Genomic DNA, 220,701 nt, shown 5'->3' with positions numbered 1-220,701 from the left:
TTCCCCTCGTGCGAGACGGGCCCGTCGGCCTGCCACACCTTCCTGAGGATCTGGACGTACTCGTCCGAACGCTCGTACCGCTCGGCCTTGCCCAGGTAGTCGCCTTCCCGGTGCTGCTCCTCGTCGCTGCCGCCGGAGATGATGTGGACGGTCAGCCGCCCATTGCTGATCTGGTCCAGTGTCGCGAGTGCCCGCGAGGCGTGCGTGGGGAAGACGACCCCGGGCCGGTGGGCGAGGATCGGGCGGACCCGCTCCGTGTGGGTGGCGACGAACTGGGCGATCTGGAAGGCGTCCGGCGAGGCCGAGTGGTAGGCGACCAGGGTGTGGTCGAAACCGCCGTCGTCCAGGGCGCGGGCGTATTTGCGCAGGTGGTGGACGTCGAGGCCGGTCCGGCTCGAGGCGGCGGGGCCCGACGCCCCGGCATCGGTGTGGACGGCGCTGATGAACTCGACAGGCATGGGCAACTCCCTTGTCGAAAAGGTCACTTGAGGAGGGACGTGTCGGCCGACTTGGCCACGTCGACGTTCGGGTCCAGCACGCCGATGCCGTTCATGAGGTCGGCCACGCCCTGCACGGTCTTGTTCACGTCGGCCGTGATCGGCAGGACCTTGCTGTACGCGGCCGAGGCGAGCGTCTGGGCGACGGTGGCGTCGGCGCCGTTGCGCTGCTCGATGGCCTTGGCGTAGGCGTCCTGGTGGGTGCTGGTCCACTGCAGGGCCGTACCGAGGCGGGTCAGGAAGTCTGCGAGCGCGGCCTTCTTCGACGCGTCGGCGAGGGCCTTCTCGGAGGCGTTGATGAACCCGATGCCGCTGACCCGGCCGTCCCCGCCGTCGACGAGGAGCTTGCCGCCCTGCTCCAGGGCGACGGCCTGATAGACACCGAAGATCGCCCAGGTCTTGATCTTCCCGGAGGCGAAGGCGGCCTGCGCGTCGGTCGGCAGCAGATACTGGACCTTGACGTCCTTGTAGCTCAGGCCGTTCTGCTTGAGCACGTTGGCCAGCAGATACTCCGAGACGCTGCCCTTGGCCGAGGACACCACGACCTTCTGGCCCTTGAGATCCTTGACACTGTCGATGCCGGAGTCCTTGCGGACCACGATGCCGACGTGCGTGCCGTCGTTCTTCAGTGCGGCGACGTTCTTGACCTTCACCCCGCCGCTGAGCGCCTGGAGCGCCGGCAGATCGGCGGAGTACCCGGTGTCGGCGGCGCCCGCCTGGACCGCCTGGTACAGCGGGGCCGCGCCCTCGAACTCGGCCCACTTCACCTTGTACTTGGCGCCCTTGAGCGCACCCGAGGCCTCGACGATGGTCTGCAGGGTCTTGGCCTGGTCGCCGATGGCGAGAGTGGCCTGCTTGGAGGAGGTGTCCGCCGAGGAGTCCGCGCCACAGGCGGTCAGCGCCAGCAGGGCGGAAAGGCTCAGCGCGGCGGCGGCGATTCTGCGGATCACGAGGGGGTTCCTTCCAGGGTGTGGGTCACGCCCAGCCAGTTCAGGAGGCGGGCGCGCAGGGTCACGAACTCCGGGGCGGTCAGATCCCGGGGGCGGGGCAGCTCGACGGTCAGCTCGTGGGCGATACGGCCCTCGTCCATCACCAGGACCCGGTCGGCGAGCAGCAGCGCCTCCTCCACGTCATGGGTGACCAGGAGGATCGCGCAGCCGTGCAACCGCCACAGCTCGGCGACCAGTTGCTGCACCTTGCCGCGGGTCAGTGCGTCCAGAGCGCCGAACGGCTCGTCCAGCAGCAGGAGTTCGGGCTCGCGCACCAGGGCGCGGGCGAGCGAGACACGCTGGGCCTGGCCGCCGGAGAGGGTCTTGGGCCAGACGGTGGCACGGTCCGCGATACCGACCTCGTCGAGTGCCTTGACCGCGAGGGTCTTGTCGGGCCGTCCGGGCAGTCCGAGGACGACATTGCGCCACACCTTCAGCCAGGGCAGCAGCCGCGGCGACTGAAAGGCGGCACTGCGCCGCGCCGGCACGGTCACCTCGCCGCCGATCTCGTCGTCGAGCCCGGCGAGGATCCTGAGCAGCGTCGACTTGCCGCAGCCGCTGTGCCCGAGCAGGGCCACGAACTCGCCCTCGCGGATGTCGAGATCGAGATCGTGCAGAACGGTGTTGCCGTCGAAGGCCCGCGAAAGTCCCCGTATTTCCACGCTGTTGGGCATCTCTAGGCCTCGCCCTCGAAGTTGGCCCGCCAGGTCAGCAGTCGCCGCGACAGGATCCGTACGGCGAAGTCGCAGGTCAGCCCCAGCAGCGCGTACACGACGAGGCACAGCACGATGACGTCCGTGCGGAAGTACTGCTGGGCGTTGCTCATCAGATAGCCGAGCCCCGCGTCCGCGTTGATCTGCTCGGCGAAGACCAGCGCCAGCCAGGCAGTGGACAGCGCGTACCGGAGCCCCACGAGGGCACCGGGCAGCGCGCTCGGCAGGATCACGTACTTGATCAGCCCGAGCCGGCCCAGGCCCATCATCCGTGCGGCCTCGACCAGTTGGGCGTCGGTGGAACGGATGCCGCCGTAGATGTTGAAGTAGAGCGGGTATGTCACGCCGAGCGCGACCAGCGCGATCTTCGGGGTCTCCTCGATGCCGAACCAGACGATGAACAGCGGGATCAGGCCCACCCAGGGGATCGCCCGGAACATGCCCATCGAGGAGTCGATGACGTCCTCGCCGAGCCGGAACAGCCCGGCCAGCAGGGACAGGCTCAGCGCGACGGTCGCGCCGATGGCGAAGCCGATGGCTGCGCGGCGGCCCGACGCGGCGATGGCGCTGGGCAGTTCGCCGTTCTTCGTGAGCTCGACGGCCTGTTGCACGACATCGACGGGGGAGGCCAGTACGGACTCGGGGAGCACTCCCGTGGCCGACGTGAGGAACCACAGGAGCACGAGACCCACGGGTCCCGCAGCCCGGCGGACTGAACGGGGGACGGTGAGGCGGCGACCGGACTTGGCGGTGCCGCGGATGGTGACACGGGTGGCCGGTGCCGGCGCCTCGGGGAGGTCCTGCTTCGACAGCACTCCCGCGTCAAGCGGTTTCGTCGTCATGGCGGGTTCCTTCAGGAGGGCGACGGACCGGTCGCGGCCGGGCGGTCGGGGTCGGCGGACCAGGCGGACCAGGAGCCGGGGAAGAGGACCGCCTCGAAGCCGGCGATCTCCAGCGCGGCGACCTGATGGGCGGCGGTCACGCCCGAGCCGCAGTAGACCGCGATACGTGTCGCGCCGGCCGCCCCCTTCTCCTCGAACCGCTTGCGCAGCTCGTCGGCGGGCAGGAAGGTCCCGTCGGCTGCGAGGTTCTCCCCGGTCGGCGCGGACACCGCACCCGGGATGTGCCCCGCCCGCGCATCGACCGGCTCCACCTCACCCCGGTACCGCTCACCCGCCCGTGCGTCCAACAGCAGTCCGTCCACGGCGAGTTCGGCGGCGCCGTCGGCGTCGGTGACCGGCAGGCCGCCCGCGTGCAGGACGACGTCCCCGGCCGGCGGATCGGACGGAACGCCGGACTCCAGCGGCAGCTCGGCGGCCCGCCAGGCCCCCAACGCCCCGTCGAGCAGCGTCACCTGCGCGATCCCGGCGTACCGCAGCAGCCACCAGGCCCGCGCCGCGGCCGTATTGCCCAAGTCGTCGTAGACAACGACCTGTTGGCCCTCCCGCAGACCCCACTTCCTGGCCGACGCCTGCAGATCCGCGAGGTCGGGCAGCGGATGCCGTCCGCCCTCCGGACTCGGCGGCGCGGCCAACTCCCGGTCCAGATCAGCGAAGACCGCGCCCGGGATGTGTCCCTCGGCGTAGTGCTCGCGGCCGTGCGGATCGCCCAGCGCCCAGCGGACGTCGAGCACGACGGGCGGGGTGCCGGAGTCGAGCAGCTCGCGCAGCTCGGGGGCAGTGATCGTCACAGTCATGCCAGGTCGCCCTCCGCGATCGCGGGCAGCGCGGCCGACAGCCGCAGCCGCTCCAGGAACAGCACGACCGTGGCGGCGGCGGTGCGGTGCAGCGCGTCGTTGAGGACGTCGTGTCGACCGTTGTTGAAGGTCACCGTCCGCACGCCCGGGTGCCCCTCGTAGGCGCTCAGCGCGTCCTCGAGCGGGCTGATCGCGTCGTCCTTGCCGTGCAGGGCGAGGACCGGGACGCGCACGAGGTCGAGCCGCAACTCCGGCAGGTCCGGGGCCACTTCCAGGGCTCCCCGGCGGAAGTCCGGGTCGTTGGTGAGGCGGCCCTGATGGGTGGGGCAGGCGGTGCGGGCCTCCACCTCGGCCTCCCAACTCCCCGACGTCCAGGGCGCGGTGGGCAGTCCTGCCAGGATCAGCGCGTCGACGCCCGCGGTCTGCTCGGCGGCGAGGTGCGCGGCGTACCGGGCGCCGGTGTCCGAGCCGACCAGCACCTTCGGGCCGGGCAGCGACTCGTCGGCGAGCAGCTTGGCGGCCTCGTCGAGCACGGACGGATCGGCGGACGCGTCGCCGAGGGCGCGCACCCGGTAGGCGTCGAAGGCGAGCCGGCGGCCGAACCGCTCGTACACACCACCGTGCTCACCGCGCCCCGCGAGCACGATCAGCGTGCCGCGGGCGGCGAGACCTTCGGGTTCGTCCCAGGAGAAGGATGACGACATGAGGGGGCAACTCCCTTTGCGCGGCAGGGTGTTCAGGGCAGGGGCAGGCAGACATGCGGGGCATGAGAGCAGGCGAGAGGGGCTGTCACGTGTCAGTGGAAGTCAGCTGAAAGTCAGCGAAGACAAGACGTGATCAGCTCGGGCGGTGGCGGCGCACCGAGGGGAGGTTCAGCGACAGCGCGCGCTGCACGCCACACCGAAGTCGATGACTCGGCGCTGCGTCAGCAGGGCAGCAGAAGCGGTCGCGTGCAACATGCGCCCATCATGACCGGCGGTGACCGACCGCGTCCAACGATGATTCCGCATCGAAACCGATCAGGTATCGCGATCGATCGACGACAGCGGTTACTGTCGCGGCATGCCCCAACCTGTCCTCGACATCGTGGCCCTGCGCAGCCTGACCGCGATAGCCGACTGCGGCGGCTTCCACCGCGCCGCCCGGACGCTCGCCCTGAGCCAGTCGGCGGTCAGCCAGCACGTCCGCCGACTGGAGAAGACACTGGGGCGGCCCGTCGTGGAACGCGAGGGCCGCGGCACCCGGTTCACTCCCGAGGGCCGCCTGCTGCTGGAACAGGCCCGCCGCATCCTCGCCGTGCACGACGAGGCCGTACGCACCCTGCTGGATGCGGACGGCGACACCGTCACCGTCGGTTCCACCGAGCACGCCGCCGACCAGTTCCTGCCCCGGCTGACCGCCGCCGTCCAGGAGGTGCACCCCGGCTGCCGGGTCCGCTTTCGCATCGACCGCTCCGCCCGCCTGGTGGAGGCCGTGGAGCGCGGCAGTGTCGACGTCGCGGTGTACGTCACCGAGGCCGCCGCCACCGAGGGCACGCCCGTCGGCGGACTTCCGCTGACCTGGCACGCGGTGCCCGGCTGGGAGCAGCCGACCGCGCCCGCCCCCGTGCCGCTGGTCGCCATCGAGGACCCGTGCGCGATCCGCCGCCGCGCCATCGCGACCCTCGCCGCGCACGGGGTGCCCGCCACGGTCGTCGGCGACGCCGGCTACCTCGCGGGCGTCCTCGACATCGCCCGCACCGGCGAGGGCGTGGCGCTGCTCGCCGCGGTCGGCCCCGCTCCCGACGGCCTGACCCCCTACGGGGGCCTGCCGCCCGTCACCCCCATCCCCATGAGCGCCCTGGCCCGCCCGGGCGCGGACCCGGCAACGGTCGAGGCCGCCTTCGCCGCCGTACGGGATCTGCTGCGTCAGGGCTGAGAACACACGGCCGCCCGTCATCGGCGCAGTACCGTCGACGCATGGAACAGCGCATCACATTGATCACGCTGGGAGTCTCCGATCTCTCGCGCGCCAAGCGCTTCTACGAGGCCTTGGGCTGGCGTGGGCAGGAGGTCGAGGAGACGGTCTTCTTCCAGGCGGGGGGCCTGGGGCTGGTCCTGTGGAGCCGGGACAAACTCGCACGGGACTGCGGTCTGGAGCCCGGTCCGGCGAGCGGTTTCGGCGGGATCGCCCTCGCGCACAACGTCCGGTCCGAGGCGGAGGTCGACGCCCTGCTCGCGGCCGTGGAACGGGGCGGCGGGACCATCACCAAGCCCGCGGCCGTCAACGCCATCGGCTTCTACTCCAGCGCCTTCGTCGACCCGGACGGCCACGCCTGGGAGGTGGCGTACAACCCCGGATTCCCGCTGGCCGACGACGGCTCCGTGACCCTCCCCGACTTCGGCGTCTAGGAGCGCCTGCCGACGCCGTAGTCGCGCAGCCCGTCCTCCAGCAACTCGAAGGCCCGCTCGGCCAGTTGACGGACCTCGGTGGCGAGGCGGGCGGGCTCCTCGTCCGACAGGACCCGACGCCGTACGTGCGCGATCAGCGCGCGGTGGACCCCGAAGAGGGCGTCTGCCGCGACCCGGGCCATGACGTCGTCGTCCGGGGCGGCCGACTCGGCGGCCAGTGCGCCGCAGAGGGCGTCGACGCAGGCGGTGAGGGCGCGCTGCTCACGGGACTGGAGGGCCGGGCTGTCCGCGATCATGCGGTTCACGGTACGGAGCCGGGTGAGCGCGGTGGTGTCACCGGCCTCGACCCGGGCCAGCAGCCCCGAGGTCGCGAGCAGCCGGCGCCGGAAGGCGGCGAGCGCCGACTCCCCGGGAGGACGGGTGCGGACCGCCTCGACGAGTTGCTCCCCGAGGGCCTCGAAGCGCGAGTAGAAGAGGTCTTCCTTGGTGGGGAAGTAGTTGAACACCGTCGCCTCGGAGACCTGGGCGGCACGGGCCACCTCGACGACCGTGACCCGGTCGAAACCCCGCTCGGCGAAAAGCCGCCACGCGGTGTCGCCGATCCGCTCCCGCATCTGCTGCTTCTTCAGCTCCCGGAGACCCATGTGCCTCTCCGTCACCTCATTCATAGGGTCACTCTAACTTTAGGGTTACCCTAGTAATGACGGCTCGACACGGTTCGTGGCACACCTGAGGAGGTCGACACCCATGGCTGCACAGAAAGAAGTCCTCGACCTGGTGCACAGCTGGACACAGGGCGAGGAGCACAACGACGCCGAGCGCGTGGACGCGCTGCTCACCGACGACTTCGCCGGCGTGGGGCCGCTCGGGTTCGTCCTGGGGCGCAAGCAATGGCTGGAGCGCTTCCGCAAGGGCCTGGTGAACCGCGCGTTCACCGTGCAGGATCCACAGGTGCGCGACTACGACGCCGCGGCGGTCGTGGTCGGCGTCCTGGCACAGGAGACCAGCCTGAACGGCGAGGACAAGTCGGACCGGTTCAGGGTCACGCTCCTCGCGGTGCGCCAGGACGACGGCTGGCGCCTCGCCCATCTCCACATCGGCGCCCTGCAGCAGCGCAACTGACGAGGAATCAGGGGAGTGGACACCGATGAAGGACCGCACCTACCTCAAACCGCCCTGGATGCAACGGCACGTCGGCAACCGCCTCGCACCTCTCTTCGGCCGGTCCGTCGTCTCCCGGCTCTCGGTACGCGGCCGACACAGCGGACGCTGGCAGACGGTGCCCGTCGCCGTCCTGGAGCACGAGGGTGAGCGCTACCTCGTCTCCTACCGCGGCCTGAGCGACTGGGCCCTGAACCTGCGCGCCTCGCCCGACTGCCGGCTGACCGTCCGCGGCCGCACCGAGGACCTCACCACCCAGGAGGTACCGGAGGCCGAGCGCCCGCCCCTGATGGCGGCCTACCGCGAGAAGTACGGCAGCATGCCCACGGTCTCCGCGGTCCTGACCGCGCTCCCGGACCCGGCGGATCACCCGGTCTTCCGCCTGAGCGGCCGTAACTGATCGCCGGCCCTCGAAGCGGTCCACAATGGCCGCATGGAATGGATCTCGGGCGTGGCGGGCGGGCTGCTCCTGGCGGTCATGTTCTTGAGTGTCCTGCGCACCCTGGTGGTGCCCCGAGGCCTCTACTCGGCGCTGGTGTTCCGGTTGTGGTGGTTCCTGCGCCGCCTGCTCAGGCTCTTCGCACCCCGTGGCGGCTACGACGCCATCGATCGCGCGCAGACCTGGCTCGCTCCGCTGATCCTGATCGGCATGCTCGCGACCTGGCTCGGCGGAGCACTGGTCGGCTACGGCCTGCTCTTCCACGCCGTGTCCGGACTGGACTGGGGCAATTCCTTCCGGGAGGCGGGTTCCAGCCTGTTCACCCTCGGCTTCGCCGGCGGCGCCAGGCTTCGTCTGTCCGTGCTCGACTTCTTCGCGGCGGCGACCGGTCCGGTCCTCATCGCCCTGCAGATCGCCTACCTGCCCACGCTGTACGCCGCCTACAACCGGCGCGAGCTGGAGGTGACCCTGCTGCAGTCCCGGGCCGGCGAACCCGCCTGGGGCCCGGAGATCCTGGCCAGGCAGTGGCTGGTCGACACCGAGACCGCGCTGCCCGAGCTGTACCGGTCCTGGGAGCGGCTGGCCTCCGACATGGGCGAGAGTCACTCCACCTACCCCGTACTGATCGCCTTCCGCTCGCCCCGCCCGTACCGGCACTGGCTGGTCGGCCTGGTCGCCGTGATGGACGCCGCGGCCATGCAGCTCGCGCTCACCCCGCGCCTCGCCCCGCCCGAGGCACGCCTGGTGCTGCGCGCCGGGTTCACGGCCCTGCGGGACATCGCCCGCGCCGTACGCCTGCCCTTCGACCCGGACCCCGCCCCGGACGGCGCCGTCCAGCTCACCTACGCCGAGTTCGACGCGGCGGTCGCGATGCTGGCGGCGGCGGGCTTCCCCGCCGAACGTCCCACCGCCGAGGCCTGGCCGCACTTCCGCGGCTGGCGGGTCAACTACGAGGCGACCGCCTACGCGTTGTGCCGCCGCTGCGACGCGGTCCCGGGCCTGTGGACCGGACCGCGCGACTTCGACTCGCCACCGATTCCACCGCGCAGACCGGCGGACCGCCGCCCTGGTGAGGGACGGCCGGGGGTGCCGCCGACGGGCTAGGCGCGCATCGGGTGACGGCGCCTGACCGCTTCCTAGTCGCATGGCGGCTGAAGATCCGCCGCCTCGACGGTCACGCTTTCGTGGCCAGCGGGCGCCATGCGTCCCAGGTGGCGAGTCGCTGCTGGTAGGCGGCCTCCACGACGGGATAGGGGTAGGTGCCCAGGAACAGCCGCAGGGGCGGTTCGTCGGTGTCGACCAGTTCGAGGATCACGTCGGCGGTGGCCTGCGGATCCTGTGGCGCGCGGGCGGTGGCACCGGCCCGGCGTGCCTCGCGGACCGGCTCGTAGGCGGCGATGGGTTCGGTGTGCACCGCGGAGTCGCCGGACCAGTCCGTGCCGTAGGGGCCGGGTTCGACGATCGTGACGCGGATGCCGAGCGGGCCGACCTCCTGGGCGAGCGCTTCGCTCATTCCCTCGAGCGCCCACTTGGAGGCGTTGTACAGCCCGAGGGTCGGGAAGGCGGCCAGGCCGCCGAGGCTGGACACCTGGAGGATGTGTCCTCTGCCGCGGGCGCGCAGGAACGGCAGCGCGGCCTGCGTCACCCACAGCGGACCGAGCAGATTGGTGTCGAGCTGGGCGCGGGCCTGCGCCTCGGTGGTCTCCTCGACCATGCCGAAGAGGCCGTAACCGGCGTTGTTGACGACCACGTCGAGGTGGCCGAACTCATCCACGGCCCGCTGTACGGCCGATGTGACGGCGGCGCGGTCGGTGACGTCGAGGCGCAGGGGGAGGACCCTGTCGCCGTAGCTGTCGACGAGGGAGTGCAGGGACTCGGGGCGGCGTGCCGTGGCGGCGACCCGGTCGCCCCGGGAGAGAGCGGCCTCGGCCCAGATCCGGCCGAAGCCGCGGGACGCGCCGGTGATGAACCATGTCTTCGTCATGCCTCCACCGTGCGGGGACCGCCGAACCGCAGCCAGCACCCCGGGAGGGTTACCCTTCGAGACCATGGCGAGCGACAACGTGCTGGGGGAGTTCCTCAAGGCCCGGCGGGGACTGGTCCCCTCCTCGCGCGCCGATCTGCCGACTCTCGGCCGGCGTCGGGTGCCGGGGCTGCGGCGGGACGAGCTGGCCCGGCTGGCCGGGATCAGCGAGCCGTACCTGACCCGGTTGGAACAGGGTGTCGACCGGCACCCGTCGCCGCAGGTGTTGTGGGCGCTCGCGCGGGCACTGGAGCTGGACGCCGACACCTCCGCGCATCTCTTCGCGCTCGCCGCCCGGATCCCGTACGGCCGTCCGACGCCGAAGTCAGAGCCGGCGTGCACCAGTTGCTCGACGCGGGGGTGGACAGCCCGGCGTACGTGCGCAACCGGCGCTTCGACGTGCTGGCCGCCAACAAGTGGGCCCGGGCGCTCGCCCCGATGTACGAGCCCGGGCACAACCTGGCCCGGGACATGTTCTTCGACCCGTTGGCGCGTCGGCTCTTCCCCGACTGGCCGGAGATCGCCGCTCAGACCGCGGCGGCCCTGCGCGCCGAGTCCGACCTGCGCGATCCCGCGACCGCGTCGCTCATCGCGGAGCTGGAGGCGGACGACGACTTCCGCAGCCTCTGGGCGCGGCACGACGCACGTCCCTCCCGTGACGAACTCAAACGGTTCTTGCATCCGCAGGTCGGTGAACTGGCCCTGCGGCGGCAGGCGCTCACCGTCGGCGGCGCCGAACAGCAGGTGATCATCATCTACCAGGCGGTTCCCGGAAGTCCTTCCGCGGACGCCCTCGCCCGACTGCTTTGACGAGGGCCTCCGGGTGCCGCGGCCGCTCGTCGACGAACTCGTCGCCCGGATGAAGTCCGGCTCGGGTTTCCCTTCGGCGATCGCCCGGCTGACGGAGGCCGCCCGTACCGGGGGCCCCGAATCTGAGACCGCCGTGATCGAGGCGCTCGCGCCGTGGCTGCCGGGACTGGCGGGCGGCTACGCCAAGACGGCCGTACTGGTGGCAGCGTGCGTCGAGTGGGGCGGCTCGCCCATGGCCCTGGTCGACGTGCGGGGATTCAGGACGCGCAGCGGCTCGTCGTCGAGGACCGCGGCCAACTGGCCGACCCAGGAGCTCGAACTGCAAGCGTCTGGTGCAGACTTGCGCAAGCTGGCCGCCCTGAAAAGGGGCCTCCACGAGGAGTGCTTCGCCCAGATCGCCATGTCCTGGTTCGACATGGACGGGACCATCGCGTTCATCTCCATGGCCCGCGCGGCCCGGGACCGCTGCCGGAGCCGAAGGCCGGAGGGGGTATGCCCTGACGATGGGCGGCATCGGCGACAACTTGCAGCTGCACACCCTCCTCCCGGACCGGCTGATCGGCGATCCCGAGCAGGGGCTGGTCGCGGGGGAGTGCCCAGTGCGCAGGTGGGTCGAGGCGGCGACCGACGCCGACCCGAACCTGGGGCCACGTGACCCCGCGATACGTCGTTTCCGCCTCTTCGACGGCCATGGCGCCCATGTGTACCTCGAGGGCATCCCGGCCGACATCGAGCCGCTCGACGGCACGCGCGTGCTGGTCCTGCATCCGGCCAACGGCACCTTGGGCATGGGTGTCGGCCGGGTCTTCCAGCACATGGAGCCCACCCTCCGGCTCGAAGGGCTACTCGAACCGGCCGACACGGAAGCCTGGTTCGACCGCCTGGCTCCCGCTGTCGAGAACGACCTGATGGCGGGTCAGGCCGTGACCGCGGCCGACTGCGGGAAGGTGACGCCGGTCAGCTCCTCCGAGACGGTCCACAGACGGCGGGCCGCGGCCGGGTCGCTGGCCGCCGGCGAACGGCCGACCAGGGTCGGGGCGCCGCGCATCTCACCGAGGCCGTCCGGGCCGACGTAACTCGCGCCGGGCAGGTCCTGCACGGCGGCGTACAGCGTGGGCAGCGCGCCGGCCTTGCTGTCCTGGGCCATCAAGCGGTTGCCCGCCCACATGAAGGCACGCCGCAGCGCACTCGCGTCATGGCTCTGCAGATTCGTGGCGGCATAGCCGGGGTGCGCGGCCAGGGCGCGTACGGACGAGCCCGACTCGGCCAGCCTGCGCTGGAGTTCCAGGGTGAACAGCAGGTTGGCCAGCTTGGACTGGCTGTACGCCGTCATGGGCGCGTACTCGCCGGTGAGGTTGAGGTTGTCGAAGTGGATGTACGGGGTGCCCGGCATCTTGTGCGCGCCGGACGACACGGTCACCACCCGGTCGGTGATGTGCGGCAGCAGCAGGTTCGTCAGGGCGAAGTGGCCCAGGTGATTGGTGCCGAACTGCATCTCGAAGCCGTCCTTGGTGGCGGACTCCGGGATGTTCATGACACCGGCGTTGTTGACGAGCAGGTCCAGGTCGCCGCGCCAACTCCCGGCGAACTCCCGCACGGAGGCGAGGTCGGCGAGGTCGAGGCGGCGCACCTCCACGCTTCCGTGCACGCCCGCGGCGGCGGCCTCGCCGCGCTTGGGATCCCGCACGGCGAGCACCACATGTGCGCCCGCGCCGGCCAGCGCCTGCACGGTGGCGATGCCGAGCCCGCTGTTGGCGCCGGTCACGACGGCGGTGCGGCCGGTCTGGTCGGGGATGTCGGTCACGTTCCACTTGCTGGGTGAAGTAGTCATGACCGCCAATGTAGGCGGTGCCAACAATGCTGTCAATGACAACAATGGTGACGGCGACAACAATGTAGGCGGCACAAACATGACGGATACACTGACGACCATGCACACCCGCCATCGCCGCTATCACCACGGAGACCTTCGCGCCGCGCTGCTGACCCGGGCCGAGGAGACGCTCCGGGAGAAGGGGCCGGCCGCGCTGTCGCTGCGCGAACTCGCCCGCGACCTCGGGGTCAGCCATGCCGCGCCCAGCCGCCACTTCAAGGACAAGCAGGCCCTGCTGGACGCGCTGGCCCTGACCGGCTTCGAGCGGCTGACCGCCGTCCTCGCGGCGTCACAGGACGGCGTCGGAGAGACGTTCGCGAAGCAGCTCGAGGCGATGGTCCACGCGTATGTGGGCTTCGCCCGGGACAACGCCGAACTGCTCGACCTGATGTACTCGATCAAGCACGACCCGGAGGCCTCCCAGGCTCTGCTCGAAGCCGCACACCGCTGGTCGGAGCTGGTCGTCCGCCTGATCGGCGAGGGCCAGGCCAGGGGAGAGGTGCAGGAGGGACCGATGGAACGCGTCGGCCTACCGGTGTTCGCCACCCTGCACGGCTACGCCGACCTCGCGGTGACCGGCATGCTGCCCCCGGAGACGGACGAACACGGACTGGACGACGTGATCGCGTTCATCCTGCGGGGGTGTGCGCCCTAGCGCTGCCGTCGCCGGGGCTCGAACGGTCGTGGTGCCGACGGCGTCACGCGGCGGCGCTTCCTTTCGTCAAGGCGAAGGGAGGGCCGTATCCCCGGAGGGAGCGTGCGCGATGACGAAAGCCGCGGTTGGCAGGATCGCGCGGCAAGTGAGCCTTCTGGGCTGCGGAATGCTTGCGGGAATCGCCGCCACCGTGCTCTTTCTCGAACTGGCGCTACGACGGCTGAGCGGCCCGGAGTACGTCCGCGTCCGGCAGGCCGAGTTCACCGTCTTCACCTGGTTCATCGGCGCCGTCTTCGTGCCGACGCTCATCGCCGTGGCCGTCCTGGCCGTCGAGGAGCGGAGGGGGCTCGGTCTCACGCGCCGCCCGGTGGCCGTCGCGCTCGCACTGCTCCTGGTGGCCCTCGCGATCTCCCTCGCGGTCAACGGCCCCATCAACGTGGAGCAGTTGAGCTGGCATGCGCAGAATCCGCCCGCCGACTGGGCACGCGTACGCGATCGCTGGCAGATCGCCCATGCCGTACGGACCGCCGCGATCGTGCTCGCGCTCGGTCACCTCGGCGCGGCGGCCGCCCACCGCAGTCCGGATTGATGGTCCCTCCTAGGGGCCGCCGGACACTGCCTGCTCGCCCAGCATCCGGGTCAGTACCTCACGCTGCAGCGGCTGCACCTCGGCGTGCAGGTCGCGCCCCTTGCGGGTGAGCGCGACCCACACGCCGCGCCGGTCCTCCGCGCAGACGGAACGCTCCACCAGACCGTCCTTCTCCAGCCGGCCGATGAGCCGGGACAGTGCGCTCTGGCTGAGATGGACCCGTCCCACGAGGTTCTGCACCCGGCACTGGTCGCCCTCGCCGGGCGTCTCGGACGCGAGGATGTCGAGCACCTCGAAGTCGCTCGCGCCCAGGCCGTGCGGGTGCAGGACCCGGTCGATCTCGCACATCGTGCGCGCGTGCACGGAGAGGATGTCCCGCCACCTCTCCTCCAGCCGGGCCTCGGCCGTTCTTGCTGCCATACCCGCACGGTAACACCGAATCGGCCATTCGTTGAGTGTGCAATTAGTGCGGGCGCATACAGTCCGGGCGGGAACGTCAGGCGGCCGGGTCCTGGAGCAGCCCCACGAGATTGCCGTCCGTGTCCTTCACGAAGGCGATCAGCCTGCCGCCGCCGACGTCCTGCACATCCTGCAGCACCTCGGCCCCCGCCTCCACCACCGCGGCGAGCCGCCCCCGGATGTCGTCGACGTGCCAGTACGGCACCGGTCCGGTCATGCCCTTCGCGTGCCCGTTGGGGTCGAGCCCGACATCCTGTCCGGCGTCCTTGAAGCCGACGTAGTACGGCTCGTCCGCGTACGGTTCCACCCCCAACAGGGCGCCGAACAGGGCCTTGGCCCGGGCGATGTCCTTGACGGGGTAGATGATCGTCTTGAGTCCGGCGGTCATGGTGCACTCCTCCGCGCTGGTCGCACCGACGGATTTCGTCGGTGGTTTCACGCTAGGGCGGGGGAGCAGGGCGAGGCTTCTTCGATCCTGACCGGTTCCTGCGACCTCGGTCGGCGCCCGGGCCGATACGCCGAGGGCGCGCCGCCGGCCGTGGCCGATCAGCGCGCCCACGAAGAGGAGTCCGGGCCACAGACCCTTACGTCGACTCCCGCTTCACCAACTCCGTCGGAAGGATCACTGCGGCCGGGTCCTCGCCCCCGATCTGCGCCAGCAGCACCCGTACCATCTCGGCGCTGATGCGGTCGTAGGGCTGGCGGATCGTCGTGAGGGCGGGGGTGGCCTCCGTCGCCGCGCTGGAGTCGTCGAAGCCGCCCACGGACACGTCCTCGGGGACCCGGCGGCCCGCCCGGCGCAGCGCGGCCAGGGCACCCTGCGCCATCAGGTCGGAGGCCACGAACACGGCGTCCATGTCCGGAGCCTGCGCCAGCAGCCGTTCGGTGCCCGCCTCGCCGCTGGCCCGGCTGTAGTCGCCGGAGACGATGAGCCGCTCGTCGACCTCGACGCCCGCCTCCATGAGCACCTCCTTGTAGCCGGCGAGGCGGTCGACACCGCCCGGGGTGTCCAGCGGACCGGTCACGATGCCGATCCGGCGGCGGCCCAGCGACAACAGGTGGCGCACCATGTCACGGGCGCCGTCCCGGTCGTCCGCGGCCACGTAGCTCACCTTGGAACCGAGCCCCATGGGCTTGCCGCACTGGACGAGGGGCACCCCCGCCTCGCGCAGCTGCTCGGCCACCCGGTCCCCGGAGTGGCTGGAGACCAGCAGCACCCCGTCGACGTGACCTGCGGTGATGTACCGCGTGATGCGCCGCCGTTCGTCCTCGGTGCCCGCCAGCATCAGCAGCAGCGGGATGTCGTGCGCGGCCAGCGCCTGGGTGCAACCGCTCAGCAGGACATTGAAGTTGGGGTCCTCGAAGAACCGCTCCTGAGGCTCCGTCAGCAGGAAGCCGATCGAGTCCGAACGTCCGGTGATCAGCGACCGGGCGTGCCGGTTCACGACGTAACCCGTCTTGCGGATCGCCGCGTTGACCGCCTCCTGGGCGGTCGGGCTGACGTAGTGCCCGCCGTTGAGCACCCGCGAGACGGTGCCCCGTGAGACACCCGCCTCGCGGGCCACGTCGTGGATCGTCGGCGGTCTGCGTCGGCCCCCCGTGTTGCTCATCTGGTTACCTCCGTGAATACGCCGACCCTCAGAGCGGAGCGGTAACGGTCTCGTGTACAGCAGGCCGGGGGGAGGCAATACGCCGCCGGGACGGATGGCCTTTCACTATCGACTCGTCGCTCGGAAGTCCGAGGCGATGCAATAGTTTGCGTGATGTGAATTCTGCACCCGTGAAGCGTGCGTACAAGTACCGCTTCTATCCAACCGATGCGCAAGCGGCCCAGCTGTTGCGCGCGTTCGGGTGTGTGCGGAAGGTCTACAACCTGGCACTGACCGCCCGCGCCGAGGCCTGGGCACGCGGTGAGCGGGTCGACTACAACGCCACTTCGGCGATGCTCACGGCGTGGAAGAAGAGCGAGGAGCTCGCCTACCTGAACGACGTGTCCTCGGTGCCGTTGCAGCAGACGCTGCGGCATCTGCAGAAGGCCTTCGCCAACTTCTTGGACAAACGGGCACAGCATCCGCGGTTCAAGTCGAAGAAAAGGTCGCGAAGGGCGGCGGAGTACACCACGAGCGCGTTCCGCTACCGGGACGGGAAGCTCACTTTGGCGAAGATGACCGAGCCCCTGCCGATTGTATGGTCCCGCCCCCTGCCCGAGGGCGCGGAGCCGTCCACGGTGACAGTGTCCCAGGACAGCTCCGGGCGCTGGTTCGTGTCTCTGCTGTGCAGCGACCCCACCATCACCCCACTTCCGGCAACCCGCACGGCGGTGGGCATCGATGTGGGCCTGGAACACCTGCTGACCCTGTCCACGGGAGAGAAGATCGCCAACCCAAGGCATGAGCGCCGCGACCGCGACCGCCTCGCCAGGGCGCAGCGCACGCTCGCTCGCAAGGCCAGGGGGGACGGCGCCAACCGGGCCAAGGCCCGGCGCCGGGTCGTCAAGATCCATGCTCGGATCGCCGACCGGCGCAGAGACCATCTCCACCAGCTCACTACACGACTCGTGCGTGACAACCAAACGCTCGTGATCGAGGACTTGACCGTGCGCGGCTTGGTCAAGAATCGGAGTCTGGCCCGTGCCATCGGCGACGCGGCGTGGGCTCAGTTCCGTAGCCTGCTGGAATACAAGGCCGCCTGGTACGGGCGGGAAGTGATCGCGGTGGATCGCTTCCTGCCCTCCTCTCAGCTGTGCTCCGCCTGCGGCGCCCGGGCTGGGAGGATTCCGTTGAGTGTCCGCACTTGGAGGTGCGGATGAGGAACGGTCCACGACCGGGACGTGAACGCGGCGAAGAACCTTCTGGCCGCCGGGCTGGCGGTGTCTGTCTGTGGAGCTGGTGTAAGACCTCAACGGGAAACTCCGGGCGGGCAGTCGGCGGTGAAGCAGAAATCCTCACAGCGCGAGCGGTGAGAATCCCCTCGTCCACGAGTGGGCGAAGCCAAGGTCATGACTTTACGGCCCCGGAGAGCAGATCGAGGCTCCAGAAGCGCTGGATGACCAGGAAGAGCGCGATCAGCGGGAACACCGCGAGGAACGCGCCGGTGATGACCCCCGTGTAGAGCGCCGGCGTGTTGGCGCCCTGCTCCAGGAGCGTGTACAGGCCGAGCGTGATCGGGAACTTCTCGTCGTCGCTGAGCATGATGTACGGCAGCAGGAAGTTGTTCCAGATCGCGACGAACTGGAACAGGAACACCGTCACCAGCCCGGGGATCATCATCGGCAGCGCGACCCGGGTGAAGATCCGCCACTCGCTCGCCCCGTCCATCCGCCCGGCCTCCACCACGTCGCTGGGCACGGCGGCGGCCGCGTAGATGCGCGCGAGGTAGACGCCGTAGGGGGAGAGGACCTGCGGGAGCAGCACCGACAGGTACGAGTCCGTGACGCCCGCCTTCGCCATCAGCAGGTACTGCGGGACGGCGAGAATGATCGGCGGCATCAGCACGCCCGCGAGGAGGACGTTGAACATCGTCTCGCGTCCGCGGAAGCGGTAGGTCGCGAGTGCGTAGCCGCTGAACGACGACACGCAGGTCGACAGCAGGGCGCCGAGACCGGCGTAGAGGGCGGAGTTGCCCATCCACTTCCAGTAGACGCCGCCGCGGTAGGAGTTGAGATCCTTGATGTTGTCGACGAAGCCCGAACCCGGCAGGAACGTGAAGGTCGAGAACAGCTCGGTGCTGGACTTAGTGGACGCGATCACCACCCAGACCACGGGCAGCAGCATGTAGATGGCACCGAGCACCAGGGTGATCGTCGGGATCAGCGCGATCCGCCTGCGCAGCGGCGGGCGGCTCTGGGCGGCGCCGGTCGTGCCGGCCGCCGAGGGGGCCTTCTGGACGGCAAGAGAACTCATCGTGCTGCCTCCTGCTTCTGGCGGCGGTTCGCGGCACGCAGGAAGCCGAAGGACATCACCAGCGTGGCGAGGGCGATGATCACGGCCTCGGCGGCCGCCTGGTAGATGTCGCCCGTGCCGAAGGCGTCCCGGTACACCTTCATCAGCGGACTCCAGGTCGTGGACACGGAGTTGGTGAGCGGCTTGAGGGTGGTCGGCTCGTTGAACACCTGCAGCGTCGCGATGATCGAGAAGAAGAAGGTCAGCACCAGCGAGGGGGCCACCATCGGGATCTTGATCTTCAGTGCGATCTGCAGCGGGGTGGCGCCGTCCAGCTTCGCCGCCTCGTACACCTCGGCCGGGATCGCCTGCAGCGAGGTGTAGATGACGATCATGTTGAAGCCGGTGCCGCCCCAGACCGCGATGTTCGACAGCGCGACGTACAGCGGGCCGCCGTCGAGCAGGTTCGGCTGCGGCATGTGCAGTTTCTCGAGCACGTAGTAGAAGGGGCTGACGTCCGGCAGGTACAGAAAGCCCCACAGCAGTGCCGCGACCACGCCGGGGATGGCGTACGGCAGGAAGATCGCGAGCCGGGTGAAGGGCGCGAGGCGCACCTTGTCGGAGTCGAGCATCAGCGCGAACAGCAGGGCGAGGCCGAGCATCACCGGGATGACGATGAGGCCGTAGCCGAGGACGCGCAGCGTCCCGTGCAGCAGTTCGCTGTCGGTGAGGGCGTCGGTGTAGTTCTCCAGGCCGGCCCAGACCTCTTTGCGGGCGCCCGAGCCCAGGCCGAGCCCGGAGACGTGCACCTTGCGGAAGCTGAGCCAGACCGCGTAGCCGATGGGCAGCGCGAAGAACAGGGCGAAGAGGATCGTCGCGGGGAAGAGGAAGGCGTACGGGGCCCCCTTGACCCCGTACGACTTCCGGCGTGCGCTGGTCACTCGGAGACCTCGAAGCCCTGCTTCTTGAGGTCGGCGACCGTGGCGTCCTGCATCTTGTCCAGGGCGGCGGTGAAGTCCGACTTGTTCTTCGCGGCGGCGCCGAAGGCGTCGTTGAAGGTCGTGTAGGCGACGTTCACGTTCGGGCCCCAGGCCGAGGGCGCCGTGGTCTTCGCGATCTCGGCGGCCTTGGTGTAGAAGTCCGACTGGTTCGAGAAGTACGCCGGCGGGGTGGCGAAGGCGCCGCTGGTCTGGGCGTTGGTGGCGGCCGGGTAGATGCCGCTCTCCTTGGCCAGCGCCTGGAGGGCGGAGCCGTCGGTGTTCAGCCAGGCGGCGAACTTCGCGGCGGCCGCCCGGTGCTTGGAGTCCGTGGTGACGGCGGTGGAGGAGCCGCCCCAACTGCCGGTGACGTTGTCGCCCGCGGTCCACTGGGGGAGCGGGGCCATGGCCCACTTGCCCTTGGTGTCGGGCGCGGCCGTGGTCAGCGTGCCCGGCGCCCACACGGCGGAGACCCAGGCGATCTGCTTGCCGGTGTTGAGCGCCTTGTTCCAGGCCGGGGTGTACATCGGCTGGTTGTCGACGGCGCCCTCCTTGACCAGGCCGCCCCAGAAGTCGGCGACCTTCTTGGTGGCCGTGTCGTTGATGCCGACCTTCCACTTGTCGCCGGAGGTGGTCCACCACTTGGCGCCGGCCTGCTGGGCGAGGCCCGCGAAGAGGCCGGAGTCGTTGGCGGAGAAGGTGGTGAGGTCCTTGTCCGGGGCCTTCTTCTTCAGCGCGCGGGCGGTCTCGGCGAACTGCTCCCAGGTGGTCGGGACCGTCAGGCCGTACTTCTTGAAGAGGTCGGCGCGGTAGTAGAACATCATCGGGCCGATGTCCTGCGGCACCGCGTACACCGCGTCCGTGCCCAGCGTGGTCTGCTGCCAGACGCCCTCGGCGAACTTGCTCTTCGCGTCGCCGACGTCCTTCGATATGTCGGCCAGGGCGTCATTGCTGACCAGCGTCGGCAGCGCCTGGTATTCGGCCTGCACCAGGTCCGGTGCCTGCTTCGCCTTGTGGGCGGTGAGGATCTTGGTGACCAGCGAGTCGCCGGACGCCTGCTTCTTCACCGTGACGGTGATCTGGTCCTTCTTGCCCTGGCCCTTGTTCCACAGGTCGACGACCTTGTCCATGCCGGGCGTCCAGGTCCAGTACGTCAGCGAGACCGGACCCGATTCGGTCTTGCTGTCGCTGTCGGACGAGCCGCAGGCGGCGAGTGCGGTGGCGCCGAGGGCAACGGCGATGGTGGATGCCACGAGGCGACTGCGCGTCGTGTTGGGCATGGATCTCTCCCCTGACCTGGGTCCCCGCCTCTTGCGGGAACCTGCCATGCGAATCACATGAGCCGGGTCCCCGCCCGTCGCGAGGACCTGAGACGCTCTCTGTGAGCGTTCACAGTAGAGAAACATCCCGGACACTTGTCAATGGTTGTTGCTGTGCGGTTATGTTGGGCCCGCACCGCCTCCGCTGTGTGTGCACGTTCCCAAATGATCAATAAAACGGGAGAGATCCATGCCGGAGACCAGCCCCAGGGGCCTCACCAGGCTCGCCTTCGGTGGGGACTACAACCCCGAGCAGTGGCCGGAAAGCGTCTGGCACGAGGACGTCCGGCTGATGCGGGAGGCCGGCGTCACCATGGTGAGTGTCGGGATCTTCTCCTGGGCGCTGCTGGAGCCCTCACCCGGGGTGTACGACTTCGGCTGGCTCGACCGCCTCTTCGACCTGCTGCACGAGCACGGCATACGCGTCGACCTGGGCACCCCCACCGTCTGCCCGCCCGCCTGGTTCTACCGCGCCCACCCCGACGCACTGCCGGTGAGCCGGGAGGGCGTGCGCTACGAGTTCGGCTCCCGCGCCGCCATCTGCCACAGCAACGCGGACTACCGCGCGGCCGCCGCGACCATCACCACGCAGCTCGCCGAGCGCTACGGCGACCACCCCGCCCTCGCGATGTGGCACGTGCACAACGAGTACGGCGTCCCCGTCTCGGCCTGCTACTGCGACTCCTGCGCCGCCCACTTCCGCCGCTGGCTGCAGTCGACGTACGAGGCCGTCGAAGGCGTCAACGAGGCCTGGGGGACGGCCTTCTGGGGCCAGCGCTACGCCGGCTTCGAGCAGATCAACCCGCCGCGCGCCACCCCCACGGCCGTCAACCCGGCCCAGGCGCTGGACTACAAGCGCTTCGCCGACGCCACCATGCGCGAGAACTTCGTGACGGAGCGGGACATCCTGCACCGTCTCTCGCCGGGCGTCCCGGTCACGACGAACTTCATGACCGCCCTCAGCCAGTGCGACTCCGTCGACTACTGGGCCTGGGGCCGCGAGGTCGACATCGTCACCAACGACCACTACCTGATCACCGACGGCCGCCGCACCCACGTCAACCTCGCGATGGCCGCCGACCTGACCCGTTCGGTCGCGGGCGGTGCCCCGTGGCTGCTCCTCGAGCACTCCACCTCGGGCGTCAACTGGCAGCCCCGCAACCCCGCCAAGGCCCCCGGCCAGATGGCCCGCAACTCCCTGGCGCACGTGGCCCGCGGCTCCGACGGAGCCATGTTCTTCCAGTGGCGCCAGTCCCGGCGCGGCGCCGAGAAGTTCCACTCGGCGATGCTCCCGCACGGCGGCACCGACACCCGCGTGTGGCGCGAGGTCGTCGAACTGGGCGCGTCCCTCGACTCGTTGAGCACCATCCGCGGCACCCGCACCCGGGCGGACGTGGCCGTCCTTTGGGACTGGCACTCCTGGTGGGCGCAGAACCTCGAATGGCGTCCCAGCGAGGACCACGACGCACGGGAGCGCGCCGACGCCTTCTACGAGGTCCTCTACGACCGCCACCTCACCGTCGACTTCGCTCACCCGGAAGGCGACTTGTCGGTCTATCCCGTTGTCGTCGTGCCCGCCCTGTACCTGATGACGGAGGCGGCCGGCCACAACCTCAAGGAGTACGTCGAGAACGGCGGCACCCTCGTCGTCTCGTACTTCTCCGGCATCGTCGACGAGCACGACGCAGTCCACGAGGGCCCGTACCCGGGCGCGCTCCGGGACGTGCTCGGCCTCACGGTCGAGGAGTTCTCGCCGCTGCTGCCGGACCAACTGGTGCGCATCACCGGCCCCGACGGCTCCGAGCTCAGCGGCGACGTGTGGACGGAGTTCGTCGTCCCGCGCGGCGCCGAGACCGTGTGGACCTACGCCGACGGCCTCACCGCGGGCTACCCGGCCGTCACCCGCCACCGCCTCGGCGAGGGCACCGCCTGGTACGTCTCCACCCGTCTCGGCGCCGAGGGCCTGGACGCCCTGCTGGGCTGGGCGATCGAGGACGCGCGCGTCGCCCCGCGCGCCGACCTGCCCCGCGACGTCGAAGTCGTGCGCCGCACCGGCGAGTCGGGCAGTTACCTTTTCGCGATCAACCACACCGCGTCGGACGCCAAGGTTCCGCTGGACGTGCCCGGCACCGAGCTGCTGACCGGCGAACGCGCCGCGGGCCGCCTCGCGGTCCCCGCCGGAGCCGTCCGGGTCGTACGACTCGACGGCTGAACCGACTCCCCTTCGCCCGCGCGAGCTGCGAGCCGCGGGCAGAGGGGCTCTCCCTCCGGCCCCACCGGAGGGACACCCCCATAGGAGGGGATTTGCCATCCCCCCTTTCGTCGAAGGGACGAAGGACGACCATGTTCCATCCCAGACGCACCCTCAGGACCTTGCTGCTGCCGCTCGCGGCAGGGCTCGCCCTCGTCGCCCTGCCCGCACCCAGCGCGCAGGCGGCAAGCACCCTCACCAACGGCGGCTTCGAGTCGGACGGTGCGGGCGCGGCCACGCCCACCGGCTGGTCGGAGTACGGCGACACGGGCGCCTCGTACTCGGAGTCCGGTGGCCACAGCGGCAGTTACCGCCTGTCCCAGTACTCCTCCGCCGCGTACAAGGTGGAGACGTACCAGTACCTGTCGGGCCTGACCAACGGCAACTACACGCTCACCGCCTGGGTCCGCTCCAGCGGCGGTCAGAACTCCGCCTACATATCCCTGAAGAACTGCGGCAGTTCGGAACAGAAGACCGACCTGCCGGTGTCCACCAGCAGCTGGGTCCGTATCGTCACGTCGATCAATGTGACGAACAACCAGTGCACGATCAGCATCAACAGTGACGCGAACGCGGGCAACTGGATCAATGTTGACGACCTGACCTTCGCATCCGGATCAACCGGACTGTCCATCAAGGGTGCCGACATCTCCTCACTCGCCAAGAGCGAGGCCCTCGGCGGCGTCTACAAGACCAGCTCCGGCACCACCGGCGACGCGGTCACCATCCTGAAGAACTCCGGCATGAACTACGCGCGCCTGAAGGTGTGGGTCAACCCGGCCGACGGCTACAACAACAAGACGCGCGTGCTGGCCATGGCCAAGCGCATCAAAGCGGCCGGCATGAAGCTGCTGGTCGACTTCCACTACTCGGACAAGTGGGCCGACCCGGGCGCCCAGACCAAGCCCGCCGCCTGGTCCGGCCACAGCTACAGCCAGCTCAAGACGGACGTGTACAACCACACGTACGACGTGCTCAACGCGCTCAAGGCGCAGGGCACCACCGCCGACATGGTCCAGGTCGGCAACGAGATCAACGGCGGCATGCTGTGGTCCGAGGGCTCCACCGACAACTGGTCGCAGCTCGCCGGTCTGATCAACTCCGGCTACAGCGCGGTCAAGGCGGTCTCCTCCGGCACGCAGGTCGCACTGCACCTGGCGAACGCCGGTGACGACTCCACCGTCCGCTGGTGGTTCGACAACGCCAAGACGTACGGCATCAACTACGACGTGATCGGCCTGTCCTACTACGGCTACTGGCACGGCTCGCTGGCCGCGGCCCAGACCACCCTGGACGACGTGGCCTCCCGCTACAGCAAGCCGGTCTTCATCGCGGAGACGGCCTACCCGTTCACCCTCGCCCAGGACGACTCCCTGGAGAACCAGATCGACACCACCGGCGAACTGGTCACCGGCTACCCGGCCACCTCGGCGGGACAGCTGGCGTGGATGAACGCGGTCGCCAACATCGTGGAGGCCGTCCCGAACGGCCGTGGCCTCGGCGTCTTCTACTGGGAGGCGACCTGGACCGCCGTGACCGGCAACGGCTGGGACCCGACCGACTCCATCTCAGGCAACGGCTGGGAGAACCAGGCCCTGTTCGGCTACGACGACAAGGCGCTCCCGGCGATGGCGTGGTTCAGCCACCGCTGAACCGCGAAGAGAGGGCCCGGCCGCAGGGGAGCGGCCGGGCCCTCGCCCTTTGTTTTCGGCGATGGGGCCGAACGGCCCTGTGCGGATTGGGCCGTTCGGTCCCGGACAAGGGTCCCCGAGTCCCGGACACGGCTGCGTCGACTGCGGGAGAGTGGGAAGACGCGGTTTGCGGTGGTCCGTCCGGAGAGGGGGACGACATGTTGAGGACTCCCGTCAGCGAGAAGCGCCTGGACATCCTGGAGTGGCTGAAGGATCCGGCGGCGCACTTCCCACCGCAGCCGCACGGCGACCTCGTCGAGGACGGCGTCACCGCGGACGCCGTCGCCGCCAAGCTGGGCGTGCCCCGCACGGTCGCCTGCACCCACCTCGAACTCCTCGCCGGCATCGGCCTGCTGCGCACGCGCAGGATCCGCCGGCGCACCTACTACCGGCGCGACGAGATACGCATCGCCGAGGTGGCCCGCATGTTCGAGAAGGGCTGGTAGGGCAGCCTAGGAACGCAGTGCCGACGGCCCCTGTCCCTGGTCCGTCGGTTCCGGTGCCGTCGGGTCCGGCGGCGGGTCGAGGTGACCGAGCCGCTCGCACACCAGCCGGCCAAGGAGCGCACCGCCGTAGACGACGAACCCCACGCCGACGAGCCAGGACTCCACCACCAGTACGGTGCCGACGGGGCCGTAGCTGATCGCGTTGGTGACCAGGAGCGGGGTGAACACCAGGTACGAGAAGCCGCGCAGGCCGACCAGGCCCGCCATCGTGGCGAGCGCGCCGGGCAGCAGATAGCGCCAGGGCACTTGACGGCTGAGCAGGAAATGCGGCCCCCACCAGAAGAACAGGATGCCGACGCCCATGCTGAGCAGGATGCGGGGCGGTCCCTGCAGTACGTTGCGGGTCTGGACCTGGGCGTACAGGTATCCCATGAGCATGACCAGCCAGACCGCATGCCGCCAGATCCGGTGCCAGGGAGCGGCGGCCGTCTTCCAGATCCGCTCGTAGCCGTTCTGCACGCTCGACGCGAACGATATGCCGAACAGTGCGAGCAGCGCGACGCTCAGCGCACTGGTGGTGCTGATCACCTGGCGGGTCGGCCCGAAGACATGCGCGAGCGCGTCGGCGGACCGTCCGGACAGGGCCATGCCGTCCACCAGCCACAGCGCGAACCCGCCGTGCCCCAGCGGATCCGCCGCCGCCACCAGGATCAGCAGCGGCGCCAGCGTGACCAGGGCGAGCGTGGCGAACCCCATGGCCCGGTGCATCAGCTCCAGCTCCTTGCCACGCTGATGCAACTCGGTGAGCCCCAGCCGGTGCCAGACGGCCGACCGCGACATGGGGACCACCCCTTCCTCCGGCCCGCAGCTACCGGTGGTGGTGTCCTGAGTGGCCAGGAATACGTCCCGGTAAACCTGATCGGGTGACGCGGCACCCGGCGGGCATGCGTATGCATGCCAGCATGAACTGTCCCGGGCTCGACGAGGAGGTTTTCATGGACCGTCCCAGTGAACTGGTCCCGCTCCGGTACGTCGCCATAGGCGGCCGCGGCCCCGAGGACGTCGTATCCGACGCCCGCGGCCGCGTGCTGACCGGAGTGGAGGACGGCCGCATCCTGCGCATCGAAGGCCTGACGGGCGATGCGCCCGCCCGCGTCGAGGTGCTCGCCGAAACGGGAGGACGGCCGCTCGGCCTCGAACTCCTCCCGGACGACGCCCTGTTGGTCTGCGACGCCGAGCTCGGGCTGCTGCGCGTCGACCTCCGCGAGGGCATCGTGCGCATCCTTGCCGACTCGGTGGCGGGGGAGAGGCTGCGGTTCTGCAGCAACGTGGTCGCCCTGTCCGACGGGAGCATCTGCTTCACCGTCTCCAGCCGCCGCTACCCCCTGGACCAGTGGATCGGCGACATCGTCGAACACACCGGAACTGGCCGCCTGCTGCGCCTCGCACCCGGCAGCGAAAACCCCGAAGTCCTCCTGGAGGGGCTCCAGTTCGCCAACGGACTCGCCCTGAGCGCGGACGAATCGTTCCTGGTCGTCGCCGAGACCGGCGCCCGTCGACTGACCCGCTACTGGCTGGCCGGTCCGAGCGCGGGACGCAGCGAACCGCTCGCCGAGAACCTGCCGGGCATGCCTGACAACATCTGGCGCGGCTCACCCGACGGCCCGATCTGGGTCTCGCTCGCCGGACCCCGCATCCCCCCGCTCGACCTGCTGCACCGCACCGCCCCCGCCGTCCGCGGCGCAGCCGCCCGTATCGCCGTCCACGCCCCCTACCGCCCCACCGGCACCATCGGCGTCCTGGCGGTCGACGACCAGGGGGAGATCGTCCACCATCTCGCCCGCCGCCGCTCCGGTTTCCGCTTCGTCACCAGCGTCTGCGAGGCCGACGGACACCTGGTCCTGGGGAGCCTGTGGGAGCGGGGCATCGCGGTGTGCGAGCGGCCCGCCCCGAAATGACCCCGCTCCGGGCCGGGCGCTACCCTGTAGCCCGGCCGCGACCACCACACCGCGGCGCGGCGGTGGGGCCCGCCGTACCCGAACCGCGGCAGTGGTGCCGCCAACGGTCCCTACTTGCGAAGGAGCGGCGCCCGCACGCCCGGGCCCCGGCGAGTAGGAGACGTACGACCATGACAGCCCCGGAAGCCGAAAGCCTGCGCGCCGGTCCCCGCACCCCGCGGCCGTCCGCCTGGCGCACCCAGGCACCCGTCGTCGCGGTGGTCGCAGTCGGCGGAGCCATCGGGGCCGTCGCCCGCTACGCGCTGTCCCTGTGGTGGCCGACCCAGCCCGGCGGCTTTCCGTGGGCGACCTTCTGGACCAACGTCGTCGGCTGCGCCGTGATCGGCGTGTTCATGGTGGTCATCACCGATGTGTGGGCCGCCCACCGCCTGGTCCGGCCCTTCTTCGGCACCGGCGTGCTCGGCGGCTTCACCACCTTCTCGACCTACGCCGTCGACATCCAGAAGCTGGTCGACTCCGGCCACCCCCGCACCGGGCTGGCCTACCTCGCCGCGACCCTGCTCGCGGCCCTCACCGCGGTGTGGCTCGCGGTCGCCGCCGCCCGCCGCGTCCTGAAGTGGAGGCAGCCATGACGAGGCTGACCGGCAGCGCCCTGCGCGTGACCGTCTTCATCGGCGAGAACGACACCTGGCACCACAAGCCCCTCTACTCCGAGATCGTCCACCGCGCCCACAGGGCAGGCCTCGCCGGCGCCAGCGTCTTTCGCGGCATCGAGGGCTTCGGCGCCTCCTCCCTGATCCACACCTCGCGGCTGCTGTCACTGAGCGAGGACCTGCCGGTGGCGATCGTCATCGTGGACACCGAGGAGCACGTGCGCGCCTTCCTGCCCCAGCTCGACGAACTCGTCGGCGAAGGCCTGGTCATCCTCGACGACTGCGAGGTCATCAGATACGTCGGCCGCGAGGACAGCCCCGGCAAAACGGACACGAAGGGTAAGAAGTCGTTGTGAACTGGCTGTTGGTCGTCGCGGGTGCCATGGTGGGCGCCCCGCTGCGCTACCTCACCGACCGCGCGGTCCAGTCGAGGCACGACTCGGTCTTCCCCTGGGGCACGTTCGCGGTGAACGTCACCGGCTGCCTGATCCTGGGCCTGCTGACCGGCGCGGCGGCCGAGGGCGCCGCCGGAGACCACCTCCGGCTCCTCCTCGGCACCGGCCTGTGCGGTGCCCTGACGACGTACTCGACCTTCTCGTACGAGACCCTGCGGCTGACCGAGACCGGGGCAGGGCTCTACGCTGCCGCCAACGTCGTCGGAAGCGTGACGGCGGGCCTCGGCGCCGCCTTCGTCGGGGTGTCGATCGCCCAGGCCCTCTGGGCGTAGTCACCCGGATCACACCCGCCCGTAGTAAGACTGTCTACAGCACTGTCGACCAACTCTGCAGAACTGGATCCCATGAGCGTCATTAACGTCGGTCAGGCCGTCGTCCTCGGAGCCGTCGAGGGGGTGACCGAGTTCCTGCCCGTCTCCTCCACCGGACATCTGAAGATCACCGAGGGGCTGATGGGTATCCCCGTGGACAACGACGCCGTCGTCGGGTTCTCCGCCGTCATCCAGGTCGGTGCGATCGCCGCCGTGCTCGTGTACTTCTTCAAGGACATCGTGCGGATCGTCTCCGCCTGGGGGCGCGGCCTGGTGAACAAGGAGGAGCGCCACCACCACGACTACAAGTTCGCGTGGTGGGTGATCGCCGCGACCGTCCCGATCGTGGCCGTGGGTCTCGCCGCCAAGTCGCTGATCGAGGGCCCGCTCGCGTCTCTGTGGGTGGTCGCGGGCTCGCTGATCGTCGGCAGTGGCGTGATGTGGGCGGCAGACCAGATGGGCCGGCACAAGCGCGGTGAGGACGACACCACCTTCAAGGACGCGATGCTGGTGGGCAGCTCCCAGATCCTCGCGCTGCTCTTCCCCGGCTTCTCCCGCTCCGGCGCCACCATGTCCACGGCCCTCATCCTCGACCTGGACCGCGTCGCCGCCACCCGCCTCTCCTTCTTCCTCGGCATCCCCGCCCTGACCGGAGCCGGCCTCTACGAGCTCAAGGACGCCCTCGGTACGGGCGTGGGCGCCGCCCCGCTCGCCGTCGGCACGATCGTCTCCTTCGTCGTCGCCTACGGCTCGATCGCCTGGCTGCTGAAGTACGTCGCCAAGCACTCCTTCAACGCCTTCGTCGTCTACCGGATCATCGTCGGCGTACTGCTCCTGGGCCTGCTCAGCACGGGTGCACTCAGCAGCTGACGGGTCGGTCGGCTGATGGATGCGTGAAACATGCAGGACGGGGGACTTGGCGTTCAGGTCGGGTTCAGCGGCGTTCCCCTGGGGGGCTGCCCCGGTCAGGCTCCTCCGGTTCAGGCATCGAGCTGGGGGAGCCGCGCGTGGGTCGGTCCACGCCGCCTCGCTCGCAGACCTGGCGGGCGACCTCCCGCAGCTTGATGTTGTGCTCCTGTGAGAAGCGGCGAAGGGTGTCGAACGCCTGCTTTTCGGTGAGGTTGTGGGCGCCCATGAGGATGCCCATGGCCTCGCCGATGACATGGCGGGTGGTGACGGCCTGTTCCATCTGGGCGTGGGTGCGGGCGCTGGCGAAGGCGACCGCGGCGTGCGAGGCCAGCAGCCAGCCGGCCAGTTCGCTGGCCTCGGTGAACATGCCGGGCTTGCGGGAGTAGAGATTCAGCGCACCTAGCTCTTCGTCCTCGGTGAACAGCAGGAAGCCCATCATGCTGCCCACGCCGAGGGCGTGTGCCCGGGGTGCGTAGGTGGGCCAGCGCGGCTGCTCCTGAGTGAAGTCCGCAATGCGGAAGACCCGCTCCCCGTCCATGGTGCGGGCGGCGTCGAAGCACGGCCCCTCGGCCAGCCGCTCCTGCAGTTGGTCACTGTCGACGACCAGCTGCTCCGTGGGTGCCAGCGTCCGCACCTTTGAGTCGTGCAGCACGAGAATGCCGGCCGCGTCGCAGCCCTCCACCAGCTCGATCGCCGAGTGCGTGATCCGTTCCAGCGTGGCATCGACCGAGTCCTGGGCGAGGAGATCGCGGGCCATCGACGCCATCTGCTGCGCGAACCGACCCCAGTCCATACCGTCCTCCGCGTCTCGGCTCGTCGGGTCAGGAACACGTCTGCACCCAGCCTTTCACGCGACCTTAACGGTGCGTACGGCGGCGATCCTGAGACTGCAGGGGGGCATCCCTTGACAGCTCCCGCCCGTCACCCGCAGGATCACTCTCGTGAACCTGTCAGACAGCAAGACAGCCAGTCAGGGTCCGCGGCGTATCAGCGCCATGGAAGCGGTCCTGGCGCATCTGCGTGACGCCATCGAGCGCGGCGACTACGCGGTGGGGGACAAGCTGCCCTCCGAGGCGGAGCTCTGCCGCACCCTCGAGGTCAGCCGGCCCGTACTGCGCGAGGCTCTCCGGGCCTTGCAGACGATGGGCCTGACCGTCTCCAAGACCGGCAAGGGCACCTTCGTCGTCGCCAACGCCGTCGAGGACCCCACCTTCGGCGACTACGCGGCCAGCGACCTGCTCGAGGTGCGCCGCCATGTGGAGATCCCGGTGGCGGGCTATGCGGCCGTGCGCCGCACGCCCGAGGACCTGGACCACCTGGCGCACCTGCTGGAGCGCATGGAGCGGGAGACCGACACCACCTCCTGGGTCGCCCTGGACACGCTGTTCCACCTCGCCGTCGCCCAGGCCGCCCAGAACCCGGTCTTCCGCCGGGTCATCGAGGAGATCCGGGACGCACTGGCGCGTCAGTCGGCCTTCCTCAACGAACTGGGCGGACGCCGCGAGCAGTCCAACCGTGAGCACCGGGCGATCGTCGAGGCGCTGATGGACGGTTCCGAGCTCGACGCAGTGGAGGCCATGGCCCACCACCTCGACCGCGTCGAGACGACCCTCACCGACATCGTGCGCCCCGCGCGCACGGACATCCCCACGGAAGGCGGACCCGAGGCGTGAGCGAGCAGCACCTCAAAGAAGAGACACGCACACCGGCCGCACATGTCGACGCAGGCGACGCGGGCTACAGCAAGTCCCTCAAGTCCCGGCACGTCAACATGATCGCCATCGGCGGCGCGATCGGCACCGGTCTCTTCCTCGGAGCCGGCGGCCGCCTCGCCGACGCCGGCCCGTCCCTGTTCATCGCCTACGCGGTCTGCGGCATCTTCGCCTTCCTGGTCGTGCGCGCCCTCGGCGAACTCGTCCTGTACCGGCCCTCGTCCGGCGCCTTCGTGTCGTACGCCCGCGAGTTCCTGGGCGAGAAGGGCGCCTATGTCGCGGGCTGGATGTACTTCCTGAACTGGGCCACCACCGGCATTGCCGACATCACCGCGGTGGCCGTCTACACCCACTACTGGGGCATGTTCTCCGACATCCCGCAGTGGGTCATCGCGCTCATCGCGCTCGCCGTCGTCCTCACGGTGAACCTCATCTCGGTGAGGATGTTCGGAGAGCTGGAGTTCTGGTTCGCCATCATCAAGGTGGGCGCGCTCGTGGCGTTCATGCTGATCGGCATCTTCCTGCTGGGCACCCAGCACCAGGTCGACGGGCACAGCCCCGGCCCGGCCCTGATCACCGACAGCGGCGGCGTCTTCCCCAACGGCATGCTCCCCATGCTGCTGATCATCCAGGGCGTCGTCTTCGCCTACGCCTCCGTCGAGCTGGTCGGCGTCGCCGCCGGCGAGACCGAGAACCCCGAGAAGATCATGCCGAAGGCGATCAACTCGATCATGTGGCGCGTGGGCCTCTTCTACGTCGGCTCGGTGCTCCTGCTGTCGATGCTGCTGCCCTGGAACAAGTACAGCGCCGCCGAGAGCCCCTTCGTGACCGTGCTGTCCAACATCGGCATCCCCGCGGCCGGCGGCGTGATGAACCTCGTCGTCCTCACCGCGGCCATGTCCTCGCTCAACTCCGGCCTGTACTCCACCGGCCGCATCCTGCGCTCCATGGCGATGTCCGGCTCCGCCCCCAAGTTCACCTCGGTGATGAGCCGCAGCCAGGTCCCGTACGGCGGCATCCTGCTCACCAGCGGTATCTGTGTCCTGGGCGTCGGCCTCAACTACGTGGTCCCGGCGGACGCCTTCGAGATCGTCCTGAACTTCGCGGCGATCGGCATCCTCTCCACCTGGGGCATGATCATGGTCTGTCACCTCCTCTTCTGGCAGAAGACCCAGAAGGGCGAGCTGGCCCGCCCGGGCTACCGACTGCCGGGCTCCCCCTGGACCGAACTCGTGACGCTGGCCTTCCTCGCCTCCGTCCTGGTCCTCATGTACGCCGACGGAGGCGCCGGCCGCACCACCGTGCTGTGCCTGCCGCTGATCGTCGGAGCCCTGGTCGGCGGATGGTTCGGCATCCGCGGCCGGGTCGCCCGCAAGGCCAGTGAGACCCAACCCACGACCGGAGCCGGCGCGTGACCCGCGCGCTCCCTGACAAGAGGTAGTGATGTTCAGCAGTTCTGTCGCGGACCCACCCCTTATCCGCGAGCCCCTCCACGCCCCCGTCGCCCACCTGATACGCGGCGGGGTCGTCGAGGGCATCCACTACGGCTCCGTCGTCGTCCTCGACACCGACGGGCAGGTCCAGTTCCAACTCGGTGACATCGAGGCCGCCTTCTACCCCCGGTCGGCCCTCAAGCCCGTCCAGGCCGTCGCCATGGTCCGGGCCGGGCTGCCGCTCGACGGCGACCTCCTCTCGCTCACCGCGGCCAGCCACTCCGGCGAGGAACGCCACCTCGCCGGCACCCGGCGCATCCTCGAGCTCGCCGGGCTCACCGAGGACCGTCTGCGCAACGTGACCGACCTGCCGTACGACCCGGTCGTCCGGGACGACTGGATCCGCGCGGGCCGTCTGCCCTCCCGGCTCGCGCAGAACTGCTCCGGCAAGCATGCGGCGATGCTCTACACGTGCGTGCTCAACGGTTGGTCGCTGGACGACTACCTCGACCCCAAGCACCCTCTTCAGCAGGCGATCGCGGAGATCGTCGAGGACCTCACGGGGCAGCGCATCGCCCAGGTGACCGTCGACGGCTGCGGCGCACCGCTGTTCTCCATCTCCCTGCACGGCCTCGCGCGGGCCGCCGCCCGGATCACCACGGCCGTCGCCGGTACGCCGGAGGCGCGGGTCGCCGACGCGATGCGTGAGCACGCGGAGATGGCCTCCGGGTCCGGGCGGGACGTGGCTGCGTTGATGCGGGCCGTGCCGGGCCTTCTCGCCAAGGACGGGTTCGAGGGCGTGCAGGTCGCCGCGCTCCCGGACGGCCGGGCAGTTGCCGTGAAGATCGCCGATGGGGCCAACCGGGCGCGTGTTCCGGTGGCCGCGGCGGCGCTCGCGCGGGCGGGTGTCGACGCCGGCCTGCTCACCGAGTTCGCGGGGGAGTCATTGCTCGGCGGCGGGGAACCGGTCGGCTGCGTCCGGCCTGTGCGCGCGCTCGATCCGGTCACGCTGTCCGTGTGCGCCTGACGACAGACCGGCTGGGCGACGTCCGCGCCCCTGAAGGGGCGCTTACCCTCACCCCCTTTTCTTGAAAGAGGATCCGTACCCTCATGTCCGCCATCACCCGCAGCGAACACGACCTGCTCGGCGACCGTGACGTCCCCGCCGATGCCTACTGGGGTGTCCACACCCTGCGCGCCACGGAGAATTTCCCCATCACCGGTGCCACCATTTCCGCCTATCCGCACCTGATCGACGCCCTGGCCGCCGTGAAGGAGGCCGCCGCTCTGGCCAACGAGGAGCTCGGGCTGCTGGCGCCGGAGAAGGCTGCCGCGATCGTCGAGGCGTGCCGGGAGATCCGGGACGGCAAGCTGCACGAGCAGTTCGTCGTCGACGTCATCCAGGGTGGCGCCGGCACCTCGACCAACATGAACGCCAACGAGGTCGTCGCGAACCGGGCGTTGGAGCTGATGGGGCACGAGAAGGGTCAGTACCGGTTCCTGCACCCCAACGAGGACGTCAACCTGGGGCAGTCGACCAATGACGTCTACCCGACCGCCGTCAAGATAGCGACGGTCTTCGCGGTACGTGGACTGCTCAAGGCGATGGCTGTACTGCAGGACTCCTTCGCCCGTAAGGCCGTCGAGTTCCGCGACGTGCTCAAGATGGGCCGTACACAGTTGCAGGACGCGGTGCCGATGACGCTCGGTCAGGAGTTCTCCGCGTATGCCGTCATGATTGACGAGGACCGCAACCGTCTTGACGAGGCCGTCCAGTTGATCCATGAGATCAACCTCGGCGCCACGGCCATCGGCACCGGCCTCAACGCCCCGGCCGGATACGCGGAGGCGGCCCGCCGCCACCTCTCCCGGATCACGGGGCTGCCGCTGGTGACCGCCGCCAACCTGGTCGAGGCCACCCAGGACTGCGGCGCGTTCGTCCAGATGTCCGGCGTGCTCAAGCGGATCGCGGTCAAGCTCTCCAAGAGCTGCAACGATCTGCGTCTGCTGTCGTCGGGGCCGCGCGCGGGCCTGGGTGAGATCAACCTGCCGCCGGTGCAGGCCGGTTCGAGCATCATGCCCGGCAAGGTCAACCCGGTGATCCCCGAGGTCGTCAACCAGGTCGCCTTCGAGGTGATCGGCAACGACGTCACCATCACCATGGCCGCCGAGGCCGGACAGCTCCAGCTCAACGCCTTCGAGCCGATCATCCTGCACTCCCTGTCGGAGTCCATCACCCACCTGCAGAGCGCCTGCGTCACGCTGGCCGAGCGGTGCGTGGACGGGATCACCGCCAACACCGAGGCACTGCGCGCGACCGTCGAGAACTCCATCGGTCTGGTGACCGCCCTCAACCCGCACATCGGGTACACGGCCGCCACCGACATCGCCAAGGAGGCCCTCGCCACCGGCCGCGGTGTCGCCGAACTCGTCCTGGAGAAGGGGCTGTTGCCCGCGGAGCGGCTGGCAGGGCTGCTGCGCCCGGAGGTGCTCGCCGGCAGCGGTACTCCGCAGGTGATCTGACGGGATGTCACTCGCGTGCCATGATGGTCGGCCCGGGCAACCGGACCATTGCGGCACGCGGGTGCCGTCACACCCAGGGATGAATGCGCACGACCGCCGTGCACCCTCCCCACCGGGCGGTCTCGGTGTTGCGCACCACCTCGTCACCTCCGGCGGTACCGGCTGATCGGCGCAGCCCGGGGGCGCCATTCATCGGAAAGTGCTACTAATGCTCATATGGTGAATTCTGCGGCCTTCGAAACAGGCCGTCTCCTGCCGTTGGGCGGAGTGACGGAATGCTTCGATGAATCCAGGAGAATTCATGCGTGTGGCCGTTACGGGTGGCGGCGGTTTTCTCGGCTCGCATCTGTGCGAGACACTTCTCCGACGCGGTGACGAAGTCGTCTGCCTCGACGACTTCTCGACCGGAGACCCCGAGAACATCGCCCCGTTCATCGGGAATCCGGCATTCGAACTCGTCCGCACCGATGTCAGCCGTTCGATCGGGGTGGCCGGTGCCGTCGACGCGGTGGCCCACCTGGCGAGCCCCGCCTCGCCCCCCGACTATCTCCGACGCCCGCTGGAAACTCTTGCCGTGGGCAGCCGCGGCACGGAGAACGCACTGCGTCTGGCGACGCACCACGACGCCCGCTTCGTGCTCGCGTCCACGAGCGAGGTGTACGGGGACCCCGAAGTGCACCCGCAGGACGAAACGTACTGGGGGCATGTGAATCCGATCGGACCGCGCAGCGTATACGACGAGGCGAAAAGGTTCTCCGAGGCAATCACCCAGGCCTATCGGACACACTGCGGTACGAATACCGGGATTGTGCGGATCTTCAACACCTACGGTCCGCGCATGCGCCCGCACGACGGGCGCGTCGTGTCCAGCTTTGTCGTTCAGGCGCTCGCCGGAGAGCCGTTGACCGTCTACGGCGACGGAAAACAGACGCGCAGTTTCTGCTACGTGGACGACCTGGTGCGCGGAATCCTCGCCATGCTCGACCGCGACGAGCCCGGTCCGGTGAACCTGGGCAACCCCGAGGAACTGACCGTTCTCGAACTCGCGGATCGCGTACTCAACCTGACGAGGTCTCAGGCAGAGGTCCAGTTCCATCCGCTGCCCGTCGACGACCCCACACGTCGCCGGCCGGTGATCACTCGGGCGTCGGAGCGTCTGGGCTGGCGCCCGGACGTCGGGATCGAGGACGGTCTGCGGCGCACGGTGGAATGGTTCGCCGCCAGACCCGACGACGTCGCCGCCGCACTCGCGGCGATCCGGGGCGGTCAGCAGGCCGGCGTCACCACGGCCGTACCCAGCCCGTTGGGCGCGACCCCCGCCGCATCGTGACCCAGACGGATCCCGACCTCTCGTCGGGCATTACCCTCGGCCCCACACTGACCTCGCCGGACAACCCCGGCGACACACTGCAAGCCCATCTGCGGACGCTTTCGGAGGGAAACGTCGTCGACACACCGGCCGACGGACCGGTGTTCGCCAAGCAGCCCAGAGCACTCGAGTCGCGCCCCGGCACCTGGGTCCCCCGTCTGCGGCCAACGGACCGGCTGACGGTGGTGCTGCTCTCGGCGTGCTGGGTGGCCGCCCTCGTCTGCTTCTGGGAGTGGTGGCTGCGCGAGGAGCACCGGGTCGGCTGGGTGGGGTTCGCGGTGAACAGCGCACTGTTGCTGTATCTGTCGCTCCTGCCGCTGTACTTCATCGTCGCCGTGCTGCGGCTGCGCACCCTCTCCCCGGAGATCGAGGTGTCCCCGCTGCGGACCGCGTTCGTGGTGACGCGGGCGCCGTCGGAGCCCTGGAAGGTGGCCCGCACCACCCTGAGCGCGATGCTGCACCAGGACTTCCCGCACTCCTACGACGTATGGCTGTGCGACGAGGACCCGGACCAGGAGATCCTCGACTGGTGCGCGGCGAACGGTGTGCGCGTGTCCTGCCGGCGCGGTGTCGCCTCGTACCACCGGGACGTCTGGCCGCGGCGCACCCGGTGCAAGGAGGGCAACCTCGCCCACTTCTACGACCACTGGGGGTACCGGGACTACGACGTGGTGGCCCAGCTCGATGTCGACCACGTACCCCACCCCTGCTACCTGGCGGAGATGGTCCGGCCGTTCGCCGATCCGGCCATCGGCTACGTGGCCGCACCCAGCGTGTGCGACGCCAACGCCCGTACCTCCTGGTCGGCGCGCGGACGGCTGCACCGCGAGGCCACGTTCCACGGACCGATGCAACTGGGCCACACCGACGGTCTGGCCCCGCTGTGCATCGGTTCCCACTACGCCGTGCGGACCCGGGCCCTGCGGGACATCGGCGGACTGGGGCCCGAACTGGCCGAGGACTTCTCGACGACCTTCCTGCTGAACTCCGCGGGCTGGCACGGCGCCTTCGCCATCGACGCGGAGGCGCACGGCGACGGCCCCATCACGTTCGCCGCGATGGTGACCCAGGAGTTCCAGTGGTCACGGAGCCTGGTGGTGATGCTGCTCGGCATGCTCCCGAAGCATCTGCGGCGCATGCCCGGCCGGCTCCGGCTCCGGTTCGCGTTCGCCCTGTCGTACTACCCGCTGCTGGCGCTGACCACCACCTGCGGTCTGCTGCTGCCACCGGTCGCTGCCGTCACGGGCATCCCGTGGGTCGACGTCGACTACCTGTCCTTCCTCGGGCACTTCTGGGCCATGTCGTTCTTCCTGGTCCTGCTGACCATGCTGCTGCGTCGGCGCGGTCTGCTGCGGCCCGTCGACGCGCCGGTGCTGAGCTGGGAGGGCTGGCTGTTCGCCCTGGCCCGCTGGCCGTACGTCGCCTGCGGAGCCGCCGTCGCCCTGATGCAGCGGCTGCGGCCGAAGAAGGTCGTCTTCAAGGTCACGCCGAAGAGCCGTGACGGGATGGAACCTCTGCCGCTGCGCCTGATGCTGCCCTACCTCCTGATCACCGTCGTCCTGTCCGGCGCGGCCGTGGTCGGGGAGCTGACCGGTCCTGCCGTCGGCTACGTCTTCCTGTGCCTGCTCGGTTCGCTCTCCTACGCCCTGGTCACCCTCGCGGTCGGCACGCTGCACATCCGGGAGACCGCCAGATCGGCCGGCGTCGGCGTGCGCCGGGCCCTGCGCACCGCCGCCCTGCCGTTGACCGCGGGTCTCCTCGCCCTCGTACCTCTGGCCTGGGCACTGCTGATCTTCCCCCTCTATCTGCGCGGATTCATCACTGGTTGACGCCACCTGCACGTCCGGCGTCCCGACCGGATGCCCTTCCCCAGACGAAACGAGGTGCCCCATGCCCGAAACGGTCCTGGTGACCGGTGGCGCAGGTTTCATCGGCAGCCACACCTGCGTCGAACTTCTCGCCCACGGCTACGAGGTCGTCGTGGTCGACAACCACGTCAACAGCTCGCCCCACGCCCTGGAACGCATCGCCAAGACCGCGGGCCGACCGCTCGCCGGCGCCTTCCACGTCGACGTGCGCGACCGGAAGGCCCTCGCAGAGGTGTTCGCCCGTCACCGGGTGGACTCGGTCATCCACTTCGCGGCCCACAAGGCGGTCGGTGAGTCGGTGGCCCATCCGGTCGAGTACTACGACACGAACGTGGGCGGCACCTGCACCCTGCTGTCGGTCATGCGCGAACACCGGGTCCACCGGCTGGTCTTCTCCTCCTCGTGCTCCGTGTACGGCGACGCGCAGACGGTTCCCCTGACCGAGCAGAGCCCCGTGGCACCCACGAACCCCTACGCCCGCACCAAGCTGATGTGCGAGCGGATCCTGGAGGACGTCTGCGCCCACCTGGCGGAGCTGGGGGTGCTCGCTCTGCGCTACTTCAACCCGGTCGGAGCGCACCCGAGCGGCCTGCTCGGCGAGGATCCGCGAGGCGTACCGAACAACGTGATGCCGTACGTCGCCCAGATCGCCGTGGGACGCCGGCAGAAGCTCAGCGTCTTCGGAAACGACTACGCCACGCACGACGGCACCGGCGTTCGGGACTACATCCACGTCATGGACGTCGCAGAGGGACACCGGGTGGCCGTGGAGCACCTGGACGACCGCACGGGCATGCAGACGTTCAACCTCGGCACCGGTACCGGAACCTCCGTGCTCCAACTGGTCGCCGCCTTCGGCGAGGCGAGCGGCCGCCCGATTCCCTACGAGATCGTCGACCGCAGGCCGGGCGATGTGGCCGAACTCGTCGCCGATGCGCGCGCGGTTGCTGCGGCCTGGGACTGGACCACCACACGTGATCTCGCCGCCATGTGCCGTGACGCCTGGCGGTTCCAGCAACTCAACCCGGACGGCTACTCCCGCTGACCCAGGGATTCGGTGGCCCGCGAGACAGGAGGACTTGATGCGGTTGACCGTCATCGGTACCGGATACCTCGGAGCCGTGCACGCCGCGTGCATGGCGGAGATCGGACACGATGTCCTCGGCGTCGACACGGACACGAGGAAGATCGAGGCGTTGGCGGCGGGCCGGGCGCCTTTCTTCGAGCCCGGTCTGCCGGAGATCCTCATCCGGAACACCCAGGCCGGACGGCTGCGGTTCACCACCTCGCTGGAGGAGGCCGCGAACTTCGCCGACGCACACTTCGTGTGCGTCGGCACCCCGCAGCGCGCCGACTCGCTCGCCGCAGACCTGCGCCATGTGGAGGCGGTCGTGGACGGCCTGGCACCGCTGCTGACCCGGGAGGCCCTGATCGTCGGCAAGTCGACCGTTCCGGTCGGTACCACCCGGTCGCTCAGCCGCAGGATGACGGCACGCCTGCGCCCCGGCGTCGACGCCGAGGTCGCCTGGAACCCGGAGTTCCTGCGCGAGGGGTTCGCGGTCCAGGACACGCTGTGCCCCGACCGTCTGGTCCTCGGGGTCACCTCGTCCCGGGCCGAGGAGAGACTGCGCGAGGTGTACGCACCGCTGTTGCGTGCCGGCACTCCCTGCATCGGAACCGATCCCGCCACCGCGGAGCTGGTGAAGGTCGCCGCCAACTCCTTCCTGGCCACGAAGATCTCGTTCATCAACGCCATGGCGGAGGTCTGTGACGCGGCGGGCGCCGACGTGGTCACCCTGGCCGACGCGCTCGGCCACGATGCGCGCATCGGGCGGCGCTTCCTGTCCGCCGGCCTCGGGTTCGGCGGTGGCTGCCTGCCCAAGGACATCCGCGCGTTCCTGGCCCGGGCCGAGGAGCTGCAGGTGGGCGAGGCGGTGAGCTTCCTTCGTCAGATCGACCGGATCAACCAGCACCAGCGCGTCCGGACGGTCGACCTCGCTCGTCAGCTCGTGGGCGGCAGCCTCGACGGACGGCGGGTGGCCGTGCTCGGCGCCACCTTCAAACCCGACAGCGACGACGTGCGCGACTCACCGGCCCTGGCCGTCACCGCGGAGATCGTCGCTCAGGGCGCCGAGGTCGTCGTCCACGACCCGGAAGGCCTCGACAACGCGCGAGAGGTGCTGCCCGGGCCGGCGTACTGCACGGACGTCGTCAAGGCGTGCGAGGACGCGGACGTGGTGCTGCACCTCACCGAATGGTGCCAGTACCGCACCCTCGACCCGGTCGAGCTGGCCGAGGTGGTCCGGGCACCACGGATGCTGGACGCCCGCAACGCCCTGGACCCGGCGATCTGGCGGGCGGCCGGCTGGCACCTGCGCGCCCTGGGACGCCCCGCTCCCGTCCCGGCACCGGGCCACGGCGACGCGATCAGAGTGACGATCCCTCACGCCTTCGGAACGGCCTGCACGGCCCCGACGACGGGAGACCCCCTCAGCCGCGCTCCGAAGTAGTCCACCGCCCCCGGCTTCACCCCCAAGGCCCGCAGGTCGACAGCGGCACCGGCCAGCGTGCCCACGCACTGGGACGCCAGGGCGCCGCGTGTCGGCCCGATGCCGTACAGGTTCGGGCCGGACGCGGGCAGCGCGACCTGGGCCAGGCAGGGGTCGGCGTCGGTGCCGGTCGCCCGCGCGCCCTGCGCCTCCTGGCCCGCCGCACGGCGCCAGGAGGCCAGGTCGGTGTACCAGCGGTCGCCCCACTGCAGGATCCAGCCGCCCTTGCTGTGGTAGTCGTTGCCCTGCATCAGCACGTCCGACGTACTGAAGGCCCCCTGGGCGGCCACTACGGGTGCGCCGTCCGTGACGAACACGTTGTTGCGGACGGTGACAGAACCGAGGTTGGGCTGGAGCCGGAGCGCCGGTGCGCGGACGGAGCCGTTCGCCGTGATCAGCACCGTGTTCTGGTAGATGGACAGATGGGTGACCCGTGACCCCTCCGCCACGATGCCGCCGTAGTCCTGGATCTTGCGGCCGTTGTTGTGGCTGACGTTGTACCGGATCGTGTTGTCCGTGTGGACCGAGTTCCAGATGGCGGAGTACGCCAGGAAGCCCGCCCCGTCGTTTCCGTAGGCCAGGTTGTACTGCATCAGCGAGTGGGACACGTTGTTGTCCAGGCCGAAGCCGCCGCCGTCCACCTGCGAACCGGAGTGGTTGTCGTAGGAGATGTTCCGCTGGAACGTCATCCGCGTCGAGTCGTACGCCCAGATGCCCTCGGGGCCCTCCATGGCGGTCGCCGAGGAGGACGCCCCGTTGTCCCGGGCGACGGACTGCTGCACCGTGCCGTGGCGGACGCTGCCGAGCACGATGCCGCTTCCCGTGTTGCGGCCGGACGCCTCGGGGTCGCCGACGTTCTGGTACGCGCTCACCTTCGACACCGTCACGTCCTCGTGGGCGTACTCGGGCGCGTCCGCGTCGAATGCGGGGCCGTCGGTCACGAGTCCCGCGTCCTGGTTGGTGTGCAGCGAGCAGTCGTAGATCTGCACGCTGCGGAAGCCGGACGCCTGGGCGCCGCCGTGCAGCCGGATGCCGTTGCGGAACCCCGTCACCTCGACACCGGAGACCCGGATGTACGGCAACTTGCGGTGACCCGGCAGATCGCTCACGAAGGCGATACCGTCCTCGTCCCGGTAGGCCGCGCCGTCGCCGACGACGATCAGGTTGCGGATGACGACCCCGCTCGTGTTGTGCACCTCGATGCCCCGCGTGCCGGCGGCCTCGATCGTCGCCCGCCCGTTTCCGTAGGACTCGATCACGAGAGGCTTGCGGGCGTTGCCCGCGTCCCCCTGACCGATGCTCAGTGTGCCCGGAAAGCGGGCGCCGCCCTGGAGCCGCAACCGGTCGGCCGGCTTGAACCGCAGGGCATCGGCGTGCCTCAGCGTGCGCCAGGCGGTCGCGGGGGTCCGGCCGTCGGCGCTGTCGTCGCCCTGCGGGCTGACGTAGAAGTCCCGTCCGCCCTGTGCGTTCGTCCGAAGGGGCACGTGCGGTGAAGGCAGGCTGCATCCGGCCAGCAGCACCACCATCGCGCACAGGCCCACCGCGGCGCGTCGCCGCGGCAGCCCGCCGACCGGCTCGGATCCGCCCCCGTGCTCCCGCCGAAGCGAGCCGGGGACTTCGGTGCATTCGATCCGCTGGCGCAATCTCGCTCCTGTCTCAAGGGCTGTACGGCCCCGGGTTCGTTGAGACCGTGTCGCCTCACCTTGACGTGCGGGCTCGGGACTGACGGGCCAGCACGCGGAGTTCGCCCCAAGACATGCCTGATCGGACTCCTGCCCGCTGCCACGAACGGGCGGAACCCACTGCGCGCGTTTGCGGCATGATGGTGATCATGACAACGACGTCGTCCCACTCCTTCCAGCCGGTCCTGGAGCGCATCGCAGAAGAGATCGAACGCACCCCCGGCCGCGGCCGCCCCGCCGACTACATCCCGGCGCTCGCGGCCTGCGACCCGCGTCGCTTCGGCATGGCGGTCGCGGAGCTGGACGGCACGGTCTACGGGGTGGGGGACTGGCGGCAGCCGTTCTCCACGCAGTCCATCACCAAGGTCTTCACCCTCGCCCTCGACCTGGCCCGCGAGGGCGACGAACTCTGGGAACACGTGGGCCGCGAGCCCTCCGGCAACCCCTTCAACTCCCTGGTCCAACTCGAGTACGAGAGCGGAATCCCGCGCAACCCGTTCATCAACGCGGGAGCGCTCGTCGTCACCGACCGTCTGCAGACCCGTAGCGGAGACGCGGCCGGCGAACTGCTGACCTTCCTGCGCACCGAGAGCGGCAACCCCACGCTGGACTTCGACAAGGACGTCGCCGCCTCCGAGGCCGGACATGGCAACCGCAACGCCGCGCTCGCCCACTTCATGGCGTCCTACGGCAACATCGAGAACCCGATCCCGGCCCTGCTCGACCAGTACTTCCGCCAGTGCTCCATCACCGCTTCCTGCGCCGACCTGGCCCTGGCCACCGGCTTCCTGGCCCGCCACGGCATCCGTGCCGACGGCACCCGGCTGCTCACCCGCAGCCAGGCCAAGCAGGTCAACGCGGTGATGCTGACCTGCGGGACGTACGACGCGGCGGGCGAGTTCGCCTACCGGGTCGGTCTGCCCGGCAAGAGCGGTGTCGGCGGCGGCATCATCGCGGTCGTCCCCGGCCGCTGCACGCTGTGCGTGTGGAGCCCCGGGCTCGACGAGCGCGGCAACTCGGTGGCGGGAGTCGCGGCGCTGGACCGCTTCACGACCCTGACCGGGGTGTCGGTGTTCTGAACCGGCGGCTCAGCCCAGGAACTCCGCCAGCAGCGGCAGCAACAGGGACGTGCGCCGCATCAACGCCACGTGCGTGGTGGACGGCAGGACCGCCAGCGCCGCCCTGGGGATCAGCCGCTGCATCTCCGCCGCGTGCTCCACGCGTACGAAGTCGGTGTCGCCGATGACCAGCAGCGTGGGCGCCTCCAGCCCGCGCAGGTCGTCGGCCGTCCACGGCAGCGGAGCGTGCGCCGCGGCCGAGACCTTGGCGAGGAAGTCCTGGAAGTGCTCGGGGTGCGGCGCGACGGCTGCGTACGCGTCCGCCATCTCCTGGAAGTCGGCCTGAGTGGGAAGCCGAGGGGAGGTGGAGCCAGGGGTGCTGATCTCCTCGTAGTAGCCGCCCTGCTGGTACTGCGTGGCGGCGAGCACCAGCCGTCCGACGCGCTCGGGGTGCCGTACGGCGACCTCGAGCGCGGTCAGTCCGCCCAGGCTGAAGCCGATGAAGTCGGCCTGCTCGATGCCCAGTTCGTCGAGGAGCGCCACGACGTCCGAGGCGAGGTTCGGCACCGTCAGGTCGCGGTCGGTGTCCGCCGTGTGGCCGTGCCCCTGCAGCTCGGGCGCCACGACGCGGCGGTCCGCCGCCAGCATGGGCAGCACGGCGGCGAAGGACAGGTCGACGGTGTGCACACCGCCGTGCAGCAGCACCAGCGGACGGCGGGTGTCGTCGCCGGCGCCGTGGACCTCGTAGTACATCTCCAGGCCGTTCACCTTGGCGTGGGCGGAGCTGTACGGCACGGTCATCACGTCCGTTCTGCGGGGTCGGATACGAGTGTCGGGTACCAGGCAGACCCTCCGCACCCGGAGAACTCATCGGTCGGACACCCGAGATCACACGCCGGTCACACGCAGGCCCCCGACCGGAAGGCGGAGCGTCAAGTTCCGGCCACCCGGCGTTGACACGATTCCCGAGTGTTGGCCATGGCTTTTCCCGTCGATCTCCGCCGCTGTCAGGTGCTGGGCCTGGCCGGCACCGCCTTCCTCGCCCTGGGCGGTGAGACCTCCGGCGCGCTGCCGGTACGAGACCTGCTGGCCCCCGCCAACATCCATGCGGCGCTGGGCCTGGTCGGCGTCTACTTCGGCGTCGTCCTGCTGATAGCCGCATGGCTGCTGCTCGGGCGGCTCGTCCGCAGCGCCGAACCGCCCACCCCGCGCGACCTGCTGCTCGTCCTCGCCGTCTGGGCCGCGCCGCTGCTTCTCGCCCCGCCCCTGTTCAGCCGGGACGTCTACAGCTACCTCGCGCAGGGCGCCATGGTCGACGCCCACATGGACGTGTACGCGCACGGGCCCGCCCAGCTGGGCGGCCCGCTGGCCGACGAGGTCGCCCCGCTGTGGCGGCACACCGGAGCGCCGTACGGCCCCGTCTTCCTCGCCGTCGCCTCCGCGCTGTCCGGTCTGACCCGCGGCGAACTGCCCGCGGGCCTGGTGGGGATGCGGCTGGTCGCGCTGCTCGGCGTGGGCCTGATGGCGGCCGCGCTGCCCCGGCTCGCCCGGCACAGCGGCGCCGACCCGGCCGCAGCGCTCTGGCTCGGCGCCCTCAACCCGCTCGTCCTGCTGCACCTGGTCGCCGGCGCCCACAACGACGCGATCATGCTCGGCCTGCTCGGCGTCGGCCTGGTCGCGGCACTCGGCCGGTGGCCGGTACTGGGTGCCGTGCTGGTCACGCTCGCCGCCCTGGTCAAGGCACCCGCCGTGCTCGGGCTCGCCGCGGTCGTGGTGCTCCAGGTGCGGGCCGGACGCCGGCCCGCCAAGGCCGTCGCGACGACCGTCCTGGCCGCCGCGGCCACCACGGTCGCCGCGACCGCCGTCGCCGGCACCGGATACGGCTGGATAGGCGCCCTCGACACGCCCGTCTCCCCGCACAACTGGGCCCTCAGCAGCCTCCTCGGCCGGGCCACCGGCGCCCTGCTGGAACGCCTCGGCAGCGACCTGGCCCCCCTGGCCCTCCCGGCCTGGCACGTGCTCGGCCTCGCGGTCACCGCCGTACTGGTGGCGGCCATATGGTGGCGGCTGCGCCCGCGCCCGGTCTACGCGCTGGGCCTGAGCCTCGCCACGGTGGCCGCCTTCGGCCCGGCGATTCGCCCCTGGTACGCCCTGTGGGGACTGTTCCTGATCGCCGCGGCGGCGCCCACCACTTCGGTACGGCACCGGGTGGCGGCCGTGACGGGAGTGCTCGCGCTCGCCACCCTGCCGAGCGGCGGCCCGGTGGACAGCGGGCAGCTGATGCTGGCCGTCTCCGGGGGCGCGCTCGCCGTCGTCGTGCTGTGGCAAGCCCACCAGGCGGCCCAGGCACCCGCCCTGGAGCGCACGGCATGACCCCGCCCCGCACCGACCGCGGCCGCCTCCTGCTGGTCCTCGCCCTCGCCGCCGCCGTCACCGTCTTCACCGCGACCGTGCCGCTGCTGCGCGACTGGTTCGACCTGCGCGTCTACTACGGGGCCGTCAACACCTGGGTCCATGACGGCGGACGGCTCTACGACTACCGGGTGCCGGGTACGACATACGGCTTCACCTACCCGCCGTTCGCGGCCGTCTGCATGCTGCCCATGGCGCTGCTGGGCCTGCACACGGCGATCGCCTGCTCGGTGCTGCTCAACCTGGCGGCCCTGGCGATGGTCGTGCACATCCTGACCAAGGGGGCGTGGCGGCGCTACGGCTGGTACGGCTGTGCCCTGGGCGCCTGCGTCCTAGCCCTCTTCGAGCCACTGCGCGACACCTTCAGCTTCGGTCAGGTCAACCTTCTGCTGCTGGCCCTGGTCCTGACCGACGCCTGGCTGCTGCGCACCGGACGGGACCGCTGGGCGGGCGTCGGCATCGGCCTGGCGGCCGCGATCAAGCTCACCCCCGCCGTCTTCATCGGCCTGCTCCTGCTCGCCCGACGTTGGCGCGCGGCCGCCACAGCGACGGCCGTCACCGGCGCGGCCACCGCGTTCGCGGCCTGGGTGGCACCCGACGCCTCCCGCTTCTACTGGACCCGGGCCCTGTGGGACACCAACCGGGTGGGCCGCCTCGACTACGTCTCCAACCAGTCGCTGCAGGGCATCCTGGCCCGCCTCGGCGAACCGGACCGCACGATGTGGGCGGCGGCGGTCCTGCTGGTCCTGGCCGTCTGGGCGTACCGGACGCACCGTGCGCTCACCCTGGGCGACTGGCCGGCCGCGTTCGCCCTCACCGGCCTGGCCGCCTGCCTGGTCAGCCCGATCACCTGGGTGCACCACCTCGTGTGGCTGCTGCCGTCCTTCGCCGTGCTGATCCGCGCCGGGCACCCACGTATCGCGGGCGCCCTGTACGCCGTGCTGTGCACCAGCGTGGTGTGGCTGTGGTTCCACGACGCCTCCGGCATCGACGGATTCCTCGGCAGCAACATCTACGCGTGGATCACCCTCGGCCTGCTGCTGTGGCTGCCGACCGGTCAACTCTCCACCGGCCGGACGCCCTTGACGCGCAACACCAGCGCCACCGCGCCCGCACCGATCGCAGCGGCAGCGGAGATGACCCCCGTCTCCGGCCAGCCCGTGCCCCGCTCCGGCGAGACGGCCGCGGGCACCGGGTGGGGCTCCGGGGACGGCCCGACCCGCAGGGCGTCCAGCGAGCCCACGGGCGCGACTCGTCCGGCGGCCCCGAACCCCCAGTCGAGCAACTGACGGGCCTCCTCGTACACGGTGAACCCGCCGCCCGCCTGCGGATTCATCACCGTGACCACGAGCGTGCGCCCGTCCCGGCGCGCCGCGGCGACGAGCGTGTTGCCCGCGTTGCTGGTGTAGCCGTTCTTGACGCCGATCAGCCCCCGGTACGGCTCCACGCCGTCCGCCCCGGTCAGCAGCCGATTGGTGTTCACGATCTCGTACGACCCGTCGCCACCGCCCGGGAACCAGGCCCAGGCCGTGCCGCAATACCGCGCGAACTCCGCGTTGCGCAGCCCCGCCCGGCCGAACACCGCCAGGTCGTACGCGGACGACACCTGGCCCGGCGTGTCGTAGCCGTCGGGCGAGCGCACATGCGTGTCGAGGGCGCCGAGCGAGCGGGCCTTGGCCTGCATCCGCGCGGCCGTCGCACGCCAGCCGCCGTTCAGCGAGGCCAGGACGTGCACGGCGTCGTTCCCGGAGTTGAGAAAGACACCGCGCCACAGGTCGGCGACCCGGTAGGTGTGCCCCTCGGCGACCCCGACCAGGCTGCTGCCCGCCCCGATGCCTTCCAGCTCCTTCTCCCGCACCGTGTGCCGGATGCCCGCGGGCAGGACAGGCAGCACGGTGAGTGCGAACAGGGTCTTGAGCGTGCTCGCGGGCGGCAGCCTGCGGTGCGCGTCGTGCGCGGCGAGCACGTCTCCGGAGCGGGCGTCGGCCACCAGCCAGGACAGGGCGGAGACGTCGGGGAGGACGGGGGCGTCGCCGCGGGGGTGGAGCTGGGTGCCCGGGTGGTAGAGCAGCGAGGGATGCGGCGTCGCTGCCCGCGGCTGGGCGGGCGTGGGCCCCGGGCCGCCGCCGGAGGCCAGGGCCGAGGGGGTGAAGCTCAGGAGGCCGGCCACGCACAGCGCGCAGGTGGAGAGGGCAGCTCGGGACGTGATTCCGATCATCATATGATCAACGTAGAAACGAGCCGGTCGAACGCGGCGGTGCCAGGGCCGAGCGGGGCGCGTGAGCACTCGGATGCCCTATTACTGCTCCGCGGGCACCGTTCCCCGGATCCGCCGCAGGAACGTCGCGTTGTCGGGGGTGTCCCGCATCCGCTCCAACAGCGTCTCCAGGCTCGCCTGGCCGTCCCGGGTCTGCAGGGCGCGCCGCAGCCCGCGTACCGCGGTCAACTCGGCCGGGGCCAGGAGGAGTTCCTCGCGGCGGGTGCCCGACGGGTTGATGTCGACGGCCGGGAAGACGCGGCGGGAGGCGAGCTCACGGCTCAGGCGGAGTTCCATGTTGCCCGTGCTCTTGAGCTCCTCGAAGAAGTAGTCGTCGGCGCGGGAGCCGGTCTCCACCAGTGCGGTGGCCAGGATCGTGAGCGAACCGCCCTCCTCGGCCAGCCGGGCGGCACCGAAGAACCGCTTCGGGCCGAGCAGCGCGGTCGCGTCCACACCGCCGGTCAGGGTACGGCCACCGGCGGCGGCCGCGTTGTTGTGCGCCCGGCACAGCCGGGTCAGCGAGTCGAGCAGGATCACGACGTCCTCGCCCGCCTCGACGAGCCGCTTGGCCCGTTCGACGACGAGTTCGGCGAGCGCGATGTGCTGCTTGGCCGCCCGGTCGAACGTCGAGGCGTACACCTCGCCGCGCACGGAGCGCCGCATGTCGGTGACTTCCTCGGGGCGTTCGTCGAGCAGCAGCACCATCAGGCGGCACTCGGGGTGGTTGCCGGCGACGGCGGCCGCGATCTGCTGCAGCAGCACGGTCTTGCCGGTCTTGGGCGGTGCCACGATCAGCCCGCGCTGGCCCTTGCCGACGGGCGCGATCAGGTCGGCGACGCGCCCGGTCAGCCCGGCAGCCGGGTGCTCGAGGCGGAGGCGGTCCTGGGGGTGCAGCGGGGTCAGGTCACGGAAGTGACGGCGGCCGCGCAGTTCTTCGGGGCTGAGCCCGTTGACCCGTACGACCTCGGTCAGGGCGCGCCGGCCGTCGCGTACGCCTTCGACGAGGTCGCCCTTGCGCAGGCCGTGGCGGCGGATCAGCGCGGGGGAGACGGGCAGGTCGGACGGCGAGGCCAGCAGGCCTTCGCCGCGCAGGTGCCCCTTCCCGCCCGCATCGATGTCGAGGACACCGGTGGCGACCTGGGTCGTGGGCTCCTGCTTCACAGGGGGGTGTTCGAGAGTGGTGGTCATGGTGGTCGGTCCTTTCGAGGACGGATGGCATGTGACATGCGGAAAGAAGGGGTGGGAGGCCGCGAGAGGAAGGCGGACATGCGCCTTCGGCGGCGGGGAACAGCACCTCGGGGTACGGCACAGCCGTGCTGGTCACGAGGCGGTGCTGGAAAGCCGGTGCGCCGACCGGGAAACGGCGGGCGATGCGGCGAACTGAAGAGGAACTGACACCGGCGCCCTCAAAGGGGGCGTACACAAGTGCTAGCAGGACCGTACCACACGGGCTACGGCGTCAAACCGGTCAGCGGGTGGCGAGGAGGCCGTACAGCAGTGGGATCCGCGGCTTCGGCAGCCGCCACCAGCCGGACTCGGTGCGGACCATCTGCGGCCAGCGCGGCCAGGGCAGTTCGTCGCTCTCCCGCAGGCTGGAGATAGTCAGTCCTGCTCCGGTCAACGCGTTGACGACCTCGCTTATTCCGTGCATCCACTCGTAACTGTCCGTGGCGCCCTCGACGGCCGGGCCGTCGGTGTAGGTATGCGTCGCATCCCGGTGTACCGGGCCGTCGCCGGCCAAGTAGTCGTGGCGCAGCAGGAGTTCGGGGCCTTCGCCCGGGCCGGGCTTCGGGCCGAGGGAGTTGAGCAGGGGGTGGAACTCGACGAGGTACAACCGGCCGCCGGGGCGCAGGAGTCGGGCGACGACGGACGCCCAGCGGTCCAGGTCCGGCAGGTAGCACAGGGCGCCCTTGCCGGTGTACACGACGTCGAACTGCCGCCCCTGAAGGGCCTGTTCGGCGCCGTACACATTGGCCTGCACGTAGTCGACTTCCACGCCCGCCTTCGCCGCGATGTCTCGTGCGGCGGACACCGACGCCTCGGAGAAGTCGAGGCCCGTGGCCCGGGCGCCGCGTCGGGCGAACGCGATCGTCTCGGTGCCGAGGTGGCACTGCAGGTGGAGCACGTCGCGGCCGGCCAGCTCGCCGAGGTCGTCCCACTCGAAGGAGGCGAACCAGCGGGCCGGGTCGAGGTCCTGGTCGAGGCCGTAGAACCGGCTGGCGAGGTGGACGGGGGTGCGGGCGTCCCAGTTGGCCTCGTTGGCCCGCATCAGCCGCACGTGCTCGTCGGTGGTCATCGGGATTCCTCCGTGGATACCCCCGCCTTCAGGCGGGGGAGGAAACGGACTCCTGTGGAGCAGGGCAGGGAAGGCCGATGCGCCCTCCGGGCGGATCGGCCTCCACCATCAACTACCCGCGTATGTTCACAAGTTGATGTGCTAGTTTGTGAGCCATGGCCACTCCCGTGAAGCGGGCGTTCAAGTACCGCTTCCATCCGACCGAGGTGCAGGCAGCCGAGCTGTCGCGCACGTTCGGATGCGTGCGCAAGGTCTACAACATGGCGCTCGCCGCCCGCACCGAGGCCTGGGCGCGGCAGGAGCGGGTCAACTACAACCAGACTTCGGCCCTGCTGACCGCGTGGAAGAAGACCGGGGAGCTGGCCTACCTGGGCGAGGTCTCCTCCGTCCCGCTGCAGCAGGCGCTGCGGCACCTGCAGGCCGCTTTCGCCAACTTCTTCGCCAAACGCGCCAAGTACCCGCGCTTCAAGGCGAAGAAGAAATCCCGGGCGAGCGCGGAGTACACCTCCTCGGCGTTCCGCTTCCGGGACGGCCGTCTGACGCTGGCAAAGATGGCCGACCCGCTGAACATCGTCTGGTCGCGTCCCCTGCCTGAGGGGGCGTCGCCGAGCACGGTGACCGTCAGCCGGGACAGTGCCGGACGCTGGTTCGTCTCGCTGCTGTGCGAGGACCCGCGGGTCAAGCCGCTCACGGCTGCCGATACGGCAGTGGGTATCGACGTCGGCCTGGACCACCTGCTGACCCTGTCCACCGGGGAGAAGATCGCCAACCCCCGGCACGAGCGCCGCGACCGCGCGCGCCTGGCCAAGGCCCAGCGGGAGCTGTCCCGCAAGGCCAAAGGCGAGGGCGCCAACCGGCGCAAGGCCCGCCAGAAGGTCGCGAAGATCCATGCCCGGATCGCCGACCGTAGGCGGGACGTGCTGCACCAGCTGACCACTCGACTCGTGCGTGAGAACCAAACGCTCGTGATCGAGGACCTGACCGTACGCACCATGGTCAAAAACCGGAGTCTGGCCCGCGCCATCAGTGATGCCGCGTGGTCGCAGTTCCGGAGCATGCTGGAGTACAAGGCCGACTGGTACGGGCGGGAAGTGGTCGCGGTGGACCGCTTCTTCCCCTCCTCCAAGCTGTGCTCCCACTGCGGCACCCTTCAGCTGGAGATGCCGCTGCGCGTCCGCACCTGGACGTGCGTCAGCTGTGGCACGGCCCACGACCGGGACGTGAACGCGGCGAAGAACCTTCTGGCCGCCGGGCTGGCGGTGTCTGTCTGTGGAGCCGGTGTAAGACCTCAACGGAGAACTCCGGGCGGGCAGTCGGCGGTGAAGCAGAAAACCCCACGGCGCGAGCCGTAGGAATCCCCCTCGTTCACGAGAGGGGAGGAAGTCAAGAAGACATCCAACCCTGGACGGACGGACGAGTCCCGCATGCGCTCCGTATGGCGGGAAGAACTCCGGATCGGTCTCGGTTGCCGTGGGATGGGTGGCCGACGACAGGAAGGGCACGTCATGCGCGCACTGATCGTGGACTCCGAAGCACCCGGGCGGCTGCGGCTGGGGGAGGCCCCCGACCCACGGCCCGGTCCCGGCCAGGTCCTGGTGGAGGTCCGGCACACCTCGCTGAACGCGGCCGAGTTGTGGTTCGCGCAGCAGGCGGCACCCGGTGAGGTGATCGGTTTCGACGCGGCCGGCGTCGTCGTGGCCGCCGCGGCGGACGGCACCGGGCCCGCGGTGGGCAGCCGGGTCGTGGGCTTCGCGGAGGGCGGCGGATTCGGCGCGCTGCGCGCCATGGACGTGGCCGATGTCGCCGTGGTTCCGGACGGGATCGACTTGGGCGAGGCCGCCGCGCTGCCGGTGGCGGCGGGCACCGCGCTGCGGGCACTCGACCAGGCGGGGGCGCTGCTCGGGCGGCGCGTCCTGGTGACCGGGGCGTCCGGCGGCGTGGGCGGGTTCGCGGTGCAGCTCGCGGCGCTCGGCGGGGCGCACGTCATCGGGGTGGCCGGGTCCGAGGACGGGCTGCGGTGGGTCGCGGAGCTCGGGGCGGACGAGACGGTGCGCGCAATCGATCAGGTGACGGAACCGGTCGATGTCGTGCTCGACACCGTCGGGGGTGACCAACTCACCGCCGCCTACGGCCTGTTGGCGTCGGGTGGCAGTCTGCAGAGCATCGGCTGGGCCTCCGGCCGGGAGGCCGCACTGCCCGTCGGCTCCACGCTGGGCAGCAGGGCGCCCAAGGCGATCGTGTCGGTCTACAACGGCGGTGAACTCACCGACCGGCAGGACCAGTTGGGGCGGCTGCTCGCCCTGGTCGCCGCCGGGAAACTGCGCGTCCCGGTCGGCTGGCGCGGCCCCTGGGACAAGATCGCGGATGCGGTGGAGGCACTCAGCAGCCGCAGGCTGCGCGGCAAGGCGGTCCTCGACGTGGGGTGACGGCCGTGCCTGCGGGTGGGCTGCGCCGTGTCTGCGGTCGGCCTGCGCCGTGCTCGCGGTTGTCCTGCGTCGTGGTCACCTGCAGATCGCCGTGCGCCGTTGGCGACATGCGCCGTGGTCACCGGCGGCTCGTCCCGTGCCGCCGGTCGCCTGCGCCGTGCCGGCCGATGGGATGTGTCGTGCTCGCTGTGGGCTTGCAGTCTGCTCGCCTGCAGCTCGCCCTGTGCCGCCGGTCGGCCTGCGTCGTGCCCAGGCCTGTGCCGTGCTCGCAATCGTCTTGGAGAGTGCTCGCCTGCACCTGACCCGGCGCCGCCAGGCAGCGTGCACCGCGCTCGTCGGCCGCCCGCCCAGCGGCAGCCCGCGGCCCGCCCCGCATACCAGCCATACAAACCCCCGATGGCCCTTCACTGACCTATTTCTTGTTCCGGCTCAACCCCCTACCTACGCTGCCACCACCGCACTTCGGCGGGCACGGGACAAGGGACTTGGGCAATCATGGGTCGACTGGCCGGGAAAATCGCTTTCATCAGTGGAACGGGGGCCGGAATAGGCCGGTCCGCGGCACTGGTATTTGCTGCGGAAGGCGCCACCGTATTCGGCTGCGACATCGACGAGGAAAGCGCCGCGGAAACCGTGGAACTCGTCGAGAAGGCCGGCGGAGTGATGCAGTCCCTCGCGCCCGTCGACCTGTCCACCGAGGCGGGCGCAAGGGAGTGGATCGACGCCGGCATTGCGGCCTTCGGCGGGATCGACATCCTCTACAACAACGCCTCCGCACTGCGGAACGGCCCGTTCGAGACGATGCCGGCCGACGACTGGTACTTCACCATCAGGAACGAGCTGGACATCCCGTACTTCTGCACACAGGCGGCCTGGCCGCACCTGATCGCGCGCGGCGGCGGGGCCGTCCTCAACGTCGCGTCCGTGGCTGCCGTACGCGGCGCGCCGTTCATGCCGATGGTGCCGCACGGCGCCGCCAAGGGCGGGGTGCTGGCGATGAGCATGCACCTGTGCGCGGCCGGCGCCCCGCACCGCATCCGCGTCAACACCATCGCCCCCGGCATGACCCGCACCTCGGCCACCGCCCCCTTCCTGGACGACCCGAACGGGCCGAAGGCCCAGCTGGAGGCGCGCATCCCGGTCGGGCGGGTCGGCGAGCCCGAGGACATCGCGCGCGCCGCGGCCTTCCTCTGCTCGGACGAGGCCGCGTTCGTCAACGGCGCCAACCTCATGGTCGACGGCGGCGACAGCGCGATGGCGGGCTGAGCGGCCGTGGACACCCGACTCGACCATGTGGGCGTCAACGTACGCGATCTCGAAGCACTGACCGGCTGGTACAAGGTGGCGTTCGGGCTGAAACCGGTCTTCGAGTTCCAGCTCGAAGGGCCCGGTCTGAGCGCCGTCGTCCTGGAGCATCCGCACGGCTGGCGCATCGAACTGCTGGCCCGACCCGGCTCCGCGCCCGGCCTGCGCGCGCCGGACCCGCTGACCGCCGCCCTCACCGAGGGATACGGGCACTTCGCGGTCACCACCCCCGAACTCGACCCCGTTTACGAGGCCCTGGTGGCCCACGGAGCGGGCGAGGTCGTGCCACCGGGACCGTCCCCCGAGCCCGGAATACGCATGGCCTGGGTCACCGACCCCGAGGGAAATCTCATCGAACTCATAGAGAAAAACGCAGAGTGAGGGCACGCGCGATGACGGAATCGATTTCCTTGAAGAAACTCGACACAGGGACGCTCATAGCGTGCTGTCTCGCGGTGGCCGCGGCGCAGCTGTGCATTACGGTGCCTTCCCCGATCAACGGCAATATTCAGGCCGCTTTCGGTGCATCTGGTTCTCAGGTGGCCTGGGTGACTTCCGCCTTCATTCTCCCCACCGCCATTCTCGAGCTGAATTTCGGTGTGGTGGGCGACCTGTTCGGCCGTAAGCGCCTGCTGGTCCTCGGTGGATTCATCCTGGCGCTCGGTGAACTCCTCAACGCCACCTCCCAGAACATCACCATGCTCTGGATCGGACAGGCCCTCGCCGGCGTCGGCGCCGCCGCGCTCTTCCCCAGCTCCCTCGCGGTGATCGCAGCCGCCACCCCAGGGGAGAAGGACCGCGCGAAGGCCGTCTCGATCTGGGCGCTGAGCATCTCCCTCGCCTCCGCCGCGGGCCCGCTGTCCTCCGGTGTCCTCGCCACGGTCGCGGACTTCCGCTGGGCGTTCGTGCCGCCGGTCGTGCTCGGTCTGGCCGTGGGTGTCACCTGCTGGTTCCTGGTCACCGACTCCAAGGCGCCCGAGGGCCGCTCGCTGGACTGGCCCGGCCAGATCTCCATCGCCGTCGGTCTGACCGCCCTGCTGTGGGGCATCATCGAGGGCGGCGAGCGCGGCTGGGGCAGCCCGGCCATCGTCGGCTCGCTCTCCCTGGCCGCCGTGGCCCTCATCGGGTTCTTCCTCGCGGAGAAGCGGTCCGCGTCCCCGATGTTCAACCTGGATCTGCTGAAGATCCCGTCGTTCGCCGCCGCGGCGGTCGTCGCGCTGGCCGGCATGTTCGGGTTCATCGGCACCGCCTACTGTGTCTCGATCCGGCTCGGTGCCGTGATGCACTTGAGTGCGCTCAGGGCCGGCATGCCGTTCGTGATCCTGCAGCTGATCCCGCTGCTGCTGGCGCCGGTGCTGAGCAAGATGCTCACCCGGGTGGAGCCGCGCTGGCTGCTGATGGGCGGTCTGCTGCCCATGGCCGCGGGCCAGTTCTGGATCGCCGCGTTGCCCATCACGACCACCTCCCTGGCCGCCTTCATCGGCCCGGTGCTGCTGCTCGGTGTCGGCTTCATCTGCGTGGTCTCCTCGCTGACCTCCGCGGCCGTGAACGCCGTGCCGATCAACATGACCGGTATGGCCAGCGGCGCCACCAGCCTGGTCCGCGAGTTCGGCCAGGCCCTCGGCCCCGCCGTGATCAGCACCGTCGCGATGAGCGCCGCCTCCGGAGTCCTGGTCGGCAAGCTCAGCGGCGCCGACGCCGGCATGGAGGCGGCCGCCGGCCCGCTCGCCGTCGTCAACGCCGGCAGCGACAGCGCCCGGGCGGCCGCCCAGACCGCCCTCGGCCACGGCATGGCGGTGGGCGTCGTGATCTGCGGCTGCGCCTCCCTGCTCGGCGCGGTGGTCACCCTGCTGCTGGTCCGCAAGAACACCGCCCGCTCGGCGGTGGGCGCGGACGAGCCGACCATTCAGACGGCGTCGGCATAACGAGCACCGAGGTCGGCGCAACGAGCACCGAGACAGAGGCCGGGGTCGCGCACCCCGGCCTCTTCTTCGTGATTCGGCGCCCCGCGAGTGCTTCGCGGTTCGGTGCCCCGCGAGACGGTGCGCGATGCATCGTGGTGTGCGGAGGTGGGCCGTGCGAAGGTTCGAGCCGGGTGAGACGGCTGTTCGCCGTGACGTGTTCCGTCGGCAGGTGTGGAGCGCGCACGCCTTCCGGGTCGTCGAGGACGGCGCCGAAGCGCTCGTGCTGGGCTGCCGGCCCGGCGCGGAGCTGCTGGCCGCGACGACCTGGATCGAGTGGCTCCTGACAGGGAATGAGGCCGCGCGGCTCGAGGCCCTGCCGAACCTGGCGCGCGGGCGCTGGCAGCTCGACCGCTGGTCGTGGCGGAGCACGGCCACGCTGCAGTGGGTGCGGCCGGGCGCGTGGTTCAGCGTGCACGCCTTCTACGACGTCGCCGACGACCACCGCCTGGCGCACTGGTACGTCAACTTCCAACAGCCCATGCGCCGCACGGCCCTCGGCTTCGACACCTTCGACCTCCTCCTGGACCTGGTGATCGCACCCGATCTCTCGCGGTGGAGCTGGAAGGACGAGGACGAATACGCCCACGGCCGCCGCCTCGGCGTGGTGAGCGAGGCCGATCGCCGGGCCGTCGACCAGGCCCGCGAGGAAGCGGTCGCCATGATCGAGGGGCGGGGTGGGCCGTTCGCCGCCGACGAGGTCTGGCGGAACTGGCGCTCCCAGCCCGACTGGCCCGCGCCCCAACTGCCCGGTGACGCCCTGGACTTCGGGCCCTGAGGGTCAGTTCAAGCTCGCCGCCCACTCCGTCAGCACCGCGAAATCGTCGGTGCTCAGGCCGGTCCGGGGATCGACGCGGTGCAGCAGCGCGGGCCCGTGGTGGTGCGCCTGCACCCATGCCCGATCGGCATCGGTGATCTCGTCGTCGACCCAGGCGAACGCGCGGCCGTCCGCCCACGCGACGATCTCGGGCGTCTTCCAGAACACACCGCCTCCGGGCTCGGACCGCGGCGAGGGCCAGGCGATGAAGGGCAGCGTGGGCAGGCCCAGGATCGGCGCGACGAAATCGTTGGCCTCTTCTTCCCATGTCGTCGCCCAGACCAGGTCGAAGGGCAGCGCGGCCAATGCCGATCCGTGATCCGGATTGAGCCACACCCGAAGAGGCTTCACCGGCCTGATCGGCGACCCCCACGCGACCAGCCGGCGCCGCTCGGCCGCCTCCCAACGAGGCGTCAACAGACGGTGCGTTTCATAGCCTTCGGGCCGCCGGTGCGGCTTCGCCGCATACGGATTCAGCGGTCCGTCGACATCCACCAACAGCGCTGGACGCACCGGCTCACCCCCCCCGCAGTCCTTCCGCGCACGGTACCGGCCGACGACGAGATCACCCAGCGAGATTCCCTGGCAGGTGCCGGTCCTCAGGCGTTCTGAATCGCCTTCACGAGCCCGGCGACAAGGTTCGCCCGCTCGGCCATCGAGTCGACAACCAGGTACTCGTGGTCGGCGTGGGCACCGCCCCCGACCGCCCCGAGGCCGTCGAGCGTCGGCACGCCGAGTGCGGCCGTGAAGTTCCCGTCGCTGCCGCCGCCCACCGCCCGGCCCTCGATCCCGGGAAGCAGCCGCTGTGCCAGCGCGAAGAGCTCGGCCGAGGCCGACTCGGGCATCGGGGGCCGGCCGATGGCGCCCTCGACGGAGACCTTCGCCCCGTCCACATGCGGGGTCAGCGCGGCGAACGCGGACTCGATGCGCTCCTTCTCGGCGGCCGACTCGACACGGACGTCGACGACGACCTTCGCCTCCGCGGGGACGACGTTGTCCAGGGTTCCCGCGGACGCGACGGTCGGGGTGACCGTCGTACCGATGTCGGGTCGACCGAGTGCCGCGATGTGCAAGACCTGGTGCGACGCCTCGACCAGGGCGTTGATGCCGGCCTCGGGCTCCAGGCCCGCGTGCGAGGCCCGGCCCGTGACGGAGACCTCGAACGTGCCACAGCCCTTACGCCCGGTCTTCAGACCTCCGCCGTCCGCGGCCCCCTCGCACACCAGGACCGCACCGCAGGCCAGGGCCCGTTCCTCGATGAGCGCGCGGGAGGCGCGGGAGCCGACCTCCTCGTCGGCGGTCACCAGGATCTCCACGCCCGACCGGTCCTCGAGCGTGGCCACGCCATGAATCGCCTGGACCAGCCCGCCCAGCATGTCGAAGACGCCCGGGCCGGTCGCGTGCCCGCCGTCGACCTTGAACGGACGGCGTTCGAGGGTGCCGAGCGGGAACACGGTGTCGTGGTGGCCCAGGACCAACACCTTGCGGTCGCCGCCGCCCGACCAGTGCACATGCGGCCCGGCCTCGCTCTCGACGAGGACGGCCCGCCCGCCGAGACGGTTCTCGATGACCGAGGCGACGGCATTGGCCGAGGTCGTCAAGGCTTCGACATCACGCGAAGGCGACTCGACCTCGACGAGTGTCCTGAGGTCGTCGATCATCGCGTCGATGTTGAGATCGTCGGGCATGTGCATGGTCACGGTGCAAGAGTACGTGGGTGTCGATTCGGGCCGCCGCCGTTCGTCGGTGGGGTGCAAGGAAGCTCGTGACGACCGGGAGGAACCATGAAGTACATGCTGCTCGTCTGCGGCGACGACACCGCCGACGCCTCGGGCATGGCACCCGTCGAACCCTGGGTGGAGGAGCTCGGCGACCGCAGCGTACGGCTGCACGGCCATCGGCTGGCCCTGCCCTCCGAGGCGGTCACCGTGCGGGTTCGCGGCGGCGAGGTGCTGCGCACCGACGGGCCGTTCGCGGAGACCAAGGAGTACGTCGCCGGCTTCGACGTCCTGGAGTGCGACAGCCTGGAGGAGGCGGTCGAGGCGGCGGCCAAGCACCCGGTGGCCACCATCGGCGCCATGGAGGTACGGCCCTTCTGGCCGATGTGGGACGAGGAGGACGAGGAGACCTCGGTCCGCCGGCTCGACGCGGAACTCACCGAGGCGGCCCGCGAGCGCGACGTCGAGCGGATGCTGGCCTGCTACGCACCGGACGTCGAGATCTTCCACCTCGCCGACGGCCGGGAGCGGCTCAGCCTCGACGCGTTCCGCAAGTCGATGGAGGACGAGTTCGCGACCGTCACCGGGCCCGTGACCCGCGAGGTGCTGGAGTTCCGCGTCCAGGTCGACGAGAGCATCGCCTTCGCCCACGCGCTCGTCCGCACGCGTGCCACCCGCACCGACGGCACCACCCTTGACGACGTGCTGCGCGTGACCACCGGCTACCGCAACGCAGGCCTGCGCTGGCTGATCACCCACGAGCACGCCTCGCCCGCCCGACCGACGAAGCAGCAGCTGTGAAGTACGTGCTGTTCGTCTGTGCGCCGGCGGACGAGGAGGAGCCCGCCGCCACACGTATCACCGCCCGTCTGCGCCCGCCCGCCGATGCCACCACCGTGCGCGTGGCGGGCGACGAAGTCCTGCTCGGCGACGGGCCGTTCGCCCAGACCGAGGAGTACATCGCGGGCGTGGACCTCGTGGAGGCCGACGACCTCGACGAGGCCATCGCCCTCGCCGCGAAGCACTCCGCCGCCCTCGGCGGCGGCACGGTCGAGGTGAGGCCGGTCCGCGAGTGAGCGTGCCCGATGTCGAGGAGGCCGTCGCTGCCGCCTTCCGTGAGGAGTGGGGCCAGGTCGTCGCGACCCTGATCAGGGTGACCGGCGACTGGGACCTCGCCGAGGAGTGCGCGCAGGACGCCTTCGCCCAGGCCCTGGACCGGTGGCGGCGCGACGGGATTCCGCGCCGCCCCGGCGCCTGGCTGACCACGACCGCCCGCCACCGCGCTCTCGACGTGCTGCGCCGGGAGGCGGTGGGGGCGGCGAAACTGCGGGAGGCGGCCGTGCTGGCGCGGGACGAGGGACCGTACGACCCGGAATACGACGGCGACGACAGCGGCGTCCAGGACGACCGACTGCGGCTGATCTTCACGTGCTGTCATCCCGCGCTGGCCATCGAGGCGCGCGTCGCGCTGACCCTGCGCACGCTCGCGGGACTGACCACACCGGAGATCGCGCGCGCCTTCCTCGTCCCCGAGGCGACCATGGCGCAGCGCCTGGTGCGCGCCAAGAAGAAGATCCGCAACGCGGGCATCCCGTACCGGGTGCCGCCCGCGCATCTCCTGCCCGAACGCACCACCGGCGTGCTCGGTGTGGTGTACCTGCTGTTCAACGAGGGGTACGCGGCCACGTCCGGCGGCGACCTGGTCCGCACCGACCTGTGCGCCGAGGGCATCCGCCTCGCCCGCGTGCTCGCCCGCCTCATGCCCGACGAGCCCGAGACGCTCGGCCTGCTCGCCCTCCTGCTGCTGCACGACGCCCGTCGGCACACGCGCGTGGACGCGGCCGGAGAGCTGGTCACTCTGGAGGACCAGGACCGCAGCGCCTGGGACCGCGCCGAGATCGACGAGGGCGCGGCGCTGCTGGAGACGGCGCTGCGGCGCGGCCGCCCGGGGCCGTACCAGATCCAGGCCGCGATCGCCGCCTGCCACACCACGGCCGCCACGGCCGAGGACACCGACTGGGCCGACATCGCCGCCCTGTACGGCGAGTTGGCGCGCTTCGTGCCCTCCGCCGTGGTCCGCCTCAACCGCGCGGTGGCCGTCGGCATGTCCGAGGGCCCCGACGCGGGCCTCGCCCTGGTCGCGGACCTCGAAGCGGAGGGCGATCTGGCCGGCTACCACCTGCTGCCGGCCACCCGCGCCGATCTGCTGCGCCGCAGCGGACGTACGAGCGAGGCGGCGCAGGCTTACGAACGGGCGCTGGAGCTGGTGGAGAACGACGCCGAGCGGAGGTTTCTGGAAAAGCGGCTCGCGGAGTGTCGATCCGTGTAGGAGCCGATCGTCGGTGGGGTGAAAGCACCCACACGACACCGGAGACTCCGATGACCGCTCACACGCACACCCGCCCCGCCTCCAAGCTCCGCCGGACCCTCGCCGCACTCCTGCGCATGCGCCCGACCCACGGCGCACCGGACGTCTGGCTGGCCGGTCTGCGCCTGGGAGGCTGACCGTGCCCGCCACCGACTCCCGCCGCTGGTACGCCCTCGCCCTGCTGTGCGTCGCCGGGTTCATGGTGATCCTCGACGCACAGATCGTGCTCCTCGCGCTGCCGTCGATCACGGACGGTCTCGGGCTGTCGGCGGATGCCTCCCAGTGGGTGATGAGCGCCTATCTGCTGACCTTCGGCGGTCTGCTGCTCCTCGGCGGCCGCACCGCCGACCTGCTGGGCCTACGCCGCGTCTTCATGACCGGAACGCTGCTGTTCGGGCTGTCCTCGCTGCTGTGCGGGCTCTCCTGGACGGCCGGGGTGCTGGTCGCGGCACGCGCCGTACAGGGCTTGTCGGCCGCCTTCATGGCGCCGAGTGCGCTCTCGCTGCTGGTCAGCACCTTCGAGGAGGGCCACGAACGCAACAAGGCACTCGCCATCTGGTCCGGCAGCGGAGGCTTCGGTGCCACCGCCGCCCTGCTGATCGGCGGACCGTTGACCGATGTCCTCGGCTGGCAGTGGGTCTTCTTCCTCAACGTCCCCGTCGCCCTGCTCCTGCTGGCACTCAGCCCGCTGCTGCTGCGCGAGAGCCGCACCGACACCCGGGCCCGCTCCTTCGACCCGGCCGGCGCTCTCACCGCCACCGCCGCACTCGTCGCCTGCGTGTACGCGGTCGTCGAGGCGCCAGAGGCGGGCTGGCTGTCGGCTCGGACGACCGGTCTGCTCGCCGCCGCAGTCGTCCTCGCCGTCCTCTTCACCCGCATCGAGGCCCGTGCCACGGCACCCCTCGTCCCCCCTGCGTCTGTTGCGCGCACGGACGGTCAGCGGCGGCAACCTCGTGGTGTTCCTGCTCGGCGCGAGTGCCTTCGGGATGTCGTACACGGTGTCCCAGTACGGACAGGGCGTTCTCGGCTACTCGCCGCTGCGGTTCGGCCTCGCCAACGTCGTCATGCCGGTCGGCGCCCTCGTCGGCTCCTACGCAGGACAGGCCCTGGTCACGCGTATCGGCGCACGCCCGGTCGCCGTCGGCGGGCTCACGCTGGTCGGCGCGGGCAGCCTGCTGCTGGCCGGGGTGCCGGTGCACGGCGGCTTCGTCCGCGACCTGCTGCCCGGGCTGCTGCTGTTCGGACCGGGCCTCGGCGCCTGCGCGGTGGCCGGTTCCATCGCCGCCCTGACCGGCGTGGGGGAGCGGGAGGCGGGCGTGGCCTCCGGAACACGGCGGCCTTCCAGATCGGCGGGGCGTTCGGGGTCGCCGTCGTGACGACCGTCGCGCTCTCCTACACGGACGGCCCTTCATCACTCGCCGCCCTGACCGAGGGGTACCGGGCCGCGTTCACGGCGTGCGTGGTGCTCGCGGCGACCGGGCTGACCTGCGCGTTGGTCCTGCTGCGCCCTCGACGCCGATCGAGGCAGGCCCGCCCGGCCGAGGTCGTCACGAAACGTCGAGTGCGTTCGTGATCGCCTTCACCCCACCGTGCGCCGCATACCCGCCGTCGACCGTGATCTCCGCGCCGTTGACGTACGACGCCTCGTCGGACAGCAGGTAGACCACCAGCGGCGCCACCTCGTCGACCCTGCCGCCCCGCCCCTGGGGCGTCATCGACACGTGTGCCTGGACGAACACCGGGTTCGCGGACGACATGAGCGGCGTCTCGATGTAGCCCGGGTGGATCACGTTCGTACGGATGCCGCGCGGCGCCAGCTCCAGCGCCGCCACCTTCGACAGACCCCGCAGCGCCCACTTGCTCGCCGTGTACGCCACCGCGTGATGGGCCGTGAGTCCCGCCACCGAACCGACGTTGACGATGGCGGAGCCGGCCGGCATCAGCGGGGCCAGCGCCTGGATGCCGAGCAGTGCGCCCGTCGTGTTCACCGCGAACGCCCGGTTCCAGTCGGCGAGTTCGACCTCGCCCAGGCGGGCCCGCATCGGGATGCCCGCGTTGTTGACCAGCCCGTGCACCACCTCGAGGGAGGCCGCCAGCGCCGCCCAGTCCTCCGGCGACGACACGTCCAGGTGCCGATAGGTGACGTCCAGGCCGTCGGCGCGCAGGGACGCGGCCAGCTTCTCGCCCGCCTCGTCCAAAACGTCGGTCGCGACCACCGCCGCGCCCTCCCGAGCGGCCGCCGTCACCTCTGCGGCTCCCTGGCCCTGCGCGGCTCCGGTGACGACGACGGTGCGGTCCGCCAGACGCGTACGGCTCACGGCTCCTCCAAGCTGCGTGCGGGATGTCTCCCGTCCACGCTAGGAAGCCGCGGACAGCTCCGGAAACGCGTGTTCGCCATGGCTGGCATCCACGGCCGCGATCTCCTCGGCCGGGGCCGAGCCCGACGGCACGTCCAGCGAGGCTCCGACCTTCCGCACGGTCTCGCGCAGCCACCGGTGGGCCGGATCGGAGTGCCGGTTGTGGTGCCAGTACATGGCCTCCACCAGCGGTACGTCCGGGAACGGCGTCGGTACGGTCGTGCAGCGCGCGAAGCCCTCGTAGCGCCGGGCGAGCCGCTCGGGCACCAGGGCGACCATGTCGGTGCCGCTGAGCAGGAACGGCATCACGCTGAAGCCCGGCGTACTGACCTGCACCCGCGGTGTGATGCCCAGGGTCTCCAGCTGGCGGTCGGCGGGCGTGAGCTTCCCGATGGCGCACGCGACGTGCGGCATCTCCGCCAGGTCGCGCAGGCCGAGGCGACCGTCCACCAGACGCGGATTGTTCGGGTCGACCAGGCACACGAACCGGTCGTGCATCACGGCCTCGCTCACGCCCGGCAGCTGGTAGCCGAGGGGCACGATCATCAGGTCGTGGCAGCGCAGATGGGTCTCGTTCTCGAGCTGTCCTTCCACGATGGGGTGGAAGTCGATCCGCACCCCGGGTGCCTCCTCCGCGATGACCCGCAGCAGCGGCTCCACGAACACCGACATCACGTAGTCGGACATCACCACCGAGAAGCGTTGCCGACTGCGCTGCGGGTCGAAGTGTCTGGTCAGTGACAGCGCCTCCTCCGCTTTGTGCAGCGAGGCCTGCACCACCGGCAGCAGCCGCTCCGCCAGCGGCGTCAGCTCGTACTCCCGGCCGACCCGCACCAGCAGCTCGTCGTTGAAGTGCCGGCGCAGCCGGGCCAGCGAGCCGCTCATCGCGGACTGGCTGGTGGACAGCCGCACGCCCGCGTGGGTGACGTTCTTCTCCTCCAGGAGGGCTTCCAGCGCCACCAGAAGATTCAGGTCGATAGCTCCGAGACCCATGGGTGTTCCTTCCGGCCGCGTCGTTGAAGCTCGGTGAAATCGGAGCGTAACGACGGGGCAATCGCCGAGGAAGGGCTCCGGAGACAACTCACAGGGATCCGATAACAACCATCGGATCCCTGGATACGTGCAGGTCAAAGCGGCGGTGGTGCTACGGCCGCGGGGTCCGCCCCCGCTTTCGGGCCCGCGGGAGGTACACGTCCGTACGGCCCGGCACCACCCGATTGGACAGTCTGCCGAGCCGCTCCACAGTGAGCGTCACCTCGTCGCCCGGCGTCAGCGGCGGCGGCGTCCGCTCCCCGAGCCGGCCCCAGAACTCCGCCAGCGCACCCCAGCCACAGGTGCCCGAGCCGAGGATGTCTCCGGGGCGTACCCAGGCGTCCCGGGCGGCGTAGGCGATCATCTCCTCGAAGGTCCAGGACACGTTGGCGAGTGTGTCGCGGCCGATGAGCTCGCCGTTGAGGGTGACCGTCATCTCCAGGTCGAGGAAGCCGTCGGCGTCCCGCCGGTCCTCCACCTCGTCCGCGGTGACCAGGAACGGGCCGAGCGTATTGGCGAAGTCCTTGCCCTTGGAGAAGCCGAGACCCAGGTTCTTCTCCGGCTTCTGCAGGTCGCGCGCCGACCAGTCGTTGAAGATCAGATAGCCCACGATGTGCGCGCGTGCCTGCGCGGGCGTGAGGTCCCGGCCGCTGCGGCCGATCACCGCCCCGACCTCCAGCTCGAAGTCGAGCACCGAGCAGCCCGCCGGGACCGGCACCTCGTCGTGGGCGCCATAGGCCGCGTGCGGGTTGGCGAAGTAGAAGTTGGGCGCCCGGTACCACTCCTCGGGCACGTGCTCCAGCCCGTCCAGGGACTTGCTGACGCCCTCGATGTGCGCCTCGAAGCCGACGAAGTCCCGGATGGACGGCGGCCTCAGCGGCGGCAGCAGCCGCACCTGATCCACCGTCAAGTCACTGAGCTGCTGCAGCGCTTCGACGCCGGCGGCGTACAGGACCTCCTGCTCGATGAGCGCCAGGACGGTGACCCCCTCGGGCAGCGGATGGATCACCCCGTCCCGCACCACACCGGCGCGCTCCTCGCCCTCGTACTCGTATGTCGCGAAACGCATGCCTCAGTGCTCCCAGTGGTTGGTGTTGGTGACGGCCCCCGTGCTCAGATATCCCGCGAACAGGCCCTTCGGGTCACGGGCGGCGCGGATCTCCTGCAGCCGACGCCACTGTTCCTCGCCCATGAACCGCAGCTGCCGGACGGTGAAGTCGGAGTCCCCGAGGTACTGCCCGGCGGTCACCGGCTGCATCGCCGCCATCGCCCCGTCCAGCCAGGCGCGCAACTCTGCGTCGCGCTCGGGCTCGTCGTGGACGACGTAGGTGGCGCAGTAGATCTCCGACTGCAACGAGAAGGCCATGTCCGGCAGTTGACGCAACGGCGCCATGGAGAACCAGATGGTGAAGGTCTGCCGGGTCGGATGCTCGGTGAACGCCTTGCGGATCGCCGGCACGACCTCTTCCGCCGGTCCGGTCAGCCAGGCGTTGTCGACGAGGTAGCGGTGGCCCTCGGGGTTGGCGGTGCGCTGGCCCGCCAACTGGGCGGCCAGTGTGGTGGGTTGGGCCTCGATGCGGAACAGCGCCCGGTCCGCGTACGGGTTGGCGTGCAGCGGGGCCAGCGCCTCGGCGGCCTGCTCCGGGGTGTCGGTCATCGACACGCCCGTGACCAGCAGCACCGGCTCGTCGAGGTCGGGCGGCGTCTGCGTCAGCGCGACGATCTCCACCAGGTCCGAGACCGTGTGGTGCATACCGTGCAGCCAGGTCATGACCTCGTCGAAGAGATCCAGCGGGTACGCGTGCACCGTGTGCCCCAGGTGCTTCGGCAGCGGGCGGGTGCGCAGATGGAAGCGGGTGACGACGCCGAAGAAGCCGGGGCCGGCGCCGCGCGCCGCCCAGAACAGATCGCTGTTCTGCCTCTCGTCCGCGCGCACCAACTCGCCCTCGGCGGTGACGAGGTCGATCGCGACGATGTTCTCCGCCGCCCAGCCCCAGCCACGCGCGTTCCAGCCCTGTCCGCCCTGGAGGAGGAAGCCGCCGATGCCGACGGACGGGCAGTGCCCGCCGTTGAAGAAGCGGCCGAACTCGCCGAGATACGGGTTGAGTTCGTCGCCGCCCTTGACGCTGGGCGTCGCGGTCACAGTCCCCGACTCCGCGTCGTACGCCATCTCTCGGAAGTCCCCGAGGTCGATCAGCAGCGCGTCCGCGCGCACCGACCAGGCGGCCCAGCTGTGCCCGCCGGAACGGACGGCGACCTGCCAGCCGCGCTCCAGGGCCAGCCGTACACCCTCGACGATGTCCTGCTCGGTCAGCGCCTTGAGGACGGCGGCCGGTGAACGGTCCGACGGGCGGCGGGCGTTGAAGACCCGGCCGAAGCAGGCCTCCTCGAAGTCCTCGTCGTCGGGGAGGTGGAGGGTGCCGGAGAAGCGGTTGGGGTTCATGGTCGCCGTACTCACTTGATCGCGATCGGATTGACGGGGGCGCCCACCGCGCCGGTGACCGGCAGCGGCGCCGCGACCAGCAGGAACTCGTACACGCCGTCGGCCGCACAGTCCTCCGCCAGTGCCTCCAGGTCCCACATCTCGCCCAGCGGCAGGCCCATGTTGGGGATGGCGATCTGGTGCAGCGGGGACATCGCGCGCTCGGCGAACTCGTACGGACGTACCTCCAGGCCCCAGGTGTCGGAGGCGATCGCGGCGATCTCCGTGCGGTGCAGCCAGCCCAGGGAGGTGAAGGAGAGGCCGGGTGCGTCACCGGCCGCGTAGGTGCCCCACTCGCCCAACCGCCGCACCCGGCCGATCTGTCCGGTGCGCACCAGGACGAGGTCGCCGCGCCGGACGCTCGACGTCGCGCCCTGCGCCTCGATGGTCGCGCGCAGGTGTTCCTCCAGGATGGGGAATCCGTCGTGGAGTTCACCGAATTCGTCACCGACCGCCCGGCCCACGTCCAGCAGGACCCCACGCCCGGTGAACGCGTCCCGCATGTGCTCGATGCCGGTGACCGAGTCGCCGTCGCCGCCCACGATCGTGCACGGACGGCCGTTCCATGCCTGCTTGTTGTCGTAGATGTGGCCCAGGCCGTCCCACTGGGTGGAGGCCTGCAGCGGCATCACGATGTGGTCGTCCGCGCCGCCGAAGCCGTGCGGGAAGCCCTGGGTGCCGGCCGCCGCGTCGGATCCGGTGTCCTTCATGTAGTGGACCGGGTTGATCCGGCCGCGGAAACCGCGCTGCGGGCCGTCCTCGTTGAAGTCCAGCGCCAGCGAGAAGGACCGCCCCCGCCGGACCAGGCCCGACGCGTGGGCGCGGATCGCGTCGTCGATGAAGTTGAGCGTGCCCAGCACGTCGTCCTCACCCCAGCGGCCCCAATTCCGGTACGCGGCACGGGCCTTGGCGAGCTCTTCCTCAATCGGACCCAGGGTCATGGGATACGTCCTTTCAGGAGCAGGTCGAGGGCGTTGCCCCCGGCGACGGCGGCACGGTCGGCCGGGGCGAGCCCGGCGGCGTCCAGGCGGGCCAGCGGGTCGTCGACGCCCATGTCGAAGGGGTGGTCCGTGCCGAGCACGACCCGGTCGGCGCCCACCTCCTCGACCAGGTGGCGCAACGCGCGCGGGGTGTACACGAGCGCGTCGAACCACATGCGCCGCAGATAGCTGCTCGGCGGCTCGGCACAGTCGCGCGCGTCCTCGCGCACCCGCCAGGCGTGGTCCGAGCGTCCGATGTAGGTCGGCAGATAGCCGCCGCCGTGCGCGGCCACCAGCTTCAGCCGCGGATAGCGGTCCAGAACCCCGGTGAAGATCAGATGGGAGAGCGCGACCGTCGTCTCGACCGGCTGCCCGACCGTGTTGCCCAGGTAGTTGGTCGCCAGCCGTTCGCCGAGCGAGCAGCCCCACGGATGGACGAACACGACCGCGCCCAACTCCTCGGCCTTCTGCCAGAGTTCGTCGTGCCGCGGGTCGGCCAGCTCGTGTCCGTCGACGGTCGTGGAGACGCTGATCCCGTACAGGCCGTACTCGGTGACCGCCTTGTCCAGCAGGGCCACTGCGAGATCCGGGTGCTGCAGCGGGACCGTGCCCAGACCGTACAGCCGCTCGGGCGCCTGGGCGCAGTGCGCGGCGACCGCCTGGTTGACGGTGCGGGCGAGCCGGACGGCGAGGTCCGGCTCCGCCCAGTAGTGGTGCATCGGCATCGGGCCGACCACCTGGATGTCGACGCCCATCCCGTCCAGGTCGGCGAGACGCTGATCGATGTCCGTCAACTTTCCTGCCAGTCGCTGGAGTTGGGCCTGGTTGACGGCCAGCGACGCGGGGGAGTGGGCGCGCTGTTCGGCCGCCAGTTCGGCGGCCAGACCCGGTGTGCCGGCCACCAGGGCGTCGGCGGCCGGGACGGCCAGATGGCCGTGGAAGTCGACGACCGGCGTGCTCATGCGGCCGCCGTCAGCGACTCGAGCGTCTGCGACATGATGCGGGCGGGATCGGCACCCGGTGTCCCGGGGTTGATCTCCCACTCGGCGAGTTGCAGCGAGTTCTCCAGCACCATCCGCACCCGCGGCAGCCGCCGGGACATGAAGTGGTCCAGGGCCTTCTCCAACGGCTCGTCGCCGCTGACCAGTTCGGCCAGCAGCACCGCGTCCTCCATGCACATGGCGGCACCCTGCGCGATCAGCGGCGGACAGGCGTGCGCCGCGTCGCCGATGACCATCGTGCGGCCGCGGTGCCACGGCTCGTCGACCAGCACCGCCTCGATCCAGCGGTAGTCGACCGCCGTGTCCTCGGGCAGCGAGGCGATGACCTTGCCCCAGGTGCCGCCGTAGCCCGCGCCGCGCTCGCGCATCAGCGACAGCGGGGCGCGCGGGCCGATCAGCGAGGCGTCGAGGTTCTCGTCCAGGAGGTAGGCGTAGCACTGTTCGGCGGAGATCGGGCTGTAGCCGGCCTTGAAGCGGGGGCCGCCGTAGTAGACCTCGGCGCAGTCCATCTCGGCGGGGCGCTCCGCGACGACCCGGAAGATCGACATGCCGACCGGGCGCGGCCGCCGGGTGATGCCGATGAGCCCGCGCATCGCCGAGTTGATGCCGTCGGCGGCGACCACCAGGTCGTAGCGGCCGGCGGAACCGTCGGTGAAGGTCACGTCCACGTGCTCGGACGACTGGTCGAGCCGCTCGACGGACAGGCCGAGCCGCACCTGCACCCCGTGCGCGTACACCGCGTCGCACAGCGCGTTCTGCAGGTCCGAGCGCAGCGCGCCGGCAGTGGACGGCAGGTCGAGGCCGCCGGTGTGCGGGGTGGGCAGCTCCGTGATCAGCGCGCCGTCCGCGCGGCGCAGCCGCATGATGTCGAACGGCACCGCCCGGGCCAGCACCTTGTCCAGTACCCCCACCGAGCGCAGCGCCTTGAGCGCGTTGCCCTGGATGGTGACGCCGTGGCCCACGCCGAACCACTGGGGCGAGATCTCGACGAGGTCCACCTCGGTGCCGCGCTGGGCGAGCGCGAGGGCGAACACGCTTCCGGTGATGCCGCCGCCGACGACGAGCACCTTCTGTACGGGCATGGGCGATCCTTGCGAACGTAGAAGAAGAGGGGAGTCAGCCGGCGAAGCGCGGCCCGAGCTCGTGGTAGTGCTCGACGGCCGGCGGCTCGGCGAAGAACGGTCCGACCAGGGCCCGCCAGCGGCTGAAGCGTTCGGACTCCCTGAACCCGACCGTGTGGGCCTCGACCGACTCCCAGCCGACCAGCAGGAGATACGTCCGCGGCCGCTCCTCGCACCGCAGCAGTTCGGCCCAGCGGAACCCGTCGGCCTCCGCGAGCACCTCGCGGGCCTTGCCGAAGACCTCCTGGAACTCCGCTTCCCGGCCGGCCTCGACGGTCAGCTCGGCATGCTCGACGACCACGTGCTACTCCTCGGGTGGTGGGGTGCTCCGAGCCTGGTCGGAGGCCGATGCAGGGTCAACGGATCGAGGCATCGGCAAGGGGGACGTCATGCATCCCGTACGGCGATGGAGGCCCAGTTCAGGGCCTGGGCGGGCCGCTGATGGCAGCCATCGTGAACGGCCATTTCCGCCGACCCGCCCGGCTGCCTAGCGTCGACGGTGAGCCCCCGCACCCGTACGAGGAGAGCCGCCCGTGCCCGATCCACTACCGACCCACGCCGGACCGTTCGCGCTCGGCACCTTCAGCAGCAGCGCCGGCACCTTCCCCGGCCTGGTCAGCGGGGCGCGCGTGCGTGACCTGTCCGACCAGGTGCCCTCCGTGCGCGCGATCGTCGAGGACTGGGACGCCTGGCTGCCCCGCCTCCACGACCTCGCCGCCTCGGCCGACGGCACCTGGCACGACCTGGCCGGACTGCGCGTCCTGATCCCGTTCGAGCCGGGCCAGATCCTGCAGAGCGGCGCCAACTACCGCAAGCACGTGGTCGATCTGGTCGCCGCAGAGAAGGAGAGCGTGCACGGTGCCACCCCCGAGGAGGCCCGGGCCGACGCCGAGAAGATGATGGACGAGCGGATCCGCAACGGAGTGCCGTACGTCTTCCTCGGCTCCCCGCGCGCGATGACCGGCCCATACGACGACATCGTGCTCCCCGGGCTCGGTGAGCAGCACGACTGGGAACTCGAACTCGCCCTGGTCATCGGCAAGTCGGGCCGGAACATCCCGGTCGAGGACGCGATGTCCCACGTCGCCGCCTACACGATCTGCAATGACCTCACCACCCGCGACCGCCTCTACCGGCCCGACCTGAAGGCCATCGGCACCGACTGGTTCACCGCCAAGAACGCCGACACCTTCCTGCCGACCGGGCCCTTCCTCGTCCCGGCCGCCTTCGCCGGCGACCCGAACGACCTGCGGATCACCCTGCGGCACAACGGAGTCGTCCGCCAGGACGAGTCCACCAAGGACATGATCTTCGACATTCCGCGGCTCATCGCGTACGTCTCCACGACCAGCACCCTGCGCCCCGGCGACCTGCTGCTCACCGGCTCCCCGGCCGGCAACGGCGCGCACTGGGGCGTGTTCCTGAAGCCCGGGGACGTGGTGGAGGCGGAGATCACCGGCCTGGGCCACCAGCGCAACACCGTCAGGAGCCACGCATGAGCTTCCAGCCCATCACCCATCTGCGCCATGTCGACCTGGCCGTACCGGACTTCGACACCCAGCGTGCCTTCTACGGCACCACCTGGGGACTGACAGAGGTCGCGAACGACAACGGCGTCGCGTTCTTCGCCGCCGAGGGAAGTCCCGAGCAGTACATCGTGCGGATCCGCAGGGACGAACGGAAGCGGATGGACCTGGTGGCCTTCGGGGCCCTCTCCCCGGCGGCCGTCGACGAGCTGGCGGTGCGGCTCGGACGGGCGGGCGTTCAAATCGTCCACGAACCAAAGGTGTTGGACACTCCGGGTGGTGGCTACGGCTTCCGGTTCTTCGACCCGGACGGACGCGTCGTCGAGGTGTCCGCCGACGTCGCCACCCGCACCCACCGGAAGATCGAGGAGCGCGAGGCCATCCCCGTACGGCTCTCGCACTGCGTGGTCAACTCCCAGGACCCGGAAGGGCTCCGGGACTTCTACGTCCACCACCTCGGCTTCCGGCTCACCGACACCCTGTACTCCACGCACTTGGGCGACCTCATGTACTTCCTGCGGTGCAGCCCGCTGCACCACTCCTTCGCCATCGCGCGAGGACCCCATGTCTCCCTGCACCACGCCTCGTTCGAGATGCGCGGCGTCGAGGAGTACATGCGCGGCACAGGGCGAGCGCTGCGGGCCGGTACCCGGCTCACCTGGGGGCCGGGACGCCATCTCGCCGGCGACAACACCTTCTCGTACTTCCACGACCCGCACGGCAACACCGTGGAGTACACCACCGAACTGGCCGTCCTCGAAGAGGACTTGTGGCATCCGGGCCGCCACGACGTCGACGACCCGATCACCCAGGACCAGTGGGGCACCGCCGACCCGATGAGCGAGTCGGTCGCCAAGGAGCAGTTCAACGACCCCGACGTGCTCTTCGAAGCGCCGCCCGTCTGAGCCGACACCCGCAATTTCCCTGAGAGAGGCCGCAGTTGTGGCAGAGATCCTGAAGCACGCCGTACCCAAGGCGGAGGTCACCGCCTCCCTCGGCCAGGTGCGCGAGACCGTCGCCGGCGTCATCGCGGACATCCGCGAGCGCGGCGACGAGGCCGTGCGCGCGTACTCCGAGAAGTTCGACAAGTGGAGCCCGGACTCCTTCCGGCTGAGCGAGGAGGAGGTCGAGAAGATCGTCGCCTCGGTGCCGCAGCAGGTCATCGACGACATCCGCTTCGTCCAGGAGCAGGTGCGCACCTTCGCCCGCCATCAGCTGGACTCGCTGGGCGAGTTCGAGGTGGAGACGCTGCCGGGCGTGCGGCTCGGACAGAAGCACATCCCGGTGCAGGCCGCGGGCGCCTACATCCCCGGCGGCCGCTACCCGCTCACCGCCTCCGCCCACATGACCATCGTCACCGCCAAGGTCGCGGGCGTACCACGCGTCGTCGCCTGTACGCCGCCCATCCACGGCGAGATACCGGCCGCCACCGTCGCCGCCATGCACCTGGCCGGCGCCGACGAGATCTGGCTGCTCGGCGGCGTCCAGGCGGTCGCCGCGATGGCCGTCGGCACGGACACCATGCAGCCGGTGAACCTGATCGCCGGGCCCGGAAACGCCTACGTCGCCGAGGCCAAGCGGCAGCTCTTCGGCGAGATCGGCATCGACCTGTTCGCCGGACCGACCGAGATCCTCGTCCTCGCCGACGAGCACGCCGACCCCTTCGTCTGTGCCGTCGACCTGCTCTCCCAGGCCGAGCACGGCCCGGACTCCCCGGCCGTCCTGATCACCACCTCCCGCGAGGTCGCCGAGCAGACCATCGCCGAGGTCGAGCGGATCCTGCCCGGCATGCCGACCCGCGACTACGCCGAGCCCGCCTGGCGCGACCACGGCCAGGTGCACGTCGTCGACACGATCGACGAACTGTACGCACTCGCCGACGAGTTCGCCTTCGAGCACGTCGAGGTGCTGACCGCCCAGCCGCGTCTCGCGCTCGAGAACATGACCCAGTACGGCGCGCTGTTCCTCGGCGAGGGCACCTGCGTGTCCTTCGGCGACAAGGTCATCGGCACCAACCACGTGCTGCCGACCCGTGGCGCCGCCCGCTACACCGGCGGTCTGTGGGTGGGGAAGTACCTCAAGACCGTGACCTACCAGGAGGTCACCGACACCGAGTCGCAGGCCCTGCTCGGCCGGTTGTGCGGTCGCGCCTCGCGCGTCGAGCTGTTCGAGGGCCACGCGCGCTCCGGCGACGTACGGGCCGCGAAGGCCGCCGGTGACGACCTCCCGTGGAACACCGCGTGACCCTCAACGGGCGCACGGCGCTCGTCACCGGCGGGGGAGGGCCGCTGGGCCGGGCGTTCGCCCTGGCCCTGGCCGGCGCGGGCGCCCGGGTGATCCTCGTCGGCCGCGGCGAACAGGCCCTCGCGGACGCGTCGGCCCGTGTCGCCAAGGAGGGCGGAGAGGCCCGAACGGCGGTGTGCGACGTGTCCGACACCGCGTCAGTGAGACGGCTCGCCGCCCAACTCGCCGACGAGGAAGTGTCGTTGCTCGTCAACAACGCGGGTGTGGCGGGCCCGGTGCGCCCTCTCATCGACATCGAACCGGACGAGTGGGACGACGTGTTCGCGGTCAACGTCCGCGGCGTCTATCTCATGTGCCGGACCTTCCTGCCGCCGATGCTCGAAGCCGGACGCGGTGACGTCGTCAACATTGCCTCGGTGAGCGGCAAACGCCCGCTGCTCAACCGCACCCCCTACACCGCCTCCAAGATGGCGCTGCTCGGCCTCACCCGGACGCTGGCCGGAGAGGTCGGCCCGCGGGGCGTCGCGGTCAACTCCCTTTCCCCCGGCCCGGTTCGGGGCCCACGCATGGACCGCAACTTCCGGCTGACCGCCGAACTGACCGGCTGCACCGTCGAGGAGGCCGAACACGACTTCGCCTCCCGCGCCGCCCTCGGCCGGCTCGTCGAGGAGGACGAGGTGGCCCGGGCACTGCTGGGGATGCTCGCGATGCCGGGCCTGTGCGGGGCGGACATCGACCTGTCGGCGGGGATGATCGCACCCGCATAACCGAACAGCACATACGAACGGCGAGGTGGACGGCGTGACAGCCGCCCGCCTCGCCGTCCTGCGTGCCCGCGATCAAGGCCTGTGGCCACTCTGTGTGATCGCCATGAACCAGGCCGCCCGATCCGAGGCATCGGGTTCCGTTATGCGTTTGTGAAGTGCCTATTCCCTGTTCCCCAGGGCTGATTCACTCCCTCGTGCGCACCATCGGTGCCCTGCTCCGAGCCGTGGCCGCCGTGTACGAGACGGCCGGTTCGTCACACTGCGCAACGGCGCACTCGATCCCTGGGAAGGCATCCAATGACGATGATCACCCGTCGCTCCATCCTGATCGCCGGTACCGCCACGGTGGGAGGCCTGCTGGTTCCGGCCGCCTCCGCCTCCGCCGCCCCGAAGGCGTCGGCGTCGGCGTCGGGCAAGCAGATCACGGTCGGTTCGGGGGAGACGTACGAACTCTCCTCGACCACCCGGGTGGGGCAACTGACCGTCGCAGACGGCGGGAAGATCGTCGCCCCGGACGGCTACAGCCTCTCCCTGACCGTCAACGGCGTGGAGACCGGCCAGCTCCTCACCGAGACCGGCGGCACCGCAACCCTGATCCAGGCCGGCACCTACCAGGGCGACGTCGTCCTCACGGTGGCGGCCGCGAACGAGGTGACGTACGAGACGCTCACCTTCCCCTTCCGTCAGGCCCTGTACGTCGACGGCGACGGTGTCGTGCGCGAAAAGTCCGTCCTCGCGGCCGTCCTCGGCGGGAAACTCACCGACACCCTCGCCCGCAACGTGTCCGTCACCTCGACCGGAGAGTGCTTCGACGGCGTGTTCGTGCAGGACGCCACGTACACACTGGAGCGTCCCACCATCTCCCTGACGGGGAACGGCCGTTGCGACTTCGCCGGCTACGGCGCCGCGGTCGTCGGCGACGGCTCCTCCACCAAGCTCGTCGTGGACGGCGCCCGCATCAGCAACAAGGGCGTGGTCCGCACCGGCGTCATCGCCAACGACGGCGCCAACGTGGTGGTGAAGAACTCCTACGTCCGCTGCCGCAACGGTGTCCTGCCCTCCGACTACCAGGCCACCGTCGAGACCCCGTACATGGAGTCGGTGCCCTGGATGCTCGGCCTCGACGGCAACGTCCGTGCCACCAACCTCATCGGCAAGAACAGCACCGCCACCTACCTCAACTCCACCGTATTCTCGGAGACCTGGGGTGCCCTGTCGGTCGAGGGCGGCAGCGGCCTCAAGCTGACCGCGGTCAACAGCCACGTCGGCAACACCGGGGAGTACGGCTACGGCACCTACGCCATCGGCGACGCCACCGTCCGTGTCCTCGGCTCCCGCTTCGACGTCGGCAGCTACGCCACCATCATCGCGGGGCCGGCCGCGGTCGTGCACTACGGCGACAGCACCGCCGACGCCGTCTCCGCGCTCAACACCGAGCTCGAACTCGGGCTGACAGCAGCAGAGTTGGCGGCTCTTCCGGCCCGCAACACAGTGGTGAACTCCGGCCACTTCGGCTACATGTTCTTCGGCGCCGGCACGCTCACCCTCGACGGCGGCACCGTCATCAACTCCGAACGGGCCACCTTCCTCAACAAGGGCCAGCAGACCACGATCACCGTCGACGGCTCCAAGGGCGCCCGCCTCAACCCGCGCGACGGGATCATCCTGCAGATGATCGAGCTGGACGATCCGGGCCCGGTCAACGTCAACGGCAAGATGATGAACACCGGCGTCTACACCGAGCCCACCGACGACCCCACCAAGGACTCGTCCTTCGACACCACCGCCGTACACACGGGCGACGGAGCCGCCACCTTCACCTCGATCGCGCTCAGGGGCGACTTCTACAACGGCATGCGCAAGGGCAAGAACATGGTCCTGACCTTCGAGGATTCGACCGTGGAGGGCGTCATCTCGGCCACGAAGGCCAAGCACCGGGTTTCCAGCATCGACTCGTCCACCTTCTACGAGCTGGGCATCGTCATCAACACCGTCCAGGCCGCCGTCAACAACGGCGCCATCGTGAAGCTCAACAGCGGCTCGGCCTGGACCGTCACCGGCACCTCGTATCTGACCGGGCTCACACTGGCCTCCGACGCCGCGGTGAAGGCGCCGCGCGGCAGGACGGTGACCATGACCGTCGACGGCACCACGACGGCCATCACCGCCGGGAAGAGCTACGCCGGCGCCATCACCCTCACCGTCGCGTGAGGTGAGGAGGCGGAGGCGTGGTTCTTCAGACCGAGCGCGCCTCCGCCTCCTTCGCGATCTCCTCGAACCGCGCGCCCATGGCGGCCGCCAGCGCCTGCGCACCCGACAACGGCCGCACCATGACGGTGAATTCGTCGATCAGACCCTCGTCATTGACGTGGATGAAGTCGCATCCGGTCAGCTCGCGGTCGCCGACCCGCGCCGCGAACACCAGCGCGTGGTCGCGGCCGTCGGCGCCGGCGAGCTCACGTTCGTACCGGAAGTCCTCGAACACCTGCGACACCGCGCGCAGGATTGCCGCGGTGATCGCCTTGCCCGGGTACGGCTTGAACACCACCGGGCTCATGAAGACGACGTCCTCGGCCAGCAGCGCCTCGACGGCATCGAGGTCACCTGCCTCGACCGCCTCGCGGAACGCGCGCATCGGATCACCTCATAGTGAACTAGTAGAGTAGGTGCCGATGAGAGTAATGAACGATTCCCGACCTGTCCACGGGCATGTTCCGGATGTGTTCCCCTAAGCTGACGTGGATGTTCAGCCCCGAAGGCCCCAGTCTCCGCGAGCTCGCCGTCCAGGCCCTGTCGTCCGTCGAGCGCGGCTACGACCTGCTCGCCCCGAAGTTCGACCACACCCCTTTCCGTACGCCCGACTCGGTGCTCGAGGCAGTTGCTTCGGCGCTGGCGCGGACGGGGCCCTTCGATGCCGGGCTCGACCTGTGCTGCGGCACCGGTGCGGGAGTCGACGTGCTGGCACGGGTGTGCCGGCGCAGCGTCACCGGTGTCGACTTCAGCGCGGGCATGCTCGACGTGGCCCGGGAGCAGGTGCGGCCGACCGGACCGGCGGTCTCCTGGGTCCGCGGGGACGCCCGTGCCCTCCCGTTCGGGCCCGGCGCCTTCGACCTGGTGGTGAGCTTCGGGGCGTTCGGGCACTTCCTGCCCGCGGAACTGCCGGGCCTGTTCGCCCAGGTCCACTCCGTGCTGCGGCCCGGCGGCCGTTTCGCCTTCCCCGTCCTCGCCCCGCCCCGGCCCTCGTCCCCGGCGTTCTGGATGCTGCTCGGCTTCGACGCGGTCATGCGGGTGCGCAATGCGGTGTGGCGGCCGCCGTTCGTCATGTACTACCGGGCCTTCCGGCTCGGCGACGTACGACGGGAGCTGGAACGCACCGGATTCGAGGTGGAGCTGCAGGCCCTGCCGGAGTTCGGGTGCCGCGCGGACGGGAGTCCGCGCGTGCGGCTGGTGACGGCCCGGCGGCCGACGTAAAGATCAAAGGTCGTCCACGTCCACACGTACGCCGCCCAGTGCCAGCGCGATCGCCGCGTCCTGGCTCAACTCCCGTCCCTCGCGCACCGCTTCGGTGAAGCGGGCGTCCCCGAGGGCCGCGCGCAGTCGGCGCTCGTACTCGCGGTGGAAGACCGTCTTGTCGGATCTGCCGAGCTGCGGCAGCCCCGCGGCGTACCACAGGCGTCTGCTGATGCCGAGGAGGCGGGCGGCGAGCTCCGCCTCGCCGCGCGAGGCCTGCGCGACCACCAGGAGGTCGGCGACCGCGGCGGCACCGAGCTGGTCGTGCACCCGCCACTTGGCGGTGAGCGCCTCGCGCGCCGAACGCACCGCCTCGTCCAGGTGGCCCAGGCCGATCGCGGCGAGCGCGAGGAAGAAGTCGCCCCAGGCCCGCATCCACAGCTCCCCGAGCTTGGCGCAATCTGCGCGCAGCCGTTCGGCCACCGCGGCGCACCGCTCGAACGCGGCCTGGCTCGCCAGCAGATACGCCTGCAGAGCGAGCGTCAGCAGCTGGAAGAACTCGGCGCCGCCGTCGGCCGCGGGCGCCTGACCGATCCGTCCGTACAGCACCGCCGAGCGCGCCGACTCGCCTCGTACCGCCAGGCTCGCCCCCGTCAACGGCAGCGCGGGCACCGGCAGTCGGCGTTCCTCGGCGAGCCACACATAGGCGGCGCTCACCGACTCGGCCGCCTCCAGGTCGTCCGGCACGACCGTGACCAGCCGGTGCGCCCAGATCGCGAGCGTGTGCTCGGGCCCGGCACCGTCGGGGGCGCGGCGCAGTGCCCGCTCCAGATAGGCGCGGCCCTCCTCGGTGAAACCGCACGCGAACCAGAAGTACCAGAGGCAACCGGCCAGTTCGAGCGCCGTCGTGGGCTCCGGCGCCGCCAGGCACTCCTCGACGGCCAGCCGCAGGTTGGCGTGCTCCGCGGTAAGCCGCTCGGCCCACATCCGCTGACCGGGCCCGAGCCACTCCGCCTCACCCTGCCGGGCGATCCAGCGGAAGTAGTCCCGGTGCCGGCGTCGCACCGTCTCCTGCTCGCCCAGCCCAGTCAGCCACTCGGCGCCGAACGATCGGACCGTGTCCAGCATCCGGTAGCGCACCGCGGCACCCTCCCCGTCGCGGGTGACGATGGACTTCTCGGTGAGCGAGGCCAGCAGCGCGAGGATGTCCTCGGCATCCAACGGGCCGCCGTGGCACACGAATTCGGCCGACTCCACGTCCCAGCCGCCGGCGAACACCGACAACCGGGCCCACAGCAGCCGCTCCAGCGGGGTGCACAGCTCGTGGCTCCAGCCGATCGCGGTGCGCAGCGTCTGATGCCGGGCCAGGCGCGGCCGGGCGGGCGAGACGAGCAGGTCGAAGCGGGAGTCCAGTCCCTCCAGCAGCCGGTCCAGGGGAAAACCCCGCAGCCGTACGGCGGCCAGCTCCAGAGCCAGCGGGATCCCGTCGAGCCGGGCGCAGACCGCGGCCACATGGGCCCGGTTGCCGTCGGTCACCGCGAACGAGGGCACCGCCGCCGCGGCCCGGGCCGTGAACAGCGCCACCGCGTCATCGCGTTCCCCCAGCGGCAGCGGCGACACCGTCAGCAGATGCTCGCCCGGCACTCCCAGCGGCTGCCGGCTGGTGGCCAGCACCCGTAAGTCCTCCACGTTCGCCAGGAGTTCCTGCACCACCCGAGCGCACTCGTCCAGGACGTGCTCGCAGGTGTCCAGCACGAGCAGCACAGGCGCCCCCGCAAGGTGCTCGCACACCGCCTGCAGCAGCGGTCGCAGCGTCTGCTCCGTCAGCCGGGTCGCGGCAGCCACGGTGTTCGTGAGCAGCTCCGGGTCCCGCAGTTCCGACAGCTCCACCAGCCAGGTCCCGCCCGGGAACGCGGCCTTCGCGGCATGCGCGGCCCGCAGCGCCAGCCGGGACTTGCCGACCCCTCCGGACCCCGTCAGCGTCACCAGCCGCTCGGTCCCCAACAGCCCCGCGATTTCGGCGAGTTCGAGCTGTCGGCCGACGAATACGTTCGCCTCGGCGGGAAGGTTGCCGATCCTGCCGCCCTGAACAGAGGCCGCCATCGTCCCCCCATCACCGGAACCGATGGCGGACACCTTAACCGTCCCTGAAGGCCGAGCGGGAGGGATCCTGATGCCGGGAATGGTCGTGTTCAGCCGGGTGTCCCGAACGGTGTCGGTGGCGGTGGCCGCCGCCGACCTGTTGTCGGTTCACCAGGGCGCGACGGCGAGCTTCCCGGACGATGCGATCGGCGGTCTCTGCTCCACCCAGCCTCCAGCCTCAGAGGCGCTCCCAACTCCTCACCAGAAGGGTGCTTTCGGCGTAGCGTGGAATCGGTCCATCCACTGAGGGAGGTATGGGGATGGCCGTCATACCCACCCTGAAAACTGTGGGACAGATGCGCCAGGGAGACCACCTGCTCCTCGGCTACGACACGGACGAGGAGCGCGAGACCGTCCTCACCGCGTTTCTGCTGGACGGGCTGGCCAGCGGGCATCGCGGGCTGCTGCTGCCGCCCGCCGACATACCGGCCCATGTCGCCCTGTCCTTCCTGGAGGCCCACGGCTGCCGGGTCGACGAGGAGATCGCGGCCGGCCGGCTGTGCGTCGATCCGCACATCGCTGACCCGGAGGGACTCTGGGATCTGGACGAGGTGATCCGCCGCGAGGCGCGTCGTGCGGTCGGTGACGGCTTTCTCGGTCTGCGGGTGTGCACGGAGATCCTGCGTGCCCAGGCCGGCAAGGGTCTGAAGACGCTGCACGACAGCGAGTTGCTGCTGGATCCCGTGTTCTCCTCGCTGCCGGTGCTCGGCATCTGCCAGTACGACCGCCGGGTCTTCGACGAGGCGGAACTGACCCCGCTCACCGGACTGCACCACGGCCGGGTCGCCGCCGACGAGGTGTGGCGCGACGACCTCCTCTCCATCACCCGCACCTTCGCACCCCCGGGCCTCGCCTTCGTCGGGGAGATCGACGACAGCAACGTCACCGCCGTCGCCCGCGCCCTGCACGCCGAGACGGCCCGCGCCCGAGCCCGCACCTCGAACGGCGCATGCACCCATCTCGACCTGCACGACCTGCATTTCATCGATGTCGGCGCCCTGCGCCTGCTGGTGTTCAAGGCGCTCGCCCTCTACGCGGCCGGCGGAACTCTCGAGCTGTCGGGTGTCGCACCACACGTCCAGCGGGTGATGCGGGTGACCGGTTGGGACCGGGTCCCCGGCCTGCGCATCGAGGCTCAAGGAGAAGGGACATGAGCGGTTTCGTGCACCAGGCGTTGCGTTACGGCTCGGACGCCGACTTTCTCGCCTCGACCACCGGCTTCGTACGGGCCGGGCTGGACGCCGGTGACGCCGTCCTGGCGGTGGTGAGTTCCCGCAACGTCACCTTGCTCGGCGACGCCCTCGGCGAGCGGTCCCGCCAGGTCGAACTCGTCGACGCACACGACTGGTACGACTACCCGTCCCGCACCCTGGGCCGCTACCACGCCTACTGCGAGCGGCACGGAGTGGACCGGCGCGTGCGCGTCATCGGCGAACCGGTCTGGACGGGCCGCACCGCCTTCGAGACCCGCGAGTGGATGCGCTACGAATCCCTCATCAACCTCGCCTTCGCCGACTCCGGCCACTGGATCCTGTGCCCCTACGACATCAGGGCGCTCCCCGAATCCGTCGTCCGCAGTGCCGCCCGTACGCACCCGGAACTCGTCCAGGAGCCCTGCATCGCAGGCGACTACGCGGACCCGGCGGCCTTCTCGGCCGAGTGCGAAGAGCCTGGCACGGCCCCGCTGCCCGCCGCGGTGCACGGTATCCGCTTCACCCGCGGCGGTTCGGCCGCGGTCCGCCGCGCGCTCGCTGCCCATGCCCGCCGTCTGGGCCTGCCCGAGCAGCGGGCGTACGACCTGGTGGCGGCGGTGCACGAGACCGTGGTCAACACGGTGCGGCACGGCGGCGGACACGGTGTCGTACGACTGCACAGCGACCCCGACTACGTGATCTGCGAGGTCGCCGACGGCGGGACGCACACCGCGGCGGCCCGCCCGCCCTTCCCCGGCCATCTGCCGCCGAAGCCGCGGGCCGCGAACGGCCACGGGATGTGGCTGGTGCGGCAGTTGAGCGACCTGGTCGCCGACGACCTCGCCCCGGCCGGCTCCGTCGTACGGTTGTACTTCCGACGCGGGCCCGCGGTCGGTCAGCCCGCCGCAGGCACGGTGAACTCGTAGACGAGAGCGCCTTGTTGGGCGTCCACGACCAGGTCGGTGATTTCCAGAGGTCTGGCGTACTGATCGTGCACCTGCCGGGTGACCCGCACCGAGGGCGCGCCCGCGAGCGGGGTGATGGAGTCGCGGTGGTGCAGGGTGAGGCCCGCCTTGCGCATCCAGTCGTAGGCGCGGTGCAGTTGGACCGAGGCGGCGCCGTCGGCGCGGTCGCGGTAGCGGGCCAGTTCCTCGACCTCGGCGAGGGCGACGGCGGAGAAGGAGGTCACGGCCGTGCGGCGGTCGCGGCCGTCCGCGCCGGCGGACTCGTAGCGGTGCACGAGTGTCTGCCGGTGCGGGGCGAGCCCCAGCGCCTCGGCGTGCTCGGGCGGGGGAGTCTCCCAGGCGACCGTGGCCCGGTCGACGGCGCACGGGTCAGCGGCCCGGGCGCCCACCGGGAAGGCCAGTGAGGACGGGGTCTCCACCGGCAGACCGGACAGCATGGCATGGCTGCCCCGCCGGTCGGTGGCGACCAGACCGTCCCGGCGCAGCACCTCCAGCGCCTGCCGTACGGTCTCCCGGCTGACGCCGAAGCGCCCGGCCAACTGCCGCTCGCCCGGCAGCCGTTCACCGGGCGGGATGCTGCCGTCGCGCAACTCGCCGAGCAGCCGTGTCGCGACGTGCCAGTACAGCGGCTGCCCTTCGGTGGGGGCGTGATCGTGCGGGGTAGTGCGGGCCATGCCGCGCCTCCTGTGGTGACGTAACGTAGCCGTGCGGGCTGATTGCGTCACCAGATCTAGCATTGGTCTAAACCACCAGGGAAGACCGTCCCGGTGGTTCGGCCGAAACCGGCCCGCGTGCACCACCCTTCACAGTGTGCTGTACAGGGCGTCGATCAGGGCCGTCTTCCGTGGGTCGTTGGCGATATGAGGCCCCATCCGGTTCATCACATAGCCCAGCGACACCTCCGCCTCGGGGTCGGCCAGGCCGCAGGAGCCGCCGAAGCCGTCGTGTCCGAAAGCCCGCGGGTTGGGTCCGTACGAGCCGTTCGGGCCGCTCAGCCACAGGCCGAGGCCGATCTCCGTATCGCTCCCGAGCCCGGCGCCGAGCACCAGGTCCCGGCAGCTGCCCTGCCCCTCGCGCACCCGCTCGGCCGCCTCGGGGGACAGGACGCGGTGGCCGTCGTAGGACCCCCGGCCCGCGAAGATCCCGTAGAGCGTGGCGACCGCCCGCGCCGTGCCGTGCCCGTTCGCGGCCGGGATCTCGGCGGCCCGCCACTCGGGCGTGTTGGCCTCACCGGCGCCCACCACGGGATTGGTCAGCGCGGCCAGCGCCGCAGGTGCCAACTGGCTGAAGATCGCCGCCTGTTCGCTGCTGGACGCGGCCGGTGGATGCACCAGTTCGGCCGCCCGTCCCGCCTCCTTCTCCGGCAGCCCGACTGTGAAGTCGATCCCCAGCGGCCCGGTCACCTCCCGCTCCAGGAACGCCCCCGGCAGCAGCCCCGAGACGCGCCGTACGACCTCTCCGACGAGAAAGCCGTAGGTGAAGGCGTGGTACCCGGACCGTGTCCCCGGCTCCCACCAGGGCTCGGTCGCCGCGAGCCGTTGCGTGGTGAACTCCCAGTCGTAGAGCTGCTCGAGCGAGTGCGGCTCACGCAGCCCCGCAAGACCCGCCCGGTGCGACAGCAGATGCCGTACGAGGACCTTGTCCTTGCCGGCCGCGGCGAACTCGGGCCAGTACGCGGCCACCGGCGCGTCGAGGTCGAGCAGTCCCCGGTCGGCGAGGATGTGCGCACACAGCGCGGTCGGCCCCTTCGTCGTCGACCACACGTTGACCAGCGTGTCGCGCTCCCAGGGACGGCTGCGTGCCGCGTCGGCCCAACCACCCCACAGATCAATGACGTTCGCCCCGCCGACGGTGACGCAGACCGCGGCCCCCAGCTCCCCGCGCTCCCGGAAGTTCTCCTCGAACGCCGCCCGCACCGCGGCGAACCGCCCGTCACAGTGACCGTGCACCTCTGGCTCGCGCTCCGACATGGGCTCCTCCGTCGTCCGCCGGAATCCCGGACCGCCACGCCGCGGCCCGGGCATCCCGAACGTACCGACTGGTCGGACTGGAGGGAAGGTCAGAGCAGGAACAGCTTCCCGGCGGGCTCTTGGTGGCCGTCGGCCGTGTGCCAGTAGTCCCGCGTCTCGACCGCCAGACCCGCACCGTCGAATCGCACGAACACGCAGCCCGCGAGGGCCGACGGCACGCCGCCCTCCTCGGCCAGCACCCGGAACTCGGCCACCGCGACGCCGTCCTGGCCCACGACCGGCGACGAGAACCGCACGTCCGTCACCCGCTCCTGCGCGAACGACCAGCGCAGATACTCGGCCAGCTGCTCCCGCCCCCGGTGCGGCTCGCGGAACGGCATCGAGCGGTGGACGCACTCCTCGGCGTACAGCTCGAGCAGCGCGTCCACGTCGTGCGCGGCCCAGCCCCGCTCCCAGATCCGCACGAAGCGTTCGGCGGCCGCACCTGTCTCCATTCCGGCCACCTCAGACGTACGACCGCAGCCACTTCACCTTGGCCGCCTCCTGGTAAGGCCCGCCGCCCTCATGGTCGTTGAAGTCGTACACCTCGATCGTCTTGTCGGTGTGCGCCCAGGCGTTGAAGGCGCCGAAGACCGTGGAGGGCGGGCAGGTCTGGTCCTCCAGGGCCGCCGAGAACAGGGCGGGGGCGCGGCCGCGGGTGGCGAAGTGGACGCCGTCGAAGTAGGAGAGGGTGCGCAGGGCGTCCTCGGTGTGGCCGCGGTGGGTCTTGAGGTAGAGGCCGATCTCGCGGTACGGGTGCCGGTCCGTCACGGTCGCCGCGCGCGGATAGTCGCACAGGAACGGCACGTCCGGCGCGATCGCGGTCAGGTCCGGGACCAGACCGCCCACCGCGATCGTGATCCCACCGCCCTGGCTCGCGCCGAGGGCGACCGTGCGGGAGGCATCGGTCAGCGGGTGCGCGCGGGCCGCCTCGACGGCACGCACCGCGTCCGTGAAGACCCGGCGGTAGTAGTAGTTCTCCGGTGCGTCGATGCCGCGGGTCATGAAACCGGGGAAGGCGGGCGCGCCGCCCACCGGGTCCGCGGTGCCGCCGCCTCCGCCCCAGGCGCTACCCTGACCGCGCGTGTCCATCACGAAATGCGCCCGGCCCGTCGACGCCCACAGCAGATGCTCGTGCGGCAGGCCGCGCCCGCCGCCGTACCCGATGAACTCCACGACCAGCGGCACCGGCTCCGCCGCCCCGGCGGGCAGCGTCAGCCACCCCTTCACCGGGTGCCCGCCGAACCCCGCGAACGTCACGTCGAAGACCTCGACCGTGGTCAGGCCCGTCTCGACCGGTTCGAACCGGGCGTCCAGGTCGTGCTCGCGGGCCTCCTGCAGGGTCTTGGACCAGAACGCGTCGAAGTCCTCGGGCTCGGCGGACGCGCTGCGGTACTCCCGGAGCTCGTCGAGGGGGAGGTCGAACAGGGCCATGTAGGACCGCCTTTGCGAAGGGGCAGCTGTGCGCGGACAGTGCGGATGATCACACCGTACGTGGGTGGTCGGACGACTCGCCAGGTCTTTCCCGGACTGTCCCTCTACGATGGCGCCATGTCGTCAGCCGTGGATCTGCTGGTCAAGGATGCCGAACTGCTGGTCGTCGACGGGGATCGGGAGATCCCCGGCGGTTGGGTGGCTGTGACGAATGGTCGGGTCACCGCCGTCGGCGGTGCCGGAAGCGAGCCCGAGGCCCGCACGACCGTCTCCGCGGCCGGGCGGCTGGTCACCCCGGGCCTGATCAACACGCACCACCACATCTACCAGAACCTCACCCGCTCCTACGCCCCCGCCGTCAACGGCACCCTCTTCGACTGGCTGACCACGCTCTATCCGCTGTGGGCCGCCCTCGACGAGGAAGCCGCGTACGTCTCGGCGTACGTCGGCATGACCGAACTGCTGATGGGCGGTTGCACCACCTCCTCGGACCACCTGTACGTCCACCCCCGTCCGCACCTCGTCGACGCCGAGATCCGCGCCGCCCGCGACATCGGCTTCCGCTTCCACGCGACCCGCGGCTCGATGACCCGCTCCGTCGAGGACGGAGGACTGCCGCCGCGCAGCGTCACCCAGACCACCGACGAAGTCCTCGCCGACAGCGAGCGCCTGATCAAGGCCCACCACGACCCGAAGCCCGGTGCCCTGATCCGCGTCGCGCTCGCGCCCTGCTCACCGTTCTCGGTGACCAAGGAGGTCATGACGGCGACCGCCGAACTCGCCGAGCGCCACGACGTACGCCTGCACACGCACCTCGCCGAGGACCACGACGAGGACACCTACTGCCTCGAGACCTATGGCTGCCGGCCCGTCGAGTACTTCGAGGACTGCGGCTGGATGAGCAGCCGTACATGGGTCGCCCACTGCATCTACCCGAACGACGACGAGCTCGGCCGCCTCGCTGCCGCGGGCGTCGGCGTGGCGCACTGCCCCAGCTCCAACATGCTCATCGGCGGCGGCACCGCGCGCGTGAAGGAGATGCGGGAGCTCGGCCTGCCCGTCGGCATCGGCTGTGACGGCTCCGCCTCCACCGACCACGCCTCCCTCTGGATGGAGACCCGCAACGCCCTGCTGCTGGGCCGCTACCGCGGCGGACCCGGCGCGATGACCGCCCGTCACGCCCTCGACATCGCGACGCGCGGCTCGGCCCGCTGCCTGGGGCGCGCCGACGAACTGGGGCATCTGCGGCCGGGCGCCTGCGCCGACCTGGTCGTCTGGGACCTCCACGAGGTCGCCCTCGCGGGCGCGCTCAGCGATCCCGTCGAGGCCTGGCTGCGCTGCGGCCCGGCCCGCGCGTGGACCACGGTGGTCGGCGGCCGGGTTCTGATCGACCGGGGTGAACCCGTCCAGCCGGGCCTGACTCAGGCGCTCAAGGACCACGGCCGGATCGCCCGGCGCATGCAACAGGCCACATAGCAGCGGCTGTTACGACCCCACTTTCTGCTTACGTCCCACCCGCCTGGCGCCGCGTCCACTCCGGCTCCGTGCGGGCCCACTCCCGTTCCCACTCCAGGAGCCGGTGGCCGGTGGCCACGCGGCGGACGACGGCGTTGCCGAGGAGCACCAGGGCGACCGCGCCGCCCGTCGCACAGGTGCCGATGGTGAGGGCGTGCTGCCAGATCTGGGTCTCGCCGGGCGGCGGGCCGACGATCCGGCCCTGGGAGTCGAACCACACGTCGACCGTGTCTCCCTGCCGGCTGCCCGCCGGGACACGCGCCTTCGTGGTGTGCGGGCCGGTGGCCGGATCCGTCCAGCGGACGTTCACGCGATACGAGTGCTGCTGGCCGCCCTGCACCGAGGGCAGCATGTCCGGAGTCTTTCCTACGACCTCGGCGCGCACCCGGTGGCGCTCGGCGCGCTCGGCCGCCGCCACGGCCCGCGCCTCGTCATGGGCCCACCAGCCCGCGATCGCTCCCGCCAGTGGCGCGCCCACCAGCAGCAGGACGGCGACGACGAGTGCCGTCCACGCCTCGACCACGTCCGCCCGGCGCCGCAGCGGATTGCGCCGCCAGCGCCAGCCGCGCACCCGGGTTCGCATGTCGACCTCCTCGCCGTCACTTGAGCCGGAGGGGCCGTACCGTGTCCGGTCCGTATTGTCCCTCCGTACCTCGTATGCGCGCGAGTGCCCACGAAAATCGGGTACCCAGCGGATCGGAGATCGCTCATCGCGAAGTCTCCGCGCGAGGGGAGTCGTGCTGGAAGCGGCGGGCGAATCCGGCCGTCAGCCGAAGCGTTCGATGCGGATCCGGTCCACGGGCTGGCCGGCCTCGACGAGCAGCCGTGAGGCGTGCTCGGCGAAGGCGTTCGAGCCGCACACATAGGCCTCCCACCCACCGGCAGGCCGCTCGGCCAGGAGCGGCGCCACATGTGCGGCCGCCATACGTCCCACCGGCACACCCTCCGGCGCGCTGCGGGTGAACACGGGCGTCGTCTCCGCGCCCAACTCCCGTGCGTAGATGAGCTCTTCGGGGCTGCGCGCGGACACCAGCAGCCGCAGCGGCACGTCGAGGCCGCGCGCCCGGTGGTGTCGCACCATCGACATCAGCGGTACGACCCCGGAGCCGGCGCCGATCAGCAGCGCGGGCCGGTCGCCCGGCCAGGCGAAGAAACCGCTCAGGGGGCCGCGCACCTCGACCTCGTCGCCGGGCTTGGCGATCGTGTGGAACCAGCCTGAGACCTCGCCGCCCGCCACGTGGTCCAGGGTGAGCTCGATGTGTCCCGGATCGTCGGGCGCGGATGCGATCGAGTAGTGACGCTGCGCCACATAGCCGTCCTCGGCGATCAGCCGCAGCATCAGGTGCTGGCCGGGCAGGTGCCCGGCCCAGCCGGGCACCGCCAACCGGAAGGTGGCGGCGTGCGGCGTCTCATGCCGGATCTCGGTGAGCGTCGCGGTCTGCCACACGGCGGCGGCCCGGTTGCTCACGGCGATGCGACCGGGCACGGCGAAGCGGGTCGGGGGAGTGAACGACGGGGGAGTGAAGGTCTCAGTCACCGGAGTACCGCTGCTCGTCCCACGGGTTGCCCCGCGCGTGGTAGCCGTTCTGCTCCCAGAACCCCGGCTCGTCGTGGTCCAGGAGCCGGATGCCCGCGATCCACTTGGCGCTCTTCCAGAAGTACAGGTGCGGCACCAGCAGCCGCGCGGGCCCGCCGTGCTCGGCGGCGAGCGGCTGCCCGTCGTACTCCCAGGCGATCCAGGCCCGCCCGCCGGTCAGGTCCGCCAGGGGCAGGTTGGTGGTGTAGCCGGTGTGCGAGTAGGCGACGGCATGCGTCGCGGACCCGTGTGGCCGCACCGCATCGAAGAAGGCGTCCAGGGACACGCCGCCGAACCGCACCCCGAACTTCGACCAGCTCGTCACGCAGTGGATGTCGCCTTCGTACGCCGACGCCGGCAGCGCGTGCGCCTGCTCCCAGTCCCAGGTCTGCGGATGCTCCACCAGGCCGTCGACGCGGAAGGTCCAGTCGGCCGGCGCCAGTTCGGGCGTGACCTCCGCGGACAGCACGGGCCAGTCGTCGCCGGCGTCGTACTGGCCGGGCGGCAGGCCAGGATTGTGGACGCGGGTGCGTCCGGTGAAGCCTCGGGTGACGTTCATGCGAATCCAGCGGGACGGAAGTGATTGCTTACGCATTCAACCGTACGTGCCCGGCGGGCATGCCCCGACCCCGGGCCGCCCCGCGATCATTAAGGCCGTATGAACACTCCCGAGCCCCGGGAATAGCGCCCGGCCCGCGCGACTTGCCGTCTGGTGCCGGGACCGGTGGCCCTTACAACCGGTGACCGGGCGGCAGCGAAGGAGAGTGGGAGCAGTGCCCAAGGCGTACGTCTTCACGCGCTACGGCGGACCGGAGGTCGAGGCCTTCGTCGACGTGGACCGGCCCAGTCCCGGGCCTGGTCAGGTGCTGGTCGCGGTGCGTGCCGCGGGTGTGAACCCCGTCGACTGGAAGCAGCGCACCGGCTACCGGCGCCCCGGGGAGACCGGTGAGCGAGAGTTCCCCGCCTACTTCGGCAACGAGGTCTCCGGCGTGGTGGAAGAGGTCGGCGACGACGTGGAGGGCTTCGTCGTCGGGGACGCGGTCTTCGGCCGCCCCGTCGTCGGCGGGTACTCCGAGTACGCGCTGCTGTCGGTCGACCTGATCGCGCACAAGCCCGCCGCGCTGTCCTTCACCGACGCGGCGACCCTGCCCGTCGCGGGCGTGACGGCGTACGACGGAATCCGCCAGCTCGACCTGCCGGCCGGCGCGACCGTGCTCGTGACCGGCGCGGGCGGCGGGGTCGGGGTCGCGGCCGTGCAACTCGCCCGCGCCGCCGGCCTGCGCGTCCTGGGGCTGTCCAGCGCGGCCAAGAAGGACTTCGTCGAGTCCCTCGGCGCCGTACACGTCCCGTCCGGGCCGGGCTGGACCGAGCGCGTGCCGGGAGACGTCGACGGCGTGTACGACCTGGTGGGCGGCGACATCCTGGAGGAGGCGGCGACCCTGCTCGCCGACCGGACGAAACTCGTCACGGCCGGGGCCCAGTCCGAGGTGGTCGAGAAGCTGGGCGGCTCCCGTGTCGCCCGGGTCCGCACCTCCGAACGCCTCGAAGCCGTGGCCGAGTTGGTGGTCGACGGCGCCCTGGACCCGCACGTGACGCGGACCTTCCCCCTGGAGCGGGCCGACGAGGCGCTGCGCACCGTCGAGGACGGTCACGCCCGCGGCAAGACAGTGATCGAGGTCGCCGGATGAGCCACATCCTCGACAACCCCGCCCTCGCCTCCCTGACCGGCCCGCACGCGCACTTCGCCGAGCGGCGCGGCAGGGTGCTGCGCTACCCGGTCGACGTGTCGCCCTGGCTCGCACTGCCCGACGAGCCCGACGCCCAGGACTGGGCCGACCTCGCGGCGCTGTGGGGTCCCGGGGCGGAGGTGCCGCTGCCCGGTTTCCGCGGGGAGGTACCCGCCGGCTGGGAGATCACCCTGCAGATCGACGGCGTGCAGCTCGTCGACGACGGCCTTTCCGCCGCACCGGACCCGGAAGCCGTCCGCCTGGGCCCCGCCGACGTGCCGGAGATGCTCGACCTGGTCGCCCGGACCAGACCCGGTCCGTTCGAGGCGCGCACCATCCAGCTCGGCACGTATCTGGGCATACGCCGGGACGGTGCCCTCATAGCCATGGCGGGGGAGCGGCTGCACCCACCCGGCTGGACCGAGATCAGCGCCGTCTGCACCGACCCCGCCTTCCGCGGCGCGGGCCTCGCGACCCGGCTGATCCTCGCCGTCGCCCACGGCATCCGCGAACGCGGCGAGACCCCGTTCCTGCACACCGGCGCGGGCAACACCACCGCCATCCGCCTGTACGAGTCCCTCGGCTTCCGGCTGCGCCGCACCACCGTGTTCGGGGCGGCCCGCATCCCCGAACACCTCACGGACGAACGGCCGTTGGCCGTCTCCTAGGCATCCATCTGCACATCCTCGTGGGCGTCGCCTTCGGGCCGCGCCCACGAGTTGTAGCGCACCAGATAGTCGGCGAACCGCGCCAGATCCTCCTCCGGCCAGCCCGCGAGCCGCTCCCCGACGGCCGCCCGGCGGCTGACGGTGACCTGAGCGAGAATCCGGCGGCCGGCCTCGGTCAGATGCAGGACCTGGACGCGGTGGTCGTCAGGGTCGAGACGCCGCTCGATGAGGTCGGCCCGCTCCAGGGCGGCCACCTGGCGGCTGACCGTGGACTTGTCCAGCGCGTAGTGCGCGGCCAGATCGGTGGCCCGGCCGCCGCCGCTCTCCTCCAGATGCCCGAGCAGTGTGTACGACACCAGCGACAGCTCGGGGTGCATACGTCCCGCCGAGGCCCGGGCGCGCCGGGCGAAGACCGTCATCTCGCGCTGGATGGTCTCCACGGCCTCGTCTGCTTCCACCTGACCTCCCTCGCTCAGTTGCATAGTACAACTGCAGTGCGATCGAGGCTGTTCGCGGTGGCTCGCGCGAGCGTCGGCGCACGGCCGTTGGGGTAATGTGTCCGTCCGGCCGGAGATGTTCCGGCCGTCGTGACCGAGGAGGTGAGACCCATTACCGCTGTGTCAGGTCGGGTGCTCTCTTCTCGAGTCGATGCGGGTCGTCGGTCGTAGGCGACCGCGAGAGCGCCCTTCGAGTACCGAAAGGCTCTCCGCTTCCATGCCTCCGCTTTCTCCGTCTTCTTCCTCTTCCTCGTCGGCGTCCTCCCATGACTCCGTGGTCGCCGCGCTGCGTGCCGCGGGCTGTGTCTTCGCCGAGGACGAGGCGCAGTTGATACTTTCTGCCGCCCGCACACCGCAGGAGCTGGCCGCCATGGTGGACCGCCGTGTCGGCGGGCTGCCCCTCGAACTCGTCGTCGGCTGGGCCGAGTTCCGCGGTCTGCGCATCGCGGTGGAACCCGGCGTCTTCGTGCCCCGCCGCCGCACCGAGTTCCTGGTCGAACAGGCCCTCGCCCAGGCCCCGTCGGCATCCGTCGTGGTCGACCTGTGCTGCGGCTCGGGCGCCGTCGGCGCGGCCCTGGCCACCGCGCTCGGCCAGGTCGAGCTGCATGCCGCCGACATCGACCCGGCCGCCGTGCGCTGCGCCCGCCGCAACGTCGCCGCCGTCGGCGGTCACGTCCACGCGGGCGACCTGTTCGCGGCGCTGCCCGACGACCTGCGCGGCCGGATCGACATCCTCGCCGCCAATGTGCCGTACGTCCCCACCGACCAGGTCGGACTCCTGCCCGCGGAGGCCCGGGACCACGAGCCCCTGGTCGCGCTGGACGGCGGCGCGGACGGACTCGACGTGCTGCGCCGGGTCGCCGCCGAGGCACCGCATTGGCTCGCCCCGGGCGGCTGCGTGCTGGTCGAGACGAGCGAACGCCAGGCCCGGGCCGCCCTCGAAGCCTTCACCGGCAGCGGTCTGAAGGCCCGCCTGACGGTCTCCGAGGAGCTGTACGCCACTGTGGTGATCGGCGTCAGGGCGTAGCCCGGCCGGCGGCTCAGCTCGGCGTCACGGGCTTCGGCATGCGCCCTCCCGCTGCCTCAAGGGCGTGGGGGCCGGCGGCGTTGTCGTCGGTTGCCGAAGCTCTGCGCCGCTGTCCTGCTCCGCCTCGCACCTGCGCGCGCCGGGTCCCGCTCGGATCGGCCGGCAAGGGCCGCTCCCCATGGCCGACCTGATCGGACGGACAGGCCCGGCGCCCGCCGGGGCCTGTCCGTGCCAGAAGTGTCAGGTAGTCGCGCCGCTGCCCGACGGGCTCGTCGACGGGGAGGGCATCCGCCAGTCCCGGGGGCCGTGGCCGCCCGGGAACCCGTCGCGCCAGCCGCCCGGATCCCTGTCGTCCGAGGTCCCGGAGATGACCCGCGTCGCGGTCCTGGTGTCGTCGTCCGAGCGGGTGCCGACCAGGACGGCCGTCTCGTCCTTCTTCAGGTCACCGGTTCCGGAGGACTTCGTGCCGTCGTGCAGCACGGTGGTGTCCGAGTCGACGGTCCACGTCCACTCGGCGCCGTCCTCGCTCTTGACGGTGACCTGGTCGCCGTCGACCTTCTCGACCGTGCCGCGCTGCCAGACCCGTACCACCCACTTGCCGGTGTCCTGGTCCTTCACCGTCGACTCGCCGTGCACGCCCATGCCGCCGAAGTCGAACCAGTGGCCGCCGTGCCGGCCGCCCGGCTTGTCCGGGGACGGCGACGCGGAGCCGGACGCCGAGGGCGTCGCGCTCCCGCTCGAGCCACCGGAGGTGGCGGCGTAGGCGACGGTGCCGCCGAGGGCCAGGACGGCGACCGTCGTCGCCGCGATCACCGCGCGCGCCCGGTTCGAGCGCCGCCGCCAGACCCGGTCCCAGGCCGGCTCCGGCGTACGCTCCGCCCCGCCCGGGCCCTGCATCACTTCCCAGTCGTCCGACTCGTGCGTCACTGCTCGCTCCCATCGGCCACGGCACCGGCGTCCCATGCCACGCCTTACTGTGATTGTCGGCTGCGGACGATAAGGAACAGGTAATCAATACCTGTGAGAACCGGGCGTCCCGGACGCTTCACTCCGCCTTCTGCACCCGGGCGATCAGCAGCGCCACGTCATCGGAGTTGTCCGGCTGGTGCAGCGTGCGCAGCAGCAGGTCGCAGACCTCCTCCAGGGGGCGGTCGGGGCCTTCGAGCAGCGCCAGGAGCGCGTCCAGGCGCTCGTCGAGCGGATGCTGCCGGGTCTCGACCAGGCCGTCGGTGTAGAACACGAGACGGTCGCCGGGGTTGAGGTCGACGGTGGTGGTGGAGAAGGCGACCCCGCCCACCCCCAGCGGTGCGCCGGTGGGCAGTTCGAGCAGTTCGGGCGGGTGCCCGGCGCGCAGGCGGGCCGGCGGCAGGTGGCCGGCGTTGGCGATGCGGCACTGCCGCAGTTGCGGATCGTGGACGGCGTAGACACAGGTGGCGATGGAGTGGTCCAGGCCCTCGGTGATCCTGTCGAGGTGTTCCAGCAGCCGGGCCGGGTCGAGGTCGAGAGAGGCCAGCGTGTTGGTCGCGGTGCGCAAACGGCCCATGGTCGCGGCCGCGTTGATGCCGCTGCCCATCACGTCGCCCACCACGAGCGCCGTCTTGCCGCCGTCCAGGGGGATCACGTCGAACCAGTCGCCGCCGACCTCGCTGGTGGCGCCCGCGGGCTGGTAGCGGGAGGCGACCTCCAGGCCGCCGGTCACCGGCGGATGGCTGGGCAGCAGGCTGCGCTGCAGGGTGAGGGCGGTGTCGCGGGCGTTCTGGTACCAGCGTGCGTTGTCGATCTGAACGGCCGCGCGGGCCGCCAGCTCCCGGGCGAGCAGCAGATCGTCCTCGCTGAACGGCAGCGGGTTGTGCGTGCGCTTGAGATCGAGGGCGCCGAGCACCTCCCCGCGCGCGATCAGCGGGACGGCCAGATACGAGTGGACCCCCGCACCGGCCAGCAGCTCCGCCGCCTCCGGTGAGCGGGCGATCCGGGGCAGGTCCGCGGGCTCGACCTGCGCCACCATCACGGGCCGGCCCGTGCGCACGCACTCGGTGACCAGGCGGTCGGGACCGTACCGGGCCACCTGCCCGGGCTGGTCGGCCGCCCGCAGCGCCTCCGGCGCATGGTCCGCCTGTACGGCCAGGGCCCGGATCACCGCCGACTCCGCGGGGCCCAGGCTGGTGCGTCGGCCGTCCACCACCGCCTCGAGCAGGTCCACGGCGGCGACGTCGGCGAGCTCCGGCACGGCCACGTCGGCCAACTCACGTGCGGTGCGGTCGAGTTCCAGAGTGGTGCCGATCCGTGCGGAGGCGTCCGCGATGACCTGCAGCCGCCGCCGCGCGGCCTCTGCCTCGACGCCCGCCCGGTGCTGCTCGGTGACGTCCACGACCGAACCGGCCAGGCCGAGCACGGTTCCGACGGCGTCGTCCAGCCGGTAGAGCGAGAGCGACCAGGCGCGTTCGTCATCCGGGTCGGCCGGGGTCCGGCCGACCGTCTGCTGGTCGACAAGAGGCCGGCCGGTCTCCAGCACCTGGCGCGCCGCCGCCTCGATGGCGTCGACGTCGAGATGCGGCAGGACCTCGCGGATCGACCGGCCGATGTGGTCCTCGGCCGGCATACCGTTCAGCTGCTCCAGTGCCGGGTTGACCGACACGTACCGCAGATCGGTGTCCAGGACGGCCAGCCCGATCGGCGACTGGGCGATCATCCTCGTGGACAGCGCCACGTCCCGCTCCAGCCGCCGTACGGTCGACTGGTCGGCGCACAACCCCAGCGCGTAGACCTCGCCGTGGTCGTCCAGCAGCCGCATGTTGCGGAACTCCACCAGGCGGGTGCTGCCGTCCTTGCGGCGGATCGGGAAGGCCCCGGCCCAGCTCTGCCCGGTGAGCATGACGTCCGCGAACAGCTTGATCACCAGGTCGAGATGCTGCTCGTGCACCATGATCCGGGCCGCGTACTGCCCGAGCGCCTCCTGCGCCGGGTAGCCGAACAGCTCCTCGGCCTGGGGGCTCCACAGCACGATGTGCCCCTTGGCGTCCAGCACCACCGAGGCGACGCCCAGCACGTCGAGCAGGCCGCTCGGCCGCACCGACCCGTCGCCCTCGGCCACCGGAAACCCAGGTGCACTCATTCCACGCACCGCCTTCGCCCGTTCACGCGGCACGCCGTCCCCCGTGCCGACTCCCCATGTTCTACCGCGCTCAACCGTCCCTGTGACGCCTCCGTCGCCCACCTCCACCATCCCTCAACACGGCCGGGGCGTCCCCCGAAGCCGTGACGACAGTACCCGGCACGCACTGTTGCCCAGCCGACAACCCCCGGTTACCGATCTGGTCTGTACATGACCACCGAGTCCGGCCAGACTGTCCGCCGAGCACGCCCCGCCACCACCCCCCACGGAGGAGTCCTCCCATGCCCCTGCGCGCCTGGCAACGTTGTCACGCGGCGCTGACCGCTGTGGTCGCCCTCACCACTGCTGCCGTCCTGTCCGCCGCGCCACCCGCGTCGGCCGCCGACACCTGGAACGAGGTGGGCTCCGACCGCGCCGACCCGCTGACCGAGAGCCAGGGCCTGACCTCCGTCGAGGTCCCGGCCAACAGCCCCAACCACTACACCGGCATCGGCACCATTCCGGTCTCCGTCTCCAGCCGCGGCTGGAACCACGTCGGCGACCCCGACGCCTCGTACAACGGCTACTACGTCGAGCCGTACCAGGCCGACTCGGGCAGCGCGAAGATGTATCGGGTGCAGGCGCCGGGCGGGGCGTGGTCGGAGTACGTCCACACCCTGAGCTCCGGGGAGGCGCTGAACAACTCCTGGGTGGCGATCTCGCCCGACGGCCAGTGGATGCTCTCCGGTGAGTACGGCACCATGAGCCGCTTCCTGGTCTTCCCGACCCCGGGAGCCAACTCGAGCACCTCGCCCTCGGCGAACCTTCCGCAGGTCTCGACCGTCAACCTCGATCACGCCGTCCGCGACGTTCAGGGCTGCGACTTCGTGAACGCCACCCAGCTGCTGTGCTCCTCGGACGACCCGGCGGGCACGCTGTTCGGCATCACCAAGCCGCTGCTGCAGGTCGACCTGTCCGCCGCGGCGAACGGCACGTCCGACGTGACCGGCCACGTCACCGCACTGCGGCAGCTGCCGCTGAGGAGCTCCTGCTCGGGCACCTTCGAGGCGGAGGGCATCGACTACGACCGCCGGGACGGCACCCTGCGTGTGATCGTCGTGTCACCGGGCTTCTGTGTGCTGACGGACAGCAAGACCTACCGTTTCAAGCGGAGCTGAGCCCTCGCTGGTCCCGTGCGGCCAGTGGTGCTTTTCTTGGGGTGTGGCGCGGTTCGCGGGGAACTCGCGGTATCGCGCCACAGCCACGAGAGGAGCGATCACGATGGATCGTCAGCGCTCGCACGAGGAGCCGGTCTCCCTCGAGATCAGCGGATGCAGCAAGGAGGACGCACGGATCGTGTTCGACACGTTGTGTGCGTGCTTCGAGTCCGACCGGGGTCCGGACGAGGTGCCGCAGCAGCTCCACGAGACCCGTCCGATGGTGTGGCTCGGCACGTTCGAGGTCACCGACGCGCATGAGTGTCCGGTGCCGGGGCGGCTGTCGGCCTCCGTCGAGGTCGACGCGCAGGGTGGGTACTGGGCGATCGAGCGGCTGCGCAGCACGCTGGATCCTCTGTTCACGGTGCGTGATCTTTCCTCGGCGTCGGGAGATCAGGAGCGGGAGTTGCACGTGATTCTCGAGCGTCGGTGAGGTTTTCGGCTGCGGAGCCGCAAATGTACACAGCCCCGTGCCCCTTCAGGGCGGTGCAGAGCCGTTGGTCAGGAGGCGCAGCACGGTCTGGCGGTAGACGGCGTGGACTGCGGGCAGGTCCGCCAGGTACGCGCGTTCGTCAGTGCCGTGCAGGCCTTCGTAGCGCACGCCGAAGCCTGCCGTTGCTGGGATGCCCTTTGCAGCCAGGAGGTTGCCGATGTTTGAGGGGCCTGCGGTCTTCGCCCGGACCGTCAGTCCCTCGCGGGTCGCCGCGTCCAGTAGTGCGGCGGCGGGCTGCTGGTTCTCGGCCAGGCGGTACGGCGGCCAGGAGGCCACCGGGGTGATGTCCGTCGGACTCGGGCCCGGGAGCAGTTGGTCCAGTTCGGCGGTCGCTCCGCGCACCAGAGCCTCCGCGGCGGTGGCGTCGAAGGTCGGCGTGGTGCGGATGTCGATGCCCAGTTCGCACAGGTCGGGAACGACCGAGAAGCCCTCGCCGCCGTGGCAGGAGGTGACCGTCAGCTTCGGCGGCAGTGGGAACTCGCCTACGGCGCCCGGGAGTTCGGCCTCGTCCAGCAGTTGCACCAGCCGCGCCGCGCGGGAGACGGCGCCGACCGACTTGCGGCTCGACCCGGAGTGGCCGGAGGCGGCGTGCACCGCGATCGTGGCCCGCCACAGGCCCCGCCCGCCGACCACGACCTCGTCCCGCCCGGGATAGCCGATCATCACCCCGGCCGGGCGTACCGCCGCCGTATCCGCGAGGTAGGCGCGGGCGCCCCCGAAGCCGCCGGTGTGCTCGTCGGCGTCGAGCAGTACGGCGAGGCCGCCGCGCAGCTCGGCGGCCTGTGCCTGCACTTCCGACGCGATCCGGCAGAACATCGCCGCCGCCAGCTTGGAGTCGGCCGCTCCCCGCCCCCGCAGCCAGCTGTCCACGACGTCCCCGCAGTCCGGCGGGAAGGACCAGGCGCCCTCGTCGCCGTACGGGGCGGTGTCCACGCAGGCGTCCAGTGCCCACCACGGTCCCGGCCTGCCGCATGCGACCTCCACGAGCAGCGCCACCGGGCGGCCCCCGTCGTCGTAGAGCCGTCGATACGGCAGGTCACGGGCGGCGAGCCAGTCCTCCAGGGCGGTGAGGACGGGCCCGTAGTCGTCGATGCCGGCCCGGCTCGGGCGGCGGATCAGTTCCTGGGCCAGCTCGACGATCTCCTCGGTCATGGGGCCACTGTGCCCGACGGTGGCCGGAGTCACGCCTCCCTGGTTGTGCAACTAGTTGCAAAAAGCGTTCGTGGTCCTCTACAACAGAGGCACGACACCGCGACGGAGGGGCCCGATGAGCCGTTACCCGCATCTGCTGAACCCGCTCGACCTGGGCTTCACCACGCTGCCCAACCGTGTCCTCATGGGCTCCATGCACGTCGGCCTGGAGGAGGCCGAGCGTGGCTTCGAGCGCATGGCGGCGTTCTACGCGGAGCGGGCGCGCGGGGGAGTGGGTCTGATCGTCACCGGCGGCATCGCGCCGAACGAGGCCGGGCGGCCGTACGAGGGCGGGGCGATGCTCACCACCGACGCGGAGGCCGAGCAGCACTCGGCGATCACCGAGGCCGTGCACCGCGAGGGCGGCCGGATCGCGATGCAGATCCTGCACTTCGGCCGGTACGCCTACCACCAGGACCTCGTCGCCCCGAGTCCCCTCCAGGCGCCGATCAGCCCCTTCCCGCCGCGCGAGCTGACGGACGCCGAGGTCGAGCAGACCATCGACGACTACGCCCGCGCCGCCCGCCTCGCCAGGCAGGCCGGATACGACGGCGTCGAGATCATGGGCTCCGAGGGCTACCTCATCAACGAGTTCATCGCCACCCAGACCAATCAGCGCACCGACCGCTGGGGCGGCTCGTACGAGAACCGCATGCGTTTCCCCGTCGAGATCGTACGGCGGGTGCGCGAGGCCGTCGGCGAGGACTTCATCATCATCTACCGGCTGTCCATGCTCGACCTGGTCCCCGGTGGCTCCACCCTCGACGAGGTCATCACGCTCGCCAAGGCGATCGAGGCGGCCGGGGCGACCATCATCAACACCGGTATCGGCTGGCACGAGGCCCGCATTCCCACCATCGCGACCTCCGTGCCGCGCGGCGCCTACACCTGGGTCACCAAGAAGCTCATGGGCGAGGTGTCGGTCCCACTCGTCACCACCAACCGCATCAACACCCCGGAGCTCGCTGAGGAGTTGCTCGCGGAGGGGTACGCGGACATGGTCTCCATGGCCCGCCCGATGCTCGCGGACCCCGACTTCGTCAACAAGGCCGCGGATGGCAAGCCGGAGGCCATCAACACCTGCATCGGCTGCAACCAGGCCTGCCTCGACCACACCTTCAGCCTCAAGATCACCTCCTGCCTGGTCAACCCGCGTGCCTGCCACGAGACCGAGCTGGTGCTCTCACCGACCCGGCTGCGCAAGCGCGTTGCCGTCGTCGGCGCCGGTCCGGCCGGTCTCGCCTGCGCGGTGAGTGCGGCCGAACGCGGCCACGACGTCGTGCTGTTCGACGCCGCGAGCGAGATCGGCGGTCAGCTCAACGTCGCCCGCAAGGTTCCCGGCAAGCAGGAGTTCGACGAGACCATCCGCTACTTCCGTCACCAGCTCGACGCGCACGGCGTGGACGTACGCCTCAACACGCCTGTTGCGGCAGGTGACTTGGCGGACTACGACGAGGTCGTCGTCGCCACCGGCGTCACCCCGCGCACCCCCGAGATCCCCGGCGTCGACCACCCGAGCGTCGTCGGCTACCTCGACGTGCTGCGCGACAACGTCACCGTCGGCGATCGCGTGGCCATCCTCGGCGCGGGCGGCATCGGCTTCGACGTCGCCGAGTTCCTCACCGACGGCGGCGACAAGGCCAGCGAGGACCCGGCGACGTACTTCCGCCAGTGGGGCGTCGACATGGACTACCGGGCGCCCGGCGGACTCGCCGCCCCCGAGCGGACCGCCCCGCCGCGCACCGTGCACCTGCTGCAGCGCAAGCCCACCAAGGTCGGCGCGGGCCTGGGCAAGACCACCGGCTGGATCCACCGCACCGAGCTCAAGCACCGCGGCGTCACCATGGTCCCGGGTGTGCGCTACGACCGCATCGACGACGCCGGACTGCACGTCACCGTCGGCGAGGAGTCCACCGTCCTGCCCGTCGACACCATCGTGCTGTGCACCGGCCAGGAACCGCGCCGCGACCTGTACGAGGAGCTGCTCGCCGCCGGCCGCAGCGCGCACCTGATCGGCGGCGCCGACGTGGCCGCCGAACTGGACGCCAAGCGGGCCATCAAGCAGGGCACCGAGGTCGCGGCCGGCCTCTAGAGGCCGTCCCTAGGATGACTGCATGTCACTCCCGCACGCGATCCTCACCGCTCTGCTCGAGAAGCCGTCCTCGGGGCTGGAGCTGACCCGTCGGTTCGACAAGTCGATCGGCTACTTCTGGTCGGCGACGCATCAGCAGATCTATCGCGAGCTGGGAAAACTGGAGGCCGAGGGACACATCCGGGCGCTGCCGTCCGAGCAGCCGGCCCGTGGGCAGAAGAAGAGCTACGAGGTCCTGCCCGCGGGCCGCGCCGAACTGGCCCGCTGGACCGCCGCCTCCCAGGACCCCAAGCCGCACCGCGACCTGTTGCTGCTGCGGCTGCGCGCGGCGGCCGTGGTGGGCACCGCCGGCCTCGAGGCGGACCTGCGCCGCCATCTCGACCTGCACCGGCTGCAGTTGGCCGAGTACCGGGAGATCGAGAAGCGCGACTTCCCGCCCGACAAGGACGGCCCCCAGGACCGGCTGCGGCACCTTGTGCTGCGGGCGGGCATCGACCTGGAGACCTTCTGGACGCAGTGGCTCACGCACGCCCTGGAGGAGTTCGCCGAACTGCCGGATTCCGGGACGGCGTGAGCGCGGCCGCGCTCAGAGCCGGTGCGGCTTGTTGCGCCGGCGCAGGTACCAGCCCGTCGCAATGACACCCGCGCCGACCAGCGCGCCGCCCACTCCCAGTGTCAGCGGGCCGTAGTCCTGGATGCCACCGCCGACACCGCCCATCACGCCACGCGAGGGCGAGGGCGAGGACGTGGCGGAGATGGTGGGGGTGGACGGGGCGGAGACGACGATGGATTGCCTGCCGGCGGTGCTGTTGTTGAACGAGCACTGCACGATCACGGTGAAGGTGCCGGGGCTCACGTTCGACCAGGCCGCCGACTGCAGCGCGGTGGTGCCCGACAGCGACACCTGCCGCCCCTGGGCGAAGCTCGCCTGGCTGCTGTTGAGCAGCGAGGCGGTGCCCCAACTGCCGCTGCTGCTGGTCTGGTTGCACGCGGTGGTCGTCACCGAGACCGTGGACCCGCTGGTGCTCACGGAGATCCCGCTGCCCTGGGCCGCTGCCGGTACGGCGGCCAGGGCGAGCGGGAGCGCGGCGGCCGCCGCGGTCAGACCGGTGCGGAGCAAACGTTGAGAGTTGCGCATTGGACTGCCTCCAGCGGCACGGTTGGCGGTACATCCCTAGCGCCGCCGAGAATCGGGAGGTGCCCGTGCTGCCCTCACGGGCAGCCAACGTGCCCCCGGCCCGCCCCGCACCCGGACGGCCCCCGGCCAGGTGACGGATTCCTTCGTCCGGCCCATGTAGGCGGCCTCGTCAAGTGGTGACCGTGCGCTCCGCCGAGTACCCGCTCCACGTCCCGTCGGGCAGCTTGGCCCGGATCCGCACACGGTGAGTCACGCCGGTGTCCCGTCCGACGTAGAAGCTGTACGTCGCCCGGTCGCGCGGGGCCTTGCCGCCGTACACCAGGGAAGTGGCCGCCCGACCGTCGAGGCGGATCTGGTACTCCGTGACCACGCCGTCGGTGTGCGGCGGGATCCAGGCGAGATCGATGTAGTACGCCCCGTCGGCGCGGTGGCTCGTCGCGCGGAAGCCGGTGGGCGCGGTGGCCCGCCCGTCGTCGGAGCCCGGCGTGGTGAGGCGGACGGTGTTGCCGGCGGGCGAGAGGTTGTCGGCGGCGTCGCGGGCCCGGACGGTGAAGGCGTACCGGGTGCCCGGCCGCAGCCCCGTGACCACGGTCGCCGTCTGGTTCCCGCCCACACTGTGGATCTTCGTCGCGCCCTGATAGATGTCGTACGACACCACGGCCCGGTCGTCCGTCGAGCCGGACCAGGACAGCTGCACGGCCCTGCTGCCGACCGCCCGGCCCCGCGCGGTCCCCGGGCGGGTGGGAGCCGTGTCGTCCGCCGCCACGGCCGCCGGCGTGGTCGCCCGCACCTCCCGGCTGCCCGGCCCGAGCCGGCCCTCGCTGTCGCGCGCCCGCACGGTGAAGACATACGCGGTGGACGGCCTGAGCCTCGTGACGTCCACCATGTGCTCGGAACCGGGTACTTCCTCGACCTTGGTGGTGCCGCGATACACCTCGTAGACGCTGATCCGGGGGTTGGCGGTCACGGCGTTCCACATGACGTGCACGCTGGTGGCGCTGCCCGCCGCCGCCGTGACGCCCATGGGTGCCGCCGGCAGCGGGCCTTCCTCGTCGCTGTCGCCCAATCCGCAGGCACCGAGCAGGGCGAGGACCGCGCAGAGCGCGAGGGACCGGTACGCGAGAACGGCGACGCGACGCACGGCTCTGCCTCCCCGGACGGGACGGACGGTGTACGGATGGAAATGGTCCGGACCAATATGACGCGGCTGACGTGGCCGCATCAAGAGGGCCGTAATGGGGCGACGCCCTTCGTGACCGCCCGCGGGAGTTACGTATGCTGAACCTCCTCACGGCTGAACTCTCCTTGAGCGATGGGCAGTTCATGCCGGTGGCGCGGGCCGCTGTCGTCGCTGTTCCCGCGCCGGACGCGGGCGGCCGGGCGGCCGGAGCCGACACGGGCTCGGGCGCCCGGCCCCTGCCCGGAGTTCGGGACACGCCATGGCCGGCTCGGCAGGTGCGCCGCCCGGCCCGCCTACGGTGTCCGAATGATCGGAACGGCACCGCTACGGGCCGAGTGCCCGTCAGTGCCCACCAGGAGAGGGTGTCTTATCGTGCGTGTCCCGTCGCTGACGCTGGCCGTGGCCTCTGCCGCTCTGCTCGCCTCGACGTTGCCCGATTCCGGGCTCCGCGGCCGGACGGAGCCGGTGGGGTGGCGCGAGCGCGACGTGCGCGCTGCCGACCTGCTGGCCCGGGTGCGGCACTGCGACCAGATCTCCCGTGGCCGCTACCGCAGCGACGAGGGCAGACCGGCGGACATCCCGGTGTGCGGCGCCCGGGGCGCCGTCTTCTGGAAGGCCGACATGGACATCGACTGCGACGGCCGGCCCGGCGCGCGTTGCAACCGCCGCGCCGACCCGAGCTTCGTCGCCGCCACGGCGTTCCAGCAGTCCGACCGCCGCTTTCCGAGCGCCGAACGCCTCCCGTACATCGTCGTCCCCGGCGTCAGCCGTATCTGGAACCACGGCGACCACGGTGTGCGCGGCGGATCCGTCGCCGCCGTCGTCTACCGGAAACGCGTGCGGTACGCGGTCGTCGGCGACGTCGGCCCGCGCAACCTCATCGGTGAGGCCTCCTACGCCACCGCCAAGGCCCTCGGCATCCCCACGGACCCGCGCGGCGGCGGCGCGCCCTCCGGCGTGACCTACATCGTCTTCAAGAACTCGCAGGCGGCACCCATCGAGGACCACGACGCCGCCGTCCGGCTCGGACGGCGGCTCGCGCGGAAGTTCGCCCAGGGCGGGAGGTAGCCCCCGCGGCGTCAGACGGCCGCCCAGCCGTCGTCGACCGGCAGGACCACGCCGTTGATGTTGCTCGCCGCGTCCGAGGCCAGGAACAAGATCGCGGCGGCCTGCTCCTCCGGCTGGGCGATCCGCCCCACGTTGACGAAGTGCGGGCCGAGCGCGGCCGGCCCGTGGGCGGCCTGGTCGGCGTCAACGACGATGGCGGTCGCCGTGCCGCCCGGCGCGATGGCGTTGGCCCGGATGCCCTGCTTGCGGTACATCACCGCCAGGGACTTGGTCAGGCCCACGACCCCGTGCTTGGAGGCCGTGTACGCGGCACCCGCGGCGCTGCCGCGCAGGCCCGCCTCGGAGGCCGTGCTGACTATCGCGCCACGGCTCGCCTGCAGCATGTGCGGCAGCACCGCCCGCGTGAGCAGGAACGGCGCGGTGAGGTTGACCCGGATGACCCGCTCCCACTCGGCGTCGTCCACGTCCGCCAGCGCCGACATACGGTCCATGATCCCGGCGTTGTTCACCAGGACGTCCACCCCGCCGAAGCCGTCCACGGCCGCCTGGACCACCTGGTCGACGACCGACTGCTCGCTCAGGTCGCCCACGACGGCGACCGCGGTGCCGCCCGCCTGCTCGATCTCCTCGACGACCGCCTTGGCGCCGTCGGCGTTGAGATCGGCGACCAAGACCTTGGCCCCCTCGGCGGCGAAGGCCACGGCGGCGGCCCGCCCGATGCCCGAGCCCGCTCCGGTGACGATGACACTGCGTCCGTCCAGTCCACTGGCCATGAGGTGCTCCCGTTCACGTGGTACCTGAGGGATCACCATACGACTTAATGTCTTCGAGTGACATAAAGTTGTGGGGGAGAATTCCGGGAAGCTGATCACCGGAATCCGGAGGACTGCATGACCGCCGCCCGCGGACGCACTGGACGACCGCCCCTGACCGACGAGCGCAGGGCCGAGATCCGGCTGGAGATCGCCCGGGCTGCGGTGGACCTGTTCGTCACCCAGGGCGTCGCGGCCACCACCGGCGAGCAGATCGGGCAGGCGGTGGGTGTCTCCGCGCGGACCGTGTGGCGCTACTTCCCGAGCAAGGAGGCCTGTGTACGGCCGCTGTTCACGGCGGGAATCGACATGCTCGCCGCCCGCCTGCGGCAATGGGCGCCCGGCCGGTCGCTCGAAGAGATCTTCGCGCCGGAACTCACCACGGAGCTCGGTGTCGTCGCCGGCCCCGACCGTTCCACCGTCGGCGCACTGGTACGGCTCACCCGCACCGAGCCGGGTCTGCGCGCCGTCTGGCTCCAGACGTACGACGAGGCGGAGCCGGCGTTCGCCCGTGCCCTGGCGGAGCGTGCCGGGCTGCCCGCCGACGACCTGCGGCCCACCGTCCAGGCGGCGATGTTCAACGCGGCCCTGCGCGCGGCGGTGGAGCACTACGCCTGGCTCAGCGCCGACGTGGAGACCGACCGGGCGACGGCGGAGGCCGAGCTGACGGCAACCATGCGCTCGGCCCTCGCCGTCGCAGCGGAGGGACTCGGGTAGGGCTCCTCAGACCTTCCGGTAGGTGTACGCCTCCGCTGCCGCCGCCTCCACCGCCGCGAGGTCGGCGCCGGTGGCCGCCGTGACGACCGCGGCCACCGCGCCCTCCACGAACGGCGCATCCACCAGGTGTGTGTTGTCCGGGAGTTCGTCGCCCTCGGCGAGCAGCGCCTTCACCGTGAGTACGGCACTGCCGAGGTCCGTGAGCACAGCGACCCCCGCACCCCGGTCCACGGACGCGGCGGCCGCGGCGATCAGCTCCGCGCTGGTGCCGAGCCCGCCGCCCTCGGTGCCGCCGGCCGGGGCGACCGGCACCGAAGTGCCGCCGCCCGCAAGCCCCTTGGCCAACTCGGCCACGGAGGCGGCCACTTCGGCGCTGTGCGAGACCAGGACGATCCCGACCGGCGTCGCGTCACTCACCGCGCGCCTCCATAAGACCCGCGATCAGCAGCGCCGACGACGTGGCCCCCGGATCCTGGTGCCCGATGCTGCGCTCCCCGAGATAACTGGCCCTGCCCTTGCGGGCCTGCAACGGCGTCGTCGCCAGCGCACCCTCCTCGGCGGCGGTGCGGGCCGCGGCGAAACCGCCGTCGCCGAGCGCGTCCACCGCCGGCACCAGCGCGTCGATCATGGTCTTGTCGCCCGGCGCGGCACCGCCGAGCGTCATGACCGCGTCCACCCCGGCCCGCAGCGCCTCGGCGAGTTCCGCCTCACTGACCTCGCCGGCATCCCCGAGTGCCTTTCCGGTACGGCGCAACAGCGTGCCGTACAGGGGCCCCGAGGCGCCGCCGACCGTGGAGATCAGCTGCCGTCCGGCGAGTGTGAGGACCGCTCCGGGGGTGGCCGGCGCCTCCTTCTCCAGCGTCGCGGTCACGGCCCGGAACCCGCGCTGAAGGTTGCTGCCGTGGTCGGCGTCCCCGATCGGCGAGTCGAGGGCGGTCAGCCGCTCCGCCTCGCGGTCGACGGACGCGGCGGTCGCCGTCATCCAACGGCGGAAGAAGTCGGCGTCGAGCACTGGATCTCCTTGCGTGGTAGGTACGTTGCCACCTCGGCCCTACATACCCCAGCGCAGCCCCGGCGTCTTCACCGGTGCATCCCACAGCCGCAGCAGCTCCTCGTCGACCTGGCACAGGGTGACCGAGGCGCCGGCCATGTCGAGCGAGGTGACGTAGTTGCCGACAAGGGTGCGGGCGACGGCTACACCGCGCTGGGTGAGCACCCGCTGCACCTCGGCGTTGAAGCCGTACAGCTCCAGCAGAGGAGTTGCACCCATGCCGTTGACCAGGACGAGGACCGGGTTGCGCGGCGGCATGTCCTCCAGGATCGCGTGCACCGCGAACTCCGCGATCTCACCCGACGTCATCATCGCCCGCCGCTCCCGGCCGGGCTCGCCGTGGATGCCGATGCCCAACTCCAGCTCGCCGGGCGGCAGATCGAAGGTGGGGCTGCCCTTGGCGGGTGTGGTGCAGGCGCTGAGCGCGACGCCGAAGCTGCGGGAGTTCTCGTTGACCTGTCGGCCGATCGCCGCCACCCGCTCCAGCGGCTGACCCTCGTCCGCCGCCGCGCCCGCGATCTTCTCCACGAACAGGGTCGCGCCGGTGCCGCGCCGTCCCGCCGTGTAGAGGCTGTCGGTGACCGCCACGTCGTCGTTGACCAGCACCTTGGCGACCTGGATGCCCTCGTCCTCGGCGAGCTCGGCCGCCATGTCGAAGTTGAGCACGTCGCCCGTGTAGTTCTTCACGATGAACAGCACGCCGGCCCCGCTGTCCACGGCCGCAGCGGCGCGCGCCATCTGGTCGGGGACAGGCGAGGTGAAGACCTCGCCCGGGCAGGCCGCCGAGAGCATCCCGGGACCCACGAACCCGCCGTGCAGCGGCTCGTGCCCCGAGCCGCCGCCGGAGATCAGGGCGACCTTCCCGGCCACGGGGGCGTCCCGCCGTACGATCACCCGGTTCTCCACGTCGACGGTCAGCTCGGGATGGGCGGCCGCCATGCCCCTGAGCGCGTCCGCGACCACGGACTCCGGGACGTTGATGAGCATCTTCATGGGTACCTCCTGGTGACACTTGCAGATGAGCCCTGAGGCGGAACAGACCTGCGTCGGTTGGAGCCCTTTGTCGGCAGTATCGACCGTGCGCAGGCGAAGGTCACGTGGGCGTCGCCCGGGGATCCAGGTCCTTGAAAGTTTCAGCGGCCGGACGCGGCCGCGGAGGCCGCTGGCCGGTCGGTGTCGCCGTGCCAGGTGGGCCAGCCGAGCAGCCGGGGGCGTTCGGTGACCCAGGCGCGGGTGTCGGTGCCGATCTCCTCGTCGATGAGTGCTTCCAGCAGGGCGTGGTAGCGGGCGAGGAGTGCGCGGTGGGCCGGGTCGGCGGCGAGGTTGCGCATTTCCGCCGGGTCCTCGGCGCGGTCGTAGAGGACGACGTCGTTGTCGGCGAGGAGTTCCTCGGTCGTGGCCGGGCGGTTGGGGTTCAGGGGGGCGAAATAGCGGCCGAAGGTGTACCGGCCGTCGGTGTAGCCGCGCAGGAACCCGCGCTTGGTCCAGTCCGGGCGCAGCGATCCGGACTCGATCCGCTTCGGCGCCTCGGGGTCGGCGAACTCGAACCAGAACGAGGCGTCCAGGGTCGTGATCGACTCGACGGCGGTGAGCACGCCCTCGCGGACCGGCCGGCCCTCCAGCACCGGCGCCAGGGAGCGGCCCTTGAGCGCGGGGAACCTGGTGGCCGCCTGCGACCGGTCGACGCCGGCGAAGTCGAGCAGGGTCGGTGCGAGATCGACCGCGGAGGACAGGGCCTCGGTCACGGCTCCGCCGGAGGCGTCGGGGTGGGACAGGATGAACGGGACGTGGAAGTTCTCGTCGTAGACCAGGTTGCCCTTCTGCCGCAGCCCGTGGGACGCCGCCATCTCGCCGTGGTCGGAGGTGAACACCACGACGGTGCGGTCGGCCTGTCCCGACGCCTCCAGCGCGTCGAGGACGAGATCGACGCTGCGGTCCACGTCACGCAGAGCGTTGAGGTAGAAGTTCAGGCCGTCGTACCAGTGCCCGTCGTCGGCGACCGGGCCGAAGACCGTGTCGAGCATGCGCGCGTACTCCGCCACCGCCGGCGCCGCACCGGACAGGTCGTCGTGCAGGCTCGCGGGCAGGTCGAAGTCCCAGCGGCGCCGGTAGACGGGGATGTTGGCGGCGGCGCGGGCGACCACGGCGTGGGCGAGCCCGAACGGCAGCTGGACCTGGGGGGAGCCGCCGTAGTCGAAGCTCATGATGTCGTGCGGGTTCACGAAGTTGACGGCCATGAACCACGGTTTGTCGGCGGCCACCACCGGTGCCCGGTTGCGCAGCCAGCGCACCGCCTGCCCGGCGATGACCGGGTCGAGCTTGAGACCGGCCCAGGCGCCGCCGTCGATGTCGCCCCAGTCGTTGAACTCGCTGAAGCCGTACGGCTCCAGGGCGTCCGTGGTCGGGCCCGGGTTCTGGGGGGTGATGTAGAGGTTGGAGAGGTGCCACTTGCCCTGGTAGGTGCAGTAGTAGCCGGCTGAGCGGAGCATCGTGCCGAGGGTGCCCAGCTTCGGGTCGAGCGGGCGGATGTACGGCATGTTGTCGTTGTCGTAGATCTCGGTGAGCGGCAGATGCTGCCCCGTGTAGATCACCGACCGGGAGGAACTGCACATGGCCGAGGCGGCGTAGTGGTTTTGGAAGGTGGTGCCGCGCTCGGCGAGGCGCTCGCGTGCCGGGAGGGTGTAGCCGTCCGGGCGGGGGACGGTCGCCCGCTCCTCGTCCGTGACGATCAGCAGGATGTTGGGACGACGCGTCATGGCCACCTGTCTTCCGGCGGGGTCGTGCGTGCCCGCCGGGGCCGGGGGCAACGGGGTGCGGGCGCACGCAAGGGTGCGCCGCGTCCGAATCTAGGCGGGGTGCCGCCGCTCCGCGTGCGGGGAGACGACCGTTCTGGGCCGGGCGGGTGACGGGATCCCCGAGTCGTACGTCGGCCCACCTGCCGCCGCCGGAGCGTTCAGGTGCCGGGCGCGGGCTCCGGTCCGGACGGTCCGGGCGGTGCTGAGGTGCCCGGCGTCTGCCCGGGCGCGGCGAGTCCCGGCCCGGGAGCGAGGAACTCCCGCACGCCGAACAGGGCCAGGATCACCAGGGCGAACCAGAACACCACCAGGCCCGTCGGACGGTCCCAGAACACGAAGACGAGCGAGGCGCCCAGCAGGATCGCGATCCCGATCCACCGCTTCCACCGCCGCACCAACGGCTCCACCGGCCCGGCCCGGAAACCCACCTGGTCGGCGACCTGGCGGACTCCTCCCACCCCGGTTGTGGACGCGGCACGGACCGTCGTCGCGGCCCGGGACGGCCCGGCGAAGTACGCGCCGAGCGCGACCAGCACCGCCAGGACCCCCACCATGCGCAGGGTCTTCCGGAGGAAGTGCACCAGGGCGTCGTAGACCGACCCGGCCGCATCCGGGGAGACACCGGCCGGCAGCTGGTTGAGGAAGGACGTGCGCAGGACCGCGAGGGCGACGCCGAACACCAGCATCGCCGCGCCGATCCCCAACGCCGCGCCGATCAGGGCATGTCTGCGGTTGTGGGCCAGGTAGACACCCGCGGCCGCGACCAGCACCGCGACCACCGGAAGCCAGTTCCCGATGATCTGCAGCAGCCTCACATAGGTCCTGGCCGTCTCCAGCTGGGGAGCGGCGTACACCGCGAACTGGGTGTGGACCTCCGGGATCTTCGAGGCCAGCACGAAGCCCGAATCCGTGAGCTGCTTCTTCACCTGGTCGACGACCGGCCCGATGTCGATGGTGACCTTGTCGCCGGAGAGCTGGACCGTTCCGCCGCCCTCGCCGGTCAGGGCCTTCACCATCGTGGTGTGTGCCGCCGTGATGGCCCGCGTCCACACGGTCGCGAAGGCGTCGCTGGTGACGACCTTGTCCGCGGCGGCCCCGACGAGACTGTTCAGTCCGTCGCCGATGGGTCCGCTCAAGTTGCCGATCAGGTCGGCGGCGCGGGGCGGGACGCCCTTCTGGTGTGCAGCTTGGGAGAGCTGGTCGACCACGGACTGGACGTCGACCTTTTCGACCACGACGTCGGTGACCCTGCGGGAGATCGCCTTCTGCACACCGGGGTCGCTCGCGAGCGGCCCCATGGTCGCGACGAACCGGTCGGTGTCGGTGACCTGGTCATGCGCCCACACGGCCGTCACGGCCAGGATCGACAGGATCGACGCCAGGACGACGAGCAGCACCGAACCGGTGGTCCGGAAGGGATGCCGCTGTCGCGGCGCGACGGCCGACTCTAACTGCGCCACCCGTCGGCGCAGCTCCTCCAGCTCTCTCCCGTTCGACGGGCCGGCGTCGCCCGACTCGCCCGTGGCGTTCTGTGGCGGCATGGAGCACTCCCGTCATCGTCGAGCAGGCGCACCTGGCCGGGCGGGCGGCCCGGCCAGGTGCGCCTGCAAATACGGCTGCTCGAACGCGGACGAGCCGGGGTGCCCGACCGGGTGTCCCCGACCGTCGGCGCGCCCTCACACGTCGTGCGGCTGGCGCTCGTACGCGGTGTAGAAGGCCTTGCGGTCGACCGCGCACAGGGCCCAGATGATGAACCCCGAGAACGCGATCACGACGACCGACCAGACCGGGTAGTACGGCAGGGAGAGGAAGTTGGCGATGATCATGAGCCCGGCGATGCCCACGCCGGCGACACGCGCCCATGTCGCTGCCTGGAACAGTCCCAGGCTGACGCCCACGCCGATCGCGCCCAGGACCAGGTGGATCCAGCCCCAGCTGGTGAGATCGAACTCGAAGACGTAGTTGCGTGTGTTGACGAAGACGTTGTCGTTGGCGATCGCCATGATGCCCCGGAAGATGGCGAGCATGCTTGCGAGCAGGAGCATGACGGCTCCGAAGGCCATCACGCCGCCCGCCCATGCCTGCCTCGTCGCGTGCGCCTCGGGGGTGTGCGTCGCGGTCATGCTGCTGCCTCGTTTCGTACGGTCCGGGCGATTTCAGCGACCGGAGGTGGAGTGGGCGGACCCCGAGGGCTCCGACGGGGCGTGACCGGCGAGGACCAGTTCCTTCGCCCTGCTGAACTCCTCGTCCGAGATGTCGCCGCGCGCCCGGATCTCGGACAGCTTGGCGAGTTCGTCGGCACTGCTGCGCTGGGTGCCACCGCCCGCGGTCTCACGGACGTAGGAGTCGAACGCCTCCTGCTGCGCACGCGCCTGTGCGACCTCCCGCCTGCCCATGTTCTTGCCACGCGCGATCACGTAGACGAACACACCCAGGAAGGGCAGGCAGATGGTGAACACCAGCCAGCCGGCCTTCGCCCAGCCGCTCATGTCGTCGTCGCGGAAGATGTCGACGATGACCCGGAAGAGCAGGACGAACCACATGATCCACAGGAAGAAGATCAGCATGGTCCAGAAGGCGCTCAGCAGCGGATAGTCGTACGCGAGGTATGTCTGCGCGCTCATGTCTCTCCTCCGTCCCGGGCATTCGCCCGGCAGCCGTTCTGTGCCGGATTCAGCGTGCGCACGGCAAGTCCCGTCGGGCTTCACCCGCTGAGGGTGATCGGGTGCGCCGGGTACGGGGTCAAGGAGTCGTCTCCCGGGCTTCGGGCGCCGCGGCACCGGACGGCGACGGCTGCAGCGACACCTGTCCCGCGCTCCGGCGCAGCGCGGCCCGCCAGGCGAGGGCGACCGCAGTCTCGGCAAGCCCGAGCAGGACGAGCCAGAGGCCGAGCAGCCGGGTCAGCGCACGGGCGGTCTCGGTCGGCAGGGCCAGCACCACGATCCCCGCGACGATGGCGAGGATCGCCCCGCCCAGTACGGCGCCACGATGCGGCATGTCCTTCATGGCGATGGCCGTGTAGAGGGTGAGGATGCCGGACACCAGCCAGACGACGCCGACGACCAGCGAGAGCGCGGCGATGGTCTGCAGCGGGTTGCGCAGGCACAGCACCCCGGCCAGGACGTACAGCACGGCCATGAGTAGCCCGGGGATCCGTTCGCCGTGGCCCTGCCGGGCGAAGGCGCCGACGAACCGGAACGCCCCCATCAGCAGGAGGTACAGGCCGATCAGGACCGCCAGGACGTGCAGGGTCTCGTCCGGCCAGACAAGGATCAGGATGCCCGGCACGAGCGTCGCCACCGCCGAGGCCAGCATCCAGGTCCAGGACCGGCCGAGCCGGGCCAGCGCCTCCGCGGGGTCGCCCATGGGGCTCGGAGTCGCCCCGTCGGGCATCCGGTCCGGCCCGGGACGCGGCGCCGGACCACGTGGCTGGGTCATGGCTCCTCCTTGCGTTCTCCCTGCTTCTCCTTGCGCGATCGAGCGGTTGCTTCCGGACCGCCGGAGGGTGGTGTGCGGGGCCCTCACCGGGCCAGCCTCGCGCGCGGCCCCGGGCGACGGGTCACCCACTACGGGTGATCCGTCCGCACCGCCGCGGCGGTGCGCTGGAAACGCAGCCGCTCACCGGCCTGCCGCGACAGGCGCGAAGAAACGACGGAACGAGGGCTCTGACGGCTGCCCGCACGCACCAGGAGGTCGGGCCATGACCGAACCGAACATCTTCACCGCCTTTCTGCCGGCGGCCGAACGAACGGCATACGGAAGGAGCGCGCGCACGCGTGTGTCGCGTGCGGGCCACAGCCAATTCGAGGCGGGGCCGGACCGGCCCGATCCGATCGGCGTGATCGAGCGTCAGTCCGCCACCCGGGTACAGGAGTTGGTGCCCATCCGCTACGGACGCATGCTCGAGTCACCGTTCCGCTTCTACCGCGGCGCGGCTGCGATCATGGCCATGGACCTCGGGCGGTTCCCGGACACCGGACTGCGGGTGCAGCTGTGCGGAGACGCCCATCTGCTCAACTTCCGGCTGCTCGCCTCGCCCGAGCGCCATCTGGTCTTCGACATCAACGACTTCGACGAGACGCTGGACGGGCCCTTCGAATGGGACGTCAAGCGGCTCGCCGCCAGCTTCGTGATCGCCGCCCGTGCCAACGGCTTCCCGCTGAAGGAGCAGAACAGCGCGGTGCGGACGTGTGTGCAGGCCTACCGGGAGCGGATGCGCGAATTCGCCGGCATGGGCACCCTCGACATCTGGTACGCCCAGGACGACGCCGACCACATGCGGAAACTGCTCGCCTCGTCCATGGACAAGGAGGCCAGGCGCCGCACCGACGAGGCGACGGCGAAGGCCCGCACCCGCACCCATCTCCAGGCCTTCGAGAAACTCACCGAGGCCTCCGCCGAAGGCCGCCGCCTCGCCGCGGACCCGCCGCTGATCACCCCGCTGAGGGACCTGACGGCCGACTCGGGCGCCGCGGAACAGGAGAAGGAACTGCAGGTCATCCTGGACGACTACGCGCACACCCTGTCGGCCGAACGCCGGCATCTGCTGCGCCACTACCGACTTGTCGACATCGCCCGCAAGGTCGTGGGCGTCGGCAGCGTCGGCACCCGCTGCTGGATCCTGCTGCTGCTCGGCAGGGACGACGACGATCCCCTGCTGCTGCAGGCCAAGGAGGCCCAGGAGTCGGTGCTGGCCGCCCACACGCACGGCGAACACTACGACAACCAAGGCCGCCGGGTGGTCTGCGGACAGCGCCTCATCCAGACGACCAGCGACATCTTCCTGGGCTGGACCCACGTCGTCGGCCTCGACGGAAACGAGCGGGACTTCTACGTCCGCCAACTGCGGGACTGGAAGGGCATCGCCCGGCCGGAAACCATGGAGCCGGACATGCTCCGCCTGTTCGCCCGGCTGTGCGGAGCCTCCCTGGCCCGGGCGCACGCCCGCTCCGGCGATCCCGTCGCCATCGCCGCCTATCTGGGCGGCAGCGACCGCTTCGACCGGGCGCTCACCGTGTTCGCCCAGGCCTACGCCGACCAGAACGAGCGGGACTTCAAGGCATTGGGTGCGGCCGCCCGCTCGGGCAGGGTCACCGTGGAGCAGCTGTGAGGCGCAACGTCACTGGGTGTCCGCCCGCTCCGGCAGCTGCCGCATCTCGACGACGTGCAGTCCGAGCGACTGGCAGCGCGCCAGCAGCCCGTACAGCTGAGCCTCGTCGAGGACAGGGCCGTACAGGACCGTCTGACCAGCCATCATCACGTGATCCAGCTCCGGGAATGCCTTGGTCAGCGTCTCCGACATGTGTCCGTCGACGCGGATCTCGTAGCGCATGGGCTGTTCTCCCGTGGGCGGCGTGGCGGCCGGCGTACGGCGCCCTTCTCTGCGATCGTCCCGCGCGCCGTCCCGCCGAACCTCACCCCGGAAAGGTGAGCCGGTGCCGCGGGGTCACAGCAGCCGCAGGTCGCGGGCCCGGCGCACGGCGTCGTTGCGCCGGTTCACCGCCAGCTTCCGGTAGACGCTCTTGAGGTGGGTCTTCACCGTGTTCACCGATACGAACAGGTCGGCGGCGATCTCCTGGGTCGACATCGGCTGTGCGAGCCGGCGCAGCACCTGGCGTTCGCGTTCGCTCAGCTCCTCCACCACCAGGGGGGAGGGCCCTGTCCGGGATCGGGAGCCGTCACCCCGTGGTGGCGCGGCCGGCGTGAGCCAGCCCCTGGCCAGCTGCTGGAGCGGCGCCATGGCCAGCAAGGGCCTGATCCACGGTCCGGTTTCGAGGAAGGGACGGCGCAGCTGCTCGCGCCGGGCGTCGACGAGTGCGTGCGCGACGAGCCTGGAGGCGGTGCCGGCGTCGCCCGCCTGCTCCGCGACCTGGGCCCGCACCAGCGCTGCCCGGACGTCCACCGCCGGTCCGGACCGGCTCTCGCTGTGGACGCCGTCGAGCAGGTCGATCGCGGTGTCGGGACGGCCGGTGGCGAGGTGGAGGCGGGCGGCCTCCACAGCGCACGCCGGTTCGTCGTCGGGCACGGCGCGCAGCAGTTCGGCGGCCTCCTCGGGATGCCCTTGCGCCAGCTGGGCGGCCGAGGCGACCAGTGCCTCGTGGCTCTCCGCCCACGGTGAGGTCACGGCGGCGGATACGGCTGGGTTCGCGGCGTCGACGGCGGCTCGTGTGTCGCCCCGGGCCAGCAGGAGACGCGCCGTGACGATGGCCCGCACCGCCGCCGTGACCGGGTCCTGCGGCGGGGAGTGGAGTGCGGTCACCTCGTCGAGGAGGGTCTGGGCCCGGCCCAGTTCGTTGCGCTCGACGGCCACGGCGGCCAGGACCAGCCGCTCGATGCCGGAGCCGGACGGCCGGGGCAGGCTGTGGCGCTCCGTTTCGGTCAGCGCCGCCGTGGCCTTCTTCTCCGCCCTGCCGGGCCAGCCGGTCAGGTAGTCGATCAACGCCAGATGGCCCAGGGAGTCCTCGCGGGGGAACACGGTGGAGGCTCCGCCGGGGGAGACGGTCGCCGCGGACAGGGCCGCGCGCGCGTCCTCGAAGTGTCCGGCCCACAGACGCGTGGAGCCCAGATGGCTCAGCAGGAGGGCGGAGAGCTCGGGGTGCTTGTCCAGGAGGTGCGCGGGCACCTCACGCTGCAGTTCCTCCGCGGCCTCGGCGGCCTGTTCCGCCTGCCCGGGGGAACCGGTCAGCCGGGCCGCGAGTGCCTCCAGCAGGGCGCAGCTCAGCAGCGCCGTCGCCGGCGCGCCCGAGGCCAGCCGTTCCTCGGCGTGGTGCAGGTGGGCCAGGCCGTGGTCGAGATCCCGCCCGGACAGGTCACGGGCCGCCCGGACCACGTCCGTCGCGGCGCTGTGGACGTCCGGTCCCATCCCGGAGAAGAGCCGGCCCAGGTCGTCGCTGCGCAGGCCGGTGAAGAGCTCGCCGATCGCCAGGTCGTCGACGAGGGCGTCCGCGGTGAACTCCCAGTCGCCCGCGGCGGCGCCGTGCGCGAGGGTCTCCGGCAGGGAACCGGAACGCCGCAGCCACTGCGCGGCCCGCCGGTGGAGTTCGGGTTCCGACCCGGGGGAGCGCACCCGCAGATGGGCCCGGAGTATCTCCCCGAACAGCGGGTGCAGGCGGTACCACGAGTGCCCGAGGTCCTCGACGAACGCGTTCGCGCGATGCAGCCGGGCCAGAATCGGCTCGGCGTCGTCCCGACCGGTCAGCGCGTTGACCAGCTCGGGACAGAAGCGCTCCAGGACGCTGACGCGCAGCAGCAGGTCCTGTGTCTGCTCCGGCTGCCGCTTGAGCACCTCGGCCAGCAGGAAGTCCGCGACCGTGCTCCGGTCCGCCTCGAACTCCTTCAGATACGTCTCCGGGTCCGAGCTCTGGCGAGCCGCGAGGGCGCACAGACGCAGGCCGGCTGCCCAGCCCCGGGTGCGGTCCACGAGGGCGCGGGCGGCCTCCACGGGGAGGCACAGCCCGTGCAGCTCGAGCAGCGTGACGGCCTCATCGGGCGTGAAGGCCAGCTCCGCTCCGCGGATCTCCGTGAGCTCGCCGGCTGCCCGGTACCGGTGCAACGGCAGCATCGGCTCGGTACGGGTGACGAGGACCAGGCGCAGCCCCCGCCCGGCGTGGTGCAGTACGAACTCCAGCTGCTCGGCGACCTCCGGGGACGTCTCCCGGTCGAACTCGTCGAGGATCACGGTCGTGGGCCGGTCACGGCCGTTCAGCTCGGCGGCGAGCGTCGCCAGCAGTCGGTGGTCCACCCGGACCGCGTCGGCCGGGCAGCCGACCTCGTCGGTGACCGGCGCGCCGCAGGCACGCAGGGCATGCAGGACGTACGCCCAGAACACACCCGGGCGCCGGTCCTCGGCCTCGACGGTGAGCCACGCCACCGGATGCCCCAGGCCGGCGGCCCAGTCGGCGACCAGCAGGGTCTTGCCCGCGCCCGCGGCTCCGTTGACCATGGTCAGCGGTGTCCCGAGCCCCTGGTCGAGGTGGTGGAGCAGCCGTTGCCGCCGAAGGAACGTGGCGGGCCGCACCGGCAGCGCGAACCGGGTGCGGAGAATCGGGTCTCCGAAGGGATCCACGCCGGTGACAGCCATTCCTGCAGCGTTCTCGTCAATTGCAGCCACTGCGCTCACCACCGCTTGCGTCAGGCCGTTTGCAGCGCCCCCCTCGCCATGGAATCAGTTTTCCCGGGGACTGTCGCGACACATAGGGTCCAGTGGCCCCCATTGCACTGGGCCGAACGCTCCTGATCGGAGGATCCACGGCCCCCTGACGGTCCGATCAGCCCGTCTTGTGCCCCCACCGCGGCCCGACCAGATCCCACTCCCTGCCCCACTCGTCGATGCGCCGGCGGTCCAGCCACCAGCGTGCGGCGCCGTAGCCCCCGAAGGCCAGGCCGGTCACGGCGAGGGCCGACCCGGCGCCAAGGCAGCCCGCCTCGACGGACGCGTCCGTGCCGCTCGGCGGCCGGGTGGTGAGGTTCCCCTGCGGGTCCGTCCAGATCACGATCGTGGATCCGGCCTTCCGTCCGCCGTCCACCAGCGTCTTGTCGGTGCGGGTGGAGCCGTCGGCCTGGGTCCAGCGGACCTTCACGAGCGCCTGATAGCCCTTCGAAGCGGCCCGTGACGAATCCGTGAGAAGGACCGCCTGTACGGGGGTGCGCTCGGCGCGCTGCTGCGCGAAGTCGTCGGCGGCGGCCCGGGCGGTGAACATACCGGCGAGGGTGCCGCCGACCGCGATGAGCGCCCAGACGGCCAGGACGAGCCACGCCTCGAGAACATCGTCCCGGCGGCGCAGCGGGTTGGCCCGCCATCGCCACAGCCACTTCCTTCGTCGCCCGCCTGCGCGCATCGCCATGCACCTCCTCGACGTCACTTCCACGACCGTTGCATCCGGTGGCTGCCGGCGGCATGGGCCGGGCAGGCGGAGCAGTGGGGCCGACCGGGACCATGTGCGGGACCCCGGTAGGTCGTGCGGCCCCGTGGCCCGCCCTCGCCCCGCCGGCCCACGGTGGCCTGACCGGCCGCCGACGAGGGACCAACGGCCCCTGACCGCGGTGCCGCCGCGCTCCCACCCTCGGAAGGCAACAGCACCTGTTCCGTCCCGTACGGGAGGAGGACACGATGCGATCCGCGCCTCTCGACGCCGAGACCCTGGAAGCCTGCATCGCCGCGGCCGTGGCCGCACCCTCGTTCTTCAACACCCAGCCGTGGCGCTTCAGGCTGGACCCCGAGACCCTCGCCTTCGAGGTCCGCGCGGCCCCGGAGCGCAGCCTGCACCACGCCGATCCCGTCGGCCGTGCCCTCCACCTGTCGGTGGGTGCCTCCGTCTTCAACCTCCGCGTCGCGGTGTCCCACTTCGGCTGGACTCCCGTCGTACGCCTGCTGCCGCGCCCCGAGGACCCCGGACTGCTCGCCGTCGTCCGGCCCACGGGGGCCCTGCGCCGGTCCACCACGGAGCACCGCGGCGACCTCTACCCGGCGATCTGGCGCCGGCACAGCAGCCGCCTCCCGTTCACCGGCAGGCCGCTGCCGCCGCAGGAACGCGCCGAACTCGCCGAGGCCGCCCACACCGAAGGCGCCTCGCTGACCTTTCCCGAGGCAGCCGAGACGGCACGTCTGCTGGGCCTGAGTGCGCAGGCCGAGCAGCGCAACCGGGCCGACGCCGACCGGGGCACGGAAAGCCGCCGCTGGGTTCGCCGGGGTCCCGACGACACCGGCCTCCCGCAGAGTGCACTGGGCCCCCAGGACGCGCGTGAGCGCCTGCCCATGCGGGACTTCACCGCCGAGCGGCACCCCGAGCGGCTGTCGGCGAAGGACTTCGAGATCGCCCCGGCCATCGCCCTGCTCCGTACCGAGCACGACCGCCGCACGGACTGGCTGCGCGCCGGGGAGGCACTGGAACACGTCCTGCTCGTCGCCACGGCCCTCGGCCTGCGGGCATCCCTGCTGCACCAACCGATGGAATGGCCCGACCTGCGCCGTTTCCTCAGCCCGGACCCCGACCACACCGGACATCCGCAGATGCTGATCCGGCTCGGCTACGGCCCGGAGGGTCCGGCCACCCCGCGCCGTGCCCCGCGCGCGGTGCTCGACACGGAGGTGCCGAACCGCTAGCCCTTCCCGTCGGCGGGCGGTCACTGTAGACCCGCCGCGACGGAGACGGCGTCGTCGTTTCGGTCGCCGAAGAGAGCCGTGGGCACATCGGGGTGGATCTCGAAGACGCCGCCCAGGTGCGTGGTCCGCAGCATGACCAGGAAGTGGCCGTCGGGGTTCACCAGCCGCAGTCTGCCCTCGTGGGCCAGCACCCGGTTTCTCGCCCGGCACAGCACCCGCAGTCCGCTGCAGTCGATGAAGGTCATGGGACGCAGGTCCAGCACGAGGTCAGGGCGCCGGCCGGCGGTCAGGGCGTCGATCCGCGCCGAGAGCGGCGACGCCGTAAGGATGTCGATCTCGCCGCGCACTTCCACCACGGTTGCGCCGCCGACGACACGTTCCGTGTGGCAGAGCTCGGGCCTGGTGTGCTTTTCGGCCATATAGAGAGCAAAGCCGCGTGTCGCCACCGGCGGTAGGGCCGGTCGGCCCTGTGTGGAGGCGTGAGAGGCCGGGCGGCTCCATGTGATCGCACACCGTGCGCTGAGGGTCGCTCTCCGGCACGACCGGGACCGATGGCCCGGTTCCGTGACCAACTTTCCGCCCCAGCATGAGGGGTGGGCATCCGCCCGCACCGGCCCTGTCCGGATCCGACGGTATGGAAGCACAGAAGGGAATCACGACATGACTGCCCAGCACGTGGTCGTCGGAGTGGACGGCTCACTGACCGCCGTACGGGCCCTGGACTGGGCGGCGCGGGAGGCGGAACGCCGTGGTGCCGCCCTGCGCCTCGTCCATGCCGTCCCCGACCTGGACGAGGCCGGGCCCGTGCTGGCGTCGGCAGCCTCGAGGATCCGCGCCCGCCATCCCGGCCTGCCGGTCGTGACCGCGGCGGCCGAGGGAGGCGCGGTGGAGGCGCTGCTGCGCGAGAGCGACGGCGCCGTCCTCACCGTCGTGGGCAACCGCGGGCTCGGCGGGATCACCGGGCTGCTGTTCGGCTCGGTGAGTCTGCGGCTGGCCGGGCACACCCACGGCCCCCTGCTGGTGGTGCGCGGCGACCACCGGTGCGACGAGGGCAGCGAGGTCCTGCTGGGGCTGGGCGGCGACACCGACGCGGACGCAGCGGCCTACGCCTTCCAGGAGGCCGAGCGGCGCGGTGCCCCACTGCGCGTCCTGCACTCCTGGTCCCACCGGCACATCGCGCCGGAAATGCCCTCGCCGATACCCGCGACCAGCCCGGGGCAACGGGACCTGGCCCAGCGCGACGCGACCGAGGCCGCCGTGCCGCGCTTCTCCCTGGCCGGGCTGCGGGAGAGGCATCCCGAGGTCGGCGTCGAGACGCGCACGGTGCGCACGGGGCCGGCGCACGCGCTGCTGGAGGCCACCCGGGATGCCGCCGTCGTCGTCATCGGCGCCCATCGCCGCACGGACCGGCACGGCCCGCGCCCGGGTCCGGTCGCGCACACCCTGTTGCACCGCTCGCACTGCCCCGTGGTCGTCGTGCCGACCTGACGACCGACTCCGCCACGCGCGGCCGCCAGCTGAACAGGCCCGTACGGCAAGGACGTTCGGCCCTGCGGCACGGGCCGCGCAGCCCCTCCGACGCGGGTGGCCGAAGCGGGACATTGAAAGCGCAACGAGAGTCCAGAGCACAACAGGAGTCGTCAACACCCCGCGTGTCACCCTGAAAGGGATGAGGACCATGGCAGTCCACGACCACCCGCAACGGCATGTGCGGTTCCATCTCCCGTCGATGCGCAGGCCCATGACGGCCCATCAGTCAGCCGAGGCGACCACGCCTCTTGTCATGACGGCGATCAGCGCGCACGTCCTCGCCGCACTGCGCGTGCTGACCGGGTTCGTCTTCCTGTGGGCCTTCCTCGACAAGACCTTCGGATTCGGTTACGCCACTCCGTCCGGCAGGGGCTGGATCGACGGCGGCTCGCCGACCAAGGGCTTCCTCGGCTCGGTCGCCGCCGGGCCGATGGAGTCCACCTTCCACGACTGGGCCGGCGCCGGCTGGGCGGACTGGTTGTTCATGCTCGGCCTGCTCGGTATCGGCCTCGCCCTGATCGCGGGCATCGGCCTGCGGATCGCCGCCGTGGCCGGCACCGCGATGATGGCGCTGATGTGGCTGGCCGAATGGCCGCCCGCCAAGCACCTGTCCGACGGGTCGCCGAGCATGTCGCCCAACCCGTTCGCCGACTACCACATCGTCTACGCCGTCGTCCTCGTCGCCCTCGCGGCCGCGGGCGCCGGAGCCACCTGGGGCCTGGGCAGGGCATGGGCACGCCTGCCCTTCGTCAGCCGCAACCGCTGGCTGCTCTGACCGGACATGACCGTCCCCGACCGGGGCACCGCCGCAGCGCTGCGACGGTGCCCCGGCTTTTCCGGCCGACTCCCGCGCCGACCGGCCCCCGTCACCGGGGCCATTGGTCCCGGTGACGGCCTGTCGGATTGGGCCGCAGGGCCGTGACGCAGGGACCGCCAGCCCAGGTGCGCCGGGATGCGCGCCACCTAGCGTTCCTGGCCATGGAGAACGATCAGAACGCACGACGTCAGACGTCGCGCGCCGGTGAAGGCTGGCCGCTGGCCGCCCGGAGACTGCTGACGCGCCGTTACGAGCCGCGCGGCTGCCCGCGCGGGGCGTCGTTCTCCTGGTACACGTACTCGCCCAGCCGCGTCCGATACCCGTATGTGCGCGGCGAGTTGCTGAAGCTGTGGCGCGAGGCCCGGCGGCGCCTGGGCGATCCGGCGGCGGCCTGGGCCGAGATCACCTCCGACCCGGCGAAGGCCCGGGCGTACAAGCCGGCCCGCGGCAAGGGCGGCCTGGTGCGCGCCGACTGGGACGCGTGGAGCGTCCCGATCGGCTACCTCACCCGCCCGTACCTGGTCTACCGCCACCGAGGTACGCCCCCCGTGGTGACCGCGCCGACGGCCTCGCACACCACACGAGGCGCCGCATGAGCCGTGCGCCTGCCGTCGCACCGGACGAGGCGGCCACCGGACGGACGGCCACAGTCGGCGCGAGTCGGCGGACAGCCTGGGCGATGCTCCTCACCGGACTCATCGGCTGGCTCGCCTCGTTCCAGCTCACCGTGGACGACTGGCGGCTGCTGAAGGACCCGGCCTACCAACCGCCCTGCAACATCAGCCCGATCGTCAGCTGCGGCAGCGTCATGTCCAGCCGGCAGGGCAGCCTGTTCGGCTTCCCCAACATGCTGCTGGGGCTGGCCGCATTCGCCGCCGTGGTGGCGCTGGGCATCGCCGTTCTCACCGGGGCGTGTCTGAGCCGACGGCTCTGGCTGGCGCTGGATGCGGGGGCGCTGGCGGGGGTGGTGTTCGTGCACTGGCTGATCGGGCAGTCGCTGTACCAGCTGAACAAGATCTGCCCGTACTGCGCGGTCGTCTGGGTCGTGACCATCGCCCTGTTCTGGTGCCTCACCCTGCACTGCCTGGATCGAGGGGTCTTCCCAGTGCCGCAGGGCGTCCTCACATTCGTACGGGACACGCACTGGATGCTCCTCGCCGCCTGGTACGGGGTGATCGGGGCGCTCGTGCTCACCCGCTTCTGGCCGTACTGGAGCAGCCTGTTTTAGCCGACCACGGCGGCGGGGGACAGGTGTGCGCGAGGAGGGCCGAAGGTCCCCTTGCACCGGTGCCGGACGGGACCGGCGCGTGCCCTGTCCGGCACTTCGTGCGATCACTTCGGACCACGAGCATGGACCACGAAGGACACGTTCAGGGAGAGGACCTGTGATGACCGCGACCGTGACAGCCGGTACCGGGACCGCCGACGCCTGGCGGCAGTTCGCCGGGACGGAGTGGCGCGAGCACATCGACGTGCGTGACTTCATTCAGGCCAACTACACGCCGTACGAGGGCGACGCGGCCTTCCTGGCCGGCCCCACCGGCCGCACCCGGGCCGTCTGGGAGAAGGTCAGCGCGCTGTTCCCGGAGGAGCGTGTGCGAGGCATCCTCGACGTGGACACCGCTACGCCGTCGACGATCACGTCGCACGCCCCCGGCTACATCGACCGCCAACGGGAACTGATCGTCGGCCTGCAGACCGACGCCCCGCTCCGGCGCGCCATCATGCCGAACGGCGGCCTGCGAATGGTCGAGAACGGCCTGAGGGCTTACGGCTACGAGCCCGACCCGTTCGTCACCAAGGTCTTCGGGACCTACCGCAAGACCCACAACGACGGCGTCTTCGACGCGTACACCCCCGAGATGCGCACCGCCCGCAAGGTCGGCATCATCACCGGACTGCCCGACGCCTATGGCCGCGGCCGGATCATCGGCGACTACCGGCGCGTCGCCCTCTACGGCACCGACCGGCTGATCGAGGCCAAGCGGGCCGACCGGGCCCGGCTCGACGCACAGCCCTCGACCCCTGACGTCATCCGCGACCGCGAGGAACTCGCCGAGCAGACCAGGGCACTGGGTGAGCTCGCCCGCATGGCAGCGACGTACGGCTGCGACGTCTCCCGCCCCGCTGCCACCGCGCACGAGGCCGTGCAGTGGCTGTACCTCGGCTACCTGGCCGCCGTGAAGGAGCAGAACGGCGCCGCGATGTCGCTGGGCCGCACCTCCACCTTCCTGGACGTCTACCTCCAGCGCGACCTGGACGCGGGCATCATCGACGAGACCCGCGCCCAGGAACTGATCGACGACTTCGTCATCAAGCTGCGCATCGTACGGTTCCTGCGCACCCCCGAGTACGACGCCCTGTTCTCCGGCGACCCCACCTGGGTGACGGAGTCCATCGGTGGCATCGGCACGGACGGCCGCCCCCTGGTCACCCGCACCTCCTTCCGCTTCCTGCAGACCCTCTACAACCTCGGCCCGGCCCCCGAGCCCAACCTGACCGTGCTGTGGTCGCCCCAACTGCCGTACAGCTTCAAGGAGTTCTGCGCCCAGGTCTCGATCGACACCAGTGCCGTCCAGTACGAGTCGGACGATCTGATGCGCCCCCGCACCGGCGACGACACCGCGATCGCCTGCTGCGTGTCGGCCATGGCGGTCGGCAAGCAGATGCAGTTCTTCGGGGCACGCGTCAACCTCGCCAAAGCCCTGCTGTATGCCGTCAACGGCGGTCGCGACGAGATGACCGGCGACCAGATCACCCCGGAGATGCCCGCCCTCACAGGCGACTGCCTGGACTACGAGGAACTGTCGGCGGCGTACGACCGCGTCCTGGACTGGCTGGCCGAGACGTATGTGAACACGCTCAACGTCATCCACTACATGCACGACAAGTACGCCTACGAGCGCCTCGAAATGGCCCTGCACGACCACCCCGTGCATCGCTTCATGGCCTGCGGCATCGCCGGCCTCTCAGTGGCGACGGACAGCCTCTCGGCCGTTAAGTACGCGCGCGTGAAGGTCATCCGGGACGCGACCGGCCTCGCCGTCGACTTCCGGACCGAGGGCGAGTTCCCGATGTACGGGAACAACGACGACCGCGCCGACGCCCTCGCCGTCCGCCTGGTGGAGTCGTTCATGGAGAAGGTGCGCAAGCACCCCACCTACCGGGACGCCGAGCACACCCAGTCGGTGCTGACCATCACCTCCAACGTGGTGTACGGCAAGCACACCGGCAACACCCCCGACGGCCGCCGAGCCGGACAGCCGTTCGCGCCCGGCGCCAACCCGATGAACGGCCGCGACCGGCACGGGGTGGCCGCCTCCGCGCTGTCGGTCGCGAAGCTGCCGTACGAGCAGGCCCGCGACGGCATCTCGCTGACCACCACGATCACCCCTGAGGGCCTGGGCCACGTGCCCGAGGAGCGCGCGGGCCACCTGGTCGGCATCCTCGACGCGTACATGGCCGCCGGCGGGTTCCACATGAACGTCAACGTCCTGAACCGGGCCGTCCTGGAGGACGCCATGGAACACCCGGAGAACTACCCGGAGTTGACGATCCGGGTCTCCGGGTACGCCGTCAACTTCGTCCGCCTGACCCGCGAGCAGCAGCTCGACGTGATCAGCCGTACCTTCCACGGATCGCTGTGAACACCGTCGTCGAGCCGGTGACGGGCCGGATCCACTCCTGGGACCTGTCCACCGGAGTGGACGGTCCGGGGACCCGGTTCGTGCTCTTCGTCAGCGGCTGCCCGCTGCGCTGCCTGTACTGCGCCAACCCCGACACCTGGCACATGAGGGACGGACGGGAGACCACGGTCGACGAGGTGATGGCCGAGATCGAGAAGTACCGGGCCTTCGTCACCACGGCCGGGGGAGGGGTGACCATCACCGGCGGCGAGGCGCTGCTCCAGCCCGCCTTCACGGCCGCCGTGCTGCGGCGCTGCAAGGAACTCGGTCTGCACACCGCCCTGGACACCTCCGGCTTCCTGGGCGCCCGCGCCACCGACGAGCTCCTCGCCGACACCGACCTGGTCCTCCTCGACATCAAGTCCTTCGACGTGCGCACCTACCGGGAGCTGACCGGCGGCGAACTCGCCCCCACCCTCAACTTCGCCACCCGCCTGGACCGGCTCGGCATTCGGACGTGGATCCGCTACGTCCTGGTCCCCGGCTGGACCGACTCACCGGAGGCGATCTACGGCCTGGCCCGCTTCCTCTCCGGCCTCGGCAACGTCGAACGCGTCGACGTCCTGCCCTTCCACAAACTCGGCGCCGCCAAGTACGACGCCCTCGACGTGCCCTTCCGCCTGCGGAACACGCCGACCCCAGGGCCCGACCTGGTCGGGCGGGTCCGGGAACAGTTCCGAGAACTGGGGCTGAACGCCTACTGATCCCTGCGTGCCTGACAGTGATGCTGCCGACAACCGCTGAGCCTCACTGCATGCCGACGTTGCCCTTGAGTTCGCGTCCGGTGACCATCTCCGGCTCGATCCGTACGAAGACCGCTTCCCCCAGCGGCATCCAGGACCGCGGGCCGGACTGCGCCAGCCGTTCGTGCTCGTCGGGGTCGGTCACCGCGGTCGCCCGGCCGGTGACGACGACGCTCCATCCGGACTGGGTCGGCACCGTGAATTCGTCCGCTTCGAAGGCGACCACGACGCCGTCGATCGCGCGGACGAGGTCGGAGCCCGCCGAGGTGGACAGTACGACGGAGGCGTCGGTGTCCAGGGAGAAGCTGACCGGGAGGATCGCGGGCAACGCCTGACAGGTGTACACGACGCGGCCGACCGGCACCTTGGCCAGCAGCCGCAGGCATTCCTGCCGGTCGAGTCCACGAGAGGCGTCGTCCTGGAACATCAGTCCATCGTCTCTGTGGGTGGCTCGAGAGGGTAGGGCCGGTCGGCCCCCTCCACGTCACCGCGAGGCCGGACCACAAACCTTTGTTTCCCAGGGCCGGCGCAGCCACCTTGCTGTAGGGGAAGCAGCCGGGAGAGGCGTTCGCCGTGAACTTCTGGGCGTGGGCGTTGCTCAGCCCGCTCGGACCCCGGTTCAAGGACACGCTGGAGCTGTCGTCGTTGCAGCAGTCGCTGCTGGTGGCCGTGCCGGTCGTGGTCGGCGCCCTGGGCCGCATCCCGGTCGGTGCGCTGACCGACCGGTTCGGCGGGCGTGTGATGTTCCCGATCGTGTCCGCGGCCACCATCGTTCCTGTCCTCTATCTCGGTCTGGCCGGGCACTCCTCGCTCGGTGCGCTTCTGGTCGGCGGGTTCTTCCTCGGCATGGGCGGCACCGCGTTCGCTGTCGGTGTGCCCTTCGTCAACGCGTGGTTCCCGCCCGAGCGGCGGGGCCTGGCCATCGGCATCTTCGGGATGGGCATGGGCGGCACCGCCATCAGCGCTCTGACCACCGTGAAGCTGGTCGACGCGCACAGCATGTCGACACCCTTCCTGATCACCGCGGCCGTCCTCGCCGCCTACGTCCTCGTGGCCGCGCTGGTGCTGCGCGATGCCCCCGGCCGCACGGTGCCCACCGAGCCGCTGGCCCGCCGACCGGCGGCCACCCTGCGCCTGGGCGTCACCTGGCAGGCGTCCGCCCTGTACGCGGTGGCCTTCGGCGGCTACGTCGCCTTCTCCGTCTACCTGCCGACGTATCTGAAGACCGGCTACGGCCTCACCCAGGCGGATGCGGCGAACCGGATGGCCGGCTTTGTGCTGCTGGCCGTGGCGATGCGACCGATCGGCGGCTGGCTGTCCGACCGCGTCGGACCGGTGCGGGTGCTGGCCGGCACGCTCGCGGTGGTGCTGGCCGGGGCGCCTGCCCAGTCGGCGACTCCGGCGCTGGCGCCGGTGGGCACGATCGCGTTCCTCGCCATGGCCGCCGCCCTCGGGGCGGGCAGCGGCGCGGTGTTCGCGCTGGTGGCCCTGCTGGCCCCGGCGAACAAGGTCGGTTCGGTCACCGGCGTCGTGGGCGCGGCAGGCGGCCTGGGCGGCTTCGTCCCGCCGCTGGTGATGGGCTCGCTGTACGGCGCGTACGGCTCGTACGCGATCGGCCTGATCCTGCTGGGCGTGGTCGGGGCGGCAGCGCTGGCCTTCACCGAAACCGGCGTACGGCACGCGCTCGTCCGCCGGACGCCGACCGCTCACTCCCACTGAGCGCAGCCGGAGTCATGAGATGTGCGAGTACTGCGGCTGCCAGACCCAGCAACCAATCGCGTGCCGAAGACACGGTCGCCCGCCGGCTACTCCTGCGGCCCTCGGCCGGACACTCCTCCGTTCCCGCTCCCTCCGGAGGCCCTACCGCGTCGGCCGGCGCTCGGTCGCGGGCGGCGACGGCTCGCCGTCTGCCCGGATGGCCGGTTTGCCATGTGCGGGCTTGGTGATGTGACGGGGCAGCACGTCCTGCGGGAAGATCAGTTGCTGGCTCTGCCAGGTGAGGGCGGCGGGCATCTCGCTCGTCCAGGTGTTGAAGTTGTGCACGCCGTTGTCTGGGACGATCGATGCGGTGCGTAGCGGGGGCTTTGCCAGGCGCAGGAATTCCTGGGCCTTCGGGTAGATGTCCTCGTCTCCGTGCCTACTCGCGGCGACCAGGACCGACACCTGCGGGATCGGCAGGTGCTTCAGCCGCCAGAACAGATTGTGGGAGTCGATCCGCAGCTGCCGGGCCGTGCCGCTGCCGAACAGGTTGCCGGTGGTCGGGTCCTCCTTGACCTGGAAGTCGGGGGAGAGGGCCGCCGCGGAGGTGTAGGCGTGCGGGTCGCGCAGGGCGAGCTGCAGGGCGCAGGTGCCGCCGGAGGAGTAGCCGAGGGCGCCCCAGGCGGTGGCGCTGTGGCCCACCCGATAGGCGGACTTGAGGGCTTCCGGGAGATCCTTGGCGAGGAACGTCTCCGTCTGCGGCCCCCCGGGCACGTTCACACACTCGGTGTCGCGGGGCGGGGCGATCGTCGGCCGGATCTCGACGATGACGGTCGGTTGCATCTTCCCCTGCTTGGTCAGCGCCTGGGAGTACTGCCAGACCCGCAGATGCTGGGCGAGGTTGAAGATGCTGCCCGGGTAGCCGCTCATGGCCACGATGACGGGGAAGCGCTGGCGGGCGTACGCCCGCTGGAAGTACTGGGGTGGCAGGTAGACGAATGCGGGGTCGATCGCGCCGGTCCGGCGCCCGACGACCCGCACCGACTCGACCCGGCCGTTCAGCGCCGCCGGGCCGGTCGGTACGCCGGAGACGTGGTTCAGCAGGGAGGCGTCGCCGGGCTGGATCAGGACCGTGTGCGTGTTGCTGATGCCGGTGACCCCTCCGGAGGAGTTCGTACCGGTGAGAGCGACCGGCGCCGTACTGTCGCTGCCGAACAGGTCGCTCCAGGAGCCGTAGAACTGGTAGTCGGCGTTGACGGCGGCGAACAGCGTGGTGATCGTCACGAGCTGTGTCACGCCGATGGTGACGAGCCGTGCCGTGACCGCCGCCCACCCGGGCCGGGCCAGGCGCGGCCACTGCCACACCGTGAGCGCCACAAACGCAGTGGTCAGTGCGGCCAGTACGTACACCGTCGTCCAGCTGGTGAGGTTCATGGTGCGTCCCTTGCTGCCAGGCTTCCGTACGGCTAGAGGGTTCACGGGCCCGGTGCGTTCCGTCCGCTTGTGTGCCACTCCTCACCCGTATGGCGGCGATCCTCGGAGGCGAGTCGATGCGGCACCTCGGATCTCCGGCCCGGGGACGCGAGCCGTACTGGATGGCATCCAGCGCCACCAGGTCACTGGGGCAGCGGATGCGAGGGGGCGCCGTTGGCGGCCCGCGACAGCGAGCCGGCTCAACGCGGCCGGCAGCCGCGCGGTGCACCGGCGGACGATTTCGGTCGCCGCGCATCTCCGGCAATGCCGCAGCCCCAGTTGGTGCCGTGGGCCTCTTCCTTACGCCGCCCCGTCTTCCGTACCCGCCTCGGCGGCCCCCGCAGACAGGTCCGCGAGAGCTGTCAGGGCGCGGTCGCCGATGTCCTCGACGGTTCCGACGGCGTTCACCGTCAGCAGCAGGACGGCGTAGTGGGCGAGGAGGGGAGCCGTCCGGCGGCGGTAGATCGTCTGCCGGTGACGGATGACCTCCTCGGTGTCGTCGGGCCGCCCGCGGCTGCGCAGGCGTGCCACCACCACGTCCTCCGGTGCGGTGAGCTCCAGGACGGCGTCGAGGGGCGTTCCGGTCTCGGCCAGGATGGCGGAGAGCTCGCGCGCCTGCCGGACGGTGCGGGGGAAGCCGTCGAGCAGGAAGCCCCGCGCGGTGTCCGGCTCCTCCAGACGTCGTCGCACCATACCGGCGGTGACGTGGTCAGGCACGAGCTCCCCCGCGTCCAGGTAGCGTTGCGCGTCTCGTCCCAGCGGCGTCAGCCGTCGGACGTGGTCGCGGAACAGGTCCCCGGTCGAGATGTGGGGAATGCCGAGCCGTCGGCTGAGCAGGGCGGCCTGGGTGCCCTTGCCCACTCCGGGAGGGCCGATGAGGACGATTCGCATCAGGGGTGTGCCTTCCTGTTGTCGCGGGGTGTCGGTCTGCCGCATGTCCGGTCGGGCGGCTCGGCGTTGCCGTACGGGCTCGCCGTCAGCATGCCAACGGGCCGTGCACGTGGCTGCGGGTCTTTCGGGCACCTGTGTCGGGCCAGGAGGCCGGACGTGGCCACTCGTCAGCACTTCGGCGGTGCCCCCGCTCCGGTGAGGAGCGCGATCCGGCCGGACAGCGGACCCGACCGGGCCATGTCCGTTTCCTCCTTCCCTGTACGCACCCCGTCACCCCGCCTGCTGGGGCCGACCCGAGAGCCCGGAGTTGATCAGGTCCATCACAGAGGCGTCGGCGAGCGTCGTGACGTCGCCGACCTCGCGGTTCTCCGCCACGTCGCGCAGCAGCCGCCGCATGATCTTTCCGGAGCGGGTCTTGGGCAGCTCCGAAACCACCAGGATTCGACGGGGCTTGGCGATGGGGCCGATCTCCTGGGCCACGTGCTCGCGCAGCGCCGCGGTGACATCCGCTCCGTTCCCGCCGACGGCGCCGGCGACACGCGCGGCGTCCGTGACGTCCGCGACACCCGAGCGCAGGATCACGAAGGCGACGATCGCCTGGCCGGTCGTCGCGTCCGACGCCCCCACCACGGCGGCCTCGGCAACCGTCGGGTGCGACACGAGCGCCGACTCGACCTCGGCGGTGGAGATCCGGTGGCCGGAGACGTTCATGACGTCGTCGACGCGGCCCAGCAGCCAGATGTCGCCGTCCTCGTCGTAGCGGGCGCCGTCCCCGGCGAAGTAGTAGCCGCGGTCGGCGAACCGGGTCCAGTAGGTCTCGCGGTAGCGGTCGTCGTCGCCCCAGACTCCGCGGAGCATGGCGGGCCAGGGCCGGTCCAGCACGAGGTAGCCGCTCGCGCCCGTGCCCACCTCCTCGCCCTGGTCGTCGACCACCTTGGCCGAGATGCCGGGCACCGCTGTCCGCGCCGAGCCGGGCTTGGCCGGGGCCGCTCCGGGCAGGGGCGCGATCATGACCGCGCCGGTCTCGGTCTGCCACCAGGTGTCCACCACCGGAGCGCGGCCGGCGCCGATGTGTTCGCGGTACCAGCGCCACGCCTCGGGGTTGATCGGTTCGCCCACGCTGCCGAGGACGCGGATCGACGACAGGTCGTAGCGGGCCGGGAGCTGCTCGCCCCACTTCATGAACGTGCGGATGAGGGTGGGGGCGGTGTAGTAGACCGAGACCCCGTACCTCTCGATGATCTCGAAGTGCCGTCCCTCGTGCGGGGTGTTGGGCGTGCCCTCGTACAGGATCGACGTGGTGCGGTTGGCGAGCGGCCCGTAGACGATGTAGGAGTGCCCGGTGATCCAGCCGATGTCGGCGGTGCACCAGTAGACGTCGTTGTCGGAGTCGAGGTCGAAGACGGCGCGGTGGGTGTACGCGGCTTGGGTGAGGTAGCCGCCCGAGGTGTGCAGGATGCCTTTCGGCTTCCCGGTCGTGCCCGAGGTGTAGAGGATGAACAGCGGGTGCTCGGCGTCGAAGGACTCCGGCCGGTGCTCGTCGGACTGGGCGTCCACCAGCTCGTGCCACCACAGGTCGCGGCCCTCGGTCCAGGGCACGGCGGTGCCGGTGCGCCGGACCACCAGGACGTGCTCGATGCTCGGGGTGTGGCGCGTGGCCTCGTCGGTGTTCGCCTTCGTGGGTTCCGCCCGGCCCCGGCGGTACTGGCCGTCCGAGGTGATCAGCAGGCGGGCTCCGGCGTCCTCGATGCGCGACTGCAGGGCCGCGGGGGAGAAGCCGCCGAAGACCACGCTGTGCACCAGCCCGAGCCGGGCGCAGGCCAGCATGGCGACCACGGCCTCGGGGATCATCGGCAGCTGGATGGCGACTCGGTCACCGGCGCGCAGGCCGAGCGAGAGCAGGGCGTTGGCCGCCCTGCAGACCTCGCGCTTCAGCTCCGCGTAGGTGATCGTGCGGGTGTCGCCCGGTTCCCCTTCCCAGAGGAAGGCGACGCGGCCGCCGTGGCCGGCCTCGACGTGCCGGTCGACGCAGTTGTACGCGACGTTCAGCCGCCCGCCGGTGAACCAGCGCGCGAACGGCGCGTCCGACCAGTCCAGTACCTCGGACCACTCGGTCTCCCAGTCGAGGCGTTCCGCCTGCCGTGCCCAGAACGTCAGGCGGTCCGCCTCCGCGCTGTCGTCCGGCCGGGGCACCGCTGCGTCGGCTCCGGCGAGCGGGCTGTCGGGGGCGGGGCGGAGATCGGAGCGCGGGGACATGCGGGTTCCTCCTCGGATGCGGGTGGTGGGCGACGGACGGGCCGTGCGGGAGGCCGTCGGGCACGGCTCGCCCGTCACCAGGGCTCTACGGTGGCCTGGGCGGGTTGGCGCGAGGTTGGCGCCACCGGCCTGGGCTCCCAGGGGCGCCGCGCGGGGCGGCCGCGGGTGGACAGGGCGAGGCGCGGCACCAGTGGCGCGGCGGTACGGCGGCGCAGGGCGCCCTGCCACACGCCCCAGCCGTAGGCCAGGTCGTCGAGCCGCCGGATCGCCGTGTGGGTGAGCGGGCCGAGCGCGGTGCGGGAGCGGCGGTGGTCGGCCAGCCCCTCGGCGACGGCCGCGGCGAGCAGGGCGTACCGGGCCCGGCGGCTGACGGCGGCGGCGGCCACCGCCACCGGCCAGTGGTGCCGGGTGGCGCAGCGCAGCAACTGCTCGGCGGTGCCGCGCAGGGCCGCGAGCGAGAGCAGGGTGCCCGCACGGGCGGGATGGTCGGCGTCCGGCATGCGGCGCGTCACCTTCACGGCGGTCGCCGCGGTGAGGGCCAGCGCCGCGGCCGCCGGCAGCGGCTTGGCCCGTAGGAGAAGGGCGCAGGCGGCGAGCGACCAGGGCGCGGCGTACAGGGGCGGCACCCGGCCGGGGTGACGCAGTGCCAGGTCGGCGGCGCCGGTGCCGTACCCGGCTCGCTGGGCGACCCAGCTGCGCAGGTCGGTGCGGTGCCGGTGGCCGACCTGCACGGAGGGGACGTAGCGCAGCCGCCAGCCCGCCTCGTGCAGCCGCATGCACAGGTCGACGTCCTCGCCGACCCGCATCCCGGGAGCGAACCCGGCGCCCACCGCCGCCCGGCGGACCACGATGGTCGCGCTCGGCACGTAGGAGAGCATGGACACCGGCACCACCGGCCCCTCCCGCACCCCCATGTCCAGCGGCGAGCGGACCTCCTCGTAGCGGTCGAACAGCCCCGGCGCGGACACCGGCAGGGCGACGACCCGGGGCGCGACCAGCGCCACCGCCGGGTCACTGAAGTGCGCCAACAGCGGTGCCAGCCAGCCCGGTTCGGGCACGACGTCGGAATCGACGAACGCCACGTACGCCGTACGGGCGTGGCGCAGGGTCGTGTTGCGGGCGGCGGCCGGGCCGAGGTTGTGCGGGTGGACCAGCAGACGGGCGCCGTGCCGCCCGGCGACCCGGGCGAGGGCGTCGGGGTTCCGGGAGCCGTCGTCCACCACCAGGACGGGCAGGTCCGCGGTGGGCGGGTCGGCGCGCAACGCGGCCAGCAGGGCGTCGAGTTGGTCGGCGCGGTCGCGTACCGGGATCGCGATGGTGGTGTCGCGGACGGGTTGGAGCTCGGGGCGCGGGTGGGCGACCCCGGCGTCCAGGAGTCGGCGGGCGAGCGCGGCGCTCGTCGCGTCCGTCACGGCGAAGCGGCCATCTTCCAGGAGACGTACGGCCGTTGGAGTGATGCGCATCAGCCGCGGGGGAGACCCGCCGAGCATCAGGTGGCCGTCGCGGGAGCGGTGGGTGTCGGCGGCGAGTTCGACCGCGAAGCCGTGTGGCAGCCGGCCGTCCGGAGGAGGCGGCAGTGTCTCCGTGGGCGGGGAGATCCGTACGAACCAGGTCATGCCGTGAACCCTCCGTCCGCGTGCAGCACCGAACCGGTGACCGCGAAGGACTCCGCCGAGCAGGCCCAGGCCACCACGGAGGCGACCTCGTCCGGCTCCAACGGGCGTCCGGTGAGCTGCTGGTCGGCGAGTTTGTCGACGCCGGGCAGGTCGTAGAGGTCGGCCGTGGCGCGGAGCATGTCGGTGTTCGTGGAGCCGGGGGACACGGCGAGCGCGTTCACGCCGGTGTCGCGCAGGTCGACCGCGAGGCCCCGGACCAGCCCGACCACGGCGTGCTTGGCGGCGCAGTAGGCACCAAGGCCCCACAACCCGCGGTGCGCCGCGGCGGAGGCGAGGGCGACGAAGCGGCCGGTGCGCGGCTGCGGCCTGCGCAGCAGCGCGGGTACGGCGACGCGTGCCAGGTTCGCCACGCCCATCACATCGACGTCGAGCAGCGTGCGCCACTGTGCGTCGGTCTGCTCCCACACCGGCCCGCCGCCGAGCATGACCGCGGCGCCGGCCACGGCGGCGTCGAGCCCGCCGAAGTCGATCTCCGCCATGCGTACGGCGTCCTCCAGTGCGGCCGCGTCGCGGACATCCGCCCGGAGCGTACGCACCAGGGGGAACTCCTTTGCCAGAAGCTCGAGTTGGTGCGGCTCGGCGAGTGGATACGGCACGTCGGGGTCGTCGGCGCAGCGGTCCACGGCGACGACCGCCCATCCGTCGCGGGCGAGTCGGCGCACGGTCGCGGCGCCGATGCCGCGTGCGGCTCCGGTGACGACGGCGACCCGGTGGCCGGTCATCGTCCGGCCTCCGCAGGGGTGGTGACCGGCGGGCTCAGTCGTCCGCGCGGGGAGATCCGCCTGTCACGGATGTCGGCGGCGACCGCCCAGCCGTCGCGGGCGAGTCGGCGCACGGTCGCGGCGCCGGTGACGACGGCGACCCGGCGGCCGGTCATCGTCCGGCTCCGGCAGGGGCGGTGACCGGCAGGCCCAGTCGTCCGCGCCGGGAGATCCGCCAGTCACGGATGTCGGCGGTGAGCCGGTCCGCCATCCGCTCCAGGAGCCGTTCGCCTTCATCGGCCCCGGCGCCCGCCGGGTCGCCGAGGACGCCGGACGGGCTGACGCCGCGGACCGACTCGGCGACCAGCCGGTCCATCAACTGCTCGACCGGCTCGGTGGATCCGGCGACGGCACGTTCGGTCCGTACGGCCGAGGGGCGCAGCCGGAGCATCAGCGAGGTCTCGGTGCGGCCTGCGTGCGCGTCGGAACCGGGTACCAGGCAGGGCCACCAGGCCGCGTCGCGGCTTTCGCCGCGTAGCCCGGCCACCGCGTCCGCCAGGCTCGCCACGTTGCCGCCGTGGCCGTTGACCACCAGCAGGCGGCCCGTCCAGCGCAGCAGCGAGCGGCCCGTCTCGGTGAGCAGCAGGCGCAGGGCGGCGTGACCGATGGACACCGTGCCCGGGAAGCCCTCGTGCTCGCCGCTTGCGCCGTAGCTCTGAGGCGGTGCGATCACCACGTCCCGTTCGCCGGACAGACGGGCCGCGGCCCGCTCGGCCACTGCCGTGGCCACCGTGGTGTCGGTGTCCAACGGCAGGTGGGGGCCGTGCTGTTCGCACGAGCCGAGCGGCAGCAGCACCAGCGGGCGGCGGCCCTCCAGGTCCGGCCAGGTCAGATCCGCGAGGCGGATCGGCTCCACGGCCTCGGGGCGCATGTCAGGCCGTCCCCACGGGGTGGGGCGCGCCCAGGGTGCGGGTGAAGCCGGGCGGGACGACCACGTCGTCGCGGGTCAGTTCGTGGACGGACGAGCGGCCGAGGCCGAGCAGGGCCGAATCGATGCCGCGGCTGAGGATGTCGAGGACGTTCTCCACGCCGGCCTGGCCGCCCGCCGCCAGGCCCCACAGGTAGGCGCGGCCGATCAGCACCGCCTTGGCGCCCAGCGCGAGCGCCTTGACCACGTCGGTGCCGCGCCGGACACCGCCGTCGAGCACCAGCTCGACCTGGTCGCCGACCGCGTCCGCGATGGCGGGCAGGGCGCGGATCGGGGCAGGGGTCGCGTCGAGGTTGTTGCCGCCGTGGTTGGACACCGAGATCGCGGTGAACCCGGCGTCGACGGCGCGCAGGGCGTCGTCCACCCGGCAGATCCCCTTGAGCAGGAACGGCCCGTCCCACTGCTCGCGCAGCCAGCGCACGTCGTCCCAGGATGGCGGAGGCGTCTGCATCCACTCGCCGTAGGCACCGAAGAACGTGGGCGCGTCCTGGCCAGGCTCGGCGAGGTTCGGTGTGCTCAGGTCCGGGAGGCTGCGCGACTTCACGAACTCCCACAGCCAGGCCGGGCGGGTCAGCGCCTCCGGCGCGAAGCGCAGCATCTCCTTCGGCGTCAGCCGCTCGGGAATCCTCGGGCTGCCCCAGTCCCGGCCGTAGGAGAACGACCAGTCCAGGGTGACGATCAGCGCCTTGGCCCCGGCGTCGCGGGCGTACTCGATCCGCCGGGTCATCGCGTCCTTCGAGCCCATCCAGTACATCTGGAAGAACGTCCGCGGATTGGCTGCCACCACCTCCGGCAGCGCCTTGTTGGCGAAGGAGCTGAGCCCGACCGCCGTGCCCCGGGCCGCGGCGGCCCGCGCGACGGCCACCTCGCCGTCCGGGTGCACGGCCTGCACCCCGGTCGGGGAGATGATCACCGGGAGGGCGAGCTGCTGTCCCAGCACGGTCGTGGCCTGGTCGCGCTTGGCCGACAGCCCGGCCACGTGTGGGGCGAGGCCCAACTCGCCGAAGGCGGTGGTGTTGTCGTCGTAGGAGACACCCTGTTCCGAGCCGGCCAACAGCGCGCTGTAGACCGACTTCGGCAGCCGCTTGCGTGCTCGCCGCTGAGCCTCGGCGACCGTCTCGATCCACTTGCTCATGACGTTCCCTTCTCGTCGGGTGAGGCGCTCAAGTCGGCGCCGGCCAGCGGGCTTTCGTCGCAGAACCGGTCCGGGCGGCGGGTGCGGACGGCCGGCATGCCCAGGGGCACGGTGCGGTGCGAGTGGTCCTTGCCCTGGCGCGGGAGCGCGGAGCGGTCGGTGCCCGTGAGCGCGGTCGCGCCGTGGCCCTTGACGCACTCCGGGTCGGGGCCGTCCAGCGGCAGCCCCGTGAAGAACTTCGCGGCCATGCAGCCGCCCTGGCAGGCGTCGTACGCCGAGCAGCCGGAACAGGCACCGCCGGAGGCGGGCCGGCGCAGCTCGGCGAAGAGCGCGGACTCGCGCCACACCCGCTGAAAGCCGCCCGGCGTGCGGATGTTGCCCGCCTTGAACGCGTCGTGGATGGCGAACGGGCAGGCGTACACGTCACCCACCGGGTCGATCAGGCACACCACCCGCCCGGCCCCGCACAGGTTCAGTCCCGCCAGCGGCTCGGAGCCCAGCGCGTTGAGGTGAAAGAAGGAGTCGCCGGTGAGGACCTTCTCGCCGTGGCCGAGGAGCCAGGTGTACAGCTCGCGCTGCTGCTCGGAGGTGGGGTGCAGCTCGTCCCAGACGTCGGCGCCGCGGCCGGAGGGGCGAAGGCGGGTGATACGCAGCTGGGCGCCGTAGCGGTCGGCCAGGGCGGCGAAGTCGTCGAGCTGCGGCACGTTCTGACGGGTCATCACCACCGAGATCTTGAAGTCGGCGAAACCCGCGGCGGCGAGGTTCTCCATGGCGCGCACCGCCATGTCGTACGAACCCCGGCCGCGCACCGCGTCGTTGACCTCGCGGGTGGCGCCGTCGAGGGAGATCTGCACGTCGACGTAGTCGGTCGCGGCCAGCCGGCGCGCCCGTTCGGGGGTCAGACGCAGGCCGTTGGTGGAGAACTTCACGCCGACCTGGTGGGCGATCGCGTAGTCCAGCAGTTCCCAGAAGTCGGGGCGGACGGTGGGCTCGCCACCGCCGACGTTGACGTAGAAGACCTGCATGCGCCGCAGTTCGCGGATCACCGACTTGATCTCGTCCGTGGACAGTTCGAGGGGGTCGCGCCGGCCGGACGAGGACAGGCAGTGCGTGCAGGAGAGGTTGCAGGCGTACGTCCACTCCCAGGTCAGGCAGATCGGGGCGTGCAGGCCGCCCTTGAACTGCTCGACCAGGGCGGGGACGGCAGCGGGGGCTTCGTGGGTGACGGTCACGGCTGCGGCTCCGCTTCGGTGGGGACGATCATGTCGGCGGCGGCCAGGGAGGCGAGGGCCCGTCCGAAGGCGTCGCGGCGTTTCTCGGGGACCTCGGCGAGGGCCTCCCGTGCGCTGCCGTAGCGGCCCAAGTCGCCTACCAGCGCGACCAGTTCGGGTGCCTTGAGGAACGACAGCCGGCGGTTGCCGAAGTGGTAGGCCAGCGCCCCGAACGGCTCGGGGCGCAGCGCGACGCAGGGGTTCAGGCGGTAGGGGCGGGCCGCGTCGAACGGGGCAGGCACGGTTGGCTCGGTAAACGAGACAGGCACGGTCGGCTCGGTAGACGAAGCAGACATGGCCGGCTCAGTACACGCCGCACATGCCGTCGATGGAGACCTCCTCGACGAGGACCTCCTCGATCACCTCGTCCACGGCGACGGTGTCGTCCTGCTCGACGGTGCGGGTCTCGTCCTGCATGGCAGTCCTCCTGAAGGGGCGGTAAGGGCAAGGGATTTCGGCACTCGGTGCCGTACACAACTCGACGCTAGGGCGCACGCCTTCGCGTCTCGCCCTGCTTTCGGCCGCCCTCACCCTGCCCGGTCGGACAGGTACGCCCCGGCCCCCTCCGATCGGACGGGGCGCACCCCCTCCGTCCGCGTCCGCCGGCCGTCCGAGCGGCCGGTGTCGCGCCGCGATCCGGTCCCCGAAGGTGAAGCACGCCGCCAACTTCCCGACCACGCGCCTCACGGTGCGGAGAGGACAGTCGCGATCATGCAGGTCGAAGAACTTCTCAAGCCGTTCCCCATCAAGGAGTTCCACCCCTTCCCCCGGGCGCTGCTCGGCCCCGGCGCACACGAACTGATCGGCCCGGAGGCCAAGAAGCTGGGGTTCAAGCGGACGCTGGTGATGACCACGGGTCTGCGCGGCAGCGACACCGTGCACAAGATCGTCGAGTCGATGAAGTACCACGGGCTCGAGGTCGTGGTGTACGACAAGGTCGAGTCGAACCCCAAGGACTACAACGTCATGGACGCCGTGACGCTGTACCAAGAGAACAAGTGCGACTCGTTCGTCTCCATCGGGGGCGGCTCCGCGCACGACGCCTGCAAGGGCGCCCGTGTCTCGGTGGCCCACGACGGCCGCAACGTCAACGACTTCGAGGGCTTCAACAAGTCCGAGAACCCCAAGAACCCGCCGCACATCGCGGTGTCGACGACGGCCGGCACGGGCTCGGAGACCTCATGGGCCTACGTCATCACCGACACCACCACCGACCCCGACAACCCCCACAAGTACGTGGCGTTCGACGACGCGTCCGTGGCCAGCCTCGCCATCGACGACCCGACGCTGTACTACGACTGCCCGCTCGACTACACCGCCCAGTGCGGCTTCGACGTCCTCGCGCACGCCTCCGAACCGTACGTCTCCCGGCTCAACTTCCAGCCCTCGCTGGGCAATTCGCTGCACGCCATCAAACTGACCGCCAGGCATCTGCGGCAGGCGGTGTGGAACGGCCAGGACCTGGCCGGGCGTGAGGGGATGATGTACGCGCAGTACATCGCGGCGCAGGCCTTCAACTCCGGCGGCCTCGGCATCATCCACTCCATCTCGCACGCGGTCAGCGCGTTCTACGACACCCACCACGGCCTCAACAACGCGATCGCGCTGCCCCGGGTGTGGGCGTTCAACATGCCCGCCCAGTACGAGCGGTTCGCGGACATCGCCGAGGCGATGGGCGTCGACACGCACGGCATGACGAAGGTCAAGGCCGCCGAGGCCGCGCTCGCGGCGGGCATCCGGCTGCTGCGTGACGTCGGCATCCCGGAGAAGTTCACCGACGTCACGCAGGACACGTACTCCAAGAACCGGCTCGGCCAGGGTCCGACGAAGTTCTACGAGCAGGCCAAGACGATCACCGGCGATGCCGGGGACGTCGACCGGATCACGAACCACGTCCTCGGTGACGCCTGCACCCCGGGCAACGCCAAGGAGTGCACGTTCGACACGGTCCGGCCCGTTGTCGAGCACTCCATGACCGGCGACCTGGACGACCTGCTCGGCTGAGCGCTTCCCGCCCGTGCGGGGGACGGCCACGGCTCGCCGTCCCCCGCCACCGTCCCGCCCGACTCCCGACGGAGGACCCGTGCCCGCCACACCCGAGAACCCCGCCGCGTTCGCCTCGGTCGAGGACGTCACCGAACGCTTCGCCGGCCACGGCTACATCGCCGACCGCCGGCTAGCCACGACCGTGTTCCTGCTGACCCGGCTGGACAAGCCGGTGCTGCTGGAGGGCCCGGCCGGCGTCGGCAAGACCGAGCTCGCCAAGGCACTCGCCGCGGCCACCGGGCGCCGGCTGCTGCGCCTGCAGTGCTACGAGGGCCAGGACGAGAGCCGCGCCCTGTACGAGTGGGACTACGGCAAGCAGCTGCTGTACACGCAGATGCTCCGCGACAAGATCGGCGACCTGACCGCCGACACACCCGATCTGGGCTCCGCGGTCCGCCGTATCGAGGAGCAGGACAGCGTGTTCTTCTCCGACCGCTTCCTCGCGCCCCGCCCGCTGCTGGACGCCATCCGCGGCGAGGAGCCCGCGGTACTGCTCATCGACGAGGTCGACCGGGCCGACGAGGCGCTGGAGGCCGTACTCCTCGAGTGTCTGGCGGAGTACCAGGTGTCGGTGCCGGAGATCGGCACGTACACCGCCAAGATCCCGCCGTACGTCGTCCTGACCTCCAACAACACCCGCGATCTGTCGGCCGCGCTCAAGCGCCGCTGTCTGCACCTCTTCCTCGACTACCCGGACGCGGAACGGGAGTTGGAGATCCTGCGCTCGAAGGAGACCGGCCTGTCCGAGGCGACCGCCCGCCATCTGGTGCAGGTGGTGCGCGGACTGCGCGAGCTGCAGCTGCGCAAGAACCCCAGCATCTCCGAGACCGTCGACTGGGCCCGCACCCTCGCCGTCCTCGGCGTCGAGGAGCTCGACCCCGAGGTGCTCGCCGACACGGCCAACGTCGTCCTCAAGTACGAGCGCGACCTGCACCGCGCGCTGGACGTGCTGCCGCGGCTGGTGGATCCCAACCGCGTACTGCCGGAACCGGGCCACCACCACGACGGCCACGGCCACCACCACCATCACAACGGGCACCACCACGATCACGAGGTGGACGGGCAGGCGGTCAGGGCGGCCATGGACCGGCAGGGCCGCCACGACGAGGGCTACTACGGCGCTCCGGGCCCCGGCCCGACACAGCGTCCCGCGGCCGGGGCCGGCCAGGGCGCGCGCGCCTTCGCCGCCATCGCCCGCCGCCGCGCGGACTGAACCGAGGGGGGACCGCAATGGAAGCGGGTGTGCACCGATTCGTGCGTGTACTGCGGCTGTTCGGGGTGCGGGTGTCCGTGTCGGAGGCCATGGACGCCATGCGCGCGGCCTCCCAGCCCGGCGTGCTCGGCGGGCGCGACACGCTGCGCGAGGCCCTGCGCCTGACCCTGGTCAAGGACCGCCGCGACGACGAACTGTTCGACGAGCTGTTCGCCGCGTTCTTCTCGCTGTGCCCGGTGGCGGGGGAGCCGGACGGGCACGGCCACAGTCACGAGCACGACGACCTGTCCGACACCGGCGAGTTGGAGTCGTACACCGTCTCCGACGAGCCGTCCGAGACCCCCCAGCAGGGCCACAGCCACGGCAAACCGGCCGACATCCGCGACTACTTCGACCAGCAGGACCTGGCCCAGCAGTACAACCTCCACCAGGAGGCCAACAAGCTCGACCTGGCCTCCATGACCGACGAGATCGTCCTGTCGAAGGACGGCCGCGGCGACCCCACGGGCGGCCCGTCCGTCCAGTTGGAGACCGAGCGGCTGCACGGCGCCGGAGTGCCCGGGCAGTTGGCCGCCGCGACCGGTCTACGCATCGACACGGAGCTGACCGTCGCCCAGCAGGATGCGATGCTGGGCTGGCTCGCGGACGATCCGGAGGACGAACTCGCCTCCCCGCCACGCCCGTTGGCGGGCGTCATCGACAACCTCCCCGAACTCCTCAAACGCCACCTCGACCGCCTCGCCGAACTCCAGTCGGTGGCCGTCGAGTCCGCCCGCCTCGCCGAACGCGCCCGCGTCGAGACCGTCGACGAGGACGAACGCACGCAGCTGGAGGAGGCCCTGCGCCGGATCGGCCGCTCCCTGCACGGCGCCCTGACCAGCCGTAAACGCGCCACCCCGCGAGGACGTGTCCATCCGGGCCGCACCATGCGCCGCAACATGCGCTACGACGGCGTGCCGTTCCGCCCGGTCACCGTCACCCGCGCGGAGGACCGGCCGCGCCTGGTGGTCCTGGTGGACGTGTCGCTGTCGGTGCGGGCGACCGCGCGCTTCACCCTGCATCTGGTGCACGGGCTGCAGTCGCTGTTCGGGCAGGTCCGCTCGTTCGCCTTCGTCGACGAACCGACCGAGATCACCGAGTTGTTCGCCGAGCACCCCCTGGAGCGCGCGCTGGGCCTGGTCTTCGACGGCCTGCCGGCCGGCGGCCTGCTCGACGTCGACGCGAACTCCGACTACGGCCGCACCTTCGAACGGCTCCTGGCCGAACACGCCCCCGCGCTGGGCCGTCGCACCACCCTGCTGGTGCTGGGCGACGGACGCGGCAACGGCAACCCGCCGGCCCTGCATGCCTTCGAGGAGATCACCCGCAGGGTCCGGGAGACGATCTGGCTCACCCCCGAACCCCGGTACTCCTGGGGCCTGGGCGCCTGCGACCTGCCGCTCTACGCCGAGTACTGCAACCGCGTCCAAGTGGTCTCCGACCTTGCAGGCCTTGAGCGCACGGCGCTGCGGATGACGGCGGAGGCGACCGGCCGATGACCACCGCCGCCACCCATCGCATCGACCCGCTGGCCCCGCACCCGCCGGGCCTGTACGCCGACCACGTGATCCGCGTGCTGCGGGAGCACCCGGACGACGACGCCGCGGCACCGGCGCCACTGGTGCGCACCGCACACTTCCGCCTGCGCCGCAGCGGCCGCCGTATCGAGGTGGGCCACTGGCTGCGCCCCGACCAGCTGGACAACGACCTGGCGGGCCTGCTCGCCGAGGAACTGTTCGCCCCCGGCTGGCTGTTGGGCAGCGACATCTTCGAGCGGGTCTTCACCGGCGTCGTGCGTTCCTGCGTGGACGGCGCCCTGCCCGCCTGGGCGGTGTTCTACGACAACACGCTCACCCGGATCCGGGAGGCGTGGCGCCGGCCCACCCAGGCAGCGCACTCGTCGATCGCGGGCTTCGCCCCCGTCTACCGCCGCACCCTGGACCTGGTCGGCGCGGGCGCCGTGCTCGACATGGGCTCCTGCTTCGGGTTCCTGCCGCTGCTGCTGGCCGAGCGTCCGCAGAACACCGTGACCGCCTCCGACCTCGCGCAGGGCACGATGCGGTTGCTGGCCGCGGTGGCCCACGAGCGGGGCGTACGGCTGGACACGCTCGCCTGCGACGCCGCCCGGGTGCCGCTGCCCGACCGCTCGGTGGACACCGTCACCGTCATCCACGTGCTGGAGCACCTGGATCCGGGGCACGGCGAGACGGTCGTACGAGAGGCCGTGCGGCTGGCCCGGCGCCGGGTCGTGGTGGCGGTGCCGTACGAGGAGGAGTCGACCGCGGCCTACGGGCATGTGCGCACCTTCGACCAGGACGCGCTCACGGCTCTGGGCCGGGGCACGGGTCTGGCCTTCACTGTCGACGACCACCACGGGGGATGGCTGGTTGTCGACGCCGACTGAGGCAGGCGCTCGGTACGTCAGATCACGCCCAACTTGCTGGCCTCGTACACGACTTCGGCCCGGGTCGAGGCGTCCATCTTCCGCATGATGTTGCGGACGTGGAACTTGACGGTCGTCTCCGAGATGTACAGCTGGGTGCCGATGTCGCGGTTGCTCAGACCCCGCGCGAGCAGCTGCAGGACTTTCAACTCGCGTTCCGTGAACCGGGGTTGTTCGGGCTGCACGCGCATCGAGCGCACCATGGCGGCCGACGCGTGCGAGTCGAAGGCGCTCTCGTCGCGGGCCACGGCGCGGATGGAGCGCAGGAGTTCGGTGGTGTCGACGTCCTTGACGACATAGCCGCGCGCACCGTGCTGGATCGCGGCCACCACCAGGCTGTCGTCGACGAAGGTGGTGAGGACGAGGACGGCCAGCTTCGGGTGACGCCGCGTCAGTTCCGCGCAGAGTTCCAGGCCTTCGGTGTCGGCACCGGTGGACAGCTTCAGGTCGAGCAGCACGATCGACGGGCGGGTCCGGTCGACGACGGCCTCCGCCTCGGCGACCGTGCTCGCCTCGCCCACCACCTCCAGGTCGCTCTCGCGCTCGAGAATCGACTTCAGGCCGTGGCGGACGATGGCGTGGTCGTCCACCAGGACGATCCGCAGGGTGTTCGCTGGGGCCTCGGTGTGGGCCTCGGTGCCCTGTTCGGCGGTCATCGGCTGCCTTCCTGATCGGTGCGCACCGGCAGCGGGATGCTGGCCCGCAGCAGGACGCCGCCCATGCCCGAGCGGCGGATGGACAGGGCGCCGCCGAGCTCCTCCGCCCTGGCGACCATGTTCGCCAGGCCCCGGTGGCGCCCCGACACATCGGCGGCACGCGAGAGTTGCAGCGCCCGCCGCAGCTGCGCCGGGTCTCCGGTGCCGTCGTCGGACACGCTCAGCACGACGGCCTCCGGCAGGTACCGCAGCCGCATCAGGGCGCGGGTGGCCGCGCCGTGCGTCGCGGAGTTGAACAGGGCCTCCCCGGCCAGCCGCAGGATCGACTGCTCGGCGCGCGGCGGCAGCGGCACCGGGCTGCCCTGCACGGTCACGCGAACGTCGAGCGCGGTCGGCAGGTGCACCGTCGAGAGCCGTTCCAGCATGACCGGGAGTGGTCCGGTCGGCTCGTTCGACGTGTGGTGGAGGGCGTAGATCGAGGAGCGCAGCCGCTCGACGGCCTGACGGCTCAGATCCTTGGCCTCCGCGAGTTGCCCGGCGATGTCCGCGGCCGCTCCGCCCATCGCCTCCAGCTCGGCCCGGCACACCTCGACGGTCATGCCCGCGCTGAGCACGTACTGGGCGACGCTGTCGTGCAACTCCCTTGCGATGCGGTGCCGTTCGTCGTCGAGCGCCTGCCGCTGCATCGCCTCGAACAGCCGCTCCTGCGTCTGCGCCAGCTCGGCGCTGCGCGCGGCGAGGTCCCGGGCCTGCCGCTCGGCGGCCTCCGACAGCTCCTCGGTGCGGCCGCGCAGCGCGGTCGCCGCGTGGAACAGGTAGGTGTTGTGCAGGGCGACGGCGGCCTGGTTGGCCAGCACGCGCAGGATCGCGAGGTCGGTGTCGGCCACCTCGACGCCCACACCGGGCTCCGCGGCGATCCCGCCGACCGGCTCGTCGTCCAAGGTCATGGGCGCCCGTACCCAGGCCCGGTCCTCCGCCGAGGTGGCCGCCTCCCACGGCCGGGTGCGCAGCACCTTCAGATGTGCCCGTACCTCGGCGGGCAGCCGGGTCTCGTCGTCGATGAGTACGTCGTCGGCGTACAGCAGGAACCGCGGCCGGGCCGCGCGCAGGGCGCCGTCCGCCACCGCCAGCAGCAGCCAGCGCGCCTGCAGATGGTCGGCCGCCGTGCGTACGACCGCCTCGACCAGGGCCCGCGGTCCCTCCGCGGTGCGCACCAGCGCGCGCGAGATCCCGTCGAGCGCCTCCACCGTGCGCTCCAGCCGCTCGGTGGAGCGCACATACGCCGGGTAGAAGGACCGCTTGCCCGAACGCAGACCGGTGAGAACCCCCAAGTCGGCGGTGTGCGGGGACCGTTCGGGCACGCTCATCCAGCTCGCCTCACAGCGCCTCGCGGAACAGCACTTCGACGTCGTGCACCTGCACGTCCCGCGGGTTGGTGGCCATGCAGGCGTCCTTGAGCGTGGTGCGGGCCAGCACGGGCACGTCCGAGTCCGCGACGCCCAGGCTCGCCAGCCCCTTGGGCACACCGACGTCGTCGGCCAGCGCGCGCACCAGATCGGCCAGACGCGCCGCCACCTCGTACGGCTCCACGCCCGTGGTCGCGAGGCCGGCCGCCTCGCCCAGCGCGACGAAGCGGTCGGGCCAGGCCTCGGCGTTGAAGCGGATCACGTGCGGCAGCAGCACGCCGTTGACCACGCCGTGCGGCGCGTCGAGCAGGCCGCCCACCTGGTGGCTCATCGCGTGGGTCGCGCCCAGGATCGCGTTGGTGAAGGCCATCCCGGCCTCCAGCGCCGCCTGCGCCATGGCCAGCCGGGCGTCGAAGTCCTTGGGCTCCAGCTGGGTGCGCACCAGGTTGCCGGTGATCAGGCGGACCGCGTGCAGGGCGTGGGTGTCGGTGAGCGGGTTGTGCGCCCGGGACACGAAGGCCTCGATGGCGTGTGTCAGCGCGTCCAGGCCGGTGGCGGCGTTCAGCCAGTCCGGCATGGTCGTCAGCAGCCGCGGGTCGATGACGGAGATCTCCGGGACCAGGGTCCGGCTCACAATGGTGATCTTGATGTGCTCGGTGGTGTCGGTGATCACGGCGAACTGCGACACATCCGCGCCGGTGCCCGACGTGGACGGCACCATCACAGTCGGCGGGATCGGCTGCACGACCTGGTCCACACCCTCGTAGTCGAGGATCCGCCCGCCGTTGCCGGACAGGATCGCCACACCCTTGGCCGCGTCGATGACGGAGCCACCGCCGACGCCGATGATGACGTCGCTGCCGCTCTCGGCGTACCGCTGATAGCCGGCCTCCACCTCGCGGTCCTTGGGATTGGGCGTCACGTCGTGCCAGACCACCGGCCTGAGGCCCACCCGCCGCAGATGACCGACCGCCTCGTCGACCCAGCCCGCCTCGATCAGCCCGGGGTCGGTGACGAGGAACGGTCTGCGGGCGCCGAGCCTGAGCGTGCAATGCCCGAGCTCGGCCAGGGAACCCGGCCCGAACACGACCTCGGGGACGTGGAACTTGGCCAGCCGCGTTGACCGGCCGACGGGCGGGGCAGCCCCGGCCCGCTGCGGGCCCGTGAGCTCGCACGGGGACTCGTCACGGCTCCAGTCGGCGGTCGGCTCACCGCCGCCGGTCGTCATGACGCCTGATGGGAGCGACATGCGACCTCCCCGGCCCGTCCGTGAACACGAAAAAAGCTGTCGTCGAAGGCGAAAAGAGCCGTCGTCGGCCCGAGGCTCAAGGTAGGGCGGGCAGACGTGGGTGCGCTACCCGTCCGTCCGGCGCCGCTTACTGCCCGATCGGACAGGTGCTTTTCTCGCAATCGTGACGGACAATGAGCGATCGTCCCCGTACGACGGCAGGGGAGGACATGTCACAGCGCAGTGACCTCCGGCGGCGCAGGGCAACGCTGGAGGACGAGTGGTCCCGCTGGGTGCCACAGCTCAAGCAGCCGGCGACGGTGCGACGGTCGGGCGGCCAGACGCTGCGGCCAGAGGTCACCGAGTCATGGGCACGCTCCCTCAGCAGTGTCGACCCGCAGAAGGACAGCGCCCCGGCTCTGGACGAACGCTCGGTGGCCGAGCGCTGGGCCGCCTCGCCGCTGCGCCGCCCCCTGGACGACCTCTCCGACGAGCTGCACAGCATCGCCGACGACGCGGGGTTCGTCACCGCGGTCACCGACGCCTCCGGCACCATCCTGTGGACGCGCGGCGGCCAGACCATGCGGCGGCGCGCGGAGCGGGTCAACTTCGCGCCCGGCGGCCGCTGGGACGAGCCGGCCATGGGCACCAACGCCCTCTCGCTCGCCCTGCGCACCGACCGCCCCAGCACCGTCTTCTCCGCGGAACACCTGGTGTCGGCCCTGCACGGCTGGGTCTGCTACTGCGCACCGGTGCACGCCCCGGACGGCCGGGTCCTGGGCGTCCTGGACCTGTCCACCACCTGGGACCGCTCGCACCCCCTGGCCATGTCCACCGTGCGCACCCTCGTCTCCGCCATCGAGGGCAGACTGCGTACGGAGGCTCCGGTACAGCCCGCTGCCGATGCCGTCCCGGTACGGCTGCGCTGCCTCGGCGCCGAGAGTGTCGACCGCGCCGGCACCCCGCTCCTGCTGCGCCCGCGCCAGCTGGAGATCCTTACGCTGCTCGCGCTGGAACCGGACGGCTTCACCCCGGAGCGGCTGCGCGAGGCCCTCTACGGCGATCGCCCGGTTACCGCGTCCACCTTCAAGGCAGAGATCTCCCACCTGCGCCGCGCCCTCGACGGCGGCATCGCACCCCGCCGCTACACGCTGACCGCCCCCGTCACCTGCGACGCCGTCGACGTGCTGCGCGCCCTGGAACGCGGCGACATCAGCACCGCGCTGCGCCACTACCGGGGCCCGCTGCTGCCCCGGTCCGAGGCGCCGGGCATCGTCGAATGGCGGGCCCAACTGGAGGTCGCCGTACGGGAAGCCGTGCTGGCCGGCACCGACCCCGGGCACGCCCTGCGCTACGGCGAGCGCGCCCCGTACGACGCCGAGGTGCACGAACACGCCCTGCGCCTGCTCGCCCCGCACGACCTGCGCCGCCCGATCGCCGTCGGCCGGCTCAGCACCGCGCTACGGGACTGAACGAGACGGCGTCCTCGACACCAACCTTGCGCCAACCTCGGAGACCCACAGTGGGCCGCGTCACGGCGGCACGGGCCGCCGTACCACCATCCTCCGAGGAGAGCCGCCATGGTGTACGCGCAGCCAGGAACCGAAGGCAGCATCGTCGAATTCGCCCGCCGCTACGACAACTTCATCGGCGGCGACTGGGTCGCCCCCGTCGACGGCAAGTACTTCGACAACCCGTCGCCGGTGACCGGCAAGGCGTTCTGCGAGGTCGCCCGCTCCTCCGCCGCCGACGTCGACCTCGCGCTGGACGCCGCCCACGCCGCGGCGGACCGCTGGGGCCGCACCTCCATCGCCGAGCGGGCGCGCGTCCTCAACCGGATCGCGGACCGGATCGAGGAGAACCTCGAGAAGATCGCCGTCGCCGAGACCTGGGAGAACGGCAAGCCCGTCCGCGAAACCCTGAACGTCGACATCCCCCTTGCCGTCGACCACTTCCGCTACTTCGCGGGCGTCGTGCGCAGCCAGGAAGGCACCATCGGCGAGATCGACGAGGACACGATCGCCTACCACTTCCACGAGCCGCTCGGCGTGGTCGGCCAGATCATCCCCTGGAACTTCCCGATCCTGATGGCCGCCTGGAAGCTCGCCCCGGCCCTCGCCGCCGGCAACTGCGTGATCATCAAGCCGGCCGAGCAGACCCCGGCCAGCCTGCTGGTCGTCGTCGACCTGATCGCCGACCTGCTCCCGCCCGGCGTGCTCAACGTGGTCAACGGCTTCGGCGTCGAGGCCGGCAAACCGCTCGCCTCCAGCCCGCGCATCGCCAAGATCGCCTTCACCGGTGAGACCACCACCGGCCGGCTGATCATGCAGTACGCGTCCGAGAACATCATCCCGGTCACCCTGGAACTCGGCGGCAAGAGCCCCAACATCTTCCTGCCCGACGTCCTGGACGCCGACGACGCCTACCTGGACAAGGCCGTCGAGGGCTTCGTGATGTTCGCGGTCAACCAGGGCGAGGTGTGCACCTGCCCCTCCCGGGCCCTGATCGCCTCCTCGATCTACGACGAGTTCATGGCCCGCGCCGTGGAGCGCACCAAGGCCATCAAGGGCGGCAACCCGCTCGACCCGGAGACCATGATCGGCGCCCAGGCCAGCGTCGACCAGTTCGAGAAGATCCTCTCCTACATCGACATCGGCAAGAAGGAGGGCGCGGAGCTGCTCACCGGCGGCGCGCCCCGCACCGTCCCCGGCCTGGAGGGCGGCTTCTACATCGAGCCGACCGTCTTCAAGGGCACCAACGACATGCGGATCTTCCAGGAGGAGATCTTCGGCCCGGTCGTCTCGGTCACCACCTTCGACTCCCCGGAGGAGGCCGCGAAGATCGCCAACGACACCCTCTACGGCCTCGGCGCCGGCGTGTGGTCCCGCAACGGCAACCTCGCCTACCGACTCGGCCGCGAGATCAAGGCCGGACGCGTGTGGACGAACTGCTACCACGCCTACCCGGCCCACGCGGCCTTCGGCGGCTACAAGGGCTCCGGCATCGGCCGCGAGACCCACAAGATGATGCTCGACCACTACCAGCAGACGAAGAACCTGCTGGTCAGCTACTCGGAGCAGAAGCTCGGATTCTTCTGATGGGCACGCGGGCGACGCGGGTGGAACTGACGGACGCCGCACAGAAACTGGTGCGGCAACTGACCGACCAGCACGGCCCTTTGATGTTCCACCAGTCCGGCGGCTGCTGCGACGGCAGCGCACCCATGTGCTACCCGCGCGGCGAGTTCCGGGTCGGCGCCGCGGACGTCCTGCTCGGCCACGTGGCGGGGGACACGCCGTTCTGGATGAGCGCCAAGCAGTACGCGTACTGGCAGCACACCCACCTCACCGTCGACGTGACCCCCGGCCGGGGCAGCGGCTTCTCCCTCGAAGCCCCCGAGGGCTTGCGCTTCCTGATCCGCTCCAGGGTCCTCACAGACGAGGAGTGGCAGCGCATCACCGCGGAACCGCCACTGCCGACCGGCGCGGACAGCGCCGGCTGACCGCGGGGGTGCCCCGGGCGGGCATACGACGGTCACCGGGACGGGGCGGTGAGGACGGGGCCGGACGATTCAGCGTCCGGCCCCGTCGCCGTGCGGCGGTGCCCCTACGACGGTCGCCCAGGGTGTCGAGGGCATCGGTCTTGCGCCGCATGTCGGAATGGCCTGCCGGTGGTCCATTGACGGTATGAACCGGGACGTTCTCCGGCTCGGCCGGGACCGATGGTCCCTTATCGTCGGCCCTCGCTCCGCGGAACCTGGAGGCAACGCTCCGGAGCTGTACCCAGGTGAGAGACGGACTGGCCCATGTACCCGAACGACGGTTTCCGCGAACTCGAACGGCAGGAGTGCCTGCGTCTGCTGGCGAAGGTGCCCGTCGGCCGCATCGTGCACACACGTCAGGCGCTGCCCGCGGTGCTGCCCGTCAACTTCTGTGTGGACACCGGCGGTGCCGTGGTGTTGCGCACCTCGGCGGCCTCGGAACTGGTCCGCGCCGTCGACGGAGTGGTCGTCGCCTTCGAGGTCGACGAGGTCGATGCGGTCGCTCACTCCGGCTGGAGCGTCGTCGTCACCGGCTCGGCGACGGTCGTGACCGATCCGGACGAGCACGAGCGCCTGATCCGCACCGGACCGCGCTCCTGGGTGCCCTCGCCCGAGGAGGTCTTCGTCCGCATCGAGCCCGAGCTGGTCACCGGCCGCGAACTCGTGGGCGGACGCAGTCTGTACGGGGTGGATCTGCCCTCCTGACAGCGGCACCGTCCGTTCCACGAACAGTTGGCCGCGGTGGTCGTCCGGGACATCAGTGTTCAGCGGGCCCTCCGGTTGCGTCTTCTCCGGCACCGCTGACGATGCGACGCGCATGTCCATGGCGGTCAGCAGGGGAATGAGCTCGGGACAGCCGACCGGGACGTCCCGTACCGGGACCGGTCGAGCGCCTCGGCGCGTCCGCTCAGGCCGCGCCGCGCGCGTCTCCGATCTCACGCCCGGTGATCATCTCCGACTTGATTCGTACGAAGACGCCGTCCCGAAGGGGCATCCACGACTGCGGGCCGGTCCGTGACAGCCGGTCGTGCTCGGCGGGGTCGGTCACCACCTCGGCGCGGCCGGTCACGACGACGCTCCAGCCGGACTCGTCCTCGGCGTCGAAGGAGTCCGCCTCGAAGGCGACCACGACTCCGTCGATGGCGCGGACGAGATCCGAAGTCGCCGAGGTGCGCAACAGCACGGAGCCGTCCGTGTCCAGGGAGAAGTTGACCGGGAGGACGGCGGGCAGCGCATGCCGGGTGTACACGACCCGGCCGACCGGCACCTTGGCCAGCAGGTGCAGGCACTCCTGCCGATCGAGTGCGCGAAAGCCGTCGGTGTGGAACATCAGGCCATCGTCCACCTGAGCGGTGCGCGGTCGTTAGGGCCGGTCGGCCCTGTTCCGTGCAAGGTCGGCTCGGTCACCGGCGTGGTCGGCGCCGCGGGCGGCCTGGGCGGGTTCGTGCCGCCGCTGGTGATGGGCTCGGTGTACGTCGCCCTCCGCTCGTATGCGCGGGGGCTGGTGCTGTCGGCCGTGGTCGGATGAGTGGCCCTGGCCTTCACCGGCACCGGCGTGCGGGACGGTCACCCGCGGGCGGTCCGGCCGCGCAGGCGGGTCGAGTGGGGCACGCTGCAGCACAGCCGCTGGGGCGGGACCCGGGTCCCGCCCCAGCGGCTCGTCGCCGTCCGGCTAGCGGCGGTGCATCGTCTCCAGCGCGGCCGCCAGCACGCGGGGGTCGTGGTGGCCCCTGTGGACCGGCGGAGGCTGCTTGTCGAGACGCAGCAGCCGGGCCACCGCCGTCCAGGCGGTGCGCACCGAGTACTCGACGGTGAAGACGACGTCGTCGGGCACCTCCGCGAACTGGCCGATGAAGGCCAGGTTGACCGACCCCGAGGGCACGACATGCGGCCGGTCCTCGCGGCGGCGGGCCAGGAACTGGCTCGTGATGTACGGCATCACGCAGGGCACGACGGTGGAGGTCTCCAGGACGCGGGCCCTGAGCGGCTCGTCGAAGTGCAGATGGTGCAGGACCTCTTCGAGGATCTCCCGGCCGGAGCACATGGTCAACGGCTTGGGCGTGTGATTGCCGGCGCGGCCGGGGAACAGACCGTAGCCCCACCAGACCGAGACGCCCTCGGGCTGGTCGCGGTAGACGGGCTGGCGGTTGGCGACGACGGTGAGCAGCCAGTTGGAGTCGGTGAAGGTCATCAGCCCGCCCCGGCCGGTCTCACGTCCGCTGAACTCTGCCAGTGCGTCGAGGAACGCGGGGTCCTTGGCGGTGACGGTGAACGACTCCCAGCGGGACTCCTTGACGTGCTTGTCGAAGGCGGCCGGGTTGCCGAACTCCTCACGCCCCCGGGCCAGTCGGTGCCACAGCAGCCAGGCGTCCGAACGGCCGGGCGACGGCGGCGGGGGAGCGGTGTGCGTGCCGCGGCTGGAGGCATCGGTCATGGAGCCGTTGGTGACCAGGACCAGGTCCTCGGGCGCCACGGCGATCTTCTCGTCGCGGCCGCCCCGGGTGACGTACAGGGTCTCGACCGTGCCGCTGCGGAGCCCTGGCGTGAACCTCAGGTCGGTGACGCGGCTGCCGGTGTGCACCGTGACGCCGCGTGCGCGCAGCCAGGCGGTCAGGGGCCGCACGATCGAGTCGTACTGGTTGTAGCGGGTCCGGTGGATGCCCGACATCGAGGCGAACTCGGGGAAGAGGTGGATGAACCGCCGCAGGTAGCGGCGGAACTCGATGGCGCTGTGCCAGGGCTGGAAGGCGAACGTCGTGCACCACATGAACCAGAAGTTCGTGGTGAAGAAATGCTCGTCGAAGCAGTCCGTGATCCGTTTGCCGTCGAGATGGCCCTCGGGGGTCGCCAGGCAGCGGACCAGCTCCAGCCGGTCGCGCTCGGAGAACCCCATCGACTTCGTGTCGACGATCTTGCCGTCCCCGTCCACCAGCCGTGCGATGTCGTCCCAGGCGAAGTCCTCGTGCCCGGCGAGGATTTCCTGCGTCACGGACACAGTGGGATCGTCGAGCGAGGGGATGCCGGACAACAGGTCGTAGGTGCAGCGGAACTCGGCCTCGAACATCCGCCCGCCGCGCATGGTGTAGCCGGTCTCCGCCGTGCCGCCCGCGTCCAGGCTGCCGCCGATCTGCCGCTGCTCCTCGAAGAGGTGGATGTCCGCCCCGTCGAACCCTCCGTCGCGGATCAGGAACGTGGCCGCGGCCAGCGCCGCGATCCCGCTGCCCACCAGATACGCCTTCGCCATCACACAACTCCTCGTCCTCGCCCGCCGATCGGGAACCACGCCTCCCACGCTTTCCTGTGCAGGTGGGTCCGGTCAGTGGGCCATTGGTCACGTGCGTGGTCCGGACGGCCCGCGTCTCACGACGGGAGCACACGACGGCGGCCCGACCGGTGGACCGTCACCGATCGGGCCGCGCCCAGGCGGGAGTTACGCCGGCTGCGGGCCGCCTCCCCGCCACGGCGGCGCCGTCGTCCGGTGACCGTCCTCCCCGGCGTGGGCGATCTTGTCGGTCCGGCGGCGCAGCCGGTCCTGGAGTTGGTCGACGACCTCCCGGCCGGTGGCCTCCTCGGCGACGACGACCACCTGCCTGCCGCCGACGCGCAGGTCGGCCGTGGCCAACCAGGGGTGGTCCGCGTGGCGGGCGCCCGCCCGCACGATGCGCACCTCGCCGGTGACGGCGGGCAGACCGGCCCGGCCGACGACGGCATCGATCTTCGTACGGGCGTAGGCGAGCGTTTCCTGGTCCACCGGGCCGTCGAAACGCAGCCGCACCGCGGGCGCGGCCTGCTCTCTGCTGCTGGTCATCGTGATTCCCTTCCTGGGAGGTACAAGGTCGTTCAGGCCGCGCTGCCGGGCAGCCACAGGTCGGGTCCGAAGACCTCGTACCGGATGTGCCGCGCGGGCACCCCGGCGCCCAGCAGCTGTCCGCGGACGTCCCGCATGAAGGGCAGCGGGCCGCACAGGAACACCGTGGCGCCGACGGGGAGTTCGACCTCGGAGAGGTCCATCAGGCCTTCGTGGGCGCCGGGTTCCTCCGCTCCGGGACGCTCGTACCAGAACACGGCCCGACCGCCCGGCAGTTGCTCGACGAGATCGTGCGTCTCGGCACGCAAGGCATGGTCGGCGGGGGAGCGGTCGGCGTGCAGGACCAGCACCGGGCGGGTCGAGCCGATGGCTTCGAGGTGGGCCAGGATGCTCGTCATGGGGGTGCAGCCGATGCCGGCCGAGACCAGCACCAGTGGGTCGGTGCTGTCGGCCGCGCCGTCGAGGAAGACGTCGCCGAAGGGCGCGGAGAGGGTCAGTTCTTGTCCTTCGCGCACCTGCTCGTGCAGCAGGTTGGACACCTCGCCTTCGGGGGCGCGGTCCGTGCCTTCGACCCGCTTCACGGTGATCCGCCGCAGGTCCCTGCCCGGGTCCGAGGACAGGCTGTACTGACGCAACTGATGTACTCCGTCGGCCATTTGGACCCGCACACTCACGTACTGGCCCGCCCGGGCCCGCGGCGCCCGCCGGCCGTCCGCGGGGCGGAGCACGAAGGACACCGTGTCCGGGGTCTCGGTGCGACGCTCGACCACCGTCCACTGCCGCCAGATCGAGCCCGGCTCGACGCCCGCATCCTGGTAGAGGCGGGCCTCCCGGCCGATCAGGGCGCCGGCCATCAGCCAGTACACCTCGTCCCAGGCTGCCGCCACCTCCGGGGTGATGGCATCGCCGAGCACCTCGGCTATCGCGCCGAACAGGTACTTGTGCACGATCGTGTACTGGTCGTCGGTGACACCGACGGCCGCGTGCTTGTGCGCGATCCGGTCCAGCAGCGTGTCCGGGCGGCTGTCCGGATCCTCCAGCAGCGCGCTCGCGAAGGCGGCGATCGACCCGGCCAGGGCCCGCCGTTGGGCCCCGCTGGCCTGGTTGCCGCGGTTGAACATGCCGTCGAGCAGCTCCGGCCGGTCCCGGAACATCGCGCCGTAGAAGCGCGTCGTGATCTCGTCGAGCGCTCCGGCAACGGCGGGCAGGGTGGCACGCACCACGGCGGCGGACTCTGCGGACAGCATGGAACCTCCCGGAAAGGGGGTGGGTGGGAAAGGGCGCCGCGTCGAAGGCGGGCGCCGGCGTTCTGTGTAGCAGTCGTCCGCTCGTGTTTCGGGGCTGTTCGGGGCCGTGGGCGGAAGAGGGGCCGGACGGCCCACCGACTCGGGCACACCGGCCCAACGGCCTGCTCGGATCCTGGGGCCGTACGGCATCGGGGGAGTCTCCTCTCGGCCCTGTCGGGCTGCCGCCCGCCGAGGCACCGGGCGGGGGAGCGGGGGACGTGCTCGCGCGGGTGCGAATCGTGCGAGCACGCGGCCGACGACCCACGTACGGCCACGGCCCCTCCTGAGGCCGTCCCCCCTGGCGCGGGCACCGTTTCCGGTACGGGGACGGGGGAACCCCTGCGGATGCCGTGCCCGGCGCCCGCGCTCAATTCAATGATCACGCGTCGGCCCCGGCCTGAAGAGGGGCGACCGGCCCGGACTCCGGGCCGGTCGGCGCCTTGCACCGCGGCTTCCGTCGTGTTGAGCTCGGCAGGTGTCCGGAGTGAGGAGGACGCGATGCAACAGCGACAGCTCGACCGGAGCACGGTGACGGCTCTGGTCACCGAGGCCACGGCGGCCCCGTCCATGCACAACGCGCAGCCCTGGCGCTTCCGCTTCGACACCGCCGAGGGCGTCCTCCTGCTGCGCGCCGATCCGGAGCGGGCCATGCCCGGCTCCGACCCCGACAACCGGGCGCTGCACATCGGTTGCGGTGCGGCCCTGTTCAACCTGCGCGTCGCCGCCGCCCACGTGGGCCTGAGCGCGCAGACACGGCTGCTGCCCGAACCTGGGGACCCCTTCCTGATGGCCGCCGTCCGGCTGGCCGGCCCCGGCGGAACAGCGGGCGTGGAGGACGATTTGGTACGGCTGCAGCCCGCGATCCGGCAGCGGCACACCAGCCGTCACCCCTTCGCGGAGAAGGACGTCCCCGAGGACGTACAGGTGGGTCTGCAGCGGGCCGCGGCCGCGGAGGGCGCCGTGCTGATCTTCGCCCGTCCCTGGCACGTCGAGACGGTGCTCGACCTCGTGCACGACGCGGAGAGCCGGGATGCGCTGGACGCCGGCGCCAGGAAGGACCTCGAGCGGTGGACCCGGCTCGGAGCGGAGGCGGACACCGCCGTCGACGGCGTCCCCGAGTACGCGTTCGGGCCGCGCAAACGGGACGGCAAGGCTCCGCTGCGGGACTTCGCGGGCCGCCGGACGGTGGCCGACCGCGGCAGCACCGTCTTCGAGCACACGCCTCATCTGGCCCTGCTCAGCACCTCCGGCGACGGACCCGCCGACTGGCTGCGCGCCGGACAGGCCCTGGAGCGCGTCCTTCTCGAGGCCACCCTGGCCGACCTGGCCACCTCGTTGACCTCCCACCCGCTGGAGAGCGCCGACCTGCGCCGACTGGCCCGCGACCCGGTGTCGGGCATCGGCCAGGTGCAGATGGTGCTGCGCCTCGGCTACGGGCCCCGGGGTCCGGCCACGCCGCGCCGGCCCGTGGCCGACGTGCTCGACATCGTGTGACCGGACCGCGCAGGATCCGGCGGTGTGGTCAATGTCCGCTGAGGCTCAGTGTTTTGTGAGGTCGGTGGGCTCGGCACGGAGCACCTGCAATCGGCGCCGGTACTCCTCCTCGTCGATCTCGCCGCGTGCGAAGCGCTCGGCGAGCAGCTGCTCGGGCGAGGCCGGCGTGGGGGGAGCCAAGGGTGCGCGGTGCGGTCCCGTCGGCTGCGGGCGCTCGAGGGCGCGCATCAGCAGCACAAAGGCGGCGATGAGCAGCCCCCAGAAGACGACCATGCCGAGGGAGGCTCCGAACCACCCCCAGCCGCTCATGTGGCGGTCGTACCAGATCATCATGGCGCTCACTTCCTGACACGAGGACCGAAGCCGGGATGCGGCTTCACGCTCCGGCCACTACCAAGGTTCCGCCGCACATCACTGGTGTGCAGGGGCCGGGTTGCCCTCCGCGCGGGACGGTGGTCCCTGCTGCTCGGTGCTGCACAGGAACTCGGGACCAATGGGTCCGCCCGCGGGACTTGTGGCCGCTCACCGCGGTCGCGGCCGAGCAGAAGGATTGATCACGGAACGTCGACGGCCGGGAGGACCGAACCATGCGCATCGTCATCGCCCTCGGCGGCAACGCCCTGCTGCACCGCGGCGAACGCCCCGACGCGGACGTGCAGCAGGCGAACATCGACCGGGTCACCACCGCGATCGCCGCCCTCGCCCACGAACACGAAGTCGTCCTCACACACGGCAACGGGCCCCAGATCGGCCTGCTCGCCATGGAGAGCGCCGCCGACCCCGCCCTCAGCGCTCCGTATCCGCTGGATCTGCTCGGCGCCCAGACCCAGGGCATGATCGGCTCCCTGCTGGTGCGCACCCTGTACGACACCCTGCCCGGGCACCGCATCGCCGCGCTGGTCACCCACACCCTCGTGCGGGCCGACGACCCCGCGTTCCGGCATCCCACCAAGTACGTCGGCCAGATCTACCCCCCAGGCACCGCCCGCGCCCTCGCCCGCGAGCGCGGCTGGCACATCGCCCGGGACACCGCCGGATGGCGGCGCGTCGTCCCCTCGCCCATGCCCGAGCGGATCGTGGAGACCGACACGATCCACGACCTGCTCAACGCCGGCACGCTGGTGATCTGCGCCGGCGGCGGGGGCGTGCCCGTCACCGCCGACAAGGACACCGGCGCGCTGAGCGGGGTCGAGGCCGTGGTCGACAAGGATCTGACGGCCGCGCTGCTCGCCGAGGACCTCAAGGCCGACTTCCTGCTCATCCTGACCGACGTCCCGAACATCTACGTCGACTACGGCACCCCGAAGCAGCGGCCCCTCCTCGATGCCACCCCCGCCCTGCTGCGCCGCGGTGGTTTCCCCGCGGGCTCGATGGGCCCCAAGGCCACTGCGGCCGCCCGGTTCGTCGAACGCACCGGGGGCCTGGCCGCGATCGGCGCGCTCGACGCGGCGTACGAGATCGTGCACGGCCGGTCGGGGACGCTCGTACGACCGGAGATACCGGCGGCCTGACGGGCGCCGCCGGGCGACTGCGCGCACTTGACGCTGCGTCATGAACACCTGACTCATGGGCCGTTCGGTCCCCGGCAGGGACGTCAGGCCCCTCCTGAACCATACGCCCGGCTCGTGAGACTGGGAGCGCATCCCCGAAGGAGGTCGTACATGCCCACCATCACCGTCGGTCTCGACGGCTCACCCCAGAGCCACGCCGCCGCCGACTGGGCCGCCCGCGAGGCACAGCAGCGCGAGGCGTCCCTGCGTCTGGTCCACGCCTGGGAACCGCAGCCCCGCAGCTACGCGCCCCTGGCCGGCGCCTACGCGCTGCCCGCCGTCGAGACGGAGCACGTGTGGGCCGGGCACATGCTGCGCGAGGCCGAGTCCCGGCTCGCCGAGCACCACCCCGGTTTGCCGATCACCACCCAGCAGACAGCGGGGCCGCCCGCCGCCGCCCTGACGGCCGCAGCCGCGGACGCCGACCTGCTGGTCCTCGGCTCGCGCGCTCTCGGCGCAGTGGCCGGGTTCCTGGTCGGCTCCGTGGCACTCGCCGCGGTGTCGCGTAGCGAGCGGCCCGTGGTCCTCGTGCGCGCCGATGAGCACGCCACGGACGAACACCGGGCGGACGCCACGCGATCCGCATCCACCGGCACGCCCTTCCGTGACGTCGTCCTGGGCCTGGACCTGGAGGACCCCGCCGATGCCGTCCTCGGGTTCGCGTTCGAGGCGGCCCAGCGGCGCGCGGCCGACCTGCGGGTGCTCCACGGCTGGAGCCCGCCGCCCTCCCACGGCTACGGAGCGGCCTTCGACGCCGGGCCCGACGCCGAACCGGCCGAGCAGGTGGGCCACCGCCTGGCCGAGGTGCTGCAGCCGTGGAAGGACAAGTTCCCCGGCGTCCGGGTGCGCGAGCAGACCGTGGTCGGCAGCGCAGGCCGGCACCTCGTGCACGCCTCCCGGGACGCGGCCCTGCTCGTCGTGGGCCGCCGAAACCGCCGGGCGGTCGTCGGTGGCCACATCGGCCCGGTGACGCACGCGGTACTGCAGCACGCCTCGGCGCCGGTCGCGGTCGTCCCGCACGACTGACGCACCCGCTCAGTACCCATCAGTACAGCGATGAGTACAGGGATGCCGGCCAGGTGACGCGAGCCGCCGTGAGCGCCCACAAGCACCCGGGGACGAACGCGGCCGGCGTGCCGGGCTGCTGCGGCGCCGTCCAGACACCCGGGTGCAGCAGCCCGTGCACGATCAGGAACACACCCACCAGCACGGTGATCATGGCAGTTCCTCAGGACGCTCCGGCTCGATACCGCCCATGTCGAGGCGGAAGGGCGGATAGACGTCCGTCATCAGGGCGGCGTACGCGGCGACCCGCAGCACCCACCGGTTCAGGCCCAGGATCAGGTCGAACAGGCCCCTGGGGTACTTCTCGGTGAAGGCCAGGGCCACAGCGGCGATCACCGCCAGCACGGCGACCAGGCCGCCGTCCCACCAGCCGAGGTGGTAGCCGCCCAGGAAGAACCCGACGACGATGTAGTGCGGGATGGCCAGCAGCCACCACTTCACCAGCACCAGGCCCCGGGACAGCCGCTCGGGGTAGGCGATGTCCAGCCGCGCCGGGTAGCCGGGCTCCTCGCCCAGACTGAACGGCGGATACCGGTCGGTGGCCAACGCACCGTACGAGTAGTACGCCACCCGCCAACTCCAGCGCAGCACCCCGAGGTTGAAGTCGAACAGGGAGCGCGGGTAGCGCTCGGTGAACAGGATGGCGAAGAACGCGATCACGCTCACCGCGGTGAAGGCGATCCAGAGGAAGAACAGCACCACGTAGTGGGGGACGACCAGGATCCACTTCACCAGCCACAGCCACCGGGAGAGCGGCGTGTCGAGCACCGCGTTCACACGTACGGGACGGTCGTGTGTTCCCGCCGGGGTCGTCATGGCGATCAACTCCTTCGGGCCCACGGTGCCGCACGCGCCGACCTGGGCCCCAGGGTCCAGCGTGGCCTCGAACGGCGGCCCGGGCCAGGGCCGTTGGGGCCGTCCTGGGAGGACGGACGCCGGGTATCGGGGCCGACCGGCCCTGGTCCCCCGGTCCGGACGCGGGGAAGGATCCTGTTTTTGACACCGGTCTGCGCAACCCGGTGCGGACCGTACGACAAGGAGCATCCGATGGCGGACGGCGAGCGGCCCGGACCCGACGACCCGATCCGGGTCTTCCTGCTGGACGACCACGAGGTCGTACGGCGCGGGGTGCGCGACCTCCTCGACGCCGAGCCGGACATCACCGTGGTCGGCGAGGCCGCCACCGCGGAACAGGCGCTGGTGCGCGTTCCGGCGCTGCGCCCGCGGGTGGCGGTGCTGGATGTGCGCCTGCCCGACGGCGACGGGGTGAGCGTCTGCCGGGAGCTGCGCTCGGACATGCCGGAGCTGGCCTGTCTGATGCTGACCTCGTTCGACGACGAGGAGGCCCTGCTGGACTCGATCATGGCGGGCGCCTCCGGATACGTGCTCAAGCAGATCCAGGGTGCGGACCTGGTGTCGGCCGTACGCACGGTGGCCGCCGGCCAGTCGCTGCTCGACCCGAGCGCCACCACGAAGCTGATGGCCCGTCTGCGCAGCGGCCCCGCGCAGGAGAAGGAGCCGGACGTCCTGCCCGGCCTCACCGACCGGGAGCGGGAGATCCTGGCCCTGATCGGCGAGGGCCTGACCAACCGGCAGATCGGCCGGCGGCTGTTCCTCGCCGAGAAGACGGTGAAGAACCACATCTCCCGGCTGCTGGCCAAACTCGGCGTGGAACGGCGCATCCAGGCCGCCGTCATCGCGACCCAGGCCCAGGACCGGCGCCGCCGGGAAGGTCACTGACACCGCGGGCCGAACGTCCCAGGGCTCGCCCCCGCATGGCCCAAGCCCCGCCCGGTGCGCCGCGCGCAGGCTGGCGGCAGAGCCCGGACACCACCCGGGCACCGATGGGGAGGACGAGGGACATGAGCGTGCGCGTGGGCATCAACGGCTTCGGCCGTATCGGACGCAACTACCTGCGCTGTGTGCTGGACCGCGCGGAGAACGACAGCGGCACACCGGTCGAGGTCGTGGCGGTGAACGACATCACCTCGCCCGCGGCCCTGGCCCATCTGCTGGCCTACGACTCCACGTACGGCCGCATCGGCCGCACCGTTGAGCACGACGACACCTCTCTCACCGTCGACGGCCGGCGCATCGCCGTGACCGCCGAACGCGACCCGGCCGCCCTCGCCTGGGGCGAGCACGGCGTGGACGTCGTGATCGAGTCCACCGGCCGCTTCCGCACCCGCGAGCAGGCCGGAGCGCACCTGAAGGCCGGCGCCCGCAAGGTGCTGCTGTCCGTGCCGGGCAAGGGCGTCGACGCCACCGTCGTGATGGGGGTCAACGAAGGCACCTACGACCCGGACAACGACCACGTCGTCTCCAACGCCTCCTGCACCACCAACTGTGTGGCCCCCATGGTCAAGGTCCTCGACGAGCACTTCGGCATCGTCAAAGGCCTGATGACCACCATCCACGGCTACACCAACGACCAGGTGGTCCTCGACGGCCCGCACAAGGACCTGCGCCGCGGCCGCAGCGCCGCCGTCAACATCATCCCCGCCAGCACCGGGGCCGCCCGCGCCGTCGGCCTCGTTCTGCCGGAGCTCTCCGGCACCCTCGACGGCATCGCCGTACGGGTGCCCGTGGAGGACGGCTCGCTGACCGACCTGAGCGTGGTCCTGGAGCGGCCCGTGACCGCCGACGAGATCAACGCCGCGTTCCGGGAGGCCGCCGAAGGGCCGCTGAAGGGCGTCCTGCGGGTCAGCGACGCCCCGATCGTCTCCCGCGACGTCGTCGGCGACCCGGCCTCGTGCGTGCTGGACGCCCCGCTGACCCAGGCGCACGGCGACCTGGTCAAGGTCTTCGGCTGGTACGACAACGAATGGGGCTACACCAACCGTCTGCTCGACCTCACCGAGTACGTCGCCGCCCGGCTCCCACGGGGCTGACCGGCGACCAGGGCACCCCGACCTGCCGGATCCCGTACCGCCCCCTGTCCAGGACCGTTACCGTGGCACATGACTCGCGTGTTCGGCCAACAGCACGGCTAGGGACCTGGAGGATCACCGGTGGGACGCCCTGAGGAGCCCCGCGAAGCCCGCACAAGGCTCCCGCAGCTGAGGCTGGACGACCTGCTCGAGGAGCTGCAGGCCCGCCTCGACGCGGCCCGCGGCACCCGCGACCGGGTGCACAGCCTCCTCGAGGCGGTGCTCTCGGTGGGCCGCGAGCTCGACCTCGAGCAGGTGCTGCACAGCATCGTGGAGGCCGCGGCCACCCTGGTCGACGCGGAGTACGCCGCCCTCGGCGTGATCGGACCGGACGGCAAGCGGCTCTCGGCCTTCCACACCGTCGGCGTCACCGAGGAGCAGATCGCCCGCATCGGCCCCTTCCCGGAGGGACACGGCATCCTCGGGGAACTGATCAGCCATCCCGAGCCCCTGCGCCTGGTGAAGATCGCCGAACACGTCTCCTCGTACGGCTTCCCGCCCCACCACCCGCCGATGAACACCTTCCTCGGCGTCCCGATCCGCGTGCGCGACCAGGTCTTCGGCAACCTGTATTTGACCGAGAAGAGGGGCGGGGTGCAGTTCGACGAGGAGGACGAGTCGGTGCTGTCGACCCTGGCCGTCGCGGCCGGCGTCGCGATCGACAACGCCCGTCTGTACGAGGAGTCCCGGCTGCGCGAGCGCTGGCTGGAGGCCAACGCGGAGATCACCCACAGTCTGATGTCAGGCCGTGCGCGCACGGAGGTCCTCGGTCTGATCGCCGAGCGCGCCGGCGAGATCACCGGCTCCGCGCTGGCGGCGGTCGCGCTGCCCATGGAGGAGACCGGGTCGCTCGCCGTGGAGATCGCCGTAGGGATGGACGCGGAGGCGCACCGGGGGCTCGTCCTGCCCATGGACCGCAGCCTGATGGGGCTGGCCTTCTCCGCCGCCGCACCGGTCACCAGCGCGGACGTCGGCCACGACGAACGGATCTCCCTGGAACCCCCACGCTTCGGGGGACTCGGACCCGCCGTGGCCGTGCCCATCGGCACGGGCGACGCGGGCCCACGGGGTGTGGTCCTGCTGGCGCGGGAAACCGGCCGGCAGGCGTTCTCGGCGACGGAGACCTTGACGCTGCAGGCCTTCGCCGCGCAGGCCGCCGTCGCGATGGAACTCGCCGACCGCCGTCAGGACGCCGAGGAGGTCGCGGTGCTCAAGGACCGCGACCGCATCGCCCGGGACCTGCACGACCTGGCGATCCAGCGGCTGTTCGCCACCGGCATGACGCTGCAGAGCGCGGGCCGCTTCATCGAGCACGAGGAGGCCGCGGACCGGGTGGTACGGGCGGTCGACGACCTCGACGAGACCATCAAGATCATCAGGTCGACGATCTTCGGCCTGCGCGCCCGTGAGGGCGGCGCCGGGACCGGCCTGCGGGCCCGTGTGGTGCGGGTGGTCGGGGAGGCGGCGCCGGTGCTGGGCTTCGCCCCCAGTGTGCGGATGGAAGGGCTGCTGGACACCGAAGTGCCGCGGGACGTCGCCGACCACGTCGTGGCCGTTCTCTCCGAGGCCCTGACCAACGTCGCTCGGCATGCCCGGGCCCGTCGCGCCGAGGTGGCCCTGGAGACCGACGGCCAGGAGATCCGGCTGACCGTCTCGGACGACGGCGTGGGCATCCCGCCCGAGGGCCGCCGCAGCGGTCTGCACAACATGGCCGAACGCGCCCGGCAGTTGGGCGGAGCACTCGAGCTCGGCACGCCGCCCGAGGGCGGCACCGTGCTCGTGTGGCACGCTCCGCTGGCCTCGAAGTAGCGGGCGCCTTATCTCCTGCGGCGAGGGCGGCCGGGGGGCTCCTCGTTGTCCGTGACTTGCGGAGTGACCGCCGTACGACACATATGCGCGCCTTGTCCGTTGGATGCATGACCTTTGGCCCGCTTCCCGGTTCGCACCGGTGCCGTCCAACGGGCGGGCGGTCACAGTGAGTTCACCGTGACCGAAAGGGGGGACGTCATGCCGATGCTGCTGATCAAGGGCGTCTACAAGATCGTCGGAGCGAGCCCCGACGGGGACTCCGTGCGCTTCTATCCCGACGACCCGAACGAGTGGGACCTGCTGCGGGGCCGGCGGGTACGGCGCAACCGGGCGGGCGGGGCCCAGCTGCGGCTGGATGGCATCGACACCCTGGAGACCCATTACCGCCCGCCGCACGGGCCCGAGCTCCACCAGCCGGCGCCGTACGCGGGGCGGGCGGCCCAGGAACTGCTCGACCGGCTGGGCTTCCAGAACGTACAGCGCAACGACCACGGCATCGTCAGCGCCGCCACGCCCGAGTCCCGGCCGGGCTACGTGTTCACCCGCAGCGCGGACGTGCACGGGCGGTGCATCGCCTTCGCGGGCGCAGGCACGGCGCCGGGCGCCAGCGGCACCCTCGTCAAGTTCGAGGTCTCCCACCTGCGTGAGACGCTGAACCACCATCAGCTCGCCGAGGGCATGGCCTACCCCACCTTCTACCGCCAGCTGTTCGTGGACCTGCGCGAGGAGATGACGGCCGCGTCACAACAGGCCCGCGACAAAGGCATGGGCCTGTGGTCGGCCGACGTGACACAGACCGGCGCGAAGATCACGGGGCTGAACTCGCTGACCGATTCCGCGGTGGTCCTGCCCAAGCTGTTCCGCCGCCTCGCCGACTACCTGGTCCTGGGCGACGGAGACACCTCAGTGGCCGGCTTCTCCGCCTACCTGGCCCAGCGCGACGACCGGCTGCTCGTCCTCTCCAACGGCCAGTGGACGGGCTTCGACTCCGTCGTCCAGGCCACCGGTGACACCGTACGACTCACCCACGCACCGGAAGACCTGGTCTTCGACGAGAAGTAGGGGACCGGCCGTTCGAGCGTGGCAGTCACTCGTGCGGGACGATCGCGAGCGGGCAGTGGACGTGGTGCATCACGGCGTGCGTGACCGGCCCGGTGTGCGTGCCGGGCCCGGCCGGGCGGATCCTGCGGCCCACGACCAGCAATCCGGCGTCCTGCGCCGCGTCGAGCAACTGCTGCGCGGGACGTCCGTTCTCCACGAGCTTCCGGACCTGCACCGTCGGGTACTTCTCCCGCCAGGGCCGCAGCACGGTTTCCAGTGTCTGCTCGGCGGCCTGGGCGTAGGGCACGTGCCCCGCGTGCACCACACGCAGCGGCGCCGAGCGCAGCGCTGCGCTGTCGAAGGCGAACGCGAGCAGTTCCGCGCACGCCCGGGCGGTGTCCACACCGACCACGACGGCGCGGTACGGGGTGTGTGTCGAAGGCCGGCCGTCCTCGTCCCGCACATGCTCGGCCTCGGCGGTCCGGTCGTCACGTACGAGAACGACGGGCCGGGTCGCACGGGCCACGACGGCGAGCGCCACCGAACCGGCCATGAAGCCGCCGAGCCCGCTGAACGCCCGGCTGCCCAGAACCAGCAACTCGGCCTCGGCGCCCGCCTCGACCAGCGCGTCGGCCGCGGGCCGCGCGATCTGCTCCGCGCTGAGAGACACCTGCGGATGGCGCTCCTCGAGCCGGTCCACGGCCCCGCGCAGGATCCGCCGCGCCCAGTACCGCGGCGCCTCGAGTTCGGGCAGCGGCGACACGTCGGGCGACAGGCCCTCCCACGCGTGCACCAGACGCAGCGGCAGACCGCGCCGCAATGCCTCCCCGGCCGCCCAGTCGGCGGCGGCGAGGCTCTCGGGCGAGCCGTCAAGGCCTACGACAACGGGGCGCGGCACGGCAGACACCTCCCCGGACCGGGGTCCGCGCACTTGCGGCGGACCTGTGCACCACCAGCGTCCGGGCAAGGGCCCGTGCAGGGCAGGGGCTGCGTGGCCCGGGCAGCAGGTCGAACGGCCCTCTGTGCCCGCTCGGGCGGTGTCCTGCGGACCAGCCCAACGGCACCCCGGACGGGGCCGGTCGGCCCAAGTCGCCGACGGGTTCGTGCCCGAGTCTGAAGGTGTCGCGCGGGATGGACACACGGCGCGACGCGAGCCCTCTGGAGGATGCCATGGGCGGCACTCCGCACCTCGTCGGCGATGTGATGACGCGTACCGTCGTCGCGCTCGCCCGCCGGGCGACGTTCAAGGACATCGTGAAGACCATGCAGCGATGGAAGGTCAGCGCGATGCCCGTGCTGGAGGACGACGGCCGGGTCGCCGGCGTCGTCTCCGAGGCCGACCTGCTGCCCAAGGAGGAGTTCCGCGACGGCGACCCGGACAGGTACACCCAACTGCGCCGTCTGGGCGACCTGGTGAAGGCCGGCGCGGTGACCGCCGAGGACCTGATGACGGCCCCGGCCCTGACCGTCCCGGCCCACGCCTCGCTCGCGCAGGCCGCGCGGATCATGGCACTGCACAAGGTGAAACGGCTGCCCGTGGTCGACGACGAAGGCGCGCTGCAAGGCATCGTCAGCCGGTCCGATCTGCTGCAGGTCTTCCTGCGGGACGACGAGGACATCGCCGAGGAGATCCGGCGCGACATCGTCGACCGGCTGTTCCGGGCACCGCTCGCTCCGATCCGGGTGGAGGTCCGCGACGGAGTCGTGAAGCTGACCGGAAGGATCCCCGACACCGCCTTCGTGCCGATCACCGCGCGCCTGGTGCGGTCCGTCGAAGGCGTCGTGGACGTCGACTGCGCGCTGTCGGGCCCGCACCGCCGGCCCGACCTCGACCCGGACCTGCCGGACGGCGGGACGACCGCGCAGCCCTCGGGAGCCGGCGGCGCCACCTGAGACGACACCCCGACCGGCAGGCGACGGACGGACATCGGGCCGCCAGGGCCGACCGGGCTGCTGCGAGTCCCTTCGGCCCAGTGACCGGAACCCTCCGCTCCGCCGAAGCTGGAGACACACGCAGTGGAGGGAGAGGAACCATGACCATCTCCACCCGCATCGCGGTCATCGGCGTCGGCGATCCGGACCGGCGCGACGACGGTGTGGCCCGGGCGGTGCTCTCCCGGCTGCGGGAGCGTGCCGCCGAACGCCCCCTGCCCCCGGGCACGTTGCTCGCCGCATGCGACGACGATCCGGCCCGGCTGATCCGGCTTTGGGAGAACGCGGAGCTGGCCGTCGTGCTGGAGCCCGCCCACGCCCGTCCGAGCCACCCCGGACGCATCTACCGCCTCGAACTCGACGGCGCGGCGCTGTGGCGGGCGGGCACGATGCATCCGAACGGCCTGGGCGCGGCCGTCAACGTGGCCCGGGCGCTCGGGCGGCTGCCCGGCCACCTGGTGGCCTACGCCGTGGACGGCCCGGACAGTTCGCTGGGGCACGGGTTGTCCGAGCCCGTCGCCGCGACGGTCGGCCATCTGGCCGAATGCGTCGAGGCGGAGATCGTCCGCCACCGGGTCGCGGCGGCGCGCGGCGCGGCCGGTCCGGCGCGGGCAGGAGGGGCGGGAAGGCCCCCACCCGCTTCTCGCGGATCCTGATTGCGCGGTGCACGACCGCCGGCCGTTTCCCCGCGCCGTTATGGGGCCTTCCCGTCACCACCAGGACACCACGGGGACGCCGAACCGGCCAGGGCCGAACGTCCCCGTCCGGGGCCGAACCGCCCCCTGCACCGCCCGGTGGCGGGTGTCACGGTGGATGTGGGGCCCCTGGTCCCGGTTCCCGCACGGACCGACGAAAGGCGGTGGGGAAGATGGAGCTGCCCCTGGTCGTGGGCGTCGACGGATCGGACGGGAGTCTCACTGCGGTCGACTGGGCCGTGGACGAGGCGGCCCGGCACGGCCTGCCGTTGCGGCTGGTGTACGCCTCGCGGTGGGAACGCTACGAGGGCGACGTCCCCTCCAACAGTCTTGAACGCCCCTCGCAGCGGGTGCTGGCCGAACACGTCGTCGCCTCCGCGGCGGAGCGTGCCCGGCTGCGCAACCCGGAGGTGAAGGTCACCGCCGAGGTGGTCCCCGAGGAGGCGGTCGCCGCCCTCCTGCGTGAAGGGCACAACGCCTCGGTACTGGTGACCGGTTCGCGCGGCCGCGGCGAGCTCGCGGGCCTGCTGCTCGGCTCGGTGGGACTGGCCGTGGCGGCCCGTGCCCACGGGCCCGTCATCGTGGTCCGGGGCGACAAGGCCGGGCTGGAGGCCACCCATGAGCGGATCGTGCTCGGGGCGGGCGACCCGGCGACCGGCGGTGAGGCCGTGCGGTTCGCCTTCCGCGAGGCCGAGGCCCGCGACTGCACCCTGGACGTCGTACGCGCCTGGCGATGCCCCGCGCACGAAGGCGCCGACGATCCACGACTGGCCGAGGATCCGGCGCACCACCACGAGGAACAGGCCTCCACCCTGCTCGACTCCCTGCTGGAGGACGCGATCGCCGACCACCCCGGGGTCCGGGTGCGCCGTGGCACGGTCGAAGGACCGGCGCGCAAGGTGCTTGTGGCCCGGTCGGCCGCCGCGGACCTGCTCATCGTCGGAGCGCGGCGCAGGACCGGCCACCACGGACTCCAGCTCGGCCGGGTGGCCCACACCCTGCTGCACCACTCGGACTGCCCGGTGGCAGTCGTGCCGCAATAGGCGTGACCGCCCGCCGCCCCCCGGACCTGGGAGAACTCCTCGTGCAAGGAGCGCAGAAGTGACGGGCTGGACCTGGGAGTACGAGGGCTACGAGCCCGCCGACGAACGCCTGAGGGAATCGCTGTGCACGCTGGGCAACGGCTGCTTCGCCACGCGCGGGGCGCTGCCCGAGTGCGCCGCGGACGAGGTGCACTACCCGGGCACCTATGTGGCCGGCTGCTACAACCGCCTCACCTCCGACGTGGCGGGCCACCAGGTCGAGAACGAGGACATGGTCAACGTGCCGAACTGGCTGCCGCTGCGCTTCCGTCTTCCCGGCAAGCCGTGGCTCACCCCGGACACCGCGCCCGTGCTCGAGCACCGTATGACCCTGCACCTGTCCTCCGGGCTGCTGGAGCGACGAACGCGCTACGACCTCGGCGAGGGACGGGTGCTGACGGTGCGTCAAGAGCGGTTCGTGCACATGGCAGATCCCCATCTCGCCGCGCTGCGCACCGAGTTCACGGCCGAGGGCTTCTCCGGCGGGCTGGACGTCGAGGCGGCCCTCGACGGCGGCGTCACCAACTCCGGGGTCGAGCGGTACCGCGACCTCGACGGCCGCCACCTCACCCATGTGCACACCGGTACGGCCGCCCCGGACACCGTGTGGCTGCGCTGCCGCACCCGGACGTCGGACATCCGTATCGCCATGGCGGCCCGCCTCGGTGCCGACGCTACCGTCACGGTCCGGCACGAAGTCCCGTGCGTCGCACAGCAGTTGAACCTGGATCTGGAGGCGGGGCGCACCGTCACGGTCGACAAGACCGTCGCCCTGCACACCTCGCGCGACCCGGCGATCAGCGACCCGCTGTTCGCCGCCGTCGACCGGGTGACCCGGGCGCGGGGCTTCGACGAACTCCTCGAGTCGCACCTCAACGCCTGGGACCAGCTGTGGCGCCGCGCCGACCTCGAGGTCGCCGGAGAGGCGGGGCGGATCCTGCGTCTGCACCTCTTCCACGTCCTGCAGACGCTCTCCCCGCACACCGCCGACCTCGACGTCGGCGTGCCCGCCCGCGGACTGCACGGCGAGGCCTACCGCGGACACGTCTTCTGGGACGAGCTGTTCGTCCTGCCCTACCTCAATCTGCACTTCCCCGAGGTCTCGCGCGCCCTGCTGCGCTACCGCCACCGACGCCTCGAACAAGCCTGCACCGCCGCACGGGAGTTGGGCCGCCGCGGTGCTTTGTACCCCTGGCAGAGCGGCAGCGACGGGCGCGAGGAGACCCAGCGGCTGCACCTCAACCCGCGCTCGGGACGCTGGCTGCCCGACCACTCCCGGCTCCAGCACCACGTCGGCTCGGCCGTCGCGTACAACGTGTGGCAGTACTGCGAGGCCAGCGGCGACACCGAGTTCCGGCACACCAAGGGCGCCGAGATGCTGCTGCAGATCGCCCGTTTCTGGGCCGACTCGGCCGTCTACGACGAGACTCTCGGACGACACCGCATCAAGGGTGTGATGGGCCCCGACGAGTACCACGACGCCTACCCCGGCGCGCAGGAGCCCGGCCTCGACGACAACGCCTACACGAACGTCACGGCCGCCTGGGTGCTCACCCGCACACTGGAGTTGCTGGGCGGCCTCCCCGAGCCCCGGCGACGCGAACTCGTCGAGCGCGCAGGCCTGGACGGCGGCGAACTCGAACTGTGGGAGGACGTCTCCCGCACCCTCCACGTGCCCTTCCACGACGACGTCATCAGCCAGTTCGCGGGCTACGGCGACCTCGCCGAGCTCGACTGGGACCGCTACCGCGGGCGGTACGGCGACATCCGGCGCCTCGACCGGATCCTGGAGGCCGAGGGCGACACCGTCAACCGCTACCGGGCCTCGAAGCAGGCCGACGTACTGATGCTGGGATACCTCTTCTCACCGGCCGAACTGCGGGGCCTGTTCCGGCGGTTGGGGCTGAAGCTGGACGAGGACACCTGGCGGCGCACCGTCGACCACTACCTGCGGCGCACCAGCCACGGGTCCACGCTCAGCGGCCTGGTCCACGGCTGGGTCCTGGCCCGCGCCCGCCGCGCGGAGGCGTGGACGTTCTGCCAGGAGGCCCTCCGGGGCGACATCGCCGACGTCCAGGGCGGCACCACCGGAGAGGGAATCCACCTGGGCGCCATGGCCGGCACCCTGGACCTCGTCCAGCGCGGGCTCACCGGCCTGGAGACACGGGGCGGGGCGCTCTGGCTCGACCCCGTACCCCTGCCGGAGCTGTCCTCGTACGGATTCGCCCTACGCTACCAGGGCCACTGGGGAGTGCAACTCAGGCTGGAGCGCGGCCTGTTGGAGATCGCGGTGCCGTCGTCCGACGGTTCGCCGATCGACGTACGGCTGCCGGACCGGGCGGTGTGCCTCCAGCCGGGGGAGACGGACCGGCTGGTGCTCGGGGAGGGACGGTGAACCGCGGCCCCGAAGGGCCGGTCGGTGCGGCCTCGGGGCCCGTACGGCCCAGTGCGGCGGAGGAGCGACGGGCGAAGGATGGGAGTCCTGGAAGGGAGGGCTGCCATGAACGGTCCGGTTGTGGTGGGAGTGGACGGCACACCGTCGAGTCTGGCGGCCGTGGAGGCCGCGGCACGGGAGGCCGAACGGCGAGGGGTGGGACTGGAGTTGACGCACGCCCTGACCTGGTCCTCGGAGCCGGTGCCGGTCGGCGTGGCGCCCTGGGATCCGGACGGCGCGGGGCTGCGGGACCGGGTGAACGAGGCCCTGACCGATGCCGAGTGGCGGGCCCGCAAGGTGGCACCGCAGCTGGTCATCACCCGTGAAGTCCTTCTGGGCGAACCGGCGTCGGTGCTGAACTCCGAGGCGCGTGCCGCGTCGTTGGCCGTGGTGGGCAGCCGTCGGGTACGCGGCCTGCGCGGCCTGCTGCGCGGCTCGGTCGCCGGGCGGCTGACCGTCCACGGCTCCTGCCCGGTGCTGGTCGTGTGCGGCAGGCAGAGCCGGACCGGTCCGGTCGTCCTGGCGGACGGCGCGTCGACGGTGGCGCGGGAAGCGGCCGAGTTCGCCTTCGCCGAGGCCGCGGAGCGCGGCGCGGAGCTGCTGGTCCTGCACCACCTGCACGACGGGCGCTCGGCCAGTGGCTCCCTGGCCGGCCTGCGTGCGAAGTACCCGGACGTCACCGTGCGCTCCTGGCCGTCTCGGAGCCGCAGGCACCGGGCCCTCGCGGAGGCGAGCGTCGGCGCCCAGCTCGTCGTGGTCGGTGTACGGGGGCACAACGGCACGACGGCGGCGCTGTCCGGCCCGGACGGCCGGGCGATTCTGCGGCACGCCCACTGCCCTGTCGCTCTGGTCCCGTCCAGGAAGCCATGAGCGCCGACGGTGCGGGGCGCGCGAACAGGCCCGGCGGTGAAACACACCGCCGGGCCGCCGGACGTCGTGGATCACCGCACGGGACGGTCTCCCTGCTCGGGCTGTTCCAGGTGCGTGGCGAGGACCGCGGCCTGCACACGACGCTGGACGCCCAGCTTGGCCAGCAGCCGGGAGATGTGGTTCTTGACGGTCTTCTCCGACAGATAGAGCCGCTTGCCGATCTCGCGGTTGGTGAGGCCCTCCCCGATCAGCGCGAGGATCTCCCGTTCGCGCGGGGACAGGCCCGCCAACTCCGGCGCGACGGCGGGCACTTCGGCGGGCTCGGCGCGCAAGGAGCGCATCAGCCGGGCCGTCGTCGCCGGGTCCAGCATGGACTGGCCCGAAGCGACCGTGCGGACCGCGGAGACCAGGTCCGAGCCCTTTATCTGCTTGAGCACATAGCCCGATGCCCCGGCCATGATCGCGTCGAGCAGCGCCTCCTCGTCGTCGAACGACGTCAGCATCAGCGCGGCCAGCTCCGGCATCCGGCTGCGCAGCTCGCGGCAGACCGAGATGCCGTCCCCGTCCGGCAGGCGTACGTCCAGCACGGCCACGTGCGGCCGGACCGCCGGAGCCCGCACGAGCGCGTGCTCCACGTTCTCGGCGTCGCCGACGACCGTGATGTCCGGCTCGGCCTCCAGCAGGTCGGCGATTCCCCGTCGGACCACCTCGTGGTCGTCGAGCAGGAAGACGCGGATGGGATCCTGCGCGGTGAAGGTGCGTGCCTCGGTCATGTCGACCCCTTGTTCCCCGGAGGTGTGGCGCACGGACTGCGGGCGTGCGTCACGACGATCATCACTCGCCGCGGCCGGACGCACTAGGGCCGACCGGCCCCACTCGCGCACGCCGAGGGCCGGTTGCCCCTCCCGTATGCGAGCCCTTGGTGAGACCTTTTATATGTGTCCGTCCTCATTGCGCCCGTGAGGGGGTGTGTCCGATGCGGAAGGCCAGACACGCGAAGGTCCTGGGGTGGCGCTGGCGCAGCAATCCGCTGCGGCGGCACAGCGATGTGGTGGAGGCGTGGATCGTCCTGCTCGCCTGGACGGCTGCGACGGTCCTCGCGGTCCTCGCCGGGGTCGTCGGGGCGCAGGGGGCCCAGCGGGCGGTGGAGCACGACCGGACCGGACGTCACCCGGTGTCGGCGGTGCTCGTCAAGACCGTGCCCGGCAGCGGACGGGACGTGGTCACCGGCATCAGGTACGACCGGGTGCTGGCGACGGTGCGCTGGACGGACCGCAGCGACGGGAAGGCGACCGTCCGTACCGGCACGATCGACGTGAGGCCCACGGCGAAGCCGGGCAGCACCGTGCCGGCGTGGACCGACGGGCACGGCCGACTGGTGTCGGCACCCGTGAGCTCCGCTGAGGCGATGACCCGCGTGGTGCTGGCGGGCAGCGGAGTCGCGCTGGTCGCCGGGCTGACGGTGCTCGGCGTCGGCCAGATGGTACGGCTGCGGGTGCAGCGGCGGGCCACCGAGCTGTGGGGCGTCGAATGGGAGCGGGTCGGACGGCAGTGGGGGCATACGACCGGCTGAGGCGAAAGGGGACGGGACCGGGGCGCGGAAGCTGCCGCGGTCCCGCTCCCGTGGATGTCAGCCCGCGGTCCGGTCCGGCCCGTCCAGGGCGAACCGCACGTCCACGACGCCCTCGACCGCCCGGACCAGGCGTGCGGCCACCGGTACGAGGGAGGTGTCGCGGACCCGGCCGCCGAGCGTCACGACGCCGTCCCGGACCTCGACCAGCACGGCGGACGCAGGTGTCGGGAAGAGGTAGGACACGACCTCCCGCCGTACCTCCTCGGCGATTTCCTCGTCGTCGCGCAGGAACACCTTGAGCAGGTCCGCCCGGCTGACGATGCCCTCCAGACGCCCCGACTCGTCGACGACGGGCAGCCGCTTGACCTGGGCCCGCGCCATGGTCCGCGCGGCCTGCGCGAGCGTGGCGTCCGCGCCGACGGTGAGGGCGGGGGAGGTCATCAGCTCTCCGGCGGTGACCGAGCCGGCCTTGGCGAGGTCGGACAGCCGCCGCAGCTGTGTGTACCGGTCGGGATCGCTGTCGCGGAACTCCTCCTTGGGCAGCAGATCCGCCTCGGAGACGATCCCCACGACCCGCCGCCCGCCGTCCACCACGGGCACCGCGCTGACCTTGCGGTCCTGCAGGGCCCGCACGATGTCCTTGAAGGCGGCATCGCGGTCGACGGCGGCGACGGTGCGGGTCATCACGTCGCTCACGATGTGCGGGGCTGCGTTCACCGCGCGCTCCCGCTGCCGTACGGGGCGTACAGGTCCAGCAGCCGGACGCGGGCCGCCTGCAGGCGGTGGGCCACGACCTCGCCCACCCACCGGGCGACGGTCCGGCCGAACTCGGGGTCGTCCTGGCAGATCTCCCGTACGGCGGCGGCGTCGAACTCGTACGCCCGCAGCGGGGAAGCCGCCTCGGCGCCGAGGTGCCAGGTGTAGGGGGCGAACAGCCAGGACCAGCCGATGAGTTCGTTGTGCCCGAGGGACTCGATGACGGCCGCCCGGCGGCCGGGCACGCGCATGTCGAGGTTCACCGTGCCGGTGCGGATGATCCAGAACCGGTCGGCCTGACCGCCCTCTTCGAAGAGCCGGGTGCCCTCGGGGAACGACACCTCCCGGGCGATCCCCATCAGCCGCTGCCGCTGCTCGACAGCCAGCGCCCGCGGCATGCTCGTGGTGGCGGGAGCGTTCATGACGTGCCTCCAGTAAGGCGTACGGAACTGCCACTCCCAGCGTGTGCGCGCGGCCCGGCACGGGCCATGGGCCACCCGGCCCCAGGAGCGGGCCGGCCGGCGGCCCCCTCCACCCCTGTGGCACCCTGTGCCACCCCGCAGACAGCAGTTCGATGGTGGTGTGAGAGCAATCGGCAGCGCAGAAAAGGGGTGGAACACCATGGGTACGAGCCTGACTCCGGAGTTCTGGCGGCAGTTCGCCGTTCTCCTGGTGATCGCCATGGCCGTCACCTTCGTGCTCAGTGCGGCGCTCGACGCGCTGTACCTGCGGTCGCTGCAGCGTCGTGCGGCGCGTCGGCCGTCGGGCACCGGGACGCCGGGGGCGACGCGTCTGCCGGAGCGGCCTGTCGTGCGCACGCCTGTGAAGAGCTGAAGCGGCTATCCCTTGCGGTCCCACTGACGGTACGCGGCCACGGCGGTCGGCAGCGTGGGAAAGATCAGTTCCTTGCCCACCGCCTCCGCGAGCCCGTACGCCTCCAGGTCGTCCAGGAGGTCCTGCTTCACCCGGGCGAGGGCGAACACGATGCCGCGGCGCGTGAGTTCGCGGCGTAGCTCGTCGACCGCGTCCAGGGCGGTGATGTCCACCTCGACGTTCGCCTCGGTGTTGAGGACGAACCAGCGCACCTGGTCGGTCTGTTCGTCCACGGCGGCCAGGGCGCGGCGGTGGAAGTCCTGGGCGTTGGCGAAGAACAGCGGTGAGTCGTAGCGGTAGACGAGCAGGCCGGGGATGGTGTGGGCCTTGGGGTAGTCGTCCACGTCGTGCATGCCGGCCAGGCCCGGCACCAGCCCCTCGACGGCGTCGTGCGGGCGGGCCACCCGGCTCAGCAGCTCGGCCACGGACAGGCCGACGGCGACGATCACGCCGTAGAGGATGTCCAGGGTGAGCACCCCGGCCAGGCAGCCGAGTGCCAGCAGCAGTTCGCGGCGGCGGAAGGAGGCCAGGCGGCGGAAGCCCGCGAGGTCGATCATACGGACGGCCGCGTAGACGACGAGGGCGCCCAGGACGGCCGACGGCGTACGGGCCAGCAGCGGGCTGAGGAAGAGCAGGACGGCGAGCACCACCGCGCCCGCCACCAGCGAGTACCCCTGGCTGCGGGCGCCCGCCGACGAGGCGAGCGCGGTGCGGCTGGCGCTGCTGCTCACCGGGAAGCCGTGCAGACATCCCGCCCCCAGATTGGCCGCGCCCAGCGCCAGGAACTCCTGGTCGGCGTCGAGCGGCGGGCCCTCGTCGTCGCCGCCGGTGAAGGCCCGCGCGGTGAGGATGAAGTCGGTGTAGGCGACGAGCAGGACGCCGAGCGCGGGCAGCACCAGATGCGGAAGCTCGGTGAGGTCCGGCAGCGCGAGGCCGGGCAGCCCGGCCGGGACGTCGCCGATCACCTTGATGCCGTACCGCCCGTCGAGGTCGAAGACGACGACGGCGCCGGTGCCCAGCACCACGGCCAGCAGGGGGCCGGGAACCGTGCGCAGCAGCCGTGCCACCGTGAACAGGAAGGCGAGGGTGACGGCGGAGAACACCACGGTGGCCGGGTGCGCGTCCCCCAAGTGCCGTACGAAAGACCACAGTTGGGTGAAGAATCGTGAGCCCGTCGTGGACACGCCGGTCAGCTTGGGGAGCTGGTCCACGATCATGATCAGCGCCACACCCGCCAGATAGCCGATCAGGACCGGGCGGGAGAGCAGGTCGGCGACGAAGCCCAGGCGCAGCACCCGGGCCGCCAGGCACAGCAGACCGACCGTGACGGCGAGGGCCGCGGCCAGCGAGGCGTAGCGGTCGGGGTCCGCGCCGGCGAGCGGGCCCACCACGGCCGCGGTCATCAGTGCCGTGGTCGACTCCGGGCCCACTGACAGCAGACGCGACGAGCCCAGCAGCGCGTACAGGGCGAGCGCGGGAAGGATCGCCCACAGCCCGGCGACCGGCGGCAGTCCGGCCACACCCGCGTAGGCCATCACCTGCGGCACGAGATACGCCGCCACCGTCACCCCCGCCAGCAGGTCGCCGCGCAGCCAGGAGCGGCGGTAACCGGCCAGCGCGACGATCCCGGGCGTCAGACTGCGCCACCGCGAGGCGTGCCCGCCCGAGCCGTGGGACATGGATCTCCTCTCGTCGCTTCCCCAAGGATGCCCCTGCCGGTGCGGGCGGACTCCGCCACACCGCCGAGTTGGGCCGGTCGGCCCGGGCCGGGGACCTGCGGCCCCTGCAACAGGGGCCCCGCTGCCGCCGAGGCTGGAGACAGATCCCCGATTCGGAGGCATGTCATGGTGCGCACTGTTGTCGCAGGGCTGGACGGCTCGTCGGAGAGCCGGGCCGCGGCGGAGTGGGCGGCCCGCGAGGCGAAGCTGCGCGGCCTGCCGTTGAAGATCGTCCACGTGTGGGAGCCTGTGCCGGAGCCCATGGCCCAGGCCCCGCTCCTCGGCGCCGAGACCCAGCAGCACTGGAGCGAACGTATTCCCCGCGAGACCCTCGAGGGCCTTCGCCTGCGCCATCCCGGCGTCGAGGTGACCATGGAGCAGTCGAGCGGCCGGCCCGCGGACATCCTGGTCAAGGCAGCAGAGGACGCCGAACTGCTCGCCCTCGGCTCCCGCGGCCTCAGCGGCATCGGCGGGTTCATGGTCGGCTCCGTCGGCCTCGCCGTCGTGGCCCATGCCGAGCGCCCCGTGGTCCTGGTCCGCGCCGGTGAGCAGGCCGCGGACGAACATCAGGCGGACCCGGTGGGCATCCCGTCGGCCGCCACCCCGTACCGGCCCGTCGTACTCGGCCTTGACCCCGCCGGCCCGGACGACTCGGTGATCGAGTTCGCGTTCGACGCGGCCGCCCGGCGCTCCGCCGTCCTGCGGGCCGTCCACGGCTGGAACCTGCCCCCGTACTACGCCTACGGCCTGTCCGCCGACCCGGAGCTGTACGACGAGATCGCCCGGGAGCAGTCCGCCGCCCTCGCCGCGGCCCTGCGCCCCTGGCGCCGGAAGTACCCGGACGTCGAGGTCCTGGAGGAGTCCCGCGCCGGAAGCGGCGCCGACCGCCTGGTCTACGCCTCGCACGAGGCCTCGCTGGTCGTCGTCGGCCGCCGCATCCGCCACAGCCCGCTCGGCGCCCACATCGGTCCCGTCACCCACGCCGTCCTGCACCACGCCACCGCCCCCGTCGCGGTCGTCGCCCACAACTGACGCCCATCCCTGAGGAGTTGAACCCATGAAGGCAGCGGTCGTACGAGCTTTCGGTGAGCCCCTGGTCATCGAGGAGCGCCCCGATCCCGAGCCCGGTCCCGGTCAGGTGAGGATCCGCCTGGAGGCCTCCGGTCTGTGCCACACCGACATCCACGCCGCCCACGGCGACTGGCCCGTCAAGCCGAATCCGCCGTTCGTGCCCGGCCACGAGGGCGTCGGCCTCGTCGAGAAGCTCGGCGACGGTGTCACCCACCTGAGTGTGGGAGACCGGGTCGCCGTGCCGTGGCTCGGCCGGGCCTGCGGGCGGTGCGAGCACTGCCTGTCCGGCTGGGAGACGCTGTGCGAGCAGCAGATCAACACCGGTTACGGCTGCGACGGCGGGTACGCCGAGAAGATGCTGGCCTGGGCCGACTTCGCCCAGCCGGTGCCCGAGGGCGTCAGCGCCGTCGACGCCGCTCCGCTGACCTGCGCCGGCGTCACCACGTACAAGGCGCTCAAGGTCGCGGACGTCAGGCCGGCCCAGCTCGTCGCGATTTCCGGCATCGGCGGGCTCGGTCATCTGGCGGTGCAGTACGCCAAGATCGCCGGAGCCACCGTCGCGGCGATCGACGTCACCGACGAGAAGCTCGAACTCGCCGCGGAACTCGGCGCCGACATCGTCATCGACGCCCGCAAGCAGGACGTCGGCGAGGTGCTCAAGGAGCACGGCGGCGCCCACGCCGCCATCGCCCTGGCAGTGAACGAGGCCGCCTTCTCCGCGGTCAACTCCGGGTTGCGGCGCGGCGGCAAGCTCGTCATGGTGGCCCTGCCGGCACACGGCACCATCCAGGTGCCCATCTTCGACACCGTGCTGAACGGCACTTCGGTGATCGGCTCCATCGTCGGCACCCGGCAGGACCTCGCCGAGGTCTTCCAACTGCACGCGGCGGGCCGCACCAAGGTCATCCACGAGACCCGTCCGCTCACCGCCGTCAACGAGTCCATCGACGAGGTGCTGCGCGGCGAGGTCAAGGCCCGCATCGTGTTCGAGTTCGGTCAGGAGGGATGACGACGATGGAACAGCCCCTGGTCGTGGGCACGGACGGCTCCGAGCCGAGCCTGCGGGCCGTCGACTGGGCGGCCGACGAGGCCGCCCTGCGCGGGGTTCCGCTGCGGGTGGTGTTCGCCTCCCTGTGGGAGCGCTACGAGGGCACCGCGCTCGCCACGGACATCGGGAAGCCGTCCGAGGAGGTGCTGGCCGACGACATCGTCGCCGGCGCCGCCGGGCGGGCGCGTCGGCGGCATCCGGAGCTGAAGATCACCGCCGAGGTGCTGGCGGAGGAGCCCGAGTACGCGCTGGTGCGGGAGGGGCGCCTCGCCTCCGCACTGGTGGTGGGCTCCCGCGGCCGCAGTGGCCTGGCCGAACTGTTTCTCGGCTCCGTGAGCCTGTCGGTGGCCGCCTACGCCGAGTGCCCGGTGATAGTGCTGCGCGGCAGCCACGACAACCGTGCCACGCCCGGTACCCGCGGCCGCGTCGTCGTGGGCGTCGGCGAGGACGCCAAGGACTCCGCGGCCGTGCGCTTCGCGGCCGAGGAGGCCAGGCGCCGCGGGGTGCCTCTGGAAGCCGTACGGGCCTGGCGGTGCCCGGCGCACGAGAGCACCGACCATCCCCTGATGGCCGGGGAACCCGCCCGGCTGCACCACGAGCGGGCGGTCGAGGCGCTGGAGGAGGCACTGCAGGACCTTCCGGCCGACGTCGAGGTCCAGCGCGGCACCGTCGAGGGCCACGCCCGCCGGGTGCTGGTGGACGCCTCGCACCGGGCCGACCTGCTGGTCGTCGGAGCCAAGCGGCGTGACGGGCACTTCGGGCTTCAGCTCGGCCGTGTCGCCCACGCGGTGCTGCACCACTCCGCCTGCCCGGTGGCCGTCGTACCGCAGAAGGCGTGAGCGCCGTGACCGGCTTACAAGCTCGCCGCGTGATCGGGGACGTAGGTCTGCAGATCGCGCGGCGGGCGCTCGTAGCCGGTCGACGGCGGCCGCGGCGGCAGGTCCAGCACCGGCGGTGCCACCTCACGGTAGGGAAGGGTGCTCAGCAGGTGGGCGATCATGTTCAGCCGGGCCCGGCGCTTGTCGTCGCTCTCGACGACGTACCAGGGCGCCTCCCGGATGTCCGTGTGCACCAGCATCTCGTCCTTGGCCCGGGAGTACGCCTCCCAGCGGGAGATCGACTCAAGGTCCATCGGCGACAGCTTCCAGCGCCGCACCGGATCCTCCAGCCGGCGCCGGAAGCGCTCCTGCTGCTCGGTGTCGCTCACCGAGAACCAGTACTTGCGCAGCAGGATCCCGTCCTCCACCAGCATCCGCTCGAAGATCGGGCATTGCCGCAGGAAGAGCTGGTACTCCTCCTTGGTGCAGAAGCCCATCACATGCTCGACCCCGGCCCGGTTGTACCAGGACCGGTCGAACAGCACGATCTCCCCGGCGGCCGGCAGATGCTCCACATACCGCTGGAAGTACCACTGCGTGCGCTGGCGCTCGGTCGGCTTGGGCAGTGCCGCGATCCGCGCCACGCGCGGGTTGAGATGCTCCGCGGCCCGCTTGATGGTGCCGCCCTTGCCCGCCGCGTCCCGCCCCTCGAAGACGACGACCAGCCGGGCACCCTCGGCGCGCACCCATTCCTGCAGCTTCACCAACTCCGTCTGCAGGCGCAGCAGTTCCTTCTCGTACGTCTTGCGCGGCAGTGTCGCCGCCTTCTTGCCGGCCATGCCGCCTCCACCGCCCGATGACCCACGTCGATGACTTCCGGAGTCACTCATGCCCAAGGTCGAACACCTGGACGCCACCGTACTTTCCGACCAGGAGCTGCGCACCCTGGACGCCCACTGGCGGGCCGCCAACTACCTGGCCGCCGGGCAGATCTACCTGATGTCCAACCCGCTGCTGCGCGAGCCCCTCAGGCCCGAGCACATCAAGCCGCGGCTGCTCGGTCACTGGGGCACCTCGCCCGGCCTGAACCTCGTGTACACCCACCTCAACCGCGTCATCAAGGCCCGCGGCCTGGACGCCCTGTGCATCTGGGGGCCCGGCCACGGCGGCCCCTCCGTGCTGGCCAACTCCTGGCTGGAGGGCACCTACAGCGAGACGTACCCGAACGTCGCCCGGGATGCGGCGGGCATGGAGCGGCTGTTCCGGCAGTTCTCCTTCCCCGGCGGCGTGCCCAGCCATGTCGCGCCGGAGACGCCGGGCTCGATCCACGAGGGCGGCGAACTGGGCTACTCCTTGTCGCACGCCTACGGCGCGGCCCTCGACAACCCGAACCTGCTCGTCGCCTGCGTGATCGGCGACGGCGAGGCGGAGACCGGACCGCTGGCCGCCTCCTGGCACTCCAACAAGTTCCTCGACCCGGTGCACGACGGAGCCGTCCTGCCGATCCTCCACCTCAACGGCTACAAGATCGCCAACCCGACCGTGCTCTCCCGCCTGCCCGAGCACGAACTCGACGATCTGCTGCGCGGATACGGTCATGTGCCGATCCACGTCACCGGCGACGCCCCGGCCACCGTCCACCGGGCGATGGCACGCGCGATGGACGACGCGCTGGAACGCATCGCCGCGCTGCAGCAGTCTGCCCGCGAGGACGGCGTCGCCGAGCGCTCGCACTGGCCCGTCATCGTCCTGCGCACCCCCAAGGGCTGGACCGGACCCGCCGAGGTCGACGGTGTCCCGGTCGAGGGCACCTGGCGCGCCCACCAGGTCCCGCTGGCCGCCGTACGCGAAAACCCGGAGCATCTGCGGCAGTTGGAGGCGTGGCTGCGCTCGTACCGCCCCGAGGAGCTGTTCGACGCGGACGGCCGACCCGTCGCCGACGTGCTCGCCTGCGTGCCCGACGGGGCCGTACGCCTGGGGGCCACCCCGCACGCCAACGGCGGCCTGCTCCTGCGCGCCCTGCCGATCCCCTCCCTCGACCGGTTCGCCGTGCCGGTGGACAAGCCGGGCACCACCCTCCACGAGCCCACCCGGGTCCTCGGCGACCTCCTCGAACAGGTCATGGAGGACACCGCGGCCCGCCGCGACTTCCGGGTCGTGGGTCCCGACGAGACCGCCTCCAACCGGCTGCAGGCCGTCTTCGACGCCAGCGGCAAGGCCTGGCAGGCCCAGCACCTTCCGGTGGACGAACACCTCGACCGGCACGGCCGGGTGATGGAGATCCTCTCCGAACACACCTGCCAGGGCTGGCTGGAGGGCTATCTGCTGACCGGCCGGCACGGGCTGTTCTCCTGCTACGAGGCCTTCGTACACATCGTCGACTCCATGGTCAACCAGCACATCAAGTGGCTGAAGACGTCGAGGGAGTTGCCGTGGCGCGCCCCCATCGCATCCCTCAACTACCTGCTCACCTCGCACGTGTGGCGCCAGGACCACAATGGTTTCTCCCACCAGGACCCCGGCTTCGTCGACCACGTCCTCAACAAGAGCCCCGAGGTCGTACGGGTCTATCTGCCGCCGGACGCCAACACCCTGCTGTCGGTCGCGGACCATGCGCTGCGCAGCCGCGACTACGTGAACGTGATCGTCGCCGGCAAGCAGCCATGCTTCGACTGGCTGTCCATGGACCAGGCCCGCGCCCACTGCGCGCGCGGAGCAGGCATCTGGGAGTGGGCGGGCACCGAGAACGGCGGCGAACCGGACGTCGTGCTGGCCTGCGCCGGCGACGTGCCCACCCAGGAGGTCCTGGCCGCAGCCCAGTTGCTCCGCCGCCACCTGCCCGACCTCGCGGTCCGCGTGGTCAACGTCGTCGACATGGCTCGCCTGATGCCGCGCGAGGAACACCCGCACGGGATGAGCGACTTCGAGTACGACGGCCTGTTCACCACCGACAAGCCGGTGATCTTCGCCTACCACGGCTACCCGTGGCTGATCCACCGCCTCGCATACCGGCGCACCGGCCACCCCAACCTGCATGTGCGCGGCTACAAGGAGTCCGGCACCACGACCACCCCGTTCGACATGGTCGTCCGCAACGACCTCGACCGCTACCGGCTGGTCATGGACGTCATCGACCGCGTCCCGGGCCTCGCGGTGCGCGCCGCGGCCGTACGTCAGACGATGGCGGACGCCCGCACCCGCCACGAGGCCTGGATCCGCGAGTACGGCACGGATCTGCCCGAGGTCGCGGACTGGACGTGGAACTCCTGAGACCCGGCCCGCGCCGGGGGCCGACCGGCCCACCTTCGGCCCCCGGACAGCCCATGTGAGAGCTGCCCGTTCCGTTGGACGCTCGAAGTGTCGAGAGACCTGGAGGGGATTCCGTCATGACGGACGACGCGCTCACCCGGCCCATGGCCCACGCCCTGCTCGCGGACGGCACGACCGTGTGCATCCGGCCCGTGAGCAAGAGCGACCACGATCAGGTGCAGGGGCTCTACGAGGAGATGTCCGTCGAGAACCTGCGGCTGCGGTTCTTCTCGGCGAGTCGGTGCTCCGCCGTCCTGGCCGCCGACCGGGCCAGCGCATCGCCGCACCCCGGGTACCGGGCCCTGCTGGCCGAGACGGCGAGCGGGCTGATCGGCCTCGCCGAGTACGACACCGGCGGGACCGGCAGCACAGCCGAGGTCTCCATCGCGGTCGCCGACGGACTGCACCACCGAGGGGTCGGCACGCTTCTCGTCGAGCACCTGGTCTCCGCGGCCCGCGCCGAGGGCGTCACGGCCTTCACCGCCGACGCGCTCAGCGAGAACCGCGAGGTGCTGCGGCTCTTCGCCGACCTCGGCCTGCGCACAGCCCGCCACTTCGAAGGCCCGGAAGTGCGCTGCACCATCGCCCTGGACGAGAGCGACACCTACCTCACGGCCGTGGAGGAACGCGGCCGGGCCGCCGACGTGGCCAGCCTCGAGCCGCTGCTGCGGCCGAAGGCGGTGGCCGTCGTCGGAGCCGGACGCAAACCGGGCTCGGTGGGCCGGGCGATCCTGCACCATCTGCACTCGGGCGGGTTCAATCGGCGTCTGTTCGCGGTGAACCCGGCAGCGACCGCGATCCTCGGCGTGCCGTGCTACCCGTCGGTCGCCGCCCTGCCCATGGCGCCAGACCTCGCCGTCCTCGCCGTACCCGCAGCCTCGGTCCCGGAGACCGCCGAGGAGTGCGGCAAGGCGGGCGTACGAGCGCTCCTGGTCGTCACCGCGGGCCTCGACGCCGACCAGGGCCGGTCGCTGATGGAGACATGCCGCGCCTACGGCATGCGGCTCGTCGGCCCCAACTGTCTCGGCATCTCCAACACCGACCCGACGCTGCGCCTCGACGCCACCTTCGCCGCCGGCCATCCGCGCCCCGGCACCGCGGGCGTCGCCGTCCAGTCCGGGGGTGTCGGCATCGCCCTGCTCGACGGGCTGTCCCGGCTCGGCATCGGCGTCTCCTCGTTCGTGTCCCTGGGGGACAAGTACGACGTCAGCGGCAACGACATGCTCCAGTGGTGGGAGAGCGACGGCCGCACTGATCTCGCCCTGCTGCACCTGGAGTCCTTCGGCAACCCACGGGCCTTCTCCCGCACCGCGCGCCGCGTGACCCGACGCATGCCCGTGCTGACCGTCGACGCCGGACGCACCGACGCCGGCCGGCGCGCCGCAGCATCGCACACGGCGGCCGCCGCCACCCGCACCATGACCCGCGGCGCCCTGTTCACCCAGGCCGGCATCACCGCCACCCGCTCGGTCGGTGAACTCCTGGAAACGGCCGCCCTGTTGCACTCCCAGCCGCTGCCCGCAGGCACCCGTGTCGCGATCGTCACCAACGCGGGCGGGGCGGGTGTGCTCGCCGCCGATGCCTGCGCCGAGGCAGGCCTGACCCTGCCGCCGCCCACCCCTGAGCTGATCGACGACCTGCTCGCCGTCCTGCCCGAGGGTGCCGCCGTCGGCAACCCAGTCGACGCCACGGCCGCCGTCTCGGAGGAACAGCTCACGGACTGCGTGGACCGGATCCTGCGCTACGGCGGCGTCGACGCCGTCCTGGTGGCCCTGATCCCCACGGCGGTCGCCGAGGCAACCGGCGACGACCTCGTCCGCGCCCTCACCAGCGCGCCGTCCCGAGGCGCCAAGCCGCTCGCCGCGGTACGGCTCGAACAGGCCCTGCCCGTCGAACTGCTGCCCGCCGAGGGCGGCACCGTCCCGTCGTACGCCGAACCCCAGGCGGCAGCACGGGCGTTGGCCCACGCGGCCCGTCGCGCGGCCTGGCTGGCCCGGCCCGCCGGGACAGTCCCCGACCTCGCCGAGGTCGACACGACGCGCGCCCGCGCCGTCGTGGACACGTACCTCGAGGCTCACCCCGACGGCGGCTGGCTCGACCCGCGGACCTGTGCCGAACTGCTCGACTGCTACCGCATCCCCCAGTCGCCGTGGGCCTGGGCCGAGACCGAGGACGACGCCGTCCTCGCCGCCGACCGGCTGCGCGGTGCCGACGGCCGGGTGGTCATGAAGGGCCACTGGCCGGGCCTGCTGCACAAGACCGTCGAGCACGCCGTCCATCTCGACCTGCGCGGCGACTCCCAAGTGCGCGCCGCCTTCCGGGACTTGGAGACCCGGTTCGCAGGCCTGCTGACCGGCGTGGTGGTGCAGCCGCTCGCCGACCGCGGCACCGAACTGTTCGCCGGCGTCGTCCAGGACCAGGTCTTCGGACCGCTCGTCCTCTTCGGCCTCGGCGGCACCGCGACCGAGGTGCTCGCCGACCACGCCGCCCGGCTCGCCCCGCTCACCGACCACGACGTGCACGACCTGATCACGTCCCTGCGCTGCGCCCCGCTGCTGTTCGGCGCGAACGGCGTGCGCCCCGTCGACCTCGAAGCCCTCGAACAACTGCTGCTGCGGCTGTCCCGGATGGCGAGCGACCTGCCGCAGCTGGCCGAGGCCGACTTCAACCCCGTACTCGCGACACCGGGCGGAGTCAGTGTGCTCGATGCGCGGGTGCGCCTGCTGCCCCGCGGGCCGCAGGATCCGTATCTGCGCCGGCTCCGCTGAGGAGGAAACAGCCATGAAGCACAACAAGGTCGGCTCCGTGATGACCACGGAGGTCGTCCGTGCCGAGTACGGCACCCCGTTCAAGGAGGTGGCACGACTGCTCGGTGAGCACCGCATCAGCGGACTTCCGGTGGTCGACGACGACGAGAAGGTCATCGGGGTCATCTCCGAGACGGATCTCATGATCCGCCAGGCCGAGGCGCCCGACCCGTACGAGCCGAAGAAGCATCACCGCCTCGCCGCCCTCACCCACGAAGGCAGGACGCGGGCTGTGAAGACCCGGGCCCGCACCGCGGGCCAGCTGATGACCGAGCCGCCCGTCACGGTGCATGCCGACAACAGCATCGTCGAGGCCGCCCGGACCATGGCGCAGCACCGCGTCGAGCGACTGCCCGTCCTCGACGAGGAGAATCGGCTCGTCGGCATCGTCACCCGCCGCGACCTGCTCCAGGTCTTCCTGCGGCCGGACGCCGAGATCCGCAAGGAGGTCGTCGACGAGGTGATCGTCCACGCGCTGTGGCTGGCACCGCGCAGCGTCGACGTCTCCGTGGTGGAGGGCGTGGTCACGCTCTCCGGTCACATGGAACGCAAGAGCGAGACGGAGATCGCCGTCTCCATGGCCCGTCAGATCGACGGGGTCGTAGCGGTCGTCGACAAGCTCACCCACCGGCTGGACGACTCGCACGTCCGGCCCGACGAGCAGGCACTGCACGGTGTCGCCGACGACTGGCTGGGCAAGCTGTGAGCTGAAAGGAGGCGGACCGCCATGCCCATCAGCGTGCTGGTCGCCTACGGAACGACCAATGGATCGACCGCGCAGATCGCCGAGGCCGTGGCCGAGGTCCTGCGCAAGGAGGGCCTCGCGGCTGACACTGCGCCGGCCGGTACCGTCAAGGACGTGACACGGTACGACGCCGTCGTGGTCGGCGGCGGACTCTACGCCGGACGCTGGCACAAGGACGCCCGCCGGTTCGTGCGCCGCAACCGCAGCGCACTGGCCGCACGCCCGCTGTGGCTCTTCAGCAGCGGACCCCTCGACGCCACGGCGTCGGAGCGGGACATCCCGCCCGTGCCCGGTGTGCGCCGCGCCATGACCCGGCTCGACGCCCGGGGGCACGTCACCTTCGGAGGCTGCCTGGAAGAGGGCGCCAAGGGCCGCATCGCAGGCATGATCCTGCGCAGCGGAAAGGGCGGGGACTTCCGGAACTTCCCCGAGATCGAGGCGTGGGCGGCACGGGTCGCCGGCGAACTGGCGAAGGAGAGGCAAACGACGTGAAGGGCCCGCCCGCCCTGCCCTTTCGCTGCCGTGCTCGTCCCACCGTGTCGGTACGGGACGCCGAACAAACGCTGTCCGATCATGGCCGGACGGGCATGCTCCATCCGGATCGGTAAGCAATTGTCGGAAAACTGGCCAAGCGCAGGCTGCTGCTCTCCGGCCCTCGATGAGGCGAGGGCGCGGTGAGCGGCAGCGCGTGGGCGGGGGCGGCCGTGGCCGCCGTCACCGCGGGATATGCACTGTTCTCCCGGCGGCTGTCGACCACACCTGTGTCGGCGCCCATGGTGTTCACCGCCTTCGGGGTCGCCATCGGACCGCTCGGGCTCGGCCTCCTCGACCTGGAGCACGACGCGGGACCGGTGCTCACCCTGGTCGAAGCCACCCTGACGCTGGTTCTGTTCACCGACGCGATGTCCGTCAGGCGCCGGGACCTGGGCGTCGGTGGGTTCCTTCCCGGACGGCTGCTGGGGATCGGTCTGCCGCTGACCATCGGGGCGGGCTGGCTCCTGGCGTGGCCACTGCTGCCCGGGCTGACCGTCTGGGAGCTGGCGCTGGTCGGGACGATCCTGGCCCCGACGGACGCGGCCCTGGGTAAGACCGCGGTCTCCAGTCCGAAGGTCCCCCCACTGGTGCGCAGCGGCCTCAACGTCGAGAGCGGCCTCAACGACGGCATGGCGCTGCCGTTCTTCGTGCTCTTCCTCGCGGCTCTGCCCGGCACCGTGACCTCGGAGGAGGGGGCCGGCGGAGTCTTCTGGCGCGCGCTGGTGCTCAGCACCGCGCTGGGCCTTGCCGTCGGCGGTATCGGCGGATGGCTGCTGCGCCGCTCGCGCGAGAGGGACTGGGTCAGCCGGGACTGGCGGCAGGTGTTCGTCCTGGCCGCGGCCGTGGGGTCGTACACCCTGGCGGTCGTCGTCGACGGGAGTGGCTTCATCGCGGCCTGGGTGGCCGGTTTCGCCTTCGGCGTCTCTTACCGGCAGGACAGGGGTTCTCGTCGGCAGGACACGGTTTCCCGTCGCCAGGACATGGAAGCGGATGCCCCGGACGGCGATGACGACACCGCCCACCTGGCCGAACACCTCGCCGAGCTGCTCGCGTCCGTGAGCTTCCTGGTCTTCGGCGCCGTCCTGCTCGGTCCGACACTGGAGGATGTCGACTGGCGGATCATCGTCTACGCCGTGCTGAGCCTCACCGCGGTCCGGATGCTGCCGGTCGCGCTCTCCCTGACCGGCAGCGGCCTGGCCCTCCCCACGGTCGCCTACATCGGCTGGTTCGGGCCTCGCGGGCTCGCCTCGGTCGTCTTCGGGCTGCTCGTGGTGGAGGAACACGTCCACGGGGTCCAGCTCATCGGGCGGGTGGTTGCCCTCACTGTCGCCTTGAGCATCCTGCTGCACGGCATGTCGGCCGTGTTCCTGGCGGAGCGGTACGGCGCCTGGCACAAGAAGGCCGCCTCCCGCAGCCCTCGACTGCGGGAGGGCGCGCCGGACTCACCGGACGGCCGCCCCGACGACTGGCCAGGTTCGGCTCCGGCTAGCCGCTGACGTCGTCCCTCCTGACCACGCACAATCCCCAGATGACGAAGCCGTACAGGGCGATCAGCGTGAGCGACCAGAACGGGTAGTAGGGGATGGACAGGAAGTTCGCGATGATCAGCAGCCCCGCGATACCCACTCCGGCAACCCGCGCCCAGGTGGCCGCCGAGAACAGTCCGACGCTCACGACCATGGCGATGACACCGAGTGCCAGCTGGATCCAGCCCCAGCTCGTCAGGTCGAACTTGAAGACGTAGTTCGGGGTGTTGACGAAGACGTCGTCGTCGGCGATCGCCATGATGCCCCTGAAGAGGTCGAGGGTACCGGCGATGAACAGCATCACGGCGGCGAAGACCGTCAGCCCTGAGGCGGCCGCTTCGGCGCGTGCAGAGCGCCGGTGCGGGGTAGTGGTGGTGGCCATGGCTGGATCTCCCTTCCTTGTGCGGCCGCGGCCGGCAGCCGCTCACGACCCAGCCTTCATCCCGTCGATCAGTCCGTCGTCACCCCGGGAGGGTGATGATGCCCGGTCAAGCCTCGACCACCGGCATGCTGCCTCACCTCGCTGATCAGCAGATACGGGGAAGCAGCTCACCCAGCGGCATGTCCACGATGCGCCGCGCACCCACCAGGGTGCGCACAGTTACCCGACCGGCCGGTTCCGGCGGCAGCACCTCGCCGATCCGCACCGCCTGCGCGCCCTCGGGCACCGACCGCAGCGCGGCCAGCGCCGCTTCGGCCGCCCCGGGGTCGACGAAGGCGACCATGCAGCCCTCGTTGGCGACGACCAGCGGATCCAGGCCGAGCAGGTCGCAGGCGGAGGCGACCGCCGCGGGCACCGGGATCGCGCTCTCCTCGATCTCGACGGCGACCGACGAGTCGCGGGCGATCTCGTTGAGGGCCGCGGCGAGCCCGCCCCGGGTCGGGTCGCGCAGCGCGTGGACGGCGGCGCCCAGCGGGGCCAGGGTGCCCACCAGCCGGTGCAGGGGCCGGCTGTCCGAGCAGATGTCGCTCTCGAAGCCGAGGCCCTCACGGGTGCTCAGGACGGTCGTGCCGTGCAGCCCGATCGGCGCGGACAGCAGGACAGCATCGCCGGGGCGGGCCAGCGCGGCGGACGGGTGCAGCGGGCCGCGTCGCTGTCCGACGCCGGTGGTGTTGATGAACAGCCGGTCGGCGGCGCCACGCCCCACGACCTTGGTGTCGCCGGTGACCACCGGCACCCCGACGTCCTGCGCCGCCTTGCCCAGCGACTCCAGAACCGCCCGGAGCTCGGCCAGCGGCAGCCCCTCCTCGACGATCAGGGAGACGGACAGCGCGAGCGGCCAGGCACCCCGCATGGCGAGGTCGTTGACCGTGCCGTGGACGGCGAGGGAACCGATGTCCCCGCCCGGGAAGAAGAGCGGACTGACCACGAAGCTGTCGGTGCTGATCACCAGCTCCCGGTGTCCGGGCAGCAGCGCAGCGTCCTCCATCGGGCCCGCCGCGCCGCCGAAGGCGGGCAGGACCAGCCGGTCGAGCAGCTCGGCGGTGAGCCGGCCACCGGCGCCGTGACCCAGCAGGACGACCTCGTCCTCGTTGTGGGGAGTGGGACATTCGATGCTCATGCCGTGCTCCTGGTGGGAGTGCGTCCAGCCGCGTGGAAGGCGGCACAGGTGCCCTCGGACGACACCATCGGCGCGCCGAGCGGATGACGCGGCGTGCAACGGGTGCCGTACGCGGTGCAGTCGGTGGGCAGCCTGGCCCCGGTGAGGATGGCGCCCGCGATGCACTCCGGGTCCTCGACGGGGCACAGCCCGCCCACGTCGAAGCGGCGGGCCGCGTCGAACTCCCGGTACTCCTCGGCGAGTTCGAGGCCGCTGTCGGGCAGCGCCCCGATGCCGCGCCAGGCCCGGTCGGTGACCCGGAAGACCTTGCGGACCGCGTCCTGGGCGTCGGTGTTGCCCGAGCGGCGCACGGCCCGCACATACTGGTTCTCCACCTCGCAGCGGCCCGACTCCAGCTGCCGTACGGCCATCAGGATGCCCTCCAGCAGGTCCAGCGGCTCGAAACCGGTGACCACTATGGGCACTCGGTGGTGGGCGGCGATGGGCTCGTACTCGGTCCAGCCCATCACCGCGCACACGTGCCCCGCCGCCAGGAAGGCCTGCACCTCGCAGTCGGGGTCGTCGAGCAGCGCCGTCATGGCGGGCGGTACGAGGACATGGCTGACCAGCATCGAGAAGTTCCGCAGCCCGAGGCGGGCCGCGTGCAGCACCGCCATCGCGTTGGCCGGGGCGGTCGTCTCGAAGCCGACGGCCAGGAACACCACCTCGCGGTCGGGGTGGCCGGCGGCCAGGCGCACGGCGTCCATCGGGGCGTACACCACTCGTACGTCCGCTCCCCGCGCCCGCAACGACAGCAGATCGGTGTCCGTGCCGGGCACGCGCAGCATGTCGCCGAAGCTGGTGAGGATCACACCCGGCGCGGCCGCGATGGCCATCGCCCGGTCCAGGGTCTCGAGCGGGGTCACGCACACCGGGCAGCCCGGGCCGTGGATCATCCGCATCCCGGCGGGCAGCAGCTCGTCGATGCCCTGGCGGACCAGGGTGTGGGTCTGACCGCCGCACACCTCCATGATCCGCCACGGTCGCGTGGCGGTGCGCCGCAGCTCGTCCAGCAGCCGCCGGGCGAGCACCGGATCGCGGTATTCGTCGAGGTACTTCATCGGTGCGTGAGATCGAGCCGGATGTCCACGACCCCCTCCACCGCCCGCACCGCACGGGCCACCACGGGCACGAGCATCCGGTCGGGCAGGGCACCACCGATAGTGACCACGCCCTCGGTCACGCTCACGGTCAGGGGGGTGGTGACCGGGAGCTGCCCCAGGACGCTGCGCCGGATCTCCTGGGCGATCTCCTCGTCGTCCCGGAGGAAGACCTTGAGCAGATCACTGCGGCTGACCACGCCCTGCAGCAGGCCCACCCCGTCCACCACGGGCAGCCGCTTGACGTGCCGACGGGCCATGATGCGGGCAGCCTCGGCCAGCGTGGCGTCCGCGTGCACGGTTACGGCCGGGGCGCTCATCAGCTCGCCCGCGCTCACCGCGCCCGCCTTCCTCCGATCGGCCGGATCGCCCTCCTCCGTGTCCCGGAACTCCTCCTTGGCCATCAGATCCGCCTCGGAGACCACCCCCACGACCCGCCCCTCGCCCGCCAGGACGGGCAGGGCACTGACCTTCCACTGATCGAGCAGTTCGACGATCTCCTTGAAGGGCGCCTCACTGCCGACAGCGACGACGGTCTGCGTCATCACATCGCTGACGGTGTACGGAGATTCAGGCATCGCAGCCTCCCGTGGTTTGTTCCGAGGTACGGACGACCGTCAGGTCGAGGAAGTGGGTGGAGCACGAGATGCACGGGTCGTGGTTGCGGATAGCCCGCTCGCACAGGGCCGTCAACTCGCCGTCGTCCGGGTCGTGTTCGCCGATGGCGCGCTGGGCCAGGCGCCGTAGATCGTCCTCGATGGCGCCCTGGTTCTGCGCGGTGGGCGGCACCAGCTGGGCGTCGGTCACGATGCCGTCGGCGTCGAGTTCGTAGCGGTGGTACAGCACTCCCCGCGGCGCCTCGGTGGCGCCGTGCCCGACGCCCGCGACCGGAGGCACGTCGACGTAAGGGCGGGCGGGCGGCTCGTACGCCGCGATGATCCGCAGCGCTTCGCCGACGGCGTACACCGCCTCCACCGCCCGCACCAGGATGGAACGGAACGGGTTGCGGCACACTGCGCCCGTGCGCGGATCGCCCAACCCCGCCTCGACGGCCGCCTGGAGTGCCACCGGCGACAGCTGCGCGCCACCGATCGCGAACCGGGCGAGCGAACCGGTCAGGTGCAGCCGCCCGTCGAGCCGTGAATGCAGCGCGGTGGAGTGCGGCACGTGGGTCTCGGTGACGTGCTCGGTGAAGTCCCGCACGGGGAAGGACGTCCTGGTCCCGTCGGCGCGCAGCACGGTCGGTGTGCCGCCCTCGATGGCGTACGTCCGAGGGTCGGCCAGCGCGAGCAGGTCGGCGTCGGTGTGCGCGTCCGGGAACTCGAAGCCCGCGACCCAGCGCACGGTCTCCCACGCGTCGTCGAGGGCCCGCTTCAACTCCTCCTCCAGCGGCCGGAGTTCGGCGCGTGTCGGTGCCCGGTGGAAGCCGCCCAGGCGTACGTTCACCGGGTGCACGGCCCGCCCGCCCAGCAGCTCCATCAGGGAGTTGCCGGCCTTCTTCAGCCTGAGCCCCCGCTCGACCTCGGCCCGGTGCGTGCGGGCCAGTTCGATCGCGCTCGCACGGCCCAGGAAGTCCGGCGCGTGCAGCAGATAGATGTGCAGGACCTGGCTCTCGATCCACTCGCCGCAGTACAGCAACCTGCGCAGATCCCGGATCACCGGATCGACGCTCACCCCGCACGCGTCCTCGATCGCCGCGCATGCGCTCATCTGGTACGCCACCGGGCAGATCCCGCACACCCGGGCCGTGATGTCCGGCGGCTCCGTGTAGGTACGCCCGCGCAGGAACGCCTCGAAGAACCGCGGCGGTTCGTAGATCTCCAGCCGTGCCTCGGTGACCGTGCCGTCGTGCACATGCAGACGCAGGGCGCCCTCGCCCTCGACCCGGGAGAGCGAGCCGACGTGCAGGACACGGGATCCGCGGTGCGTCACGAGTTCAACTCCTTGTCGAAGGCGGCGGTGTTGAAGGTGTGCAGGAAGCGCATGACGGCGTCCTCGTCCATGCCGTCGCGGCGCAGCAACGGGATCAGCGCCGGCAGGTTCACCGACCCGGCCGGGCCGAAGCAGCCGAAGCAGCCGCGTTGGTACGCCGGGCACAGCGCCCCGCACCCGGCGTGCGTGACCGGACCCAGGCAGGGCGTGCCGTGGGCGACGGTGACGCAGACCGTGCCGCGCCGCTTGCACTCGAAGCACACGCTGTGGTTCGAGATGTCCGGCTTGCGTCCGGCGAGGAAAGCGGTGATCACCTCGATGAGCTGCCGCCGGTCGATGGGGCAGCCGCGCAGCTCGAAGTCGACGTCGACATGGTCCGACACGGGGGTGGAGGTGGCCAGCGTGGAGATGTACTCGGGGTGCGCGTAGACCGTGCGCCGGTACTCGTCGACGTCCGCGAAGTTTCTGAGGGCCTGGATGCCGCCGGCGGTCGCGCACGCCCCGATGGTCACCAGATGGCGCGAAGCGGCCCGGATCGCGCGGATCCGCTCGGCGTCCTCGGCCGTGGTGACCGAGCCCTCGACGAGGGACAGGTCGTAGGGACCCGGCTCGACCGCGCTGGACGCCTCCAGGAAGTGAGCGATCTTGACCCCGCCCGTCAGCGCCAGGAGTTCGTCCTCGCAGTCCAGCAGGGTGAGCTGGCAGCCGTCGCAGGAGGCCAGCTTGAACACCGCGAGCGTGGGAGCGGTCGTCGTGGACATCTCACAACTCCCTTACCGACAGCAGCGGTTCGGCCTGGTCCCAGCCGACCACCGGACCCGCTTGGCACAGCAGCACCGGACCGAGCTGGCAGTGCCCGCAGTGCCCGGTGGCGCAGCGCATGTTGCGTTCCAGTGAGACCCGGATCCGTTCGCGGGGCATGCCGCGGTGTGCGAGGTCGCGGGCGGTGGCCCGGATCATCGGCTCTGGTCCGCAGACGAACGCGCAGGCCGTCGCCGCCTCGAAGTCGGCCCGGTCCAGCAGCTGGGTGACCAGGCCGACGTCCCCGCGCCACTCGTCGTCGGGCCGGTCGACGGTCACGCCGGTATAGGCGGTGCTCCAGCGCGCCGCCTCCTCGGGGCCGATCAGGTCGCCCGGGGTGCGCGCACCGATCAGCACATTGACCCTGCCGTACCGGGCGGGTTCGGCCAGTGCGCGCAGGATCAGCGGGCGCAGCGGCGCGAGCCCGATGCCGCCCGCGACCACCACCACGTCACGCCCGCGCGCCCGCTCCAGCTCCCAGCCGACGCCGTACGGCCCCCGCAGCCCCGGGACGTCCCCGGCCTGTGCCTCGCACAGCCCCGCCGAGACGGCGCCCACCGCCCGGATCGTGTGCGCGAGACCGCCGGTCGTCTGCACCGAACTGACCGAGACGGGGATCTCGCCCCGCCCGAAGCAGTGCACCATCGCGAACTGCCCCGGCTCGAAGTCACCGAGCGTTTCGGCAAGCGGCTCCAGACACAGGGTGACCGTGTCGGCGGTGTCCGGCCGCCGGGCGACCACGCGGTGGGGCACGGGGACGTCCGTCATCGGGAATCGCCGCCGCCGTATGGCCCGTACAGATCGAGCAGCCGGGTCCGTGCCGCGTGCAGCCGGTGGGCCAGCACCCGGCCGACCCAGTGCTCGACGGCCCGCCCGAACTCGGCGTCGTCCAGGCACATCAGCCGGACGGCGACGGCGTCGAACTCGTAGGCCCGCAGCGGGGTCACGGTCGCGGCGCCCAGCTGCCACGCGAACGGCTCGAACAGCCAGGACCAGCCGATGAGATCACCGACGCCGAGCGTCTCCACCACGGGCGCGCGGCGCCCGGGCACATGCATGTCGAGGGCGGCCGTCCCGGCCCGGACGATCCAGAAGCGGTCCGCGTGCCCGCCCTCCTCGAACAGCCGGGTACCCGCCGGAAAGGAGACCTCGCGGGCGACGCGCAGCAGCCGTTCGCGGTGCTCGGCGGGCAGGGCGTGGTTCATGCGCAGGGCGATCGAGGGGGCCATCAGTCCGTCTCCGTTTCGAGTTCGGCCTCCAGCGCGGCGACTTCCTCCGTGATGTCGATGCCGGCCGGACACCAGGCGATACAGCGCCCGCAGCCGACGCATCCGGTCGTGCCGAACTGGTCGTGCCAGGTGGCGAGTTTGTGGGTGAGCCACTGCCGGTAGCGGCTGCGCGCCGAGGCGCGGACCGGGCCGCCGTGCAGATACGAGAAGTCCAGGTCGAAGCAGGAGTCCCAGCGCTGCCACCGCTCGGCGTGGTCACCGGTCAGGTCGGTGACCTCCTCCGTGGTGGTGCAGAAGCAGGTCGGGCAGACCATCGTGCAGTTCCCGCAGGTCAGGCAGCGCTCGGCGACATCGTTCCAGCGCACGGCGTCCAGGCTCGCGCCCATCAGGGCCCGCAGGTCCACCGGCGGCAGCGAGCGGCCCATCCGGTCGCGGGCGGCGTCCACCGAGGCGCGGGCGGTTGCCTCGGTGGCCAAGTCGGCGCTGCGGTACGGCACTTGCTCCAGCAGCTTGGCGCCCTCCTCGCTGCCGACACGCACGAGGAACCGGTGCCCGTCCTCGTCGACCACCTCGGTGAGCGCGAGGTCGTAACCGGGGTCGGCGGCCGGCCCACCGCCCGTGGACACGCAGAAGCACGTCGCGCCCGGCTCGGTGCACTCGGCGGCGATCAGCAGCGCACCCCTGCGCCGGCGCCCATAGCCGGTGTCCTCGTGCCGTCCGCCGGTCAGGACGCGGTCCTGGATCGCGATCGCCCTCAGGTCGCAGGGGCGGACGCCGAGAAAGGCGTACGACGGAGCCTCCGGCTCGTGCGACGTGAAGGAGATATCGCCCTCCGGGGTCCGGTCGGCGCTCCACAGCTGCTCGCGCTGCGGGTGCAGGTAGGCCTTCCAGGACTGCGGTCCCGCGCTGTGCGCGAAGGCGGCATCGTCCGCACGCCGCACCAGCCGGTACCGTCCGGCGTCGAGTTCGACACCCCAGCCGTACGGCAGCGTGTCCGCCGAGGTCGTCTCCGCCAGCACGATCGCGCCGTCGCGGACGGTCGGTCCGACGACGGTCCGTCCCTGCGCCACCAGAGCCGCGACCAGTGCGTTCAGACCGTCCCGGTCCAGCACGGCCGGGGCTCGGGTAGCGGTCATGGCGGTCCTCCTTGTCCGAGGCGGCTCCGTGCTCCCTCCACAGCCAGGTTCGGCCCCGGCACACCGTCCGCGGCAGGGGCTGACCGTCCCTGTCGGGCGGGCCGACCGGATCCCAAAGGGCCGATGGACCCCTTCCGACGGGCTCCTTCCGGCAGGCCGCTTACGGAGGACCGCTCACGGAAGCGGCTCGCCCAGCTCGCCCTCCACCGCACCCGCCATCGCCCGCAGCACGTCGAGGGTGCGGTGCGCCTCCGCCTCGTCGACCTGGGTGATCGCGAAACCGACATGCACGATGACGTACGACCCGACGTCCGCATCCGGCGTGCAGCTCAGGCAGACCTCGCGCCGGATCCCGCCGAAGTCGACGGTGGCCATGCGCAGTCCGGCGTCGTCGTGGATCTCCAGAACCCGGCCCGGGATGCCGAGGCACATGGGCGCTCACCCCTCCCCGGCCAGCCGCGCGGCTGCCACCGCGGCCTGGCCGTAACTGATGCCGCCGTCCCCGACGGGGACCTGACCACCGACCAGCACCCGCAGCCCCTCCGCGCGCAGCCGGCGCTTCACCTCCGTCAGCAGGAGGCGATTGACGAAGCAGCCGCCGCCGAGACACACCGTGCGCGGCGCGCCCTCGGCCACGGCCCGTGCGACGAGTTCCGCGGTGACGATCGCGAGCGTCAGATGGAAGGCCGCGGCCAGCCGGGCCACCGGCTCACCGTCGAGCTGCCGTCCCAGCAGGTCGGTCAGCGTCGGCGCGGAGTCGTACACCCACAGGCCCTGCGCCCGCACCACACGATGGGCCAGCGGCACGGCGTGCTCGGCACCCGCCGCCGCCTCGAGCAGGACGGCGGCCTCACCCTCGTAACCCACCCGGTCGCACAGACCCAGCAATGCGGCGACCGTGTCGAAGAGCCGTCCGGCACTCGACGCCCGCGGACAGTTGACGTCCTTGGCGACCATGGCGCGCACGGCGGCGACCTCGGCCGGATCGAGCCGCTGCGTGAAGGGACGGGTGAGCCAGGGGTACGGGTGCGGTGAGCCCAGCGTCTCGCCGCCGAGCAGGTGCCCGAGGGCCGTACGGGAGGGATGGCGTACCGCCGCGTCGCCGCCGGGCAGGGGCGCGGTCGCGAACCTGCCCACGCGGCGGTAGCCGCTCAGATCGGCGACGAGGATCTCGCCGCCCCACAGGGTGCCGTCGTCACCCAGCCCGAGCCCGTCGTAGGCGACGCCGAGGAACCGCCCCCGCACCCCGTGCTCGGCCGCACAGGCCGCCACGTGCGCGTGATGGTGCTGCACCGGAATCCGCCGCACCGGCTGCGCCTCGGCCCACTGCGTGGACAGATAGCCGGGGTGCAGGTCGTGGGCGAGGGCGACAGGTTCGATGCCGGTGAGCCGCTTGAGATGGTCGTACGACGCCAGGAACGCGTCGTGGGTTGCGAGATCGGCCAGGTCGCCGGTGTGCGGACCGAGGTGGGCCCGGCCGTCCGCGGCCAGCGTGAACGTGTGCTTGAGCTGGGCTCCTGCCCCGGCGACGGGCTCCCGCACACCCAGGGGCAGCGGGGCGGGGGCCAGCCCGCGGGCACGGCGGACCGTGATCCGGGTCCGGCCGGTGAACTGCACCACCGAGTCGTCGTAGCGGGAGCGGATCGGCCGGTCGTGGGTGAGGAAACCGTCCGCGATGTCGGCCAGGGCGTGGCGGGCCTCGGTGTCGTCGACGGCGATGGGTTCGTCGCTGAGGTTGCCGCTGGTGACCACCAGGGGCCGGTCCAGGTCGTCGAGGAGGAGGTGGTGCAGTCCGGTGGTGGGCAGGAACAGGCCGATGTGGGGCAGACCCGGGTGGACTTCCGGAGCGATCCCTCTCCTCCCGCGCCGGGCGAGCAGCACCACGGGACGGCCGGGGGACGTCAGCTCCCGTTGTTCCGTGGCGCCGATCCGCGCCAGCCGGGCGGCCGTGGCGAGGTCGCGGACCATGACGGCGAACGATTTCGCCGGACGGCGCTTGCGGCGCCGCAGTTCCGCCACGGCCACCGGATCGCCCGCGTCGCACACCAGTTGGTAGCCGCCGAGGCCCTTCAGCGCGACGATCCCACCGGCGCCGACGGTCCCGACCGCCGCGCGCAGGGCCTCCTCGCCGCGCAGGTCCTCCCAGGCCAGCCTTGGTCCGCACACGGGACACGCGACGGGTTCGGCGTGGAAGCGCCGGTCGGCCGGGTCGGCGTACTCGGCCGCGCACTGCGCGCACAGCGGGAATCGGCGCATGGTTGTGCGGACGCGGTCGTAGGGCAGGTCCTCGATGATCGTGGCGCGGGGCCCGCAGTCGGTGCAGTTGATGAACGGATAGCGATGCCGGCGGTCGCGCGGGTCTCGCAACTCGTGCAGGCAGGCGTCGCAGATCGCGGCGTCGGGCGGGATCTCGCGCGCAGCCGTGTCCGTGACGCCGGGCGCGCTGGGGCGAACGCGAAACCCCCGCTCGTACGCCGACCGACGTATGCCGTTGGTGAGTCGGACCCGGCGGACGTGGGCGAGCGCGGGCGCGTCGGCCCGCAGGCGTGCCGCGAACTCCTCGATGGCCCGGGGCGGCCCGGCGACCTCACCTTCCACGTGCCCGTTGACGTTGGCCACCCAGCCGTCCAGGCCGAGTTCGGCCGCGGTGCGGTACACGAACGGCCGGAAGCCGACGCCCTGGACGATGCCTTCCACGTGGAAGCGGCGCACGGTCATGCCCGCCCCCTTGTCGCAGGCTCCCGGTGCCGGGCGACCTCCAACTCGACAGAGTGGACGAGGGGTTCGACGGCGGCCGCGACGGCGGGGGAGAGGCCGGTGCCCAGCGCGGTGTCGGCGCCCTCGACGGCGTAGACGACGAGCCGGCCCGGCAACACGCCCAGAGCCCGGGCGAGTTCGACGGCCTCGCCCAGGCCCAGCCCGTGCGAGCTGGGCCTGGGCGGCTGCGCGAGGTGTCCGGCGTCGAGTTCGAGGCGGTGCACACGGCCGGGCGTGCCCGGGTGCGCATGGGCCGCGTCCACGACCACGGCGAGGTCGGTGCCCTCCCACAGGCCGATCAGCCGGGCGGGGTCCCCGTCGCAGGTGGCGAGCACGGTCCCGGGCGGTAGCGGCCGTTCCCCGGCACGCTCGCGCAGTTCGGCGAGCACCGCCCAGCCCACGCCGTCGTCGCGCCGGAAGTCGTTCCCGACGCCGATGACGGCGATCCGTGCACACGGGGTCATGCTTCTCACGGTGCGTCGCCGTCATAGGGCCGCCACAGAGGCCGAACGACCCAACCGCCGGGGCCGATCCTCCCCACCGGAACTACGACGGCACGACGGCGACGGGGCACCGGCAGTGCTCCAGCAGCTCCCGGACCGTGGAGGCCGAGCCGGAAGGCCGTCCGACCACCACCAGTTCGGCGCCTTCCGAGGCGTGGGCGAGGGCTTCCACCGGGGTGAACAGCACGACGTCCTCCAGGACGTCGACGTCCGGGTACTTCGCGCGCCACGGGCGCAGCGCGTCGGACAGCAGCTGCACCTCGTGGTCCTCCCAGGTGGCCCGGTCCTCCTCCAGGACCGGCCAGGGCGAGGTGGCGGCGCGCGGGGGCAGCTTCCAGGCGTACACCGCGTGCAGCCGTACGCCGCGCAGCCGTGCTGCCTCGAAGGCGAAGCCGAGCGCTCCGGACGCCGGGGCCCGGACATCGACGCCGACGCTCACGCCGGTGGAGGGGCGCGCGGGACCCTCGCCGGTGCGTCTGCCGGGGACCAGGACCACCGGCCCGGCGGCGCCCTCGGCCAGGGCCGCCGCGGTCGAGCCCACACTGACCCCGGCGTCGGCGTCGCCGTCCTCGCCGCGCAGGCCGAGCACGAGCAGCTCGGCGCGCTCGCCGGCGCTGCGCAGCAGTGCAACCGGCGGCCCGTCGAGGCTCGTGGCCCGGATCTTCAACGCAGGGTGCCTCTCGACGAGTTCGGCCACCACATGGTCCGCCAGCGCATCCGGCGCGTCCGCCGGCACCACGTGCACCACCCGCACGGGCAGCGCGCGCAACAGCGCCTCGCGCGTTGCCCAGTCGGCCGCGGCACGGCTGCCCGCCGACCCGTCCACCCCGGCGATGATCACTCGTTGCATGGTCCGCTGCCTCCCGACCCGTGGGTCTTCCACCCTGGCCGCCGACCCGCGGCCCGTGCAGGGGCCGAACGGGCCCGGCCTGAGCCCTGGCGGCCCATACCCGGCGGTAGGGGCCGGGACGAGGCTGGTGGCGAGGAGCAGACCGAGCGCAGGAGGTGCGCATCATGCTTCCGCCCGTCATCGCCGGAGTCGACGGATCGGACGAGAGTCTGGCCGCTGCGGAGTGGGCCGCCCGCGAGGCGGTGCGCCGCGACCGGCCGCTGCGGCTCGTGCACGTCTGGAACTGGCATCCGCGCCAGGAGGACGGCGAGATCGCCACGGCCGCGCAACGGCATCTGGCCCGCCGCGCCCTGCACCAGGCGGAGGACCGCATCCGCCGTACCTGCCCCGCCGCCCGCATCGAGGACGAACAGGTCCAGGGCCCCGCGACCGCCGCCCTGCTGAAGACGGCCGAGCAGGCCGACGTGTTGGTGCTGGGCTCGCGCGGCCTCAGCGGTTTCACCGGCTTCCTGGTCGGATCGGTCGCACTGGGCGTGGTGGCACGCGCCACTCGGCCCGTCGTCCTGGTCCGGGCCGGCGAAGAGGGCGCCGACGAGCATCTCCCGGACGGCCGGGGCAACGGCTCCACCCGGACCCGATACCGGGACGTGGTGTTGGGCATCGACCTCGCCCACCCCTGCGACGAGGTGATCGAGTTCGCCTTCGAGGAGGCCCGGCTGCGCGGAGCGCGCCTGAAGGTCGTGCACGCCTGGCAACAGCCCTCCCCGATCGGGCTCGGCCCCGGCGACCTCGGCCTCGTGGGCAGCCCCGAGCGGGCCGAGGAGTGGCACGGCTTCCTGACCGCCGTCCTGCAGGTGTGGCGCGACAAGTACCCCGGCGTCGAGGTCGCCGAGACCGTCACCGAGGGCCGGCCCCAGTCCGCGCTGTTGCGTGCCGCGTCCGGAGCGGGCCTGCTCGTCGTCGGCCGCCGCATCACCGACCGGCCCGCCGGCCCGCGCATCGGGCCCGTCGCCCACGCCGCCATCCACCACGTCGGCTGCCCCGTGGCCGTCGTACCCCACGCCTGAGAGGCCCTGATGACCATGCCGACGAAGTACGTGTACGAGTTCGCCGAGGGCGGCCGGGACATGGCCGCCCTGCTCGGCGGCAAGGGAGCCGGACTCGCCGAGATGACGAGGATCGGCCTGCCCGTCCCGCCCGGCTTCACCGTCACCACCGACGCCTGCAAGGTCTACCTGGAGACCGGCGAGGAGCCGCCCGAACTCGGCGTCGAGGCGGCCCACGCACTGGCCGGACTGGAGCGGTCCATGGGCCGCACGCTCGGCGCAGCCGACGACCCCCTGCTGGTGTCGGTGCGCTCGGGCGCCCGCTTCTCCATGCCCGGGATGATGGAGACCATCCTCGACATCGGTCTCAACGACCGGTCGGTCACCGGTCTCGCCAAGGCTTCCGGGCAGGAGCGGTTCGCCTGGGACTCCTACCGCAGGCTGATCCAGATGTTCGGACACACCGTGATGGGCGTGGACGCCGACCTGTTCGAGCAGGCCATCGCCGCACACAAGACACACGACCATGACCTCGACACCGGCGAACTCGCCCGGCTCACCGAGGAGTTCAAGGACATCATCCGCAAGGAGACCGGCGAGGACTTCCCCCAGGACCCCGCCGACCAGCTCTCCCGCGCCATCCGCGCCGTCTTCGACTCCTGGAACACCGAGCGCGCCCGCGTCTACCGCCACCGCGAACACATCCCCGAGGACCTCGGCACCGCAGTCAACGTCCAGGCGATGGTCTTCGGCAACCTCGGCAACGACTCCGGTACCGGCGTCGCCTTCACCCGCGACCCCGCCACCGGCGCACGCGGCATGTACGGCGACTACCTGCCCGACGCGCAGGGCGAGGACGTCGTCGCCGGCGTGCGCGACGCGCTGCCCTTGAGCGAGCTCAAGTCGCTCGACCCCCGCGCCTACGTCGAACTCGGCGACCACATGCGGACCTTGGAGAACCACTACCGCGACCTGTGCGACGTCGAGTTCACCGTCGAGCGCGGCAAGCTGTGGATCCTGCAGACCCGGGTCGGCAAGCGCACCGCCGAGGCAGCCTTCCGCATCGCCCACGACCTGCGCGAGGAACGCGCGATCACCGCCGACGAGGCGCTGGTCCGGGTCGACGGAACCGAACTGAACCGGCTGATGTTCCCCCGCTTCGAGGTACGGCCCACCGACGTGCCCCTCGCCCACGGAGTGCCCGCCTCGCCGGGCGCCGCGGTGGGCGCCGCCGTCTTCGACTCCGCCGAGGCCGTACGGCGTGCCGCGGCGGGCGAGCAGGTGATCCTCGTCCGCCGCGAGACCACCCCCGACGACCTGCCCGGCATGATCGCCGCACAGGCGGTGCTCACCAGCCGGGGCGGCAAGACCAGCCACGCGGCGGTCGTCGCACGTGGCATGGGCAAGGTATGCGTGTGCGGCGCGGAGGCACTCGGCGTCGACCCGGTCGCCCGCGCGTTCACCACCGAGTCAGGCGTGGTCGTCCACGAGGGTGACACCGTCTCCGTCGACGGCACCGCCGGCACCGTCCACCTCGGCGCCCTCCCGCTCACCGCGTCCGACGTCGGCCGCGCGCTGGAGACCGGCACCGCTGCGGGCCCGCTCACCGAAGCGGTCCTCGGCGCTCTCGCCCACGCGGACTCCGTACGGCGCCTCGAGGTGCGGGCAAACGCCGACACCCCCGAGGACGCCGCCCGCGCCCGCAGCCTCGGCGCGCAGGGCATCGGGCTGTGCCGCACCGAGCACATGTTCCTCGGTGAGCGCAGGGCACTGGTCGAGGCGATGATCCTCGCCCGCGACGACACCACCCGCGAACAGGCCCTCGCCGCCCTGCTGCCGCTGCAGCGCGAGGACTTCACCGGAATCCTCGCGGCGATGGACGGGCTGCCGGTGACGATCCGGCTGCTGGACCCGCCGCTGCACGAGTTCCTGCCCGACCGAACGGAACTCGCCGTCCGCCTGGCCGAAGCCACCGACCCGGACCCGCGCGACCGCGAACTCCTGGCCGCCGTCGAGCGCATGCACGAGCAGAACCCGATGCTCGGCCTGCGCGGAGTGCGCCTCTGCCTGGCCGTGCCCGGCCTGATGGCCATGCAGGTACGCGCCGTCGCCGAAGCGGTCACCGCCCGCCTGCGCGCCGGCGGCGACCCGCGCGCCGAGATCATGATCCCGCTGGTCGGCACGGTCGAGGAACTGCGCCTGGCCCGCGCCGAGACCGAACGCGTCCTCGCCGAGGTCGCGGCCGAGACCGGTACCGAACTGGACTGCCCGATCGGCACGATGATCGAACTGCCGCGCGCTGCCCTGACCGCCGCCCGGATCGCCGGGGCCGCCGACTTCTTCTCCTTCGGCACCAACGACCTCACCCAGACCACCTGGGGCCTGTCCCGCGACGACGCGGAGGCCTCCTTCTTCCCGCTGTACCTGGACAAGGGCGTCTTCCAGGTGTCGCCGTTCGACTCGATCGACCAGGAGGGCGTCGGACGGCTGGTGGAGATCGCCGTCGAGGCCGGGCGCTCCGTCAACCCCCGCCTGGAGACGGGCGTCTGCGGCGAACACGGCGGCGACCCGGACTCCATCCACTTCTTCCACCGGGCGGGCCTGGACTACGTCTCCTGCTCACCGTTCCGCATCCCGGCGGCCCGACTGGAGGCGGGACGCGCGACCCTGATGGACACCACCGGGACCAGCGACAGCCGATGAGGAGATGAGCGGATCACGGCCTAGGCCCTTTGGTCCGCGGCCATACGGGATCACCCGCTTTGGCCGCCAACCGGTCGATCTCCGTGGCGGGTCGAGGGGCGATCACCATGGCCGCTGAGACGATGCGCGCATGGCACCCCGGGAAGGCAGCACTGAGCGTTCGGCAGCCGCACGACTCGTCCTCCTGACGCTCGCGTCCGGCCAGTTCCTGATGGCCCTGGACAGCTCGGTCATGAACGTCTCGATCGCAACGGTGGCCGACGACGTCGGCACGACGGTCACCGGGGTCCAGGGCGCGATCACCGCCTACACCCTTGTGATGGCGATGTTCATGATCCCCGGCGGCAAGGTCGGCACGCTGATCGGTCACAAACGCGCATTCATGATCGGCTGCGCCGTCTACGGATGCGGATCCCTGACCACGGCGCTGGCCCCGAACCTGCCGGTGCTGCTGGTCGGCTGGTCGCTCCTGGAGGGCCTCGGGGCGGCGCTCATCCTGCCCGCGATCGTGGCGCTCGTCGCCGCCAACTTCGGCGTCGAACGCCGACCCGCCGCCTACGGGCTCGTCACGGCCGCAGGAGCCGTGGCGATCGCCCTCGGGCCGCTGGTCGGAGGTGTCGCGACCACATACTTCTCCTGGCGCTGGGTGTTCGCCGGTGAAGTCGTGATCGTGCTCGCCATCCTGGCCCTCGGCCGCCGTATCGCCGACGCACCGGCCGATAACCCCTCCCGCATCGATCTCGTCGGCACGGCGCTGTCCGCCGCCGGGCTGGGGGTCTTCGTCTACGGCGTACTCCGCTCGGACGAATGGGGCTGGTTCCAGCCGAAGCCCGACGCGCCCTCCTGGCTCGGGATCTCACTGGTCGTCTGGCTCATGCTGGCGGGACTGCTCCTGATCTGGCTGTTCCTCCGCTGGGAGGCACGCCTCGTGGAGCGGCACAGGGAACCACTCGTGGACCCGGCCCTCCTGCAGAACCGGCAACTCACCGGCGGGCTGACGATGTTCTTCTTCCAGTACCTCGTGCAAATGGGAGTGTTCTTCGTCGTACCCCTCTACCTGTCCGTGGCCCTCGGCCTGTCCGCGCTCAAGACCGGCGCCCGCATCCTGCCGCTCTCGCTGACCCTGCTGGCCGCCGCGATCCTCATCCCGCGGTTCCTCCCGGATGTCTCGCCGCGGCGGGTGGTCCAGCTCGGGATCCTCTCGCTGTTCGCGGGAGCAGTGGTCCTGATGGCCGCGCTCGACGCCGACGCGGGTGCGGAAGTCGTCACCATTCCCCTCCTGCTGATCGGGCTGGGCATGGGCGCGCTGGCGTCGCAGCTCGGCTCGGTCACCGTGTCCGCGGTGCCGGACGAGCGGAGCGCGGAAGTGGGCGGCGTCCAGAACGCGGTCACCAACCTCGGTTCCTCGATCGGTACCGCACTGGCCGGGTCGGTCCTGATCGCCGCGCTGACCAGTTCGTTTCTTGCCAACATCGAGCAGAACCCGGAGATCCCGGCCCAGGTCAAGAGCAAGGCGAGCGTCGAACTCCAAAGTGGCGTGCCCTTCCTGTCGGACGCTCAGCTCAAGGCCGCCCTCGACGAGGAGGGCACGAGCACGAACGTGACGCAGGCCGCGCTCGACGCGAATGCCGACGCACGGCTCGACGGCCTTCGGGCCGCACTGGCGATCCTTGCCCTCACTTCGCTCCTCGCGATGTTCTTCACCCACCGAATCCCGACGACTCAGCCCCGCTCGACGTAGGCCTCAGCGGGCGGTGCTCTACGGGCGTTCGTACAGCTGCAGGACGCCGCCGACGGAGAAGCACAGGGCGCCGGTGAGGGTGCCCCAGTTGGCGATGTCGATGTTGACCGGGCTGCCGGTGGCCGGGCGGGTGTACGCGGCGATCGCCGAGACCATGAACAGGACGGACCCGAGTTGGTTCACCGCGACGATCCACCATCCGAGGCTGCGCAGGAGCAGGCGGGGCCGGCCGTGGCAGACCTCGACCAGGGCGAGATGGCCGGAGGCCAGGAACAGCACGCAGCCCACCACGTCGGGTACCCAGATCAGACGGTTGGTCTGGTGGACGTTCAGCCCTTGGAGGAAGGAATCCAGCAGGTTCACGCCGAAGACCAGGGTGCCGGTGAACAGGAGGAAGACGCTCAGCCAGTCCACCCGCGTGGGCTCGTAGCTCCACCAGCGCCAGCGGCGGGTGACCAGCGCCTTGCCGCCGATCACGTGACGGGGCGCGTTGATCACCTGCAGCAACGAGACGTACCCGCCGATGTTGAAGAACAGTCCGCCGGCGAAGTAGATCGAGGCGCATTCGGTGGCGTCGCCGGAGCCGAACTGGGCCACGGCGGCGCCGGCCGCGAACAGGGCCCCGCCGATGACGAAGGCGGTCGCGGCGACGGCGTTGAGCCTGCGCAGACGGCGGATCGAGACGTCGTCGGCACGGGCCTGCCGACCGTCGTCTGCGCTCGGTGTGCGGACGGCGAGCACTCCGCGCCGTCGTGCGAGCCGTGACTCCCAGACCACCTCGGCGTCACCGGGCAGGCGCCAGGTGACTCGGGTGGTGAACGGTCCCGCGCCCTCGGTGCGCTGCTCGAGCTGTTCCACGGCCCGAGCCTAGATCGCTGACCTGGCCATTCCCCGGGCGAAACGCCAGTCCGGTCCCGCGTCCAGAGGCACCTGAAGCCTCGCGTGGCCGTCGGCCGACTCGCCCCGTCCTGGCCCTCAGTGGTGGAAGCCGGCGCGCTCCGCGTCGCGTGGGTGGCCTTCGTTGAGGTGCTTGATCGCTCTGCGCATGTCGTCGGCGAGGAGTTCGACCTCGTCGCGGTCGACGCCGTGCCGGACCAGGACGCGCTGGATGACCGTCTCCTGACGGTTCGGCGGCAGCGGGTAGGAGGGCACCTGCCAGCCGCGCATCCGCAGCAGGTCGGAGAGGTCGTAGAGGCTCCAGCTCGTCGACGCCGGGTCGGTCAGCGTGTAGGAGACGGCCGGCAGCGCGTCTGCGCCGTCGTAGAGGAGGGTGAAGGGGCCCATCTCGCTGATCTGGCGGGCCAGATGCTGCGCGGTGTCGGCGCAGGACTGGTACACCCGCCGGTACCCCTCGCGGCCGAGGCGCAGGAACATGAAGTACTGGCTTACGACCTGCCCTCCGGGGCGGGAGAAGTTCAGCGCCAGGGTCGGCATGTCGCCACCCAGGTAGTCGACATGGAAGACGAGGTCCTCCGGCAGGGCGGACTTGTCGCGCCACAGTGCCCAGCCCACGCCGAGCGGTGCCATGCCGTACTTGTGGCCGGAGGCATTGATGGAGGCGACTCGGGGCAGCCGGAAGTCCCAGACCAGATCGGGGTGGAGGAACGGCGCGATGAATCCGCCGGAGGCCGCGTCGACGTGCAGCGGGATGTCGAGGCCCGTCTCCGTCTGCAGGCGGTCGAGCTCGGCCGCGATCTCCGCGATCGGTTCGTAGGTGCAGGTGTAGGTGACGCCGAGGATCGCGACGACGCCGATGGTGTTCTCGTCGACGTACTCGCGCAGTTGGTGCGGCTGCAGGCCGGTCGCTCCGGGCTCCACCGGGACCTGGCGCAGCTCCACGTCGAAGTACCGGGCGAGCTTCTCCCAGCACACCTGCACCGGCCCGCACACCAGGTTCGGGCGGTCGGTGGACAGGCCGGCGGCGCGGCGTCGGTCGCGCCAGCGCCACTTCAGGGCGAGGCCGCAGAGCATGGCGGCCTCGCTGGAGCCGGTGGTCGAGCAGCCCACGGCATTGGCGTCGCCGTCCGTGCCGGCCGGGGCGTGCCAGAGGTCGGCGAGGATGTTGACGCAGCGCGACTCGATCTCCGCGGTCTGCGGGTATTCGTCCTTGTCGACGATGTTCTTGTCCAGGCACAGGTCCATCAGGCGGCGGACCTCGTCGTTCGTCCAGGTGGTGCAGAAGGTGGCCAGGTTCTGTGCGGCGTTGCCGTCCAGGAGCAGCTCGTTGCGCAGCAGCTGGAAGACCACGGACGGTGGCGCGGGGAACTCCGGCATCGATCGCTTGGGCAGGGGCCGCTCACTCAGCGGCGAGGCGAAGATGTCGACGGTCGGATCGGCCGCCGGTTCCTGAGCGTTGTGCAGAGCCACCAGTCACCTCACATATCGGTCTCAGATCCGCATCAGACGCTACGGATGGGCCACGGGTTCGGCATGAGGACGTAGGCCATCCGGGCGCGACTCAGCGAGCCTCGACCCTGGATGCCGGGCACGGGCCAGGCTTCGACGCCCTGCCGCGGAGGATTTGTCTGCCGGCTCGGCAGCGTGGCGACGGGCAATGGAAGGCCGACTGGATAGCATCGTCCTGTTATGGGTTGAATCACCTGTCGTGTCCTGACCTCAGGAGGACCCCATCGCCGGGACGAAAACGGCAGCGGCCGGGCCCGCGCCGGGGAATCAGCCCCAAGAGGCCGACCAGCTGCAGACCATGCTGCGCCGCCCCGAATACCGCAAGGCGCTGGTGTTCTGCGGGCTGATCGGTGTTCCGGTGGCGCTGGTCGCCTTCTGGTTCCTTGTGGCGCTCCACCAACTGGAGCAGCTGATCTGGACGGACTGGCCCAAGGACCTGGGCTGGAAGCAGGCTCCCTGGTGGTGGGCGCTGCCCCTGATGGCGGTGGCCGGGTTGGTCGTAGGTCTGGTGGTCGCCCGGCTTCCCGGGCGGGGCGGGCACATCCCGGCGGGCGGTCTGCATTCCGGCGGGGTCACCAAGGAAGCACTGCCCGGTGTCCTCGTCGCCGCGCTGGTCGGCCTGCCGCTCGGGGTCGTACTGGGTCCCGAGGCGCCGCTGATCGCCCTGGGCGGCGGTCTGGCGCTGCTCTTTGCGAGCCTGGTCCGGGCACCCCAGACCGAGGCGAGCACGGCGTTGCTCGGAGCGGCCGGGGCCGCGGCGGCCATCTCGGCGCTGTTCGGGAACCCGGTGGTGGGAGCCGTACTCCTGATGGAGGTGGCCGGGATAGGCGGGCCGCAGCTGTTCGCGGTGATGCTGCCGGCCCTGCTGGCCAGCGGAGTCGGGGACCTGATCTTCACCGGGTTCGTGCACTGGACCGGCCTGGAGACCGGGAGCCTGGACATCGGGCTGCCGAAGCCACCGCCGCTCGACTGGGCGGACGTCCTGTGGGTCCTGGTGATCGCGCCGGCCCTCGCCTTCCTCATCCACTGGGTGTTCGTGGGCGGCAGGTTCGTGGCCGGCTTCGTGACGACCCGGACTGTACGGAAGACCATTCTGTGCGCGCTGGGGGCGGCGGGCTTCATCACCCTCTACGCGGTCGCCACCGGCCGTTCGCCGGCCGACGCCGCCATGTCGGGGGAGGACGCCCTGGCCGGCCTGGCGCAGGACCCGCACGCCTGGTCGGTGGGCGCGCTCGTCGCGGTGCTGGTGTTCAAGGGGCTCGCGTACACGGTCTGTCTGGGCAGCCTGCGCGGTGGCCCTGTCTTCCCCGCCCTGTTCCTGGGCGGGGCGACCGGCGTCCTGCTGGCGCCGCTGCCCGGTCTGGGGCTGGTGCCCGCGATGGCGGTCGGGATGGCGGCGTCGGTGACCGCGGCCCTGCGGGTGCCCGTGAGCAGTGTGGTCCTGGTCGTGCTCCTGCTGGGCAATGTGGACACGGTCGCGCTGGTGGTGCTGTCCGCCGTGGTGTCCTTCGTCGTGGTCCAACTGCTGCCGCAGGGGCCGCGGATCCCCGCGTTCAGCGAACCGCCGGCCGGTCGGGCGCGTCGTCCAGGGTCGTCGCCGTCATGATGAGCGAGAGGTGGGTGAAGACCTGCGGGAAATTGCCCAGTTGCTCCCTGCTGTGACCTATCTCTTCAGCGAACAGTCCGACGTGGTTCGCACGGGATCCGGCAGGGGCTCGCCGCCCTGATCGTCGGGTTCCTGCTCGCCGTCACCGCCACGTTCCTCTTCTCGGTGAGGGTTGTCGTGCCGGCCGGAATCGTGGGGATCGTGTCCCGGAGCAACTGCTGTTGCTGGGACGCGCGGCACACCGGACACCGCCGGGCTGACGGGGTGTCACGCGGGCGCGGTGTCCAGGAACTCGCGGATCGCGAAGGCCACCAACACGATCACCGCCGTCCAGATCACGACCATCATGGTCGGGTAGCTCCAGGTGAACAGGACGATCGCGGCCACCGCCAGGATCGCGGCCCCGATCCAAGCCTTGAAGCGGTGCACGAACCGCCCCACCGCGCCCAGGCGCAGCCCCGCCGAGACGGCCACGTCCCGCCCGGCGCCGATGCCCCTGGTGCAGAAGTGGCGGGTGAGCACGGCAACTCGTGACGGTCCGATGAAGAAGGCCCCAAGGGCTGTGACCAGGGCCAGCGCCCCCACGGCCCGCACGCTGGAGCGCAGGAACCTCACCAGCGAGTCGTAGACGGCTCCCGCGGCGTCCGAGTTCGTCCCCGGCGGCAGATGGTCCAGATACACCGTTCGGAAGACGGTGAGGCACACACCCAGTAGCACCATGGCGAGGAACACCCCGATCGCGGCCCCGATCAGCGCCCGCCGGCGATGGGACGCCAGGAACACGCCCGCGGCGGCGATCAGCACCGCGATGACGGGCAGCCAGTTGCCGATGATCTGCAGCACTCTCAGATACGACTTGATCTTGCCGACGTCCTTGCCCTCGACCACGACGAATTCCGTGTGGACGTCCGGGATCTTCGCTGCCAGCGCGAAGCCCGAACTGACCAGTCGGTCCTTCACCTGGGCCACGATGGGCCCGACATCGATGGCGACCTGATTGTCCTTCAGCGAGATCGCAGAGTCGGCCGACCCGGTCAGCGCCTTGTCCACGGCGGTGTGGGCCCGGCGGTTGGCATTGGTCCAGGCCGTCTCGAAGGCGCTGCTGGAGACCACCCGCAACACGGTGCTGTGCACCAGCTCCTTGAGACCGCTCTCGATGGGACCGCTCAGGTTGCCGATGAGGCTCGCGGCCTTGGGCGGAACCCCCTTCTCCGACGCCGCGTCACTCAGCTGTGCGACCAGTGCATCCACGTCGATCTGTTTCAGTACGACGTTGGTGACCCGGGTGGTCACTGCCTGCTGGATGTCGGGGTTGGACGCCAGCGGTGCCACGGTTGCGACGTAGCGGTCGGTGTCGCGGATGATGCTGTTCGCCCAGACCGCGACCACGGCGAGCAGCGCCAGCACCGACGCCAGGATGATCAGCAGGACCGAGCCCAGGGCCCGGAGCCGGTGCTTCGGCTCGTGCCTGGCACTCTCCAGTTCACTCACCCGGCGGCGCAACTCGTCCAGTTCGTGGGCCTTCTGTGGCGAGAGCTCCTGGTCCTCGGCAGGAGTCTCACGGGGGCGCTCCGGCTCTGGTGGGGGCGCGTCGGTACCTGTCATGTCTTCGAGGAGATCCCGGCGAGGGCCGCCTGGCGAGCCGATAGGGGCCGGCGGGGTGACGGCCGTACCGGGTGCGACGGCCGATGTCCGGTGACGCAACGGCATCAAGGGGCCCACGAGCACCAGAGGTGACGTTGTGAGCGAGACCGATCGACTATGAGGTGTCGGCTGCGGGCTCAGCTGGTGTCGTGTAGACGATGGGGCCCATGGCGGAGTCCCCGTCTGTGCGGGAAGCCTGCGCGCGCTTCGGCCACGCTGCCGTGACCACCGGTCTGCGTCATCTGATGCGCGACCAGGTGCTCATGGGCCTCGGCCTGATCCTCGTCCTGGCGGTCGGATCGGCTCCCAGGCGCCGGTAATCCGGCTCCGGACTCCTCCCTTCTCCAGGTGATGGAGGGGGCGGGCCCGGCGTCAGCGGGCGCCCGGGCCGCCGCTGCCGAACGACCCGCTGCTGCCCTAGCTCCAGCGCCGCCGCGGCTTGGACGGACCGGTCCGGGTCGGTGAGTTGCCGTGCCCGGGCAGTTCGTGCGGGGTCAGTCGGCGATCGCTGCGCGGCACCTCGTCGGGTTCACGGTTCTCCAGCACCTCGCGGACCGGGCCCTCGTCCGGCAGTCGCGGCTGCTCCTCCGGGCTCGGCGGGCCCGGCTCGCGGCGCCGGATGCGGGCGCCCAGCCAGAACGCGCCGATCAGCAGTGCCACGACCACCAGGCCCGCCACGGCCAGGCCGATCCCCAGTGCGCCGCGGCCTGCGGCGATGTCCATCCATGCGGTACTCATGGGCCCGCGGGTACCCGGGGCGTCCGCCATGAACCTGCCCACCCCGGCCCCACCGCCGTAACCATGGCGAACACCGGGTTTGGCGCGATCGGCAGCGGCTACCCGCAGAGTGTGACATCGACGACCCAGCAGGAGCTCTTCCAGTTCCTGGAGGACCGCTTCGCCTGCGCGCTGGCATGCACCGAGTGCGCACGCGCGTGTGCGCTGCGCGCCGGCCTCGTGGATCCGGACGGCACGGAGGAGCAGGAACTCGTACGACGCAAGGGCATCATGTGCGCGGAGGTGTGCGACGCGACGTGCCGGGTGCTGTCCGAGCAGAACCGCCTGGACGAGGCCGGTATGCGTATCCAGGTGGAGTGGTGCCGCACGGTGTGCCTGGAGTGCGCGCACGTCTTCGACCGGCAGCCGGGTGCCGAGGACGGCGCGAAGGCCTGCCGGGAGTGCGCCCAGGCGTGCACGGACTTCCTCGACACGCTGAACTGACGCCCACTGACGTTCCTGGAGACGGTGCATCGACGCCCACGGTGGGGCGCGGATCCGCCCGGCGCCGCAGTGAACCGGCGCTCACTCCGCGGTGCCGAGCGGCCGGCCGAGCCGTACGTTCCACCGCCCCGCCCTGCCGCTGAGCTCCACGGCGGCCAGCGGCGGGACGTCGGCGCGCCAGAACGACGACTCCGGCGCGCCGAGCGCCCGTACCACCGCGGCCCGTACGACCTCGGGCTCGACCACGGCCACGCTCGCACCCGCCGACTGCCCGGCCGTCTCCAGCCAGCCCGCCACCCGGTCGCACAGCGCCCGCACCGACTCACCGCCGTGCGGCGCCGAACCGGGATCCGACAGCCACCGGGCCAGTCCCTCGGGATCCCGCTCACCGACCTCCGCCAGCGTCGCCCCGCGCCAGCGCCCCGCGTCCAGCCCCGCCAACTCCGGTGCGTCCAGGGCGTCCAGCCCGAGCGCACCGGCCGTCTCACGGCAGCGCACGGTGGGGGAGGACCAGGCCCGCTCGACCGCGGGGACCGTACCGGCGGCGGCCTGCGCCTGCCGCAGTCCGGCCGCGTCCAGGGAGCAGCCGTCGTCGAAGCGGGCCTGTCTCAGCGCCGCGGTGATCGCGGGTGAGATCAAGATCACTCGGCTCGTCATGCGCCCACTCCCGCGCTCAACACCCTTGTCCAGCCCCTCGATTCGGCGGCGAAAGCGGTTCCCAGGGCGCTCGCCGCACTTCCGTGCGCTCTTGGCCGCGCCTCCGCTTCGCGGTACCGTCTCGTCGATATTGACGACGGCACAGCGGAAGCCGGTGGGAATCCGGCACGGTCGCGCCACTGTAATGCCCTGCACGCACCCTGGGTGCGCGCCGGGCGAGTCAGACCCGCCCGTCGTCCTGTGCACCACCGAGACGGGACGCGAGTTCCCCAGGAGGGCCTGCCATGGCGCAGTCTGTCGCTCAGCCGACCACCACCCCCACCGCCGTACCGGCGAAGCTGCCGATCGGTGCGATCGTCCCCTGGGCGGTCTTCTTCGGCATCCTGATGCTGGTCCTGCTCTACTTCGTCGGCGCCGAGCAGGGCGCCACCTCCGTGATGAGTGGAGAGAACGTCCACGAGTGGGTGCACGACGCCCGCCACCTGCTCGGTTTCCCCTGCCACTGACGGCCGGGGAGAACGCACAGCCCATGAACTCGGCAACCGTCCGCAACCTCCTGGTGCGTGGCATGCTCGCGGGACTCGCCGCGGGCCTGCTCGCCCTCGTCGTCGCCTACTTCCTCGGTGAACCGCGCGTCGACGCGGCCATCGCCTACGAGGAGGCGCACTCCCACGAGCACGGCGTCGAAGCCGTCAGCCGCACGATGCAGTCCACCGCGGGTCTGTCCACCGGTGTCCTCGTCTACGGCATCGCGTTCGGCGGCATCGCCGCGCTCGCGTACTGCTTCGCGCTGGGCCGGATCGGCCGCTTCGGGCCGCGCGCGAGCGCGCTGCTCCTGGCGGCCGCCGGCCTGATCGCCGTGTACGTCGTGCCGTTCCTGAAGTACCCGGCCAACCCGCCGTCCGTCGGCGACCCCGACACCATCGGCAAGCGCACCACGCTGTACTTCCTGATGATGGCGCTCAGCGTGCTGCTCGCCGTCGCCACCGTGATCCTGGGCAAACGCCTCGCGCCGCGCCTGGGCAACTGGAACGCCACGCTCGTCGCAGGAGCCTTCTTCCTTCTCGTCGTCGGGCTGGCGTACGCGTTCCTGCCCGCGATCAACGAGGTCCCGAAGGACTTCTCGGCCACCCTGCTGTGGCAGTTCCGCCTGGCGGCCCTGGCCGTCCAGGCGACTCTGTGGACCTCCTTCGGGCTGGTCTTCGGATTGCTGGCGGAGCGTCTGCTGGCCCCGAAAGGGGCCGAGTCGTCGGTAACCCGGGCCGAGGCCCGGGCAACTCCTGTCGCGCACTGAGCACTTCAGCCGCGCACTGAACAGTTCAACGAAAGGGGTCCCCGGACGACGGCCGGGGGCCCTTTTCCGTATGCCGCGCCAATCCCCGATGCACCGGGCCATTCCCAATTTCTGAAACACGTTCTACGGTGTGCGCCGTCAGGACCGGTCCCGGGAGCCTGGAGGCGCCGTGCACCTCGAATACACGCCCGAGCAGCAGCGGCTGCGCACCGAACTGCGCGCGTACTTCGCCGAGTTGGTGCCCGACAACTCCTATGCCCGGCACGGCGACCCGGCGGCCCAGAAGCGCTTCTACCGCGAGACCATCCGGCGCCTGGGCACGGACGGCTGGCTCGGCGTGGGCTGGCCCGAGGAGTACGGCGGGCGTGGGCTCACGGCGATGGAACAGTTCATCTTCTTCGACGAGGCCGCCCAGGCCGGCGTCCCGCTGCCGCTGATGGCGCTCAACACGGTCGGGCCGACGATCATGCAGTTCGGCACCGACGAGCAGAAGGCCTACTTCCTGCCGAAGGTCCTCTCCGGCGAGATCGACTTCGCGATCGGCTACAGCGAACCCGACGCGGGCACCGACCTCGCATCCCTCAAGACGCGCGCGGTGCGCGACGGCGACGAGTACGTCGTCAACGGCCAGAAGATCTGGACGACCAACGGCGACACCGCGGACTGGGTGTGGCTGGCGACCCGCACCGACCCGGACGCCCCGCCGCACAAGGGCATCACCATGCTGCTCGTCCCGACCACCGACCCCGGCTACTCCTGCACTCTCATCAACACCCTCGCCTCCCACGACACCACGGCCAGCTACTACGAGAACATCCGCGTCCCCGTCTCCCGCCGGGTCGGCGCCGAGAACCAGGGCTGGCGGCTGATCACCAACCAGCTCAACCACGAGCGCGTCACCCTCGCCGCCCACGGCACGATGGCCATCCGCGCCCTGCAGGACGTGCAGCGCTGGGCCACCGAGACCAAGCTCGCCGACGGCCGCCGCGTGCTCGACCTGCCCTGGGTGCGTCGCCGCCTCGCCCAGACCCACACCAAACTCGACGCGATGAAACTCCTCAACTGGCAGATGGTGAACGCCGCCCAGAACGGCACCCTCACCCCTCAGGACGCCTCCGCGGTCAAGGTCTACGGCTCCGAGGCCCGACGGGATGCCTACGCCTGGCTCATGGAGATCGTCGCCGCGGCGGGAGCCCTCAAGGAGGGCTCGACGGGCGCGGTCCTCCACGGCGAACTGGAACGCGGCTACCGCTCGGCGGTCATCTTCACCTTCGGCGGCGGCAACAACGAGATCCAGCGGGAGATCATCTCGTGGATCGGTCTGGGGATGCCGAGGGTACGGCGATAGCCTGCAGAGGTGACGGACATCCAGGCAGGAGACCCCGGGCTGTTCGGACCGTCCTCGGTGACCTGGCAGATGCACGGCGACCCCATGATGTGGGTCGCCGGCGTCCGCGCGCTCTACCTCCAGGCGCTGCACCCCCGGGCGGTGCGCGGCGTGATGCAGAACTCCGACTTCCGGCGTGACGCCTGGGGCCGGCTGATGCGCACCGCCAACTTCGTCGGCACCACGACGTACGGCACCAGCGAGGCCGCCGAGCGGGCCGGCGCCCGCGTCCGGAAGATCCACAGCATGCTGTCGGCGACCGATCCCGGCACGGGGGAGCAGTACGGCGTCGACGAACCGGAACTGCTGCTGTGGGTGCACTGCGCCGAGATCGACTCCTACCTCCAGGTCGCCCGCCGCTCCGGCTTCCGTCTCACCGACGCCGAGGCCGACCGCTACATCGGCGAACACCGCGTCAGCGCCCGCCTGGTGGGCCTCGACCCCGACGCCGTACCCGCCGACCAGCAGGAGATGGCCGCCTACTTCGACAAGGTCCGACCCGAACTCGCCGTCGGACCCGAGGCACGCGAAGTGGACGACTTCCTCCTCCGCCCCCCGACGCACTTCCTCCTCGTCCCGGCGCGCGAGGTGCTGTGGCGGCGCGTGGCACAGCTGGCGTACGCCGCCCTGCCGCCGTACGCCCACGAGCTGTACGGCAGACCGGCCCCGAAACCCGACACGGTCACCCTGCAACTGCGTGCCACGGGCAACCTACTTCGCTGCATTCCCGCACGTGTGCGCTGGCAACTCCCGCCCAAACACATCCTCCGCGCCATGTCACGGCTCGGCCCCGGCTCCCGCCCGGCACCGTACAAACTCGGACGATAGCTCGCCATACTGGACGAGCCAGGGGTGGGCGGGGCGAACAGTTACGGGGGCGATCGCAGAAGATGGGGGACAGCAGGCTGATCCAGGGCCGGTACCGGCTGCTCGATCTGATCGGGCGGGGCGGTATGGGCGAGGTGTGGCGGGCCCGCGACGAGTCCCTCGGCCGGCATGTCGCCGTGAAGTGCCTCAAGCCCCTCGGCCCGCACCACGACCAGTCCTTCACCCGCGTCCTGCGCGAGCGCTTCCGCCGCGAGGCCCGCGTGGCCGCAGCCCTGTCGCACCGCGGGGTGACCGTCGTCCACGACTTCGGCGAGTCCGACGGCATCCTCTACCTGGTGATGGAGCTGCTGGAGGGCCGCAACCTCTCCCAGCTCATGGAGGACAACAAGCACCACCCGCTGCCCGTCGGGGACGTTGTGGAGATCGCCGACCAGGTCGCCTCCGCCCTCGCCTACACCCACCAGCAGGGCATCGTGCACCGCGACCTGAAACCCGCCAACATCATGCGGCTGACCGACGGCACGGTGAAGATCTGCGACTTCGGCATCGCCCGTCTCGGCCACGACATCGGCTTCACCTCCCGGCTGACCGGCACCGGCATCGCGATGGGCACCCCGCACTACATGTCGCCCGAGCAGATCGGCGGCAGCGAGGTCGACCAGCGCAGCGACCTGTATTCGCTGGGGTGTGTCCTGTACGAGATCGCCACGGGCGCCCCGCCGTTCGACCTCGACGACGCCTGGGCGATCCTGGTCGGCCACCGCGACACGCCGCCCCGGCCGCCGCGCACCCAGCGCGCCGAACTGCCCGAGTACCTCGAGAAGATCATCCTGGACCTGCTGGCCAAGCGGCCCGAGCAACGTCCGCACGACGCCCGGGAGCTGGGGCGCAGAATCAGCCTGGGCCGTACGACGCCGACGTACGTGCCGACGGTGGTGACCCCGCAGCCGGTGCTCCGGCCGCCCGAGCAGCCCGCCTCCCGCGAGGCGCGCCTGCCGTCCTGGACCCGCGGCATGACCACCGGCCACAAGGCCACCGGCGCCGGCCTCAGCACCACACCCCCGGACGCCGGGGCCGGCCTGACCGGCGAGTGGATCCCGCGCCCCCCGAACGGGCGGACCGAGGAGCCCGCGCCCGAGCAGCCGTCCGCCCCCTCCGCGGAAACCCTCACCGCCCTGGCCGGACGCCACAACGCCGGGCTCAGCCTCGGCCGCCTGGGCCGCTGGGCGGAGGCCGGCGAGGTGCACCGCGCGGTCGCCGCGGAACGCGCCCACCTCCTCGGCCCCGACCACCCCGACACCCTCGCCAGCCGTTACGAGGTCGCCTTCACCCTCAGCCGTACCGGCCGCGCCACCGACGCGCTGCAGGAGTACAAGTTCGTGGCCGCGGCCAGAACCCGCGCCCTGGGTGCCGACCATCCCGACACGCTCGCCGCCCGACAGGAAATGGCGTACGTGCTGGGGCAGTTGGGCCGTCACTTCGACGCCCACCAGGTGTACACGTCCGTGCTCGCCGCCCGGGAGCGCGGCATGGGCCCCGATCACCCGGACACCCTGCGCTGCCGCCACAACCTCGCCTTCAACCTCAGCCGCCTCGGCCGCCTGGAGGACTCGTACCGGATGGCCTGCGACGTGGCCGCCGCCCGCACCCGCGTGCTCGGCGCGGACCACCCCGACACCCTGGTCACCCGCTACGAAGTCGCCTACGCGCTCGGCCAGTTGGGGCGCTGGCCCGAGGCCCTGCAGACCTACCACGAGGTCGCCGAGGCCCGCGCCCAGGCCCTCGGCCCCGACCACGCCGACACCCTCGCCGCCCGCTACGAGGTCGGCATCAGCCTCGGCCGACTCGGCCGCAGCGCCGAAGCCCTCACCCTCTACCGCGACCTCATCGACGACCGCACCCGCGTCCAGGGCCCCACCCACCCCGAGACCCTGCGCGCCCGCCACGGCCTCGGCGTCAACCTCGGCCGCCTGGGCCGCTGGGAGGAGGCCCTCGCCGAGTCCCGCGACGTCTGCGCCATCCGCGAGCGCGTCCTGGGCCCCGAGCACCCCGACACCCTCGTCAGCCGCCGCGAGGTCGCCGTCGGCCTCGGCTGGCTCGGCCGCTGGCCCGACGCCCTCACCGAGTACCGCCGCGTCGCCGCCGCCCGCGAGCGCGTCCTGGGCCCCGACCACCCCGACACCCTGGCCAGCCGCAACGACGAGGCCCACTGCCTGGAACAACTCGGCCGCGGCGCCGAGGCCGTCGAGCTCTACCGCCGGGTGGCGGTGCTCCGCCAGCAGCGGGCGTCCGGCGGGCGATGACGTCGGGGGCTACCGGGATTCATTCGCAGTGCTCCGGCCTTCAGGCCGCAGGTGAACCGACTCTCGTGGCGGGGACGCGGAGCGTCGCGGTGGCGTTCCGGCGGAGCCGGACCCTGCTCGTGACGGTGACGGGTCGCTCGTCTGTTCCCGGTGACGACGTGGGTTCGATGTGCCTAGTGTGATCGT

The 220,701-nt window shown here is 71.4% G+C and carries 210 protein-coding genes, 6 pseudogenes and 1 riboswitch (1 of these 217 running past the window's edge); of the genes and pseudogenes, 110 read left to right on the top strand and 106 right to left on the bottom strand.

Annotation, left to right across the window (positions count from 1 at the left end; all coding sequences use genetic code 11):
- The 6 genes in view from ACFY1L_RS29305 to ACFY1L_RS29280 are tightly spaced (at most 23 nt apart) and all read right to left on the bottom strand, a layout consistent with a single transcriptional unit that may run on beyond the window.
- On the bottom strand, positions 1-458 hold the 5' portion of the coding sequence (locus tag ACFY1L_RS29305; RefSeq protein ID WP_388830733.1) for an LLM class flavin-dependent oxidoreductase. It extends 643 nt beyond the left edge of the window; 458 of the gene's 1,101 nt are visible here — the first part of the coding sequence; the start codon lies at positions 456-458; the stop codon falls past the left edge of the window.
- A gap of 23 nt (positions 459-481) precedes the next feature.
- On the bottom strand, positions 482-1,447 hold the full coding sequence (locus ACFY1L_RS29300) for an ABC transporter substrate-binding protein (protein ID WP_388830731.1): 966 nt from the start codon (positions 1,445-1,447) through the stop codon (positions 482-484).
- Positions 1,444-2,160 carry an ABC transporter ATP-binding protein gene (locus ACFY1L_RS29295; RefSeq protein ID WP_388830729.1) on the bottom strand — a complete coding sequence of 239 codons (717 nt, stop codon included), beginning with the start codon at positions 2,158-2,160 and terminating at the stop codon, positions 1,444-1,446. The genes ACFY1L_RS29300 and ACFY1L_RS29295 overlap by 4 nt, the downstream gene beginning before the upstream one ends.
- Before the next feature lie 2 nt (positions 2,161-2,162).
- The gene (locus tag ACFY1L_RS29290; RefSeq protein ID WP_388830727.1) at positions 2,163-3,041 is read right to left on the bottom strand and encodes an ABC transporter permease; all 879 of its coding nucleotides are present in this window, start codon (positions 3,039-3,041) and stop codon (positions 2,163-2,165) included.
- A gap of 11 nt (positions 3,042-3,052) precedes the next feature.
- A complete protein-coding gene (locus ACFY1L_RS29285; RefSeq protein ID WP_388830725.1) occupies positions 3,053-3,895 on the bottom strand; it encodes a sulfurtransferase in 843 nt (280 codons plus the stop codon).
- Entirely contained in the window at positions 3,892-4,599 is a 708-nt protein-coding gene (locus ACFY1L_RS29280; RefSeq protein ID WP_388830723.1) for an alpha/beta hydrolase, read from the bottom strand. The genes ACFY1L_RS29285 and ACFY1L_RS29280 overlap by 4 nt, the downstream gene beginning before the upstream one ends.
- 358 nt (positions 4,600-4,957) lie before the next feature.
- Between ACFY1L_RS29280 and ACFY1L_RS29275 the strand changes: the two genes are divergently transcribed.
- Complete coding sequence (locus ACFY1L_RS29275; protein ID WP_388830721.1) at positions 4,958-5,812, top strand: LysR family transcriptional regulator; 855 nt, start codon at positions 4,958-4,960, stop codon at positions 5,810-5,812.
- A gap of 41 nt (positions 5,813-5,853) precedes the next feature.
- Entirely contained in the window at positions 5,854-6,285 is a 432-nt protein-coding gene (locus ACFY1L_RS29270; protein WP_388830717.1) for a VOC family protein, read from the top strand.
- Here ACFY1L_RS29270 and ACFY1L_RS29265 read toward each other — a convergent pair.
- Complete coding sequence (locus ACFY1L_RS29265) at positions 6,282-6,929, bottom strand: TetR family transcriptional regulator (RefSeq protein WP_388830715.1); 648 nt, start codon at positions 6,927-6,929, stop codon at positions 6,282-6,284. The two genes, ACFY1L_RS29270 and ACFY1L_RS29265, sit on opposite strands and share 4 nt — an antisense overlap.
- Positions 6,930-7,032: 103 nt before the next feature.
- Here ACFY1L_RS29265 and ACFY1L_RS29260 point away from each other — a divergent pair, with 103 nt between their 5' ends.
- The 3 genes from ACFY1L_RS29260 to ACFY1L_RS29250 are packed head-to-tail and all read left to right on the top strand — an operon-like array spanning position 7,033 to position 8,989.
- Positions 7,033-7,407, top strand: coding sequence for a nuclear transport factor 2 family protein (locus ACFY1L_RS29260; protein WP_388830713.1), 375 nt, complete (start codon positions 7,033-7,035; stop codon positions 7,405-7,407).
- 25 nt (positions 7,408-7,432) lie between these two features.
- A complete protein-coding gene (locus tag ACFY1L_RS29255) occupies positions 7,433-7,846 on the top strand; it encodes a nitroreductase family deazaflavin-dependent oxidoreductase (protein WP_388830711.1) in 414 nt (137 codons plus the stop codon).
- A 33-nt stretch (positions 7,847-7,879) separates the two neighbouring features.
- Positions 7,880-8,989 (top strand): hypothetical protein, encoded by a 1,110-nt coding sequence (locus ACFY1L_RS29250; protein WP_388830709.1) that lies wholly within the window; start codon positions 7,880-7,882, stop codon positions 8,987-8,989.
- 70 nt (positions 8,990-9,059) lie between these two features.
- On the opposite strand, the gene ACFY1L_RS29245 is transcribed toward ACFY1L_RS29250, so the two are convergent.
- Complete coding sequence (locus ACFY1L_RS29245) at positions 9,060-9,869, bottom strand: SDR family oxidoreductase (protein WP_388830707.1); 810 nt, start codon at positions 9,867-9,869, stop codon at positions 9,060-9,062.
- Here ACFY1L_RS29245 and ACFY1L_RS29240 point away from each other — a divergent pair.
- Together ACFY1L_RS29240 and ACFY1L_RS29235 are read left to right on the top strand one after the other, a co-directional pair.
- A pseudogene (locus tag ACFY1L_RS29240) lies at positions 9,850-10,128 on the top strand (helix-turn-helix domain-containing protein); the annotation flags it as partial. The gene ACFY1L_RS29245 and the pseudogene ACFY1L_RS29240 sit on opposite strands and share 20 nt — an antisense overlap.
- 116 nt (positions 10,129-10,244) lie before the next feature.
- On the top strand, positions 10,245-10,718 hold the full coding sequence (locus ACFY1L_RS29235) for a hypothetical protein (RefSeq protein WP_388830705.1): 474 nt from the start codon (positions 10,245-10,247) through the stop codon (positions 10,716-10,718).
- A gap of 916 nt (positions 10,719-11,634) precedes the next feature.
- On the opposite strand, the gene ACFY1L_RS29230 is transcribed toward ACFY1L_RS29235, so the two are convergent.
- Positions 11,635-12,549, bottom strand: a complete 915-nt coding sequence (locus ACFY1L_RS29230; RefSeq protein WP_388830703.1) for an oxidoreductase — start codon at positions 12,547-12,549, stop codon at positions 11,635-11,637.
- 100 nt (positions 12,550-12,649) lie between these two features.
- On the opposite strand from ACFY1L_RS29230, the gene ACFY1L_RS29225 reads away from it, so the two are divergent.
- A complete protein-coding gene (locus tag ACFY1L_RS29225; protein WP_388830701.1) occupies positions 12,650-13,246 on the top strand; it encodes a TetR/AcrR family transcriptional regulator in 597 nt (198 codons plus the stop codon).
- Between the two features lie 145 nt (positions 13,247-13,391).
- Positions 13,392-13,835: an anthrone oxygenase family protein gene (locus ACFY1L_RS29220; RefSeq protein WP_388830700.1), complete on the top strand. Its 444-nt coding sequence runs from the start codon at positions 13,392-13,394 to the stop codon at positions 13,833-13,835.
- 9 nt (positions 13,836-13,844) lie between these two features.
- On the opposite strand, the gene ACFY1L_RS29215 is transcribed toward ACFY1L_RS29220, so the two are convergent.
- The 3 genes from ACFY1L_RS29215 to ACFY1L_RS29205 all read right to left on the bottom strand — a co-directional run bounded on the left by ACFY1L_RS29215 (position 13,845) and on the right by ACFY1L_RS29205 (position 15,904).
- The gene (locus ACFY1L_RS29215) at positions 13,845-14,255 is read right to left on the bottom strand and encodes a MarR family winged helix-turn-helix transcriptional regulator (RefSeq protein WP_388830697.1); all 411 of its coding nucleotides are present in this window, start codon (positions 14,253-14,255) and stop codon (positions 13,845-13,847) included.
- Between the two features lie 76 nt (positions 14,256-14,331).
- The gene (locus ACFY1L_RS29210; protein ID WP_388830695.1) at positions 14,332-14,682 is read right to left on the bottom strand and encodes a VOC family protein; all 351 of its coding nucleotides are present in this window, start codon (positions 14,680-14,682) and stop codon (positions 14,332-14,334) included.
- Positions 14,683-14,878: 196 nt separating this feature from the next.
- Positions 14,879-15,904, bottom strand: coding sequence for a LacI family DNA-binding transcriptional regulator (locus ACFY1L_RS29205; RefSeq protein ID WP_388830693.1), 1,026 nt, complete (start codon positions 15,902-15,904; stop codon positions 14,879-14,881).
- Between the two features lie 155 nt (positions 15,905-16,059).
- Here ACFY1L_RS29205 and ACFY1L_RS29200 point away from each other — a divergent pair.
- A pseudogene (locus tag ACFY1L_RS29200) lies at positions 16,060-17,256 on the top strand (RNA-guided endonuclease InsQ/TnpB family protein).
- Positions 17,257-17,290: 34 nt separating this feature from the next.
- Here ACFY1L_RS29200 and ACFY1L_RS29195 read toward each other — a convergent pair.
- Genes ACFY1L_RS29195 through ACFY1L_RS29185 form a run of 3 tightly spaced genes read right to left on the bottom strand, consistent with a single transcriptional unit; the run spans position 17,291 to position 20,432 of the window.
- On the bottom strand, positions 17,291-18,196 hold the full coding sequence (locus ACFY1L_RS29195) for a carbohydrate ABC transporter permease (protein ID WP_388830691.1): 906 nt from the start codon (positions 18,194-18,196) through the stop codon (positions 17,291-17,293).
- Positions 18,193-19,116, bottom strand: a complete 924-nt coding sequence (locus ACFY1L_RS29190; protein WP_388830689.1) for a carbohydrate ABC transporter permease — start codon at positions 19,114-19,116, stop codon at positions 18,193-18,195. The genes ACFY1L_RS29195 and ACFY1L_RS29190 overlap by 4 nt, the downstream gene beginning before the upstream one ends.
- Entirely contained in the window at positions 19,113-20,432 is a 1,320-nt protein-coding gene (locus tag ACFY1L_RS29185) for an ABC transporter substrate-binding protein (RefSeq protein ID WP_388830687.1), read from the bottom strand. Before ACFY1L_RS29185 ends, ACFY1L_RS29190 begins: the two co-directional genes overlap by 4 nt.
- Positions 20,433-20,661: 229 nt before the next feature.
- Here ACFY1L_RS29185 and ACFY1L_RS29180 point away from each other — a divergent pair, with 229 nt between their 5' ends.
- The 3 genes from ACFY1L_RS29180 to ACFY1L_RS29170 all read left to right on the top strand — a co-directional run bounded on the left by ACFY1L_RS29180 (position 20,662) and on the right by ACFY1L_RS29170 (position 24,859).
- Positions 20,662-22,683 (top strand): beta-galactosidase, encoded by a 2,022-nt coding sequence (locus tag ACFY1L_RS29180; RefSeq protein WP_388830685.1) that lies wholly within the window; start codon positions 20,662-20,664, stop codon positions 22,681-22,683.
- Positions 22,684-22,814: 131 nt separating this feature from the next.
- Positions 22,815-24,374, top strand: a complete 1,560-nt coding sequence (locus ACFY1L_RS29175; RefSeq protein ID WP_388830683.1) for a glycosyl hydrolase 53 family protein — start codon at positions 22,815-22,817, stop codon at positions 24,372-24,374.
- A 197-nt stretch (positions 24,375-24,571) separates the two neighbouring features.
- Positions 24,572-24,859: an ArsR family transcriptional regulator gene (locus ACFY1L_RS29170; RefSeq protein WP_388830681.1), complete on the top strand. Its 288-nt coding sequence runs from the start codon at positions 24,572-24,574 to the stop codon at positions 24,857-24,859.
- A gap of 6 nt (positions 24,860-24,865) precedes the next feature.
- Here the strand turns inward: ACFY1L_RS29170 and ACFY1L_RS29165 are convergent, their stop codons facing one another.
- Positions 24,866-25,699 carry a ribonuclease BN gene (locus tag ACFY1L_RS29165; RefSeq protein ID WP_388830679.1) on the bottom strand — a complete coding sequence of 278 codons (834 nt, stop codon included), beginning with the start codon at positions 25,697-25,699 and terminating at the stop codon, positions 24,866-24,868.
- A 155-nt stretch (positions 25,700-25,854) separates the two neighbouring features.
- On the opposite strand from ACFY1L_RS29165, the gene ACFY1L_RS29160 reads away from it, so the two are divergent.
- From ACFY1L_RS29160 to ACFY1L_RS29140, 5 genes are all read left to right on the top strand, one after another.
- A complete protein-coding gene (locus ACFY1L_RS29160) occupies positions 25,855-26,817 on the top strand; it encodes an SMP-30/gluconolactonase/LRE family protein (RefSeq protein WP_388830677.1) in 963 nt (320 codons plus the stop codon).
- 170 nt (positions 26,818-26,987) lie between these two features.
- Positions 26,988-27,449 (top strand): fluoride efflux transporter CrcB, encoded by a 462-nt coding sequence (gene crcB / locus ACFY1L_RS29155; protein WP_388830675.1) that lies wholly within the window; start codon positions 26,988-26,990, stop codon positions 27,447-27,449.
- Positions 27,446-27,826 (top strand): DUF190 domain-containing protein, encoded by a 381-nt coding sequence (locus tag ACFY1L_RS29150; protein ID WP_388830673.1) that lies wholly within the window; start codon positions 27,446-27,448, stop codon positions 27,824-27,826. The genes crcB (ACFY1L_RS29155) and ACFY1L_RS29150 overlap by 4 nt, the downstream gene beginning before the upstream one ends.
- Complete coding sequence (gene crcB / locus ACFY1L_RS29145; protein ID WP_388830671.1) at positions 27,823-28,197, top strand: fluoride efflux transporter CrcB; 375 nt, start codon at positions 27,823-27,825, stop codon at positions 28,195-28,197. Before ACFY1L_RS29150 ends, crcB (ACFY1L_RS29145) begins: the two co-directional genes overlap by 4 nt.
- 72 nt (positions 28,198-28,269) lie before the next feature.
- A complete protein-coding gene (locus tag ACFY1L_RS29140; protein WP_388830669.1) occupies positions 28,270-29,106 on the top strand; it encodes an undecaprenyl-diphosphate phosphatase in 837 nt (278 codons plus the stop codon).
- A gap of 64 nt (positions 29,107-29,170) precedes the next feature.
- Here ACFY1L_RS29140 and ACFY1L_RS29135 read toward each other — a convergent pair whose 3' ends face one another.
- Positions 29,171-29,938: a GAF and ANTAR domain-containing protein gene (locus tag ACFY1L_RS29135; RefSeq protein WP_388830667.1), complete on the bottom strand. Its 768-nt coding sequence runs from the start codon at positions 29,936-29,938 to the stop codon at positions 29,171-29,173.
- 202 nt (positions 29,939-30,140) lie between these two features.
- Here ACFY1L_RS29135 and ACFY1L_RS29130 point away from each other — a divergent pair, with 202 nt between their 5' ends.
- The 8 genes from ACFY1L_RS29130 to ACFY1L_RS29095 all read left to right on the top strand — a co-directional run bounded on the left by ACFY1L_RS29130 (position 30,141) and on the right by ACFY1L_RS29095 (position 40,560).
- Positions 30,141-30,818 carry a FadR/GntR family transcriptional regulator gene (locus tag ACFY1L_RS29130; RefSeq protein WP_388831097.1) on the top strand — a complete coding sequence of 226 codons (678 nt, stop codon included), beginning with the start codon at positions 30,141-30,143 and terminating at the stop codon, positions 30,816-30,818.
- Entirely contained in the window at positions 30,815-32,272 is a 1,458-nt protein-coding gene (locus ACFY1L_RS29125) for an amino acid permease (protein WP_388830663.1), read from the top strand. The genes ACFY1L_RS29130 and ACFY1L_RS29125 overlap by 4 nt, the downstream gene beginning before the upstream one ends.
- Positions 32,273-32,300: 28 nt before the next feature.
- Positions 32,301-33,317, top strand: a complete 1,017-nt coding sequence (locus ACFY1L_RS29120; RefSeq protein ID WP_388830661.1) for an asparaginase — start codon at positions 32,301-32,303, stop codon at positions 33,315-33,317.
- Positions 33,318-33,400: 83 nt separating this feature from the next.
- Entirely contained in the window at positions 33,401-34,813 is a 1,413-nt protein-coding gene (gene aspA / locus ACFY1L_RS29115; RefSeq protein ID WP_388830659.1) for an aspartate ammonia-lyase, read from the top strand.
- A 301-nt stretch (positions 34,814-35,114) separates the two neighbouring features.
- Positions 35,115-36,143, top strand: coding sequence for a UDP-glucuronic acid decarboxylase family protein (locus tag ACFY1L_RS29110; protein WP_388830657.1), 1,029 nt, complete (start codon positions 35,115-35,117; stop codon positions 36,141-36,143).
- Entirely contained in the window at positions 36,140-38,011 is a 1,872-nt protein-coding gene (locus ACFY1L_RS29105; RefSeq protein ID WP_388830655.1) for a glycosyltransferase, read from the top strand. The genes ACFY1L_RS29110 and ACFY1L_RS29105 overlap by 4 nt, the downstream gene beginning before the upstream one ends.
- A 61-nt stretch (positions 38,012-38,072) precedes the next feature.
- Positions 38,073-39,095 carry a UDP-glucose 4-epimerase GalE gene (galE, locus tag ACFY1L_RS29100; protein ID WP_388830653.1) on the top strand — a complete coding sequence of 341 codons (1,023 nt, stop codon included), beginning with the start codon at positions 38,073-38,075 and terminating at the stop codon, positions 39,093-39,095.
- 37 nt (positions 39,096-39,132) lie between these two features.
- The gene (locus ACFY1L_RS29095; protein WP_388830651.1) at positions 39,133-40,560 is read left to right on the top strand and encodes a UDP-glucose dehydrogenase family protein; all 1,428 of its coding nucleotides are present in this window, start codon (positions 39,133-39,135) and stop codon (positions 40,558-40,560) included.
- Here ACFY1L_RS29095 and ACFY1L_RS29090 read toward each other — a convergent pair.
- Entirely contained in the window at positions 40,494-42,242 is a 1,749-nt protein-coding gene (locus tag ACFY1L_RS29090; RefSeq protein ID WP_388830649.1) for a right-handed parallel beta-helix repeat-containing protein, read from the bottom strand. The genes ACFY1L_RS29095 and ACFY1L_RS29090 overlap by 67 nt on opposite strands.
- A 179-nt stretch (positions 42,243-42,421) precedes the next feature.
- Here ACFY1L_RS29090 and ACFY1L_RS29085 point away from each other — a divergent pair, with 179 nt between their 5' ends.
- Entirely contained in the window at positions 42,422-43,360 is a 939-nt protein-coding gene (locus ACFY1L_RS29085; protein ID WP_388831095.1) for a glutaminase, read from the top strand.
- Between the two features lie 9 nt (positions 43,361-43,369).
- Here the strand turns inward: ACFY1L_RS29085 and ACFY1L_RS29080 are convergent, their stop codons facing one another.
- The gene (locus tag ACFY1L_RS29080) at positions 43,370-44,140 is read right to left on the bottom strand and encodes an alpha/beta fold hydrolase (RefSeq protein ID WP_388830647.1); all 771 of its coding nucleotides are present in this window, start codon (positions 44,138-44,140) and stop codon (positions 43,370-43,372) included.
- A 177-nt stretch (positions 44,141-44,317) separates the two neighbouring features.
- Between ACFY1L_RS29080 and mptB the strand changes: the two genes are divergently transcribed.
- Positions 44,318-45,712 (top strand): polyprenol phosphomannose-dependent alpha 1,6 mannosyltransferase MptB, encoded by a 1,395-nt coding sequence (mptB, locus tag ACFY1L_RS29075; RefSeq protein ID WP_388830644.1) that lies wholly within the window; start codon positions 44,318-44,320, stop codon positions 45,710-45,712.
- Entirely contained in the window at positions 45,709-47,040 is a 1,332-nt protein-coding gene (locus tag ACFY1L_RS29070) for a glycosyltransferase 87 family protein (protein WP_388830641.1), read from the top strand. Before mptB ends, ACFY1L_RS29070 begins: the two co-directional genes overlap by 4 nt.
- Positions 47,041-47,090: 50 nt before the next feature.
- Here the strand turns inward: ACFY1L_RS29070 and ACFY1L_RS29065 are convergent.
- The 3 genes and pseudogenes from ACFY1L_RS29065 to ACFY1L_RS29055 form a co-directional block, all read right to left on the bottom strand.
- Positions 47,091-47,969 (bottom strand): annotated as a pseudogene (locus ACFY1L_RS29065) (D-alanyl-D-alanine carboxypeptidase family protein); the annotation flags it as partial.
- Between the two features lie 81 nt (positions 47,970-48,050).
- Complete coding sequence (gene rho / locus ACFY1L_RS29060; RefSeq protein WP_388830638.1) at positions 48,051-49,196, bottom strand: transcription termination factor Rho; 1,146 nt, start codon at positions 49,194-49,196, stop codon at positions 48,051-48,053.
- Positions 49,197-49,476: 280 nt separating this feature from the next.
- Positions 49,477-50,304: a class I SAM-dependent methyltransferase gene (locus ACFY1L_RS29055; protein ID WP_388830635.1), complete on the bottom strand. Its 828-nt coding sequence runs from the start codon at positions 50,302-50,304 to the stop codon at positions 49,477-49,479.
- 155 nt (positions 50,305-50,459) lie between these two features.
- On the opposite strand from ACFY1L_RS29055, the gene ACFY1L_RS29050 reads away from it, so the two are divergent.
- The 6 genes from ACFY1L_RS29050 (at position 50,460) to ACFY1L_RS29025 (ending at position 56,774) form a co-directional block, all read left to right on the top strand.
- Entirely contained in the window at positions 50,460-51,656 is a 1,197-nt protein-coding gene (locus ACFY1L_RS29050; protein ID WP_388830632.1) for an RNA-guided endonuclease InsQ/TnpB family protein, read from the top strand.
- Positions 51,657-51,809: 153 nt separating this feature from the next.
- Positions 51,810-52,730, top strand: a complete 921-nt coding sequence (locus ACFY1L_RS29045; RefSeq protein WP_388830629.1) for a zinc-binding dehydrogenase — start codon at positions 51,810-51,812, stop codon at positions 52,728-52,730.
- Positions 52,731-53,225: 495 nt separating this feature from the next.
- The gene (locus tag ACFY1L_RS29040; RefSeq protein ID WP_388830626.1) at positions 53,226-53,996 is read left to right on the top strand and encodes an SDR family NAD(P)-dependent oxidoreductase; all 771 of its coding nucleotides are present in this window, start codon (positions 53,226-53,228) and stop codon (positions 53,994-53,996) included.
- 6 nt (positions 53,997-54,002) lie between these two features.
- Positions 54,003-54,416, top strand: a complete 414-nt coding sequence (locus tag ACFY1L_RS29035) for a VOC family protein (protein WP_388830623.1) — start codon at positions 54,003-54,005, stop codon at positions 54,414-54,416.
- 11 nt (positions 54,417-54,427) lie between these two features.
- A complete protein-coding gene (locus ACFY1L_RS29030; RefSeq protein ID WP_388830620.1) occupies positions 54,428-55,960 on the top strand; it encodes an MFS transporter in 1,533 nt (510 codons plus the stop codon).
- A 151-nt stretch (positions 55,961-56,111) separates the two neighbouring features.
- The gene (locus ACFY1L_RS29025; protein WP_388830617.1) at positions 56,112-56,774 is read left to right on the top strand and encodes a DUF402 domain-containing protein; all 663 of its coding nucleotides are present in this window, start codon (positions 56,112-56,114) and stop codon (positions 56,772-56,774) included.
- A 3-nt stretch (positions 56,775-56,777) separates the two neighbouring features.
- Here the strand turns inward: ACFY1L_RS29025 and ACFY1L_RS29020 are convergent, their stop codons facing one another.
- Together ACFY1L_RS29020 and ACFY1L_RS29015 are read right to left on the bottom strand one after the other, a co-directional pair.
- Entirely contained in the window at positions 56,778-57,326 is a 549-nt protein-coding gene (locus ACFY1L_RS29020) for a hypothetical protein (RefSeq protein ID WP_388830614.1), read from the bottom strand.
- An 86-nt stretch (positions 57,327-57,412) separates the two neighbouring features.
- The gene (locus ACFY1L_RS29015) at positions 57,413-58,507 is read right to left on the bottom strand and encodes a M20 family metallopeptidase (protein WP_388831093.1); all 1,095 of its coding nucleotides are present in this window, start codon (positions 58,505-58,507) and stop codon (positions 57,413-57,415) included.
- Between the two features lie 90 nt (positions 58,508-58,597).
- Between ACFY1L_RS29015 and ACFY1L_RS29010 the strand changes: the two genes are divergently transcribed.
- The 6 genes and pseudogenes from ACFY1L_RS29010 to ACFY1L_RS28985 all read left to right on the top strand — a co-directional run bounded on the left by ACFY1L_RS29010 (position 58,598) and on the right by ACFY1L_RS28985 (position 62,275).
- Positions 58,598-59,332: an SgcJ/EcaC family oxidoreductase gene (locus ACFY1L_RS29010; protein ID WP_388830611.1), complete on the top strand. Its 735-nt coding sequence runs from the start codon at positions 58,598-58,600 to the stop codon at positions 59,330-59,332.
- Positions 59,329-59,607: a YciI family protein gene (locus tag ACFY1L_RS29005; protein ID WP_388830608.1), complete on the top strand. Its 279-nt coding sequence runs from the start codon at positions 59,329-59,331 to the stop codon at positions 59,605-59,607. The genes ACFY1L_RS29010 and ACFY1L_RS29005 overlap by 4 nt, the downstream gene beginning before the upstream one ends.
- On the top strand, positions 59,604-60,860 hold the full coding sequence (locus ACFY1L_RS29000) for an RNA polymerase sigma factor (RefSeq protein ID WP_388830605.1): 1,257 nt from the start codon (positions 59,604-59,606) through the stop codon (positions 60,858-60,860). Before ACFY1L_RS29005 ends, ACFY1L_RS29000 begins: the two co-directional genes overlap by 4 nt.
- A gap of 50 nt (positions 60,861-60,910) precedes the next feature.
- Complete coding sequence (locus tag ACFY1L_RS28995) at positions 60,911-61,036, top strand: hypothetical protein (RefSeq protein ID WP_388830603.1); 126 nt, start codon at positions 60,911-60,913, stop codon at positions 61,034-61,036.
- Between the two features lie 2 nt (positions 61,037-61,038).
- Positions 61,039-61,755: pseudogene (locus ACFY1L_RS28990) on the top strand (MFS transporter); the annotation flags it as partial.
- Between the two features lie 130 nt (positions 61,756-61,885).
- On the top strand, positions 61,886-62,275 hold the full coding sequence (locus tag ACFY1L_RS28985) for a hypothetical protein (RefSeq protein WP_388831091.1): 390 nt from the start codon (positions 61,886-61,888) through the stop codon (positions 62,273-62,275).
- Positions 62,276-62,446: 171 nt separating this feature from the next.
- Here the strand turns inward: ACFY1L_RS28985 and ACFY1L_RS28980 are convergent, their stop codons facing one another.
- The 8 genes and pseudogenes from ACFY1L_RS28980 to ACFY1L_RS28945 all read right to left on the bottom strand — a co-directional run bounded on the left by ACFY1L_RS28980 (position 62,447) and on the right by ACFY1L_RS28945 (position 70,173).
- The gene (locus tag ACFY1L_RS28980; protein WP_388830601.1) at positions 62,447-63,217 is read right to left on the bottom strand and encodes an SDR family NAD(P)-dependent oxidoreductase; all 771 of its coding nucleotides are present in this window, start codon (positions 63,215-63,217) and stop codon (positions 62,447-62,449) included.
- Positions 63,218-63,256: 39 nt separating this feature from the next.
- Positions 63,257-64,249, bottom strand: coding sequence for a LysR family transcriptional regulator (locus tag ACFY1L_RS28975; protein WP_388830598.1), 993 nt, complete (start codon positions 64,247-64,249; stop codon positions 63,257-63,259).
- A gap of 151 nt (positions 64,250-64,400) precedes the next feature.
- Positions 64,401-65,357, bottom strand: coding sequence for a fumarylacetoacetate hydrolase family protein (locus tag ACFY1L_RS28970; protein WP_388830595.1), 957 nt, complete (start codon positions 65,355-65,357; stop codon positions 64,401-64,403).
- Between the two features lie 3 nt (positions 65,358-65,360).
- Positions 65,361-66,746 carry an FAD-binding oxidoreductase gene (locus ACFY1L_RS28965; protein ID WP_388830592.1) on the bottom strand — a complete coding sequence of 462 codons (1,386 nt, stop codon included), beginning with the start codon at positions 66,744-66,746 and terminating at the stop codon, positions 65,361-65,363.
- A complete protein-coding gene (locus tag ACFY1L_RS28960) occupies positions 66,743-67,711 on the bottom strand; it encodes a cyclase family protein (protein WP_388830589.1) in 969 nt (322 codons plus the stop codon). Before ACFY1L_RS28960 ends, ACFY1L_RS28965 begins: the two co-directional genes overlap by 4 nt.
- Positions 67,708-68,712 (bottom strand): amidohydrolase family protein, encoded by a 1,005-nt coding sequence (locus ACFY1L_RS28955; RefSeq protein WP_388830586.1) that lies wholly within the window; start codon positions 68,710-68,712, stop codon positions 67,708-67,710. The genes ACFY1L_RS28960 and ACFY1L_RS28955 overlap by 4 nt, the downstream gene beginning before the upstream one ends.
- Positions 68,709-69,842, bottom strand: a pseudogene (locus ACFY1L_RS28950) (FAD-dependent monooxygenase); the annotation flags it as partial. The gene ACFY1L_RS28955 and the pseudogene ACFY1L_RS28950, both read right to left, overlap by 4 nt.
- A gap of 25 nt (positions 69,843-69,867) precedes the next feature.
- Positions 69,868-70,173, bottom strand: a complete 306-nt coding sequence (locus ACFY1L_RS28945; RefSeq protein WP_388830583.1) for an antibiotic biosynthesis monooxygenase family protein — start codon at positions 70,171-70,173, stop codon at positions 69,868-69,870.
- Between the two features lie 232 nt (positions 70,174-70,405).
- Here ACFY1L_RS28945 and ACFY1L_RS28940 point away from each other — a divergent pair, with 232 nt between their 5' ends.
- The 5 genes from ACFY1L_RS28940 (at position 70,406) to ACFY1L_RS28920 (ending at position 76,620) form a co-directional block, all read left to right on the top strand.
- On the top strand, positions 70,406-71,371 hold the full coding sequence (locus tag ACFY1L_RS28940) for a fumarylacetoacetate hydrolase family protein (RefSeq protein WP_388830579.1): 966 nt from the start codon (positions 70,406-70,408) through the stop codon (positions 71,369-71,371).
- Positions 71,368-72,303, top strand: a complete 936-nt coding sequence (locus tag ACFY1L_RS28935) for a VOC family protein (RefSeq protein WP_388830576.1) — start codon at positions 71,368-71,370, stop codon at positions 72,301-72,303. Before ACFY1L_RS28940 ends, ACFY1L_RS28935 begins: the two co-directional genes overlap by 4 nt.
- Positions 72,304-72,340: 37 nt before the next feature.
- A complete protein-coding gene (gene hisD / locus ACFY1L_RS28930) occupies positions 72,341-73,642 on the top strand; it encodes a histidinol dehydrogenase (protein ID WP_388830573.1) in 1,302 nt (433 codons plus the stop codon).
- Positions 73,639-74,409, top strand: coding sequence for an SDR family NAD(P)-dependent oxidoreductase (locus ACFY1L_RS28925; protein ID WP_388830570.1), 771 nt, complete (start codon positions 73,639-73,641; stop codon positions 74,407-74,409). The genes hisD and ACFY1L_RS28925 overlap by 4 nt, the downstream gene beginning before the upstream one ends.
- 297 nt (positions 74,410-74,706) lie before the next feature.
- Complete coding sequence (locus ACFY1L_RS28920; RefSeq protein WP_388830567.1) at positions 74,707-76,620, top strand: hypothetical protein; 1,914 nt, start codon at positions 74,707-74,709, stop codon at positions 76,618-76,620.
- Between the two features lie 25 nt (positions 76,621-76,645).
- Here ACFY1L_RS28920 and ACFY1L_RS28915 read toward each other — a convergent pair whose 3' ends face one another.
- Positions 76,646-77,044, bottom strand: coding sequence for a nuclear transport factor 2 family protein (locus ACFY1L_RS28915; RefSeq protein WP_388830564.1), 399 nt, complete (start codon positions 77,042-77,044; stop codon positions 76,646-76,648).
- Between the two features lie 107 nt (positions 77,045-77,151).
- Between ACFY1L_RS28915 and ACFY1L_RS28910 the strand changes: the two genes are divergently transcribed.
- A complete protein-coding gene (locus ACFY1L_RS28910; RefSeq protein ID WP_388830561.1) occupies positions 77,152-77,880 on the top strand; it encodes a methyltransferase domain-containing protein in 729 nt (242 codons plus the stop codon).
- Between the two features lie 3 nt (positions 77,881-77,883).
- Here ACFY1L_RS28910 and ACFY1L_RS28905 read toward each other — a convergent pair whose 3' ends face one another.
- Positions 77,884-79,962 carry an ATP-binding protein gene (locus ACFY1L_RS28905; protein ID WP_388830558.1) on the bottom strand — a complete coding sequence of 693 codons (2,079 nt, stop codon included), beginning with the start codon at positions 79,960-79,962 and terminating at the stop codon, positions 77,884-77,886.
- Between the two features lie 335 nt (positions 79,963-80,297).
- Between ACFY1L_RS28905 and ACFY1L_RS28900 the strand changes: the two genes are divergently transcribed.
- On the top strand, positions 80,298-81,155 hold the full coding sequence (locus tag ACFY1L_RS28900) for an MEDS domain-containing protein (RefSeq protein WP_388830555.1): 858 nt from the start codon (positions 80,298-80,300) through the stop codon (positions 81,153-81,155).
- A complete protein-coding gene (locus tag ACFY1L_RS28895; protein ID WP_388830553.1) occupies positions 81,152-82,120 on the top strand; it encodes an anti-sigma factor RsbA family regulatory protein in 969 nt (322 codons plus the stop codon). The genes ACFY1L_RS28900 and ACFY1L_RS28895 overlap by 4 nt, the downstream gene beginning before the upstream one ends.
- Here the strand turns inward: ACFY1L_RS28895 and ACFY1L_RS28890 are convergent.
- The 4 genes from ACFY1L_RS28890 to ACFY1L_RS28875 all read right to left on the bottom strand — a co-directional run bounded on the left by ACFY1L_RS28890 (position 82,090) and on the right by ACFY1L_RS28875 (position 85,602).
- Positions 82,090-82,833, bottom strand: coding sequence for a GntR family transcriptional regulator (locus ACFY1L_RS28890; protein WP_388830550.1), 744 nt, complete (start codon positions 82,831-82,833; stop codon positions 82,090-82,092). The genes ACFY1L_RS28895 and ACFY1L_RS28890 overlap by 31 nt on opposite strands.
- A gap of 129 nt (positions 82,834-82,962) precedes the next feature.
- Positions 82,963-84,129, bottom strand: coding sequence for a serine hydrolase domain-containing protein (locus tag ACFY1L_RS28885; protein ID WP_388830547.1), 1,167 nt, complete (start codon positions 84,127-84,129; stop codon positions 82,963-82,965).
- A gap of 89 nt (positions 84,130-84,218) precedes the next feature.
- Positions 84,219-84,623 carry a nuclear transport factor 2 family protein gene (locus tag ACFY1L_RS28880; protein ID WP_388830544.1) on the bottom strand — a complete coding sequence of 135 codons (405 nt, stop codon included), beginning with the start codon at positions 84,621-84,623 and terminating at the stop codon, positions 84,219-84,221.
- Positions 84,624-84,633: 10 nt separating this feature from the next.
- Entirely contained in the window at positions 84,634-85,602 is a 969-nt protein-coding gene (locus ACFY1L_RS28875) for an acetylxylan esterase (protein WP_388830541.1), read from the bottom strand.
- 117 nt (positions 85,603-85,719) lie between these two features.
- Here ACFY1L_RS28875 and ACFY1L_RS28870 point away from each other — a divergent pair, with 117 nt between their 5' ends.
- Positions 85,720-87,078: an 8-oxoguanine deaminase gene (locus tag ACFY1L_RS28870; RefSeq protein WP_388830538.1), complete on the top strand. Its 1,359-nt coding sequence runs from the start codon at positions 85,720-85,722 to the stop codon at positions 87,076-87,078.
- 28 nt (positions 87,079-87,106) lie between these two features.
- On the opposite strand, the gene ACFY1L_RS28865 is transcribed toward ACFY1L_RS28870, so the two are convergent.
- The 3 genes from ACFY1L_RS28865 to ACFY1L_RS28855 all read right to left on the bottom strand — a co-directional run bounded on the left by ACFY1L_RS28865 (position 87,107) and on the right by ACFY1L_RS28855 (position 89,252).
- Positions 87,107-87,700: a hypothetical protein gene (locus tag ACFY1L_RS28865; RefSeq protein ID WP_388830535.1), complete on the bottom strand. Its 594-nt coding sequence runs from the start codon at positions 87,698-87,700 to the stop codon at positions 87,107-87,109.
- Between the two features lie 183 nt (positions 87,701-87,883).
- Positions 87,884-88,654, bottom strand: a complete 771-nt coding sequence (locus ACFY1L_RS28860; protein ID WP_388830532.1) for a ferredoxin reductase — start codon at positions 88,652-88,654, stop codon at positions 87,884-87,886.
- Positions 88,647-89,252 (bottom strand): sulfite oxidase-like oxidoreductase, encoded by a 606-nt coding sequence (locus ACFY1L_RS28855; protein ID WP_388830529.1) that lies wholly within the window; start codon positions 89,250-89,252, stop codon positions 88,647-88,649. The genes ACFY1L_RS28860 and ACFY1L_RS28855 overlap by 8 nt, the downstream gene beginning before the upstream one ends.
- 214 nt (positions 89,253-89,466) lie before the next feature.
- On the opposite strand from ACFY1L_RS28855, the gene ACFY1L_RS28850 reads away from it, so the two are divergent.
- Positions 89,467-90,381: an NADP-dependent oxidoreductase gene (locus ACFY1L_RS28850; RefSeq protein WP_388830526.1), complete on the top strand. Its 915-nt coding sequence runs from the start codon at positions 89,467-89,469 to the stop codon at positions 90,379-90,381.
- On the top strand, positions 90,378-91,088 hold the full coding sequence (locus ACFY1L_RS28845; protein ID WP_388830523.1) for a GNAT family N-acetyltransferase: 711 nt from the start codon (positions 90,378-90,380) through the stop codon (positions 91,086-91,088). Before ACFY1L_RS28850 ends, ACFY1L_RS28845 begins: the two co-directional genes overlap by 4 nt.
- Here ACFY1L_RS28845 and ACFY1L_RS28840 read toward each other — a convergent pair.
- Positions 91,085-91,546, bottom strand: a complete 462-nt coding sequence (locus ACFY1L_RS28840) for a MarR family winged helix-turn-helix transcriptional regulator (protein WP_388830516.1) — start codon at positions 91,544-91,546, stop codon at positions 91,085-91,087. The two genes, ACFY1L_RS28845 and ACFY1L_RS28840, sit on opposite strands and share 4 nt — an antisense overlap.
- A gap of 256 nt (positions 91,547-91,802) precedes the next feature.
- Here ACFY1L_RS28840 and ACFY1L_RS28835 point away from each other — a divergent pair, with 256 nt between their 5' ends.
- A complete protein-coding gene (locus tag ACFY1L_RS28835) occupies positions 91,803-92,612 on the top strand; it encodes a putative protein N(5)-glutamine methyltransferase (protein ID WP_388830513.1) in 810 nt (269 codons plus the stop codon).
- Positions 92,613-92,852: 240 nt separating this feature from the next.
- Here the strand turns inward: ACFY1L_RS28835 and ACFY1L_RS28830 are convergent, their stop codons facing one another.
- Positions 92,853-93,539 carry a hypothetical protein gene (locus tag ACFY1L_RS28830; RefSeq protein ID WP_388830510.1) on the bottom strand — a complete coding sequence of 229 codons (687 nt, stop codon included), beginning with the start codon at positions 93,537-93,539 and terminating at the stop codon, positions 92,853-92,855.
- A gap of 118 nt (positions 93,540-93,657) precedes the next feature.
- The gene (locus tag ACFY1L_RS28825) at positions 93,658-95,724 is read right to left on the bottom strand and encodes a SpoIIE family protein phosphatase (RefSeq protein WP_388830507.1); all 2,067 of its coding nucleotides are present in this window, start codon (positions 95,722-95,724) and stop codon (positions 93,658-93,660) included.
- Between the two features lie 281 nt (positions 95,725-96,005).
- Between ACFY1L_RS28825 and ACFY1L_RS28820 the strand changes: the two genes are divergently transcribed.
- Positions 96,006-96,881 carry a hypothetical protein gene (locus tag ACFY1L_RS28820; RefSeq protein ID WP_388830504.1) on the top strand — a complete coding sequence of 292 codons (876 nt, stop codon included), beginning with the start codon at positions 96,006-96,008 and terminating at the stop codon, positions 96,879-96,881.
- A gap of 103 nt (positions 96,882-96,984) precedes the next feature.
- On the top strand, positions 96,985-97,353 hold the full coding sequence (locus ACFY1L_RS28815; protein WP_388830501.1) for a hypothetical protein: 369 nt from the start codon (positions 96,985-96,987) through the stop codon (positions 97,351-97,353).
- Positions 97,354-97,398: 45 nt separating this feature from the next.
- Here the strand turns inward: ACFY1L_RS28815 and ACFY1L_RS28810 are convergent, their stop codons facing one another.
- Complete coding sequence (locus ACFY1L_RS28810; protein ID WP_388830498.1) at positions 97,399-98,565, bottom strand: M20 family metallopeptidase; 1,167 nt, start codon at positions 98,563-98,565, stop codon at positions 97,399-97,401.
- Between the two features lie 115 nt (positions 98,566-98,680).
- Here ACFY1L_RS28810 and ACFY1L_RS28805 point away from each other — a divergent pair, with 115 nt between their 5' ends.
- Complete coding sequence (locus ACFY1L_RS28805) at positions 98,681-100,696, top strand: FAD-dependent oxidoreductase (RefSeq protein ID WP_388830495.1); 2,016 nt, start codon at positions 98,681-98,683, stop codon at positions 100,694-100,696.
- 22 nt (positions 100,697-100,718) lie between these two features.
- Positions 100,719-101,270 carry a PadR family transcriptional regulator gene (locus ACFY1L_RS28800; RefSeq protein ID WP_388830492.1) on the top strand — a complete coding sequence of 184 codons (552 nt, stop codon included), beginning with the start codon at positions 100,719-100,721 and terminating at the stop codon, positions 101,268-101,270.
- A 12-nt stretch (positions 101,271-101,282) separates the two neighbouring features.
- On the opposite strand, the gene ACFY1L_RS28795 is transcribed toward ACFY1L_RS28800, so the two are convergent.
- Both ACFY1L_RS28795 and ACFY1L_RS28790 read right to left on the bottom strand, forming a co-directional pair.
- Positions 101,283-101,834: a hypothetical protein gene (locus ACFY1L_RS28795; protein ID WP_388830489.1), complete on the bottom strand. Its 552-nt coding sequence runs from the start codon at positions 101,832-101,834 to the stop codon at positions 101,283-101,285.
- Between the two features lie 169 nt (positions 101,835-102,003).
- Positions 102,004-102,975, bottom strand: coding sequence for a fibronectin type III domain-containing protein (locus ACFY1L_RS28790; protein WP_388830486.1), 972 nt, complete (start codon positions 102,973-102,975; stop codon positions 102,004-102,006).
- A gap of 411 nt (positions 102,976-103,386) precedes the next feature.
- Between ACFY1L_RS28790 and ACFY1L_RS28785 the strand changes: the two genes are divergently transcribed.
- A complete protein-coding gene (locus ACFY1L_RS28785) occupies positions 103,387-104,082 on the top strand; it encodes a glycoside hydrolase family 75 protein (RefSeq protein WP_388830483.1) in 696 nt (231 codons plus the stop codon).
- Between the two features lie 11 nt (positions 104,083-104,093).
- On the opposite strand, the gene ACFY1L_RS28780 is transcribed toward ACFY1L_RS28785, so the two are convergent.
- Positions 104,094-104,855: an SDR family NAD(P)-dependent oxidoreductase gene (locus ACFY1L_RS28780; RefSeq protein ID WP_388830480.1), complete on the bottom strand. Its 762-nt coding sequence runs from the start codon at positions 104,853-104,855 to the stop codon at positions 104,094-104,096.
- A gap of 117 nt (positions 104,856-104,972) precedes the next feature.
- On the opposite strand from ACFY1L_RS28780, the gene ACFY1L_RS28775 reads away from it, so the two are divergent.
- Entirely contained in the window at positions 104,973-105,611 is a 639-nt protein-coding gene (locus ACFY1L_RS28775) for a TetR/AcrR family transcriptional regulator (protein ID WP_388830477.1), read from the top strand.
- Positions 105,612-105,617: 6 nt separating this feature from the next.
- Here ACFY1L_RS28775 and ACFY1L_RS28770 read toward each other — a convergent pair whose 3' ends face one another.
- From ACFY1L_RS28770 to ACFY1L_RS28735, 8 genes are all read right to left on the bottom strand, one after another.
- Entirely contained in the window at positions 105,618-106,028 is a 411-nt protein-coding gene (locus tag ACFY1L_RS28770) for a PTS-dependent dihydroxyacetone kinase phosphotransferase subunit DhaM (RefSeq protein ID WP_388830474.1), read from the bottom strand.
- Complete coding sequence (dhaL, locus tag ACFY1L_RS28765; protein ID WP_388830471.1) at positions 106,021-106,623, bottom strand: dihydroxyacetone kinase subunit DhaL; 603 nt, start codon at positions 106,621-106,623, stop codon at positions 106,021-106,023. Before dhaL ends, ACFY1L_RS28770 begins: the two co-directional genes overlap by 8 nt.
- Before the next feature lie 39 nt (positions 106,624-106,662).
- Positions 106,663-107,655, bottom strand: coding sequence for a dihydroxyacetone kinase subunit DhaK (gene dhaK / locus ACFY1L_RS28760; RefSeq protein WP_388830468.1), 993 nt, complete (start codon positions 107,653-107,655; stop codon positions 106,663-106,665).
- Positions 107,656-107,795: 140 nt separating this feature from the next.
- Complete coding sequence (locus ACFY1L_RS28755; RefSeq protein ID WP_388830465.1) at positions 107,796-109,418, bottom strand: sulfatase-like hydrolase/transferase; 1,623 nt, start codon at positions 109,416-109,418, stop codon at positions 107,796-107,798.
- Positions 109,419-109,615: 197 nt separating this feature from the next.
- Positions 109,616-110,998: a hypothetical protein gene (locus ACFY1L_RS28750; protein WP_388830462.1), complete on the bottom strand. Its 1,383-nt coding sequence runs from the start codon at positions 110,996-110,998 to the stop codon at positions 109,616-109,618.
- A gap of 135 nt (positions 110,999-111,133) precedes the next feature.
- Positions 111,134-111,580 (bottom strand): hypothetical protein, encoded by a 447-nt coding sequence (locus ACFY1L_RS28745; protein WP_388830459.1) that lies wholly within the window; start codon positions 111,578-111,580, stop codon positions 111,134-111,136.
- A gap of 33 nt (positions 111,581-111,613) precedes the next feature.
- Positions 111,614-112,081 carry an SHOCT domain-containing protein gene (locus ACFY1L_RS28740; RefSeq protein ID WP_388830456.1) on the bottom strand — a complete coding sequence of 156 codons (468 nt, stop codon included), beginning with the start codon at positions 112,079-112,081 and terminating at the stop codon, positions 111,614-111,616.
- A gap of 118 nt (positions 112,082-112,199) precedes the next feature.
- A complete protein-coding gene (locus ACFY1L_RS28735) occupies positions 112,200-112,895 on the bottom strand; it encodes an HdeD family acid-resistance protein (RefSeq protein ID WP_388830453.1) in 696 nt (231 codons plus the stop codon).
- A 262-nt stretch (positions 112,896-113,157) separates the two neighbouring features.
- Here ACFY1L_RS28735 and ACFY1L_RS28730 point away from each other — a divergent pair, with 262 nt between their 5' ends.
- On the top strand, positions 113,158-114,567 hold the full coding sequence (locus tag ACFY1L_RS28730; protein WP_388830450.1) for a DUF2252 domain-containing protein: 1,410 nt from the start codon (positions 113,158-113,160) through the stop codon (positions 114,565-114,567).
- Positions 114,568-114,576: 9 nt separating this feature from the next.
- Here the strand turns inward: ACFY1L_RS28730 and ACFY1L_RS28725 are convergent, their stop codons facing one another.
- The 3 genes from ACFY1L_RS28725 to ACFY1L_RS28715 form a co-directional block, all read right to left on the bottom strand.
- Positions 114,577-114,789, bottom strand: a complete 213-nt coding sequence (locus ACFY1L_RS28725) for a hypothetical protein (RefSeq protein ID WP_388830447.1) — start codon at positions 114,787-114,789, stop codon at positions 114,577-114,579.
- A gap of 114 nt (positions 114,790-114,903) precedes the next feature.
- Positions 114,904-117,537: a LuxR C-terminal-related transcriptional regulator gene (locus ACFY1L_RS28720; RefSeq protein WP_388830439.1), complete on the bottom strand. Its 2,634-nt coding sequence runs from the start codon at positions 117,535-117,537 to the stop codon at positions 114,904-114,906.
- A 187-nt stretch (positions 117,538-117,724) separates the two neighbouring features.
- Positions 117,725-118,300 (bottom strand): hypothetical protein, encoded by a 576-nt coding sequence (locus ACFY1L_RS28715; protein ID WP_388830436.1) that lies wholly within the window; start codon positions 118,298-118,300, stop codon positions 117,725-117,727.
- 266 nt (positions 118,301-118,566) lie between these two features.
- Between ACFY1L_RS28715 and ACFY1L_RS28710 the strand changes: the two genes are divergently transcribed.
- Complete coding sequence (locus ACFY1L_RS28710) at positions 118,567-119,559, top strand: Acg family FMN-binding oxidoreductase (RefSeq protein ID WP_388830433.1); 993 nt, start codon at positions 118,567-118,569, stop codon at positions 119,557-119,559.
- Between the two features lie 20 nt (positions 119,560-119,579).
- Here the strand turns inward: ACFY1L_RS28710 and ACFY1L_RS28705 are convergent, their stop codons facing one another.
- Positions 119,580-119,978, bottom strand: coding sequence for an STAS domain-containing protein (locus ACFY1L_RS28705; RefSeq protein WP_388830430.1), 399 nt, complete (start codon positions 119,976-119,978; stop codon positions 119,580-119,582).
- Between the two features lie 241 nt (positions 119,979-120,219).
- On the opposite strand from ACFY1L_RS28705, the gene ACFY1L_RS28700 reads away from it, so the two are divergent.
- From ACFY1L_RS28700 to pflA, 6 genes and pseudogenes are all read left to right on the top strand, one after another.
- A complete protein-coding gene (locus ACFY1L_RS28700; protein WP_388830427.1) occupies positions 120,220-121,047 on the top strand; it encodes a universal stress protein in 828 nt (275 codons plus the stop codon).
- A 190-nt stretch (positions 121,048-121,237) separates the two neighbouring features.
- The gene (locus ACFY1L_RS28695) at positions 121,238-121,864 is read left to right on the top strand and encodes a hypothetical protein (protein ID WP_388831089.1); all 627 of its coding nucleotides are present in this window, start codon (positions 121,238-121,240) and stop codon (positions 121,862-121,864) included.
- Positions 121,865-122,067: 203 nt separating this feature from the next.
- Positions 122,068-122,385, top strand: a pseudogene (locus tag ACFY1L_RS28690) (hypothetical protein); the annotation flags it as partial.
- 113 nt (positions 122,386-122,498) lie between these two features.
- Positions 122,499-123,134: a vitamin K epoxide reductase family protein gene (locus ACFY1L_RS28685; protein WP_388830424.1), complete on the top strand. Its 636-nt coding sequence runs from the start codon at positions 122,499-122,501 to the stop codon at positions 123,132-123,134.
- A gap of 160 nt (positions 123,135-123,294) precedes the next feature.
- Complete coding sequence (gene pflB / locus ACFY1L_RS28680) at positions 123,295-125,553, top strand: formate C-acetyltransferase (protein WP_388830421.1); 2,259 nt, start codon at positions 123,295-123,297, stop codon at positions 125,551-125,553.
- Positions 125,550-126,296 carry a pyruvate formate-lyase-activating protein gene (gene pflA, locus ACFY1L_RS28675; RefSeq protein WP_388830418.1) on the top strand — a complete coding sequence of 249 codons (747 nt, stop codon included), beginning with the start codon at positions 125,550-125,552 and terminating at the stop codon, positions 126,294-126,296. The genes pflB and pflA overlap by 4 nt, the downstream gene beginning before the upstream one ends.
- 43 nt (positions 126,297-126,339) lie before the next feature.
- On the opposite strand, the gene ACFY1L_RS28670 is transcribed toward pflA, so the two are convergent.
- Positions 126,340-126,762, bottom strand: coding sequence for a pyridoxamine 5'-phosphate oxidase family protein (locus ACFY1L_RS28670; RefSeq protein WP_388830415.1), 423 nt, complete (start codon positions 126,760-126,762; stop codon positions 126,340-126,342).
- 146 nt (positions 126,763-126,908) lie between these two features.
- Here ACFY1L_RS28670 and ACFY1L_RS28665 point away from each other — a divergent pair, with 146 nt between their 5' ends.
- Complete coding sequence (locus tag ACFY1L_RS28665) at positions 126,909-128,054, top strand: MFS transporter (protein ID WP_388830412.1); 1,146 nt, start codon at positions 126,909-126,911, stop codon at positions 128,052-128,054.
- 141 nt (positions 128,055-128,195) lie between these two features.
- Here the strand turns inward: ACFY1L_RS28665 and ACFY1L_RS28660 are convergent, their stop codons facing one another.
- The 11 genes from ACFY1L_RS28660 to mftA all read right to left on the bottom strand — a co-directional run bounded on the left by ACFY1L_RS28660 (position 128,196) and on the right by mftA (position 138,841).
- On the bottom strand, positions 128,196-129,467 hold the full coding sequence (locus tag ACFY1L_RS28660) for an alpha/beta hydrolase (RefSeq protein ID WP_388830409.1): 1,272 nt from the start codon (positions 129,465-129,467) through the stop codon (positions 128,196-128,198).
- 339 nt (positions 129,468-129,806) lie between these two features.
- Positions 129,807-130,397, bottom strand: coding sequence for an adenylate kinase (locus ACFY1L_RS28655; RefSeq protein ID WP_388830406.1), 591 nt, complete (start codon positions 130,395-130,397; stop codon positions 129,807-129,809).
- Positions 130,398-130,667: 270 nt separating this feature from the next.
- Positions 130,668-132,653 carry an acetate--CoA ligase gene (acs, locus tag ACFY1L_RS28650; RefSeq protein WP_388830403.1) on the bottom strand — a complete coding sequence of 662 codons (1,986 nt, stop codon included), beginning with the start codon at positions 132,651-132,653 and terminating at the stop codon, positions 130,668-130,670.
- A gap of 74 nt (positions 132,654-132,727) precedes the next feature.
- Positions 132,728-134,269 (bottom strand): mycofactocin biosynthesis glycosyltransferase MftF, encoded by a 1,542-nt coding sequence (gene mftF / locus ACFY1L_RS28645; protein ID WP_388830400.1) that lies wholly within the window; start codon positions 134,267-134,269, stop codon positions 132,728-132,730.
- A complete protein-coding gene (locus ACFY1L_RS28640) occupies positions 134,266-135,051 on the bottom strand; it encodes a mycofactocin-coupled SDR family oxidoreductase (RefSeq protein WP_388830397.1) in 786 nt (261 codons plus the stop codon). The genes mftF and ACFY1L_RS28640 overlap by 4 nt, the downstream gene beginning before the upstream one ends.
- The gene (locus ACFY1L_RS28635; RefSeq protein ID WP_388830394.1) at positions 135,048-135,206 is read right to left on the bottom strand and encodes a hypothetical protein; all 159 of its coding nucleotides are present in this window, start codon (positions 135,204-135,206) and stop codon (positions 135,048-135,050) included. The genes ACFY1L_RS28640 and ACFY1L_RS28635 overlap by 4 nt, the downstream gene beginning before the upstream one ends.
- Positions 135,203-135,961 carry a mycofactocin biosynthesis peptidyl-dipeptidase MftE gene (mftE, locus tag ACFY1L_RS28630; protein ID WP_388830391.1) on the bottom strand — a complete coding sequence of 253 codons (759 nt, stop codon included), beginning with the start codon at positions 135,959-135,961 and terminating at the stop codon, positions 135,203-135,205. The genes ACFY1L_RS28635 and mftE overlap by 4 nt, the downstream gene beginning before the upstream one ends.
- A 1-nt stretch (position 135,962) precedes the next feature.
- Positions 135,963-137,153, bottom strand: coding sequence for a pre-mycofactocin synthase MftD (mftD, locus tag ACFY1L_RS28625; protein ID WP_388830388.1), 1,191 nt, complete (start codon positions 137,151-137,153; stop codon positions 135,963-135,965).
- The gene (mftC, locus tag ACFY1L_RS28620) at positions 137,150-138,385 is read right to left on the bottom strand and encodes a mycofactocin radical SAM maturase (protein WP_388830385.1); all 1,236 of its coding nucleotides are present in this window, start codon (positions 138,383-138,385) and stop codon (positions 137,150-137,152) included. Before mftC ends, mftD begins: the two co-directional genes overlap by 4 nt.
- Positions 138,382-138,666 carry a mycofactocin biosynthesis chaperone MftB gene (gene mftB, locus ACFY1L_RS28615; RefSeq protein WP_388830382.1) on the bottom strand — a complete coding sequence of 95 codons (285 nt, stop codon included), beginning with the start codon at positions 138,664-138,666 and terminating at the stop codon, positions 138,382-138,384. The genes mftC and mftB overlap by 4 nt, the downstream gene beginning before the upstream one ends.
- A gap of 61 nt (positions 138,667-138,727) precedes the next feature.
- Positions 138,728-138,841 carry a mycofactocin precursor MftA gene (gene mftA, locus ACFY1L_RS28610; protein WP_388830379.1) on the bottom strand — a complete coding sequence of 38 codons (114 nt, stop codon included), beginning with the start codon at positions 138,839-138,841 and terminating at the stop codon, positions 138,728-138,730.
- 294 nt (positions 138,842-139,135) lie between these two features.
- On the opposite strand from mftA, the gene mdo reads away from it, so the two are divergent.
- From mdo to mftM, 4 genes are all read left to right on the top strand, one after another.
- Entirely contained in the window at positions 139,136-140,428 is a 1,293-nt protein-coding gene (gene mdo / locus ACFY1L_RS28605) for an NDMA-dependent methanol dehydrogenase (protein ID WP_388830376.1), read from the top strand.
- A 79-nt stretch (positions 140,429-140,507) separates the two neighbouring features.
- A complete protein-coding gene (locus tag ACFY1L_RS28600) occupies positions 140,508-141,683 on the top strand; it encodes an AAA family ATPase (RefSeq protein ID WP_388830373.1) in 1,176 nt (391 codons plus the stop codon).
- A 29-nt stretch (positions 141,684-141,712) separates the two neighbouring features.
- Entirely contained in the window at positions 141,713-143,221 is a 1,509-nt protein-coding gene (locus tag ACFY1L_RS28595) for a VWA domain-containing protein (RefSeq protein WP_388830368.1), read from the top strand.
- A complete protein-coding gene (gene mftM, locus ACFY1L_RS28590; protein WP_388830362.1) occupies positions 143,218-144,126 on the top strand; it encodes a mycofactocin oligosaccharide methyltransferase MftM in 909 nt (302 codons plus the stop codon). Before ACFY1L_RS28595 ends, mftM begins: the two co-directional genes overlap by 4 nt.
- Positions 144,127-144,143: 17 nt before the next feature.
- Here mftM and ACFY1L_RS28585 read toward each other — a convergent pair whose 3' ends face one another.
- The 3 genes from ACFY1L_RS28585 to ACFY1L_RS28575 are packed head-to-tail and all read right to left on the bottom strand — an operon-like array spanning position 144,144 to position 147,476.
- Positions 144,144-144,821 (bottom strand): response regulator, encoded by a 678-nt coding sequence (locus ACFY1L_RS28585; protein WP_388830359.1) that lies wholly within the window; start codon positions 144,819-144,821, stop codon positions 144,144-144,146.
- Positions 144,818-146,188: a sensor histidine kinase gene (locus tag ACFY1L_RS28580; RefSeq protein ID WP_388830356.1), complete on the bottom strand. Its 1,371-nt coding sequence runs from the start codon at positions 146,186-146,188 to the stop codon at positions 144,818-144,820. Before ACFY1L_RS28580 ends, ACFY1L_RS28585 begins: the two co-directional genes overlap by 4 nt.
- A 10-nt stretch (positions 146,189-146,198) precedes the next feature.
- Positions 146,199-147,476, bottom strand: a complete 1,278-nt coding sequence (locus ACFY1L_RS28575; RefSeq protein WP_388830353.1) for an iron-containing alcohol dehydrogenase — start codon at positions 147,474-147,476, stop codon at positions 146,199-146,201.
- Positions 147,477-147,685: 209 nt separating this feature from the next.
- Here ACFY1L_RS28575 and ACFY1L_RS28570 point away from each other — a divergent pair, with 209 nt between their 5' ends.
- The 4 genes from ACFY1L_RS28570 to ACFY1L_RS28555 all read left to right on the top strand — a co-directional run bounded on the left by ACFY1L_RS28570 (position 147,686) and on the right by ACFY1L_RS28555 (position 151,701).
- Complete coding sequence (locus ACFY1L_RS28570) at positions 147,686-148,927, top strand: GAF domain-containing protein (RefSeq protein ID WP_388830350.1); 1,242 nt, start codon at positions 147,686-147,688, stop codon at positions 148,925-148,927.
- Between the two features lie 108 nt (positions 148,928-149,035).
- Positions 149,036-150,553 carry an aldehyde dehydrogenase gene (adh, locus tag ACFY1L_RS28565; RefSeq protein WP_388830347.1) on the top strand — a complete coding sequence of 506 codons (1,518 nt, stop codon included), beginning with the start codon at positions 149,036-149,038 and terminating at the stop codon, positions 150,551-150,553.
- Positions 150,553-150,957: a DUF779 domain-containing protein gene (locus ACFY1L_RS28560; RefSeq protein ID WP_388830345.1), complete on the top strand. Its 405-nt coding sequence runs from the start codon at positions 150,553-150,555 to the stop codon at positions 150,955-150,957. Before adh ends, ACFY1L_RS28560 begins: the two co-directional genes overlap by 1 nt.
- Positions 150,958-151,260: 303 nt before the next feature.
- A complete protein-coding gene (locus ACFY1L_RS28555) occupies positions 151,261-151,701 on the top strand; it encodes a pyridoxamine 5'-phosphate oxidase family protein (RefSeq protein WP_388830342.1) in 441 nt (146 codons plus the stop codon).
- 202 nt (positions 151,702-151,903) lie between these two features.
- Here the strand turns inward: ACFY1L_RS28555 and ACFY1L_RS28550 are convergent, their stop codons facing one another.
- The gene (locus tag ACFY1L_RS28550) at positions 151,904-152,326 is read right to left on the bottom strand and encodes a pyridoxamine 5'-phosphate oxidase family protein (protein WP_388830339.1); all 423 of its coding nucleotides are present in this window, start codon (positions 152,324-152,326) and stop codon (positions 151,904-151,906) included.
- Between ACFY1L_RS28550 and ACFY1L_RS28545 the strand changes: the two genes are divergently transcribed.
- Entirely contained in the window at positions 152,318-152,524 is a 207-nt protein-coding gene (locus ACFY1L_RS28545; RefSeq protein ID WP_388830336.1) for a hypothetical protein, read from the top strand. The two genes, ACFY1L_RS28550 and ACFY1L_RS28545, sit on opposite strands and share 9 nt — an antisense overlap.
- 144 nt (positions 152,525-152,668) lie before the next feature.
- Here ACFY1L_RS28545 and ACFY1L_RS28540 read toward each other — a convergent pair whose 3' ends face one another.
- The 3 genes from ACFY1L_RS28540 to ACFY1L_RS28530 all read right to left on the bottom strand — a co-directional run bounded on the left by ACFY1L_RS28540 (position 152,669) and on the right by ACFY1L_RS28530 (position 156,051).
- Positions 152,669-154,240, bottom strand: a complete 1,572-nt coding sequence (locus ACFY1L_RS28540) for an oleate hydratase (protein ID WP_388830333.1) — start codon at positions 154,238-154,240, stop codon at positions 152,669-152,671.
- A 186-nt stretch (positions 154,241-154,426) separates the two neighbouring features.
- Positions 154,427-154,804 (bottom strand): hypothetical protein, encoded by a 378-nt coding sequence (locus tag ACFY1L_RS28535; protein ID WP_388830330.1) that lies wholly within the window; start codon positions 154,802-154,804, stop codon positions 154,427-154,429.
- A 32-nt stretch (positions 154,805-154,836) separates the two neighbouring features.
- On the bottom strand, positions 154,837-156,051 hold the full coding sequence (locus tag ACFY1L_RS28530; RefSeq protein ID WP_388830327.1) for a globin domain-containing protein: 1,215 nt from the start codon (positions 156,049-156,051) through the stop codon (positions 154,837-154,839).
- Between the two features lie 537 nt (positions 156,052-156,588).
- Between ACFY1L_RS28530 and ACFY1L_RS28525 the strand changes: the two genes are divergently transcribed.
- Positions 156,589-157,584, top strand: a complete 996-nt coding sequence (locus tag ACFY1L_RS28525; RefSeq protein WP_388830324.1) for an Acg family FMN-binding oxidoreductase — start codon at positions 156,589-156,591, stop codon at positions 157,582-157,584.
- Between the two features lie 45 nt (positions 157,585-157,629).
- On the opposite strand, the gene ACFY1L_RS28520 is transcribed toward ACFY1L_RS28525, so the two are convergent.
- Positions 157,630-157,917 (bottom strand): SHOCT domain-containing protein, encoded by a 288-nt coding sequence (locus ACFY1L_RS28520; RefSeq protein ID WP_388831087.1) that lies wholly within the window; start codon positions 157,915-157,917, stop codon positions 157,630-157,632.
- A gap of 254 nt (positions 157,918-158,171) precedes the next feature.
- On the opposite strand from ACFY1L_RS28520, the gene ACFY1L_RS28515 reads away from it, so the two are divergent.
- Positions 158,172-159,095 carry a carbamate kinase gene (locus ACFY1L_RS28515; RefSeq protein WP_388830321.1) on the top strand — a complete coding sequence of 308 codons (924 nt, stop codon included), beginning with the start codon at positions 158,172-158,174 and terminating at the stop codon, positions 159,093-159,095.
- Between the two features lie 150 nt (positions 159,096-159,245).
- Positions 159,246-160,160, top strand: a complete 915-nt coding sequence (locus tag ACFY1L_RS28510) for a universal stress protein (RefSeq protein ID WP_388830318.1) — start codon at positions 159,246-159,248, stop codon at positions 160,158-160,160.
- A 19-nt stretch (positions 160,161-160,179) separates the two neighbouring features.
- Here the strand turns inward: ACFY1L_RS28510 and ACFY1L_RS28505 are convergent, their stop codons facing one another.
- Both ACFY1L_RS28505 and ACFY1L_RS28500 read right to left on the bottom strand, forming a co-directional pair.
- Entirely contained in the window at positions 160,180-160,353 is a 174-nt protein-coding gene (locus tag ACFY1L_RS28505; RefSeq protein ID WP_388830315.1) for a hypothetical protein, read from the bottom strand.
- Positions 160,350-161,015, bottom strand: coding sequence for a DUF4389 domain-containing protein (locus tag ACFY1L_RS28500; protein ID WP_388830312.1), 666 nt, complete (start codon positions 161,013-161,015; stop codon positions 160,350-160,352). The genes ACFY1L_RS28505 and ACFY1L_RS28500 overlap by 4 nt, the downstream gene beginning before the upstream one ends.
- A 231-nt stretch (positions 161,016-161,246) precedes the next feature.
- On the opposite strand from ACFY1L_RS28500, the gene ACFY1L_RS28495 reads away from it, so the two are divergent.
- From ACFY1L_RS28495 to ACFY1L_RS28480, 4 genes are all read left to right on the top strand, one after another.
- Positions 161,247-161,939, top strand: coding sequence for a response regulator (locus ACFY1L_RS28495; protein WP_388830309.1), 693 nt, complete (start codon positions 161,247-161,249; stop codon positions 161,937-161,939).
- 122 nt (positions 161,940-162,061) lie between these two features.
- Complete coding sequence (gap, locus tag ACFY1L_RS28490) at positions 162,062-163,090, top strand: type I glyceraldehyde-3-phosphate dehydrogenase (RefSeq protein WP_388830306.1); 1,029 nt, start codon at positions 162,062-162,064, stop codon at positions 163,088-163,090.
- A 120-nt stretch (positions 163,091-163,210) separates the two neighbouring features.
- The gene (locus ACFY1L_RS28485) at positions 163,211-164,938 is read left to right on the top strand and encodes a GAF domain-containing protein (protein ID WP_388830303.1); all 1,728 of its coding nucleotides are present in this window, start codon (positions 163,211-163,213) and stop codon (positions 164,936-164,938) included.
- A gap of 198 nt (positions 164,939-165,136) precedes the next feature.
- The gene (locus tag ACFY1L_RS28480) at positions 165,137-166,000 is read left to right on the top strand and encodes a thermonuclease family protein (RefSeq protein WP_388830300.1); all 864 of its coding nucleotides are present in this window, start codon (positions 165,137-165,139) and stop codon (positions 165,998-166,000) included.
- A 25-nt stretch (positions 166,001-166,025) separates the two neighbouring features.
- Here the strand turns inward: ACFY1L_RS28480 and ACFY1L_RS28475 are convergent, their stop codons facing one another.
- Positions 166,026-166,877, bottom strand: coding sequence for a universal stress protein (locus ACFY1L_RS28475; RefSeq protein WP_388830297.1), 852 nt, complete (start codon positions 166,875-166,877; stop codon positions 166,026-166,028).
- 272 nt (positions 166,878-167,149) lie between these two features.
- On the opposite strand from ACFY1L_RS28475, the gene ACFY1L_RS28470 reads away from it, so the two are divergent.
- From ACFY1L_RS28470 to ACFY1L_RS28450, 5 genes are all read left to right on the top strand, one after another.
- Positions 167,150-167,872 (top strand): CBS domain-containing protein, encoded by a 723-nt coding sequence (locus ACFY1L_RS28470; protein WP_388831085.1) that lies wholly within the window; start codon positions 167,150-167,152, stop codon positions 167,870-167,872.
- A gap of 140 nt (positions 167,873-168,012) precedes the next feature.
- Positions 168,013-168,567, top strand: coding sequence for a hydrogenase maturation protease (locus tag ACFY1L_RS28465; RefSeq protein WP_388830294.1), 555 nt, complete (start codon positions 168,013-168,015; stop codon positions 168,565-168,567).
- 212 nt (positions 168,568-168,779) lie between these two features.
- Complete coding sequence (locus ACFY1L_RS28460; RefSeq protein WP_388830291.1) at positions 168,780-169,649, top strand: universal stress protein; 870 nt, start codon at positions 168,780-168,782, stop codon at positions 169,647-169,649.
- Between the two features lie 58 nt (positions 169,650-169,707).
- Positions 169,708-172,083, top strand: a complete 2,376-nt coding sequence (locus ACFY1L_RS28455; RefSeq protein WP_388830288.1) for a glycoside hydrolase family 65 protein — start codon at positions 169,708-169,710, stop codon at positions 172,081-172,083.
- 105 nt (positions 172,084-172,188) lie between these two features.
- Positions 172,189-172,992, top strand: a complete 804-nt coding sequence (locus ACFY1L_RS28450) for a universal stress protein (protein WP_388830285.1) — start codon at positions 172,189-172,191, stop codon at positions 172,990-172,992.
- Positions 172,993-173,063: 71 nt separating this feature from the next.
- Here ACFY1L_RS28450 and ACFY1L_RS28445 read toward each other — a convergent pair whose 3' ends face one another.
- The gene (locus ACFY1L_RS28445) at positions 173,064-173,765 is read right to left on the bottom strand and encodes a response regulator (RefSeq protein ID WP_388830282.1); all 702 of its coding nucleotides are present in this window, start codon (positions 173,763-173,765) and stop codon (positions 173,064-173,066) included.
- 203 nt (positions 173,766-173,968) lie between these two features.
- On the opposite strand from ACFY1L_RS28445, the gene ACFY1L_RS28440 reads away from it, so the two are divergent.
- Positions 173,969-174,565: a hypothetical protein gene (locus ACFY1L_RS28440; RefSeq protein ID WP_388830279.1), complete on the top strand. Its 597-nt coding sequence runs from the start codon at positions 173,969-173,971 to the stop codon at positions 174,563-174,565.
- Positions 174,566-174,622: 57 nt separating this feature from the next.
- Here ACFY1L_RS28440 and ACFY1L_RS28435 read toward each other — a convergent pair whose 3' ends face one another.
- Entirely contained in the window at positions 174,623-175,282 is a 660-nt protein-coding gene (locus tag ACFY1L_RS28435; protein WP_388830277.1) for a CBS domain-containing protein, read from the bottom strand.
- Positions 175,279-175,743: a cyclic nucleotide-binding domain-containing protein gene (locus ACFY1L_RS28430; RefSeq protein ID WP_388830274.1), complete on the bottom strand. Its 465-nt coding sequence runs from the start codon at positions 175,741-175,743 to the stop codon at positions 175,279-175,281. Before ACFY1L_RS28430 ends, ACFY1L_RS28435 begins: the two co-directional genes overlap by 4 nt.
- Before the next feature lie 199 nt (positions 175,744-175,942).
- Here ACFY1L_RS28430 and ACFY1L_RS28425 point away from each other — a divergent pair, with 199 nt between their 5' ends.
- Positions 175,943-176,155 carry a hypothetical protein gene (locus ACFY1L_RS28425; RefSeq protein ID WP_388830271.1) on the top strand — a complete coding sequence of 71 codons (213 nt, stop codon included), beginning with the start codon at positions 175,943-175,945 and terminating at the stop codon, positions 176,153-176,155.
- A 5-nt stretch (positions 176,156-176,160) separates the two neighbouring features.
- Here the strand turns inward: ACFY1L_RS28425 and ACFY1L_RS28420 are convergent, their stop codons facing one another.
- Positions 176,161-177,873: a SulP family inorganic anion transporter gene (locus tag ACFY1L_RS28420; protein WP_388830268.1), complete on the bottom strand. Its 1,713-nt coding sequence runs from the start codon at positions 177,871-177,873 to the stop codon at positions 176,161-176,163.
- Positions 177,874-178,038: 165 nt separating this feature from the next.
- Here ACFY1L_RS28420 and ACFY1L_RS28415 point away from each other — a divergent pair, with 165 nt between their 5' ends.
- The 3 genes from ACFY1L_RS28415 to ACFY1L_RS28405 are packed head-to-tail and all read left to right on the top strand — an operon-like array spanning position 178,039 to position 180,870.
- A complete protein-coding gene (locus ACFY1L_RS28415; RefSeq protein WP_388830265.1) occupies positions 178,039-178,944 on the top strand; it encodes a universal stress protein in 906 nt (301 codons plus the stop codon).
- A 25-nt stretch (positions 178,945-178,969) separates the two neighbouring features.
- Positions 178,970-179,992: an alcohol dehydrogenase AdhP gene (adhP, locus tag ACFY1L_RS28410; RefSeq protein WP_388830262.1), complete on the top strand. Its 1,023-nt coding sequence runs from the start codon at positions 178,970-178,972 to the stop codon at positions 179,990-179,992.
- Positions 179,989-180,870, top strand: coding sequence for a universal stress protein (locus ACFY1L_RS28405; protein ID WP_388830259.1), 882 nt, complete (start codon positions 179,989-179,991; stop codon positions 180,868-180,870). The genes adhP and ACFY1L_RS28405 overlap by 4 nt, the downstream gene beginning before the upstream one ends.
- 14 nt (positions 180,871-180,884) lie before the next feature.
- Here ACFY1L_RS28405 and ppk2 read toward each other — a convergent pair whose 3' ends face one another.
- Complete coding sequence (gene ppk2 / locus ACFY1L_RS28400) at positions 180,885-181,688, bottom strand: polyphosphate kinase 2 (protein ID WP_388830256.1); 804 nt, start codon at positions 181,686-181,688, stop codon at positions 180,885-180,887.
- A 49-nt stretch (positions 181,689-181,737) separates the two neighbouring features.
- Between ppk2 and ACFY1L_RS28395 the strand changes: the two genes are divergently transcribed.
- From ACFY1L_RS28395 to ACFY1L_RS28375, 5 genes are all read left to right on the top strand, one after another.
- Positions 181,738-184,119 carry a phosphoketolase gene (locus ACFY1L_RS28395; protein ID WP_388830253.1) on the top strand — a complete coding sequence of 794 codons (2,382 nt, stop codon included), beginning with the start codon at positions 181,738-181,740 and terminating at the stop codon, positions 184,117-184,119.
- A gap of 116 nt (positions 184,120-184,235) precedes the next feature.
- Positions 184,236-186,926, top strand: coding sequence for a GNAT family N-acetyltransferase (locus ACFY1L_RS28390; RefSeq protein ID WP_388830250.1), 2,691 nt, complete (start codon positions 184,236-184,238; stop codon positions 186,924-186,926).
- Positions 186,927-186,939: 13 nt separating this feature from the next.
- Positions 186,940-187,671, top strand: coding sequence for a CBS domain-containing protein (locus tag ACFY1L_RS28385; protein WP_388830247.1), 732 nt, complete (start codon positions 186,940-186,942; stop codon positions 187,669-187,671).
- 21 nt (positions 187,672-187,692) lie between these two features.
- Positions 187,693-188,202, top strand: a complete 510-nt coding sequence (locus ACFY1L_RS28380) for a flavodoxin domain-containing protein (protein ID WP_388830244.1) — start codon at positions 187,693-187,695, stop codon at positions 188,200-188,202.
- 182 nt (positions 188,203-188,384) lie between these two features.
- Entirely contained in the window at positions 188,385-189,740 is a 1,356-nt protein-coding gene (locus tag ACFY1L_RS28375) for a cation:proton antiporter (protein WP_388830241.1), read from the top strand.
- Here ACFY1L_RS28375 and ACFY1L_RS28370 read toward each other — a convergent pair.
- The 13 genes from ACFY1L_RS28370 to ACFY1L_RS28310 all read right to left on the bottom strand — a co-directional run bounded on the left by ACFY1L_RS28370 (position 189,730) and on the right by ACFY1L_RS28310 (position 201,679).
- Positions 189,730-190,152, bottom strand: a complete 423-nt coding sequence (locus ACFY1L_RS28370; protein ID WP_388830238.1) for a hypothetical protein — start codon at positions 190,150-190,152, stop codon at positions 189,730-189,732. The genes ACFY1L_RS28375 and ACFY1L_RS28370 overlap by 11 nt on opposite strands.
- Positions 190,153-190,297: 145 nt before the next feature.
- Complete coding sequence (hypE, locus tag ACFY1L_RS28365; protein ID WP_388830234.1) at positions 190,298-191,332, bottom strand: hydrogenase expression/formation protein HypE; 1,035 nt, start codon at positions 191,330-191,332, stop codon at positions 190,298-190,300.
- Positions 191,329-192,432 (bottom strand): hydrogenase formation protein HypD, encoded by a 1,104-nt coding sequence (gene hypD, locus ACFY1L_RS28360; protein ID WP_388830231.1) that lies wholly within the window; start codon positions 192,430-192,432, stop codon positions 191,329-191,331. The genes hypE and hypD overlap by 4 nt, the downstream gene beginning before the upstream one ends.
- Positions 192,429-193,049 carry a CBS domain-containing protein gene (locus ACFY1L_RS28355; RefSeq protein WP_388830228.1) on the bottom strand — a complete coding sequence of 207 codons (621 nt, stop codon included), beginning with the start codon at positions 193,047-193,049 and terminating at the stop codon, positions 192,429-192,431. Before ACFY1L_RS28355 ends, hypD begins: the two co-directional genes overlap by 4 nt.
- Entirely contained in the window at positions 193,042-194,403 is a 1,362-nt protein-coding gene (locus tag ACFY1L_RS28350) for a Ni/Fe hydrogenase subunit alpha (RefSeq protein ID WP_388830225.1), read from the bottom strand. The genes ACFY1L_RS28355 and ACFY1L_RS28350 overlap by 8 nt, the downstream gene beginning before the upstream one ends.
- Positions 194,400-195,164 (bottom strand): oxidoreductase, encoded by a 765-nt coding sequence (locus ACFY1L_RS28345; RefSeq protein ID WP_388830222.1) that lies wholly within the window; start codon positions 195,162-195,164, stop codon positions 194,400-194,402. The genes ACFY1L_RS28350 and ACFY1L_RS28345 overlap by 4 nt, the downstream gene beginning before the upstream one ends.
- A gap of 1 nt (position 195,165) precedes the next feature.
- Entirely contained in the window at positions 195,166-195,972 is an 807-nt protein-coding gene (locus ACFY1L_RS28340) for an FAD/NAD(P)-binding protein (RefSeq protein ID WP_388830219.1), read from the bottom strand.
- A complete protein-coding gene (locus ACFY1L_RS28335) occupies positions 195,969-196,433 on the bottom strand; it encodes a Crp/Fnr family transcriptional regulator (protein ID WP_388830216.1) in 465 nt (154 codons plus the stop codon). Before ACFY1L_RS28335 ends, ACFY1L_RS28340 begins: the two co-directional genes overlap by 4 nt.
- On the bottom strand, positions 196,433-197,569 hold the full coding sequence (locus ACFY1L_RS28330; protein WP_388830213.1) for a 4Fe-4S dicluster domain-containing protein: 1,137 nt from the start codon (positions 197,567-197,569) through the stop codon (positions 196,433-196,435). Before ACFY1L_RS28330 ends, ACFY1L_RS28335 begins: the two co-directional genes overlap by 1 nt.
- 174 nt (positions 197,570-197,743) lie before the next feature.
- Entirely contained in the window at positions 197,744-198,001 is a 258-nt protein-coding gene (locus ACFY1L_RS28325; protein WP_388830210.1) for a HypC/HybG/HupF family hydrogenase formation chaperone, read from the bottom strand.
- Between the two features lie 6 nt (positions 198,002-198,007).
- The gene (gene hypF / locus ACFY1L_RS28320; RefSeq protein ID WP_388830207.1) at positions 198,008-200,287 is read right to left on the bottom strand and encodes a carbamoyltransferase HypF; all 2,280 of its coding nucleotides are present in this window, start codon (positions 200,285-200,287) and stop codon (positions 198,008-198,010) included.
- Entirely contained in the window at positions 200,284-200,790 is a 507-nt protein-coding gene (locus tag ACFY1L_RS28315; RefSeq protein ID WP_388830204.1) for a hydrogenase maturation protease, read from the bottom strand. The genes hypF and ACFY1L_RS28315 overlap by 4 nt, the downstream gene beginning before the upstream one ends.
- A gap of 82 nt (positions 200,791-200,872) precedes the next feature.
- Positions 200,873-201,679: a universal stress protein gene (locus ACFY1L_RS28310; RefSeq protein ID WP_388830201.1), complete on the bottom strand. Its 807-nt coding sequence runs from the start codon at positions 201,677-201,679 to the stop codon at positions 200,873-200,875.
- A 164-nt stretch (positions 201,680-201,843) separates the two neighbouring features.
- On the opposite strand from ACFY1L_RS28310, the gene ACFY1L_RS28305 reads away from it, so the two are divergent.
- From ACFY1L_RS28305 to ACFY1L_RS28295, 3 genes are all read left to right on the top strand, one after another.
- Complete coding sequence (locus ACFY1L_RS28305) at positions 201,844-202,746, top strand: universal stress protein (RefSeq protein WP_388830198.1); 903 nt, start codon at positions 201,844-201,846, stop codon at positions 202,744-202,746.
- 9 nt (positions 202,747-202,755) lie between these two features.
- Entirely contained in the window at positions 202,756-205,428 is a 2,673-nt protein-coding gene (gene ppdK, locus ACFY1L_RS28300) for a pyruvate, phosphate dikinase (RefSeq protein ID WP_388830195.1), read from the top strand.
- A gap of 130 nt (positions 205,429-205,558) precedes the next feature.
- Entirely contained in the window at positions 205,559-207,169 is a 1,611-nt protein-coding gene (locus tag ACFY1L_RS28295; protein ID WP_388830192.1) for an MFS transporter, read from the top strand.
- Positions 207,170-207,187: 18 nt separating this feature from the next.
- Here ACFY1L_RS28295 and ACFY1L_RS28290 read toward each other — a convergent pair whose 3' ends face one another.
- Together ACFY1L_RS28290 and ACFY1L_RS28285 are read right to left on the bottom strand one after the other, a co-directional pair.
- On the bottom strand, positions 207,188-208,027 hold the full coding sequence (locus ACFY1L_RS28290) for a hypothetical protein (RefSeq protein ID WP_388830189.1): 840 nt from the start codon (positions 208,025-208,027) through the stop codon (positions 207,188-207,190).
- A gap of 117 nt (positions 208,028-208,144) precedes the next feature.
- Positions 208,145-209,536, bottom strand: a complete 1,392-nt coding sequence (locus ACFY1L_RS28285; RefSeq protein ID WP_388830186.1) for a glutamate decarboxylase — start codon at positions 209,534-209,536, stop codon at positions 208,145-208,147.
- 337 nt (positions 209,537-209,873) lie between these two features.
- On the opposite strand from ACFY1L_RS28285, the gene ACFY1L_RS28280 reads away from it, so the two are divergent.
- Positions 209,874-211,181: a chloride channel protein gene (locus tag ACFY1L_RS28280; protein ID WP_388830183.1), complete on the top strand. Its 1,308-nt coding sequence runs from the start codon at positions 209,874-209,876 to the stop codon at positions 211,179-211,181.
- A gap of 267 nt (positions 211,182-211,448) precedes the next feature.
- On the opposite strand, the gene ACFY1L_RS28275 is transcribed toward ACFY1L_RS28280, so the two are convergent.
- Positions 211,449-212,786, bottom strand: a complete 1,338-nt coding sequence (locus ACFY1L_RS28275; RefSeq protein ID WP_388830180.1) for a hypothetical protein — start codon at positions 212,784-212,786, stop codon at positions 211,449-211,451.
- A 206-nt stretch (positions 212,787-212,992) separates the two neighbouring features.
- Here ACFY1L_RS28275 and ACFY1L_RS28270 point away from each other — a divergent pair, with 206 nt between their 5' ends.
- Positions 212,993-213,145 (top strand): hypothetical protein, encoded by a 153-nt coding sequence (locus ACFY1L_RS28270; protein WP_388830177.1) that lies wholly within the window; start codon positions 212,993-212,995, stop codon positions 213,143-213,145.
- A gap of 97 nt (positions 213,146-213,242) precedes the next feature.
- Here ACFY1L_RS28270 and ACFY1L_RS28265 read toward each other — a convergent pair whose 3' ends face one another.
- The gene (locus ACFY1L_RS28265; RefSeq protein ID WP_388830174.1) at positions 213,243-213,563 is read right to left on the bottom strand and encodes a DUF6479 family protein; all 321 of its coding nucleotides are present in this window, start codon (positions 213,561-213,563) and stop codon (positions 213,243-213,245) included.
- Positions 213,564-213,626: 63 nt separating this feature from the next.
- Here ACFY1L_RS28265 and ACFY1L_RS28260 point away from each other — a divergent pair, with 63 nt between their 5' ends.
- Complete coding sequence (locus ACFY1L_RS28260) at positions 213,627-214,046, top strand: ferredoxin (RefSeq protein ID WP_388830171.1); 420 nt, start codon at positions 213,627-213,629, stop codon at positions 214,044-214,046.
- A gap of 81 nt (positions 214,047-214,127) precedes the next feature.
- Here ACFY1L_RS28260 and ACFY1L_RS28255 read toward each other — a convergent pair whose 3' ends face one another.
- Complete coding sequence (locus tag ACFY1L_RS28255) at positions 214,128-214,703, bottom strand: histidine phosphatase family protein (protein WP_388830168.1); 576 nt, start codon at positions 214,701-214,703, stop codon at positions 214,128-214,130.
- Between the two features lie 100 nt (positions 214,704-214,803).
- Positions 214,804-214,952: riboswitch (cobalamin riboswitch) on the top strand.
- Positions 214,953-214,987: 35 nt separating this feature from the next.
- Here ACFY1L_RS28255 and ACFY1L_RS28250 point away from each other — a divergent pair.
- From ACFY1L_RS28250 to ACFY1L_RS28230, 5 genes are all read left to right on the top strand, one after another.
- Positions 214,988-215,209 carry a CbtB-domain containing protein gene (locus ACFY1L_RS28250; protein ID WP_361266458.1) on the top strand — a complete coding sequence of 74 codons (222 nt, stop codon included), beginning with the start codon at positions 214,988-214,990 and terminating at the stop codon, positions 215,207-215,209.
- Positions 215,210-215,232: 23 nt separating this feature from the next.
- Positions 215,233-215,997 (top strand): CbtA family protein, encoded by a 765-nt coding sequence (locus ACFY1L_RS28245; protein ID WP_388830165.1) that lies wholly within the window; start codon positions 215,233-215,235, stop codon positions 215,995-215,997.
- A gap of 169 nt (positions 215,998-216,166) precedes the next feature.
- Positions 216,167-217,345: an acyl-CoA dehydrogenase family protein gene (locus ACFY1L_RS28240; protein ID WP_388830162.1), complete on the top strand. Its 1,179-nt coding sequence runs from the start codon at positions 216,167-216,169 to the stop codon at positions 217,343-217,345.
- A gap of 69 nt (positions 217,346-217,414) precedes the next feature.
- Entirely contained in the window at positions 217,415-218,212 is a 798-nt protein-coding gene (locus ACFY1L_RS28235) for an oxygenase MpaB family protein (protein WP_388831083.1), read from the top strand.
- A 62-nt stretch (positions 218,213-218,274) separates the two neighbouring features.
- Entirely contained in the window at positions 218,275-220,515 is a 2,241-nt protein-coding gene (locus ACFY1L_RS28230; RefSeq protein ID WP_388830159.1) for a tetratricopeptide repeat protein, read from the top strand.
- Positions 220,516-220,701 lie beyond the last annotated feature (186 nt).

Source organism: Streptomyces sp. NPDC001663 (assembly GCF_042893105.1).
Taxonomy (GTDB): domain Bacteria; phylum Actinomycetota; class Actinomycetes; order Streptomycetales; family Streptomycetaceae; genus Streptomyces.
The sequence above is the reverse complement of the archived record's forward strand: the minus strand, read 5'-3'. Positions and strand labels throughout refer to the sequence as shown.

What these genes read in the sequence shown, in the direction of transcription:
- ACFY1L_RS28470 (WP_388831085.1), top strand. Translation starts at nt 167,150, where the DNA reads ATGGGCGGCACTCCGCACCTCGTCGGCGATGTGATGACGCGTACCGTC.
- ACFY1L_RS28900 (WP_388830555.1), top strand. Translation starts at nt 80,298, where the DNA reads ATGCGCCAGGGAGACCACCTGCTCCTCGGCTACGACACGGACGAGGAG.
- ACFY1L_RS28985 (WP_388831091.1), top strand. Translation starts at nt 61,886, where the DNA reads ATGTCGTACACGGTGTCCCAGTACGGACAGGGCGTTCTCGGCTACTCG.
- ACFY1L_RS28835 (WP_388830513.1), top strand. Translation starts at nt 91,803, where the DNA reads ATGCCTCCGCTTTCTCCGTCTTCTTCCTCTTCCTCGTCGGCGTCCTCC.
- hypE (WP_388830234.1), bottom strand. Translation starts at nt 191,332, where the DNA reads ATGAGCATCGAATGTCCCACTCCCCACAACGAGGACGAGGTCGTCCTG.
- ACFY1L_RS28520 (WP_388831087.1), bottom strand. Translation starts at nt 157,917, where the DNA reads ATGATGATCTGGTACGACCGCCACATGAGCGGCTGGGGGTGGTTCGGA.
- ACFY1L_RS28635 (WP_388830394.1), bottom strand. Translation starts at nt 135,206, where the DNA reads ATGACCGGCCGCCGGGTCGCCGTCGTCACCGGCGCCGCGACCGTGCGC.
- ACFY1L_RS28230 (WP_388830159.1), top strand. Translation starts at nt 218,275, where the DNA reads ATGGGGGACAGCAGGCTGATCCAGGGCCGGTACCGGCTGCTCGATCTG.
- ACFY1L_RS29270 (WP_388830717.1), top strand. Translation starts at nt 5,854, where the DNA reads ATGGAACAGCGCATCACATTGATCACGCTGGGAGTCTCCGATCTCTCG.
- ACFY1L_RS28870 (WP_388830538.1), top strand. Translation starts at nt 85,720, where the DNA reads ATGTCGTCAGCCGTGGATCTGCTGGTCAAGGATGCCGAACTGCTGGTC.
- ACFY1L_RS28960 (WP_388830589.1), bottom strand. Translation starts at nt 67,711, where the DNA reads ATGACCCTGGGTCCGATTGAGGAAGAGCTCGCCAAGGCCCGTGCCGCG.
- ACFY1L_RS28550 (WP_388830339.1), bottom strand. Translation starts at nt 152,326, where the DNA reads ATGTTCCACACCGACGGCTTTCGCGCACTCGATCGGCAGGAGTGCCTG.
- ACFY1L_RS28340 (WP_388830219.1), bottom strand. Translation starts at nt 195,972, where the DNA reads ATGACGGACGTCCCCGTGCCCCACCGCGTGGTCGCCCGGCGGCCGGAC.
- ACFY1L_RS28325 (WP_388830210.1), bottom strand. Translation starts at nt 198,001, where the DNA reads ATGTGCCTCGGCATCCCGGGCCGGGTTCTGGAGATCCACGACGACGCC.
- mftF (WP_388830400.1), bottom strand. Translation starts at nt 134,269, where the DNA reads ATGACCTGGTTCGTACGGATCTCCCCGCCCACGGAGACACTGCCGCCT.
- ACFY1L_RS28655 (WP_388830406.1), bottom strand. Translation starts at nt 130,397, where the DNA reads ATGCGAATCGTCCTCATCGGCCCTCCCGGAGTGGGCAAGGGCACCCAG.
- ACFY1L_RS28920 (WP_388830567.1), top strand. Translation starts at nt 74,707, where the DNA reads ATGACGATGATCACCCGTCGCTCCATCCTGATCGCCGGTACCGCCACG.
- ACFY1L_RS28310 (WP_388830201.1), bottom strand. Translation starts at nt 201,679, where the DNA reads ATGCAACGAGTGATCATCGCCGGGGTGGACGGGTCGGCGGGCAGCCGT.
- ACFY1L_RS28280 (WP_388830183.1), top strand. Translation starts at nt 209,874, where the DNA reads ATGCTGCGCCGCCCCGAATACCGCAAGGCGCTGGTGTTCTGCGGGCTG.
- ACFY1L_RS28995 (WP_388830603.1), top strand. Translation starts at nt 60,911, where the DNA reads ATGACCGCTCACACGCACACCCGCCCCGCCTCCAAGCTCCGCCGGACC.
- ACFY1L_RS28540 (WP_388830333.1), bottom strand. Translation starts at nt 154,240, where the DNA reads ATGGCGAAGGCGTATCTGGTGGGCAGCGGGATCGCGGCGCTGGCCGCG.
- ACFY1L_RS29040 (WP_388830626.1), top strand. Translation starts at nt 53,226, where the DNA reads ATGGGTCGACTGGCCGGGAAAATCGCTTTCATCAGTGGAACGGGGGCC.
- ACFY1L_RS28335 (WP_388830216.1), bottom strand. Translation starts at nt 196,433, where the DNA reads ATGGCCCCCTCGATCGCCCTGCGCATGAACCACGCCCTGCCCGCCGAG.
- ACFY1L_RS28555 (WP_388830342.1), top strand. Translation starts at nt 151,261, where the DNA reads ATGTACCCGAACGACGGTTTCCGCGAACTCGAACGGCAGGAGTGCCTG.
- ACFY1L_RS28390 (WP_388830250.1), top strand. Translation starts at nt 184,236, where the DNA reads ATGACGGACGACGCGCTCACCCGGCCCATGGCCCACGCCCTGCTCGCG.
- crcB (WP_388830675.1), top strand. Translation starts at nt 26,988, where the DNA reads ATGACAGCCCCGGAAGCCGAAAGCCTGCGCGCCGGTCCCCGCACCCCG.
- dhaK (WP_388830468.1), bottom strand. Translation starts at nt 107,655, where the DNA reads ATGAAGATGCTCATCAACGTCCCGGAGTCCGTGGTCGCGGACGCGCTC.
- ACFY1L_RS29245 (WP_388830707.1), bottom strand. Translation starts at nt 9,869, where the DNA reads ATGACGAAGACATGGTTCATCACCGGCGCGTCCCGCGGCTTCGGCCGG.
- mftD (WP_388830388.1), bottom strand. Translation starts at nt 137,153, where the DNA reads ATGAGCAAGTGGATCGAGACGGTCGCCGAGGCTCAGCGGCGAGCACGC.
- aspA (WP_388830659.1), top strand. Translation starts at nt 33,401, where the DNA reads ATGTCCGCCATCACCCGCAGCGAACACGACCTGCTCGGCGACCGTGAC.
- mftA (WP_388830379.1), bottom strand. Translation starts at nt 138,841, where the DNA reads ATGCAGGACGAGACCCGCACCGTCGAGCAGGACGACACCGTCGCCGTG.
- ACFY1L_RS28260 (WP_388830171.1), top strand. Translation starts at nt 213,627, where the DNA reads ATGGCGAACACCGGGTTTGGCGCGATCGGCAGCGGCTACCCGCAGAGT.
- pflB (WP_388830421.1), top strand. Translation starts at nt 123,295, where the DNA reads ATGACCGCGACCGTGACAGCCGGTACCGGGACCGCCGACGCCTGGCGG.
- ACFY1L_RS28440 (WP_388830279.1), top strand. Translation starts at nt 173,969, where the DNA reads ATGCGGAAGGCCAGACACGCGAAGGTCCTGGGGTGGCGCTGGCGCAGC.
- ACFY1L_RS28430 (WP_388830274.1), bottom strand. Translation starts at nt 175,743, where the DNA reads ATGAACGCTCCCGCCACCACGAGCATGCCGCGGGCGCTGGCTGTCGAG.
- ACFY1L_RS28315 (WP_388830204.1), bottom strand. Translation starts at nt 200,790, where the DNA reads ATGACCCCGTGTGCACGGATCGCCGTCATCGGCGTCGGGAACGACTTC.
- ACFY1L_RS28580 (WP_388830356.1), bottom strand. Translation starts at nt 146,188, where the DNA reads ATGAGCGTGCCCGAACGGTCCCCGCACACCGCCGACTTGGGGGTTCTC.
- ACFY1L_RS28495 (WP_388830309.1), top strand. Translation starts at nt 161,247, where the DNA reads ATGGCGGACGGCGAGCGGCCCGGACCCGACGACCCGATCCGGGTCTTC.
- ACFY1L_RS28305 (WP_388830198.1), top strand. Translation starts at nt 201,844, where the DNA reads ATGCTTCCGCCCGTCATCGCCGGAGTCGACGGATCGGACGAGAGTCTG.
- ACFY1L_RS29055 (WP_388830635.1), bottom strand. Translation starts at nt 50,304, where the DNA reads ATGACCACCGACGAGCACGTGCGGCTGATGCGGGCCAACGAGGCCAAC.
- ACFY1L_RS29225 (WP_388830701.1), top strand. Translation starts at nt 12,650, where the DNA reads ATGCACACCCGCCATCGCCGCTATCACCACGGAGACCTTCGCGCCGCG.
- ACFY1L_RS28575 (WP_388830353.1), bottom strand. Translation starts at nt 147,476, where the DNA reads ATGTCGCTCCCATCAGGCGTCATGACGACCGGCGGCGGTGAGCCGACC.
- ACFY1L_RS28915 (WP_388830564.1), bottom strand. Translation starts at nt 77,044, where the DNA reads ATGCGCGCGTTCCGCGAGGCGGTCGAGGCAGGTGACCTCGATGCCGTC.
- rho (WP_388830638.1), bottom strand. Translation starts at nt 49,196, where the DNA reads ATGACCACCACTCTCGAACACCCCCCTGTGAAGCAGGAGCCCACGACC.
- ACFY1L_RS29135 (WP_388830667.1), bottom strand. Translation starts at nt 29,938, where the DNA reads ATGGACTGGGGTCGGTTCGCGCAGCAGATGGCGTCGATGGCCCGCGAT.
- ACFY1L_RS28415 (WP_388830265.1), top strand. Translation starts at nt 178,039, where the DNA reads ATGGTGCGCACTGTTGTCGCAGGGCTGGACGGCTCGTCGGAGAGCCGG.
- ACFY1L_RS28815 (WP_388830501.1), top strand. Translation starts at nt 96,985, where the DNA reads ATGGATCGTCAGCGCTCGCACGAGGAGCCGGTCTCCCTCGAGATCAGC.
- ACFY1L_RS28820 (WP_388830504.1), top strand. Translation starts at nt 96,006, where the DNA reads ATGCCCCTGCGCGCCTGGCAACGTTGTCACGCGGCGCTGACCGCTGTG.
- ACFY1L_RS28885 (WP_388830547.1), bottom strand. Translation starts at nt 84,129, where the DNA reads ATGTCGGAGCGCGAGCCAGAGGTGCACGGTCACTGTGACGGGCGGTTC.
- ACFY1L_RS28585 (WP_388830359.1), bottom strand. Translation starts at nt 144,821, where the DNA reads ATGACCGCCGAACAGGGCACCGAGGCCCACACCGAGGCCCCAGCGAAC.
- mftM (WP_388830362.1), top strand. Translation starts at nt 143,218, where the DNA reads ATGACCACCGCCGCCACCCATCGCATCGACCCGCTGGCCCCGCACCCG.
- ACFY1L_RS29185 (WP_388830687.1), bottom strand. Translation starts at nt 20,432, where the DNA reads ATGCCCAACACGACGCGCAGTCGCCTCGTGGCATCCACCATCGCCGTT.
- ACFY1L_RS28695 (WP_388831089.1), top strand. Translation starts at nt 121,238, where the DNA reads ATGGCAGTCCACGACCACCCGCAACGGCATGTGCGGTTCCATCTCCCG.
- ACFY1L_RS28395 (WP_388830253.1), top strand. Translation starts at nt 181,738, where the DNA reads ATGCCCAAGGTCGAACACCTGGACGCCACCGTACTTTCCGACCAGGAG.
- ACFY1L_RS28705 (WP_388830430.1), bottom strand. Translation starts at nt 119,978, where the DNA reads ATGGCCGAAAAGCACACCAGGCCCGAGCTCTGCCACACGGAACGTGTC.
- ACFY1L_RS28970 (WP_388830595.1), bottom strand. Translation starts at nt 65,357, where the DNA reads ATGCGTTTCGCGACATACGAGTACGAGGGCGAGGAGCGCGCCGGTGTG.
- ACFY1L_RS28505 (WP_388830315.1), bottom strand. Translation starts at nt 160,353, where the DNA reads ATGATCACCGTGCTGGTGGGTGTGTTCCTGATCGTGCACGGGCTGCTG.
- ACFY1L_RS28255 (WP_388830168.1), bottom strand. Translation starts at nt 214,703, where the DNA reads ATGACGAGCCGAGTGATCTTGATCTCACCCGCGATCACCGCGGCGCTG.
- ACFY1L_RS28235 (WP_388831083.1), top strand. Translation starts at nt 217,415, where the DNA reads ATGCACGGCGACCCCATGATGTGGGTCGCCGGCGTCCGCGCGCTCTAC.
- ACFY1L_RS28890 (WP_388830550.1), bottom strand. Translation starts at nt 82,833, where the DNA reads ATGGCCCGCACTACCCCGCACGATCACGCCCCCACCGAAGGGCAGCCG.
- ACFY1L_RS28935 (WP_388830576.1), top strand. Translation starts at nt 71,368, where the DNA reads ATGAGCTTCCAGCCCATCACCCATCTGCGCCATGTCGACCTGGCCGTA.
- ACFY1L_RS29140 (WP_388830669.1), top strand. Translation starts at nt 28,270, where the DNA reads ATGAGCGTCATTAACGTCGGTCAGGCCGTCGTCCTCGGAGCCGTCGAG.
- ACFY1L_RS28535 (WP_388830330.1), bottom strand. Translation starts at nt 154,804, where the DNA reads ATGACCAGCAGCAGAGAGCAGGCCGCGCCCGCGGTGCGGCTGCGTTTC.
- ACFY1L_RS28515 (WP_388830321.1), top strand. Translation starts at nt 158,172, where the DNA reads ATGCGCATCGTCATCGCCCTCGGCGGCAACGCCCTGCTGCACCGCGGC.
- ACFY1L_RS29180 (WP_388830685.1), top strand. Translation starts at nt 20,662, where the DNA reads ATGCCGGAGACCAGCCCCAGGGGCCTCACCAGGCTCGCCTTCGGTGGG.
- ACFY1L_RS29280 (WP_388830723.1), bottom strand. Translation starts at nt 4,599, where the DNA reads ATGTCGTCATCCTTCTCCTGGGACGAACCCGAAGGTCTCGCCGCCCGC.
- ACFY1L_RS28345 (WP_388830222.1), bottom strand. Translation starts at nt 195,164, where the DNA reads ATGTCCACGACGACCGCTCCCACGCTCGCGGTGTTCAAGCTGGCCTCC.
- ACFY1L_RS28710 (WP_388830433.1), top strand. Translation starts at nt 118,567, where the DNA reads ATGCGATCCGCGCCTCTCGACGCCGAGACCCTGGAAGCCTGCATCGCC.
- ACFY1L_RS29260 (WP_388830713.1), top strand. Translation starts at nt 7,033, where the DNA reads ATGGCTGCACAGAAAGAAGTCCTCGACCTGGTGCACAGCTGGACACAG.
- ACFY1L_RS29160 (WP_388830677.1), top strand. Translation starts at nt 25,855, where the DNA reads ATGGACCGTCCCAGTGAACTGGTCCCGCTCCGGTACGTCGCCATAGGC.
- ACFY1L_RS28265 (WP_388830174.1), bottom strand. Translation starts at nt 213,563, where the DNA reads ATGAGTACCGCATGGATGGACATCGCCGCAGGCCGCGGCGCACTGGGG.
- ACFY1L_RS28250 (WP_361266458.1), top strand. Translation starts at nt 214,988, where the DNA reads ATGGCGCAGTCTGTCGCTCAGCCGACCACCACCCCCACCGCCGTACCG.
- ACFY1L_RS29080 (WP_388830647.1), bottom strand. Translation starts at nt 44,140, where the DNA reads ATGACCGTGCCGTACAGCTCCGCCCACGCCAAGGTGAACGGCCTGGAG.
- ACFY1L_RS28800 (WP_388830492.1), top strand. Translation starts at nt 100,719, where the DNA reads ATGTCACTCCCGCACGCGATCCTCACCGCTCTGCTCGAGAAGCCGTCC.
- ACFY1L_RS28270 (WP_388830177.1), top strand. Translation starts at nt 212,993, where the DNA reads ATGGCGGAGTCCCCGTCTGTGCGGGAAGCCTGCGCGCGCTTCGGCCAC.
- ACFY1L_RS29195 (WP_388830691.1), bottom strand. Translation starts at nt 18,196, where the DNA reads ATGAGTTCTCTTGCCGTCCAGAAGGCCCCCTCGGCGGCCGGCACGACC.
- ACFY1L_RS28465 (WP_388830294.1), top strand. Translation starts at nt 168,013, where the DNA reads ATGACCATCTCCACCCGCATCGCGGTCATCGGCGTCGGCGATCCGGAC.
- ACFY1L_RS29265 (WP_388830715.1), bottom strand. Translation starts at nt 6,929, where the DNA reads ATGGGTCTCCGGGAGCTGAAGAAGCAGCAGATGCGGGAGCGGATCGGC.
- ACFY1L_RS28720 (WP_388830439.1), bottom strand. Translation starts at nt 117,537, where the DNA reads ATGGCTGTCACCGGCGTGGATCCCTTCGGAGACCCGATTCTCCGCACC.
- ppk2 (WP_388830256.1), bottom strand. Translation starts at nt 181,688, where the DNA reads ATGGCCGGCAAGAAGGCGGCGACACTGCCGCGCAAGACGTACGAGAAG.
- ACFY1L_RS29050 (WP_388830632.1), top strand. Translation starts at nt 50,460, where the DNA reads ATGGCCACTCCCGTGAAGCGGGCGTTCAAGTACCGCTTCCATCCGACC.
- ACFY1L_RS29210 (WP_388830695.1), bottom strand. Translation starts at nt 14,682, where the DNA reads ATGACCGCCGGACTCAAGACGATCATCTACCCCGTCAAGGACATCGCC.
- ACFY1L_RS29085 (WP_388831095.1), top strand. Translation starts at nt 42,422, where the DNA reads ATGGTGATCATGACAACGACGTCGTCCCACTCCTTCCAGCCGGTCCTG.
- ACFY1L_RS28330 (WP_388830213.1), bottom strand. Translation starts at nt 197,569, where the DNA reads ATGACCGCTACCCGAGCCCCGGCCGTGCTGGACCGGGACGGTCTGAAC.
- ACFY1L_RS29130 (WP_388831097.1), top strand. Translation starts at nt 30,141, where the DNA reads ATGGAAGCGGTCCTGGCGCATCTGCGTGACGCCATCGAGCGCGGCGAC.
- ACFY1L_RS29110 (WP_388830657.1), top strand. Translation starts at nt 35,115, where the DNA reads ATGCGTGTGGCCGTTACGGGTGGCGGCGGTTTTCTCGGCTCGCATCTG.
- mftE (WP_388830391.1), bottom strand. Translation starts at nt 135,961, where the DNA reads ATGCGCCCCGAGGCCGTGGAGCCGATCCGCCTCGCGGATCTGACCTGG.
- ppdK (WP_388830195.1), top strand. Translation starts at nt 202,756, where the DNA reads ATGACCATGCCGACGAAGTACGTGTACGAGTTCGCCGAGGGCGGCCGG.
- ACFY1L_RS28735 (WP_388830453.1), bottom strand. Translation starts at nt 112,895, where the DNA reads ATGACCCAGCCACGTGGTCCGGCGCCGCGTCCCGGGCCGGACCGGATG.
- ACFY1L_RS29250 (WP_388830709.1), top strand. Translation starts at nt 7,880, where the DNA reads ATGGAATGGATCTCGGGCGTGGCGGGCGGGCTGCTCCTGGCGGTCATG.
- ACFY1L_RS28445 (WP_388830282.1), bottom strand. Translation starts at nt 173,765, where the DNA reads ATGACCGAGGCACGCACCTTCACCGCGCAGGATCCCATCCGCGTCTTC.
- hypD (WP_388830231.1), bottom strand. Translation starts at nt 192,432, where the DNA reads ATGAAGTACCTCGACGAATACCGCGATCCGGTGCTCGCCCGGCGGCTG.
- ACFY1L_RS29015 (WP_388831093.1), bottom strand. Translation starts at nt 58,507, where the DNA reads ATGCACATGCCCGACGATCTCAACATCGACGCGATGATCGACGACCTC.
- ACFY1L_RS28780 (WP_388830480.1), bottom strand. Translation starts at nt 104,855, where the DNA reads ATGGCCAGTGGACTGGACGGACGCAGTGTCATCGTCACCGGAGCGGGC.
- ACFY1L_RS28510 (WP_388830318.1), top strand. Translation starts at nt 159,246, where the DNA reads ATGCCCACCATCACCGTCGGTCTCGACGGCTCACCCCAGAGCCACGCC.
- ACFY1L_RS28910 (WP_388830561.1), top strand. Translation starts at nt 77,152, where the DNA reads ATGTTCAGCCCCGAAGGCCCCAGTCTCCGCGAGCTCGCCGTCCAGGCC.
- ACFY1L_RS28775 (WP_388830477.1), top strand. Translation starts at nt 104,973, where the DNA reads ATGACCGCCGCCCGCGGACGCACTGGACGACCGCCCCTGACCGACGAG.
- ACFY1L_RS29120 (WP_388830661.1), top strand. Translation starts at nt 32,301, where the DNA reads ATGTTCAGCAGTTCTGTCGCGGACCCACCCCTTATCCGCGAGCCCCTC.
- ACFY1L_RS28380 (WP_388830244.1), top strand. Translation starts at nt 187,693, where the DNA reads ATGCCCATCAGCGTGCTGGTCGCCTACGGAACGACCAATGGATCGACC.
- ACFY1L_RS29170 (WP_388830681.1), top strand. Translation starts at nt 24,572, where the DNA reads ATGTTGAGGACTCCCGTCAGCGAGAAGCGCCTGGACATCCTGGAGTGG.
- ACFY1L_RS29255 (WP_388830711.1), top strand. Translation starts at nt 7,433, where the DNA reads ATGAAGGACCGCACCTACCTCAAACCGCCCTGGATGCAACGGCACGTC.
- ACFY1L_RS28905 (WP_388830558.1), bottom strand. Translation starts at nt 79,962, where the DNA reads ATGGCGGCCTCTGTTCAGGGCGGCAGGATCGGCAACCTTCCCGCCGAG.
- ACFY1L_RS28895 (WP_388830553.1), top strand. Translation starts at nt 81,152, where the DNA reads ATGAGCGGTTTCGTGCACCAGGCGTTGCGTTACGGCTCGGACGCCGAC.
- ACFY1L_RS28405 (WP_388830259.1), top strand. Translation starts at nt 179,989, where the DNA reads ATGACGACGATGGAACAGCCCCTGGTCGTGGGCACGGACGGCTCCGAG.
- ACFY1L_RS28880 (WP_388830544.1), bottom strand. Translation starts at nt 84,623, where the DNA reads ATGGAGACAGGTGCGGCCGCCGAACGCTTCGTGCGGATCTGGGAGCGG.
- ACFY1L_RS28750 (WP_388830462.1), bottom strand. Translation starts at nt 110,998, where the DNA reads ATGCCGCCACAGAACGCCACGGGCGAGTCGGGCGACGCCGGCCCGTCG.
- ACFY1L_RS28355 (WP_388830228.1), bottom strand. Translation starts at nt 193,049, where the DNA reads ATGCCTGAATCTCCGTACACCGTCAGCGATGTGATGACGCAGACCGTC.
- ACFY1L_RS28740 (WP_388830456.1), bottom strand. Translation starts at nt 112,081, where the DNA reads ATGAGCGCGCAGACATACCTCGCGTACGACTATCCGCTGCTGAGCGCC.
- galE (WP_388830653.1), top strand. Translation starts at nt 38,073, where the DNA reads ATGCCCGAAACGGTCCTGGTGACCGGTGGCGCAGGTTTCATCGGCAGC.
- ACFY1L_RS28805 (WP_388830495.1), top strand. Translation starts at nt 98,681, where the DNA reads ATGAGCCGTTACCCGCATCTGCTGAACCCGCTCGACCTGGGCTTCACC.
- ACFY1L_RS29215 (WP_388830697.1), bottom strand. Translation starts at nt 14,255, where the DNA reads ATGGCAGCAAGAACGGCCGAGGCCCGGCTGGAGGAGAGGTGGCGGGAC.
- ACFY1L_RS29285 (WP_388830725.1), bottom strand. Translation starts at nt 3,895, where the DNA reads ATGACTGTGACGATCACTGCCCCCGAGCTGCGCGAGCTGCTCGACTCC.
- ACFY1L_RS29295 (WP_388830729.1), bottom strand. Translation starts at nt 2,160, where the DNA reads ATGCCCAACAGCGTGGAAATACGGGGACTTTCGCGGGCCTTCGACGGC.
- ACFY1L_RS29165 (WP_388830679.1), bottom strand. Translation starts at nt 25,699, where the DNA reads ATGTCGCGGTCGGCCGTCTGGCACCGGCTGGGGCTCACCGAGTTGCAT.
- mdo (WP_388830376.1), top strand. Translation starts at nt 139,136, where the DNA reads ATGCAGGTCGAAGAACTTCTCAAGCCGTTCCCCATCAAGGAGTTCCAC.
- ACFY1L_RS29290 (WP_388830727.1), bottom strand. Translation starts at nt 3,041, where the DNA reads ATGACGACGAAACCGCTTGACGCGGGAGTGCTGTCGAAGCAGGACCTC.
- ACFY1L_RS28730 (WP_388830450.1), top strand. Translation starts at nt 113,158, where the DNA reads ATGACCGAACCGAACATCTTCACCGCCTTTCTGCCGGCGGCCGAACGA.
- ACFY1L_RS28245 (WP_388830165.1), top strand. Translation starts at nt 215,233, where the DNA reads ATGAACTCGGCAACCGTCCGCAACCTCCTGGTGCGTGGCATGCTCGCG.
- ACFY1L_RS29095 (WP_388830651.1), top strand. Translation starts at nt 39,133, where the DNA reads ATGCGGTTGACCGTCATCGGTACCGGATACCTCGGAGCCGTGCACGCC.
- ACFY1L_RS28420 (WP_388830268.1), bottom strand. Translation starts at nt 177,873, where the DNA reads ATGTCCCACGGCTCGGGCGGGCACGCCTCGCGGTGGCGCAGTCTGACG.
- acs (WP_388830403.1), bottom strand. Translation starts at nt 132,653, where the DNA reads ATGTCCCCGCGCTCCGATCTCCGCCCCGCCCCCGACAGCCCGCTCGCC.
- ACFY1L_RS28640 (WP_388830397.1), bottom strand. Translation starts at nt 135,051, where the DNA reads ATGACCGGCCACCGGGTCGCCGTCGTCACCGGAGCCGCACGCGGCATC.
- ACFY1L_RS28725 (WP_388830447.1), bottom strand. Translation starts at nt 114,789, where the DNA reads ATGCGCTACGAGATCCGCGTCGACGGACACATGTCGGAGACGCTGACC.
- ACFY1L_RS28460 (WP_388830291.1), top strand. Translation starts at nt 168,780, where the DNA reads ATGGAGCTGCCCCTGGTCGTGGGCGTCGACGGATCGGACGGGAGTCTC.
- ACFY1L_RS28425 (WP_388830271.1), top strand. Translation starts at nt 175,943, where the DNA reads ATGGGTACGAGCCTGACTCCGGAGTTCTGGCGGCAGTTCGCCGTTCTC.
- ACFY1L_RS28745 (WP_388830459.1), bottom strand. Translation starts at nt 111,580, where the DNA reads ATGACCGCGACGCACACCCCCGAGGCGCACGCGACGAGGCAGGCATGG.
- ACFY1L_RS28670 (WP_388830415.1), bottom strand. Translation starts at nt 126,762, where the DNA reads ATGTTCCAGGACGACGCCTCTCGTGGACTCGACCGGCAGGAATGCCTG.
- ACFY1L_RS28450 (WP_388830285.1), top strand. Translation starts at nt 172,189, where the DNA reads ATGAACGGTCCGGTTGTGGTGGGAGTGGACGGCACACCGTCGAGTCTG.
- ACFY1L_RS28525 (WP_388830324.1), top strand. Translation starts at nt 156,589, where the DNA reads ATGCAACAGCGACAGCTCGACCGGAGCACGGTGACGGCTCTGGTCACC.
- ACFY1L_RS29045 (WP_388830629.1), top strand. Translation starts at nt 51,810, where the DNA reads ATGCGCGCACTGATCGTGGACTCCGAAGCACCCGGGCGGCTGCGGCTG.
- ACFY1L_RS28975 (WP_388830598.1), bottom strand. Translation starts at nt 64,249, where the DNA reads ATGGGTCTCGGAGCTATCGACCTGAATCTTCTGGTGGCGCTGGAAGCC.
- ACFY1L_RS28480 (WP_388830300.1), top strand. Translation starts at nt 165,137, where the DNA reads ATGCCGATGCTGCTGATCAAGGGCGTCTACAAGATCGTCGGAGCGAGC.
- ACFY1L_RS28795 (WP_388830489.1), bottom strand. Translation starts at nt 101,834, where the DNA reads ATGCGCAACTCTCAACGTTTGCTCCGCACCGGTCTGACCGCGGCGGCC.
- mptB (WP_388830644.1), top strand. Translation starts at nt 44,318, where the DNA reads ATGGCTTTTCCCGTCGATCTCCGCCGCTGTCAGGTGCTGGGCCTGGCC.
- ACFY1L_RS29150 (WP_388830673.1), top strand. Translation starts at nt 27,446, where the DNA reads ATGACGAGGCTGACCGGCAGCGCCCTGCGCGTGACCGTCTTCATCGGC.
- ACFY1L_RS28295 (WP_388830192.1), top strand. Translation starts at nt 205,559, where the DNA reads ATGGCACCCCGGGAAGGCAGCACTGAGCGTTCGGCAGCCGCACGACTC.
- ACFY1L_RS28825 (WP_388830507.1), bottom strand. Translation starts at nt 95,724, where the DNA reads ATGAGTGCACCTGGGTTTCCGGTGGCCGAGGGCGACGGGTCGGTGCGG.
- ACFY1L_RS28845 (WP_388830523.1), top strand. Translation starts at nt 90,378, where the DNA reads ATGAGCCACATCCTCGACAACCCCGCCCTCGCCTCCCTGACCGGCCCG.
- ACFY1L_RS28385 (WP_388830247.1), top strand. Translation starts at nt 186,940, where the DNA reads ATGAAGCACAACAAGGTCGGCTCCGTGATGACCACGGAGGTCGTCCGT.
- ACFY1L_RS28370 (WP_388830238.1), bottom strand. Translation starts at nt 190,152, where the DNA reads ATGGCCACCACCACTACCCCGCACCGGCGCTCTGCACGCGCCGAAGCG.
- ACFY1L_RS28715 (WP_388830436.1), bottom strand. Translation starts at nt 118,300, where the DNA reads ATGGCGATGCGCGCAGGCGGGCGACGAAGGAAGTGGCTGTGGCGATGG.
- ACFY1L_RS28660 (WP_388830409.1), bottom strand. Translation starts at nt 129,467, where the DNA reads ATGAACCTCACCAGCTGGACGACGGTGTACGTACTGGCCGCACTGACC.
- adhP (WP_388830262.1), top strand. Translation starts at nt 178,970, where the DNA reads ATGAAGGCAGCGGTCGTACGAGCTTTCGGTGAGCCCCTGGTCATCGAG.
- ACFY1L_RS28700 (WP_388830427.1), top strand. Translation starts at nt 120,220, where the DNA reads ATGACTGCCCAGCACGTGGTCGTCGGAGTGGACGGCTCACTGACCGCC.
- ACFY1L_RS29230 (WP_388830703.1), bottom strand. Translation starts at nt 12,549, where the DNA reads ATGACTACTTCACCCAGCAAGTGGAACGTGACCGACATCCCCGACCAG.
- ACFY1L_RS28875 (WP_388830541.1), bottom strand. Translation starts at nt 85,602, where the DNA reads ATGGCCCTGTTCGACCTCCCCCTCGACGAGCTCCGGGAGTACCGCAGC.
- ACFY1L_RS28560 (WP_388830345.1), top strand. Translation starts at nt 150,553, where the DNA reads ATGGGCACGCGGGCGACGCGGGTGGAACTGACGGACGCCGCACAGAAA.
- ACFY1L_RS28755 (WP_388830465.1), bottom strand. Translation starts at nt 109,418, where the DNA reads ATGACGCGTCGTCCCAACATCCTGCTGATCGTCACGGACGAGGAGCGG.
- ACFY1L_RS28570 (WP_388830350.1), top strand. Translation starts at nt 147,686, where the DNA reads ATGTCACAGCGCAGTGACCTCCGGCGGCGCAGGGCAACGCTGGAGGAC.
- ACFY1L_RS29205 (WP_388830693.1), bottom strand. Translation starts at nt 15,904, where the DNA reads ATGAGCAACACGGGGGGCCGACGCAGACCGCCGACGATCCACGACGTG.
- ACFY1L_RS29175 (WP_388830683.1), top strand. Translation starts at nt 22,815, where the DNA reads ATGTTCCATCCCAGACGCACCCTCAGGACCTTGCTGCTGCCGCTCGCG.
- ACFY1L_RS28855 (WP_388830529.1), bottom strand. Translation starts at nt 89,252, where the DNA reads ATGAACGTCACCCGAGGCTTCACCGGACGCACCCGCGTCCACAATCCT.
- ACFY1L_RS29030 (WP_388830620.1), top strand. Translation starts at nt 54,428, where the DNA reads ATGACGGAATCGATTTCCTTGAAGAAACTCGACACAGGGACGCTCATA.
- gap (WP_388830306.1), top strand. Translation starts at nt 162,062, where the DNA reads ATGAGCGTGCGCGTGGGCATCAACGGCTTCGGCCGTATCGGACGCAAC.
- hypF (WP_388830207.1), bottom strand. Translation starts at nt 200,287, where the DNA reads ATGACCGTGCGCCGCTTCCACGTGGAAGGCATCGTCCAGGGCGTCGGC.
- ACFY1L_RS29010 (WP_388830611.1), top strand. Translation starts at nt 58,598, where the DNA reads ATGAAGTACATGCTGCTCGTCTGCGGCGACGACACCGCCGACGCCTCG.
- ACFY1L_RS28865 (WP_388830535.1), bottom strand. Translation starts at nt 87,700, where the DNA reads ATGCGAACCCGGGTGCGCGGCTGGCGCTGGCGGCGCAATCCGCTGCGG.
- ACFY1L_RS28955 (WP_388830586.1), bottom strand. Translation starts at nt 68,712, where the DNA reads ATGAGCACGCCGGTCGTCGACTTCCACGGCCATCTGGCCGTCCCGGCC.
- ACFY1L_RS28810 (WP_388830498.1), bottom strand. Translation starts at nt 98,565, where the DNA reads ATGACCGAGGAGATCGTCGAGCTGGCCCAGGAACTGATCCGCCGCCCG.
- ACFY1L_RS28685 (WP_388830424.1), top strand. Translation starts at nt 122,499, where the DNA reads ATGAGCCGTGCGCCTGCCGTCGCACCGGACGAGGCGGCCACCGGACGG.
- adh (WP_388830347.1), top strand. Translation starts at nt 149,036, where the DNA reads ATGGTGTACGCGCAGCCAGGAACCGAAGGCAGCATCGTCGAATTCGCC.
- ACFY1L_RS28530 (WP_388830327.1), bottom strand. Translation starts at nt 156,051, where the DNA reads ATGCTGTCCGCAGAGTCCGCCGCCGTGGTGCGTGCCACCCTGCCCGCC.
- ACFY1L_RS28500 (WP_388830312.1), bottom strand. Translation starts at nt 161,015, where the DNA reads ATGACGACCCCGGCGGGAACACACGACCGTCCCGTACGTGTGAACGCG.
- ACFY1L_RS29070 (WP_388830641.1), top strand. Translation starts at nt 45,709, where the DNA reads ATGACCCCGCCCCGCACCGACCGCGGCCGCCTCCTGCTGGTCCTCGCC.
- ACFY1L_RS28275 (WP_388830180.1), bottom strand. Translation starts at nt 212,786, where the DNA reads ATGACAGGTACCGACGCGCCCCCACCAGAGCCGGAGCGCCCCCGTGAG.
- ACFY1L_RS29275 (WP_388830721.1), top strand. Translation starts at nt 4,958, where the DNA reads ATGCCCCAACCTGTCCTCGACATCGTGGCCCTGCGCAGCCTGACCGCG.